This is a genomic window from Paenibacillus sp. IHBB 3054 (assembly GCF_051594305.1).
Classification (GTDB): Bacteria; Bacillota; Bacilli; order Paenibacillales; family Paenibacillaceae; genus Paenibacillus_AQ.
In genome coordinates this window covers 172,361-369,965 of record NZ_JBOFBG010000002.1, presented here as the reverse complement: position 1 = coordinate 369,965, position 197,605 = coordinate 172,361, and the positions used below count along the sequence as shown (strand labels likewise).

Here is a 197,605-nt window from a genome sequence, read left to right as displayed (position 1 = left end):
AAATGTTGTGAAAAAACTTCTGCCAGATAGTCTGGGAAACTACGCAGAACTTTTACCCATATTGGATATTGGAGAAGCATTGGTCGTTGGTGATGCAAGTTTATTGCCCAGTAGAGTTAAAATTGCTGAACCTAAAATGAAACCTGACAGCGCGACAGTTAAGTTTTGGGATAAGTGGTCTCAGAGTACGGTTTCTGATGTATTAGCAGTTGCAGTAGAATCAATGAGAAAGCAATCAAAAAATTAAGTTGGAAATAATACAAGGTGACTTGCAACGGTAACTCAATTAATTAGGGGGACCTTTTTTCCTCCCAATGCGACTCCCAACTATAATAAGCAAAATTCAAGCGAGTTTATTTTTTATAGAGAAGAAAATCACTTAAGCATTGGGGGAATCATAATTGTCCAAGTTGACAGACATAAAGCAAAGAATTCTACAACTAGATGGTGGTGCATTTCAAGAATTATGTGATGCGTATTTATATAAATTAGGATACGAAAATGTATTATCATTGGGCATGAAATCTGGAACCATGAAGACTACAAAGGGTATCCCTGATACATATTTTCTTGATCCAAACGGAAATTATATTTTTGTTATGTACACTACTCAGCAGTCAAACATATTTGAAAAAATACTCGCAGATATTTGCGATTGTTTGAATCCCAAGAAAACTGGGGTAGAGGCAACAGGTATTGCAGAGATTATCTATTGTCATACCTCAGCTAACTTATCTGCGGGGAAAAGCAAAGAGCTGCGCGATTATTGTTCATGCAATGGAGTGTTACTTCAATTATATGGAATAGACGATATAGCCAGTAATATTTATACTCGGTTTCATGGAATATCACGCGATTTTTTAGGGATATCAATTAGTACAGACCAAATTTTTGAAGTTAACGAATTCATATCTGTTTATGATTCGAATGGTATGGCAGCCCCACTTTCAACTACGTTTAAGTTTAGAGAAAATGAAATCAACGAAGTGTTAACTAAAATAGAAAATACTAGCGTTACGTTGATAACAGGACCTGCTGGAGTAGGGAAAACACGATTGGCTTTGGAGTGTTGTCAAAAATATGCATATGAAAATGATTATAGATTGTTGTGCATTCAAAGCAATCGACTTCCTATATATGAAGATTTAAAAGTATATTTAGATACTCCCAACAAATACCTTTTGCTAATTGATGATGCAAATCAACTTTCAGGATTACAACATATACTGCAGTATCTTACAAAGTATAAACAAGGTTATGATGTGAAAATCGTAATAACAGTGAGAGATTATGCAAGGCTAACGACGATTCAAGATATTCGTAATTATACAATTCCAGAGGTTTGTACGATTAGCACGTTTTCAGATGAAGAGATAAAGAAACTTCTGGAGGCTAATCTGCAGATATTAAATACAAACTATCTTGATAAGATTGTCAGGATTGCTGAGGGAAATGCGAGGCTTGCTGTCATTGCGGGGAAGCTTGCGGTTGAAACACAATCCTTATCCAGCATTAATGATGCGACTCAATTGTATGAAGGATATTATGGTAAATATATACAAGAAAATATTTTCGATCAAGATAGAGCTTTGTATGCGGTGGCAGGCATAATTTCTTTTCTTTCAGCAATAAACCTCGAAAGACTAGAATACCTGATACCTGTTTTGGAGAAATTGGACATTTCGGATAAAATGTTCATTAATTGTGTCTATCAATTACATGAATTGGAATTAGTTGATATTTACAACGATAAAGCTGTAAAAATATCTGATCAATGTCTCGGTAATTATCTACTTTCGTATGTATTTATAACGAAGCGGATCATTCCGTTATCAGTAATGCTGAAAGAATTTTTTGGAAGCCATAAACCGCGTGTAATTAATGCGATTAATACTCTAGCAAATATCTTTGCTTCTGAGGATATGCATCAAAAACTTGAAAAAGAAATCAGTATTGTATGGGTTGATTTTGAAAAATCGGGGAGTCCCTTGTTCTTTGATTTTGTAAAAGTGTTTTATAGTACTAGACCAACTGAAACGCTCCTGATGTTAAAAGAAAGAATTGATTCAATACCTCAAGGGAGTTTAGATATTAATTCTATAGATTTTGAGAAACAGAGTCGTAATCAAAGCGTGAATGACGATATTTTAAGCCTTATAGGTGGGTTTCAGGATAGAAGTGATTTGCCAGAAGCTTTGGATCTGTTGTTCGAGTATTACAAAAAAATGCCGCAAGGTTTCATGAATTTCTATCACACAATTATCAATTCTTTTAGTGTTAAAAAAAATTCGCATCGCTATGACTATTGGACACAGATTCAACTGATAAATAAATTTATTGAGCATGCTGATACATGGAAAAATGAAAATGAATGTATTCTTTTTATTAGAGTTGCTGCTGAGTTCCTAAAACTGTGTTTCTCACCTTCAGAAGCTGGGAGAGGAAATACCATCATTATGTATCAAATACCAGTTCAGCTAAGTGAAGGCTCTAAAAAATATAGAGAATTGATATGGAATAGTTTATTTGATTTGTATCAAAATGAAGAAGCATACCAGCATGAAATTGAGACTATAATTAAAAATTATGGACACTACAACAGAGATAAAATAGAGGAAGAATTGGTTCAATTAGATTTCCCATTTATTGTCCGCTTTTTTAGTGATCTTTTTTCACCGAATAGGCTGTCACATTGTATTATTGCAAAAACAGTAGCAGGTCAATTTAAACGTTTGGGTATAGATTTACAGCCATATTTATCCGAATACCTGAATAGTGCTGATTTCCTAATCTATCACATTTTAAAGGGTAAGCGTCACTTAGAAGAATTCGATTGGAAGAAGGAACAAGAGTTTAAGGAGTCTGATATCAGAACGTTATTAAAGGGTTGTACGGAAGAAATGATTCTGAATATAATTCAAATATGTTCAAATTATCAAAAATATGATCCTAAAAATACTTGGGATATTAGTAGTGGGTTGCAGTATGCGTTCAATCACCTGGAAATTAATAGAGAACTTTTTTTATATGCTGTTGATATCTATTTAGCTCACAATACACCTATAGACTTGTATCCTGATCCAATAATTATTAAGTTATTTGAAATTGTTGGTGCTAAGCGAGCCTATGACATTATTAATAAAGTTGAATTTGATCAGAAAAATGCCTGGCAGTTTTCTTTCTATAAGAATCTGCCCTCGGAAACTATTTCGAGACAACTAGTACAAAGCTTATACGACTTTTTATCCTCAAATGAGGGTAATATTACTTCATCACCATACAGAGAAATAGAGTTTTTGGAAAGATATAGACATGTTGATGACGAGATATTTGTAAAAGCAAGCAGAATTATTACGAGAAAGTATGACTATTCTCCTTTTATGTTTTCATTATATTTTCATTCGATGTTTGGGTCGTATGGTGGAGGTATTAATCCTGACATACTAATTAACCGATTCAAAAATGATTTGGGCTTACTGAAAGAAATATACTTTAAATTAATTTCCTACGAAAGACATATAGATATCGACGGACAATATCTAATTCATTTTATAAAGGGTGAATTTTCATTTATCGATGAGTTTATTCAGTATACTTTGAAAGATAGAGACTCTTTGAGGAATGAAGATGAAAACCGGATATCTGTAATTTGGAATTGTGACAACTATATACAACTCGCCGATCATATTTTCAAAGTGTATTGTTATGATGAAGGTATTCAATCATGGCGAGTCTCAGATTACATATCAAGCCTCTTCATAGTCAGAGATAATTCTGATACTCGAATTATTCGTCAAGACGAATGGATATCTCATTTCATCAATATTAATTATGATAATTCAAAGTTCATGAAAGTTTTATTTTCATCTATTACTGACGCTAAGGTTTCAATTGAACGCCGAAAAAAGCATCTTCTGCATTTTATTCAATTAAATACTGATCCCAATTTATTTGAAGAAATTCAGTTGGAATCAAGAAGTTATGGTGGGTGGGGAAGTATGATTCCTTACATGGAAGCAAGAATATCTTTCTTAGAATCTTTGCTTCCGGCTTTAACTGGATTAACTTATTTAAAGCACAAACAAAGAGTTGAGAGGTCAATTGAAGCATGGAGACGGGAAATTGAGCGAGAACAGATTGATGAAGTTCTAAAAGAGTTTTAATTAAATGAAATGAGATAAATCGTAAGATATTAATAAGGTGTTACTTATATGATCTTAGCGAGAAATTGATGACCATGAATTTCCGGTCCCTTACTAAATACTTCTCTGATGTTTGTAGTCTTTTTCATATCCTGAGCCTTCCCCCACCTTTTTGGGTAAACTAACCCTAAGCAATACTTTACCCAAATCCAACACGAAACGAGGTGATGCCCCATGACAACTCACAAAGTACCCAATAGATTAGCCGAGGAGAAGTCGCCGTATTTGCTGCAACACGCGCATAATCCGGTGAACTGGTTCCCTTGGGTCGGAAGAGGCTTTTGAAGTCGCCAAGCGCGACAACAAACCTGTCTTCTTATCTATTGGGTATAGCTAGTTGTTGATTTACACGTACCTGTCATTGATGGGATGTTCGTGAATCAATTTTTATAAAAACTCCTGCTAATAGTGGGGGTTTTTCAGTTGGATGCAGGAACAATGTTCGTATTCTTCCATTTTGAAGTATAATAAAACTATAATTCATCGAGACGTTCTGTCTAATAATATTTAAATATTGAGGTGAAGTTGGTAGTTTCACAAAGTTCGTGAGTACAATGTTAGGTGAAAAACTTCCAAAAAATATTATGGGGGATATTCAAGATGAAATATAAGCTTAAGGATAATATCATTGAAGCCTATATCGGAAACAGTACAATTTCTGGGGAATTGTTACAAGTACTACATAAGGGTTACGTCTTCGATAATTGTCCTTTTCACGAGCATACAGGATATAAATATGACCAAATCAAAGATTTAGAGTTAATGACCATTCCAAACGAGTTTCACTTTCAAATAATGAATTGTTATCAAGGTAAAATCGAACATCCAATGGAGTTAATACCATATCCTTTCATATCAGTGATTTTTTCAAAGACTAGCAACAACTTTTCTATTCTTTTTCAACTTACTGACTATGATAATGAGGAAGATTGGAGAAATGAGATCAAATGGGTTTATGAGTACTATCTTGAAGAACTGAAAAAGCAAGTTGAACAGATTTCTAACCTAGGTTTTATCACTTTACCTCATGTTCATGGGGAAAACGCTTATGTAACAGTAATTGATAAAACAGCTATAACCATACATAACGCATTTAATAGAGCACTTCCAATGATTAATGAACTTATATTTAATACAAATATGTCTTTGCAAGGAATTAATAAATTTATACAGGCGATAAAATATTGGGGGAATAATAAAGTTAATAGTAGAGAAAGTGATTGGCATGAGTTTTTTGTTCAAAACAGTTGGATTTTATCACAATGTTTTGCTGCCCCATTTCTGGTGTTTAATGATAAAGCTTATGTTGGAGGGAAGAATATAAGTAATAAGAATGGTAGTATTCTTGATTTTATTTATAAGAATAATCTGATTGATAACATTGCATTACTGGAAATAAAAACACCAACTGCACATTTAATTGGTAGAGAATATCGAAACGATATTTGTTCTGTTTCCTCTGAATTAACTGGTAGTATTAATCAGATATTAAACTATAAAGATAAACTTCAAAAAGAATATTTTGTCAATAGATACAATTCAAATATAAACTTTTCAGTGTTGAATCCTAAATGCATATTAATAATAGGAAACCTTGAGAAACTAAATGAGATTGAAAGAAGATCATTTGAGTTATTTAGAGCGGACTTGAAATCCATTGAAATTATTACTTATGATGAATTATTCGAGAAGATAAATTTATTAAAAGATTTGATAACATAATCACGGAAGTGTATGGTGCTACACGATGTCAAGACAGAAAATTTAATATCTTTAAGGTGTGAAAAAAATTACAAAGTCAGTACGCCACCGGGTAAACGGGTGGAGGGCAAGACCCAAGCGAAGGCGCGGGAGGGGAACGAAGTTCCCTCCGTTATTCGCTTGTGGATACGAGTGTAGCCTCACGGTTATACACCACTGCGGGCGTGAAGTTTTGCAGCGATTGATGAGGTAAGTAGTGATTGTGCAAGTGGATGTAATGCTGCACCCCCTGCCGCGTCTCACGGGGACTGCTGTACTCGTTGATATAAATCTCATTCTACTTCAAACTACGCCAGAAGCGCTCAATGACAATGTTGTCTTTGGCTCGGCCTTTCCCGTCCATGCTGATGCGAATCTGCTTTTCCTTCAGCAAATTAATATACTGTGGACTGGTGAAATGACTCCCTTGGTCGCTGTTCACAATCGTAGGCTGGACGCGTTCAAACGCGCGCTTCATCGTTTCCAGAACAAAGCCGATCTCCAGCTCTGATCCAATTGCCAGTCCACAATATAGCGAGAATACCAGTCCATGACCGCGTAGAGATACATCCAGCCCTGAGTCATACGGATATAGGTGATATCTACGCTCCAGACCTGATCAGGCGCAGTGATGGGTAACTTGCGCAGTAGGTAGGATAGATGCGGTGCTGCAAATCCCGTTTGCTCAGGTTCGGCCCGGGATAGACCGCCATGATGCCCATTTCCCGCATGTATCGCCGAACGGTGTTCGGATGAATCGAATCGCCTTCCCGGTTCATAATGGCGCAATCTTCCGGTAGCCCAGGAAGGTATGCTTCGTGTAGAGCTCGTCAATCCGGTGTTTGAGGCGAACTTCCTCCGGGGAGGGAGGAACCGGCTTGTAATACAGGCTGGAGCGATTCAGGCTGAGCAGGTCGGCTTGGACCTGAATCGCCAGGTCAGGAGTATCCCATTCGAGAAGGTGCAGCCGCTCGTCTCGGGTGAGATTAGCGGCCAGATTTTTTTTGAGCCACGACAATTGAGTGGTGAGTTTGCCCACCTCGGCGTAGAGTTCTTCGATCTGCTGTTCATATTCTTTTTTCATTTTGGTGATGCCCTTGCGGTCGTCCACAAATAGTTGAGACAGGTTCTGTATCGCTTCATTTTTCCACCGGTTCAGGACATTGCTATGGATTCCTGACTCGGAGGCTAACTGCGAGATGGACTTTTCTTCTTTTAGAATCTCCAGCACAATCCGTGCTTTTTCTTCTGTGTAAACGTTCTTCTTGATGTGGGCACAACTAAGGATCTCCTTTTTTGCTGTCTAGTTTCTATGTAGCATTATAATCTGATCCAACATGTCAACAAGTACAAGAAATGTCTAAACGAGAAGGTTTCCAAATTCTTAGTCTTATTGAAATTTTTCTTTTGATCAAATCTATGTTTTAATCTGAGCTTTAAAGCAAAATTAGTACTTACGCTGATTAAATTTTCTTGGATTTGGATGGTGAGATAGACTATGAGTTTAACAGTTAGAGAATCTTATAATCGATATTTCAATGAAGCAATCTTTACTAGTGAAAGAACAAAACAAGCTTATACAAATAAGATAAATCTTTATACAAACAATTATTCAAGTTTATCAATTCAAGCAGTTTTAAGTGAGGCTGTACTTAAAATGTATATTCAAAATAACACAAACCCTTTAATGACAATCCCGGCATTAAAACATTACTATAAATATGTTTATAAAACGTGTTTGGAAATAGAAGAATTTCCTGTTTTCCCAATTAATTCAGAGCTATATAGAGGTGAAGTTGACGAAGAGAAAACTGTGTACCTAGGTAGTGACTTTGATTATTTACAACTCTTTGATGATACATTCTATTCACATTTAAATTTTGAACCTATAATTATTACGTTAAAAGCTTGCATGGCTATTGGATTAGGAGCGGCCTTTGACACTAACCAACTTACAGAGCTAAGAATGCAAGATATTTGTGTTGATCAAAACAGTGTGAAGATTAGAAATCTTCACTCAAACTTTTATAGCAATTGGATAAATATGAATGGTACTTTGGGGCAATACATAAGGACTTATCATAATTTACGTATAATTAATAATAACATCGAGAGTGATCTTTTCTTTGAAAGAATATGGGATATGAAAGGTGCTAGACACATTGTTCACGACCCAGATATTTGGGAAGGAAAAAAACCATCTCATGTCACCCAACAATGGATTTCTTATATTCTTAAATATATTTCAAACGAATTGGGCTTACCAAGAATTGAAACTAGACATTTGAAAGTGAATTCAGTTCTCCATTATTTGTACAATTCAGGGACTATAGGAATTGGTAGTCTTGTAAGGACCTTTGGTTGGGTTAGCTTTGTTGAGAAGGCAATCAAAAGATATTTCTCAGAATCTGATTTATCTGAGTTAAATATAGAAATGGATATTCTTGATTCATCTGAGGACGGAGGTAAGGAATATTTTTTTCCACTTCCACATCGGATGATAGAAGCATAATTTCCGATGTGGAAAAAAGGCTAAGTGATTACATTTCTAATAATATCGAGGAATATTTCGCTCGTAAGAGAACAAGGAATCAAAAAAAAGTTAAAGAGCTAAAAGAAATGTATAAACAATGTTGTCAAATTTGTGGTGTACCCATTGTCTTTTATGGAACTGAAACAAGAGGCGTTGCATATTCAGAAGTATGCCATATATGGCCACATGGAGAAGGCGGACCTGACATTCATTCTAATATGGTTGTGCTTTGCCCTAATCATCACATTATGTTTGATCTTGGAATAATCACGATTCTACCGGATAAACAATATAAAATATTCCATATTGATGTTAAAAGCCCTTTACATAACAAAAAAGTAGTTCTATTAAAACATCAGTTCTCACTGGAATGTCTGAATTACCATTATAATCATAAATTCTTACCAACAGGTAGACTCATTCTAGAATCGTATTAGTTTAAAAATGATGGTTCTAGTCTTCAGTTACTATAGCTTGTTTTATTTTTTTATTGGGTATGATAATCTTGATCGCAACATTTTTCCTGAAAAAGGGGGATATTCCCTGACAACTCACAAAGTACCCAATAAATTAGCCAAGGAAAAGTTACCATGGCAACACGCACATTACCCGGTGAACTTGCTGTGTGTTGCTGGTTACGGAGTGGTGTTTGAAGGTTACATTATTTTTTTGAAAAGTCAGATCACCAGAAAATAGTAAAACTACGGGTTGGAGGTAGAAAATATGGGGTACTCTTATAGCGGCATGGTAGATGGATTAAAAACATTTTATAGTTCTATGCGTCAGCTTAATGTGGAGATAGGAACTTTCGAACATAAATACAATAATGTTATATCAGATGCTATATTTGATACTAGAGATTCAGGCGGGTGGAAGCTAACATTTATCAAAAGAGCAAGTGGCAATGTTCTATGTGTTCCAATTCAAAAAGGATACCGTTTTTCTATTACCGGGAATGCAGAATATAACGCTCTCATTGAATATTTTGGAATTGGAAGTGGTAAAGGGCAATTCAGCATTAAAGACTTTGTTGATTATTTAGATAAGCAAATTCCCACTGAATACAGACTATCCGATAACAAGAGAAAAGCAATACTAAAGTATAATAAGTTAGATAATGAGAGTGATGGAATCTATCCCATAGGTATTAAAAACTGGGAAGTTATCCATGCTAAGAATCCAGAATTACCAGAAGATAAATATCATAGAACTCCAAAAAACTTATTAAAAACTAAAGAACTATATCCAGACATATATAATGCAACTAAAGATATGGATATAACAATTATGTACGGAACAGATTCTGGGGAAAATACTGAAAAAATAAAGGCTGGTAAAATAGATTATAAGAATTAACGTTATTGACCCACACGTACCTGTCATTGATGGGATGTTCGTGTGAATCAATGTTATTTAACTCCTCCTAATAAATATTGGTAGGAGTTTTTACATGTAGATTTTTCAATGCGGATGGATTTACAAAATATGTAATATGCTATCTTAATTATGAAAGAGCATCCAATAGATGGTATATTGAACTTTTATTTACCATTTTAACATGGGGAGGAAAGGTGGAAATGAAAAATTCGCTCAAGAAGGCAAGCACAATTATGCTGGCTTTTACTCTGCTGCTTGGATTGATGACAGCGCCGCCCGTTCATGCAGACAACGCACTTTTCACAATTGAAAGCGAAAACGCTCAGCTCACCTCCGATCTTCAAGTGACGACCCAAATTTACGGACAACCCAAACCCGGATACTCCGGAAACGGATTTGTCTGGATGCAGAATTCCGGCACAATTACCTTCACAGTGACTGTCCCGGAAACCGGCATGTATACGATCTCCACCCGTTATATGCAGGAGCTCAGTGCTGACGGCAGGCTTCAATCTTTAACCGTTAACGGCGTTACGAAGGGTTCGTATATGCTGCCCTATACGACCACGTGGTCGATTTTCGATTTTGGCTATCACAAGTTGAATCAAGGCAGCAACATCACGGGATTTCACCCAAATTCAAAGTAGTAAATACCAGTGATTCAGCGATTAAGCTTAGTGATGTGAAGCTCCGGTATTACTACACGATTGACGGCGAGAAAGATCAGAGTTCCTGGATCGACTGGGCCAGCATCGGAAATGCGAATGTAACCGGCAATTTCGTTAAGCTGGCTACTCCGGCTGACGGAGCCGATTATGTTCTAGAAATTGGCTTCACGAGTTCGGCTGGAACACTTAATCCCGGCCAGAGCGCAGAAATTCAAACCCGGTTCTCCAAAATCGACTGGTCCAATTACAACCAGGCTAACGATTACTCGTTCAAGGCATCCGGCAGTCAGTTCATCAACAATGAACAGGTTACCGGGTATATGAGCGGTCAGCTTGTGTGGGGGATTGAACCTTAAGCAGGCGGACAAGTCGCACCGTTCCTGGAAGATAAGCCGGAGAAATAGATACAAGAATATGGCTGTACCTACTAAGCCAATTGTTACCGCTAATTCCAGGCAAAGTTTTAGCCTAAACGTGAACAAGCTCCTGTGATTATCACACGAGCTTGTTTGTGCTGCGGATTATTATTTTAGTGTGGCGATACCAGCGTGATGGCGTGACTAGTGTTACTAACGAGACTAGTCTGACTAACCTAACTGGTGTATCGGCCCTCAGTTCCGGCTCAACCGGCTCAGCTCCGGGGAAGCTTACTGCCGTACCGGGTCCGCAGTAGCTGAAGCTTATCCAGCTTGCGCAGACTGCGCTCCTTGCTCAGTAGCCCCACGCCGAGGATCAGATTCTCGATAATGTAGGTCGGGCCAACCATGGAGTGAAACTCCCATACTTCGCCGCGTCCCGCGTACAGCACGATATCGGCATCATAGGAACGGGGGAAGACCAGTCTGTCGGTAATCAGGATGACCACATACCCCGCTTCGCGCGCGTAATCGAGAATCACCTCCGTTTCCGGCAAAAGCTGGACAAATCCGAACACCAGCACAACATCCTTTTTCCCGGCATGCATCAACGTTTCCAGCAGCTCGTGACCGCTCGGGGCCATCCGTTTGATCGTAATTCCAAAGCGGGCCATACGGTAAGCCATCAGTTCAGCGAGGCCCGCACAGGGTCCGGGACTGTAAACATAGATTTGCCTGGCCGCAGACAGGGCTTCTACCGCACGTTGCAGCAGCGCGTCATTCAAATACCGGCTGGTCTCCTCCAGATGATGCGAGCTGATTTCCAGCAGCTTTTGCGGGAGGGAGCCGCTTCCGGTTCGCTGCATCACATCGCGCATTTTCTCGGACGGAGTGGATTCAAAACGGAAACGGAGGCGGTTTTTGAAGTCCTTGGCATGCTTGAACCCGGCGGCTTTCCAGAACCGGGAGACCGAAGCGATGCTTAAGCCCAGCTCGTTGGCGATCTCCTGCTCGGTCATGTAGAGGACGCGCTGCTCATTTTTGGGGATGAAATCGGCAAGGATCCTTTGATTCGGTGAAAAGGGACGGCGGTTCCAATCTTTGTACATAGCGGTAAGGCCTCCTGATTAGAAGATTCTGCTTCCACTATACGGCGCCAGTGTGTTGTAAATATTTTTACACCGTTAAAAAAACTGAAAAAAACATTACATTGCATTAACAATCGGGAAAAGCTGTGCTGACACGCACTTTCTATACTTAAGGTAATTTCCTGGAGGGGGCCGATTTGTTCATGAGTACGTTAAAAAACCGTTATACGCTGACCCAATCGCAAAAAATGATGATTTTTGTGCTGTCCATGTCCTTGTACGGGTTGTCCAACATGTTCACGGAGCTGATTCCAAGCCTGCAGCTTGGGCCGATTGAGCTGTCTGTCGAGTATTTCGCCTTCATCCCGCTCACGCTCTGTATGTTGTTTCATCCGCTGTATGCCGCCGTGGGTGCTGCTGTCGGAGAAATAATCTTCGGCGAGCTGATGCTCGGCCAATTCGGCGGTCTGGGAGAACTGGAGAAATTCATTACTTTCTCACTGGCGATGTACACAGCAGGCCGCATGGTCTCCGATCCCAAGAACCGCAGGCAGGTTGGGGTGGCGGCGATCAGCGGGGTGGCCATCCACCAGTTCTTCAGCTCGGTCATCGACATCGTCAAGGTATGGGTCGGGGTAGAGGAGCTGGAAGCCGTTAAAGGACTGGCCGAAAGTATTGTAATCATCGAGGGTGTGGGTTTTCTGAATGATGTGCTGTTCTCCGGCATCCTGTTTGCGCTGTTGCCGACGTTATACCTGGTGCCGCGTTTATACGGCAAAATCGAACCCCTGCTTGGAATGAAACCCCGCGAACGGAATATGAAATACGCCAGCGGTGCCTGGCTGTCACCGAAGCTCGTCATTGGCGGAATCATCCTGTCACTACTGGCGCTTGGTGCGGAGCTGCTGTCTGAATCCGGCTGGAGCATCGGTGAGTTCGAGCTGCCTGGGGCCGAATCTCATGAGGGAAGTCTGATCTGGCTGAGCATGCTGGCCGCTGCGGTTGTTGCTGCAGCTGTGATTATTGTGCTGCTGCGCCGTGCTGCCCGCAGGCGGCAGGGGGGAGGCCAATTTGATGCGTAAACCGGTACTTGAACTGAAGGAAGTAACGTTTACGTATCCGGGTGCCGAGCAGCCGGTGCTGCGGGAGGTATCGCTCAAGCTTCAGGAAGGTGACTTTATTGCGGTGATGGGCAGCAACGGTTCGGGGAAATCCACGCTCTGCAAATGCTTCAACGGCCTGATCCCGCATTATTACACTGGTGATTTTGAAGGTGAGGTTTTGCTGCGCGGAGAATCTGCAACCGGGAAAAGCGTAAGCCAGCTCTCCAGACATATGGGCTATGTTTACCAGGATTTTGAGAATCAGCTGGTCCGTCCGACTGTGCTGGATGATGTATGCTTCACCCCGCTGAATTACGGCCTGGCCGATTACCGGGAGCGGGGAGAACGGGCACTTGCGCTGACCGGACTCAGCGGTATGGGCAGCGAATTCATCTGGCAGCTCAGCGGCGGGCAGAAGCATTTGCTTGCGCTGGCCGGAGCGCTGGCGATGGACCCGGATATTCTCGTCATTGACGAGCCGGTCGCACAGCTTGATCCGCAGCATGCCCGCCAAATCTACGACATTCTGCGCCGGCTGAATGAACAGCACGGCAAAACCATCGTCGTTATCGAGCATCATGCTGAGTTCATTGCGGAATACTGCCATTCGGTTGTGCTGATGGACGGCGGCAGGCTGCGCTGGCATAAGCCGGTGCGCGAAGCGTTGTCTTCGGTGGAGGAACTGCTGGCGCTGGGCATCTATCCGCCCGATGTGACCCGGGCAGCCTGGATGCTGCAGCCCGGACCCCGGAGCGGAACGCTATATCCGCTGAACACGGGGGAGAGCGGCGGCTGCTTCATGCGCCGCCGCGGCATCGAATGGTCCGCCATTGCCGCAGAGCAGCTTCCCGTACCCGTTGAGCGGAAGACGGAGGCCATTGTCAAGATGGATAAGGTCCTGCTCTCCTACCGGACCATCCACAAAACGGTGCATCCTGTGCTGAAAGGAATTAACCTGGAGCTGCACTCCGGGGAATCGGTTGCACTGATCGGCAACAACGGCGCAGGGAAGTCTTCGCTGATGAAGCTGATTGCCGGCATCACCACACCAACCGGAGGAACCGTTCATGTCAAGGGAATGAAGGTGAACGGCTTGCCGCCGGAGCGCCTCTCCGGTATTGCCTCCTACGTGTTCCAGAACCCGGAGGATATGTTCATCGACGACTCCGTGCGTGGAGAGATCGCCTATTACTTGAAGGCAAGGCGGCTCGCGGATACGGATGAAATAGTAGAAGCGATGATGGAGGCCTTCCGTCTGCATGAGCTGGCCGAGCGTGACGCCCGCCTGCTCAGCGGCGGGCAGCAGCGCCGGGTTTCGCTGGCGATTGGCGCGGCTGTCCGTCCGGCAGTGATGCTGCTGGATGAACCTACCGCCAACCTGGATATTTCAACGAAGCAGGAGATGGTAGAGGTGCTGGAGACGCTGCGCAGTCACGTGGAGACTGTGGTCATTGCCACCCATGACAGGGAGCTGGTAGCGGAATGGGCCAGCCGGGTGATCGTGATGAACGACGGGATGATTATTGCCGACGGCAGCAAGGATGAAATATTCTCCGACGACGCGTTGCTGCGCCGCGCCGGGCTGGCTGAAACCCAGCTCATGGAGCTGAGCCGGATGCTGGGGCTGCCCCGCATCTGCTGCAGCCTCGAAGAATTTACCAGTAATGTGGAATGGAGAAAGGAGGCGGTTACGCATGGTGGAAACAGTCAAACGGGCACTTAACCGGATTTCAGTCGAGCAGATCAAGCTGGAGCTGCTTGGCAATGCTTACAACAGCAGCAGTACTTTTCTCGGCAGGCTGGACCCGCGCACGCTGCTGATCTGGTATGTATTCTTCGCGATTGCGCCCTGGTTTGTGTACAACCGGACGATATTGCTCGGTATGTTTGTGCTCGTGGTCATCACGACGATCCTGTCCCGGGTGAGTCCCTATATCATATTTATTCTCTGCCTGGGGTTGATCAGCCAGATCGGCTGGATGTTCCTGGTGTCACTGTTCTTCGGGGGCGGGGCAGAATCGCTGCTGCCCATGTTGACGCTGACGCTCAAGCTCTCCGTCATTTCACTGGCGAGCATTACCGTCTTCTCCAGTCTGGACCCGGAGCGGCTCAGTGATGGACTGTCCTCGCTAGGGGTACCGGATGCTTTTGCCTTCAGCTTGTCCTACGGTTACCGGATTCTGCCCACACTGCTGGAAGAGTTTCACCAGATCCTGCTCTCGTTCAGATTGAGAGGCCAAAGGCCGCTGAAGCATGGAATCCTGTACTGGCGCACTGCCGCTTATTATTTGCGGATTATCGTGCTGGTCTTCTATCCATTGATGCTGAATACAGCCAAACGTTCCCGGACAACCGTCGAAGCGCTGGAGACCAGAGGGTATACTTATGCAGTGAAGAATCCGCAGGTGCGAAAGATGAAGCTGTCATATCTGGCTATGAAACGAACCGACTGGGCTTTTATTGCAGGCTCTGCCGTGTATATAGGTTTGCTGTTTCTCGCGGGTTCTGCCTATCCAAATTTGCTCTATTAAACTCACCCTCAAGCACAAAGGAGAGAAATCCATTTATGAATATAGATCTGCACACCCATGGCAAGCTGTCCAAGAAATCAAGCTTCTCCCCGGATTACTTCCGGGGGATGGTCAGTGAGGCTATAGCGAACGGCCTGGATGCCATCGCCCTGACTGAACATTTCAACACTTCCAATTTCTTCGCGATGTATGAGACGCTGGACCGTATGTATCCTTACAATGGCCATTATTACGAGGCGGACGGCTTGAGAATTTTCCCGGGAATGGAAGTGGATATTGCCGAGACCGGCCATATTCTGCTGATCGGTCTGAAGGAGCATATTCTGGATGTCCGTTTCAGTCTTGAGGATTACACCAAAGAGGGGCATTTCATACCGTTCCGTCAGCTGCTGGATCTGGCTGATTCCCGGGACTTGTGGAAAATCGGAGGCCACCCGTTCCGGAGCTCCACTCCGCTGCATCATCTGGACCCGGAGCAGCTGGCCCGGCTGGATGCTTTTGATTTCAATGCCAAGGATATTTACATGCAGGGAGCAGAGGCGTACCGCGCATTAATTACTCCTTTTGCTGCCAACCTGGGTGTACCGGTCATTGCCGGAAGCGACAGCCATCAATGCCTGCAATATGGCAGCGTGGTGAATAAGCTGGAATACGCCTGCTCCACGATGAAGGAATTGAGGGAAGCAGTGCGTAAGGGCCATTATTCCATAGAAGTTTCACCCTGCCTGTACACCAAAGTGAAAGCCTCGGTCATGATGAAAAAGCTGCTGAAGCAAATGTCGGGCGAAGCCCCGTCCAGGGATGAGGCTGAGGAATACTCGGCTTAGCATGTAAAGATCTGAAGCCCAGTACGATCCCGCCGGGACTACAGAATCAAGCTTAGGATGCGTTTGTCATCTTAAACTTGTTGGCACGATCAAAGGTTGCCGCCATCTTGCAGCTTGCCGAAGAGTGACTTAATTTCTTCCACATCCTTGCCGACATAGACCAGGCGTTACCGCTCCTACAGTTCCAAACTTTTCCTCCATTCCTTTTCCCCTATGTTATTCTTTAGTTCAATCTTTATAGGAATAATGAATGAGACAGGACGACCCCTAAATAGACTGCTTTCTGTCGCTCTTGGCGGCGGCAAAGCAGTCTTGTTTGTTTTTTATAGCTTGTTAACGTTCCATTCATAATACTTTGATAACCTCTATAAGTGTTAGGGCGGATGATTATCCAATCCCGATAAATGATGAACGGAGGATAAATGATGTTTACAACGATGAAAAAAAGGCTAGTCACTGGTCTGGCCGTCTTGGCTGTTCTAGGTACCGGGTTAGGGGAAACCCTGATGTTTTCCGGGAAAATGGCCTCGGCCGAAACGGCTCAAGCCAAGCCAGAGGTGCATCAGATTGAAGCGCCAGGGAATCTTGATGACACTGCGGGGCTGACTACCTTCGTTGATGGAATCATGGAAGAAGATATGAACAGGCTGCACATTCCGGGAGCGGTCATCTCCATTCTGAAGGACGGCAAGATTATCCTGGCGAAGGGATACGGGAGTTCCAACCTGGAAAAAGCTGCACCGGTTGATCCCGCAACCAGCATGTTCCGGATCGCTTCAACCACCAAGCTGTTCACCTGGACGGCGGTGATGCAATTGATGGAGCAGGGCAAGATTGATCTGGATACCGATATTAATACCTATCTGAAATCAGTGAAGATACCTGCTACCTATCCTGAGCCTATCACAATGCGTCATTTGATGACACATACAGCCGGGTTCGAAGAAGGCGGCGTCGGCTATCAAATCACCACGGACCCTGCCAAACTGCCGGGGTCGATCTCCGAAACGCTCGACAAGCATATGCCGGCACGGGTAAGACCACCAGGCGAGATCAGTTCCTATTCCAACTATGGCGCCACACTCGCGGGCCTGATTGTGGAGGAAGTAAGCGACATTCCTTACAATGATTACATTAAAAAGTACATTTTCGATCCGCTGGATATGAAACATGCAACCGTAGTGGAGCCTTTGCCGGAGCAGTTCAAACCTTACGAAGTTCTGGGTTACACAAGCAAGAACGGCAGTTTTGTTCCCGGTACACCTACATTCGAAGGTGGCTTTCGTCCCGCCGGCTCAGGTACAGTATCTGCAGAAGACATGGCTCACTTCATGATCGCTCATCTGCAGAACGGGAAGTATGGTGACAAGGAGATTCTGAGAGCAGATACGGCTAATTTAATGCATTCAACGGCATTTCAATTCGACAAACGTATGCCGGGAGTGGATCTTGGATTCGCCGAGAAACGGTATAACGGCCTGAGTGTTATTGCCCATGGCGGTGCGGACCCGATGTTCAACACGGAATTGTATCTTGTGCCTGCCAAGAATGTCGGCATCTTCGTCTCCTACAATGGCGGTCAGGGCAGTGAGTCCGCAGAAGGTCTGGTTCAAGCATTCTTTAACAAATATTATCCTGCTCCTGTAACTCAGCAGCCTGTGATTTCCGCTTCTACGGAATCTCTAGAAAAGTATGCGGGCTCCTATCAATTTACACGCCGCAATTTCAGCGACATTGATAAATTTTTCAGTTTTTTCTCCCAGATTAATGTGACCGTCTCAGACAATAAACTTTCCTTGGGAAGTGGCAGTGAGCGACAATTATATGTCCCTGTGGACACTAATCTGTTCCAGCATGAGGGAGGCACGGAACAAATCGGATTCCGCACCGACGACTCCGGGAAAGTCACACATATGCTCTTGGAAGCTATTCCGGATATGCCGCTGGAACGCACACCGCTCATAGATAAGAACAAGTTCTGGTTTGTCCTGCTCGGCGTCTCGAGCCTGATTTTCCTCACTGCTCTGCTGGGACTACTGTTCTCCAGACGCAAGCTCAAGGCGATGACGAATCCTGAAAAATGGGCGATTCGACTCTCCGCAGCGACGGCGGGTTGGGGACTAATAAGCTTTTTTACAACATTTGCAGTGCTTATGTCGTTGGACACGCTGGAGAGACTCAGCAGTGTCAGTACCTCATTTTATCTCGTTTTAGCCATGCCTGTAATATTCGTTGGAATGACTCTGGCTTTGCTTGTCTCGGCTGTGCTGGCTTGGAAGAACAAGTACTGGACGGCTTTCACGCGCGTGCATTACACGCTTGTCGCACTTTCGGCTGTGGCACTTTGCCTGTTCTTCTACCATTGGAATCTGCTGGGCTGGCAGTTCGGCTAAGGCCATTTCTTGCCAAGAACAAATCATATATAATGTAAGCCTAAGAGAGGAGGATGATCGTGGCTACTATACTTATCGCGGATGATGATGCGAACATCCGAAAGCTGATGTCTTTGTACTTGCGAAAAGAAGGCTTTGAAATCAAAGAGGCCAGCGATGGCGTCCAAGCGCTGTCCATCGTGGAGAACTCGCGGGTGGATCTCGTTATTCTCGATATTATGATGCCAGGATTGGACGGTTGGGATCTGTGCAGAGAAATCAGGCGCTGGGATGCCAACCTCGCCCTCCTGATGGTAACAGCCAAAGCAGAGTCGGCACACAAGGTGAAAGGATTCCGACTGGGGACGGATGATTACCTGACCAAGCCGTTTGATCCCATTGAGCTGGTGATGCGGGTAAAAGCGCTGCTTAAACGCTCGCTGGTCATTTCTTCCCAGACTGTGCAGGTGGGCAATGTTGAGCTCAATCGCCGTACCTTTCAGGTTACCCGTGGAGATGAGTCGGTCATTATTCCTTTGAAGGAGTTCGAGCTTCTGTTTCTGCTGGCCAGCCACCCCGGACAAATCTTCACCAGGGAGCAGCTGATTATGCAGATCTGGGGTTTGAACTATGAAGGGGATGGCCGGACCGTCGATGTCCATATCAGCCGGCTGAGGGAGAAATTCACCGGCAACGACGAGCGATTTCAAATCGAAACGGCCCGCGGCCTGGGCTACCGGCTGATTCCTGAGCCATGATCAAGACCTTGTACGTGCGTGTCATTCTCACGTTTCTCGGCATCATTATTTTTAGCCTAATATGCTCTTTTCTCATTGGTCTATATGTCTTTCAGAAGCAAATAAGCTATGAGGGTCAGAACGAAATGATCGCAGTGGGCAAGGAAATCATTCATCGCTATGATGACGCCAAACCTAAGGATACGGATGAGTTCCTGAACAGCATGGTTAAGGTATCCGCACACCCGATCCACTTGTACAATCCTTCCGGAGAACATACCTTCTATGGGCTTAAAAATAATCCGGCTGTCATCATCACCCCCGAAGCTGTCAAACAAGTGCTGCATGGAAAGTTCTATCGTTCCAGCGCCGATGATAAGGATACATTCATTGGAATGCCGTTTCTGCTGAAAGGGGAGTGGCATGCGATGTTCCTGCAGTATTCCGCCGAGAACGAAAATATCGTTAACCGGATGATGCTCTTCGTGCTTCTACTCGTGCTATTGCTCGGCAGTATATGTATTCTCATTGCCGCCAGGTATCTGGTGGAGCCAATCAAAGCACTGACAAATGCAACGAAGAGGCTGGCAAAGGGTGATTTCGAAGTAGAGTTAAAAGTGAACCGCGTGGACGAAATAGGGGATCTGACGCAAAGCTATGTGGAGATGGCCGGGGAGCTCAAGCAGCTGGAGCAGATGAGGCAGGACTTTGTGTCCAATGTCTCTCACGAAATTCAGACACCGCTGACGTCTATTTCCGGGTTTGCCAAGGCTTTGCGAAGCGATGATCTGGTAGTGGAGGAAGAACGCAGCGAATACCTTGATATCATTATTGTGGAGAGTGAACGTCTGTCCAGACTCAGCGATAATCTGCTGAAGCTTGCTTCCCTGGACTCCGAGCACCATCCTTTCGAAGCAGGCTCCTTTAATCTTGACGAGCAGATTCGAACCGTCGTTGTGACCTGCGAACCGCAGTGGTCGGCCAAAGGCATCGTCATTGATCTTGAGCTGCCGGTGGCTGTCAAAATCAAGGGAGATGAAGATCAGCTTAAGCAAGTCTGGATGAATCTGCTTAGCAACAGCATCAAGTTTACACCGCAGGGCGGGAACATCCGTATCGGGATAGACGTAGGTGCAACAGAAATATCCGTTACCATTAGCGATAACGGGATCGGTATTTCCCCGGAAGAGTTCAGCGCGGTATTCCAAAGGTTCTATAAAGTCGACAAGTCACGGAACGGGAACAATAACGGCAACGGCCTGGGACTGGCGATTGTGAAGAAAATTGTCTCTCTGCATCAGGGGAGTATCGAGGTGGATGGTGCAGTAGAAGAGGGCACAACGATTATCATCAGACTGCCTTTCTCTCCATCTGCTGTGGCCAGCCGGAAGGGCCATAAGCCCTCTGGTGATGATCTGGTGGAAGGGAATTAAGCTGACTTCTGCAGATTGCATTGCCCCATAAGTACTCATGAAGCACACTTAAGGGGTTTTGTGATGGTGGGAATGCCGCACGCCCTGCATGATGAAATCTTTGAACTGGCGATCGTTAGCCTTGTCTTCTTCAGTGACTTCTCCGCCGCGTTGGTGGGCAATAATAACGGCTTTTTGCAAATACATGAAATACAGGTGGGTGGACTTCAGCAGAATGTCCATCCACTTTGTTTTTTCCCCGGGAGCTACCGGTACGGTCTCCAATTGCACTAGCCGCGTGTACCACCCCTGCATCGCTTGCTTGAAATCAGGCAGGTCAGCGGGATTCTTGGACAGAGTGCTATAGTAGACTCCAAAAATGGCATCGTAATAGATCAACGACTCTTGATGCTCCCTAAGCGCCAAATACTTGTCCAGAATAATCTCCAGAGATTCTTCGGGCTGCTCGAAACTAAAGTCAAACAGCAGCTGTCCGAACATCCGCTCCAGATTCTCAACATAGATCTGGGCGGCTAATTCTTCCTTGTCCTTATAATGATGATACAAAGTACGCCGGGAGACGCCGGTCTCTTCTGCAATCTGAGCCATATCGGTGCGCTCAATGCCTTGCGCACAGAATAGGTTCAGCGCTGTATCCTTAATCATCTCCCGCGTCATTTGCATCTGCTTTTCACGCAGCTTCATGTATCTTCTCTCCTGCCTCTTGCCATTTTTCCTTGTGCTAAATGTCTTTAAATCTTAATTGTGCTGAGCTTACTCTTACTTCTCAAGGAACTTGCTGCCCACCGAATAGGGCTTCTGATGGTTAACCGCATCCCCCAGCCATTTCAGCAGTGTAACTCCGTCCTGTTCTGCTTGAAAAAAAGTCTCTCGCGTTGCAAATGTGTGCGGGGTTGTGCCCTTCTCAGCATCCAGTCCATAGTCAGTCAGATAATAATAATAATTCGGTAACGCGGCGTCCAAAGAACGCACGGATGCCTGCATTTGCTGTGACCATTCGTTGATCTTCTTCTGGTCCTGTGGCCCTTTATAATCATTGATGTTGTTCTGAAAGTGAATCAGGATCTCGTCAAATAACGAGTAGGATTGTAATAGTACGGCATTGGGCGGCAGGAGATGTCCGTTGGCTTTAAAGGCTGCCCCGATGATATCCGCTTCAGCGGGATAACCAAATGTCTTGGTAAAGTCAGCGTGCCATTCCTGATCCACAACCTTCGGCCATTTGTCCGATTTCAGGAAGGAGCTGTCGGAATATTGATAAATCTCGGAGTCCTTATAATGACTGGCAATCTCCTCCGCCCAGAAGGCGGAGCCGAACCCGCCGGCACTTTCGCCTGCGATGAGCAGCTTGTCGGGCTTATCCGCATTAGCATAAATCCAGTCGAGGCTGCTCCGCACGTTATTGCTGCCGTTATAGCGCATAGTGAAGGGGGTGCCGTCTTCCTTCTTATATTCCGCATTGTGCTTGCCGATATGGAAGTCACCGGTCGAATAAGGCAGATATACAACATTCCAGCCGTTGAAGGGGTTGTCAGGGTTATCCGTGTCCATCATGCCTCTCAGCAAGGAGAGCATATAGAAGGGGATGTTGGGAAAATAATTGCCTGTATCCCCGCCCTTAATGAAATTCATGATCTTGATCGGATGCTCGGCGCTTTTGGCATCCCAACTGGCCCCGCCTCCGGAAAAGAAGATGATCCAGTTATTGTTTTCCCCTTTTTTATTCCATAGAAAATACTCTGAACCATCACTGGAGATGACATTTCCGTCCAGCTTGACTTTATTCCACTTGTAAGGCTTCACTTCTGCCAGTTCGGAGGTTGTGGTCGCCGGTCTCTTGATTACAAAAGCGCTGATCGCAAGAACGGCAATCAAAATAAGACTCAACAATCCAATTCCTGTGAACATCGTGATTTTCCCTATTCTTCTCATATCCATCTCTCCCTTAATGGGAGTATACGTCAAGTTAATTCGTTGCACAAGGTGTATACTTTAATAATGATGAATATAGTTGGTTGTCTCTATAAGGCTTGACGACTAGGCCATCACAAATTGAATTGCTCACTCTGAGATCTTAGGATGCGTTTGTCATCTTAAGCTTGTCGGCACGTTCAAAGGTTGAGTACTGCGCTTTTTGGACAAATATAATATTACAGCAATTACTGACCAATATCCTGCAATGGCAGCGGCAGAAAGCTCTACGCCGAAATTCCCTCCAGTCAGCAAGGTGGAATCCGAGGTTAATCTGTAAGAGAGAATAACATTCTTAATAGGTTTTGTGCCAATATGTAAAATATCACCAATCATAACCATGTTCCATACAGCATGCACTATCGCGCTGCTCCAAATGGAGCCGCTTCGGTACACGATTAAGGAGAACATAATGCCGACACTGGTCCCCCCGACGAAGAGCAGAAGCAGATCAGCGGCATTGAGGCCTGCGCCTATCGCATGGATCAAACCGAAGATGACAGACGGCACCCAGATTGCTACCGTTTTTCCCCACCGCAGTTCAAGCGATTTCATAATGATTCCCCTGAAGATCATTTCTTCAACGATACCTGCACCCAGCCCAGTGCCGACAATTGCTGTTACAATAATGAGGGCAGTCTCTCCTGCATCCATGTTGCCGGGAATATACTCACCGGGCAAGCATAACAGGATTGCCGATACAGCAACAGGCAGTGTAACGGCACACAGCAGCCATCTTGCAGCAGCACGCGGTCTATGTATGCGGCATTCCTGTAAAGACAGCTTCAGCATCCGTTCACTGAACAGCTTAACTCCCAGATAGGCAAGTGCAATATACAGCAAGTAATATAGAACAATGGATACCGTGTGCGGAAAGGGTACCAAGTAGATCAGACTTGCAATAACTTGGGCAAGGACCAGAACCAGGATTCCTCCAACGATAGCCAGTAAGGCTTTGCCTGTAGAGAGGCCGGCCCTCATGCTTTTTTCACTCATAATCAGTCTCCTTCTTGAATGTTGTCCCTTGCTAGTATATCTTCATACTAATTCCCGTAACAACGGACCTTAGTCTAGCTTTTTATCGAACAGGATTTCGCCTGCCTGACAGAGAAATACATAGAAACGATCTGCACATTCGGTTGACCGGGAAGGAGATGACATCTTATGCGGAGTGAAAAGTCAGTGATCGGACAGCTGGTGCAGTACAAGGCGATGAACGCAGCTCCTGTCGTTGTGATGATGTGCGGTGTGGCTGGGTCGGGTAAAACAACCTTTGCTCAAAAGCTGGAGAAAGAGGGATTCGTCCGTCTTTCAATAGATGAAGACATTTGGGCTTCTCACGGACGTTTTGGCGTGGATTACCCTGAAGAGAGTTATGAGCAGTATAAAGAACAATCCGAGATGAAGCTGCGCGGGGAGCTGGTCCGCCTGATCCAGGCGAAGCAGCATGTCGTCATCGATTTCAGCTTTTGGCAGCGTCAAAGACGGAACGATTACAAGCAGCTGATTGAACAGCATGGCGGCGTGTGGGAACTGATTCATTTGAAGGTTGAGCCTGAGGAATTACGGCAGAGGCTGCTAATCCGCAGTGAACGTTTTGATGCCAATGCGGCGTTTCCAATCACTGAAGACACGCTTACACGGTTTTTAAACGGTTTTGAGACCCCTTCTGGGGAAGGGGAAACAGTAGTCAAAGTATAGATCATTCTCACATCCCCAAAATGCTAAGTTTATAAAATATACCCAGTCCAACACTGAAATTTCGTGTTCTGACTGGGTATTTGCTTGTTGTAATCGTATAGGTTAAGACTTAACTTGCTATTCTTTCTTTTCTTTAGGCGTTACCCTAGCCGGTCGAACGACCCAATTGCTGCGGTTCATCGGTTTTACTGTATCAATCCGCGGATTCGGAATCTCAGGAGCGACCTCGGCTGGGTTGGTCGATTCTGCGGATTCATTGTCCGTTACATTTTTCTTCGCCAGTCCGCCTCCGTTATGCTTACCTTTGTTCCACACTCTGTTCTTGCCCATGGTTACACTCCATTTCTATACGCTGATTTATTTACCATATCACAACATCGAAAGGTAAGAAAGTACACTTGAGACTGCTATTTCAGTTACCGGGAGTCTTCATACAGCAAAAATAGTCCGGAAAGTGAGTTAATGTACCCCTAAGCATAAAACAAATGTTTTGACAAGTTATAAAATGTACTATTGATTCGTGCTTATGGTGACTATAATAATATAGAATTGAAAGGAGAGCACCCTGATGCCCATCAAGATAATTACGGATAGCGGTTCCGACATCCCCCTTGAGTACGTTGACCAATATGATATTACTGTAGTCCAGCTGCCGGTTCATTTCGGACATGAGCTGATGCCGGAAGATACGGAAACGAAGGCTTTTTATGCTAAAATGCGTGAATCGAAGGAACTGCCGACCACAGCAAGTCCCAGTCCGCAAGTCTTCCTGGATAAGTTCAAAGAAGTGGAAGCAGGCACTGACATTATGGTCGTCTGCATGTCCTCCAATATTAGCAGCACCTATCAGGCCGCGATGATCGCCAAGGAAATGTATGAAGAAGAAGGATTTCCGAATGCGATTGAAGTTATAGATACGAAGAGATTTTCCGGTGGACTGTCCCTGATTGTCGCCTTCGCGGCGAAATGGTCTGTGACCTGTTCAAGCCTTGCGGAATTGAAAGAAATGATTCTTCTCAAATCCCGGGAAGTGGAAGCATTCTTCACACTGGATACTTTGGAAAATGTAATCAAGGGCGGACGGCTGAACCGTTTGTCGGGCGCGGTGGCTTCGGTGCTGAACATCAAGCTGCTGCTCAAAATCAGCGAGGAAGGTACAGTTGAGGTGGTGGAGAAAACCCGCGGGCTGCCCAAGGCACTCAACCATCTGCTGGCTAAGCTTGAGGAGAAGCAGCATGATTACGAGAAGGCGGTTATTGCCATTGTGCACAGCAACTGCGAGAAGCTGGCCCTGGAGATTAAAGAACGCATTCTCGAAAAGCACCCCTTTAAAGAGGTCGTATTCTCCAGCATGGGACCGGTTATGGGCACCTATGCCGGCGAAGGCGGAATCGGAGTGGCTTTTTAAAGGGATGTAACCCTAAATAAGATAAACAAGCCGTACATGGGAACTAGCCCCGCGTGCGGCTATTTTGTTTTCCGGGAGACCTGTCTGGGGCGGCATTCTATACGATATGGGAGGGGAAGACACCTTACTATAGGCATCAGCATAGACTGAAGCAAAACCAATTACGGAGGTCAACCAACATGTCGACATATAATTCCAGCCAGCAAGCGACGGTTATCTATCAAGCCGACCCTGCTGTAGTCCAGCATCTGCACGGAGTCCGTGAATCTCTGCACCACACCTGCAAGCCCTACTTAAACCACAAAGTGAAAGTACAGACGATTGACGGACTCAAGCATGAGGGAACTATTGCGGGAATGGACAGTAAAAATCTGTACCTGACAGTTACCGCTACCACACAATCTGTACGCGGATACTATAATCCCTACTACAAACCATTCCCGCCGGGTCCGGGCTACTATCCATATCCCGCGCCGATTAACAATAATGTGATCTTGCCGCTTGTGCTGTTCGAGCTGCTCGCCATCTCTTTGATCTAATCCCGGGCCTATCACGAATAGAAGACATGATCTGGATCATCGGCAGCTCTGCCGTATGTTCTGGTCATGTCTTTTGCCGTTTGTATCTGTATAAGATAAATCCGGGCTTCCGAAGACTTGCTATTCGATGTAGAATCAAAGGTGGATTGCGGGAATTTTTTCAGGAGGTAGAAAATGATTACATACCCTTTATTGAACGACGGGGCAGCGATCGGTGTGACGGCTTCTTCATATGGCGTAAGTCCACTAGACCGTAAGCTGTTCGAGCAAGCCTGTGAGCGGATGAAAGAAAAAGGATACCGGGTGCATTGCGGCGAGACGGTATTTAAACAGAATAAAGCCAAATCAGCTTCAGGCAAAACACGTGCCGAGGAATTTAACTCCATGATGCAGGATGACGCCATCGACCTTATCATTCCGCCATGGGGCGGGGAATTGTTGATTGAAATGCTGGAATATATAGATTTCAGCCTGGTGCAGGAGAAATGGATATTGGGTTTTTCCGATATCAGTCTGCTTCTGCTTGCCATTACGCTGCAGACTGGTCTGGCAACAGCGCACGGTCCAAGCCTGGCAGATCTGAGAGGGAAGCAAACCGATAACACTACAGCTATGTGGCAAAAGGTAATGTCCACGACCCGTGGAGGTTCGATTATGCAGAAATCTTCGGCAAAGTATCAGCAGGAGGGGGGAGTGGACGTCAATTCCCCCTTTATCTTTCATTTGGATGAGCCGACGGTTTGGAAATCGGTGACTGCTGGTGAAGTAACACTGTCCGGGCGTTTGCTTGGCGGATGCATAGATGTGATCCGGCATATTATCGGGACACCTTTCGGAAATGTGCAGTATTTCCAGCAGAATATGATTCATAACGAACCAATCCTGTGGTATTTGGAGAATTGTGAATTGAACACGGTGGATTTGCGCCGGTCTTTGGTGCAGATGAAACTGGCTGGCTGGTTCGAGCATTGCTCCGGTATTATGTTCGGGAGAAGCGGTGCCAATCGTCCGGTGGACAGCTATACGGTGGAGGATTGTTACAAAGAGTTGTCCGAGGAGCTTCAATTGCCGGTAATCTATGATGTTGACTTCGGCCATGTTCCGCCGCAGCTCACTTTAATCAACGGGGCGTATGCGGAGGTGAAGGTGCAGAACGGTGCGGGGACAATTACCCAGTACTTTAAAGATTAGCGGAAAATGATTAAGGGACAGCCCGGCGGCTGCCCCTTTTTTGTTCAGACTGTTGAATCCACTTCGCCGCTATTCTCAAAGCTGATGTTGTCAATCATGACAGAGATTTTCCCAGAAGGGACTTCAAGCTCATACTCAAGATTGCGCTGGGCCATCAGCAGCTGCATACCCAGTGGCGACAGCCAGGAAATCTTTCCTTCGGCCGGGTCGGTGTATGCAGGGAACACAATGGTATAGGTGTCTATATAACCATCCGCCAAATAGCGGAGGTCCAGCCGGCTTCCAATCAATACACTCGAGCATAGTTTCTCTTCACTATAGTCTGAGAGAAGCTGCTCTAGAACAGTGCAGTAGCGGTTAATCAGTTCCTCCGCCTGTTTTCTCTGAGGATGTTTGCCAGGGTAATAATGATTGAGAAATCCATTTCTCTCTTCATCAAAATATAACAGCTGCTTTACCAGTTGAGTCCGGGAGGTTTGCAGTAGAAGACTATGGTTCATAGTAGATTTCACCCCCTCTAAGAAAAACATCCCCTGCTGCCATCTTGTAATTCGTAATCATGTCCAGCCCTCCTCAAAATTTGGTGTACCGCCCTTAAAAAAGGGTGTGCAAATAGAGATCTCCTTAAATGGAAACCTTCACAACAGTATATCAGCTTCTTAGCAGAGAACCAAACGATTGTTATACAGGGCTGCCATGGATTTTTTCATAATTATGGAGTGAAAACATTTGACCCTTCTTCCATAGGATGTTAAGCTTGACTGATATTAAGGCATTTCGCAGTTTACTGCGAAGTGCCTTGCTGTATGTTTAGAGGTTTCTTACATTAAATGTTACCAGAGGAGTGATGCGCCATGAGCACTTCATTGTTTTCTTATATAGAATTCGAACTATCAAATAATTACATCTGTTAAAGGAGAATATTATGATTCAAGTTAAAGAGTTTGTAGATGCGGATAATTCCTATGCTGAAAATAAGGCAAATGAATTTCTGATGGGATTGCAGGAAGAACAAGTGGTGAAGGTGTGCTACGGTTCCGTAGTCAAATCTTCGCGGGACGGGGCGGAGCATCAACGAAGCACCATTCTGATTGTGTATAAGACGAATGAAAAGCTATAACTGGAGTTTGTTTTTTACGTGGTTGTCCGCCCTTTCCACGTTATGTATAGTGATCATCTTACTTTATCATGCGTTCAGCATTTAGCCGTTCACATTAACGGAAGAACAATAAAGGGACAGCCCGGAGGCTGTCCCTTTAGTTGTTGCAATGTAGTAATAGAATCAAGTACTGACAATTGCTGTTATTTCTTCATCCAGCTCCAGTCTGAGATCTTCGCGGTAAGCCCGGATGCCATACTCACTGTGCATATAGCGGAGGATCGCTTCAGTTATATTGGATTCCACCAGGTATTGGCTTCGGCCTTGAATCCACACCTCTGCGCTGTACCCGGTATCTTCCTCCCAACTGAGCTCTACCTGAACATCTTCCACACGGACTGCCTTGCGTTCAGCCATATGCAGGCAGATGGCGTTAATAATTTCATCCATGCTTAGAACAGTTGTTGGCATTAGTAACGGCCATCCCTTTCCTCAAGCCTGCGTCTTTCTTTTCTGCGACGGAAGAAGGACATGATCAGTACCACTACAAGATAGATGGCAAGCATATTAATCATTAGGCCAAGGAAATTCCCGAAAGCGCCCATTCCGCCGAACATGCCCCCGAAGAGGAAGCCGGCGATTCCGCCGATCATCAGGCCTTTCATCAAGCTGCCTCCGCTGAAGAATCCGCGTTTTGCAGTGCCGGCTGTTGTTCCTTTGGTGCTATCGCTTTGTTTCACATTATTGGTTGTAGATTTCTTTGGAGTGGTGGTGAATCCGCGGGCTCCGGATTTAAAGCCGCCTCCACGTCTTGCATCCGCAAAGTCAGGAGCGGTTACGGCAAAAAACAGGGTAAGGGCCATTACAATCATCATTACGCGTTTCATGGGTTTCATTGAGTACAAGTACCCTCCTAAAGGTTGTCTTGGATTTTGTGGTGTCTGTCCGGTAATACGTAGTATGCCCTAGGAGGTTTCAATTTTAAATATAATAATTTAGAGATTAAATGCCGGAATACAAATTATGGCCAAAAAAAAGTGCGTGGATCCAGGATCCACGCAAACAGCAGTTTCAGAGAGTTGCCTTGTTCTCCACATACCCGTCCGAGACAAGCTCAAGCGCTCCGGTTGCCGGATCGATGATCATGCCGTGCACAGGCACGTTTGGGGGGAGTAAGGGGTGGCGCTTGATCAGCTCCACAGTCTGAATTACCCCTTCCTCCACATTGTCAAACCCGCGCAGCCACTTGGTTAATTTAATCCCTGAGTTCTCCAGGGTCGAAAGGACCTGTTCGGAAACGCCGCGCTCTTTGATCGAGTTGATCATCTTGTCTGCATTCAGTGAAGCCATGCCGCATTCGTAATGGCCGACCACAATAACTTCGTCCGCATCCAGCTCGTATAACGCGACCATTACACTCCGCATTACGCTGCCAAAGGGCTGGGAAATGATCGCACCGGCATTTTTAATGATTTTGACATCACCGTTTTTGAAATTCATCGCTTTGGGGAGCAGCTCTACGAGCCTGGTGTCCATGCAAGTGATAATCAGCATTTTTTTATCAGGGAAGCGGCTGGTCAGATAGGCTTCGTATTCTTTTTTCTCGACAAACTGTTTGTTGAACTCCAGGATATTTGTAATTTGAGTCATGACCATGCTTCCTCCTAAATGTTTTGTGAGCATAGCTTCCTAGGTTTAGGAATATATGCTTAAGGGTTAACGGGGAGTTACTTCGCAAGCAATTCCAGCCCCTGGCTGGGGTACTTCGGTATTGCGCAAGTCTCTTACAAGAATATTCTTGCCATAAATCTGTGAATGACTGTCCAGCTTGAACGAAGAGAAGCGCTCCTCGGCATCAAGCCGCATTTGCTCTTCATAAAAGATCTCCTGCTGGCGGCTGATGATAAAAGGCAACTCGTCTGCATCAATGGAAACATCGCCGGATTGTGCTTCATTAACGATCAGCAGAACATTGATTCCGTCGCAGCCGCAACCCTCCGTATCATAAAAGAGTTTAAAAAGCCCCGGCTGATCCCCAAGCCTTTCCTTCAGCTTCCTCTCGGCCAGAGGTGTAATCTGAATCTTCATGTTCTGTTCACACTCCTATCGGCTTAATAATAAAGTATTTCAAATTAGAGATGTAAGGCTCTGAAGTTGATTATACTTATTTAAAAAAGTATCATCAAGAGGAGACGCTAAAACAGAGAAAGCAGGTGCTCGGATATGGAACAGACGATTAAAGAAGAGTGGAAGAAATTTGAAGAGCTATTGTTAAAAATCAGCGGGTATTCTGAAACAATCGGACTTTTGCATTGGGATCTGCGTACAGGCGCACCTCGTAAAGGGGTGGAGATCCGTTCAGGAACGATCGGCATGCTTAGCGGTGAACTGTTCAGACTGCAGACCTCGCCGGAAATGGGAGAGTTCACTGAATTTTTCAGCCGCCCGGCAGTCAGCAGCCAGCTAAGCGACAACCAGAACAAAATCGTGAAAGATTGCCGCAAGGAGTTCGAGCGCAGCAAGAGCATTCCATCCAAGAGATTTGAGGAATATTCGGTTCTGTCGGCTCATTCGCAAACCGTGTGGGAAGAAGCCAAGGAAAGCAATAATTTTACCTCCTTTGAGCCGTTCTTAAGTCAGATTGTTGCCTTTAAGCAGGAGTTCATTGATTACTGGGGTGTCAAAGGCACCCGATACGATACGCTGCTGGATATGTACGAACCAGACCTGACCACTGAAAAAGTCGATGGAATTTTCGATCGTCTGCGCAGCCGCCTTGTTCCGCTGGTGGAAGCAATCAATGCTTCGCCTAACAAGCCGGACACAAAATTCCTGAGCGAAATCTACGCCAAAGAGCAACAGGAGAAATTCGGCCTCTTTGTTCTGGGGCAGATGGGCTATGACTTTGAAGCGGGCCGGCTGGATGAAAGTGTACATCCTTTCGCAACCGGGCTGAATCCGGGCGATGTGCGCATCACTACCAACTATTTGCTGGACAACGTTACTAGTGCTATTTTCAGCTCGCTCCATGAGGGTGGACATGCTCTGTATGAGCAAAACATCAGCAAGGATCTCGTCGGCACACCGCTGGCTCAAGGGGCTTCTATGGGCATCCATGAATCCCAGTCGAGACTGTGGGAGAATATGATCGGCCGCAGCCGGGCCTTCTGGCAGCGTTATTACGGCGATCTGCAGCAGCATTTCCCTGAGCAGCTGACAAATGTGGAAGTAGAAGATTTCTACCGTGCGATCAACAGTGTGGCGAATTCCTTCATCCGCATCGAAGCCGATGAGCTGACTTATAACCTGCATATTATCGTCCGTTATGAAATCGAGAAGCTGATCTTTAATGAAGGACTGGAAGTGAAGGATCTGCCAAAAGTATGGAATGCCAAATATCAGGAATACCTTGGCATTACACCGCCGACCGATGCGCTTGGCGTACTCCAGGATGTCCATTGGTCCGGCGGCGACTTTGGTTATTTTGCCTCATACTCCCTTGGTAATATGTATGCTGCGCAAATTTTGAACACTCTGCGCAAAGAGCTGCCGGAATTTGACGCTCAGATCGCCGAAGGCAATCTGCTGCCGATTAAGGAATGGCTTACAGACAAGATCTACCGGTACGGCTCGGCGCTGACGCCTTCACAAATTATCGAACAGGTAACCGGCGAACCGCTGAACCCGGATTATCTGGCTGATTATCTCGAAGCGAAATATACGGAGCTTTACAAGCTGTAACACCCAAATGAGGCTATAGGCTGGAATGAGTTCCGGGAACACGATATAATAGAAGGAAACCGCAAACGGAAGGATTATATTATGGCAAACACGCATACTTACAGCCGCAGGGAAGAGGTAGCCAATGCAATTACTCATGGTATAGGTACGGTACTGAGTGTAGCTGCACTTGTTCTGCTTGTTGTATTTGCCAGTCTGAAGGGGACGGCTTGGCATGTAGTCAGCTTTTCCATTTATGGAACGACGATGCTGCTTCTGTATCTGAATTCCACACTGGTTCATAGTCTCAGGGAGGGCAAAGCGAAGGATCTGTTCGAATTCTTTGACCACTCCTCGATTTATCTGTTTATTGCCGGTACCTATACACCATTTTTGCTGGTAGCCATTCGTGGCACGCTTGGATGGAGCCTGTTCGGCGTTATCTGGGGAGTGGCATTCTTCGGAGTATTGTTCAAGGCCTACTTCGTCAAAAGGTTTCTGTTCATGTCCACTGTCTTCTACATTGCGATGGGCTGGCTGATTGTGATCGCCTGGAATCCTTTGTCGGCTGTAGTGGCCGGTGGTGGCATGACCCTGCTGATGGCCGGTGGAATATTGTACACGCTGGGGACCATCTTTTATGTATGGAGAGGTTTCCCGTTCCACCACGCCATCTGGCATGTGTTTGTACTGGCGGGCAGTGTGACCCACTTTTTCGCGGTGCTGATTTACCTGCTTCCCATCCGTTAATTCAGAGCATTTCGGGACAGAAATTATGGTTTGGGCCCAAAGAATAAGATGACAAGCAAAAAGGCTTGACATCTTTCTTTGTTTTCGGTATCATAAGGGACGTTGTGAAGCTGTAAAGTGTTTTTCCTTGACGAAGGGAGTGCCCTTAATGAGTCAGGAGAATAGGCTCGAGAAAACTAACCGGATTAACTTGTTATTTGCTTTCTATGAACGCCTGCTTACTGACAAGCAGCAAACGTTTCTTAAATATTATTTTCACGATGATTTCTCACTCGGAGAGATTGCTGCGGAATTTGAAATCAGCCGCCAAGCCGTTTATGAACATATTAAACGTGCCGAGCAAGTGCTGGACAATTATGAAGAGAAGCTTGGGCTTCTTGCCAAGCATGAAGACCGCAACCGATATTTAGAAGAACTGCGCAGACTGCCGGACAATGGGATGCTGCCTGAGCAATATAAACAGCGGTTCACGGATATCCTGGATCGTTTGCAGAGGTTAGAGTAGCATGAAGGGAGACAGCCGCATATGGCGTTTGAAGGTTTAACCGGAAGATTGCAGAATGTGTTCAGCAAGCTGCGCGGCAAAGGAAAAGTAACTGAAGATGACGTCAACGAAGCGATGCGTGAAGTGCGGCTGGCGCTTCTGGAAGCCGATGTTAACTTCAAAGTAGTCAAGGACTTCGTGTCCAAGGTGAAGGAGAAGTCGATCGGCAAGGAAGTGATGGACAGCTTTACTCCCGGCATGGTCATCATTGATATCGTTAACAAGGAATTAACCGACCTGATGGGTGGAAGCCAAGCGAAGCTGGCCAAGTCCAATAAGCCGCCGACAGTCATTATGATGGCGGGTCTGCAAGGGGCCGGTAAGACGACCACTTCAGGCAAGCTGGCCAAGCTGCTGCAGAAGGGCAATCACCGTCCTTTGCTTGTAGCGGGGGATATTTACCGTCCGGCTGCGATCAAGCAGCTGCAGGTGCTGGGCGAACAAATTAAGGTTCCAGTATTCTCCCTGGGAGATCAGACGAGCCCGGTGGAGATTGCCAGACAAGCGGTCCAGCACGCGAAGGACAACGGACTGGATTATGTGATCATCGATACTGCAGGCCGCCTGCATATTGATGAAGAGCTGATGGAAGAGCTGAAGCAGATCCATAACGTCGTGAATCCTGACGAGGTGCTGCTTGTAGTGGATGCCATGACAGGTCAGGATGCCGTAAATGTAGCCGACAGCTTCAACAAGCAGCTTGAGCTTACCGGCGTAGTGCTGACGAAGCTCGACGGCGACAGCCGCGGTGGTGCAGCATTGTCCGTCAAAGCAGTAACCGGCACTCCGATCAAATTCGCCGCACTGGGCGAGAAGATCGATGCGCTGGAGCCGTTCCATCCGGAACGGATGGCTTCACGGATTCTCGGCATGGGCGATATGCTCTCCTTGATCGAGAAGGCTCAGGCCAACATTGATACCGAAAAAGCGAAGGAAATGGAACGTAAGATGCGTAATGCGGAATTTACGTTCGACGATTTCCTGGAGCAGATGGATCAGGTCAAGAAGCTTGGCCCGATCGACCAGATTCTCGACATGCTGCCTGGCATGAATAAAGCCAAAGGCATGAAGGACCTGAAGGTCGACGACAAGCAGATGGGCCGCGTCGAAGCAATTGTTCATTCGATGACCAAAGCTGAGAAAGCCCAGCCTGAGATCATCAATCATAACCGCCGCAAGCGCATCGCCGCAGGCAGCGGAACCAACGTAGCCGAGGTTAACCGTCTCATCAAGCAGTTCGATGAAATGCGCAAGATGATGAAGCAGTTCTCCGGTATGATGGGCGGCGGCGGTGGTAAGGGTGGTAAGAAAAACGCCATGAAGCAGCTTAAGAGCCTTGGCGGCGGCAAGGGCATGAAGTTTCCTTTCCGTTAATGTTAGTAGTCTTTAAGGTTTAAGCTTTACCCTTAGATCAGACATTGTACAACATCAGATGATCGAGAAGGTCTTAATCTTTTGATCTTAATCTTTTGATCTTAATCTTTTGATCTTAATCTTTTGATCTAAAGAGTCTGTAAAACCAGTTCCCAGGTACCGCCCGTTGTTAAGCGGGTCCCGTCAGGGACGAAAAGCGATCCTGCTCGAACTATCCCAGATCCCGCCAGTCTGAATGCCCACGCCAATTGCACTTAGCCGGGTGTCCAGAGGGCAGAGCCCTTGGGGCCCTCCCTTGGCTAAGGGAGGGTTTGGGAGGGATCGAAAAAAGGTTTCCGGCAAACTCTTCCCAATCTTTCGATATTCTTTTAAGGAGGTGAATTTCGTGGCAGTACGTATTCGTTTGAAAAGAATGGGTGCACATAAAGCGCCTTTCTATCGTGTAGTGGTTTCCGATTCCCGGTCCCCTCGTGACGGTCGTTTCATCGAGGAAATCGGTTATTATAATCCGATTGAACAACCGGCAGTAGTTAAGATCGATGAGGAAAAAGCTCTTAAATGGCTTCAAACAGGTGCACAAGCATCTGATACCGTCCGCAACTTGCTTTCCAAAGCAGGCGTGATGAAGAAGTTCCATGAGCTGAAGCAACAGAAATAATGACTGATTGCGAGGGTCCTCTATGGAAGAATTAGTTGGTGTTATTGCTAAGGCTTTAGTGGATCATCCAGAAGATGTGATCGTGCGGACTGTGGAGAAGGATCACCTGATTGTATATGAGCTCTCCGTACATCCTGATGATGTCGGCAAGGTCATTGGCAAGCAGGGGCGGATCGCCAAAGCGCTTCGCACAGTAGTCACATCTGCAGCAGTCAAGAGCGATAAACGCGTTACCGTGGATATTTTATCTTAATGGATGCGTTCAATGAGGGGCTAGGGATAGTATATCCCGGCTCCTTTTTGTTCAAATATAGCAGTATAGATTAATGTACAAAGAACCAAAATAGGCGTTGCCGTGCCATTTATGTACGAGTCCTACTGCAGCAGTAACGCTGATAATATTTGAAGGAGAGGATTATATGACCGAAGAGTTAACCGTAGGCAGGCTGGTCAATACCCACGGCATTCGCGGGGAGGTTAAGATTTTATCGCATACCGATTTTCCGGATGTCCGCTTTGCGCCGGGCAAAAAGCTGCTGCTTATCCCCGCTGATGGAAGTCCGAAATTCGAGGTGATCGTGGAATCCGCCAAAGAGCATAAAGGGATGTTCATTGCCAAACTGAAGGGCTATACCAACATCAATCAGATCGAGAAATATAAAGGCAGCCTGCTTAAGGTTCCTAGTGATGATCTGGTCGAGCTTCCGGAAAATGAATATTACTTCCACCACATCGTTGGCTGCGAAGTATACACTGATGAGGATGGAAGCCAGCCGCTGGGCACGATTACAGACATCCTGCAGCCTGGAGCCAATGACGTCTGGGTTGTTAAACCGGCCAAGGGACAGGATATTCTTATTCCGGTCATCAATGATGTTGTGCTTGACGTGGATATTGCAGCCCGGAAAATCACCGTTCACCTGATGGAAGGACTATTGCCATGATGAGAATTGATGTGCTGACGCTCTTCCCGGAAATGTGTGAGGGCGTATTTGGCACAAGCATTCTTGGCAAAGCACGTGAAAAAGGCATCGTCTCCCTAAACGCAGTCAATTTCCGTGATTTCTCAGGCAACAAGCATAACAGTGTGGATGACACGCCCTATGGCGGAGGCGGGGGGATGGTGCTGAAGCCTGACCCAATCTTTGCTGCCGTGGAACATGTGCTGGGCATCTCACAGGACGGAGAGCAAGCTGAGGAGATCACTGCGGGAAGTTTTCCCGAAAACGACGATGTAAACGGAGATGAGCGCGAGCATGGTACTGAAGCAATAGTGGAACGTACGTCTGCTTCTCCTGTGAAACCGCGTATTATCCTTATGTGCCCGCAGGGAAAACAGTATAACCAGCACATCGCTGAGGAATTGGCCCAGGAGCAGCATCTGATCTTTATCTGTGGCCATTATGAAGGTTATGATGAACGGATCAGAGAGCATCTCGTAACGGATGAGCTTTCCATTGGGGATTACGTGCTGACTGGTGGTGAGCTGCCCGCCCTGACGGTGATTGATTCGGTGGTGCGGCTGCAGCCCGGGGCCCTCGGAAATGAAACCTCAGCGATAACAGATTCGTTCAGCACCGGCCTGCTGGAGTATCCGCATTATACGCGTCCGGCTGAGTTTCGGGGATGGAAGGTGCCGGATATTCTGCTGAGCGGTCACCATGCCAATATCGAAATTTGGCGGCGTGAGCAGGCTCTGGAACGAACCCTGGAGCGCAGACCGGATCTCCTGGATACCGCCGAATTAACGGTGAAGGATAAGAAGTCGCTGGAGCGTTTGCGCCAGCAGCAGAACAAGCCTGAAAAAAATAATTAATGGCACAAGGCATATCACACGTCTTTTTAACGTATATTACGTTGAGGAGGCGTTTTTTGTTATGTAGTGAATAATTTTACAGACACATAAGCTTCACAAAAAAATAAGAGCAAATGTGCGTAGTTATCCTTTTTTTAGGGTAATAGTTAGAGGTGCCGCAATAAGATATGCAACTTAGATGCAGTTAGCTTAACAATTGAAAGGAATGAACTGAAAGTGACTACGAATACGCGTGAAGAGTTTAAACCGGACGTGGACACTGTCCACAAGGAAGCGGAGCCGCTCCGCACAGTAAGCGATATTATCGATTTTTATACGAATCGTAAATCGTAACCCCCTTTCTTGAGTAGAGAACAGACCCTGGCAACAGGTCCAATAGGAGAAGTGCTATAGTAATAGCAGCAGTAACCCAAAAAACCATTAGAACAGACGGATCAATGACCCGCTGCTTTAATGGTTTTTTACATGAAAAAGACCGTCCGAAGACGGTCTCTCTACCCGAGGCGCTGTTTTATTACCTTGATCCGTATCCCGCGCCACCAAAGCCAGTTGTTCAGCCGTTGGTCCGGGTAAGGGATACGTTCAGCATGTCATGCTTGATGTGAACGCACCTCCTTTCCTTGTGCCAAGAGTATAGCATAACGTGATTTAAAAATCTATAAAATTTTAAGAATATATTAAGAACTATTTTCACAGAAGAAAGCATTGCTTTGATGAGAAGTCGGAGATCTGCGCTTGTTTTCGTTTTAAAACGTCAATAACCGCCGCATAAGTTCCGCAGCTTCCTCCGCAACCTCCGTATCCGGGATCGCTAAGTCACCGATGCCAGCCTGGCATTGATAACGAATCCGCAGCGTGCCATCTATGTGCTGTTTTTCTATAATGCTAATTCCGCTTTGATGTGCTTGCTCCTTTATCATGAGATCTTCTTGCGTTAATCTTTCCCGGGCCTGCGTCAGCCACGCGACGTACGGGTCAAGTGTGTGCATCGAGAGGAATATCTGGGAGTCCCGTTCGAATGCGGCTTTCACCATCGGAAGGATCGCGTAAGGGCGGATGAAGTTACGGACTTCTACGGTGGTACATGCGGGTGATGTGCGTATTGCGGACATTACAGTGCCTCCGTTCAATTGCGAATATATGTTCGCATTATATCTCAAATGAAGAAGTTTGTATAGGTGCGCGTTATTTTATTGCATAGGTGCGCGGGCATACGCTATAATAAACGCAGATTGGTAAAAGCTGTGACGACCGTATGGGCAATCGTTGACAGAACGTGATAATGGCGCGGAAGTTACGGAGTAGCCGTCGGGGTATAGCGCAGCCTGGTAGCGCGCACCCTTGGGGTGGGTGAGGTCGCAGGTTCAAATCCTGTTACTCCGATACGACACTAAAAAAACCGCTTCATACGGATTCAAGATTCCGTATGAAGCGGTTTTTTGTCTTTCCACTTGGTTATCGTCGCTCTAGTACTTCACTGTCACTGCGGGTAAGCTTAATGATCCCAGTAACCAATGCATATAATGCAACAACCGTGAGTACGATAATGGCCCAGACGTAGTTTCTTACTGTGTAAGTAAGTGATGCAAAGATTAGGAACAAGGCGATGCGCAGTATTCCCTCGTTAATAAAATTTCTCCCTGCTGTACTCATGATTCCTGCCTCCTTAAGTTCGGATTAGTACATATACAAGCCCGTAAGCGCTTTACTGTTTATAATCTTATTATAAACCTTTTCTAACGAAAAAGACACATATTGTTCACAAGTTATTTATTTCACATATATTTCACAATGGTAACTTAGCCGTTACCGGCTAATCCCTCCAGTCATAAAATAAATCACTACAGTAAAGGAGGAGTTACGGGTGGAAGCATATTATAATTGTCTGCAATGCAAAAACAAAAGGGTACGGATTATGACAACCGATGGAAAACAGCATGAAGGTATCATCGTGGATGTGGATCGTAACAATGTCTATCTGAAAACGAAGGGCAACGGAAAAATGAAAACCTCGGCATTTTACCCAGGCAATTATTACGGCGGTTTTTACGGGTACGGCAGTGAAATTTTAACTTTAAGCTTGTTTACGCTGCTGGCAATCGCGCTGATCTAAAAGGCAAAAAAGTGGGCCTCCCTAATCTGGGAAGCCCACTTTTTGCGTATATACGTAAATTTTGATATTCGGTTCGGTATCTTTCATTTTAGTTCTGTATGGAGATGGAGCCGATTTCCGTGGATAGTGACAATAGCGGTCCACCCCCGTTTAAATCATGTTTGCCGGAACCTGTACCGGAAATATGTCCAAGCTCGCTGGAGGCCTCCACGGTGCATTTGAGACTGCTGTCCAAAGAGGCGGATATTTTGCCTATGTCACTTTTAGCTTTGAGACTGCTGCCGTTTTTCATCTCATTGATATTTAGCCCGATGCTTCCGGTATCTGTCTCTACCTTGGACTTGCCGGTGATTTCAACATCCCGGAGTGTGATGGCTCCAACATCGCTCGAAATGTCAAAGGTTCCCTGCAACTGACTCAGCTCAATAGAACCTACATCATTATTGATTTCAAATCTGTCGACACTGGCTGGAAGCTCAATCAGGTAGTTGATGCTGAAATCTGAATAGCCGTATTTTTTGTGCGCCCAGGACCATAAATCCTTTTTGGGGCTGTCCTTGGCGTAGGTGGATACTTTAAGCTCGTCACCGCTAATTTTTACAGATACTTCAGCATTGTCAAACAACTCTGGAGCATATTTGCTGGAGGCATGATGGGCTACGATAGTAGCGGTTACGTTGACGGTATTTCCTGTAGAGGAGATGACCTCAACCTCACCCACTGCATTGTCTAGGGTAAGTGTAGAGGAAGACCCTGGTTTCGAGGTGGCAACAAGTTCTTTGCTGACACTGTCAGCTGTGATCTGTTCTGCCACGATGGACGCAGTATTCTGAGCGGCTTGCTGCACATTTTCCATGGCTTCTCCGATATCCTGCCCAAGGTTTGCTGTTGCTTCACTTAAGCCCTGCCCTAAATCTGATGCTGCTTCGCTGATTTCCTGCCCGAGTTCACTAGAGAAATCTTCAAACTCCCCATTGCTGTCAGCAACTTCCTGTTGGGAGTTGCCGGATAAGCGCTGTTCAAGTTGATTATCAGCAGCTTCCTTGCCAGGCAATTCTCTGCAGCCGGCTAATAGTACAATGGAGAAAACAGCCAGTGCTGCAATCTTCGCTGGTTTATAATTTTTTTTCAAATGGAGCCCCTCCTAAAAGTCTGTATGTTGCTTATGTATATTCGTTATTATATATTATGGTAAATAATTGAATAACAGGCTGGAGACCGGTTGCTGTGCTGGACTAAAGTCCAGTACCTATGGGCGTGACTACAAATCAATAAACGATTGTGTTAAAATTAGCTGTAGATGATATGTTCAGTAAAGCTGAAACGGCGGGTTGGAAATCAGAGCAATGGAAGTGTAGAAGTGTAACGGAGCTTGGCAGCAGAAAACAGACCGACTCTCAGGCACCACGAAGGGCGGTCTATTACTATTTTGACTGTAAAAAGTCAAGGGAGCGGATGAGCCTGATGCGATATGCAACAATCCTGATCGTATTGTTATTTGTTGTGGTTGTTTATTGGCTGTTTAGCAGACGGCATAAGAGGGCCGGAAGTCCGAAGACTGCAACGGCCAGCAATGTGATCTCGATGGACAGACACCGCAAAGCTAAGCAGAGTTCCACGGAGCAGCTATGCTCCTCATGCAAGAAGAGAAACGGCAAACTAATCTTTTATGCCCAGGATAATGGAAGCGTAGTCGGACTATGCAAGGATTGCAAAACCAAAGCCCAAAAGAAGGATATGCTGCCGCTATAAAAATATAGTTGTATTAGCCTACTCTTTATGTTATTATTATTTCTGTTGTGTGGAATACGGTGGTCCTCTGCGGATAATGAGGGAGAGCGATGGTCTCTCCGGAAGAGGCATGAACACCTGTACGGAAGGAGGAAGTCCTAAATGAATATCCTACAAGCAATTACGCAAGAACAAATCCGCAAAGATATCCCGAGTTTTCGCCCGGGTGACACTTTGAAGGTACACGTAAAAGTTATCGAAGGAACTCGTGAACGGATCCAGTTGTTCGAAGGCGTTGTAATTAAACGTCGCGGCGGTGGAATTGGTGAGACTTTTACGGTTCGTAAAATTTCTTACGGTGTTGGTGTGGAAAGAACTTTCCCAATCAACTCGCCTAAACTCGAGAAAATCGAAGTGGCTCGCCGTGGTAAAGTTCGTCGTGCGAAGCTCTACTATCTTCGTGAACTGCGCGGTAAAGCTGCAAGAATTAAAGAAATCCGTCGCTAGAATAGTGACAAAGGAAAGGGGCTTGAGTTCAAGCCCCTTTCGTTTATTCTTGTTGCTATATCCGGTTCTTCTCGACCCCAATAATGGACATTAAAATAGTTGCCTTAGGATCAGCTTCTCCGAAAAGGCCTCCTGAAGGAGTAATCGTGGAGGAGTTTTTGGCAGGAGTTTTTTTGTGTTGTATAGTGAATATAGGATGAAGAGAGGACGGTGAATTATGCAGCAGGATTTGCAGCAGGGACAAGGGGAGATCGTGGAGTCCGGCGGACAGAACCCCAAGAAACAGAAGAATGAAGTGTTGGAATGGATTAAAGCGATAGCAATTGCATTGGTTCTGGTGATTCTGATACGCTGGCTTTTATTTAAGCCGTTTATTGTGGATGGACCTTCCATGAAGCCTAATTTCCATACCGGTGAACGGGTAATTGTAAATGAAATCTTGTATGACATCCGCTCTCCGCAGCGTGGCGAGGTGATTGTGTTTCATGTGCCTTCAGAGGGCAAGGACTTCATCAAGCGCGTAATTGGAGTGGCTGGAGATACGGTGAAAGTCGAAGGGGATGTCGTTACAGTTAACGGAGAACCTGTGAACGAAACTTACATTCAAGGCGCGATTGATGAAGCGCATAATAATAATGCTTTGTACAATAATAAAGATTTCCCTAACGAAGATTTTACTGACGGCACAGTGCCGGAAGGACATGTATTCGTAATGGGGGATAACCGCTCAGACAGTACAGATAGCCGGATGATCGGTTATGTGCCGCTTGGCGATATTGTAGGCCGTGCAGATCTGATTTTTTGGCCGGTCAAAGACATTTCAGTAATTAACCATTAAGCTGACAGAAGTCAAAGGAGGTGACGGCTATGGCCATTCAATGGTTTCCGGGTCATATGACGAAGGCTAGACGGCAAATTGAGGATAAGCTGAAGCTGATAGATGTTGCAATAGAACTGCTCGATTCCCGTCTGCCGCTTTCCAGCCGCAATCCGATGATTGACGATATTTTACGGGACAAGCCAAGATTGATTATTCTGAATAAAGCGGATTTGGCTGATCCAGAAGCGACGCGCAAATGGTTGGCGTACTTCAAAGCCCAGGGGCATGTCGCCCATCCTGTAGATGCGTCTACCGGAACAGGTGTGAAAGAAATTCCTGAACAGGTTAAGCTGCTGCTGAAGGAGAAGATTGATCGGCAAATTGCCAAGGGAATGAATCCGCGGGCGATGCGCGCACTGATCGTGGGGATTCCCAATGTGGGCAAATCGACGCTCATTAACCGGATGGCAGGCAAGAGCATCGCTGCAACCGGTGACCGCCCAGGGGTCACAAAGGGCCAGCAATGGATCAAAACGGGCGGAAATCTGGAACTTCTGGATACCCCGGGTATTCTGTGGCCAAAGTTCGAGGATCAGGATGTAGGCTACCGCCTTGCGGTAACCGGCGCTATTAAAGAGGAGATTCTGAACGTCGAGGATATCGCCTTTTATGCTGTCAAATATCTGGTCTCGGATTATGGTTCCCGGTTTAAGGAACGCTTCGGGATTGATAAGCTTCCTGAGGATCTGGAGAACCCCGATGAGATCGTTGCCGTTCTGGAAGCAGTAGGCCGTAAACGCGGCTGTCTGATCAGTGGCGGACGTGTGGATCTGGAGAAGGCGTCACGTACGTTACTCCATGAACTGCGGGCAGGAAAGCTTGGAACCTTTACCTTGGAGATGCCTTAAGCACGGTAAAATAATGATTGGATTATAAGCCATCCACTTTTTGGGGTGGCTCTTTTTGTTGTTTTTGTTTTTGAAGCATGATAGAAATGGGTCCTATGCAGATTTATTTTATTAACTTAAAGAGGGATGCCCCCTGAAGGCTTCATATGATAAGCTAAACAGCAGTAGGATTGAATATAAGTGAAACTGGCGGTGGATGAACAGTGAGTACTACAGATATGTTGTTATACGAAAAAGAAGGCTGGGAGCAGTCGTTTTGCCGGATTGCCGGTGTAGATGAGGTGGGCAGAGGCTGTCTGTTCGGGGATGTTGTCGCTGCAGCGGTGATATTGCCAGAAGGCCTTATTATAGAGGGTGTTGACGATTCAAAGAAGCTGAGCGCGAAGAAGAGAGGTGTTTTGTTTGAGCTCATTATGGAGCAAGCGCTGGCGGTTGGTGTTGGCCACGTTGACTCTGCGGTCATTGATGAAATTAACATTAAACAGGCTTCGCGGCTGGCGATGAAGAAGGCGGTGGAGGGCTTGAGCCATACGCCGGATTACATGCTAATAGATGCGGAAAAAGTAGATCTGCCGCTTCCTCAGCGTTCAATTATTAAAGGAGATGCCAATAGTCAATCTATAGCTGCGGCATCCATTGTGGCGAAGGTGACCCGTGACCGGCTCTGTGAAGGCTTATGGGAGGAATTATACCCGGACTATGGGATTAAAATACATAAAGGCTACGCGACCAAGCTTCACCGCGAGCAAATTGTGGCCCTGGGGCCAACGCCTATGCACCGGCGGAGCTTCATCAGCCGGATATTGGCGGAGCAGCAGACGTTATTTTAAAAAAAGAACTCAAATGTCGATATACTAAGAAGACATTAAACGAAGGGAGGAGGAAACGGCATGAATATCGGATCTTTGATTCGAGGATTGCTCGGAGACAGTAAACCGGGAGAAGCCAAGTCTTTGGAACTGAAGGAAGGCCAGGTCGTTCGTGGTGTAGTCCTCAGTGTGTCGGAATCCGGCAAAGAAGCGGTCGTACAGATCCAAGGCACGCCTGTCCGTGCGGAGCTGGAAACTCCGCTGCAGCCTGGACAAACCTTAAATCTGCAGGTTCCCCCTCCGGGTGAGGGCGGGCTGCCCGTATTGAAGCCGGTCTCCCTTGGCGAATCAGCTCTTGCATCAGCTCAGAGCATGGGGGAGGCACTGGAATCACTTGGGCTGTCAGATTCCAAGGCAGGACGGGAGATTATTCAAGCCATGCAATCAGGAGGCCTGCCCCTGACCAAAGAGACGGCGGCGAAGCTCGATGCGGTGATGAACGCCAAGCCGCAAGGCGTACCTACTTCGGAGTGGCTGGAAGCGGCAGTGATCTCGGTGAAACGGGGACTTCCTGTGACAGCGGAGAGCGTGAAGGGGCTGCAGCAGGCTGTATTTGGTCCGAAACTGCATGAATTGCTGACCAAGCTTGAAACGGAGCTTACGCTCTGGGCACAGCAGGAAAGTGAAGGGGAGGGTGGAAAGGCTATAGGTGGTTCGGAGAAGCTTACGGCTCCTTCCGGATCTGCTGCCCCTTCTTCTACCGGCAATACTGGTACTGGTCTCGCTGTGGCAGGCGGAGAGCTTGATGTCGATCCAGCAGACGCTAAAGCTGCCCTAGCGGCTTCTGCTATGCCGGACGAAGCTGCTGACGGGGCCAAACCAGCTGTGCAGTCTACGGCAGCGCAGGCTGGCGCAGGGAAGGGTGAACAGGCTGCGGCAGCGATTGCCGCGAACACACCCGAAGCCGAAGGTACTAATCCTGAAGCCGCAGCCAAGAACGTGGCAGGTACTGCTGCGGCTGTGCCGGCAGACAACGAATCTGCCGACGCGGGTGTTCTCCCTAAGGCAGCAAATGCGGCTTCAGGGAGTTCCGCTGAAGGAACTGATGCGCAGAATCCTGCGGCGCGGCTGAAAGAGAGTGGAGCAGATCCTGCGGCGGTACGAATCGGCACAGGATCTGCTGGATCAGGGGCAGAGCCTGCGGCGAATGCGGCAAAGCCGGGGACCGCAGCTCAGCCGGAACGTGCACAAACTGCCACAGGCAATGCTGGTGGACCGGCAGCGCAGCAGTCCGGCACGGCCCTGCTCACGAAGCTGCAGGGCGTGCTCAGCGAGCTGCGCGGCACACTGCCGCAGCTCGCCGCTTCGCCGCCCGCTAACGTTGCGGGCGGAAGCCCCGCGCCAACGCCGGCGGCACCACCAGCGCCAGCGGCGGCACTAACGTCGGCGGCAGCACCAACGCCAGCGTCTACGCCAGCGCCAGCGCCACTGGCTGCGCCAACGGCGGCAGTGCCAGCGCCTGCGGCTGCACCGCCGCAGGGCAATGCAGCCCCGCTGACGCAGGCGGGGCAAACCCAGGCCCCCGCGGCGGCTGCGCCACGCGGGGAGAGCCCGGCTGCTGCGTCAGCGCCGCAGCCGGGGCCCGCTGCCACCCAGGACACGGAGTCCTGGGTGGGGCGGGTGCTGAAGCTGCTCGGTGCGGAGCACGAGCAGCAGGCGGTGCGCGGCAGCTTCGCAGCCGGCGCAGAGGCGCGGCCTGTGCCAGCGGCCGCGGGAACGCGTGAAGCAGCGCTGCCGCTGGCGGCGCTGCAGGGCGGTGCGGCGGCGGCGGAAGATGCCGCCGACACGCTGAAAGGCGTGCTGCTGCAGGTGATGAGCAGCGATGCGCCGCCTGCGGTGAAGGAAGCCGCAGGCCAGCTTGTGCAGCAGCTGACCGGACAGCAGCTGCTGCTCAACACGGACCGTACGGCACCGTTCGCACAGGTGACGCTGTTTCTGCCGCTGCGGGGTGAGGATGGACAGGAAACGGCTTCTGTCCATATTCAGTCGCGGCGTGGCCGCAAGGGTGAACTGGATGCGGCGAACTGCCGGCTTTGGTTCGATTTGGACATGAAGCAGCTGGGACAGACGCTGGTTGACGTCCAAGTGGTCGACCGGATCGTAAGCCTCAAGGTGCATAATAATGATCCTTGGGTACTTGAACTGCTGGAGGATCGGCGGGAGGATGTCCAATCCGCAGTGGAGTCAATAGGCTACCAGCTTTTAAGCTTGCGTACAGAGCCCTTGCCGGAGCCCAGCTCGCTTGCGGCATCCGGTATGAAGACTGTGTCCAAGCTGGCAGACTATGTTCCTGACTCCTACAAAGGAGTCGATTACCGGATATGAGTGAGCCAAATGAAGTTTCACAGAACCTTAAGAAGGCTGTTGCACTGAAATATACTCCAGGCCAAAGCGAAGCCCCGGTAGTTGTGGCTAAAGGGCAAGGCGCTGTGGCGGATATGATTTTGCAGCGGGCCAAGGAGAACGGGGTCGCCGTTCAGGAGGATGCAGCACTGGTGGAGGTCCTGTCGAAGTTGGACCTCGATCAGCAGATTCCTCCTGAGCTGTATCATTTGGTGGCGGAGATTCTAAGCTATATCTACCAGAGTGACCGTTCTGCAGGAGAGCGGAGGCTCAAGTGAGGGAGACCGGCACAGGCGGGCGGTATACCCGCAAACAAAAAGGAACTGCAGCTGAGCAAGCTGCTGTAATGTATTTGACTTCCCAAGGTTACGATATAATAAAATGCAATTGGCGCTGCCGCAGCGGCGAGATTGACATTATTGCTGAGCTTGAAGGCAGGCTGATCTTCGTGGAAGTGCGGAGCCGCAGCGGAAACCCTCAGCAGGGGACACCCGAGGAATCTGTGAACACCCGCAAAATACGGCAGGTGCGTAATACGGCAGAGGTCTATTTGCATGCCACAGGTCAGGAAGAACGGCAGGTCTCCTTTGATGTGATTTCGGTATTACTGAATGACGATACGAGTATCGCTGCTCTAAGGCACATTCGCGAGGCATTTTAAGTAGTTTTTGTCGATTTAATGTCCATATTAGAGCTTATGTCTTGACATTACTTCCGTGTCATGGGTCATTTCTTAAGGGAAATGGGTAAACATTATTGTAACTTTTAATGCTGCCATGAGGAGGGTTGTCCGCATGAGGAATCAACCATTTGATATACAAGTAAGTTTTACATGCCAAGAATGTGAACAGAAGATCGCTGTAGATTTAGGCGGAGAGCCTTTATCCGTTGTCTGCTGCAGCCAATGCAACAAAACCTTCACCGTTATGCGGCCAGCCATTGCCGAGGAGATATTGATTGATTGGGAGAATGAGGCGCTTATCCAAAAGATTCGGGCCGAAAAGAGCCAAAACGACAGCAGCAGCCTGTTGTCACTGGTTATTAAAGTGATAGAGCTGCTAACCTGGCGGGATAAGGGCAATGGACAGGTGGAGGCAATTAGGGAAATGCGTAAATGGCTTATTGATCATGAAGAAGTCCCGCCACTCGCCGAATTGATTCAACTGGATGCAAACCAGCGTCCCAACAAACGGGAATGGCGTAAATAAAATTAAGTGCAGCGTAATTGGGAAATCAGAATATAAAGAGTTTCCGTGAAAGTTGGGTGTGCGCAAATGTCTAAAGTATTTTTTACCTCAGACCACCATTTTGGGCATAAGCTGATTATTGATTTTGAATCACGTCCCTTCAGTGGTGTGGAGGAGATGAACCGGACGATGATCGAGAACTGGAATTCCGTGGTGGGGGAAGGGGATACGGTATTTCATCTTGGGGATTTTTCATTTATGAATCTGGAAGCGACGACGGGGATAGTGTCTTCACTGAACGGCTACAAGATACTGATTCTCGGCAATCATGACCGCGGGCGAAGCCGCAAATGGTGGCTGGAGGCGGGCTTCGACGAGGTTAGTGAATACCCGATGATCTACAAGGATTTCTTCTTTCTTTCACATGAACCGATGTATATGAACAAACATATGCCTTACGTGAATGTGCATGGTCATATTCATGGGCAGAAATATGAAGGAAACAATCATTTTAATATTTGTGTGGAGCATTGGGGCTACAAACCGCTCTCTTTTGAGCAAATTAGGGATGCTGTGGTGGTAAGTGAAGAGGGTTAATTCATCACCTTTTTAAATGCCCTTTCACATTTGTGCAAATAAGCTCGAGGGTAATCTCCGTTCAGCTATTGCGCATGGCTGCAGATCATTTGTATACTGGTTATAATATAATCTCGGAAAATGAGGAAGCACCCTTTTTCTTGAAACGACAACGCTCAATGTTGGGCGTATTTCAGGAGAAGAGGTGTTTTTTTATGTACGGAAAAATGCACAGCGCCTGCCTGTATGGGATTGAGGGTGTGATGATCGGTGTTGAAATTGATCTGGCCAACGGTTTACCACAGACGAATATCATTGGATTGCCTGATTCTGCTATTCGTGAAGCTGTGGAAAGAGTGCGTGCAGCGGTCAAAAATTGTGGTTATCGTTATCCTCAGCAGCGTGTTACGGTCAATTTAGCCCCGGCTGATCTGCGTAAGGAAGGTTCGGCATTCGATCTGGCTATTGCCCTGGGCATTCTGACGACAAGCGGCCAACTGGTGATGCCTGAAGCAGAAAAGCTGCTGCTGATCGGCGAACTGGCGCTCGACGGCAGCCTGCGCCCTGTGACAGGTGTGCTGCCGATGGTAGAAGCAGCGCGGCGTGCCGGATTTCGTGCTGTATTGGTGCCATTGGGCAACGCAGCTGAGGCCGCTTTAATTAGCGGGATCACAGTGTATGCTATAGAGCATTTGCGGCAGCTGCCGCAGCCTGAACAGCAATCGGTAGTGAACCTGGCGGGTATGAAAGAGAGTGCAGCAGTTCACTGTCCGGACATCGCAAAGAGAAGCGAGGTAGAGCAGCAAATAGTAAGCGTGAATACAATGGGTGTTTATGAATCGAATGGCTCAGTCGAAACTAAATCTTCTCTGCCAGTAGGGTTGGCTGCTGCTGAAGCTATAGCTGTGACAAAGGAGACTGTCCTGCAAAATCCGCTGCCGTTTCCGGTTTCCGTCAGCAGCGGTCTTGCGAACAGCGAGCGTCCTCCGGTCATGGCGCTTACGCTGGATCATTTAAAATATATACCGGCAGTGATGTATGAAGGATCTGCCTTAACTGCAGACGACGGTATGCTGGAGGATTACAGTGATGTTCTAGGGCAAAATCATGTGAAGCGGGCTTTAACCATTGCGGCGGCGGGGATGCACAATATTATCCTGATGGGGCCACCGGGAACGGGGAAAACGATGCTCATCAAACGGCTTCCTAGTATTCTACCGCCGCTGAATGACCGTGAATCCCTGGAGGTGACCAAAATTTTCAGCGCGGCGGGCAAGCTTAAGGATGCCCACAGCGGGCTGCTGCGGGGGCGCCCGTTCCGTTCGCCCCATCATACCATCTCTGCGGCAGGGCTTATTGGCGGTGGAGGGATTCCCAAGCCGGGTGAGGTCAGCTTAGCCCATCGCGGTATTCTCTTTCTGGATGAGCTGCCGGAATTCTCGCGCAATGTACTAGAGGTTCTGAGGCAGCCCTTGGAGGACCGGGTAGTGACGATCAGCCGTGCCCGCGCTGCTTTTACTTTTCCCGCCCAATTTTTGCTAGCCTGTTCTATGAATCCTTGCCATTGCGGGTATCTTGGGAGCGGAGGGTTGCAGCAGAGATGCACCTGCAGCCCTGCGCGGATTGCACAATACCGCTCTAAGATTTCCGGACCGCTGCTGGACCGGATTGATATGCAGGTGGATGTTCCCCGTCCGAAGGATTGGGGCGGTGAGGGGTCTTCATTATCTTCGGCAGAGATGCGCGCAGAGGTCCTGAAAGCTCAGGCTATTCAGACAGAGCGATATAAGGCTCTGCCAATATCCTGGAACAGCGAACTATCCGGTGCGGCTTTGCGCCGTTATGCCAGTTTGGGCAGGGAAGGCACATTGATGCTGCATACCATTCTGGAAAGTCTCGGCTTAAGCATGCGGGCCCATGATCGGATTATTAAGCTGGCCCGGACGATTGCCGATCTGGAGGGATCCGCAGACATTGCTTCTGCACATCTGGCGGAGGCGGTGCAGTACCGCAATCTGGACAGGCAGATCATGACAGAGGACTAGCGATTTTTAGTATATAGTCTATTACGAATGATGAGATATATTAACGGCAAACAAGCCGCCCATAGCCAACGGACGGCTTGTTCTGTTCTCACTTCGAGAATGGTCGGGAAGACGCAGATTCTTTACAGTACGTTGATTTCCACTTCAATGTTACCGCGGGTAGCGCGGGAGTATGGGCAGGCACCGTGGGCGGCTTCTACAAGCTGGGCAGCAGTTTCATGGTCAACGCCTTTAACCAGAACATCAAGCTTCACAGCGATGCCAAAACCCCCGTCTTCAACTTTGCCGAAGCTTACAGTAGCGGTAACTTCGCTGCCTTCAATCTTCACTTTGCCCATCCGGGCCACCATGTTCAACGCGCTGTCAAAACAAGCGGAATATCCGGCAGCGAACAGCTGCTCAGGATTTGTGCCTTCACCGCCGGCGCCACCCATTTCGCGGGGAGTGCTGATCGTAAGCGCCAGCTTAGGGTTCTCCGACTCAATAGTTCCGTTTCTTCCGCCTACTGCTTTAACTGTAGTTTCATACATTTTTTGTTGAATAGTCATCATTATTATTCGCTCCCGTTCATTTGATAATGTATTGTACACAACTTAATTTATCACAATTAAAATAATAGTCAATCTATTTTTCGCTATTAACATGATATTACGGATGAATTGTGATAAAATAATGTCATAAAGGCAGGTGAAGAAGAAATGCAAAAGACAACCACAACTCCTGAGCTAATGCTTGATAATCAACTTTGTTTTACCATCTATGCTTGCTCGCGCGAATTTACGAAGCTGTACCAGCCTCACCTGGACAAGATCGGTTTAACGTACTCCCAGTATCTAGTAATGATCGTGCTTTGGGAAAGACAGCAGTGTACGGTTAAAGAGCTGGGCGAAGCCCTGTTTTTGGACTCCGGTACATTAACGCCGCTATTGAAACGGCTGCAGGCAGCAGGTTTGATTCTGCGTGAGCGTTCCTTGCAGGATGAGCGGAAGGTTCTGATTTCCCTGACAGAAAAGGGCTGGGCTCTGCAAGGTGAAGCGGCATGCATCCCGGGGAAAATGGCGGAAGGAACGATGCTCTCGGCAGATGAATTTGTTGCTCTGCTGGGTCAGTTTAAAGACCTACTGGCTCGTGTACACGAAGCCAACATTAATGCCTCTAAATAGCTCTTGAAAGCTATGTCAATATAATCGTTCGCATTCCGGCATGAAATCAAGCGAAAATGTGTGTGCAAATAGTGAAAGTTTTTGAGGAAAGCGCTTTTAAAACATGTTACAATATTCTGGGTTTCCTTTTCTGACATATAGCTAAATATAGATGAAAATCTGTATTTCAAAGCTTGTGTCACTGCAGAAGCCACGCCGTTTCTATTAGATGCGGTTAGGTTTTCTGCTTGTGCCGGAATATGTAGCAATAAACCGGTCTGGACCCGGCTTTGGACAATCAAAACGGAAAGCGGAATGGCTGCAGGCTGCCTGTTTAAGCCACCGCAACACTTTAGGAGGCTTCCGGTATGAATATCCACGAGTATCAGGGAAAAGAAGTACTTAAGAAGTACGGCGTAGCCGTACCGAACGGAAAAGTAGCTTATACAGTGGAGGAAGCAGTAGAAGCTGCAGTATCGCTGGGTACACCGGTAGTGGTGGTAAAAGCGCAGATTCATGCAGGCGGACGCGGAAAAGCCGGCGGTGTGAAGGTAGCTAAGTCGCTTGACGAAGTCCGGTCTTATGCCGGAGAGATTCTTGGCAAGACACTGGTGACCCATCAAACCGGTCCTGAAGGCAAGGTTGTAAAGCGGCTGCTGATTGAAGAAGGCTGCCAGATTGTGAAAGAGTATTACATTGGAATCGTTGTGGACCGTGGCTCCGGCCGGGTGGTCATGATGGCTTCTGAAGAAGGCGGAACGGAAATTGAGGAGGTAGCGGCCACTCATCCGGAAAAGATTTTCAAGGAAATCATTGATCCTGCAGTAGGCTTGCAGACTTTCCAGGCCCGCAAATTGGCGTACAGCATTGCTATTCCGACAGAACTGGTGAATAAGGCTGTCAAGTTCATGCAAGCGCTATATTTGGCTTTTGTGGATAAGGATTGCTCCATTGCGGAGATTAATCCGCTGGTCGTTACAGCTGACGGGAATGTAATGGCTCTGGATGCCAAGCTTAATTTTGACTCTAACGCATTGTTTCGTCATAAGGATATTCTGGAGCTGCGGGACCTTGATGAAGAGGACGAGAAGGAAATTGAAGCCTCGAAATACGATCTCAGTTATATTGCCCTTGACGGCAACATCGGCTGTATGGTCAACGGCGCGGGACTTGCGATGGCTACAATGGATATCATTAAATATTACGGCGGCGAACCGGCCAATTTCCTGGATGTAGGGGGCGGTGCGACGACCGAGAAGGTTACCGAAGCTTTTAAAATCATTTTGTCCGATGATAAAGTGAACGGGATCTTCGTCAATATATTCGGTGGAATTATGCGCTGCGATGTTATCGCCACGGGTGTCGTGGAAGCGGCCCGGCAGCTTGGTCTGACCAAACCGCTCGTCGTGCGTCTTGAGGGAACCAATGTGGCACTGGGCAAGCAGATTCTTGCCGGTTCCGGACTGAATATTGTTGCTGCCGATTCCATGGCGGACGGTGCCCGGAAAATTGTTGCTCTTGTGTAATCGCGGCTGGGCCTTTGAGCGCCAGTGCTCGTATTCGACAAACTAAGTAGGGATGTGACCTAATACATGAGCATTCTTGTAGATAAAAATACGAAAGTCATCACGCAGGGCATAACAGGTTCGACGGGCTTGTTCCATACCAAGGGAGCGCTGGATTACGGCACGCAAATGGTGGGCGGGGTTACACCGGGCAAAGGCGGCACGACGGTGAATATCACGCTGGAGAACGGCAGTGAGGTCAGCCTTCCTGTATTTGATACGGTGATAGCAGCCAAAGCAGCGACCGGGGCAACTGCGAGTGTAATCTATGTGCCACCGGCGTTTGCTGCCGATTCCATTATGGAAGCAGTGGATGCAGGGCTGGAACTGGTTATTTGCATTACAGAAGGCATCCCGGTACTGGATATGGTGAAAGTATCGCGTTACATGGAAGGTCGTTCTACGGTTCTGATTGGTCCGAACTGTCCGGGTGTGATCACACCGGGAGAGTGTAAAATCGGCATTATGCCGGGCTACATCCATACTCCGGGGTACGTAGGGGTTGTTTCACGCAGCGGAACTCTGACCTATGAGGCGGTGCATCAGCTAACTGAGCGCGGCATCGGCCAGTCTTCGGCAGTAGGGATAGGCGGAGATCCGGTTAAGGGATCGGAGTTTATTGATATTCTCAAGCTTTTTAATGAGGATCCGGGAACCAAGGCGGTCATTATGATCGGAGAAATCGGCGGTACGGCAGAGGAAGAAGCTGCTGTATGGATCAAGGAAAATATGACCAAACCGGTAGTTGGGTTCATCGGTGGGGTTACTGCACCTCCAGGCAAACGAATGGGCCATGCAGGTGCGATTATTTCCGGAGGAAAAGGGACGGCCAGCGAAAAAATTGCCGTGCTGGAATCCTGCGGTATTAAGGTGGCTCCTACTCCGGCAGAAATGGGCTCTACACTTGTAAGTGTGCTGGAAGAGCGCGGCATTCTGAGCGCCTTTACCGGAAGCTAAGTTTCTACTATTATATTTATCAGCATACGTATGTTCTTTAGCAGGGCATCGTGTATAATATGTTCAAAGGTAAGCAACCTTTTGTTCCTGTTCATGGGGATAAAAGGTTGCTTTTTTTGCGTTCAAATCTGCTGCCGTATAGACGTTTAAGGAACTGTAACTTGCATTTCTGACACAGGTATCACAAAATAGGGAAGGCTGACCTTCCTCACGAGGGAGAATGTGCATATGGATTCGCGATATTTGTTGTTTGGATTAAATGAAGTGGAAGGCATCGGCTGGAAGAGTATCGACAAAATTCGTCGAGCGGGTATGTTGACGGATTTGGCTTTTACCTGTGGTGCCGGTGATTGGGAACGTGTCGGAATCAGCGGGAAAATGTCGCAGCGTCTCGAAGCGGTATATACTTCCGAGTGGATTCACCGTCGTCACATTCTAATGAAAGAAAGCGGAGTAGAAATGGTAACTCTGCTCGATGAGGAGTATCCCGGGCTCCTGAAAGAGACGCCGCAGCCGCCGTGGGTGCTCTACTATCGAGGCAGCCTCGCCCTGGCCTCTCGTCCGGCGATTGCCATGGTTGGCACCCGTGTGCCTACGGCATATGGCCGTAAGGTAGGGGAGACGCTGTCAGAGCAGCTGAGCGGGGCAGGCCTTACTGTGGTCAGCGGACTGGCCCGGGGGATCGACAGTGTATGCCATGAAGCAGCCCTGCGTGGATGCGGGAGTACGATTGCGGTGGTCGCGACGGGACTGGATAAGGTCTATCCCGTAGAGAACCGGGAACTAGAACATCAAATCGCACAGGATGGACTAGTAATCAGCGAATATCCAATTGGCACTAAAAGCCACCCAGGCTTGTTTCCACAGCGCAACCGGATTATTGCCGGCCTTGCCCTTGGGACGGTGGTCGTAGAGGCGGACAGCCGCAGTGGCTCGCTAATTACTGCCGATGCGGCCCTGGAAGCTGGTAGAGATGTTTTTGCCGTGCCGGGTCCAGTGACTTCACCCAAAAGCAGGGGTGCGAACGACCTGATCAAACAAGGGGCAAAATTAGTGACCGGCGCTCACGACATCGTGGAAGAATACATATCCTATCTGCCTGTAAAGTCGGTAGAACAGAGAGAGAAAGAGCTCTTTAACCCGGAAAACGGAGACAAGCTGGCAGAAAAGAAATTGACAAGTGAGGAGTCTCACCTATACCATATACTGCATCAAGGCCCATTTACGTTGGATGAGCTGTTGGGTAGAACGAGATGGGATTTTGGACATTTGCATTCAGTTCTGTTATCTTTAATCATAAAAAAAGCGGTAACACAATTACCGGGTGCAATTTATAAGGTAATTTAATATAGAAGAGATTGTGTTAAGCGTATGCTTTCGGATTCAGATATGCCCGAAGCAGTTCTAGGAAGCTTATGCTTACAAAACTTTTAGGAGGAACAACCTATGGCGGATGCATTAGTTATCGTCGAATCGCCTGCAAAAGCGAAGACCATCGGCAAATATTTAGGCAGTAAATATATCGTAAAGGCCTCAATGGGACATATCAGAGATTTGCCAAAGAGCCAGATTGGCGTGGAAGTAGAGAATGATTTCAATCCCAAATATATCACGATCCGCGGTAAGGGTTCCATATTGAAGGAACTCAAAGACGCCAGCAAAAAAGTGAAAAAAGTCTATCTGGCGGCTGACCCGGACCGTGAAGGTGAAGCCATTGCCTGGCATCTGGCGCATGCGCTGGATTTGGATAATACCGAGGAGTGCCGTGTTGTCTTTAATGAAATCACCAAACAAGCCGTCAAGGATGCTTTTAAGACACCCCGCAAAATCAACATGGATCTTGTGAACGCACAGCAGGCCCGGCGGATTCTTGACCGCCTTGTCGGTTACAAGATTAGCCCACTATTATGGAAGAAAGTCAAAAAAGGCCTGTCCGCCGGACGGGTTCAATCGGTTGCAGTCAAGATCATTATGGACCGGGAGAATGAAATTTCCGCTTTCGTCCCTACTGAATATTGGAGCATCACCGCAAAGCTCGGCATTCGTGATTCCAGTTTTGAAGCGAAGTTTCATAAGCTGAACGGAGTGAAAAAAGAGCTGGGCCAGGAAAGCGATGTTCAGGAAGTTCTGGAAGCTATCAAGAACGCTGCTTTCAAAGTAAATGAAGTGAAAGAGAAGGAGAGGCAGCGCCACCCTTCTGCACCGTTTACGACAAGTTCGCTGCAGCAGGAAGCTGCACGTAAACTGGGCTTTCGTGCAGCCAAGACGATGTCCGTGGCACAGCAGCTCTATGAAGGTGTGGAGCTGGGCAAAGAAGGCACCGTTGGTTTAATTACCTACATGCGTACTGACTCCACCCGGCTGTCCACAACGGCACAGGATGAAGCCAAGGAACTGATTGGGGCAAAATACGGTGAGAAGTTTATACCGGAGTCGCCTCGCCAGTATTCCAAAAAAGCCGCAGGTTCGCAGGACGCGCATGAAGCGATCCGCCCTACTTCAGCATTCCGCGAGCCGGAGACCGTCAAAGAATATATGAGCCGCGATCAATTCCGCTTGTATAAGCTGATCTGGGAGCGTTTTGTATCCAGTCAAATGGCTTCTGCGCTCTTGGATACGCTCTCCGTGGATATTGCCGCAGGCGATGCTGTCTTCAGAGCCGTAGGCTCGAAGGTTTCTTTCCCGGGCTTTATGAAGGTTTATGTAGAAGGTAATGATGATGGAACAACAGATGAAGAGAAGTTTCTGCCTCCGCTCAAAGCCGGAGATGATCTGACTAAACAGGATATTGAACCCAAACAGCATTTCACACAGCCTCCACCGCGTTATACAGAAGCACGTCTTGTTAAGACGCTGGAGGAGTTGGGTATTGGGCGTCCAAGTACCTATGCACCAACGCTGGAAACGATCCAGAAGCGTGGTTATGTGGCTATCGAAGAGAAGAAATTTATGCCTACTGAACTTGGTGAGCTAATTATAGAGCAGATGGAGGAGTTTTTCCCCGAAATTCTCGATGTGGAATTTACAGCACATATGGAGGGGGATCTTGACCATGTAGAAGAAGGCGCGGAGGATTGGGTGAAGGTACTTGCCGAATTTTACGAGTCTTTCGAGAAGCGGCTAATCTTCGCGGAAGAAGAAATGAAAGAGATCGAGATTGAAGATGAGGTCTCCGACGAGCTCTGCGAGAAATGCGGCAAGCCGATGGTTTACAAGCTGGGGCGTTTCGGGAAATTTCTGGCATGCTCAGGATTTCCGGATTGCCGCAATACCAAGCCGATCGTGAAGGATATCGGAGTAAACTGTCCGAAATGTCATGAAGGCAAGGTTGTTGAGCGGCGCAGCAAAAAGGGACGCGTCTTCTACGGCTGCGATCAGTATCCAGGCTGTGATTTTGTTTCCTGGGATAGACCTTCCATTAAGCCATGCCCTGTATGCAACTCCTGGATGGTTGAGAAGCGCAACAAACAAGGGACCAAGCTGCAATGCACTTCGTGCGATCATACAGAGGCCGTATTGGACAACGAAGAATTAGCAGAATAATAGTCGCTACAGGAGGAAAGGAAATTGACAGAAACAGCTAAAGTAACAGTAATAGGCGCTGGTCTTGCCGGCAGTGAGGCTGCATGGCAGATCGCTTCGAGCGGAGTGCCGGTCAGACTTTATGAAATGAGACCTGTTGTAAAGACGCCTGCGCATCACACGGATCAGTTTGCTGAACTGGTATGCAGCAACTCCCTGCGTGCAAATGGTCTTGGCAATGCCGTAGGTGTATTAAAGGAAGAAATGCGGCGGTTGAATTCGCTGGTCCTGGGTGCCGCAGACCGGAATGCGGTTCCTGCCGGCGGCGCGCTTGCCGTAGACCGGGACGGATTTTCGGGTGAAATTACTTCGACGCTGCATAATCATCCTTTGGTGGAAGTCATAAATGAAGAACTTATGCATATACCGGAGGAAGGGATTGTCGTTATCGCGACTGGTCCGCTGACTTCTCCGGCTTTGTCTGCTGAGATTAAAGCGCTGCTCGGTGAAGAATATTTCTACTTCTATGACGCTGCAGCGCCGATTGTGGAGAAAGACACCATCGACATGAGCAAGGTGTATTTGGCCTCCCGTTACGACAAAGGGGAAGCAGCCTATCTTAACTGTCCGATGACGGAAGAGGAATTTGATGTTTTTTATGATGCGCTGATCTCGGCCGAGACCGCAGCACTTAAAGATTTTGAGAAAGAAATTTATTTTGAAGGCTGTATGCCGATTGAAATCATGATGAAGCGCGGCAAGCAAACGGCATTGTTCGGCCCAATGAAGCCGGTAGGACTCATGAATCCTCACACTGGAAAATTGCCTCATGCAGTAGTGCAGCTACGTCAAGATAATGCTGCAGGTACACTTTACAACCTGGTTGGATTCCAGACCCATCTTAAATGGGGGGAGCAGAAACGTGTTTTCTCGCTGATTCCGGGTCTTGAGAATGCGGAATATGTCCGTTATGGCGTAATGCACCGCAATACTTTTATTAATTCTCCCAAACTGCTGCATCCCACTTATCAGATGAAAGGCAAGGAAAGATTGTTTTTTGCCGGACAGATGACGGGGGTCGAAGGTTATGTGGAATCGGCTGCTTCCGGAATGATCGCCGGAATCAACGCAGCCAGAGCTGCGCTTGGCGAGGAAGGTTTGATCTTCCCGGAGGACAGTGTACTGGGCAGCATGCCTGCTTACATTACTTCCGCAGATCCGGAGCATTTCCAGCCAATGAATGCCAACTTCGGCCTGCTTCCTAAGCTTGAGAAGAAAATCCGCAGCAAGAAGGAAAAAAATGAATTACTGGCTCACCGTGCACTGGACAGTATTGCCGATTTCGCTGCCCGCACAGGACTTCCCTACACAGAACCGGAGATCACTGAACCAAGCCCGACTTAAACTAGGGTGTGTTAAGCCGTTCTTTTGCAAGTGGCATCTCACAAAACTTAAGGTATATGCTTTCGAAGCCAGTTTTGTTCGAAGGGATTCAAGGTGCGAAGCTCACAAAACTTAAGGTAAATGCTTCCGAAGCCAGTTTTGTTCGAAGGAACTCAAGGTGCGAAGCTCACAAAACTTTTAGGAGGTTGCAAAATCATGTTACCCAGCTTTCATGCGACTACAATTTGTGCGGTTAGACATAATGGCCATGCGGCAATAGCCGGCGATGGTCAGGTTACTTTTGGAGAAAGTGTCATCATGAAGACGACGGCTAAAAAAGTCCGCCGCCTGTACAGAGGACAAGTAATCGCTGGTTTTGCGGGTTCCGTGGCCGATGCGATTACTTTATTCGAGAAGTTTGAAGGCAAGCTGGAGGAGCATCACGGCAATCTGCAGCGGGCAGCTGTGGAGCTGGCCAAGGATTGGCGCCAGGACCGCATCCTGCGCAAGCTGGAAGCCTTAATGATTGTGATGGATAAAGAGGGGATGCTGCTGATCTCCGGTAACGGTGAAATCATTGAACCGGATGATGATGTGTTGGCCATTGGCTCCGGAGGAAACTTTGCACTGGCGTCAGGACGTGCGCTGAAACGCCATGCTCCGAATTTAGAAGCTGCCGAAATCGCCAGGGAAGCACTGCAAATCGCTTCCGAGATTTGTGTGTATACCAATTCCAATATTATTGTTGAACAATTATAGGCATGGAGCCGCAGAAAGAGGGAGGAAGTCATAATGGGTAATCAATCGCTTACACCGCGTCAAATCGTAGCAGAACTTGATAAGTATATCGTTGGCCAGAAGCAGGCAAAAAAATCGGTGGCAGTTGCACTGCGTAACCGATACCGCCGCAGTTTGCTTGCTGAAGAGCTGCGGGATGAAGTTGTTCCAAAAAACATTCTGATGATCGGTCCTACTGGGGTAGGGAAGACTGAGATCGCCCGCCGGCTTGCCAAGCTTGTAAATGCCCCGTTCATCAAAGTAGAGGCTACGAAGTTTACCGAGGTTGGTTATGTGGGGCGCGATGTGGAATCCATGGTCCGTGATTTGGTGGAGACCTCCATCCGTATGGTTAAGCTTGAACGGACAGAGAAGGTGAAAGACCGGGCTGAGGAATTGGCAAATGAACGGATCGTCTCGATTCTCGTTCCGTCTACCTCCAAGAACAAGTCACAGCGGAATCCCTTCGAAATGATTTTCGGCGGCAATAACGCAAGCTCCGAAGATACAAAGGAAGAGCCCGAGGATGGTTCGCTCAGCGAACGCCGGCGTGGTGTCAAATTCAAACTGCTGGCAGGGCAGCTGGAAGACGACATCATTGAAATCGACGTGGAGGATACCGCCCCTACGATGCTGGATATGTTTGCCGGGCAAGGCAATGACCAGATGGGAATGAACATGCAGGAAATGTTCGGCAGTCTACTGCCCAGACGGACCAAAAAACGCAAGCTGCCGGTCAAGGAAGCACGCAAAGTGCTGATTCAGGATGAAGCGGCCAAGCTGATTGACATGGACGACGTCATTCAGGAATCCGTGTCCCGTGCCGAGCAGTCCGGTATTATTTTTATCGATGAAATCGATAAGGTTGCCAGCCAGGGCAAAGGTTCTGGACCCGATGTTTCCCGTGAAGGGGTGCAGCGTGATATATTGCCTATCGTCGAAGGATCTACGGTGATGACTAAATACGGACCTGTGAAGACGGATTATGTCCTGTTTATGGCAGCGGGAGCCTTTCATATTGCGAAACCTTCCGACCTTATCCCTGAGCTTCAGGGGCGATTCCCGATTCGTGTGGAGCTGAGCAGTCTTACACTGGAGGATTTCGTCTCCATATTGACTGAACCGGAGAATGCGCTGACGAAACAATATGTTAATTTGCTCAAGACGGAAAATATTGAAATTCAGTTCCAGCCGGAAGCGATCCAGGAAATCGCCAAAATTGCAGCCTCTGTGAACCAGAACATGGAAAATATAGGTGCGCGTCGTTTGCATACCATTCTCGAGAAACTGCTGGAAGACCTATCTTTTGAAGCTCCTGAATTGACTCTCGATACAATGGTAATCACTCCGGAATATGTTCGTGAAAAACTGTCAGAAATCGCACAAGACCGCGATTTAAGCCAGTATATCCTCTAATCCGACAGCCTCCAAAATTACTTCAAATTAGGTATATTGAAGTAGTGACATGACAAAAGTCGATGGAAATCAACCTTTTTATGTCACTAAATGCTAAATAAAGTTAGATATTGGAACGAAAAAGGTAAATAATTGAAAAACCATGCTTTAAGCCCTCTCTTTTCAGAAAAGATAGGGCTTATTTCTTATTGTAATAATATACAATTTCTAAGAGAATCAATGTATATGAGATTGACATTTTAAATCTTCATCGACAGCTTTCGACCTGCACTTCATGAAAAAAAGTTAAAAATTTAGCTTTATTTGTCGAAAGTAGCAGGATTTCGGAAGAAGTTGTGGAATTCTTTTCATTATGATAGCTTTGGAAGGGAGGGATTTGCATGGGTTTGCTAAACAATGTCAGTTTTCAAAGACTACAGGCAGGCATTGATGCCGCCAATAAACGACAAAGTGTTTTGGCCAACAATGTGGCAAATAACGACACACCGAATTTCAAACGCTCCGACGTTTCTTTTGAAAGTTTGCTTAGGCAACAGGAAAGTGGACTGAAGTCAACGCTTAACGCGAAGATATCGGATTCCCGCCATTTCCAATTCGGATCGGCTACAGCCGTTCCGTCTGCAGTAGTCACTACAGACCACACCACCTCGATGAACAACAATGATAATAATGTGGATATGGATCGCGAGATGGCGTTAAGCGCTGAGAATCAGCTTCGGTACAACTCTTATGTACATCTGTTAAACAGTGATATCACTAAAATGCGCACAGCAGTTGAGGGGAGGTAGCAAATAGTGAATTTTGGTAGCAGCTTTGGAATAAGCGCTTCAGCTTTAACCGCTCAGCGGCTGCGGATGGATGTAATATCCTCCAACATTGCCAACGCTGAAACAACCAGAGCCTCTATAGTGGACGGCAAAGCCGTACCTTACCGGAGAAAGCTGGTGGTGCTGGAGACAGCCGAGAACAAAAGCTTTTCCAACATATTGAATGCTAAGATGAATGGTGAAAGCGAAGGGGTTAAGGTACAGTCGATTATTGATGATGCCTCACCTATGAAGCCGGTATACAACCCCAGCCATCCTGATGCGGATGCCGAAGGTTATGTGTATATGCCTAACGTAGATGTCACGAAGGAAATGGTGGATATGCTGTCTTCCTACCGTTCCTATGAAGCTAATGTTACGATGCTGAACGCATCCAAGGCTATGGTAATCAAAGCGCTTGAAATTGGACGGTAATTTTGAAATGACATCTTAGGAGGAAAACAGTTGATACAGAATTTAACTATCGGAACCCAAGCTGTTCAACCGCTTGCTATGAAGCCAGTAGCTACAGAGTCAGAAGCGGTTAGCGGTTCCAAACAAAGCTTTGGTTCTTATCTGCAGGACGCACTTAATCAAGTGGCAGAGCAAGAGCAATATTCCAAGGATATGAGTAATAAATTCGTATTGGGAGAAGTCAACATTGATGAGGCTTTGATTTCTTCCCAGCAGGCATTGCTGAGTTTGCAGCTGACTACACAAGTCCGGAACAAAGTGATCGAAGCCTATCAGGAAATTATGAGAACTCAAATCTAAATAATCCTTAGCTTAGTTTCGGATGGGGTGACACTGTGAATGAACGATTGGCCCAGTACCGGGAAAAAATCACCCAGTATTGGAACAGATTTAGCGCTAAACAGAAGATTTTATTTTTTTCTACATTGTTTATCATTATTTTAATAATCGTAGTTTTGACCATGCAGCTTTCGAAGACGGAATATGAAGTGGCATTTCGAGATCTGGACAGCACGGACTCCGCTGGAGTCATGACTTACCTGGATACAAAAGGAATTTCATACCGTTTAAGTCCGGATGGACACAGCATATCCGTACCAAGCACAGAGGCCGCTCGCATTAAAGTGGATATTGGCTCGCAGGGAATCGTGCAGGGAGGTTCCATCGGGTATAAAGTGTTTGAAGAATCTTCGTCGATGATCGGTACGACGGACAGTGAGTTTGATGTTAAATACAACAATGCTTTAAACGGTGAAGTGGAACAGCTGATGAGACGGATGCAGGGAATCAAGGATGCTAAGGTACTGATTAATTTGCCCAAAGAGACGGTCTTTGCCGCTCAAGAGGGTCAGGAACAGGCTTCGGCTTCCATTGTACTTTCCTTTGATCCAGGATTTAGACCATCACAGGACAATATTGACGGTTATTTCAACCTTGTAAAGACTGCTGTGCCGAATTTGCCGATTGACAACATCACGATTGCAAATAACGAGATCGAGTTGATGCCGACAGCTAAAGGCGGACAGGCAGGAGTTACCAACCAGGTTGAAGAAAACTTTGCTCTTCAAAAGAAATTTGAAGAAGAAGTTAAGAAAAATGTGAAACAGTTCCTAACTACGCTCACAGGACCAGATAAAGTCGATGTCCTTGTCTTCTCCAAGTTGAATTTTGACAAAGAGAACCGGAAAGAAGATCTCGTTACTCCGGTAGATACAGAGAATATGAAAGGGATTGAAATCAGTTCGCAGATTATCAGCAATTCCTATTCGGGGCAAGGAAATACTACCGGAGGCGTTGCGGGTACGGGCTCAGAAGATGTCTCAGGTTATCCGTCTGGAACTAATACAGGCACTTCTACATCTGAAGAATCATCAGAGACCCGAAACTACGAAGTGAACCGGATCACCAAGGATATTATCGCTAGCCCGTATACTGTAAAAGATTTAACCATAAATGTTGCGGTTGAACCACCTACAGGAAAAAATATTTTGGATGATACTACTTCAGCAGCAATTAAGAATATTCTGATCAATATTGTAAGAGCAACTCTAGCAGATTCAGGAGTCACATATACAGACGCGGATTTGACCAAAAAAGTTTCGGTATACTCGCAACAATTCGGAAATACAGCTGCTGAAACGGGATCTGGCGGACTTGCTACGTGGATGATTTGGGCCATTGCTGCGGCAGCATTGCTGGTTGGCGCAGGTGGAGGATACTTCATTTACCGCAGCCGCAAGAAAACAGAAGAAGAAGAAGTGGAAGATGACATTCCGCTGCAGGTTCCTACCGAGTTTCCTTCTATTAACTTGGAGAACGTGACGAATGAAAGTCAGGTTCGTAAGCAGTTGGAAAGTCTGGCGAAGAAAAAACCGGATGAATTCGTAAACTTGTTGCGTACATGGCTTGCAGACGAACAGAGGTGAACTAATGGCAAAAGCTAGCCAGCAGGGTCTCAGCGGCCGCCAAAAAGCGGCGATCCTGCTTATCACACTAGGCCCTGAGGTATCGGCACAAATATTCAAACATCTAAGAGACGAGGAGATTGAACAACTGACTCTGGAGATAGCCAATGTCCGTAAGGTGGACAGCGGCGAGAAAGAGTCAATCATGTCCGAGTTTCACCAAATATGCCTCGCTCAAGAATATATCTCTCAAGGTGGTATCAACTATGCCAAGGAGATTCTGGAGAAAGCGCTTGGTTCAACCAAGGCTATGGAGGTCATTAACCGCCTGACGGCAACGCTGCAAGTCAGACCTTTTGATTTTGCACGTAAAGCTGATCCGCATCAAATATTAAACTTTATCCAGAATGAAAATGTACAAACCATTGCCCTTGTATTATCTTATCTGCAGTTTGAGCAGGCAGCTTCCATTCTTTCTTCCTTGCCACAAGAGAAGCAAGCCGAAGTTGCGAGAAGAATCGCGATTATGGATAGTACTTCACCAGAGGTCGTTACGCAAATCGAACGCGTGCTGGAGCAGAAGCTTTCTGCAACGGTAACGCAGGATTATACGAATGCAGGCGGTATCGAATCTATCGTACAGATCCTGAACGGTGTTGACCGGGGTACGGAACGTACGATTCTGGATTCCTTGGAAATTCAGGATCCGGAGCTGGCCGAGGAGATCAAAAAACGGATGTTCGTATTCGAGGATATTGTCAATGTGGACAACCGTTCCATCCAGCGCATTATTAAGGATATCGAAAATGCGGATTTGCAGCTTGCTCTCAAAGTGGCCAGCGAAGAAGTACGCGATGTTATTTTCCGCAACATGTCCAAACGGATGGCCGAAAGCTTCCGCGAGGAAATGGAATATATGGGTCCGGTGCGGTTGCGTGATGTTGAGGAAGCGCAGACCCGTATTGTAGGCACGATCCGCAGACTCGAAGAGTCAGGTGAAATTATCATCGCCCGTGGTGGAGGAGATGACATCATTGTCTAAGCTGATTAAACATTCTCAATATGTTCCCGTAGATGTGCTTAAGCGGCTGGAACAAGCCAGGCAGCATGCAGGGCTTGTTGTAGAGCCGGCTCACGAAGAAACAGCAGCAGCAAGAGAGGTTCAATATCAGGACCCGGCCCGTGAAGAGGCAGAGCAAGCACGCAAGCAAATGCTGAAGGACGCCCAGGAGTTCGCTGAAGGACAGGTCCGGAACGCATCGCAGGAAGCTGAGAATATTGTGGAATCGGCACGGAATGAAGCTGAGGAATGGTGGCGGCAGCGCAGGGAGCAGGATGAGCATCTTATAGAAGCTATCAAGGCCGAGGCGTTTCAGCAAGGTTATCAGGAAGGCGTCACACAGGCTGAACAGGATATGGTGCAAAAGCTTGCGGAGATGATGGAAGAAGCACGTAATGTTCTTCAAGAAGCATACCGCGGGAGAGACGTCATTATTCAGGAAGCTGAACCTTTCCTGGTGGAGCTTAGCTGCAGTATCGCCGAGAAAATTGTGGACAAGCAGTTGACGGTTGAGCCGCAATTCGCACTGGATCTGATCCGCAAGAATCTGGCCCGCAAACGTGAACAGGGACTTATCTCCCTCTGCGTTTCACCTGCGCAGTTCGCTTTCGTCAATGCGGCCAGGGAAGAATTGGCGCTGGCGGTGGATTCGCAGGCCGAACTTCAAATCCTGCCTGATTCCACGGTCAAGGATCTTGGGTGTGTGATCCGCTCTTCCTTCGGCAGCATTGATGCACGGATTGACACTCAGCTTGCAGAAATCAAGAAAGAGCTGGTTCGAATCGCATTGGACACCGAGGAGCACAGAAATGGGGAAGGCGATGCTTGACAGTGGGCGATATAAAGAACAGCTGCGTAATTTCGATCCTGTAAGAATTAACGGGAAGGTTACCCAGGTGATCGGGCTAATGGTTGAGTCAGAAGGGCCGGATGCCAGCATCGGTGATGTCTGCTACATCTATCCTTCAAAAGGCAATAAGCCGCTGCAGGCTGAGGTTGTAGGCTTCCGCGATAATAAAGTGCTGCTGATGCCTCTTGGAGAATTGCAGGCGATAGGCCCCGGCTGTGATGTTGTAGGTACAGGCAAACCTCTGAGTGTTCAGGTTGGCTCTGAACTGCTTGGCAAAGTGCTTGACGGATTGGGCCAGCCGCTCGACGGCTCGCTGATCCCGGCGCGGATGCCGCACAGTTCAACCTTTAATATTCCGTCCAATCCGCTGAACCGTCCCCGGGTGCTTGAGCCCATCAGTATTGGCGTCCGGGCGATCGACGGTTTGCTTACGATCGGCAAAGGTCAGCGGGTTGGGATTTTTGCAGGCTCCGGCGTTGGCAAGAGTACTCTAATGGGCATGATCGCCCGCAATACTTCGGCGGATGTGAATGTAATTGCCCTTATCGGGGAGCGGGGCAGGGAAGTGCTGGATTTCATTGAACGTGATTTAGGGCCGGAAGGCCTGCAGCGTTCGGTAGTTATTGTTGCAACATCCGACCAGCCGGCTCTCATCCGGATCAAAGGTGCACTGATCGCCACAACGATTGCTGAATATTTCCGCGACCGTGGACTGAATGTGATGCTGATGATGGATTCGGTAACACGTTACGCCATGGCACAGCGCGAAGTAGGGCTGGCGGTAGGCGAACCTCCTGCAATGAGAGGTTACACTCCTTCCGTATTTGCCAGTTTGCCCAAGCTGCTGGAACGGGCGGGAACAGGGCCAACAGGTTCCATTACCGCTTTTTACACAGTGCTGGTGGATGGTGACGATATGAATGAACCCATTGCCGATGCTGTGCGGGGTATACTCGACGGACATATTGTGCTCAACCGGAATATCGCCAATAAAGGTCACTTTCCTGCAATTGATGTACTGGCCAGCATCAGTCGTGTAATGAAGGATATTGCTCCCGAGGAGCAAATTGACGCGGCCGAGAATGTAAAACGACTTATGGCGGTATATAAGGATTCAGAGGACTTGATCAATATCGGTGCCTATCAGAGAGGCTCCAATGCCCAGATTGATGAGTCGATACATTATATCGACAGCATCTGGGATTTCACGAAACAGAAAGTTAACGAAAAAGTGACGCTGGCCGAGGTTCAACAATCATTAATTTCACAGTTCTCGAGGAGTTGATCAGCAGTGAGGTTCCATTATACTTTTCAAAAAGTTGTGGACTTGAAAGGCAACGAAAAAACACAGGCAGAGTGGATGCTTTCAAGTGCGCTCGGAGAATTGCAAGCCCAGGAAAAAAGTCTTGATGAATTAATCTCTCAGCGCAGCACACTGATGCTGTCCCTGCAAAGTGCAGCCGAACAAAAGACACCGATGGCCAAGATACGAGAGATGCAGGTTTACATGGACTATCTGGATACCTGTATCGCCCGCAAGCATTTGGATATCCGCCGGGCTCATGTAGAGGTGCAGCATAAGCAGGATCATCTTAGTACTAAGGTCCTTGACGAGAAGGTCTGGCTGAAAGCCAAAGACAAGGCTCAAACTACATTTCAGCAGAATATGATTTTACGGGAACAAAACGAACTGGATGAGATGGCTACCGTCCGCTTCGCGATGAAATCCCTCTAACCCGGGAGGTTTCCGCTAGTGGCTAACAATGATATGGAATTTGAAAATGAAGAGTCAGCAGGTAAATTCGAGCGGTTTTTGTTCTTAATGATTCCGATCATATTCACTCTCGTACTGCTTGGTGTGTTGTTGACTCTATTTAATATGGATATCCGCAACAACGTGCTGGCAATCGGAAACAAGATCCCTTTTATCGAAAAGGTGATTCCTGATCCTCCCGCCGAACCGGGGAGCGAGACTGCCGCTGATCCTGAAGCGCAAAGCGAAGAGCAGGAGGCAAGTTCGGAAACAACGATCAAAAAACTTAAGGCCCAGGTTGCTGAGCAGGCCAAACAGCTGCAGCAGGTGATCGAAGAAAAAAAGACTCAGGAAACACAGGTTCAGGCGCTCCAAAAGCAGATTGACGGTATGAAGGAAGAAGCTGCAGCTGCGGAGGTTGCTCCTGAGGAGACAGAAGATCCGTATGAAGTGAAGGTCGCTGAATTAGCCAAACTGTATGCGGGAATGAAAGCCTCCAAGGCAGCTCCGATTATGGAGAATTTAACTACTGAAGAAATGGTTCAAGTTTTCAGCGCCATGAGTAAAGCCAGCAAAACAGCGATTCTGGAAAAAATGGATCCTAAAAAGGCTGCAGATGTCTCGATTAAGCTAAAAGAAACGACAGATTCTACCGATATGGCTATTGCAGCCCTTCAATCGAGGTTGAAGCAGAATGAGGCTAGTGTGGCCACAACAACTTCAAGCGCTAATCTCAATAAGGACAAGCTCAGCCAGACATTCACGTCCATGCCTGCGACAGAAGCGGCAACCTTGCTTGGTTCCATGTACAGTATTAGCCCTGATAAGGTGATTACGATATTGAACACGGTGAGCGACAGTGTAAGATCCTCGATCTTAGGCGAGATGACGAAGAAAAACAGCGCTCAAACTGCCAAAATTGTAAATCGGCTGATGGGTGGTAAATAACACTTGAAAGGAGGTGAAAAAAATGAATTTAGTCGTTCCATCACTTTCTGGCGGTAACCTGACAACATCGGCAGGAACTTCTTCTGCTGCGAGTGGAACAACAACGGCAATGCCTTTTGCCCAGACTCTAGTTCAGAGTATGACTGGAGGAACTGCAAAGGAAACAGAGACGCCTTTACTGGGCAATCTGGCTTCCTTGCTGCAGGGTTTGCTGAATAGCGCAAGCTCGACGGGGGAAGAAGCTGGTCAATCGCTGGGCGGTAAGGATGCAGAAAGTTCCGAGAGCTCTAAGCAGCTGGAAGGGCTTTTGCAGGATATTGAGAAGCTGGATGACAATATCAGCACTGACCCTGCTTTGCTCGCTGCCCTGCAAGGCTGGCTGATTCAGGTATCGGCACTGCTGTCCGGCAGTAACAACCCTGCTGAGACTGGTGCAGCAAACATGGACATTGACCCTGCATCGGGCTTATCTCCGCTTGCCCAGAATTCAGAGACTGTGCGTTTTGTTGTTCAGGATGACCTTACTAGTCTAGTGAATCTGATTCAGCAGTCGTCCGTTACCGGGAATGAAAAAAATGCGGCCGAGGGTATTGAGCTGTTGAACGAGCTCACGGTCATTATGGCCCAAGCTGCCGTTTCTGAGAGTAAACTTAAATCAAAACCAGTTATCCATGCGGAGGGATCAGCCGTAGAAAATAACGTTATTGCTAAAGAGTTAACTCGGGCAGGAACTTCTATACCGGACAATAAGGCAAAAACGGTAGAGGCAACGATCCTTAGCAATACTCCTGCTGTGACTTTGAAACAACAGGCTGCTGCAGAGAATAACAAGCTTGTATTTCATTTCGAAGCCAAGGCACCTGTACAAACTGTCGGCAATGCTGCCGCCACAACTGCCGCTAACGTTGAGAGCGCAGATCCGCTTACGCCTGTAACAAATACAGGTGCTGCTGCGGCAGAGGTGATCACAACACCGGCCTCCAAGACTGGAGCGGAGGTTAAACCAGCCGGAATTTTAGAAGAAGCTTTGCCCGAGATCAATGGGACTGCAGATGAGAACAATGTCGTGACTGCAGGACAATTGTCGCTTAGAGGCGGTATTACAGCGCCGCTGAAGGCAGCGACAGTCCAAGTGCCCGTTCATCAATTTGCTCAAGAAATGGACACAATGATCACGGGGAAACTTGAAATTCTAAAAAAAGGCGGGGTAGCTGAAGCTACAATTACGCTTTTTCCGGAAAATTTGGGACAAGTAGATGTTAAGATTACGATGCAAAACGGCAATTTGATTGCCCAGTTCTTGACTGAGCATTCCGGAGCCAAAGATATGCTTGAGCAGCAGATGAGTCAATTGCGCAGCGCATTGCAGTCTCAAGGACTTCAGGTCGAGAAATTGGAAGTTTCGCAGAATTCAGCGCTTCTCTCCCAGTTCAACGGGCAGCAGGGACGTCAATCGGCTTCCGGAGGGCAACAGCAGGATGGTCGCTCCAAGGAACGTCGTGAGGAAATTGCTGATGCGGTGCTTGCCGCAGAGCTTAATGGGGAATGGAAGGATTGGGTAGCAAACGGCCAGGAGGATATCCGTAACGAAGGCGGAGGCTTCTCAGCCAAAGCTTAATTTTTGAAAAAAAGTGAGGTGAAATGAAATGGAATCAACGACTCCGATAACGACTACCAAAGATCAATGGAATTATGTAGTTCCTGACAGCAGCAAGAAAACAACAGGCAGCTCCGTCCTGGGCAAGGATCAGTTCTTGAAAATCCTCATGACTCAATTGCAGAATCAGGATCCCACGCAGCCTATGGAGGATAAAGAATTTATCGCCCAGATGGCTCAATTCTCATCGGTAGAGCAACTTATGAATATTTCGACCCAAATGACGGCTATGAGTCAGTCGCTTGGTTCGGTCTCCGGATTGATCGGCAAGGATATCACCTGGAATGATACGGAAACCAAACTTCCAAAGACAGGAAATGTGGAATCCATCGTTGTCAATAAGGGTGTGCAATATGCAGTTGTAGGCACCGAGCGAATTGCTTTAACCGATATTACACAAATCCAGAATGCAGCATCTAAAGTGGAAACTGTGAGCGACAAGACTCAAGGCGACGCCGGGGAGAGCGGGGGGACAATATGAGCGACAGGTTGACTATAGGACAACTGTATCCCTCAAGTGTACATCCGCAGGCTCTACAGCGACAGCAGGCAGCAAAGAATACGGTCAAAACAGAAGCTTCATTTGAAAGTGTGCTTCAGCGGAATTTACTGAAATTCAGCAATCATGCCGCGAAACGACTGGAGCAACGGGGGATTGAACTTGGAACCCGTCAATTGGATGAGATCTCTTCGGCAGTGGATAAAGCTGCAGCCAAGGGTAGCAAAGAATCCTTGATATTAATGAAGGATATGGCTCTAATCGTCAGTGTGCCTAACCGTACTGTAGTCACGGCTATGGATGGAAGCTCTATGAAGGACAATGTGTTCACACAAATTGATAGTGCAGTTATTATCTCATAAACCGGCCGGTCCTATCGGGAGAGCCGGAGTAGACGCCGACCGACTGACGTGTCTACAGCTCAATTATGAATTACATTATAAATTATGGGTCAGCTGACTCTATAATCCGGGAGGATATTAATCATGTTAAGATCTATGTATTCAGGTGTTTCAGGTATGCGCGGATTTCAAACCAAGCTGGATGTCATCGGCAATAACATCGCCAATGTGAACACAGTCGGTTTCAAATCGGGCCGCGTAATGTTCAAGGACATCATGAGCCAAACCGTATCAGGCGTTACTGCTCCGGTTGAAGGCGGTCAAGGCGGGGTCAATGCGCAGCAGATTGGCCTTGGAGTAAGCATCGGTTCCGTAGACACCATGCATCTGGCGGGCAGTGCCATGACTACCAACAATCCTACCGACCTGCGGATTGACGGAGACGGCTTCTTCGTGGTTAGACTTTCGGATGATCAGGAGACTCCTTTTCTGACCCGTGCCGGTGATTTCCATATGGATGCAGCCCGCAACCTGATCACTTCCGATGGACTGCATGTTCTGAGTTCCGAGGGCGAGGCTATTCAACTTGCTCCGGAGGTAACGGCATTCTCAATCTCGAGCGACGGCACCATCGTACAGACGATGGCTGACGGAACAACTGAGCCGGGCGTTAGAATCGGTATGGCTAAAGTAAGCAATCCGCAAGGTTTGGAGAAAATCGGCGGCAATCTGTATCGCATGACACTGAATGCGAATGCCGATGGTGAGCTTGTGATAACGACTCCGAATGATGCGGAAGCAGGTACAGGGAAAATCGTCTCCGGTCAGCTAGAAATGTCCAATGTCGATCTGACGGGTGAGTTTACTGAAATGATCGTAACCCAGCGCGGTTTTCAGGCGAACTCACGGATTATTACAACTTCTGATGAAGTCCTTCAGGAAGTTGTTAACCTTAAGCGTTAATTTTTAAACCATAATCATAAACTTGCTGTATTGTGAAGTCTTGGGGGAGGAACTCCTCCCCCTATTTTTGTTAGGAGGCCTGTTATGATTTCGGTAACAAGATTGAATGGAACGCCAATGTTTTTAAATGCTTTGCTGGTAGAAATGGTAGAGGAAGGCCCGGATACTTACATTACACTGGTAACCGGAAAAAGACTGATCGTGCTTGAAAAAGCCGATGAGGTCATACGTAAGATCCGAGATTATAACAGGGACATAGGCACATATGCTGCCACCATTAAAGTCCAGTCTATGGAGGAGCTCTCATGAAAAAGATGATGCCGTGGCTCATTACAATTTTACTTGCGGTAACACTCATCGTAGTAGCTGCATTTTTACTAATGGATAAGATTTTCCCAAGCGATGCGAATGATGTGAAAGCGGCAGTTCAAAATGTGGAAACCAACAGAATGAGTGCTGATCAAATCGTCGAACTGACGGCGCAAATCACCGATATCAAAACTAATCTTGCCGATCCCGATTACATCCTTTCAGTAGACATCGCGTTCCAATTGGATACAGCGAAGTCCAAGGAAGAATTCGAAAAGATAAAAGCTATTAAGATCACGCCGCTAATTATTAAGGCGATTGCCGATACCAAGCCAGAGGATCTCAATGGTGCTAGCGGCAAAGATCAAATCAGCAGCAAGCTGGTGAATATAATCAACAAGAATTTGACTGAAGGGTCTATAACCCAGATCGAATTCACTAAATTCATTATGGCTTCTATTTAGCTGCTGGCGGGTTTAATTGTTTGATGGGGGGTGATTGAATTGGTTGATGTACTATCACAAAATGAAATTGATGCTCTGCTTGCCGCACTTTCATCCGGTGAAATGGATGCCGACGAACTTAAAAAAGAAGAAACCCAGAAAAAAATCCGCTCTTACGATTTCAAACGGGCCGTGCGCTTCTCGAAAGATCATATCCGCAGCCTTACGCGGATTCATGATAACTTTGCCCGCTATCTTACGACGTACTTTTCGGCCCAATTGCGTACCTTTGTGCAGATCAGTGTCGTTCAAGTAGAGCAGCTCCCTTATGATGAGTTCATCCGTTCCATTCCAAAAATGACGATTTTGAATATCTTCGAAGCGGAACCGCTGGAGGGACGAATGGTCATGGAGGTGCATCCGAATATTGCCTTTGCCATGCTTGATAGGCTGCTGGGCGGTTTTGGAACGGCACCAAGCAAGATTAATGCACTGACCGAAATTGAAACAACCATCATGGAGAGAATTTTCAGCAGATGCTTTGAAAGTCTACAGGAAGCCTGGAAGACGGTTCTGGATATTAATCCACGGATGGAAGCTCTGGAGACGAACCCGCAGTTCATGCAGATTGTATCACCGAATGAAACGATTGCGCTGATCTCGTTAAGCACCAAAATAGGCGACACTACCGGGATGATCAATCTATGTATCCCTCATGTCGTACTGGAGCCGATTATGACAAGGCTGTCCGTGCACCAATGGTTTGTTTCTGAGAAGAAGGTGCGGGACGAGGTTGAACTTGAATCTATCCGTTCGAGAGTTCACAGGGCGCAGCTGCCTATAGTTGCAGAGCTGGGTGAATCCAGATTATCCATAGCTGAATTTCTCGGGCTTAGCGTCGGCGACGTAATCTCTCTCAATAAGACCGTGGATTCCGGGCTGTCGATCAAAGTAGGGGACAAGCTGAAATTCATTGGAAGTCCAGGGATGATTAAAGAGCGTGTAGCTGTACAAATAGACGAGATTGTCAGTGAAGGAGCTGAAGAGTTTGACGAGTAAAGACTATTTATCCCAAGAAGAGATCGATGCTCTTCTCAGACAGTCCGCGGGAGGCTCAATGGAACCACAGGAAAAGACAGTTGATGATTACCTGACACCATTTGAGCAGGATGCGCTGGGGGAAATCGGCAATATTACTTTTGGCAGTGCAGCGACTGCACTTTCCACTTTGCTGGGTAAGAAGGTTGATATTACGACTCCGCAAGTGTCCATCATTACCCGTGGGCAGTTTGAGGAAGCTTTTCCTAAACCTCATGTTGCGGTACATGTACAGTACGTAGATGGTTTTGAAGGCATTAATTCATTGGTAATCAAGATCAGGGATGCGCAAGTCATTGCCGACTTGATGCTTGGCGGTGAAGGAGAACCCAAGGATGAAGAGCTAAATGAAATTCATATCAGCGCCGTGCAGGAAGCAATGAACCAGATGATGGGCTCATCTGCTACCTCCATGTCAACGATCTTCAACCGGTTTGTCAACATCTCGCCTCCGGGAATTGATATCCTGAATATGTCGAGTGGAGAAGGGGTAGGCAGTCTTCCAGATGACGAAACCTTGATTCAAATTTCCTTCCGTCTGAAGATCGGGGATCTTATCGACTCCACAATTATGCAGCTTTTGCCGGTTCAGTTCGCCAAGGATATGGTCAGCATGCTGCTCGGTGATGTCAGCCAGGCGGATCAGGAAGCGGCTGTGTCGACAGCGGATAAGTCTGCTGCACCAGCGCCTGCACCTACACAGGCTCCTGCAGCACCTCCAGTGCAGCAGACACCGCCTGGACCTGGTGAAGTGCCGCCGCAATATCCGCCTCAGGGAATGCCGCCTTATCCGGGGATGCCTGAAGGAGGCTATTATTATCCACCGGCAGGAATGCCCGCTTATGGAATGCCGGGCGTGCCGCCATATGGAGTACCGCCTCAGGGAATGCCTTACGGACAGGTTCCACCGCAGGCGCCGCCTCTTGGACGCAATGTAAATGTACAGCCTGTTCAATTCGCTAATCTTAGCGCAGGAGCCTTTGGCAATATTGATGAAAATAATTTAAATTTATTGATGGACATACCACTGAGAGTGACCGTAGAATTAGGAAGGACCCAGAAGCAGATCAAAGATATTCTGGAAATGTCGCAAGGTTCGATTATCGAGCTGGACAAGCTGGCTGGTGAGCCTGTTGACATTCTGGTGAACAACAAGCTCATTGCCAAGGGTGAAGTCGTAGTTATCGACGAAAACTTCGGAGTTCGCGTTACGGATATCGTCAGCCAGTGGGACCGAATTCAAAAATTACAATAAGCATACTTAGGGAGGATTTTTTAAAAATGGCTAACCGAATTCTAATCGTGGACGATGCAGCATTTATGAGAATGATGATCCGGGATATTTTGTCAAAGAACGGATTTGAGGTAGTGGGTGAAGCCCAGGACGGTTCGCAGGCTATTGAGAAGTTTAAAGAACTGCGTCCGGATCTGATCACGATGGATATTACCATGCCTGAAATGGACGGAATTGCCGCCCTTAAAGAAATTAAAAAAGTAGATGCCAATGCCAAGGTCATCATGTGTTCAGCCATGGGTCAGCAGGCTATGGTCATTGACGCGATTCAAGCGGGTGCCAAGGACTTTATCGTTAAACCGTTCCAGGCAGACCGTGTTATTGAAGCAATCAACAAAACGCTGGGCGTGTAGGAATCAGACATGCCGGCTAACAGCGAACCGCTGGGAAACAGTAACCCCCTGCTGAATTTGCTCAACGTTATTTTTGTCCTTGCGGCAATCGTCATTCTTATAGTGCTGCTGATCCGCTTTCTTGGCCGCCGCAATCAGACGTTAATGAGCGGGCGCTCCATCCGAACGCTGGGTGCGCTCGGACTGGGCCCCAATAAGTCTGTGCAGATTATTGAAATCGGCGGCAGTCTCTACATGATCGGAGTCGGTGAGAATATATCCATGCTGGATAAAATCACGGACCCGGCGGAAGTGGCACTTATCATTTCTACGTTTGAAGAAGAGTCGTCAGGACAGAACAACTTTCTGGTGCCGCTCATTTCAAAAATCAAAGCCAAGGTGCGCGGTGAGGTTCCATCTCAGGAAATCGAACTTAGTGAAACATCCTCTTTTTATGAGACCCTGCAATCCAAGCTTGCACTTGCACCTGAGCGCAACGAAAAAATGGAAGAGCTTCTCCGGGATGATGCACTTAAAGATGAGTCGAGGGATTTATGAAAAAAAAGCTGATTCTTTCTTTTCTGCTGCTCGGTATGTTCAGTGTTTTGCTTTTGCATCCGATACACGCTGATCCTATACCGAACATTAATATTCAAGTAGGCGACAGTAACGGCTCAAGCAGCGGGGGTACCAGTTCCATCTCTATTCTGCTACTTGTGACAGTTCTGAGTGTAGCCCCGGCTTTTCTTGTTCTAATGACCAGCTTCACACGGATCGTTATCGTATTGGGTTTCGTCAGAACCTCACTCGGTACACAGCAGATGCCTCCGAACCAAGTGCTTGTAGGATTGGCGCTTTTTCTTACTCTCTTCATAATGTCGCCTACACTTGCACAGGTGAATGAAACGGCGCTGCAGCCGTACATGAAAGGTACCTTAACTCAGTCCGAAGCGCTTAACAAAGCAGCCGAACCGATGAAGGAATTCATGTTCAAACAGACGAACACCAAAGATCTGCTTTTGTTTATGAATTACACGGGCAACAATGCCACGGTCAAACCCGCCACGTACAATGATATTCCGTTGACAGTGATGGTGCCGGCTTTTGCCATTGGTGAAATGAAAAAGGCGTTTACGATGGGCTTCATGATTTTTATACCTTTTCTGATCATTGATATTGTAGTTTCGAGTACACTGATGGCCATGGGGATGATGATGTTGCCTCCGGTCATGATTTCATTACCGTTCAAAATAATGCTCTTCGTACTGGTAGACGGCTGGTACTTAGTTGTAAAATCACTGCTGATGAGTTTTAACACCTGACGTATAAGAGGAGGCATAAGGGATGAATACGGAGTTTATTATCGGTCTAGCCGGCCAAGCCGTATATTTGGTGCTGGAAACAAGCGCTCCCATGCTGATTCTTGGTCTGGTGGTAGGACTGATAGTCAGTATTTTCCAAGCTACAACCCAGATTCAGGAGCAGACGCTTGCGTTCGTTCCCAAAATCGTTGCCGTAATGCTTGCATTATTGCTGTTCGGCCCTTGGATCATTACGAAGCTGGTAGACTTCACCAGTCAAATTTTGGGCAGTCTCTACATGTATATCGGTTAAGACTATGGATATGGAGACCCTTCTGCAAAGTTTTCCCGTCTTTCTGTTGATTTTTTGTCGAATTTCCGCCTTTTTTGTTGTAATACCAGTGTTTTCTTCTCAGAGTCTGCCGGCAACTTTCAAAATCGGATTGTCCTTTTTTGTCGCCTTAGTTGTCTTCAGCTCAAGGGGGACCGGCATTGTTGTTCCGCAGGACCTCACCTACATTCTGCTAGTGGCCAGGGAAGCGTTGATAGGTTTGCTGCTCGGGTTCATCGGCTATCTGATGTTTATGACGATTCAGACGGCCGGATCCTTCATTGATATTCAAATCGGATTTGGGATTGCCAACGTCATTGACCCAATGACTGGAGCATCAGCCCCAATCATAGGTAACTTTAAGTACATGATCGCCCTGCTGCTGTTTCTGAGCATGAATGGACATCATTACTTGCTGAATGCGATCGTATACAGCTATAACTGGGTACCTCTAGATAACGATTTGTTTGTCAAAATGATCAATGGCAGCCTTTCAGAATTTCTGGTTCGCTCTTTTGCCCAATCTTTTATGCTGGCCTTTCAAATGTCGGCACCTTTGGTTACCGCACTGTTTCTTACGGATATCGGTTTAGCCTTTCTGGCAAGAACCGCTCCGCAATATAATGTATTCGTCATCGGGGTACCGCTCAAAATTATTATAGGTCTCTCGCTGCTTCTTATTCTGATGCCGAGTCTGGCTGCGTTGTTCCAGAATCTCTTCGACATTATGTTTGAGTCCATGCAAAATTTGCTGGGGCTTATGGGGAAGAGTCCTTAGGTGACTGTAAGGAGAGAGTGTAATGCCGAAGCCGAAACGATATAAACTGGATCTTCAGCATTTTGGGGGGGACAAGACAGAGAAAGCCACCCCGAAAAAACGTCAGGATGCCCGTAAAAAGGGTCAGGTAGCCAAAAGTGCCGAACTTTCCGGTGCGGTTGTATTGTTTTCGGCGCTGCTTAGTCTGACGATGTTCGGAAGTTTCATGAAAGAACGTTTTATGAGTCTATATTTGGATGTTTTTCAGAATCGCATGATGATGGAAGTGACAGCGGAAAATGTGTCCAAGATGTTCAACGAGTATGGTCTGCAGATACTGATTCTGCTGGCCCCACTGCTCGGGATTACCTTCTTACTTGCACTAGTCGTAAATTTTGCACAGGTTGGCTTTATGGCCTCAGGTGAGGGGATTACGCCTAAGTTCAGCAAGCTTAATCCAATCAAGGGGCTCAAAAATATATTTTCCATGCGTTCGTTTGTGGAATTCCTGAAATCGGTCTTTAAACTGGTGCTGATTGCCTATCTGGTTTACAGCACGCTTTGGGGAGAGAAAGAGAGTTTTGCCGCTCTTTCACATGTGAATGCGGAGGGTGTATACCGTTTCACTGCAAAGATGACCATGAATCTTGGCATCAAAATAGCAGCTGCATTGTTCATTATGGCAATTCTCGACTATATATACCAGAAGTACGAACATGAAAAAAGTCTGAAAATGTCCAAGCAGGACATTAAAGATGAATACAAAAAGATGGAGGGCGATCCCTTAATTAAAGGAAAGATCAGGGAGCGCCAACGCCGAATGGCAATGCAGCGGATGATGCAGGAAGTGCCAAAGGCGGATGTGATCATTACGAATCCTACGCACTTTGCCGTTGCCCTTAAATATGACGGTTCCAAAATGGACGCTCCGCAGATTATAGCCAAAGGCCAGGATTATATGGCGCTCCGCATTCGAGAGCTGGCTAAGGAGCATGGTGTTGTGACTATGGAGAACAAGCCGCTGGCACGGGCATTATTCCAAAGAGCAGAAATTGGCGATGTCGTTCCTGCCGATCTGTTCCAGGCGGTTGCCGAAGTGCTGGCCTATGTATACAAGCTTAAAGGTAAGAGGAGATAAGCCGGGGGAGGTAAAGGACATTGAAAGCTAAAGATCTAACAGTTCTACTGGGCGTTATCGGTATTGTGCTTATGATGATTCTGCCCATCCCGGTCTGGCTTCTGGATGTACTGCTGATTGTCAATATTTCGATAGCACTAACCATTATTTTGGTCGCAATGAATACAAAGGATCCGCTGCAATTTTCGATTTTCCCTTCTTTGCTGTTGATCACAACGTTATTCCGTCTCGCACTCAACATTTCCACTACCAAGCTGATCCTTAAGGATGGTCATGCGGGTGAAGTTGTTGCCACGTTCGGCAGTTGGATTGCCGGGGGACAAATCGCTATCGGATTCATCGTCTTTCTAATTCTGGTTGTTGTGCAGTTCATTGTTATTACCAAAGGTTCGGAACGTGTTGCTGAAGTAGGCGCCCGGTTTACATTGGACGCGATGCCCGGTAAACAAATGAGTATTGATGCTGATTTGAATGCAGGGATGATTAATGAACAGCAGGCACGGGAACGCCGCCGGAATGTTGAACGCGAAGCTGACTTCTTCGGATCAATGGATGGTGCGAGTAAATTCGTCAAAGGTGACGCAATTGCCAGTATCATCATCTTGCTGATCAACCTGATCGGCGGTTTCGTCATCGGGATGACTATTCATGGACTGTCGTTTCAGGATGCACTTTCGACATATTCCGTACTGACAATTGGTGATGGACTGGTCAGCCAAATTCCTGCTTTGCTCATTTCAACCGCTTCCGGTTTGATCGTTACACGGGCGGCGTCAGAAGGAAACCTGGCAGAGGATTTGACAGGCCAATTATTGTCCTATCCGAAGCTCTTGTACATCGTTGCGGCGACAATTGCATTCCTTGGATTCTTCACTCCGATTACAGTAATGTCTACCTTGCCCCTGGCAGCACTCATGGGATATGCGGCTTACAGCATGGGCCAGAAGGCAAACCAAAAACAGATTGCCGAGGAACAACTGGTTGAGGAGAAGCAGATTGAAGAAGTGCGGAGTCCGGAGAGCGTCATAAACTTGCTTACAGTGGATCCCATTGAATTTGAGTTCGGTTACGGACTTATTCCTCTGGCCGATACAGGTCAGGGCGGAGATTTACTCGACAGAATTATCATGATTAGACGGCAATGTGCCCTAGAAATGGGACTTGTGGTACCTGTTATTCGTATTCGCGACAATATTCAGCTAAAACCGAATGAATATGTCATAAAAATTAAAGGGAATAATGTCGGCGGTGGTGAATTATTACTTAATCACTATCTTGCCATGAGTCCCGGTTATGATGATGAATCTATAAACGGTATTGAGACTGTTGAACCATCTTTTGGACTTCCGGCACTTTGGATTGACGAATCGGTGAAAGAACGGGCGGAATTATCCGGCTACACCGTAGTTGATCCGCCTTCCGTGGTTGCTACGCATTTGACGGAGCTGATCAAACGTCATGGGCATGAGCTGCTAGGACGTCAGGAAACCAAACAGCTGGTCGACAATCTCCGGGAGAATTACCCCGTGCTGGTTGATGAACTTATTCCTTCGGTACTGGCAATTGGTGATGTTCAGAAGGTGCTCGGCAAGCTGCTGCGTGAAAAGATTTCGATCCGCGATTTGGTGACGATCTTCGAAACGCTGGCTGACTATGGTACTTACACCAAAGATCCTGATATCCTGACCGAGTATGTCCGCCAGTCGTTGTCGAGACAGATTACACAGCAATTTTCCCAAGCGGGAGAGACGCTGCGTGTAATTACTGTCGGGCCTAATTTGGAGAAGAAAATTTCCGAAAGTGTGCAGCAAACGGAACAGGGCAGCTATCTGGCACTGGATCCGGTTTCGACACAAACCGTGTATCAGCGGCTTACGGAACAGATCAACCGTTTGCTTCAGTCCGGACAGCAGCCTATCGTACTGACTTCACCGACCATTCGTATGTATTTGCGGCAGGTTATTGAGCGGACGATGCAGGATATTCCGGTGTTGTCCTACAGCGAACTGGAACCTAATATCGAAATTCAAAGCGTTGGAGTGGTGAACTTATGAGAGTGAAGCGTTATGTGGTCGATACGATGCCTGACGCCATGCATTCCATCCGCAGCGAGCTAGGAAGCGATGCCGTCATCCTAAGCACCAAGGAAGTTAAAGTCGGCGGATTTATGGGCATGTTTAAAAAGAAAAAAATTGAAGTTGTAGCCGCAGTGGAAGAGGTGCGAAAGCCGGCTGTACCTGATAAGGCCCCTGTACAATCGCTGAATGTTCCGCGTAGTGCAGTGCCACAGGCCTATCAGAAAGCCGCCACAGCATCATCACCGCCAGCATCGCTCACGAAGGAGCCTGCTGCTGGCCGGAGCTTTGCTGAAATTGCCGCTGCCATATCGGAAGCCTCCGGGATTTCTGAGGCAGGAGGGAATGTAGCCGTTCTGCCTTCAACTGCAACTGCAACCGTAACTGCTGTTGAGGAACAGAAAGAGGAATTGGATAGAGAGCTTGCATATGCAATGCAGGCCTCTGCACCGAAGGAACAGCCAGGTTCCGTCACGGCACTTTACGAGAACTTTGGTGCTGACCCCAATCCTTCCACAGTCTCGGTAGCGGAAAGTGATGTCCTTCGTGAAATCAGGGACATGAAGCACTGGATGGAACGTATCGCCCGCTACTCTTCAAACGGAGTGGAATTGCCTGAGCAGCTGGAACAGCTTAAAATCCGTTTACTGGACCAGGAGACTGACCCGGTGCTGGTGGAGGAATGGATCAGCAATGTATTTACCCGCTGGAATGATGAGGGGCGTACCGGAGCTCCCGATCAATTCGGTGAAATGCTGAAAGCTCAGGTGGATGAATTTCTGTCAGGCCGTATTGCAAGCGGGATTGCGGCGGATACGCGGATTGTTTACATTGCCGGGCCAACCGGAGTGGGCAAAACAACAACAATCGCCAAGCTGGCGGCAGAGCAGCTGTTTAAACAAGGCAGGAAGGTCGGCCTCATTACCTCCGACACTTACCGGATTTCCGCGGTGGAGCAGCTGCGTACGTATGCATCGATACTGAATATTCCGCTGGAGGTTGTTCAGTCCCCGGGAGATTTGCAAAGAGCGTTGTTCCGCCTGGAGAGCTGTGACCTCGTTTTGATGGATACGGCAGGACGGAATTACCGCAATGAGATGCTCGTCGCTGAACTTCAGAGCCTGCTGGCCAAGGAACTTAAGAGTGAAACTTTCCTTGTACTCAGCCTGACCTCAAAAAGCCGCGATATGAAGACGATCGCCGAGCATTTCGGCCGTTACCAGCTTGACAAGGTTATCTTCACAAAGCTGGACGAGACAGGAAGCTATGGTCCGCTATTTAATGTTCTGAATGACTTCCCTCTTATGCTGTCTTATATAACGAATGGCCAGAATGTGCCAGATGACCTGCTAATGGCTACCAAAGAGCATCTATCAGGGATGTTGCTGGGAACAGGAGGGGCGTAATGGATCAGGCGCAGTCCTTGAGACAGCTGGTGTCCAACAAGGACACCAAACTCGTGCCTAAAGACGGGGTTTCCGCCAGAATCATCACTGTATGCAGTGGAAAAGGCGGTGTCGGAAAGTCGAATTTCACGCTGAACTTTGCATTAGCGTTGAAGGCAATGGGCCGTAAGGTACTATTGTTCGACGCCGATATCGGAATGGCCAATATAGACGTGTTAATGGGTGTCTCTTCTAAATATAATTTGTACCATCTGCTGAAAAGAGAGGCGGATATCGGACAAATTATTCAGACGGGCCCAGGCGGTCTACAATTCATTGCAGGCGGATCGGGTATGGATGAGCTGTTTTCTCTCTCGGAATCAGATTTGAATTACTTTACAACACAGATTGCGCAAATTGCTGATACTATGGATTTTATCCTGTTCGATACGGGGGCAGGACTTTCCAAAGAAACACTCAAATTTATTAGCTCGGCGGATGATTGCCTTGTGGTAACAACCCCTGAGCCTACAGCTATAACTGATGCATATGCATTGATGAAGGTAGTGCACAATTCCTTTCCCGAAACTTCCTTTAGACTGATTGTGAACCAAGCAGGAGACGAGAGGGAAGCGAAAGCAACCAGCGACAAAATCCGTATGGCGGCAAGCCGCTTTTTACAATTAGATATTCCTTTTCTCGGGTATATGAGTAGTGATGCACATGTTGTTCAGGCAGTTAAGAAACAAGTTCCATTCTCAGTGGCTTTTCCGAACAGTGCAGCAGCCAAAGACGTACAGCGGCTTGCCCAAAACTATTTGGCCGCAGATTCAGCGGAACCAAGCAAGGTAGAGGGCATAAAGGGATTTATCAACAGGTGGTTGAAGCGTAAATAATAATTGTTCTGAATTAGAGGAGCAGAGGTGGAAATGATATGAAGCCATATAAAGTTTTGGTTGTTGATGATTCTGCATTTATGCGCAAGATCATTTCCGATTTAATTGAAAATGACGCGAACTTCCAGGTCACCGCTACGGCTTCAAACGGCCGTGAAGCTATTGAGAAAGTGAATCAGCTTTCTCCGGATCTGGTAACGATGGATGTGGAGATGCCGGAAATGAACGGCCTGGAGGCGCTGAAAATAATAATGGCCCAGCGTCCGCTGCCGGTGATCATGCTCTCAGGAATCAATGAGCAGGGCATGAAGGAAACGATTATGGCGCTGGAGTCAGGAGCATTTGATTTCATACGTAAGCCATCCATTTCCAACTCCCAGGATATTATTGCTGTAGGAGAATCTCTGCGGGAGCAAATGAAAGAAGCGATGATGGCCCGTGAGCAGCGTGAAGCTCGAGCATCTGCCTCCAAGAGTGAGGACAAGCCGCCAGCTGCGGTTATTCCAAAACCTCTGGCAGATCCTCCTGTACGCAAGCAGGAACTTCCCAAGAAAGCAAAAGCCGCGGAAGTTCCCGGCACATCAGCACGAGACAAGCTGAAGCCGGAGGCAAAGACCGCGTCCCCTAAGGAAACGGGCAAGAATTTGCTTGATAAGCAGCCAGGGAATAGCGGATCCCCGCGAAATCCTGTCAAGCCTACTGCAGCTCCGGTAACCCCGGCATCTTCTGAAAAAGCAAAAAACCGCTCCAAAGCGACCGCTACTCCAGTCACACCTGATGTACGTCTGCAACTGGATGGTGTTCCCGGTACTTTCGTCGAACCTCCTGCAGCTTCGGCTGACCGGAAGTCCGGCAGTACTAAAGGGCTGCGCAAGCTTGTTGCTGTAGGCTGCTCTACAGGCGGGCCACGTGCGCTCAAGGCGTTTTTGGAGAACATCCCGGCTGAATTTCCGGCACCGATAGTCATTGTCCAGCATATGCCGCCCAATTTCACCAAATCATTAGCCCAGCGGCTTAATACCTTTAGCCCGCTTGAGGTTGCAGAAGCGGAGCATGGCATGATCCTTCGCCAAGGAGCGGCTTATATCGCTCCCGGAGGTTATCATCTGAAGGTTGTTCCAGCAGCGGGCGGACAATATGCGATTGAGCTTACGAGTGAGGATGCCCGCAATGGGCATCGTCCATCTGTGGACATGATGTTCGAATCACTATTGCCGCTTACCACGCTGGAACGGCATGCGGTGATTATGACGGGTATGGGCAGCGATGGTGCCAGAATGATGAAATCCCTATATGATTCGGGTGTAACCTCAACCTTCGCTGAAAGTGAAGAAACCTGCGTTGTATATGGAATGCCGCGATCTGCGGTGGAATTGAATTGCGTTAAACATATCCTGCCTTTGCATGAAATTGCTCCAAGGCTGGTGCAAGCCGTTAAATAATGGAAAAGCGAACTTGAAGGGGAGGTGCTCGTTAGTGGACATGAACCAATATTTATCCATGTTTATTGATGAGTCAAATGATCATCTGCAGTCATTGAACGAAAGTATGATGGGGTTGGAAGCAAATCCTGATGATCTGAGTATTGTACAGGTAATATTCCGCTCTGCGCACACCTTAAAAGGTATGGCGGCTACGATGGGTTTTGAGGATTTGGCTTCTCTTACCCACCAGATGGAAAATGTTCTGGATTTAGTGCGCAATAACAAGCTGCGGATGCAGGATTTCATTTTTGACACACTGTTCAAAAGTCTGGATGCCCTGGAATCAATGGTTGAGGATATTACGGCTGGGGGCGAAGGTAAGGCGGATGTCTCGGCAATCGTGACTTCTCTTCAGGCCATTGTTCGAGGTGAAGTTCCTACTGCGGCCGGTGCCGCTGCCGAGGTTACAGCTGCAGCTCAAAAGACTGGAGACGCTCCGGTGTTTTTAGATGAATTCCAATACTCGGTTCTGCAGCAGTCGCTGCAGGAAGGCCATCAGGTGCTTTATGTGGACGTAGCGATCCGTCAGGATTGTCAGCTTAAAGCGGTGCGGGCATATATGGTTTTCGATCTTCTGGAACGTTCAGGAGAGGTGGTCAAATCCTTCCCTTCGGTTCAGGATATAGAGCAGGAAAAATTCGATTACGGCTTTTCCCTCTATTACATAACCCAAAAGGACGCAAGTGAAATTCAATCCATGATTCTAAACTTATCGGAAATTGATAAGGTTACGGCTTTAGCCCTTGATCAAGAGACACTGGAACAGATGGTGCAGGATATGGCTGCCGCTACTGTGGAAGCACCGGTTCAAGAGGCGGCTGCTCCCGCAGCGGCACCGGCTGCAGCGCTGGTCAGAGAAGAAGCAATCAAAGCGGCAGCTGCCAAAACAGTTGCAGCGCCTTCCCGGACGATCCGCGTAGATATCGAACGCCTGGATGTGCTGATGAACCTGTTCAGTGAACTGCTGATCGATCGTGTCCGTCTGGAACAGCTGGCTACAGAAGTGCAGAATAGCGACCTTACTGAGACTGTTGAACATATGGGACGGGTCAGCGGCGATTTGCAGAACATTGTCATGAAGCTGCGCATGGTACCGGTCGACACTGTATTTAACCGTTTCCCCCGCATGGTTCGTGATCTTGCCAAATCTCTGGACAAAAAAATCGATCTGATCGTTACTGGTGCTGAAACAGAGCTTGACCGTACTGTTATTGATGAGATCGGTGATCCGCTGGTGCATTTGCTCCGTAATGCCGTTGACCATGGGGTTGAAGGCGTACAGGAGCGTATTGCTGCCGGCAAACCGGAGACGGGTACGATAAATCTGCGAGCTTTCCATAGCGGCAATCACGTCTTTATCGAAATTGAGGAGGACGGCGCCGGAATCAATCCGCAGAAAATCCTGAAATCTGCTGTTAAGAAGGGGATTCTTACTCAGGATCAGGCTGCTGGCTATTCGGATGATGAAGCCATTCAACTTTTGTTCTCACCGGGCTTTAGTACCGCAGAGGTTATCTCTGACGTATCGGGGCGCGGAGTTGGACTCGATGTCGTGAAATCCAAGATTACTTCTCTTGGCGGCAACGTAGTTGTTTATTCCACCTTCGGCAAAGGAACTAACTTTTCAGTACAGCTTCCACTAACCTTATCAATTATTGCGGCCATGCTGGTGCGGCTTGGTTCCGAGAAATATGCCATCCCGCTTTCTTCCATCGTGGAGACTGGGATTGTGAAGAAAACTCAGATCCGCACGATTCATAGCAACAAAATGATTGAATTCCGTAACGGTCATATCCCTCTGCTATCACTGAGCAAATTCTTCTCGGTGCCTGATTTTGATGAAAGTACTGAAGAGGAAACGGAAATAGTAGTAGTCCGCAAAGGGGAACGCCTCGTAGCCCTAGCGGTTCAGGATTTTATTGGGCAGAACGAAATCGTCATCAAGAATCTTGGCAAGTATCTGCCTGAGGTTCAAGGCATCTCCGGGGCGACCATACTTGGTGACGGTCAGGTTGCACTTATTATTGATCCGAATGCTTTTATTAAATAATCAGGATAGAACAGGGAGGTTCATTCCATGGCTGAAGATATCAAAGTAATCGTGTTTAAACTAGGCTCTGAAGAGTACGGCATTGAAGTGGAGAAAGTCCAAACTATTGAACGCATGATGCCAATTACCCGTGTGCCGAAGACCTACTCCTTTATTAAGGGAGTTATCAATTTGCGCGGAGTGGTTATTCCGGTAATTGATTTGCGGGGCCGTTTCGGTATTGAGGAAGCTGATCATACTGATCAGACCCGTATCATTATCGTCAATGTAAATGCAATGGAAGTCGGCTTTATTGTGGACTCGGCCAATGATGTTATTGACTTGAACCGCGATTCCATTGATACACCACCTGAGGTTGTGGGCGGCATCAGAGCGAAGTATCTGGACGGGGTGGCCAAAATTGGAGAAGAACGGTTGCTGATCATGCTCAATTTGAACGAGGTGCTGAACAAGGGCGAAATCGTGCAATTGGAAAGCCTAGAGGGCTAACATATGGAGCTTTTCAAAAACTTCAAGGATTTTAAAATGGATGTCCTTAAGGAAGTGGGCAACATTGGAGCTGGTAACGCCGCCACCGCGTTATCTCAGCTTCTTGGCAAGCCGATCGACATGGCTGTTCCGAAAGTGCAGCTGCTGAGCTTTGAAGAAATCACTGAAAAGGTCGGAGGAGCAGAAGAATTGGTATATGCGGTTTTCCTGCGGGTCGAGGGTGAAGCACCGGGCAATCTCTTTTTCATTCTTACTCCGGAAGCGGCTATAAGCCTGCTTAACCGGGTTGCCGGTATTGAGATTTCTCCCGAGCAGGAACTGGGTGAAATGGAGCTTTCGGCATTGAATGAAATTGGCAACATTCTTGCCGGGTCTTACCTGTCTTCCCTTGCCGACTTCACCTCGCTTTCCATGTACCCTACAGTGCCTGCACTGGCCATGGACATGGCCGGGGCCATTCTGGGCTACGGTCTGCTGCAGTTCGGTCAGATGGGCGATGATGCTTTGCTGATCGACACGACTTTCCTGGAAGGCAAGGACGAAATTGAAGGACAGTTCTTTCTTATTCCCGATCCAGAATCATTCCCGAAGATCTTTAAATCATTAGGAGTACCGTTTGATAATGATTGAAGAAAAAAGCATTATTAAAGTAGGTATGGCAGATCTTAATGTAGGAAGCCAAGACAGCCTTGTGCGCACAACAGGTCTTGGTTCCTGCGTGGGGCTTACATTGTTTGATCCTGGGAAGAAGCTGGCGGGGATGGCGCATGTGATGCTGCCTTCGTCGGATATTGCACGTGAGGGACAAATGAACATTGCCAAATTTGCAGATACCGCAGTGCCGGAGCTTCTGAACCGCTTGCTTGCACTTGGAGCAATGCGCAGCCGGATCGTGGCCAAGATGGCCGGAGGCTCTCAAATGTTTGCCTTTGCCGGGGGGAATGACACCATGAGGATCGGGCCTCGTAATGTGGAATCCTGTAAGCTTGCTTTGGAGGCGCTAAAGATCCCTTTGATTGCTGAGGACACGGGCGGCAATTTTGGCCGCACCATTGAAATTTCCTGCAGTACCGGTATACTCTATATCCGCAGCGTGCAAAAAGGCACTAGGGAAATATAACCATGAGCAGAAAAATAGTAGTGAACATCATCGTCGGAGCGATAGGATTTTTGTTTACCTTTTTTGTGAACTATGGGCATAATTTACTTGGAACAAGTTTAATTCGGGCCAGTTTTGGATTTATTATTTGGTTTGTGCTTGCATTCCTCTTAACATGGGTATTGGGTTTTATTGCTGGACAGTCCGCAGAGCCAGAAGATGCTGAGACAAACTTAGAGGGCAACGAGGCGCTGGGTGGCAATTTCGATGTCATTACTCCGGATGAGGATGAAGAATTAATAAACCTGCTGAAACCGAAGCCGGCCGAAGAAAGCGGAAGCAGTGAAGGTTTTACACCGCTGCAGCCGCCTAAACTGGTCTCTATGAAAGATCCTGAAGAATTGGCCAAGGCCGTTCGTCACCTGAAAGAAGAATAAGCGTGTGCTATTGCGGAAGTGGCTCACCTGTTCCGTGTTATGCCCGCTGACTAAACTTTGGGAAGGGTGAAAGCCGTTGAACGAGCATAAAGCTTCTCAATCGGAAACTGACGGGCTCTGGGAACAGTGGAAAGAGCAAGGTAATCCCGAAGCCAAAAAAAAGCTGATTGAGAATTACCTCCATATTGTAGATTACGTGTCCAGCCGCTTGGCAGTCGGATTACCCAAAAATGTATCTAAAGATGATTTGGCCAGCAACGGTGTCATGGGTTTGATTGATGCCATCGAGAAATTCGACTATAAGCGGGGGCTCCAGTTTCAGACTTATGCTTCCTGGCGTGTACGTGGAGCGATTCTTGATTCATTGCGCCAGAGCGACTGGGTTCCCAGGTCCGTGAGGGAGAAAGCCAAAAAAATCGAAGATGCTTACCAGCAGCTGGAGCAGAAATACCTAAGATCAGTCAGTGACGAGGAAATGAGCGAATATCTGAATGTTTCGGAGACGGAATTTCAGAATATGCTGCAGGACGTAGCAGTAATGTCGCTCTGCTCACTAGAGGATCCTATTCGCGAGGAAGAATCAGAGACACGCTTGTCCATCCTGGTGGATGATAAAGCCAAAAATCCGGATCGCAAAGTAAATGAGTTTTATTTGCGCGATACGCTCACTAAAGGCATCGAGAAACTAACGGTGAAAGAAAGGACCGTTGTGTCCCTTTTATATTATGAAGATTTATCATTAAGCGAGATCGCCGAGGTGATGTCACTGTCGCCTTCACGGATTTCGCAGCTTCATTCAAAAGCTATTTTGCGGCTGAGAGGAACACTTGAGAAAAATCGCGATCTTCTCATGCAAAACGATTAACCGGGCGACGGTGACAAGGGGGAGCAAAATTGATCGGTAATTATGCTTTGAACCAGTACGTGAGTATCACGTTTTCGGAGGATAAAGGGATTGCGTACCTCCAATTTTCCAAGAGGGATGAAAACTTCTCCTGTTCGAGTGAAGATCTCGAAAGCTTCCTAAACAGTCACAATATTCGTTACGGTATTCAGCGGGATATTGTACAGCGAATCAGCAGCAATCCAGAAGAGTATTTCTTCAACAGGGTGCCAATTGCGATTGGTGATCCCGCGGTGAATGGTACGGATGGGCGTGTGGTCCTTACTATTGACATGGAGGAGGACCGCAAACCGCTCGAAAAAGCTGATGGCAAGGTCGATTATAAGGACCTGGTCCGGCTTCACAATGTTAAAAAAGGCCAGTTGATTGCCAGAAAAATTCCGCCGATGCCCGGCAAAAGTGGCAAGATGGTTACCGGCGAGGAAATTCCGTATAGAGCGGGTAAAGATGCCCACTTTAAAGTCGGTAAAAATGTGCTGATCGATCAAGATGAAACTTCGATGTATGCCGCGATGGACGGACTCGTTACTCTGACGGAGAAGGGCAAGGTCAATGTTTTCCCGGTTTATGAAGTCAACGGTGATGTTGATTACAGTACGGGGAATATTGATTTTGTAGGGACAGTTGTTATTCGTGGCAATGTCTTGACCGGGTTTACGGTTAAATCTGCCGGAGATATCCGTGTGGTTGGCGGAGTGGAAGGTGCTGAACTGATATCCGGGGGATCGATCGAGATTGCCGGCGGAATTATCGGATATAACAAGGGAATCGTTAGTGCAGGCAAAAATGTAAAAGTATCGTTCATCCAGGATGGAAATGTCGTCGCCGGAGAGGATGTTATCGTTTCCCAAAGTATTATGCACTCTAATATCCGGGCAGGCCGGGATGTGCTTTGCAATGGTTCAAAGGGACTTATAGTAGGTGGAGTTGTACAAGCCGGTGAAAGAGTTGTAGCAAGAACCATCGGAAATACAATGTCTACGGCGACGGCCATTGAGGTTGGCGTTGTACCAGAACTCCGAAATGAGATTAACGATCTGCGCCTGGAGCTGCGGCAGCTGCTTGAAAATGAGGATAAAACCAACAAAGCGTTGTACCTGCTGAATCAATTGGCGAACAATGGTCAGCTTGCTCCTGATAAGGTGGCTTTGCGCGTGAAACTGAATGCCACCAAGCAATCGCATATGCGTGAAGAGAAGCGCATTAAAGAGCGTGTACTGGAAATTGAAAGAATGCTCGAGGATACGGTTAGAGCCAGGGTGGAAGTAGTTAAGACCATCTACGGAGGTTCCAAAATCGTAATTGGCAGATATACACGTTTTGTCAAGGATCCTACGGAACGGGTTGTGTTTATTTATAGTGAAGGCGATATCACTTTGGCGCCGTACGTTTAATCAGGCGGGCAGCGACAGGCGGCCGGCCATCCTTGATGTCTAAATACAGCAGGCTTCGGAAGGATTTGCGAATCTTGGGACGGCCCGTCCGTTTCTATTTATGAGAAGAGGGTTGCTATGAGTCTGAAACCGGTGGAATTGCAGATTGCCCTGCCCCGGACAACTGACGCGGGCAAAGTCCAGCATGGGCTGCAGCATCGTCCTGCTGTGGATCAGCAGCAGCTCGCAGGACAGAATGTCAAGCAGAGCTCGGAGCTGGCTCATCGCAGCACTGAGGTTGACGAATCTGCGGAATCTGCGCTGCGCAATGATGATAGCCAGGGAAATCATGCGGGAAGTCATTCCTCTTCCCATCAACAAGAGAAACAGCAGACGTCTCATGACGCTGAACATCCCTATAAGGGCCGACGGATCGATCTCAGTCTCTGAGAGGATATAATTTGATATGTAAAAGGAGATAGGGCACTTGCAACCATGGGTATATATCGTGCTGGTAGGCGCTGTTGCTATCGTTTATGCCCTGAGACTGCCGGCGCGTGCAAAAGAAGACTCAGCCGATAAGCAGAGTCTAAAGGCAACAGAAGCGGCGCTTGAACTATATATGGCGGACATCGAGCGGGAAAATGATAAAATGCTGCAGCTTGTCAGCAGCATCAAACAGCAATCCCAGAACAACAGAACAGCAATGCAGGAGGAGATTGATTTACTTCGGGAGCAAGTTGCCGATCTGCAAAAGAACTCAATGCTGCTTGAAACGCGTCTGACGGCTGAAGAAAAGGGCCTGCTGCAGCTAACAGCTTCATTTGCCAAGGAATCTTCAGCCAGCCGCGCTTCAGAAGCTGTGAGACCGCCTTCAACAGAGCACGCTGCAGAACAGCCGGAGCCGAAACCAAAGCCGGTCAACTCGATCAAATTGCGTTATCCGCGATTGTTCGAGCTACATGAGCAAGGAAAGTCTATTGACGCTATCGCTAAGACAGCAGGACTTCAGCGTGGAGAGGTTCAACTGATTCTGCAGCTGGCCAAGCAGGAGGAAACGGTATGATCAAGAATCGTTCCTTCATGTTCGGACTAGGTACAGGCCTGATTGCAGGTGCATTGCTGCTGCAAGTGATGATCACCGGGGGGTCCGCTCCCTTGTCCAAGGAGAAGCTAATCAAGGAAGCTGCGAAGCTGAACCTTACCATAACCGATCCGAGTGCGACACCTACTGCCACTAGTAATACAGGTGAGACAGGAGAGGGAACAGAAGGATCGGGGAAAGAGGGGACAGCTGCGGTTGTTCCGTCAGCAACTGAATCCGCCGCTCCAGCTTCGCCTGCTTCTACGCCGCAAGCAGCGGTGGAGCCAAGCGCTGCCGCTGCTCCTTCTGAGCCAGCTACCCCGTCAAAGCCTGCAAGCGAGAAGAAACCATCCAGTGCCCCAGTTGCGCCAGCCACTCCGGAGGTTGCCGTAAACGGCTCGATATCTGTTACAATTCCTACCGGCAGCACACTTACGGAAACTGCCGATTTGCTGGTCAAAGCAGGTGTAATTACGGATAAGAATAAGTTTCTTCAGACGGCAGTAAGCCGTAAAGCCAATACGAAAATTCAATATGGACGGTACAGCTTTACTAAAGGTGAGAGCAATAATGTTATCATTGACAAGCTGATTACAGTGAAATAATCTATCTTAGAACTTTGAAATTCACAAAACTTTTCATGAATCGTTGCATACATTATTTTATTGTGGTATAGTAATTGACGGTGTTAAAACACACGCCGGTTGATTTCGACAAGGGGTGCTTTCTTCTGAAGAAAGTCTTGTAGAAAAATGACACGCGGCGGAGGAGACACACAATAAACCAAAACTAGGAGGTGTGTGAAGATGGCAGTAATTTCCATGAAGCAGCTTCTCGAAGCTGGGGTACACTTCGGTCATCAGACTCGTCGTTGGAATCCAAAGATGGATCGTTATATCTTCACTGAAAGAAACGGAATTTACATTATTGACCTGCAAAAAACGGTTAAAAAGGTAGAGGAAGCTTACAACTTTGTAAAAAGCGTCGCTGGCGACAACGGCACAATCCTGTTCGTAGGAACAAAGAAACAAGCTCAAGATTCCGTAAAAGAAGAAGCTGAACGTTCGGGTATGTTCTTCATTAACCAACGTTGGCTGGGTGGTACCCTGACTAACTTCCAAACTATTCAGAAGCGTATTGATCGCCTGAAGAAACTGGAAGCTTGGGAAGAAGACGGTACCTTCGCAGTTCTGCCTAAGAAAGAAGTAATCCTTCTCCGCAAAGAGAAAGATCGTCTTGAAAAATTCCTGGGCGGTATCAAGAACATGAAAGGTCTGCCAAGCGCGCTGTTCATCATCGACCCGCGTAAAGAGCGCATCGCTGTTGCGGAAGCTCGCAAATTGGGTATTCCTATCGTGGCTATCGTTGATACTAACTGTGATCCGGACGAAATCGACTATGTTATCCCGGGCAACGACGACGCAATCCGCGCCGTGAAATTGCTTACTGGTAAAATGGCTGATGCCGTTGTCGAAGCTCACCAGGGCGAAGACACAACTACTGCTTAAATAGTAGCCGGAATCAAACAAGAACTTAAATGAAAAGGGTGGTTGGCAGGTGGATAACCTCTCACTGCCCTTTTTTTAGGATAATGGACCAAAATGGTATAAAACGACAATTATCTGGAGGGAATAACAATGGCAGTAGATGCAAAAGCAGTAAAGGAACTTCGTGAAAGAACAGGCGCAGGGATGCTGGATTGCAAAAAGGCGCTTGAAGAAGCTAACAATGACATCACCAAAGCCGCTGAATTGCTTCGTGAAAAAGGTCTTTCCGCAGCAGCTAACAAAGCTGGACGTATCGCTACTGAAGGTACAGTGGAATCTTACATCCATGCTGGCGGACGTATTGGCGTGCTTGTAGAAATCAACTGCGAAACTGACTTCGTAGGTAAAACGGATTCCTTCAAAGAATTTGCACGCGATATCGCAATGCAAATTGCTGCAGCTAACCCGCTGTATGTTCGTCGTGAAGAAGTTCCGGCAGAAGCTGTAGAGAAAGAAAAAGAAATTCTGAAGGCACAAGCGCTTAATGAAGGCAAGCCTGAGAAAATCGTTGAAAAAATGGTTGAAGGCCGTATCAGCAAGTTCTACGAAGAATATTGTTTGCTTGAGCAACCCTTCGTTAAAGATCCGGACAAAACCATTTCCCAGCTGCTGAACGAAAAGGTCAGCACTATTGGCGAAAACATCTCCATCCGTCGTTTTGTTCGTTTTGAACTGGGCGAAGGTCTGGAAAAGAAAGTCGACAACTTTGTTGAAGAAGTAATGGCGCAAGTTAATCAATAAGAAACAAGTCGGATTACAACTTCATTGAACTGAATAATGCAAGCATCAAATGAACGGAACACAGGCACAATCGTGTTCCGTCTTTTGTAAGAAAGTGAGGGTATACATTTGGAACAGCCGGTATTTAAAAGAGTAGTCCTTAAGGTAAGCGGTGAGTCACTATCAGGACAAAACGGATATGGCATTGATGCCGAGACGATTATTTCCATCGCAGAGCAGGTCAAGGAAGTTGTTGAGCTTGGAGTTCAAGTCGCTATTGTTTGCGGCGGAGGCAATATCTGGCGCGGGATCGCAGGAAGCGCAAGCGGTATAGACCGTGCAACAGCCGACTACATGGGGATGCTGGCAACAGTGATGAACTCACTTGCACTGCAGGATGCATTGGAGCAAATCGATGTTCCTACCCGGGTGCAGACCTCCATTTCGATGCAGCAGATTGCTGAGCCGTACATCCGCCGCCGTGCCATTCGCCATTTGGAGAAAGGCCGCGTGGTAATCTTTGCCGCAGGAACAGGCAACCCCTTCTTCTCGACGGATACGACGGCAGCTCTCAGAGCAGCTGAGATTGAAGCAGAAGTTATCCTGATGGCGAAGAATAAAGTGGACGGTGTCTACTCAGCAGATCCTTTCAAAGACAGTACTGCCGAGAAATACGAGCAGCTGACCTACATGGACGTGCTGAACAAAAATCTTGGCGTCATGGATTCCACTGCATCCTCTCTGTGCATGGATAATAATATACCGCTCATTGTGTTTGCTATTACAGAGCAAGGCAATATCAAACGTGTCGTTCTCGGTGAGAAGATCGGGACGATTGTTAAAGGGAGTGTAGATTAATGCCACAAGCGGTCAAGAAAAATGCCGAAGAGCGTATGGAAAAAGCGATTTTATCGCTGAAACGTGATTTGGCCTCATTGCGGGCGGGACGCGCTTCGACAGCGCTGCTGGATCGTATTCAAGTTGAATATTATGGTGCACCTACCCCTGTCAACCAGCTGGCCAACATCAGCACACCGGATTCACGGACGCTGCTGATTCAACCTTGGGACAGATCATCGCTTTCCGACATTGAACGGGCAATTATGAAGTCCGATCTGGGACTTACACCGGCTAATGACGGTACTATCATCCGTTTGTCCATCCCTGCGCTAACCGAGGAACGCCGTACTGAGCTTGTGAAGTTCACCAAAAAGTTCGGTGAAGAAGCAAAGGTAGCCATCCGCAACATCCGCCGTGATGCCAACGATGATATCAAGAAAATGGAGAAGAACGGCATCTCCGAAGATGAATCACACGGACACCAAGAAGATATTCAGAAATCAACGGATAAGTTCATAGCTGAAGTTGATAAGGTGCTCTTGTCCAAAGAAAAAGAGATTATGGAAGTATAATGACAATCAAGAGACTTCAGGGCCCCTCCGTTTATGGTGGGGTTTGTCTCTTTCTGATAAGAGCTTGGAGGAAACGGAAATGATCAAACGGATTCAAGCATGGCTGAGCCGTAAAGACAGGCAGGAGCCACAGCCAGTCGAGATTTCACCGGACAACATTCCCCGGCATGTGGCTGTAATTATGGACGGCAATGGGCGCTGGGCTAAACGGCGTGGTTTGCCACGCATTGTCGGCCATCAGAATGGGATGAAAGCTGTAAAACGTGCAACAATTGCCGCCAATGACCTGGGCGTTGAGTTTTTGACCATGTACGCTTTTTCTACAGAGAACTGGAAACGTCCTAAGGATGAAGTTGACTTCCTGATGCGTTTGCCTGTGGAGTTCCTGGCCCTTGAACTGGACGAGCTGATTGAGAAAAACGTACAAGTGCGCGTGATGGGTGATACCGATGCTTTGCCTACACATACCCGGAAGGCGATGGAAGAAGCCGTTGCCCGGACACAAGGGAATACTGGACTTATATTAAATTTTGCCCTGAATTACGGAGGACGTAAAGAAATCGAGGATTGCATGCGCGGATTGGGTCAGGATATCCAAGCAGGCTTGCTGTCCCCGGATGAGATTACATCGGAGCTGATCGACAGCCGGCTGTTATCAGGCGGGCTGCCGGATCCGGATCTGCTGATCCGGACCAGTGGAGAGATGCGGCTCAGCAACTTTATGCTCTGGCAGGTCGCTTACAGTGAGCTCTGGTTTACAGACGTATTCTGGCCGGAGTTTGATAAAACGCATTTGCTGCAGGCTGTGGCGGAGTACCAGAGACGCACACGCCGTTATGGTGGACTGAAGTAGCCTGATGGGAGATGGAAATCTTTGAAGCAGCGATTGATTACCGGAATTGTTGCCGGAGCAGTGTTTTTGGGATTATGTTTTTTGGGCGGCTGGGCTTATCAGCTTTTGCTTGCCGGTATGGCGCTCATCGGGTTTTATGAATTTGTTAAAATGACAGGTGTCCGGGTGTTTGGTGGTACTGCGATACTTGGTTATGCTGCTGTAGCCTGCTACATGATTCCTTGGAGCCTGCTTGGAGTGAATCCATGGCTGTCCTGGGAACAAGGCATATGGCTTCTGCTGCTGCTGTTCCTGCTGGTGACGGTATTCAGTAAGAATAAGCAGGATATTAAGATTACTTCACTCCTGTTCACAGGGATTGTATACATAGGAATGGGCTTTTCCTATATGGCTGTGGCCCGAGCTGCGGGCGACGGTCATGGGCTCTTCTGGACCTTCCTTTTGCTGTGCTGCATTTGGGGCAGTGACGCAGGTGCTTATTTTGTAGGGAGAAGTATTGGGAGAAATAAGCTCTGGCCGGCAATCAGCCCCAATAAAACGGTAGAGGGAGCCCTTGGCGGGGTACTGATCTCTATCGTAATTTCCATTGTTTTCGCAATATTTGTTCCTGATCTGCTGACTTACGGACGCGCGCTGCTTATCGGTTTGTCCTGCGCTGTGCTCGGTCAGCTTGGAGATCTTGTACAATCTGCCTATAAACGGGTGTACGGTATTAAGGATTCAGGCTCGCTGCTGCCAGGTCATGGAGGAATTCTTGACCGCTGCGACAGCTGGATTATCGTATTTCCTTTCGTACATATCGTAATGCTTATGCCTTACTATTAAACGACGGGAAAGAAGGTTCACATATGAAGAAAATAAGTGTTCTCGGATCTACCGGCTCGATCGGCACTCAAACACTGGATGTAGTTGCAATGCATCCGGACTCTTTTGATGTTGATGGTTTGGCTGCAGGGAGCAATACCGCCCTGCTTCTGGAGCAGGTCCGCCGCTTTCAGCCTCGCCGAGTATCAGTGTCCACGAAAGAACTCGCTGAGCAGATCAGACCGGAGCTGCCTTCCGGTATTGAGCTTTTTTACGGAAGTGAGGGATTGGTAGAAATTGCTGCGGGTGGGGACGCTGATACGGTCGTCACGGCAGTGGTGGGCAGCGTGGGCTTGCAGTCAACGCTTGCTGCGATCGAAGCCGGACGGCATATTGGGCTAGCCAATAAGGAAACGCTTGTCACGGCAGGGCATTTGGTTACCGAGCTTGCCAACCGTAAAGGTGTTAAGCTGCTGCCCATCGACAGCGAGCACTCCGCAATTTTTCAATGTCTGAACGGTGAGAACCGCGAGGATGTTTCCAGCATTACCATCACCGCCTCCGGCGGGTCCTTCCGTGATTACACCCGCGAGCAGCTGAAGGAGGTTTCCGTAGAGGATGCGCTTCGCCACCCCAACTGGAGTATGGGAGCCAAAATAACAATTGATTCGGCAACCATGGTTAACAAAGGACTTGAGGTCATTGAAGCGCATTGGCTGTTCGGTCTGCCCTATGAGCAGGTAAATGTCCTGCTGCATCCGGAGAGTATCATTCACTCCTATGTAGAATTCCGGGACAGCAGTATTGTCGCCCAGCTCGGAAATCCGGATATGCGGGTCCCGATCCAATATGCGCTGACCTATCCGGAACGTTGGGAATCGCCTGCGGCGCGGCTGTCTCTTGCCGCAATAGGACGACTAACTTTCCGGGAAATGGATTTTGTGCGGTTTCCAGCCTTGAAGCTGGCGATTGAATGCGGGAAAGCGGGGGGGACGGCAACCACGGCCTTCAACGCGGCTAATGAAATTGCAGTTGCCCGTTTTCTCCGGCATGAGATTCCCTTCCTGCGTATTGAAGAGATTATTGAAGAAGTGCTCCAGCGCCTGGTGAATGTCAATCAACCGGATTTACAGCAGATTCAGCATTGCGATGAGATGACCCGGGAGCTTGCAGTTAAACTTTAAAATAAATCACTTTATTCACTTGGAAAATGGAAATATTTGCTTTGCCCTGAAAAATTGGGTGGGACAGTTGATTCTCTTGTGCAGGGCCTTGGAATAATGATAAATTAAGAGGACATACTTCGGTCTTACACCTTAAGGGGGAATGTAACGCATGGAAATGGTAAGAGTCGTCTTTTTAACGGTGTTCATGTTCTTTGTTTTGGTGACCGTGCATGAATGGGGGCATTATTATTTTGCCAAACGCGCGGGTATTCTTGTAAGAGAATTTGCTATCGGTTTCGGTCCGAAACTGTTTTCTTATAAACGCAATGAAACCCAGTTCACGCTTCGCCTGCTGCCTTTTGGCGGTTATGCACGGATGGCCGGTGAAGATCCCGAAATTATTGAGATCGGTCCAGGGCAGACGATTGCCGTAAGACTGGGACAGGATAACAAAGTTAAAAGCATCTTTCTAGACGCGCTCGATACCCGCAGAAATGTAATTCGTGGGGAAGCGCAATATACCGACCTTGAGAACGATCTGAAGATCCGCCTTGATGTCGATGGTGATGTAACCACTTATGATGTTCATCCACAGGCAATGATGATCAAACGGGGACAGCAGACACAGATTGCGCCCAAAGACCGTCAATTCGGCAGTAAAACTGTAGGTCAGCGTGCTTTGGCCATCGTTGCCGGGCCGGTGATGAACTTTCTGCTTGCTTTTGTGCTGTTTGCAGTACATCTGCAGATGGCTGGTATCGTCATTGAGAATCCAACCTTTGTGAAGATTGGAGATCTCAGCGAAGGAATGCCGGCTCAGGAAGCCGGAGTGCAAAAAGGTGACATTGTCGTCTCTATTAATGGAGAACAGATTGGCGGAGACTACCAGAAGATGATTTCATTAACTTCCGCCTCCAAAGGTAAAGAGATGCAGTGGACGCTTCAGCGTGGCGATGAAACCTTTAATGTGGCCATGATTCCCCGCAGTATGGAGGGCGAAGAAGGCGGCAAAGTGGGGATTACTCCTGAGTTGCCTACACGGCAGCCCGGTTTTGGCGAGACCATTACTAAATCAGGAACAGCCATGGTGGATTGGACCAAAACGATTTTTGTAAGTTTTAAAACACTGATTAATAACTTTAATATGGATGATATTTCAGGTCCGGTCGGAACAGCGAAGATGACGGGGCAAATCGCTCAGCAAGGCATTCAATACCTGACCTATTGGGCGGCTATTCTGAGCCTTTACCTCGGTATTTTTAACCTGCTGCCGATCCCTGCGCTTGATGGAAGCCGTCTCGTCTTCCTGGGTGTAGAAGCACTTCGCGGTAAGCCGGTAGATCCAAACCGTGAAGGGATGGTCCATTTTGTCGGATTTGCCTTGCTTTTCCTGGTCATGATCGCCGTTACCTATAATGATATCCTGCGGCTAATCACCGGTTGATTTTTACTTAAATGAATTAGAGCTTTGGCAGTCCCCGCAAAGGACTTGAACGATGTTGTGAAACCAAAGCCACACTTTGCAGGGCATTAGGAGGAGTTCCATCATATGGCAAAAGATAAGCAGTTTGTTACGGAAATCACCCCACAGAGCGAGGATTTCTCGCGCTGGTATATCGATGTAATCAAGAAAGCGGACCTGATGGATTACTCTCCGGTTCGCGGCTGTATTGTTTTCAAACCGGAGGGATACGAGATTTGGGAGCATATCCAGGAGGAAATGAACCGCCGCCTTAAGGCAACGGGCCACCGTAATGCTTATTTCCCGGTCTTCATTCCGGAAAGCTTCTTCCAGAAGGAGAAGGATCATATCGAGGGCTTTAATCCTGAGCTGCCTTGGGTTACGGAAGCTGGCGGTGATGTGCTGGAGGAACGTCTGGCGATTCGCCCGACCTCCGAAACCATGTTCGGGCACATGTATTCCAAATGGATTCAATCCTACCGCGATCTTCCGGTATTGATCAACCAATGGGCCAACGTAGTCCGCTGGGAGAAGCGTACGCTGCCGTTTATCCGTACCACAGAGTTCTTGTGGCAGGAAGGCCATACGGCGCATGAGAATGAAGCTGAGGCCCGCGAGGAAACGATGCGGATGCTTGAGAATTACCGTGATTTTGTCGAGACCTATTTGGCAATTCCTGTCATCACTGGACAGAAGACACCTTCCGAGCGTTTTGCCGGGGCGGTTGACACGTATTCTATAGAAGCCATGATGAAGGATGGACGAGCTGTACAGGCGGCAACCTCTCATTATCTGGGAACAAAGTTTGCTACAGCATTTGATATTCAATATTTAAGCCGTGACAATGTGCTGGAATATGTTCATACAACCTCATGGGGATCCACAACACGCCTAATCGGCTCGCTTATTATGGTGCACGGGGATGATCGTGGTTTGGCTTTGCCGCCTAAGGTCGCTCCAACACAGGTAATCATGATTCCAATCGGACCTCCTAAGACCCGTGAAGCGGTCATTGGCCGTACGGACGAGCTGTTCAAGGATCTGAAAGACGCAGGCATCCGTGTGCGTGTAGACGACCGTGCTGACGTTACTCCAGGCTGGAAATTCAATGAATACGAAATGCGTGGAGTGCCAGTCCGTCTTGAATTAGGCCCGCGTGATATGGAAAACGGGGTTTGTGTTCTGGTATCGCGTATTACAGGCGAGAAGAAAATCATCCAGCAGGAGAACCTTGTCGCAGAGGTTAATGCCATGCTGGAGCAAGTACACAATGAAATGTTTGAACGTGCGTTGAAATTCCGTGAGGACCACTTCTATTCGGTCGATACGTTAGCAGAAATGAAGGATTCGATGGAAGAACAGCGTGGTTTTGCTTTGGCAGGCTGGTGCGGTTCCGAAGAATGCGAGTCTAAAGTCAAGGAAGAAACGGGTGCAGGCAGCCGTAATATTCCGTTTGAGCCTGCGGTGAAGAAGGATACCTGTATTTGCTGCGGCATGCCCGCTGCGCATACGGTTGTTTTTGCCAAGGCGTATTAATTCTTTGTTCAATACTATATAATTCTTCAGTATCTGAATGTAGCTTCTGGGAGAGGAGTCGGCGGGCCGAAAGAACCCAATGCTTTCACCTCCCGGGAGCTTTTTAAAATAGTGGACTCAAGGCTTCTTAATGTTTTCTTTGGTTTGGGAATCAGTTTTTTTCAAAATATAAGAATTTATATGCCGCAGGCTATAAATTATCCTTCTATTTCTCGCTGAAACGGATACCGTCCTTTTGAGGACGGCGAAGCCGTTTCCACTTGTGGGGAGATTTTATTATCTGTGTAAAGTTAGGTGGGGAAGCATGGAACAGAACATGGAAAGAAGAAAAAGATTCGAGCTGTTGATGAAGCAGGGAGAGATTCCGCCTGCACTCATTGATCCCTACTTTTTGGACGGGCATATCGAACGTGTGGAAATCAGCCGCGGTAACCGGGACTGGCACATCGTCATTGCCAAAGATACTCTTGTTCCGGCACAGACCTACCGGACATTTTGTTTGAGAATGCGTGAGAAGCTGCAGCATATCGCCAAAGTCAGCTTCTTGTTTCTATATGATGAAAAAGTAAGCAGAGCAGAGCTTGTTCAGGAATACTGGGGCTTGTTTCTGGAATGGGCGCAGCGCGAGATCCCTTCGGTGAATGGTTGGCTGACCCGCTCCACTCAAGAGCTTCAAGACAGTACGCTTCTGCTCAGCCTAAATGATTCGATGTCTTTAGAGCTGGCCCGTAAAAAGGGAATCGAAGGCGCCATTATTAAATTTTACGATAAATATTTTGGCCTGTCCCTGAAAGTTAAGCTGCAGATTGCCGAGAACGAAAATAGCAAAGCGGATGCTTATGAAGAGTTCCAGCAGAAGCTTCAGCAGGAGCAGCGCGAGCTCGTTGAAATGATGATGATGGCCAGTGAGCCGGATGAACCCGTTGATGAGGGAGATCCGAATGAAGTCATTAAGCTTCAGGTCGGTTATGAAATCAAGGAGCAGGCTGTACCTATTCTGGAAATTCAGGATGAAGAGAAGAAAATCACGATTCAGGGTACGATCTTCGGTCTGGACAGCAAGGAGCTGCGCAACGGCAATACTCTGTTCACCTTCTGCATCACAGACTTTACTGATTCTCTGCAAATGAAGATGTTTGCGAAGACCAAAGAAGATCTGAAGGTTATGGGCCAGTTGGCCAATGGCAAATGGGTTAGAGCACGCGGCAAGGTTGAATATGACCGCTTTATGCAGATCCCGGAGCTCGTAATGATTCCATCGGATCTAAACGAAGTATCGGCACCGCCGGCACGTAAGGATAATGCGAAGCAGAAGCGGGTAGAATTTCATCTGCACACGACTATGAGCACGATGGACGCAGTGGCGCCAATTGACGCGTATGTCAAGACCGCAGCGAAGTGGGGGCACCCGGCAATTGCCGTCTCTGATCACGGGGTTGTGCAGAGCTTTCCGGACGCCAATCATGCCGCACATAAGCATAAGATCAAAATGATCTACGGCGTCGAGGCCAATGTGGTGAATGACTCGGTAAATATTGTGGAGAACGCACAGCCGCTGGACCTGAAGACCGCCACCTATGTCGTATTTGATATAGAAACCACCGGTTTGTCGATCACCCGGAATAATATTACCGAACTTGCTGCGATTAAAATGACCGGTGGCCAGGAGATCGACCGCTACTCAACGTTCGTGAATCCGCATGAGAAAATTCCATACCATATTCAGCAGCTGACCAATATTACTGATGAGATGGTTAAGGACGCTCCTGATTTGGAGCCGGTGCTGAAGAAATTTGTCGAGTTCATAGGCGATAGTATCCTGGTTGCCCATAACGCCAGATTTGATATGGGGTTCATTCAGGCTTCCCTGGTGAAAATGGGTCTGCCTGTGCTGCCCAATCCTTCTCTGGATACGTTGGAGCTGGCACGTCTGTTGTATCCGAGTATGAAGAACCACCGGCTGAATACGCTCGCCGACAAATATAAGGTTCTGCTGGAAAGCCATCACCGTGCGGTGGATGATACCATTGCTCTGGGAGGCATTCTGAACGGTCTGTTGGCCGATGCCGAGAAGCTGAAAGGGATGACCCGGCTTGACCGGCTGAATGATTATGTAGGCAATGATCTGTCGAACACCCGGCCGTTTCACTGCGGCATCTATGCACTCAATCCGACTGGTAAGAAGAACCTTTACAAGCTGATATCCATGTCGCATACGGAGTATTACAAGCGGGTTCCCTGCATACCCAAGTCTAAGCTCGAAGAGCACAGGGACGGTCTGCTGGTCATTTCCGGCTGCGAACGGGGCGAGTTCTTTGAGGCCGTGCTCAATAAGTCTACTGAAGAAGCAATGGAAGTTGCCCAGTTCTACGATATTCTCGAGATTCAGCCGCTGACGATGTACATGCATTTGGTGGACAAGGGATTCGTGGCCAGTGCAGAGGATTTACGGGGCGTAGTGCGCAAGGTTTGTGAGATCGGCGAACAGCTGAACAAGCCGGTTATTGCAACAGGCAATGTGCATTATCTAGAGCCGCGGGACAAGCTGTTCCGCGATATTACGATCCATGGGATTACAGGATTCAGCCCGCTCAAAGACCAGCGCAAGCCGGATGCCCATTTCCGGACCACGGAAGAAATGCTGGCCGAATTCGAATTCCTGGGCGCAGAAAAAGCAATGGAAGTTGTCGTCACCAATACGGTAGAGCTGGCTGACCGCTTTGAGGAATATGACCTGTTTCCGGACCAGCTGTTTACGCCGATTATCGAAGGCGCTGATGACGAAATCCGCAACACCTGCTATGAGACGGCAAAATCAATCTATGGTGAGGAATTGCCTGAGGTCGTCGTTGCCCGGCTGGAAAAAGAGCTGGCGCCGATTATCAAATTTGGTTTCTCTGCCAACTATCTGATTTCTGAGCGTCTTGTGAAAAAGTCGAACAAGGATGGCTACCTCGTAGGTTCCCGTGGTTCGGTAGGTTCGTCCGTAGTTGCCACCTTCCTCGGAATCTCCGAGGTAAATCCGCTGCCAGCTCATTATATATGTGTAAATCCGGAATGCCGGCATAGTGAATGGTTCCTCGACGGCAGCGTGCCAAGCGGCTTTGACCTGCCAGACAAGGTCTGCCCGGACTGTGGCGGCAAACTCAAGGGTGAAGGCCAGGATATCCCCTTTGAAACGTTTCTGGGCTTTAAGGGCGATAAGGTTCCCGATATCGACCTTAACTTTTCGGGTGAATATCAGCCGAACGCCCATAACTTTACCAAAACAATGTTTGGTCCGGACAACGTATTCCGTGCCGGCACCATCGGTACGGTAGCGGAGAAAACTGCCTTTGGATTCACGAAGAAATATGAGGAACATCATCAGAAGCGCTGGCGGGGAGCGGAAGTGGGACGTCTGGCCGCAGGCTGCACCGGGGTCAAGCGAAGCACTGGCCAGCATCCCGGCGGTATTGTCGTTTTGCCGGATTACATGGAGATAGAAGATATTACACCGGTGCAATTCCCGGCAGATGATGTCAATGCGGAATGGAAGACCACCCACTTTGACTATCATGCCTTTGATGCCAACCTGCTCAAGCTCGATATTCTGGGCCACGATGATCCGACAATGATGCGGATGCTGCAGGATTTAACAGGAGTGGACCCTACAACCATCCCGATGAACGATCCGAAGGTCATGAGCATGTTCAATTCCACAGATGCGCTTGAAGTGAGGCCTGACCAAATCCGGACCCCTGTGGCTACCTACGGAGTTCCGGAAATGGGGACGAAATTTGTCCGCCAGATGCTGGTGGAGTCGAAGCCTTCCAGCTTCGCCGACTTGCTGCAAATCTCCGGGCTGTCGCATGGTACGGGAGTATGGCTTGGCAATGCCCAGGAACTGATCAAGAACAACACCTGCAACATCAAGACAGTTATCGGCTGCCGCGATGATATTATGCTGTTCCTGATTTACAAGGCTGGAATGGATGCAGGACTGGCCTTCAAAATTACCGAGAGCGTACGTAAGGGGAAAGGGCTGTCTGCTGAATGGATCGAGGAAATGAAAAAGTGCAAGGTTCCTCAGTGGTACATTGATTCCTGCCTGAAAATCCAGTACATGTTCCCGAAGGCGCATGCCGCCGCCTATGTTATTTCCGCGGTCCGTACCGCCTACTTCAAGCTGTATCATCCTATTGAATATTATGCGACATACTTCACGGTGCGGGCCGCTGATTTTGATATAGAACTGTGCTGCCAGGGTTATGAAGCCATCGCCCGCCAGATTGTAGAAATTGAGCAGAAGGGCTTCCAGGCGCTTCCAAAGGAAAAAGCGATGCTGCCGATTCTTGAAATGGCGCTTGAGATGACAGCCCGAGGTTTTACTTTCAAAAATATTGATTTGTACCATTCCGACGCCAACAAATTTACTGTTGACGGCAAAAGCCTCATTCCACCGTTCTCTGCACTGGCGGGAATCGGTGAGAATGCCGCCTATAACATTGCCGCCGCCAAGGATGCCGGAGAGTTCCTCTCCATCGAGGATTTCCAGCAGAAGTCCAAGGCGAGTAAGACGGTAATTGAGCTGCTGACCGGGATGGGCTGCTTCCGCGGCCTGCCGGAAAGCAACCAGCTATCCTTGTTTTAAACTACAAATTGGGTGCCTGAAAAGAGGCAGTCAAGGGCTAGCACTTGTCAGTGCTGATGCACTATGGTATAATTTTTTTGGTAATAATGAGATAAGTCCGTTGTGTAAAGAGTGGGGAAACCCACTCTTTATCTTTGGTATATAGCAAAAGACAAGTTCGTGGAGGTTAATTTCTTTTGAGCACACCCAAATCCAAAATTAAACAAACGGTAGAGCAGATGCTCGGGTCCTATCTCGAGGACAATGGTTTCGAACTGGTGGACGTTGAATACGTGAAGGAAGGCTCCAACTGGTTTTTGCGCATATTCGTAGATAAAGAAGGCGGCATAGATATTGACGACTGCGGTGCCATCAGCGAATATTTCAGCTCAAAGCTGGACGAGAATGATCCTATACCCGAGGCTTATTTCCTTGAGGTTTCCTCGCCGGGTGCTGAGCGCCCGCTTAAGAAAGCGGCGGATGTTGCCAAAGCGGTAGGCAAGGACGTGTATGTGACAGTTTATGAGCCGATTCAGGGACTCAAAGAATTCGAAGGTCGTTTGCTCTCATTCGAGAACGAGGAACTGCTCATCTCCGCGGGCAAAAAAGAACATGTAGTACCGTATGCCAAAGTCGCCAGCGCGAGATTGGCCATTATTTTTTAACGTCTTGAAAGGGGGACCGGATTTTCATGAGTATGGATTTTATCGAAGCTATGAATGAACTGGAGAGGGAGAAAGGCATCAGCAAGGATGTGCTGTTTGAAGCCATCGAAGCTGCGCTGATCTCCAGCTATAAACGCAATTTTAATGCGGCGCAAAACGTGCGTGTGGACATGAATCGCAACACTGGCGTAATCAAGGTATTTGCCCGCAAGCTGATTGTTGAAGAGGTTCTGGATACCCGGACCGAAATCTCACTGCCGGCTGCACGGGAAATCAACCCGCACTTCCAGCTTGAGGATATCGCCGAGCTTGAAGTAACGCCGCGCGATTTCGGCCGTATCGCTGCCCAGACTGCCAAGCAGGTAGTCACCCAGCGTATTCGTGAAGCGGAGCGCGGACTTATCTATAACGCTTTTATCGACAAGGAAGATGATATCGTTACCGGGCTTGTACAGCGCCAGGATATGCGCAACATCTATGTTGACCTTGGCAAAATTGAAGCGGTTCTGCCGCTCAGCGAGCTGATGCCTGGAGAAAAGTTCAAGCAAAGCGAGCGCATCAAGGCTTATATCACCAAGGTGGAGAATACGACCAAAGGGCCGCAGATTATGTTGTCCCGCAGTCATCCCGGATTGTTGAAGCGTCTATTCGAGCTGGAGGTTCCGGAAATTTTTGACGGCGTGGTTGAAATTCGTTCTGTGGCCCGCGAAGCAGGCTTCCGTTCGAAAATTGCCGTCTTCTCGCGCAATCCCGAAGTGGATCCGGTTGGCTCCTGCGTAGGCCCAAGAGGCACACGCGTGCAGACCATCGTCACAGAGCTGCGCGGCGAGAAAATTGACATTGTCCGTTATTCTGAGGCTGTACAGGAATATGTGGCCAACGCGCTCAGCCCGTCCAAAGTGCTTGAAGTTCAAGTCTTTGAAGCGGAAAAAATGGCCCGTGTCATCGTGCCTGATTATCAATTGTCACTGGCGATCGGCATCAAGGGGCAGAATGCCCGTCTTGCTGCCAAACTGACCGGCTGGAAAATTGATATCAAGAGCGAGACCCAGGCAGAGCAGGAATACGGCAGACCTAGAACGGTAAGCGATGAAATGCATCAGGATTCCGTCTCCATTGATTAATTAACCTGCTCACTAGAGGGGAGGCGTTTATGATGAAGCAACGAAAGGTGCCGCTGCGCAAGTGCGTTGCCAGCCAGGAGATGATGCCCAAAAAAGAGCTGATTCGCGTGGTTAGAACGCCCGAGGGCGAAGTGCTGATCGACCTGACAGGCAAAAAGTCAGGCCGGGGCGCTTATATCTGCGGCAAGCTTGAATGCTTTAAACTGGCACAAAAGAATAAAGCACTTGACCGCGCGTTAAAATGTCAAGTGAGTCCTGAAATCTATGCCCAGCTTGCCCGGGATTTTGCATCCGTGGAGGAGCAATTTTTGGCAGCAAAGGATAGTGAGGACGATGAGTAAGGCACTTTCTTATTTAGGGCTTGCGATGAGAGCAGGCAAGATTGTCACCGGCGATGAGGCCGTGCTTAAAGCGGTACGGTCTTCAGAGGCGAAGCTGGTCGTTCTGGCGGGTGACGCTTCAGATAATACCCAAAAAAAGTTCCGTGATAAATGCGGAACCTACGATATTCCACTAGTAATCGCATTTCACCGGGATGAACTCGGTGCAAGTATTGGTAAAGACCAGCGCGTTGTGCTGGCCGTTACGGATAAAGGATTCGCGGAAATGATCTCCAAGCAACTCGGAGATACTGTCGGAGGTGGAGTTATTGACTAAAGAAGACAATAAAGATAAACTGCGCGTGTATGAATACGCGAAGTCTCTGAACATGAGCAGTAAAGAAATTATTACAATTCTGAAGCGTTTGGATGTCCCTGTGAATAATCATATGAGTGTCATGGAGAATGGCTCTGTGACCAAAGTAGAACAGTTCTTCAAGGATATTAAGTCAAACGCTGCAGCCAAGCGGGATCCCGGCACCAGCAGCCGGCCGGTAACTACCGGCTCGGTAACAGCCGAACCTCAAAATGCTCAGAATGCCAACAAAAATCAACCGGAAAAGCAGGTAGGTATGAACAGTAACCAAAACAACAACCAATCGACGACGTCCCCAAGGCCCCAAAGCGGACAAGATTCCCGCAGAACAACAACAGGATCCACTCAAAATTCCCGCCCTCAGGGCAGCTCCACTGGCAGCCGCCCGCAAGGCAGCTCCACTAGCAGCAGCCGTCCGCAAGGCAGCCGTCCGCAAGGCAGCTCTACTGGCGGCAACCGTCCGCAAGGCAGCTCGACCGGCGGCAGCCGTCCGCAAGGCAGCTCGACCGGCGGCAGCCGTCCGCAAGGTAGCTCGACCGGCGGCAGCCGTCCGCAAGGCAGCTCGACCGGCGGCAACCGTCCGCAAGGCAGCTCTACTGGCGGCAACCGTCCGCAAGGCGGCTCCACTGGCAGCCGTCCGCAAGCTCAAGGCGGTGCACCACACACTGGTGATAACCGTCCGCAAGCTCAAGGCGGCGGCACCGGCGGAGACTTCTCCCGTGGCGGTGGCGGTGGCGGTGACAGAGGCGCTAAGAGAAACACTACTGGCGGCAGACCGAACAACAACAGCGGCCAAAAGCGCTTTGAAGACGGCAAAGGCGGCAACTACCGCGGCCGTGGCGGCAAGAACAACCGTGGCAGAAACCAGTCAATGGAACGCCGCGAGAAGATTGACAATACACCGAAGAAAATTATCGTACGCGGCAGCATGACCGTTGGTGAAACTGCCAAGCTGCTTCATAAGGATGCTTCTGAAGTGATCAAGAAGCTGATCTCGATGGGTGTTATGGCAACCATCAACCAGGAACTTGATATTGACACCATTCTGCTGCTGGCCGGTGAGTTCGGCGTAGAAGTTGAAGTGAAGATTCCAGTGGATGAAGACAGCTTCGAGACCGTTGAAGAGAACGACTCCGAAGAGGATCTTCAGGCTCGTCCTCCGGTAGTAACGATCATGGGTCACGTTGACCATGGTAAAACAACATTGCTTGATGCCATTCGTTCCACGAACGTAACTGGCGGCGAAGCTGGCGGAATTACTCAGCATATCGGTGCTTATCAAGTTGAAATCAACCACAAGAAAATCACATTCCTGGATACACCGGGTCACGAAGCGTTCACCGCGATGCGTGCTCGTGGTGCCCAAGTAACAGATATGACGATTATCGTAGTTGCTGCCGATGATGGTGTAATGCCTCAGACGGTTGAAGCCATCAACCATGCAAAAGCTGCAGGTCTTCCGATTATCGTTGCAGTTAACAAAATCGACAAGCCGGGTGCAGACCCTGATAAGGTAAAGCAAGAGCTTACAAGCTATGAGCTGGTTCCGGAAGAGTGGGGCGGAGACACCATCTTCGTTAACCTGTCCGCCAAACAGCGCATCAACCTGGAAGAATTGCTGGAAATGATTCTGCTCGTTGCTGAAGTGAATGAGTACAAGGCTAACCCGGACAAACGGGCACGCGGTACTGTAATCGAAGCTGAGCTTGACAAGAACCGTGGACCGGTGGCCCGTATTCTCGTGCAGAACGGTACGCTGAAAGTCGGGGACGCTTTTGTAGCAGGTAACTGCTTCGGACGCGTACGCGCCATGGTTAATGACAAAGGACGCAAGATCAAGGAAGCAGGTCCTTCCACACCAGTGGAAATTACCGGTTTGACTGAGGTACCTCAGGCAGGCGATCCGTTTATGGCCTTTGAAGATGAGCGTAAAGCCCGTGCTATCGCGGACAGACGTTCTACAACCCAGCGCCAATCCGAGCTGAACACGAATACCCGTGTAACCTTGGATGACCTGTTCAAGCACATCAAGGATGGCGAGATCAAAGACCTGAACGTAATCATTAAAGCGGACGTGCAGGGATCGGTTGAAGCGCTGAAAGGCTCTTTGGCCAAGATCGAAGTCGAAGGTGTACGCGTGAAGATTATTCACAGCGGTGCAGGTGCCATTACGGAATCTGACATTACACTCGCTGCTGCATCCAATGCTATTGTTATCGGCTTCAATGTTCGTCCGGATGCCCAGACGAAAGCGGCTGCCGAGCAAGAAAAAGTGGATGTTCGTCTGCACAACATCATCTACAACGTAATTGAGGAAATTGAAAGTGCGATGAAAGGGATGCTTGATCCGATCTATAAAGAGAACGTTATCGGTCATGCAGAAGTGCGCAACGTCTTCAAAATCAGCAAAGTGGGTACCATTGCAGGTTGTATGGTTACTTCCGGCAAAATTGCCCGAAATGCTGAAATGCGCTTGATCCGCAGCGGTATCGTTGTCTTCCAAGGCAAGATCGACACCTTAAAACGTTTCAAAGATGATGCCAAAGAAGTGGCGCAGGGTTATGAATGTGGCATAACTTTGGAACGCTATAATGACGTCCAAGAGGGCGACATTATCGAAGCGTTCATTATGGAAACGGTAGAGCGCTAAGCGAAGAGGTGAATATAGATGTCTAAAATCAGAGCGGGACGGGTTGGCGAGCAGATCAAGAAAGAGCTGAGCCAGCTTATCCAAAGCGGACTGAAGGACCCGCGCATCGGGTTCGTAACAGTAACCGGCGTAGATGTAACGAACGATCTCTCGCAGGCCAAGGTATACCTGAGCGTGTTCGGAGATGAAGAGCAGAAGAGTGATTCGCTAAAAGCGATTGAGAAAGCCAATGGCTTTCTCCGCTCCGAGCTTGGCAAGGCGATCCGCCTGCGCCACACGCCTGAGCTGATCTTCAAGATGGACGAATCCGTTGCTTACGGAAGTCATATTGAGAAGCTGCTCGGCGAGATCGGCAAGAACGAAGAAAGTTAGGAAACATAAAGGAGACGGCGAATGCAGAGCTATGAACAAAGTCTCCAGCAGACCCGTAAGTTTCTGCTGGAACACGACGATTATCTTGTAGTGTCGCATGTTCAGCCGGACGGAGATGCAGTCAGCTCCACCCTCGCGGTGGGCTGGCTTCTCTCATGTCTGGGCAAAAAATATACTATGCTGAATGAAGGCCCGATTCCCAAACGGATGGAATACTTATGGCATGCCGATGAGATTGTCAATCTGGCGGAAGGTGAATTGCCCCGGAAGTACAGTAATGTCATTTGCGTCGATTGTGCAGATTTTCAGCGTGTGGGGCTGACCCAGCGCTTTTTTGCTCAGGATGCCCTTATCGCAAACATTGATCATCATCCCACCAATAACGGTTACGGATTCGTTACGTTGATTAAGCCGGATGCTGCTGCGACTGCGGAAATTTTGTTCGACCTGCTGAAGACATTTGAGGTGGAATGGGATATAGATATTGCTACAGCAATCTATACAGGATTGCTGACCGATACCGGCGGCTTCCGCTACACCAATACCTCACCTAAAGTGATGGCGGCTGTCTCTGAGCTGTTGGCACTGGGAGTTAATGGTCCCGAGCTGGCGGAGACGTTGCTGGAGGAAATGACATTAGCTCAAGTGAAGGTGCTGAACCGGGCACTGAACACTTTGCAATTAACTCCGCAGGGCGATGTTGCCTGGGTTTATGTAACACCACAGGATATGCTCGAATGTAATGCCGCCAATGAGGATCTTGAAGGCATTGTTAATTATCCGCGTAATATCCGCGGTGTGGAGGTCGGCATGCTGTTCAAGGTCATCGATGAGACTGCTGTGAAGGTCAGCCTGCGTTCGGCCGGCAAGGTCGATGTCGCGGCGCTGGCTCAAGTCTTTGGAGGCGGCGGACATACCCGTGCAGCAGGTGCCCGGGTTGAGGGTACGCTGGAGCAGGCAATACCACGGGTGCTGGAGGAGGTCAGACGTCTTTTATGAGTGAGCTTACAGGTGTTTTGGCTGTTTTTAAGCCTGCAGGGTACACTTCACATGATGTTGTAGCCAAAGCCCGGCGGATTCTTGGCATGAAGCGCATCGGACACACCGGAACTCTGGATCCTCAAGTGACAGGCGTATTACCGCTTTGTCTTGGAAGGGCAACCCGGGTTGTGGAGTATATCCAGGAGCTGCCTAAGGAATATGTGGCCACACTGAGACTAGGTATGGCAAGCGATACCGAAGACTTAACCGGAACCATTACGGAAACTGTGGATGAAGTGAAAGTTACCAAGGAAGAAGTTCTGGCGGTACTGAACTCCTTTAAAGGAGTAATCTCTCAGGTTCCCCCGATGTACTCGGCGGTGAAAGTGGAAGGCAAACGCCTCTATGAGTTGGCTAGAGAAGGCAAGACTGTAGAGCGCAAGAGCCGTGAAGTGGAGATTTACGAAATTGAGATGACGGATATGGTGTACAGCGGCAATTATCCTGATATTACCTTCCGTGTGCTGTGTTCCAAGGGTACATACATCCGTACGCTTTGCGTAGATATCGGCCGGGCGCTTGGAGTGCCCGGTGTGATGGTCAAGCTGGAACGGACGATGTCCGCAGGGATATCCGCCAATCACTGTCTAACCCTTGAGCAAATTGCCGAGCATAAAGAAGCAGGCACACTCGATGAACATCTGATCGCGGCGGACGAAGCGATTTCCCATCTGTCCCGGCATTCAGTAATGGATGAGAAGAGGAAGGCCGCCCTGCAGGGGCAGCGTCTTTCAACACGTTACGTAGCACCTGAAGTAAAGCAGGCCGGACATTTTCGGCTGTATGATCTACAGGGAGAGTTCCTGGGCATTTATGAATTGGATGACACAGGAGCTATAGCCCCTGTAAAGGTATTCGCACAAGCATAATATTAATTTTATTAGTGAATTGTAGGTGAGAAACAGCGTGAGAACCGTAACCTTAAGTTATCCAATGCCAGCGGAGACTGCAGCGCAGTGGGCGCGGCCGCAAGTGACTGCCCTGGGCCAGTTTGACGGACTGCACCGCGGACATGCCAGCGTCATTACTTCCGCTGTAGCTCTGGCCCGTAAACAAGGCGTACCGGCAGCGGTCATGACCTTTCATCCTCATCCCAAGGATGTAATGGGCAAAGGTGACTATGATGGATATTTGACCCCGGCGAAGGACAAGCAGGAACTGCTTGCCGGCATGGGGGTCGATATTTTGTATATAATTGAATTTAATGAGCAGCTGTCCCGGGTTAGCCCGCAGGATTTTGTCTCTGTAATGCTGCTGCCGCTGCACATTGTAACTGCAGTTATCGGCTTCGATTTCCGCTTTGGCTACATGGGCGAAGGGGATGCCGATATGCTCCGTGAGCTGGGGGACGGTGTGATGAATGTGGAGACGGTGCCTCCTTTTCTGCTTGAAGGAGAGAAGGTAAGCAGCTCCGGCATTCGGAAGAGCCTTCAGAACGGAGATCTAACCCTGGCCAACGCATGGTTTGGGCGCTGCTATCATCTGCGCGGTGTTGTAGGGCACGGGGAGAAGAGAGGCCGCACAATTGGCTTTCCGACTGCAAATCTTCAGCTGGAAGACCGTTATGTCATCCCGGCTAAAGGGGTGTATGCAGTGCGGGTCTTTTATAAGGAAGACGTCCTGTACGGCGTAATGAATGTCGGCGTGAAGCCTACGTTCCATGAGGGGATGATTGCCCCGAGCTTTGAGGTGCATCTGTTTGATTTTGCAGGAGACATCTATGAAGAGGAGCTTAAGGTAGAACTGGTCTCCTTTATCCGGCCTGAGCGTAAGTTTGAGTCGATTGATGCCCTGATTTCACAGATTGCTGAAGATGCCGAAACGGCCAAAGAGCTGCTGGGCTATCATTCTTAATCTGCACGGGACAAGCCGTTTACTTTTCTTTCCGATAATGCTATACTGATTAACGTTGCTGGAAAAACAGCATCATAACCATAGCTTGGTTGCTCGTTCTCACCGACGGTGACGAGGCTACTGGCGATTATAATGAAGGAGGTGAACAGGATGGCATTGACTCAAGAACGTAAACACCAATTGATCGACGAGCACAAAACTCATGAATCCGATACTGGATCCCCTGAGGTGCAAGTTGCTATCCTTACGGAGAACATCGTTAATTTGACTGACCACTTGCGTACGCACAAGAAGGATCATCATTCCCGTCGCGGATTGCTGAAGATGGTTGGACAACGTCGTAAACTGCTGGCGTATTTGAAGAACAAAGACATCAGACGTTACAGCGCCCTGATCGAAAAACTGGGATTGCGTCGTTAATTTTCCATAAGATTACCCTTAAAGCAGCCTGGTTGTATACCGTATGTCCTTCTCGGAGCGACAGCGGGACAGCCGGGTTGCTTTTTGAAAATTTAGGGAAAACTTTTACAATTAGGCAAGCTTAACTTATTCGCAAAAACGGCTATTTTACCTCTTATGGAGGACAAGCCGTTTTTGCTTGTATAAAACATAGAGAACCGGCCCTTGACCCCAAAGTGATCAAGACATCCGTTTCACCAATGACTATCATTGAACCTGCGATAATGTACAGCGGGTCTACTACCATTCAAGGAGGGATTTTATGGAACAACGTGTAGAAATGCAGCTTGGCGGAAGACGCCTTGTGCTGGAAACAGGCCGTCTGGCCAAACAAGCGAACGCAGCCGTAATGGTTCGTTACGGAGATACTGCTGTATTGTGTACGGTTACAGCGTCAAGCGAACCTAAAGATCTGGATTTTTTCCCGCTTACGGTTAACTATGAAGAAAGATTATACGCAGTGGGTAAAATTCCGGGCGGATTTATTAAACGTGAAGGCAGACCGAGTGAAAAGGCTATTTTGTCCAGCCGTCTGACTGACCGTCCGATTCGTCCGCTGTTTCCGGAAGGATTCCGCAATGACGTGCAAGTACTGAATATGGTTATGAGCGTGGATCAGGATTGTGCGCCGGATATTGCTGCTATGATCGGTACTTCCGCAGCACTCAGTATTTCCGATGTTCCTTTCAATGGTCCTATCGGCGGTGTGGCTGTCGGCCGCATTGACGGTCAATTCATCATTAATCCTGACGTTGCACAGCAGGCGGCAAGTGACATCTACGTGGTGGTAGCGGGAACTAAAGACGCCATCATGATGGTGGAAGCGGAAGCCAATGAAGTGCCGGAAGATGTAATGCTGGAAGCCATCATGTTCGGTCATGATGAAGTCCGCAAGATCGTAGCAACAATTGAGCAGCTGGTAGCAGTTGCCGGCAAAGAGAAGATGGCTGTGAAGCTGCATGCGGTTAACGCTGATGTCAACACAGAGGTTCGCGCTTATGCGGAAAGCCGTCTGGTAGATGCCGTGAAAATTGCCGAGAAGCATGCCCGTCAGGATGCCATCGACTTGGTCAACAATGAAACGGTGGAGTATTTCGTAGAGAAATACATAGAGACACCTGAACTTCTTAAAGATGTGAAGGAAGTCCTGCATGATATCGTGAAGGATGAAGTCAGACGTTTGATTACACATGATAAGGTTCGCCCGGATGGCCGCAAGCTGGATGAAATCCGTCCGATTGAATGCGATACTTCTCTGCTTCCGCGTACGCACGGATCCGGACTGTTCACCCGTGGACAAACACAGATCCTTAGCGTATGTACACTGGGTGCACTGGGTGATGTACAGATTCTTGACGGTATTGATCCGGCTGAAACCAAACGGTTTATGCATCACTACAATTTCCCTCCGTTCAGCGTAGGGGAGGCACGTCCGCTTAGAGCACCGGGACGTCGCGAGATCGGCCACGGAGCCCTTGGAGAACGCGCGTTGTCCAAAGTCATTCCTAGTGAAACCGAATTCCCGTACACTATCCGTTTGGTATCTGAAGCGATTGAATCCAACGGATCTACTTCCCAGGCAAGTATCTGCGCCAGCATTTTGGCAATGATGGATGCGGGTGTGCCGATCAAAGCCCCTGTAGCCGGAGTAGCGATGGGTCTGATTAAGGATGGGGAGCATGTCTCGATCTTAACGGACATTCAAGGAATGGAAGATCATCTTGGCGATATGGACTTCAAGGTAGCAGGTACGGCTGTAGGTGTAACGGCGATCCAGATGGATATCAAAATCGACGGCATCGACCGTAAAATCCTTCAGGATGCTTTGCAGCAGGCTAAAGAAGGACGTATGTTCATCTTGGGCAAAATGATGGAAGCTATCTCCGAGCCTAGACCAAGCTTGTCCAAATACGCTCCTAAGATCATTATCATCAACATCAATCCGGACAAGATCCGTGATGTTATCGGTGCAGGTGGTAAGATTATCAATAAAATTATTGAAGAAACCGGCGTGAAGATTGACATCGAACAGGATGGCCGTGTCTTTATCGGATCTTCGGACGAAGAAATGATTCAGAAAGCCCGTGGCATTATCGAAGGCATTGTGCGTGAAGTGCAGGTCGGCGAAATTTATGTGGGTACCGTTAGACGCATCGAGAAGTTCGGCGCGTTTGTTGAACTGATTCCGGGTAAAGACGGATTGGTGCATATTTCCCAGCTCTCCACTGAGCGCGTAGCCAAGGTGGAAGATGTAGTTGCCATCGGCGACACCATCACTGTAAAAGTTACCGAAATTGACCAGCAGGGCCGTGTGAATCTATCGCGCAAAGCGGTATTGACTTCGGAAAGCGGAGCAAAGGCGTAAGCAGGCCTCTCCCTTTTGGCAAAGCGTCAATTGTATAATTGAGAAGAGACAGAAGCGTATGCATTCTGGCTCTTTTTTTAAAATATAGGAATTTATAGGCTTCACGCTATAAATTATCCTTATATTTCTCGCTGAAACGGATACCGTCATTTTAAGGACGGCGAAGCCGTTTCCACTAGATATAACGATGTATCTGGATTATCTTTGCAGCCCGGGCCCCACTTTGTGGGGTTATTTTAATTTGCTTAAGGCGCAGGCTGTATGCATATTCTTCTCCAAACCTACATAGGCTGGGACAAAGCGTCCTTGCACCCTGTGCGGGACGAGCGTGAGACGTTTCTGCCGGGGAGGAAAGGCGTCATGAAGACGGAAAAAGCAGCGCTTGTGCTTGCCTGTATTGCTGTGGTAATCGGTCTTGGCAGTACATACGGACCGGTGAAGGAAATGCTGGCAGAGCTTAAGCCGCAGGATGGACTGGCTGTGTGGAGTAACATTCCGAAAGAGCGTGATCAGGAGCTGCGTTCTTTGATTGAGAGCAAAGCGGCCAAGCTGAATGCCGCACCGGTGGATGCTGCTGTGGACCGGGTGTGGAAGGCAATTCCGGGTTATAATGGCCTTGAGGTGGATGTAGAGGCTACGTACCGTAATACACTGCTGCAGGGGCCGGGAGAGGGTCTGAAATGGGTGTACCGGCAAATCCCGCCGAAGGTGTCACTGAATGATCTGGGTGCTCACCCGATTTACCGGGGCAATCCCGCTAAGCCGATGGTCTCGCTGATGATCAATGTAGCATGGGGCAATCAATTCATTATACCGATGCTTAACATTTTGGATGAGGAAAAGGTAAAGGTGACCTTTTTTTTGGATGGAAGCTGGCTTAGTCATAACCGGGAGCTTGCGGCCGAGATGCTGAAACGCGGGCATGAGATGGAGAATCATGCGTATACCCATCCCAATATGAGCACTTTAAGCCGGGCCCGAGCGACCGCCGAGATTGAGAAAACAAAAAGTCTGCTGAAAGAGAGTCTTGGAGTAACCAATACCTGGTTTGCGCCTCCGTCCGGTGATTTTGATCAGGAAACAGTGGATATCGCCGCCTCATTGGGGCTGAAAACGGTGCTTTGGACATTGGATACCGTCGATTGGCGCAACCCTTCTCCAGAATCCGTTGTCGCCAAAATCAGCAGCCAGTCCGAGCCGGGTACATTGATATTGATGCATCCGACGGCTTCCTCCTCCAAAGCGCTGAGAGGCATGATCCGGGGGATTAAAGCTAAAGGTCTTCAGCTGGGTACGGTCAGTGAAACACTGTCAGCGGAGCGGCTGGCCCCTTCAGAAGTTGAGTGAGCGGTTAATTTCTGGTAGGATAAGAGTCGCGCGTAACAAATACAAAGATAGATACAGGGCTATGCCAGGAGGACGTAGAAGTGGAAAAAATAGTATTATCGAACGGCCTGCGGGTGGTTACGGAGAAAATTCCTACCGGACGCTCTGTTTCCTTTGGAATCTGGGTCAAGAATGGCTCCCGCAATGAGAACCCGCTGAATAACGGGATTTCCCATTTTATCGAGCACATGCTTTTTAAAGGCACCGACCGGTTCAGTGCCAAAGATATTGCCGAGCAGTTTGATGCGATTGGCGGCAACGTAAACGCATTTACCTCGAAGGAATATACATGTTATTATGCAAAAGTATTGGATGAGCATCTGCCCATCGCCGTGGATGTGCTGTCCGATATGTTTTTCCGCTCGCGGATTGATGCCGAAGAGCTGGCCAAGGAGAAAAATGTCATCCTGGAGGAAATCGCCATGTGCGAGGATACGCCGGATGATCTGGTACATGATCTGATGTGCGCTGCGGCGTACGGCGAGCATCCGCTGGCTTATTCCATTCTGGGCTTGAAGGAACGGCTGGCGGACATGACGGCCGATGATCTCCACGCGTATATGAAACAGCAGTATACCATTGAGAATACGGTAATCAGCGTAGCAGGCAATATCAATGACGGACTGGTTGAACTGTTGGAGGCCCATTTCGGATCATTCGATAACCATGGTGAATCCGCGCCTTTGACAGCTCCTGATTTCCACGGCGAACTGCTGTTTCACCGCAAAAAGACGGAGCAAAACCATATTTGCCTCTCCCTCCCGGGCGTAGAAAGCGGCGGACCGCTGCAATATGCCATGGTGCTGCTGAATAATGCCATCGGCGGCGGGATGAGCTCGCGAATGTTCCAAGAGATTCGCGAAAAACGCGGGTTAGCCTATTCCGTCTATTCCTATCACAGCTCCCAGGCAGACAGCGGCCTGTTCACCGTCTATGCCGGCACTGCGCCGAAACAGACCAAAGAGGTGACGGAACTGATTAAGGAAATGATGCATGATCTTGCCGTTAACGGTCTCAGTGAAGATGAGCTGAGAAAAGGCAAAGAGCAGCTCAAGGGCAGCCTGATCCTCAGCCTGGAGAGCACCAGCAGCCGGATGAACCGGATTGGCAAAAATGAGCTGATGCTTGGACGGCATGATACACTTGACGATATGATTACCAAAATCGGACTCGTCACCATGGATGATATCAATCGATTACTGGACCACATGTTTGCTGAGCCCCTCGCATTAGCGATGGTCGGCTCCTCTGATAAAGCTATTGCCAATGTTAGGAGAGATGATCTTGTCTTATTACGTTCAAATTAACAAACTGCCCGGCAACGAGGATGTACTGCTGCCCCGCAAAATGTCGGAACAGGCTTCCGGCTATGACCTGTATGCGTCTGTGGACGGTGAGGTTGTGCTTGCTCCGGGTGGGCGCGCCCTGATCCCTACGGGAATTTCACTGGCGATGCCGGACGGGCTGGAGGCGCAGATCCGTCCGCGCAGCGGCCTTGCTCTAAAGCACGGCATTACCTGCCTGAATACCCCGGGGACGATTGATGCCGATTACCGCGGTGAAATTAAAGTTTTATTGATTAACCTGGGTCAGGAGCCGTTTGCCATCGCACGCAATGAGCGGATTGCCCAAATGGTGTTCCAGGCCGTGCCGTCTGTGACCATGGTGGAAGTGGACGAGCTGTCCGAGACACAGCGCGGCGCCGGAGGCTTTGGCCATACGGGCAAATAGCAGACGGGATTTTTGTTTTACTCATACCTGGAGCTTGCGGATGTGGCCTGTAAAGGCCTTCTCCGCAGGCTTTTTTTGTTGAATTGACCTTAAATTGAGTCAAGCCAATTATCAGTTTCCCCTGTATTTCTTCTCTGCTCTTCACCCATGGGCGCCCCCCGGCATAAGATGCTTTATAGTCGATAGTGTATGTGGAAAGGAGCGTCATCCCTATGCTTACTGGCATCAGGATCGTGTTCCTGGGCGGGGACGCGAGACAGATTGAAGTGATTCGGAAATGTGTGGAAATGGATGCGACGGTAAGTGCTGCCGGATTCGATAAGTGGGAATCCCCTAGCCCGGGGGTGAACCTGGAGGAGCTGTCGGCAGAGCTCTTAAGCAATGCGGATGTGCTGGTACTGCCAACCGTTGGTTGTGATGATGAAGGGAATATCAATGCGCTGTTCTCCTCTCACCGTCTGCAGCTGCTGGATGAGCACATCGCTGCGATGCCGTCCCGATCCACGGTGTATACCGGTATGGCCAAAAGCTACTTGCGCAGCCTGTGCGCCAGACATTCACTAAAGCTGGTGGAACTGCTGAACCGGGACGATGTGGCGATATACAACTCCATCCCTACAGCAGAAGGCGCGCTGGTTATGGCCATTCAGAATACCGATTTTACTATTCATAGTTCCACGTCGATGGTACTCGGGATGGGAAGAACCGGGTTTACGATGGCGCGGGCGCTTCAAGGGCTCGGCTCCAGCGTAAAGGTGGGGGTAAGAAGACAGGAGCATTACGCGCGGGCGGAAGAGATGGGCTGGAAGCCTTTTATGACGGGTGAGCTGCTGCTTCATGTGCCGGATGTTGATCTTATCTTCAATACCATCCCAAGCATGATTATTACCGCGCAGGTACTATCCCGGCTTCAGAGGCACTGCGTAATTATTGATTTGGCCTCCGCACCGGGCGGATGTGATTTCCGCTATGCGGAGAAGCGCGGGATTAAAGCGATGCTGGCTCCGGGATTGCCCGGGATCGTTGCCCCCAAGAGCGCCGGAATTATTATGGGTAGTGCGCTGGTACAGTCGATATCTGACGAGACTTCAATCAGGGGGGACGAATAAATGGATTGGCATGGTAAAACAGTAGGTTATGCAATTACCGGTTCACATTGCACGTTTGCCGAAGTGATGCCGCAGATTCAGCGCTTTATGGACGACGGTGCAAATGTGGTGCCGATTGTTTCCGCATCGGTGCTGAACACGGATACCCGCTTCGGCACATCGGAAAATTGGTTAAAACAGTTGAAAGATATAACAGGGAATGATATCATTTCTACAATTGTTGAAGCGGAACCGCTGGGTCCTTCCAAGCTGCTGGACGTTCTGACAATCGCCCCTTGCACGGGGAATACGACGAGCAAATTGGCCAACGCCATGACAGACAGCCCCGTACTGATGGCAGCAAAGTCCCAGATGCGTAACGGTCGGCCGCTAGTGCTGGCCATCTCCACGAATGACGGCCTTGGCCTGAATGCGGCGAATATTGCAAAGCTTTTGGTAGCCAAACATATTTATTTTGTGCCGTTCGGCCAGGATAATCCTGTAGGCAAGCCCAACTCGCTTGTAGCGCGTATGGATCTCATACCCGAGGCCTGCTACGCAGCTTTGCAGGGCAATCAGCTGCAGCCGATGATTATCGAACGGTTTCATTCAGCATAATTAGCATGTTTCGATATAGTAATAATGCTCGAACATAGGCTTCACTTTTGCCGCCCTCATTCTGAGGGCGGTTCAGCTCTTTTTTAGCATTCCAAAGGTTGGACCTGGCCGCGTCTATTGTCATTACTTGATTTGGGCAGGTCCCGTGCAATTAGAAAGGAGCGTCATCCTTATGTTTACTGGCATCAGGATCGTGTTCCAGGGCGGGGATGCAAGACAGCTGGAGGTCATTCGGAAATGCGTAGAGATGGATGCGACGGTAAGCGCCGTCCCAGAATACCGATTTTACAATTCACGGCTCCTCTTCGATGGTGCTCGGTATGGGCAGAACCGGATTTACCATGGCAAAGGTATTGCAGGGACTCGGTGCCAGTGTAAAGATAGGCGTCAGGAGGCAAGAGCATTACGCACGTGCGGAAGAGATGGGCTGGAAGCCATTTATGACCGGAGAACTGCTGCTGCATGTGCCGGAGGCTGATCTCATCTTTAATACCGTACCGGGCATGATTATAACCGCGCAGGTACTTTCACGTCTTCAGAAGCACTGTGTAATTATCGATCTGGCCTCCGCCCCGGGCGGATGCGATTTCCGCTATGCGGAGAAGCATGGAATCAAGGCGTTGCTGGCGCCAGGTCTGCCTGGAATGGTTGCCCCAAAAAGCGCAGGGATGATTATGGCTAATGCGTTGGTGCAGTCGATATCGGACGAGACATTGCGCACAGCGGACAATAAATGAATTGGCTTATAAATGAGTAAAAGTAAAGATCTTGCGCACCTGAGCCGTTCCTTGAATAGAAACAGTTCTTCAGTGCATATAAAGCATGCTTGCTTAGAGAAGTAATGGAGGAATTATAAATGGGTATTTTGGTGCAAAAGTTCGGCGGAACCTCATTGTCCACACCGGCAGCGAGGGAGCATGTCATCCGCCACGTCAAACGGGAGATGGCCAGCGGCTTTGATCTGGTTATTGTTGTCTCCGCTATGGGACGCAAAGGGGAGCCTTACGCAACCGATACGCTGCTCGACTGGGCAGTGCAGAACGGGAATTCCCTGCCGGACCGGGAGAAAGATCTCTTGATGTGCTGCGGAGAAATAATCTCCGCCACTACACTGTGTGGTCTGCTGGAGCAGGAGGGCATCCGCTCTACGGTGCTTACAGGCGCACAGGCTGGCTTCCTTACCGACAACAACTACGGCAACGCAAGAATTCTTGATGTGCAGACCGAACGCATTCTACGGGAATTGCGAGAGCATAAAGTAGTTATAGTAACCGGGTTTCAGGGTCAGACCGAAGCCGGTGATTTTACGACCCTTGGACGCGGGGGAAGCGATACCTCGGCAACTGCGCTTGGTGCAGCACTCCGTGCGGATATGGTCGATATTTACACCGATGTGGACGGGATTCTTACAGCCGATCCGCGGATTGTCGAGGATGCGAAGCAACTGACCTATGTCAGCTATACAGAAATCTGCAACATGGCCTATCAAGGGGCTAAAGTTATACATCCCCGTGCGGTGGAAATTGCCATGCAGGCCCAGATTCCTGTACGTGTGCGCTCAACGTTCTCGGAAGCCGAAGGTACACTTGTCACCCATCCTGAAGGGTTCAGCGATGTTTCACACGGGGTAGTGGATCGTTATGTAACAGGGATTGCTTATGTCAGCAACATTACACAGATCTCTGTGGAGTGTCCGGACGGCAACGGTACCGGAGTACAGCTGCAAATCTTCAAAAGTATGGCCGACAATGAAATCAGTGTGGACTTTATCAATGTAACGCCTTCGGAGGCGCTGTATACGGTGAACGATGACAAATCGGAGCAGGCTATCGCTGCGCTGCAAGAGTTGGGGCTTCGTCCCAAGAGCTTGTCCGGCTGCGCCAAGGTCTCGGTAATCGGCGGAGGCATTAACGGCGTGCCGGGGATTATGGCGCGCATTGTTGAGGCGTTAACCTCGCAGAACATTCAGATTTTACAGTCTGCCGATTCCAATACAACAATCTGGGTACTGGTGAAGAAGGAAGATATGGTGCAGTCGCTGCGCGCACTGCATGCCAAGTTTGAATTGCACCGCTGACAAGGAGGAATTCAAAGTGGATTTCGGAAGATTAATAACCGCGATGGTAACCCCTTTTGACGGGGATGGAGAAATCAACTGGGAAGCAACTTCACGCCTTGTTGACTATTTGATTGAGGAACAGAAATCCGAAGCGCTGGTAGTCTGTGGTACCACCGGAGAATCGCCCACACTTAGCGAGGAGGAGAAGCTCCGGCTTTTTTCCTACGTTCTGGAGAAAGCGGACGGACGCTGTAAAATCATTGCCGGAACGGGCAGCAACAGCACGAAGAATTCCATACATCTTACGAAGGAAGCGGAGAAAATCGGAGTAGATGGTGTTCTTCTCGTCGTTCCTTATTACAATAAGCCAAACCAGGAGGGGCTGTACCGGCATTTCTCGGCGATCGCTGCGGAAACAACCTTGCCCTGTATTCTTTACAATGTTCCCAGCCGTACCAGCGTAAGCATGAGTGTGGCGACGACATTAAGACTTGCTGAAATCCCCAATATTGTGGCGACCAAGGAATGTGCCTCAGTCGATCAGATTACTCTGATCGCTTCGGCTTGTGCAGATGATTTCCACGTATACTCAGGGGATGATTCTGCGGGACTGGCAACACTTGCCGTCGGCGGTCACGGCATTATTAGCGTAGCCAGCCATGTAGTGGGAGTTGAGATGTCGGAAATGATCGAAGCCTTTATCTCCGGCAATGTGTACCGGGCCGGCGAGCTTCACCGCCAACTGTTCCCTGTGTTCAAAGGGTTGTTTGAATGCCCGCAGCCGCTGCCGAACCCTTCGGCTGTTAAGTATGCACTGGAACTGCGGGGGATTCCTGTCGGATCCGTGCGTCTACCACTGGTGGGACCGAGCGAAGATGAGGCCGAGTTCATTAAAGCGCTGCTGAATTAGAAGGTCAAATCTCTTGAATAAGCATTGCAGCAAGAAGCTGGCTTCCCGAGTGGGGAAGCCAGCTTCTTGTGTTTGTATTAAAACTGTAAGCTGGCGGTTAATTCTCATACAGCGAAATACTGTGAAATAAGCGCAAATGTTAAGGATTGTAACATAGTTTCTGCTTGTCTTTTCCTCAAATAATGCAGGTTCTTTAAGGAAAGAATAGGCTTACGAAGCCGATGACTTGTCTTTTGCCAAAAAAATCATGTATAATGTTCTTAAGTGACTGGGTGCGGCAAAAATTAAATATGCGGTAATCTTCCGTCAATGTAATTTTACATTGTGTGACAGGATAGGTCCTTGTATAAGTCTGTGCAATTGCTGCCAGATTTACGCGCGAGGGGCGCGGCGGTGAAGTTTGACGGTGTTTGTCCGCTTCAAGAAGGTGCTCACTGCCCGAATTCGGGGGTTTTTCGCTTTGCGTAATTATGCAGACTTACGGAATTTCTTGTTCATCGTGGAAACTATCGGCAATTTGAAGAATGTGTTCAGCGCCGCTGAAATAATGAAGCTCATTGTTTACAAATAAAAAGTATGACGTCCAACATCATAGGAGGGTTAGATTCATTTGTCCAAAAAAAACAACAACGATAAATTGCTGATATTCGCATTGGGCGGAGTCGGAGAAATCGGGAAAAACATGTATGTCGTTCAATACGGAAACGACATTGTAGTCGTGGATGCCGGTCTGAAGTTCCCGGAGGAAGATATGCTCGGTATTGATATTGTAATACCTGACATTTCGTACCTGACAGAAAACCGTGACAAGGTAAGAGGTATTGTGCTTACCCACGGACACGAGGATCACATCGGCGGATTGTCTTATGTGCTTAAGAACCTGAATGTTCCGGTTTATGGAACAAGACTTACCCTTGGACTTGTGGAGAACAAGCTTAAGGAAGCTAATCTGCTCGGAGAAACGAAACGGATTCTAATTAACGAAGATTCGGAAATCGAACTGGGAACTTCATTGAAAGCAACCTTCTTCAGAACCAATCACAGTATTCCTGACTCCGTCGGAGTATGCATCGAAACACCGGAAGGCAATGTTGTCCATACAGGTGACTTCAAATTTGACCACACCCCAGTCAACGGTCAATTTGCCAATCTCCACCGTATGGCTGAAATCGGCCAGAAAGGCGTACTTGCGCTTATGTCTGACAGCACGAACGCAGAGAAGCCAGGCTTCACGCCTTCGGAGAAGAATGTCGGCATCGTACTGGAAGATATCTTCCGCAAGGCTGAACAGCGTGTTGTAGTGGCAACCTTTGCTTCCAACGTGCACCGTATTCAGCAGGTGGTTAACGCTGCTGAATCCACTGGCCGCAAGATTACGGTTATTGGCCGCAGTATGGTGAATGTGGTATCCATCGCTTCCGAGCTGGGTTATCTGCATGTGCCGGACGGCATGCTGATTGAACCAGAGGAAATGAATAGAATGGCCGGAAACCGTGTAGTTGTGCTGTGCACAGGCAGCCAAGGCGAACCGATGTCAGCTCTTACACGCATGGCGCGCTCCAGCCACCGCAAAGTAGATATTCTGCCGGGCGACACCGTTATCATTGCGGCAACGCCGGTACCGGGTAACGAGAAATATGTAGGCCGTACGATTGATGAATTGTTCCGTCTTGGCGCCAACGTGATTTACAGCGGTTCCAATTCCGGCGTTCACGTCTCCGGTCACGGCAGCCAGGAAGAGCTGAAGCTGATGCTCAACCTGATGAAGCCTAAATACTTTATTCCTATCCATGGTGAATTCCGGATGCAGCGCAAACATGCGCTTCTGGCAGAATCTGTCGGAGTGGAACCAAGCAACATTTTCATTACCGAAATCGGCGAAATTGTTGAAATTCAGGGCGGATCAGCCCGCAAAGCCGGCAAGGTTACTGCAGGCAACGTGCTGATTGACGGTCTTGGCGTTGGCGATGTCGGCAATATTGTACTGCGCGACCGCAAGCTGCTGTCCCAGGATGGTATCCTTGTTGTCGTTGTGACACTGAGCAAGCAGAACGGAGCAATCGTATCCGGACCGGATATTATCTCCCGCGGCTTTGTCTACGTGCGCGAGTCCGAAGGACTTCTGGATGAAGCAAACCGGATTGTCTCCAGTACGCTGCAGCGCCTGATGAGCGAGAAGGTCAATGAATGGGCTTCGCTCAAAACAAGCGTCAAAGATTCACTCGGCCGGTTCCTCTATGAGCAGACACGCCGCAGACCGATGATCCTCCCGATCATTATGGAAGTGTAAGAAGCAACTAGCTTCTTATAATATAAATATGCAGGGCCACAGGCCCCTTCTCCCCGGAAATATTGGACGGTTTCTTGGGGAGGAGGGGTCTTTGTGTTGTGCAGCATTATTCCCAGTGTCTATGCAAAATTTGAATGCCGGGTCCAGCTCCGATGCCACTGTGCCCAAATAATTTTGTGGCAGGAACAACATTTAAGGCCTTCAATCGTTATATAGCCAAGGAGGTGCAAGATGGGCCCGAAACTGAAGGAGCAGCAGCTTCAATCCAAAATGGCAGAAATCCGCAAGTATTTAATCCGCTTGGGCGCTGGCACCGCCGATGCGGAGGATATCGTGCAGGACGCTATGTACAAGGCACTGCTGTATCTTGACGGGATTGACGAACATAAGATCAGCGCGTGGCTCTACAAGGTGGCAATTAACAGCTACTATGATTTATGCCGAAGGCAAACACGGTTCCAGTATTCCGAGGAAATCGATCTTGAGGCACCTGCAAATGAGCTGCCCGAATCAATGCTGCTGCAGCAGGAGCAAAAGGTGCTTATCGAAAAGGTTCTTGGAAAGCTGAATCCGGCGAACCGCCAGCTGATATTGCTGAAATATGAGATGGAATTCTCCTATAAACAAATCGCGGCGCTTCTAGGCATAACGGAAGGGACGGTAAAGGCTTCACTATACCGCGCCAGACAGCAGTTTCAACAAATTTACGGAGGTGAGGCTGAATGACTGCTCCATGGGAAGGACAAGAGGATCAGAATCTGGCACAAACACTGAAAAAAGCCAAACGCAAAAGTCTGTTCCGCAGCATTGTCATTTCGCTGATTGTTAGTATTCTTACGCTGACCGCTATTTTCTTCGGTGCTGCGCAGCTGGTGGAGCGGAGGTCGACTGAGTCCCGCCACAGCGAATGGATGTATATGAGGATTAGCAGTCCCAATGAATTTTCGTCCGGTTTTAGAGACAACCGTGGATTTCTGTCAGGTGTCATGGAAGTGAATACGTACAAAATCATTGAAGGTGTACCTGTTCCGTGGAATGAAAAATGGTTCAATTACAACGAGTGGTGGTTTCCGTTCGCTACCGGTGCATATGGAGGTACAACCCATCTTAGTGGGACTGACCCGCAGATGAAAGTGGGGGGTTATGAATACAACAGGCAGTACAATCCCTACAACGGACAGAGGGAGATGGCTTATTATATTCCGCAAGTAGAGTACGGTAAAATCCTGAACGACCTTCCTTTGCTTACTAAGATGGAGCCTGACGAACTGATGGAGATGGCTTTATCTTTTGATAAGCCTTATTCCTTTGATGAAGTGAAGAAGATGCTGCCTGAAGGAGCGAGACCTGTATGGTATTGGGTCGATACGTATGATGAAACCTCATGGTTCAATTTGGAGCCCTATGAAGACGGGAACGGCGGGATGATAGACCCAGAGCCCATGGCATCTTCATCTGGTGTATATGGTTTTGGGATCGGGCCTAAGCGGGATGAGGCGTCACCGGATGATTTTCTCGAGCACATTAAGAACGGACTTAAACTAAAGGACAATTACCAAAGTGAATACAAGCGGATCCAACAATACTTAAAAAAAGACAAAAATGAACCTGAAGCCGGAGATGTCCGTATTCTGGGTGTCGTGGTCACCGGCTCCGCAGCCGGTCTGAAGAACCTGAATGGGCAGCCTTATATCCGCGGTGCCGTGCTGGGAGCCGTTGCGGATAACTATTAAGATAGGAGGAGCAGGCTATTTTATAGAAGTTCATTGCATAAGGGAGTCCCCTGGAATGTCATACTATTGAAAGATAGTACGGCTGCAGCAGATTAGGGCTGTAAGCGGAAAGGGTGAACTGCGCACAATGGACTTTACAGCAGATACTGATACTGGCAAGAATGAAGAGATCCTTCCGGGAGAAATAAAGCCCGTAACGAGTGAACCAATCCCACCGGGTACTGTGGGGGTTCTGAAGGAGCTGGGGCAGACGGTAGTTCCAACGGGAGAACCCGATATTTTCTGTATAACAATTATTGGGCAGATTGAGGGGCATTTCGTACTGCCTCCGCACAACAAAACGACTAAATATGAACATATTATTCCGCAGCTGGTGGCTGCCGAACAGAACAAAAATATAAAAGGGCTGCTGATTATTCTGAATACGGTCGGCGGTGATGTGGAGGCAGGGCTGGCGATTGCAGAAATGATCGCGTCCTTATCGAAACCGACGGTGACCGTAGTCATTGGCGGAGGTCACAGCATCGGAGTTCCGATTGCCGTGTCTTCCAGCTATTCCATCATTGCGGAGAGCGCGACTATGACGATTCATCCAATCCGCATGAACGGCCTTGTTATCGGTGTGCCCCAGACCTTTGAATACATGGAGCGCATGCAGGAAAGGATGGTCAGATTCGTCACTTCCCATTCACGTATTTCAGAACAGCAATTTAAAGATTTAATGTTTAAGACAGGGGAGCTTAATCGTGATATCGGCACAGCTGTAGGCGGCTATGATGCCGTCAAATATGGACTGATGGATGAGGTTGGAGGCATCGGAGCGGCGCTGGCGCATCTGAATGGGCTGATTGCCAAGGATAATCCCCAAAGGACGGATGTATTGCTGCCGGGGGGGCTGACACAATGACCTTCTATACGGTGCTTCCGATGGAACAAGTTTTTGAAGGGGCGATCCACTTTTCACAGCCCTTGCGGGAGGTCAGCATTCAGGGAATGCTGATGCAGGTTGAACCGCTGGAGGGAGGACAAGCACGGATTGTAAGGCTGCTTCAATGCCCGCTGGACAAATATTTGGACCCGGCATTCGCTCCGGGAGCCGTCGTGTTTTACGATAGATGACAACTACCCTCGGAATCCTTAAGGGAAATGCGAACAGAGAACATAAAGATGCATTTTCTGACAAAACAGAACATAGGTACGCCACGCCATTATATGGTATAATGTTGTTCCGGGGGTGGCTGTTGTGGCTAAACGAAAAAAGAAGAAGAAAAAAGCGCTGCTCGGCAGTGTTCTAAAATATGAAATTTACGGTATTATGCTGATAACGATTTCCGTCATTGCATTGTCCGGCGAGGCTGCGGTTGGACGTTCTCTTTCGAGTATGGCAGGTTATTTATTAGGCCGTTTTTATTTTGTGCTGCCGTTGGCCGGTATTTTTTACGGGCTGATGGTGATGATTCACAGAAGATGGCCTTCGAGTTGGAACAGCCGCCATTCCGGCGTGCTGCTGCTTGTGCTGTCCTTGTGTCTGATGAGTTCGATCTCAGCGATGGAGCAGAAGCTTGGTCCATTGTCGATGCTGCATCCTGGCAATGTTATGGCGCAAATACATAATGATCTTTCCGGGGCGCTTTCGCCCGGTTCCAGCAACAGCAGCGTTTATATGCTTGGCAAAGATATTAGCGGAGGCTATATCGGTGCGCTGGAGTTCGCAGCCCTGCTGTGGCTTTTCGGAACGCTTGGTGCCAAACTGCTAATGATTGTAATGATGGCCATCAGCTTCATGCTGGTCACGAACCTGTCTTATGTAGAGCTGTTCTCGCTGCTGCGGGTCCGTGCTGGAAAGCTGCTGGAAGGGATTCGCCTGAAAGCGGCCAACCGTCCAGCTGCAGTTCCCGTTGCGGCCCGTTCCTCCAGAACAGGCAGAACACCAGCACCGCAGCCTGTACAAGAGCTGGAGGAGGATGAAGAGGATGAGGACGAGCAGGCTTTGCCAAGACGAAGTCAGCCGCTGTTCTTCCGGCGGATTGGGAATTGGCTGAGCGGGACTCCACGGACAGAAGGGCAAGGCGAAGAAGAACGGGAGGAAGATCTCTCAGCAGATCTGCTTAACGGCTCACCCAATAGCCCGATTATTAGCGGACTGGATGCCGGGAGGGGACGAGCTTCCCTGGATAATCTGGAGGATGATTTCGCTGGAGAAGATTTGGAGCCCGTTACACCGATTATCCGCGATTTCTTCGAGCATATCCGTTCAGAAGGACTGAATGAAGAAGACCGTGAGGACTGGAGCGAATTCTCTCCTGCAGCGCGGAGCGGGAACAGCTTGAGAGTCTCTGTATTAGAAGGAGTTCCGGCAGGTACTCCAGCTATTGATGGAGATGCGCCGGAAGATCCTGTGGTTGTGGAGCTGGACGGGCTGCTGGGTGCTGGCGAAGACGGAGTACCTGTACCTGCTGCCCCGCTTCCTCCGCCGCCCAAACCGTATAAGCTCCCTTCCTTCCGGCTTCTGGCCAAGCCTAACAATGGGGGCAAGGCGGGAGACCAGAACGATTACATGCAGACTGCCCGCAAGCTGGAAGCTACACTGGAGAGCTTTGGTGTCCGGGCTAAGGTACTTGAGGTGGTAAGAGGCCCGGCCGTAACCCGTTACGAAATTCAGCCGGATATCGGTGTGAAGGTAAGCCGGATCGTCAATCTTACAGATGATATCGCGCTTGCGCTTGCAGCGAAGGATATCCGTATGGAGGCGCCAATACCGGGCAAATCAGCAATTGGGATTGAGGTGCCTAACTCTGAGGTATCCGTCGTAACCATGCGGGAGGTTATGGAAACACAGGTGTTCCAAGATGCCGAGTCCCGGTTGTCGATCGCTTTCGGCCGCGATATTTCCGGCCAGACGATTGTCGGCAATTTAGCCAAGATGCCCCATCTGCTCGTAGCCGGTGCTACTGGATCGGGTAAATCCGTCTGTATCAACGGTATCATTACAAGTATCCTTTATAAAGCGAAACCAAATGAAGTCAAATTTCTGATGGTTGACCCGAAGATGGTCGAATTGAATGTATATAACGGGATTCCCCATCTGCTTGCCCCGGTAGTTACAGATCCAAAGCGGGCTAGCCTGGCGCTGAAGAAGATTGTCGTGGAAATGGAAAAGAGATATGAGCTCTTCTCCAAATCGGGCACACGCAATGTGGAAGGCTACAATACACTGATGAAGGATAATCCTGCTGCAGTTCTGCCTTATATTGTTGTTATTGTGGACGAGCTTGCCGACCTCATGATGGTTGCGGCGAATGATGTTGAGGATGCGATCTGCCGGCTGGCACAGATGGCACGGGCGGCGGGCATTCATTTGATTATTGCCACCCAGCGTCCTTCGGTGGATGTTATTACTGGACTTATTAAGGCAAATATTCCTTCCCGTATCGCATTCGGCGTGTCGTCAAATGTGGATTCCCGGACGATCCTGGACATGCCGGGGGCCGAGAAGCTGCTTGGACGCGGGGATATGCTCTTCCTGCCGATGGGCGCATCTAAGCCAATCCGTGTGCAGGGGGCATTCATGAGCGATCAGGAAGTGGAGACCATCGTGCAGTATGTCAGCAGCCAAGGGGAGGCCAATTATGACGAGACCCTGGTGCCTGAAGTAGATGACATGGTGACAGAGGACCAGGAGCCGCAGGACGAGCTCTATGAGCAGGCGGTACAGATTGTACTGGAAGCGAAGCAGGCCTCTGTATCGCTGCTCCAGCGGCGGATGCGCGTAGGTTACACCCGTGCTGCGCGGCTGATAGATGCCATGGAAGCCAGAGCAGTTATCGGGCCGTACGAAGGCAGCAAGCCGCGGGAAGTGCTTATGTCACTGGAGCAATATCAACATAACAAAATAAGCTCATAATATAGCCAAAAGAGCTGATCCCTTTACCCGGGATCAGCTCTTTTTTGCAGTCTGTGATATTTAGTTTACTTTTGGCGCTGCAAGGAGACGTTCAACGATGTAATCCTCCTTTGGGCAGAAATGCATAGGATCACCTGTCAGTCGTCATAATAACTTTAGCCATCAATGTTGAACTTACAAGAGAAAGGTAGAGCGAACCCAATGAAAAAACATAAGCAATGGATTTTTGCCGGATTAACCCTTGCACTGGTCACCATGCCGCTTGCAGGTCTATTCTTTGAGGATCAGAATGCGGTCTACGCCAGTCCGTATCATGCTTCGTCTGATCTGTCGGAAACCGCCGCTCCCGATGGCGAGGCATTGCCTGCTTTTGGAACAACACCGCTTAAAGTCGGCTCTTCCGGACAAGATGTTTACGAGCTGCAGGGAAGATTGAAGCATCTTGGTTATTTCGCGGGCAAAATAGACAGCCAATTTGGGTCTAAAACGAAAAATGCGGTAACCTGGTTCCAGTGGGAATTTGGCATAAAATCTGACGGTATCGTCGGTGCCAAAACAAAGTTGAAACTTTACAATGCCACCAAGGCCTGGAAGCCGACAGAGCCTTCAACCAGCACAGCAAATAAAAATACCGGAAACAAAAGTAAAACTGCCGATTCCGGCAAGTCGAATACAGCGGAACTGTCCTCAGGGAATACAATGGGCCTGTCCGAAAATGATTTGAAAATCATGGCCAATGCCGTTTACGGGGAATCGCGGGGTGAGCCGTTTGAAGGACAGGTTGCCGTTGCTGCGGTTATTCTGAACCGCGTGAAATCCCCAAGCTTTCCGAATACACCTTCCGGTGTTATTTTTCAGCCAGGGGCATTTACAGCTGTAGCTGACGGACAGATCTACCTAGAACCCAATGAGCAGGCACGCAAAGCTGTTCAGCAGGCGCTTAATGGCTGGGACCCTTCCGGTGGCTGCCTTTATTATTTTAATCCGAAGACGGCTACTTCCAAATGGATTTGGACCCGTCCGCAGGTGAAGACAATCGGGGAGCATATTTTCTGCATGTAGCAGCGGAATTGCACTTGCCGCAATTTAACCCCCTGTATAAAACCGACCAAGAGCAACCGGTAAGCTTTCTTCCGGTTGCTTCCTTACTTTGGAATGGTTTAGAATGGATAATACTTCATAAACTTGTTGTAGAGCATCTATCCACGCCGTAAAGGAGTTTTGGACTTGACAAATAATGGATTTCAACATGGCAACGCCGCAGGCATGCGCATTCATGTATTGCCGACCAAGGCGTTCAAGACCTTCGCCATTTCACTTTATGCAGGGGTTCCGCTGGACGAAAGTACGGTCACTTCAACAGCGCTGGTTCCTTTTGTGCTTCGCAGAGGTACAGCCAACTATCCGGAAACAACCCAGTTCCGTGAACGTCTGGAGGAACTTTATGGTGCCGGATTTGGTTTTGATATCTACAAAAGAGGCGATTATCAGATTGTCCAGTTCCGGATGGATACGATCAACGACTCCTTTGTGCAGAGCAAAGAGAGTCTTCTCGGGGAGTCTTTTGCTTTCCTCGGAGAAGTACTGACCCGGCCTTTGCTGGAAGACGGAAGCTTTCGTGCATCCTATGTCGCAACAGAGCGTGAGACGGTACGCAAAAAGCTGGAAGCGATTGTTAACGATAAGATCCGCTATGCGGCTGAACGCTGTATTGAAGAAATGTGCCGTCAGGAGCCTTACCGTCTGCATCCCCTTGGCCAAAGAGCCGACCTTGACAGCATTACTCCAGAAAACCTGTATGAATCCTACAATTCCTGGTTGAACGGAGCGATCCTCGATCTTTACGTCGTTGGTGACACTACACCTGAGGAAGTTGAAAAGCTGGTCGTTCGCCATTTTGGCCGTGGCCATAAGGAGACCGCAGCGTATTCCTCCAACTTTACACCGGTAACCGTTACAGAGGTCCGGACTGTGGAAGAGAAGCTGGACGTCAATCAGGGCAAGCTTAACATGGGGCTGCGCACTTCCATTACTTACAAGGATGACAAATACGCCTCCGCGCTGATGTATAACGGGATATTGGGCGGCTATCCTCACTCGAAGCTGTTCGTCAACGTTCGTGAGAAGGAGAGCCTTGCCTATTATGCTTCCTCCCGCTATGACGGGCATAAAGGCATTGGAACCATTCAATCGGGGATCGAAACTCAGAATTACGGCAAAGCCGTCGATATTATCCGCAAACAGCTGGAGGAATTGAAGGCTGGCAATATCAGTGACCTGGAGCTGAACCAGACCAAGGCCATGATCCGCAATCTGCTTTCCGAAATTCAAGATTCGGCGTTTGAACTGATTTCGTTTGATTTCAACCGTCAGTTGTCCGGAAAAGACCGTTCCGCCCTGGAGCTGCTGGCTCAAGTCGATGGCACCGGAGTGGAAGATGTGAAGGCGGTTGCCGACACGTTCCAGCTGGATACGATTTATTTCCTGACAGGGAAGGAGGAATAGCGGTGAAACAGATCCATTACGAAAGACTTCAAGAAACACTGTATCACGAGGTTATGGATAACGGTCTGCAGGTCTATGTGCTGCCTAAGCCCGCTTTCCAGAAAACCTATGCCACCTTTGCGACCAAATATGGCTCTGTGGACAATCACTTCAAAGTTGCCGGCGGAGAGGAAACCACTGTCCCAGACGGTATTGCCCACTTCCTGGAGCATAAAATGTTCGAAGAGCCGGAAGGCGACATTTTTGCCACCTTTGCTTCTAACGGTGCGTCGGCGAATGCTTTCACGAGCTTTGACCAGACGGTGTATCTTTTTTCGGCAACAGAAAATATCGAGACCAATCTCAGCACCCTCGTTGATTTTGTACAGCGGCCTTATTTCACCGACGAGAATGTCGAAAAGGAAAAAGGAATTATCGGCCAGGAAATCAATATGTACGCGGATAACCCGGATTGGCGTGTCTATTTCGGTTTGATTGAGGCCATGTATGCCAAACATCCGGTGCATATCGATATCGCCGGAACGATCGAATCAATTGCCACAATTACCAAAGAAACGCTGTACACCTGCTACAATTCCTTTTATCATCCCAGCAATATGCTGCTGTTTGTGGTCGGCGGCGTAGAACCGGAGAAGGTATTCGAGCTGATCCGCAGCAACCAGGCCGGTAAATCATACGACAAGCAGGGTGAAATCTCGCGTATTTTTGAAGAGGAGCCCGTTCACGTTGCAGAAAAACACAAAGAAAGCCGTCTCGCCGTATCTATGCCGAAATGTCTCTTTGGCTTTAAAGAGAAGGTAGAAGGCCTCACCGGTGAAGCGGCAGTCCGCCGTGATCTGACCACTAAGCTAATGCTGGATCTGCTGCTGGGCAGCAGTACGACGCTGTATCAGAAGCTCTATGACGAGGAACTGATCTCCGACAGCTTCGGACATGAATTCAACAGCTCACCGCAGTACGCGTTCTCGGCGATTGGCGGCGATACGAAGGATCCGGATCTGCTCATCAGCAGGTTGAAGGAAGAAATCAGTGTTATTCTGAAGACCGGCTTCGCCGAGAAGGATTTTGAGAGGGCGCGCAAAAAGAAAATCGGCGGCTATCTGCGCATGCTGAACTCGCCGGAGAGCATTGCTCACGAATTCACACGCTACCAGTTCAGAGGCGGCGATTTGTTTGAAGTACTGCCGCTTTATGAATCCATTACGCTGGATGAGGTTAATGCCCGCCTGCGTGATCATGTGGACTGGGAACAACTCGCTGTATCGCTTGTGGTGAGTCCTTAATGGAGTTATCGGGAGAGGGCAGCAAGCCAATAGGAGAAATGACCGTGCTTGTCACTGGAGGCAGCGGGGGAATTGGCGGGGCCATCGCCGAACGTTTTGCTTCCGTGGGGATGAACATTGTTATTCATTATATGAACTCGCACGAAGCGGCCAATGATGTGGCCCGGCGCTGTATGGCGCTGGGGTCCAAGGTGTTGACGGTGACCGCTGACATGAAGGACCGCAGCCAGCTTGTCCGCATGGCTGAAAAGCTGGAAAGCAGCGGGATGCAGCCGGATATTCTGGTTAATAACGCCGGGAAAGCGCATTATGGCATGCTGGCCGATGTGACGGAGGAAGAGTGGGACGATATTATGGCGGTGAATCTGAAAGGCACTTTTTTGTGCAGCCAGATTTTTATGCCTTATATGGTCAGCCAGCGATATGGGCGGATTATTAATGTTTCCTCCGTTTGGGGCATCTCAGGCGCTTCCTGCGAGGTCGCCTACTCTGCCAGCAAGGGCGGGGTGAATGCCTTCACTAAGGCATTATCCAAAGAGCTGGCACCCTCAGGAGTCACGGTGAATGCTGTGGCTCCCGGTGCTGTCCATACGGCCATGCTGGCCAATCTGCAGGAGGATGAGATGCGGATGCTTGAGGAGGAGATTCCTGCGGGACGACTGGCTTCCCCTCAGGAAATCGCCTCGCTTGTTTATTTTCTCGCCTTGCCTGAATCCGGGTACATTACCGGCCAGGTGATCAGTCCGAACGGCGGATGGATCACCTGATGAATCCGGTTACTGGCGTGCAGGCTTGGAGAAAAGCTCCAGCATAAGATCGTACCGTCCGAGACATATTATAACTGTTGCTTTTAAATCTCACGTAAGGCGGCTGTCACCTGAACAAGGCGGGCGGACCGTAAACATGAAGGAGGATTTAAGATGTCAACAGAAACCGTAGTGAAAAACTTTGATACCTGGAAAAGCTTTTTAGGTGAACGGGTCATTCAGGCTGAAAAAATGGGGATGAGCGAAGAAACCATTTCCAAGCTGGCTTTCGAAATCGGGGAATTCCTTGATAAGAAAGTCGATCCGGGAAACTATTCCAACCGGGCAATCAAAGAGCTGTGGGATGTCGGTACGGACGATGAGAAGCATACCATTGCTTCCCTCATGGTCAAGCTGGCGAAGAAAAACGCATAGGCATGCGGAACAAGCTCCCCTCGCGGGAGCTTTTCTGCAATTATTACAGTAGTGTCCTTGCCTTTCAATTTCATTTTATATATCATTAACATGACCCGTGTTTCAGAACGCTTGCCGAAGCAGGTTTTTTTAATGTATGGCAAAGTGCAGGGAAAAGGAATCTATGAGGTGTAACAAGTGGAATATAAACAATGGTATATGGAGTACAAGATACATAAGAACAGACCTGGTCTGCTTGGAGATATCGCTTCTATGCTCGGAATGCTTGAAGTCAACATCCTGACCATCAACGGTGTGGAAGGCAAGACGCGCGGAATGCTCCTGGAAACAAACGATGATGAGAAGATTATGCTGATGGGTGAAATGCTCAAAAAAGTAGATAATATTACGGTTACGGCGCTGCGTTCTCCACGGCTCGTGGATAAGCTGGCTGTCCGGCATGGACGATATATTGACCGCGATTCGGATGACCGCAAGACGTTCCGTTTTACCCGGGATGAGTTGGGGCTGCTCGTGGATTTTCTCGGTGAACTGTTTAAAAGGGAAGGGAATCAGGTTATAGGACTACGGGGCATGCCCCGCGTCGGCAAGACGGAGTCTATTATCGCCGGTAGTGTCTGCGCCATGAAGCGCTGGACATTTGTTTCTTCGACGCTTTTGCGGCAAACGGTCCGCAGCCAGCTGGCTGAGGATGAGATGAACCCTCATAATGTCTTTATTATTGACGGGATTGTAAGCACGATCCGCTCCAATGAGAAGCATTACAATCTGCTTCAGAATGTGATGAGTATGCCCAGCACAAAAGTAATTGAGCATCCGGATATTTTTGTGCGGGAATCCGAGTATACCTTTGATGATTTTGATATCATTATTGAGCTGCGCAATATGCCGAACGAAGAGATATTGTACGAGTCGTTTACGACAAGCTACAGTGATGATCTTTAGAATATAAAACAAGGCGGATGTTTTCGAAGCGGGTTTTGTACGAAGCTCTTCAAGAAAGCAAATGCTGACAAAACTTTTAGGAGGTGATGGCATGTCGGAACTGGGCCGGCATTTGAAGGAGGCTCGTCTGCAAAAAGGGATGAGTCTTGACGATGTCCAGGAAGTAACAAAGATTCGAAAAAAATATTTAGAAGCCATCGAAGCGGGTGACTATAAAGTGCTTCCCGGGAGCTTCTATGTTCGGGCGTTTATCAAAACCTACGCTGAGGCAGTGGGTGTGAACCCGGACGAGCTCATGGAGGAGCATGGCAATGTCCCGGCTGCCCCGGTAGAAACAACAACGATGGAGACCGTGATTCAGAAGCGCAGCCGCAAACCTGAAACGGAACGGAATGCGAAGTGGCTTCCGACAGTCCTGATGTGGACCTTCCCAATATTGATTATTGTAGTAATTTATTTGTACGCTTCTTCGAATATGAACAAAGCTGATCCTGAAAATGCTGCTCCCGAGAATTTGACCAACGAACAAAAGGATCCTTCCAAGAATCAGCCTTCCCCGACAGCGGTCGGGGGCGGAGTGGTGTCTCCTTCGGAATCAGCAGGCAGCCCTGAAGCGACTGCAACGGCTAATGTGGCTCCGACGGCTACACCGGTTCCTTCACCAAGCTCTCAGGCGGTTACGGTCACACAGGACCGTAAATCGGGCAAAACGACGATTTACAAAGTTTCTGCTCCTTCCGGAAGCGCTGTGCAGGTTGAGATTGCGGCAACCGGTGTAAGCTGGCTTGAAGTTTACAAGGGTGAGAATTCCAAAGGTGAGAAGCTCAGCTTTGGCAACACTGCGGCCGGCGAGAATAAGAGCTTTACACTCGGCAGTGAAGGGATCTATATTAAATCCGGTTACTCGCCAGCTACAAATATTACTGTTAACGGACAGGTGATCACTGACGGCAAAACTTCCTCCCGCATTTTGCTTGAACTGGATGAGGGCACTTCAACCGACAGTGAATCCGGAAATACAGATGAGTCGCAGGACAGCGATACTAGCCAGAATAGCAATTCAGGTCAATAAAGGGAACCACGTATAGACTTTGGCTTTTTGGAGAATCTAAGAGTGATCTATAGTTCTTACGCCAAAGTGAGGTGTATACTCTCATGACCGTTAGCTGGATTGTAACAGGGCTGGGCATTATCGTCAGTCTCCTCGGTTATTACTTGACACCGAGCGCCTGGGGCTATGGAATTCTTGGCTTCGGACTGGCACATATTGTGCTGGGGATTCTGGATATGTTTCGGGCTCCCGCTCGTAGCAGATAAAGCCGCTGTATGAACGTCTCCCGGCTGCGCTATTGCCGGGGGCGTGTTTTTAGCCTTTGATTATCAAAGGCTTGCACTTGGCTCCACATCTGTGGGGCTGTTTTGCATGCGGGGGTGCGGGTGCCTTATTCTTGCCATAATTAGACTTAAGAAGCCCTTTCTCATATAATAGGAGCAGAATAATTGTAAGCAAAGGACGTGGATTCATGAGTTCGGAAAGTTCATTTGACATTGTATCCAAAATGGATATGCAGGAATTGACCAATGCTGTTCACCAGACTGAGAAGGAGATTGATAACCGGTTTGACTTCAAGAACAGCAAAAGCAGCCTGAAGCTGGAAAAGGATGCGCTTATGATCGCCTCAGAGGACGAGTATAAGCTGAGCGCAGTCATTGATATTTTGCAATCCAAGATGGTCAAACGTGGGATTACACTCAAGAATCTGGATTTCGGAAAAGTCGAACCGGCTTCCCTTGGGACAGTGCGCCAGCGTCTTGGCCTCAAGCAGGGAATCGATCAGGAAAACGCTAAGAAAATCAATATTCTGATCCGGGATTCCAAGCTGAAGGTGAAGAGTCAGATTCAGGGAGATCAAATCCGCGTTACCGGCAAAAGCCGCGATGATTTGCAGCAAATTATTCAGATTTTGCGCAAAGCCGATTTGCCGCTGGATTTGCAGTTTAACAATTTAAAGTAAGCTTTTGTGCCCCGCAGTGCTTACGCACCATTTTTGCGGGGTGCTTTCTGTTTTTTTGACACGTACATATGGCTATAATATACTTGCTTAAGCAGTTTTGAAGAAAATAGTGGAATTTCGGATTCGTAACGATCAGGGGAGGAACTTCAGTGAATTTGCCCAACCGCATCACGCTAGCCCGCATTTGCCTTATCCCGATTATGATGTTTTTTTTGCTGGTGGATTTCAGATTTTATCCGGAGCCTTTACATTGGGGCTCATTCCAGCTTTCAATTAATCATCTGATCGCGGCTGTAATCTTTCTGCTCGCGGCCAGCACGGACGGTATAGACGGCTATATAGCCCGGAAATATAACATGGTCACTAACCTCGGCAAGCTGCTTGACCCGCTGGCGGACAAGCTGCTGGTTTCTGCGGTGCTGATTTCTCTGGTTGAGCTGGGAAGATGCGATTCATGGATCGCCATTGTGATTATCAGCCGTGAGTTTGCCGTAACCGGGCTGCGCCAGGTAGCGCTACTCGAAGGCAAAGTGGTTGCCGCCAGCAAATGGGGCAAGATAAAGACAGTCGTGCAGATTGTCGCCATTTCACTTCTGCTGCTCAACAACTTTCCCTTCCAGTTCGTAAGTATTCCTCTTGATGATATTGCCATTTGGGCTGCTGCGCTCATCACTATTTACTCGGGGATTGATTATTTCGTGAAGAACAAGGATTTGCTGCAGCTTCATGATGCTTAGAACTTAATAACGCATCCACTCTACAACCAGGAGGAGAAAGCCAGCTATGAAAGCGGAAATTATTGCCGTCGGAACGGAGCTTTTACTTGGACAAATCGTGAACAGCAATGCCCAGTTCTTATCTGTAGAGCTGGCCGCGATGGGAATTGATGTTTATTTTCAAACTGTGGTCGGGGATAACAGCGGCCGTATTCAGGAAGCAATAGAGATTGCAAAGAGCCGTGCGGATGTCATTTTGTTCACCGGTGGAATCGGTCCGACCGAAGATGACCTGACCAAAGACGCACTGGCGTTAACGCTGGGCCGTTCGCTTCATATCGACCAGCTTGCGATGGATCATGTACAGCGTTTTTTTGATGACCGAAAGATTGTGATGACTGAGAATAACCGTAAGCAGGCACTTATTATTGAAGGAACTACGCCGCTTTCCAATGAAATCGGCCTAGCTGTCGGCATCGCGTTCGCCCATGAAGAGAAGTATTATATCGTGCTTCCAGGCCCGCCGCGCGAGATGAAGCCGATGTTTACGGACAAGGCTAAACCATGGCTGCTGCAGCACGCGCTGACAGACGAAATGCCGATTTACTCCAAAATGCTCAAATTTGCCGGCATCGGCGAGTCGCTGCTGGAGGACAAATTGATCGATCTGATCCGGAGTCAGACTGATCCAACTATCGCTCCGTATGCCAAGGAAGGGGAAGTGACGGTCCGCATCTCTACCAAAGCGACTTCTGAACACAGTGCCATGGAGAAGCTGGACGTGCTGGAGAAAACAATCAAGGATATTCTGCCGGAGCATATGTATGCCAATATAGATGTGCCGCTGGAACAGCTTATTGTCGATTGGATGGCGGATGCCGGACTGACCTTAAGCGCCGCAGAGAGCTGTACAGGCGGTTTGCTGATGGAGAGCATCACGAATATTCCGGGCAGCGCATCCATGTTCAATGGAGGTATAGTTTGCTATTCCAATGAGATGAAGAAGAAGCTGCTGAATGTGCCTGCTGCTCTTCTCGAGGGTCCTGATGCTGCCGGAGCGGTCAGCCGCGAAGTCGCTGAGGTGCTGGCGGAACAGGTAAGAATGATAGGGGACAGTGATTTCGGGTTATCAGTTACAGGTGTTGCCGGTCCCGGCTATTCCGAACGCAAGCCGGTAGGGCTTGTCTATGTCGGCTTAGCGGAACGGGGGCAAAAGACTGAAGTGTATGAGCTCAATCTCAAAGGGACGCGTGAGAACATCCGGCTGCGTTCAGTCAAAGCGCTATTATACCGTCTCTGGCGCAGGCTAGAGGAGCGCAAGGTGGCTACTCCGTTGGATGGATCAGCCTTGCAATAACCTGCTAAGACGGTATATAATTGTATATACGGAAGAACCGTAGCACTGAGAACTCTCTGCTGCGGTTTTTTGTTTTATGCGGCACCGCTGACTACAGCGGAGCTCCTGTGAGCATAGGCCGTTGATTTCCGGTGACTGAAGGATTTGTATTGAATTCAACATCCGGAAGGAGGCTTACAATAAAAGGGAGTATTCTCCCGGAAGACAAAAAAAACGAATGTATGTTCGAAAAAAAGCTTGGCAAGACCTCCAAAACACGTTATTATATTACTATAAACAGTGAAGGAAGTGGTCTGATTGTCAGATCGTCGTGCAGCGCTTGATATGGCGCTTCGTCAAATAGAAAAACAATTCGGTAAAGGTTCGATCATGAAACTGGGAGAATCCTCGCATATGAAAGTCGAAGTCGTACCTAGCGGCTCCTTGGCACTTGATATTGCATTAGGTATTGGCGGACTTCCTAAAGGACGCATTATTGAAGTATACGGACCGGAATCTTCCGGTAAGACGACTGTTGCTCTACATGCGATTGCAGAAGTGCAGAAGCTTGGTGGACAAGCTGCTTTCATCGATGCAGAGCATGCGCTTGACCCTAAGTATGCTAATGCTCTCGGCGTAAACATTGATGAGCTGCTGCTCTCCCAGCCGGATACAGGCGAACAGGCACTGGAAATCGCCGAAGCGCTCGTTCGCAGTGGCGCAGTAGACATTATTGTCGTGGACTCCGTAGCGGCATTGGTACCGAAAGCGGAAATTGAAGGCGATATGGGAGATTCCCACGTTGGTTTGCAGGCACGTCTGATGTCTCAAGCTTTACGTAAGCTGTCCGGAGCGATCAACAAGTCGAATACGATTGCCATCTTCATTAACCAGCTTCGTGAGAAAATTGGCGTTATGTTCGGTAACCCGGAAACAACACCAGGCGGCCGGGCATTGAAATTCTACTCTTCCGTTCGGCTTGATGTGCGCCGCGTAGAGAGCATCAAGATGGGAAATGATGTTGTCGGTAACCGTACGAAGATCAAAGTTGTGAAGAACAAGGTTGCACCTCCGTTCAAGCAGGCTGACGTTGATATTATGTACGGTGAGGGTATTTCCAGAGAGGGAAGCCTTGTTGATATCGGTACGGAAATGGATATCGTTAACAAGAGCGGAGCCTGGTATTCCTACGAGGGTGAACGTTTGGGCCAAGGTCGTGAGAATTCCAAGCAGTTCCTGAAAGAGCATCAGGACATTGCTCTGGTGATTGAGAATAAGATTCGTGAAGCCAGCAATTTGTCGACGATTGTAGCGGCTCCGAGTGAAACCGAGATTGCTGCAGAGCAAGAGGAAGAAGAGAACTTGCTGCTCGAAATCGAATAAATTGAAGTGAATATTATATAAGGTAATAGGCGCCCTGTGAATGATCTTAACAGGGCGCTTTTTCATAAGATCAGAAGATTATAAGAATCAATAGCTATGAGGTGACAGACAGCCATGGTAATACAATTGAACCCTGAACCGGAAGAACAGGAAGAACAACCGCTGGACAATTTCCCAGAAGGCGAGCTGCTTGTCATCACACGGTTAGAGCGGCAGAAGAAGTCCGATCACCGTTACATTATTCATTTCGGCGCATATAACATGACTGTTCATGAAGATGTCATGATTAAATATCGGATGATTACCGGCAGTTCGTTCATGAAGGAAGATCTGGTGGAAATTGTTGTTGCGGATGAACGGCAGCGTGCTTATGTAGAGGGACTGCGGTATTTGGAACGTAAGCCTCGGACATCTCAGGAAATGGCCCGCCGTTTACGTGAGAAAGAAATAGGAGAGACTATTATTGCCGAGGTGCTGCTGCGGTTGCAGCAGGAGCGTTTCCTTGATGATCCCTTGTATGCCAAGCAGTGGGCGGAACAACGCATTGCAAATCAGCGTAAGGGCAAGCTATGGATCCGTCAGGAGCTGCGGGAGAAAGGAATCGACAAGTCGCTGATCTCGGAAGCGCTGGAGAATATCTCTCCGGAACAGGAACTGGAAAGTGCTCTGCAGACAGGGCGCAAGAAATGGAATCTGATTCGCGGAGACGTTAATGACAAGCGCAGAAAGACCGGAGCCTTCCTCATGCGGCGCGGATATTCCGGTGAAATGGTACGGCAGGTACTGAATGTTTTACGCCAAGAAGAGGATTTTGAGGGTGAAGAAGAGGAGATTTACTTCCCTGACTGATTCTCTTGACTTAAATGCGGTTATCGACTCTCTTGACAAGGTCTTTTTATAAATAATAAAATATAACATGAATCGGCATAAACTAAGAATCCTTTTTCCTTCCCAAAAAGCAGACTCTTATGAACCGGTTCGCGTACAACTCATATGAAATGTAATCGCCGGATAAGGCGGGCAGTGTGCATGTGCAGCATGTGCAGTATGGCAATCGGTGTATTACCGGTTTTTTGTATGGTGATGAACGGATAGTTTAACAACTGCACAATTCCCAAGGCATTTCCCTTGGAGGAACCAACGAGGAGGTGAACAGATGGTAACTGCAATCTGGGTCATAATCGTTCTCGTTGTAGCTGCATTATTCTTTGGATTCGGTTATTTTATTCGTAAATCCCTTGCAGAAGCTAAGATTTCAAGCGCAGAGAAAGAAGCCGTAGTCATCGTGGAGAACGCGAAGAAAGAGGCGGAGGCGCTGAAGAAGGAAACGGTACTCGAAGCTAAGGACGAAGTCCACAGAATCCGTACTGAAGCTGAGAAAGAAACTCGTGAACGTCGGAATGAAATCCAACGGCAAGAGAGACGTTTGCTGCAAAAGGAAGAATCACTGGATAAAAAAATGGAATCGCTTGAACGAAAAGAAGAACAAGTAGCTAACAAAGAGAAACGAATTGACGAAACACAACAGCAAATTGATGTAATTTACAAGAACCAAGTCACAGAACTGGAATGTATTTCCAATTTGAGCATTGATGATGCCAGAAGTATCATTCTTAGCAATGTAGAACAGGAAGTTCGCCACGAGACCGCACAGATGATTAAGGAAATTGAACAGCAGGCCAAAGAGGAAGCGGACAAGAAAGCCCGCGAAATCATTACACTGGCTATTCAGCGCTGCGCAGCTGATCATGTGGCGGAAACAACCGTGTCAGTAGTTACATTGCCGAATGAAGAAATGAAGGGCCGGATTATCGGCCGTGAAGGCCGCAACATCCGTGCACTGGAAACTCTTACTGGTATTGATCTCATTATTGATGATACGCCGGAAGCCGTTATTTTGTCGGGCTTTGATCCGATTCGCCGCGAAGTGGCCCGTACGGCACTTGAGAAGCTGGTTGCTGATGGACGTATCCATCCGGCACGGATTGAAGAGATGGTGGAGAAATCCCGCAAAGAAGTGGATGAGCGGATTCGCGAATACGGTGAACAGGCTACCTTCGAGGTTGGCGTTCACGGATTGCATCCGGATCTGATCAAAATTCTGGGCCGTCTGAAATTCCGTACGAGCTACGGTCAAAATGTACTCAAGCACTCCATGGAGGTTGCTTATTTGACTGGACTTATGGCCGGTGAGCTTGGGGAAGACATCGTGCTTGCTAAACGTGCCGGTCTGCTGCATGATATCGGCAAAGCGCTGGATCATGAAGTGGAAGGTTCGCACGTCGAGATTGGCGTCGAACTGGCGAAGAAATACAAGGAGCATCCGGTTGTTATCAATAGTATCGCGTCCCATCACGGTGATTGCGAAGCTACTTCGGTTATTGCCATGCTGGTTGGAGCTGCTGACGCCTTGTCGGCTGCACGCCCTGGCGCACGCCGTGAGACACTGGAAACGTATATCAAACGTCTGGAAAAGCTGGAGGAAATCTCCGAAAGCTTTGACGGCGTTGAGAAGTCCTACGCCATTCAAGCGGGCCGCGAGGTTCGTGTGATGGTGCAGCCTGAGAAGATCGACGATGCGGAAGCATTCCGTCTGGCCCGCGACATTACAAAGATGATCGAGAGTGAACTGGATTATCCGGGTCATATCAAGGTTACCGTAATCCGCGAGACACGGGCTGTTGAATACGCTAAATAAGCAAGGAAATCGGCCCCCCTGCGGGGCCTTTTTTCTTTCATACAGAATATATGCTTTCGAAGCCGGATGTGTACGAAGAACATTCAGCACGGATTAACCCATTAAACTTTTAGGAGGAGAACAACATTAAAGTTTTATTTATAGGTGATATTGTAGGCAATACCGGCAGAAAAGCGCTGCGCGAAATGCTGCCTTCGCTGAAGAACAAATACCAGCCGCATATAATCATTGCGAACGGAGAAAATGCCGCAGCGGGAAGAGGTATTACTTCCGCTATTGCCAATGAATTTTTCAACTGGGGCGTTCATGGCATTACAATGGGCAATCATACATGGGATAACAAGGACATCTTCGAATTTATCGACGACGAGCCCCGGATCATCCGCCCGGCTAATTTTCCTGCAGGAACACCTGGCAGAGGGTATACGATTATTAAAGGCAATGGCAAAGAGCTGGCGATTGTCAATTTGCAAGGACGGACCTTTTTGCCGGCAATTGATGATCCGTTTCGGGTGGGCGAAGAGATTGTGGACGAGCTGCGCCGGAATCACAAGTGTATTCTGGTGGATTTTCACGCCGAGGCTACTTCTGAGAAGATCGCCATGGGCTATTTTATGGACGGGCATGCTTCCATTGTTGTAGGAACCCATACACATGTGCAGAGCAATGACGATGTTATCCTGCCGGGAGGCACTGCTTATCTGACGGATGCCGGCATGGTTGGTTCAAGAGAAGGAATTTTGGGTATGGAAAAGGATGCGGTCCTCTATAAGTTCACTACCCAGCTTCCGGCCAGATTTGTGGTTGACGAAGGTAAATGGCAATTGCACGGTTTATTCGCAGAGATTGACGAGGCTACGGGCAAGGCAACACGTCTGGAGAAGATTCGGCTGCGTGAAGATGAATGGGTAATGAGTTAATGAGGGCACCAAGGAATTAGGCTTTTCGGGAATAATCGCTGATTTTGGGTAAAGTGTGATATTTTTTATATCGAAAAAGAGTAACTTTTGTACCATTTTCTCCGGAGTAGTCCGCAAAAAGAAGGAATTATTTCTTCTCTCGCGAATAACATCTACAGTAGTGGAAGAACACCATCATTTTCCCAGGGGAGGTACTTACTATGGATGTATTAAAAGTATCAGCTAAATCCAATCCGAATTCCGTTGCCGGCGCACTAGCGGGTGTTCTTCGTGAACGTGGATCGGCCGAGCTACAAGCTATTGGAGCAGGAGCACTGAACCAAGCAGTCAAAGCAGTTGCCATCGCCCGGGGATTTGTCGCGCCAAGCGGTGTCGACTTGATCTGCATTCCAGCCTTTACTGACATAGTGATTGATGGAGAGGATCGGACGGCGATTAAACTCATTGTAGAGCCTAGATAATTAATGAATGTTAGAACTTACTGGATGAACCTGTTTACATAGGTAAACAGGTTTTTTGCTGTACAGGTGAAGAGCGGGTCATCCTCTGCATAAACTATAAGCAGGAGCGCTGGATGCGAAGTGGCGCGGAAACTGGATGACAAGTAAGAAAGTGAGGCCGATCTCATGGGAAGAGCGGAGCAACTACGGGTGGCAGATTTCCATTGTGATGTTCTGAGCAAACTGCAGGCTTCCCCCCATCTTAATTTCGACAAGGACAGCCGGCTTGATGTAACTGCAGAACGGCTTGCAGCGGGTGGCGTCGGTCTGCAAGTTTTTGCGATTTATCTGTCTACGGTTAGGGGAAGACCTAGTTTTGAAAGTGTGCTGGGACAAATTGAACTATTCCAGAGCAAAGTACTAGGCTCAGGAGGCCTGCAGTGGCTGCGCTGGAAGGAGGAAGCAGTGGAACTGGTTAGAGTGCCCCCCAGATGGGGGCTGCTGTCTCTGGAAGGCGTAGACGGTCTGGAGGGGAATCTATTCTATGCTCAGTTGTGTTTCGATCTCGGGGTGCGCTTCCTTGGAGTCACCTGGAACTATGCGAACTGGGCTGCGGATGGTGTACTCGAACAGCGGAATGGAGGATTTACCGAAAAAGGCCGGGAGCTGATCGAGTGGTGCAACAGCAGCGGTATGCTGCTGGATGTGTCTCATTTGGCCCCAGCAGGCTTCTGGGAGTTGGCTGAGCGGAGCAAGCGTCCGTTTATTGCCTCCCACTCCAACGTCGCAGCTGTGTGCGGCCATCCGCGTAATCTGAGCGATGAACAGATCAAAGCGTTGATTGCTATGGACGGCCGGATGGGACTTACCTTTGTTCCTTGGTTTGTTAAAAATGGAGGAGACGCCAAAGCTGATGATCTTCTAAGGCATATCGATCATGTCTGCAGCTTGGGCGGCACAAGGCAGCTGATGTTTGGTTCCGATTTTGACGGGATCGATGCGTGGGTAGTGGGACTGGAGCATCCTGGGAAATACGCCGAGTTTGCTGAGCTGCTGCTCCGCTACTATCCGGAGGATCAAGTGAAGGGGTGGTTGTATGAAAACGCTTGGAGTTTTTTAAGCTTGCATTTGCCGCCAAAACTAAACAACTATAAAATACCATAATGTAACGGATCATGACAAAATCGTGACAATCCAGCTTCGAAATCTCAAAATGTCGAAAAAAGGACCCTCATTGTGCGGAGGGTCTTTTTATTTTTGGGTAATAAGAGGTATAATGTTCAGTGGCTTGTACAGATACTAGAGAAAATACAAGGAGTGACTTTACAATGAGCAAGACTGTATCCGTAGGTGTGTCGGCTAGACATATTCACCTTACGCAAGAGCATGTGGAAGCGTTGTTTGGCGCAGGTTATCAATTGACTGAGTTCAAACCACTCTCCCAACCCGGACAATTTGCAGCTAACGAGCAAGTAGCAGTAATCGGCACCAAAGGTAAATTCGACAAAGTAAGAATTCTAGGACCTGTCCGTCCGGCATCACAGCTGGAGATTTCCCGCACAGATTCTTTCAGCCTCGGCGTGAAAGCACCTGTCCGTGAATCCGGACATATCGAAGGCACACCGGGCATTACCCTTAAGGGACCAGCTGGTGAAGTAGAACTGGAGACTGGCGTAATTATTGCTGCACGTCACATTCACTTCCACACTTCTAAAGCAGAAGCTTGGGGCATCGCCGACAAGCAGCTTCTAAAAGTACGTCTGGGCGGCGAACGCGGCCTGGTACTGGAAAATGTTCTTGCCCGCGTATCGGACAATTTTGCGCTTGATATGCATATCGACACCGACGAAGCCAATGCTGCAGGTGCCAACAACGGCGACACAGCTGAAATTGTAGATTAGTATTTATTTATAAGCAGGTCAAGACGCGGAGGAGCGATCCTCCGCTTTTTTATGTTCTGTTATCTTATGGTTTAAGATGATGCCTTGGAGTTGAGCGTAAGTGGGTAAGTGAGCTAAATAAGCCGTTATTATGTTATAGCTACGGTGTTGGCGGTGGTGCCTACGGGGTGCGTTCTTCGAGCAAAGTCTGGCTGAGTTTGGCGGCGGCGCGGTTTTTATACCATTCATTGCTATAGTGCTTCTTGCAATAGCCCTTGGCATAATGTCTCGCTGAACAGTTGGGGGATGTGCATAATGATGGATTTGCTGTTCTTTTTTTACCCATGATTCAAAGCGCTCCTTTGCGTCATTTGTGATTTGCATGATTACTGTACACCAGCAATCTAAACCAAATCTGAACAACCATGCTTTACTGATGGAATAGGAGGCGTGAATGAAATGGACGGCGGTTACACTATGTAGAATGAACTTAATAACTACACAAAAGGGCAAAAGTAGCGGAGGGGGATTTTGGAACTGTAGGAGCGATAGCGACCGCCTTTGTCACCGGATTTCCACCGCATATAGCGGGTTAATCAAGAAATTCTTACGACAACAGCGGCCGGAAGTCCAAATATTCACCGTAGTTACGTCCTCGCCAAAATGGGGAAATCTTAATTCAATCTATATAGGACTAACATAAAAATTTCTGCTGATGTTTCTCTTATTGTTCAATTTGTGTTATCATTATGTGTTATGACTTTGATGAGCGCTATGTGGAGACGCTGCAAACAAGGTACAGCAGTTACCTGATTGATAATATATGTATTTAAAATTAAGGAGACAACATGACTTTTAATGATTTGAATTTGATCCCAGCGATCCTCAAGGCGTTAAGCCAAGAAAATTATACATCCCCCACCCCTATCCAGGAGGAGTCCATTCCCGCGGCTTTGGCTGGCAGAGACGTTCTCGGCTGCGCACAGACCGGAACGGGCAAAACAGCCGCTTTTTCCTTGCCGATTATTCAGCTTCTAAGCCAGCAGCCTTCTGCAACCGGCGGCAGACGCCGGATTCGTTCGCTGATTCTTACACCGACAAGAGAGCTTGCACTGCAAATCTCGGAAAATATTCAAGCCTACAGCAAATTCACCAGTATCCGTTCAACAGCTATTGTTGGCGGTGTATCGCAAAAAGCTCAGGAGCGGGCATTAAGCCAGGGTGCGGATATCCTGATTGCCACACCAGGACGGCTCATCGACCTGATTACCCAGAAGCATGTTGATCTGCAGTATGTGCAGATTCTTGTACTGGATGAAGCGGACCGCATGCTGGACATGGGCTTCATTCATGATGTGAAGCGGATTATCGCCAAAATGCCAAGCAAAAAACAAACATTATTCTTCTCGGCTACGATGCCGACGGAAATTTCGAATTTGATCAAAACACTGCTGGTGAACCCGGTGAAAATCGAGATTACGCCAGTTTCCTCCACGGTGGACAGAATCGAGCAGTCGATCTATCTGCTGGAGAACGGCAACAAGCAGAATCAATTAAACCGCCTTCTTCAGGACAAATCGATTGTCTCGGCACTAGTCTTTACCCGCACCAAACGTGGTGCTGACCGGGTTACCCGTGATTTGACGCGGATTAATATTACTGCTCAAGCGATTCACGGCAACAAATCCCAGAATGACCGGCAAAATGCGCTGCGCAACTTCAAAAGCGGAGCTACCCGCGTGCTTGTTGCTACAGACATCGCCGCCCGGGGAATTGATATTGACGAGCTGTCGCATGTCATCAACTTCAATCTGCCGAACATTCCAGAAACTTATGTCCACCGGATCGGCCGTACGGGCCGTGCCGGTATGAGCGGAATCGCTATTTCTCTCTGTGAGGCGGAAGAGATCCCGTACCTCAAGGATATTCAGAAGCTGATCGGCAAGACGATCCCTGAAGTTAAGGACCATGCGTATCCGATGTCTAAGAGCGCACAGGCTCTGCTGAATGAACGCCCGGCAAAAGCTCCGGCGAAGCCGGCAGCCAAGGCGAAGACCAATCCGGCGCGTAAGCCAAAGTCGGAATGGTTCACACAGGGCAACCGTGCGGGCAGCACTTCCGGCGGAAGCAAGAACAGCGGCCAGGGCGGCAGACCGAACGGGGAATCGGCTCATCAAGCAGGAGCGGGTGCAAGACCCGGGAGTGCTTCGGCCAGTGGAGCCGGTTCTAGCGGCAGAGCAAGCGGAGGGAACGGCAGCGGAGCAAGTGCTAGTAGCCGCCCAGGCGGCAGCTATAGCGGCAGACCTGGTGAGCGGGCTGGTGCTGGACAGAACAGCAGACCTGCCGGCAGCCAAGGCGGCAGACCCGGTAACAACCACAGCAGCCGACCTGGCGGCAGACCTGCAGCCAAAGCGGGCAGATCACAATAAAACGGATGCTTATAGATTAGACTGCAGCCTTCCCTGAGCGGGAGGCTGTTTTTTGTGCGTTATGAGTTCTGCTTTCCGAAGCTGTAGGCTAAACTGGAGTAAAGGTGGAGTTCCTGATATAGTAAAAAGTTAAGGGTTAGTATCAAGTGAAATGAGGTGAGCGATGTGATAAATGAATTTGTTTGGGGAATTTTCGTCGCTGATGGTCCAAATGGTTTTCCTAATTTTTTTCCGATAGGTATTTACACTACACGTGAGGCAGCAATTAAAGAAATCGAAACCTTACCCAAAGAAAATAATTATCAATTACTTCGAATGCCGATAAATAATAGCTTCGCATACTATCATAAAAAGAGTGGTAAATTGGTTGGTATGGACGGGATCCACCATGAACATTTTCATTTCAAAGAAGGTTCTTAAGTGAAGCTGAGTAAAATTGTTGTTAAGCTTGCGAGTCTCGTCAGTTAGATAATATAGCGGCAGTCTAGGGCTTATTTCGGCCATGACTTCCGCTTTTTTATTGGTATCGACGAGTACAGGCAGCTTGCTATCCGGTTCGGAAGCTTCACGAGACAGCAAATAAAGGAAAAACTATCCATCCTGAAGAATATGGATAGAGTACAATCTAAGAGAGGAGTATGACTATGATTAGTGGAGAAAACCAAGCAATCATTGATAATTATGTTGAGGCCTACAATGCGTTTGATGTCGAGGGTATGGTTAGACTTTTAGATGCTGATATTTTGTTTAAAGATTTTTCCAATGGTGAAATCATGACAGAGACCAGGGGAATTCAAGAGTTTAAAGAACTGGCAGAAAAGTCTTCACAGGTTTTCTCTAATCGTCGTCAGACCATTACCCATTACAGCGCTGTAGATGACAGAGTAGAAATACAAATTGATTATGAAGCGATACTGGCTGTTGATTTACCTAATGGATTAAAGATTGGAGATACACTTCAACTAAAAGGGAAGTCGGTATTTGAAATTAAAAATGGAAAAATAGCATTGATTGAAGATTATGGTTAAAGCATTATAAAACAGTTGCATATCTCAGAAAAGGTGGAATTGGGAGTATGAGATTGAAATTAGAAGGAATTACGGTTTTGGCGCATGATGTTCCTAGATTGACTAGCTTTTATCGTGATGTACTCGGATTTAAGACCGTTGTTGAAGAAAACCATTATGCTGAATTTGTGAATGGCGGCATTCGCCTTGCGATTTGTTCAACACCATTGATGGCGGATAACACAAACGGTCATTATTCCTTTATAGAAGAGCATAAAGGGCAAGCCTTCGAGCTTAACTTCGAATGTGATTCACCGGAGGCTGTCCACACGATGTATGAGGAGCTTATTTCAAAAGGGGTTACAGGGATCACTGCACCGAAGTCGATGTCTTGGGGGCATACCACGGGTTTCTTCGCAGATCCGGAAGGTAACATTCATTCTATTTTTGCGGTTAATCCGGTGGCAGCGGAAAATCAATAATACCTAGACTACGCTGAAAATGGTAGTCATAACAACAACCGCCTTGGACAGTTTGTGACTGCACCGTAGCGGTTGTTGTTATGCGTAAATATCAGGTTATGGATTCAGGTGTTATCCGGCCAGATAAGCCCCCAGTTCCTCGCGCAGCTCAGAGCTGATCGAGGTCATCGGCAAGCGGAGCGTATCAGAGGAAATCTCTCCGTAGGCGCTAAGCAGCCATTTAATCGGAGCTGGATTGGACTCCTTGAAGAGCAGCTTCATCAGCGGCAGCAGCTGGTCGAACGCAGCTGTCGCATCAGCGATCTGCCCGGCTTTGAATTGCTCGTAGATACCGAGGAACCTCGCGGTATGCACGTTTGCTGAGGCCAGCATGCCCCCGGCGGCTCCACAGCCCAGCATATGCAGGAACTGCAGGTCGTCGCCGCACAGCACCGGCTTCGATCCCAGCCGGGACAGCTCGGAGACAAGCAGCGGAGAGCCGGAGCAGTCTTTTAAACCTACCACGTTATTCATCTCAAGAATGGTACGTGCGGTATCGACTGACATGCCAACTCCGGCACGGCCCGGGATATCATAGGCGATGACCGGAATACCCACCTCGGCGGCTTTGCGGAAATGCTCAATAATGCCTTGCTGGGAAGGGCGGCTGTAATAAGGGACAACCACGAGCACAGCATCGGCACCTGAATTGGCAGCCAGCTCTGTGCGGGCTATAGTGGAGGCCGTATCGTTAGTGCCTGTGCCGACCACCAGCGGGACCGGGCTCGATTTCAATAATTCCCGTGATGTATCCACGAGAGTCTGTAATTCCTGTATGTTGACTGTCGGCGATTCTCCAGTGGTTCCATTGACGACCAGACCATGAATATTGTTCTTGATGATGTTGTTCACATAACGCTGATATGATTCCAGATCAATCTCGCCAGCTGCATTGAACGGGGTTACCACGGGAACATAGATTCCATAAATCTGTTCTTCTGTTAACATGAATATCGTCCTCCAAAATGTTGAAATCCTTTTATCTTACTGTAGCATGGAATATTCCATCGGCGTTAGCTATAATAAATGATGTGGGTTATCAATAATATTGATGTTAGGGTGAGGTTATGGATTTAACATATATGCGGACCTTCCGCGAAGTCGCGAAACGGCAGAGCTTTACCCGCGCGGCTGAAGAGCTGGGCTACGCGCAGTCCAGTGTGACGATGCAGATTCAGAAGATAGAGAAGGAATATGGGGTTCCACTGATAGAGCGGCATGGACGTGCGCTGCGCCTGACTCCACCTGGAGAAGAACTGTTGAAGCTGTTCGTGGAGATTCTGGATTTGTATGACCGTTCCAAGGAGACGATCGCCCAACAAATCGGCGGGACGCTGACGATCGGGACCATTGATTCCCTGGCTGCGTTTTATTTGCCGCCGTTCCTGCAGCAGCTGCGCACGACTTTTCCCGGACTGAACATTCATCTGCAGACCGAGCAGGAAGCCAATCTGGTGGCGAAGATCCGGGACGGTGAAGTGGACATCGGCTTAATGCTGGACCGGAATGCCACCGACTCCGTGCTTGAGCGGACGATCATCAGAGATGAACCGCTGGTGCTGGTTGCACCTGCTACCCATCCGCTGGCCCAACTTGCGGACGTGACGCTGCAGGATCTGAACAACTGTGAGCTGATCGTTTCCGAGGAGAGCTGTATTTACCGCAGCCTGTTCGAGAATCTGCTGCGGGAGCATGGGATTATTTTCCGCATCGGCTTTGAGCTGTCGAATCTGGAGGCGATCAAGCGTTGCGTGCGCAACGGGCTGGGCATTGCCTTGCTGCCAAGAATCGTCGCCGAGGAGGAGATCGAGCGGGGGAACCTGGCGGAGCTGTCATTTGCCCATCCGGAGATTCATTTCGATCTGCAGCTGCTGCTGCATCCCAAGAAGTGGAAATCACTGCCGCTGCAATCGCTGATTCAGATGCTGCTGGCAGATGCTAAGTCGAAGACGGTGGCGCTGTGAAATGCGCGGATGAACGACAGAAAAGTGACTTTTTAACAGGCTAGTATGCAGCAAGATATTGACATCAAAAACGAGAATATGGTATATAAAAGGAAGTGTTAGCACTCATTCGAGTGGAGTGCTAATTTCCAGAGAGCAAACAGAAGGTTATTTTTGAAAGGAGATTATTTTATTCATGGCCCAAAAAGAGTTTAAAGCCGAATCGAAAAGACTACTAGAGATGATGATTAACTCCATTTATACACAGCGGGAAATTTTCCTGCGGGAGCTGATCTCCAACGCAAGCGATGCCATTGATAAAATCTATTACAAAGCGCTGGCAGACGATGCGCTGGTGTTCAATAAAGAGGATTATTTCATTAAAGTGACTGCCGACAAGGACAGCCGCACGTTGACCATCTCTGACACAGGGATCGGGATGACGCAGGAAGAACTGGAGAACAACCTGGGGATTATCGCGAACAGCGGCTCTTTTGCATTCAAAAAGGATAATGAGTCAAAGGACGGTCACAATATTATTGGCCAGTTCGGTGTCGGGTTCTACTCTGCATTTATGGTGGCGGACGATGTTACTGTAATCAGCAAGGCGCTGGGCAGCGACCAGGCGTACAAATGGGAGTCCCAGGGCGCGGATGGATATACGATCGAACCGTTCGAGAAGGATGCTGTCGGCACCGAGATTATTTTGAAGATTAAAGAGAACAGTGAAGAAGACAACTACGATGAGTTCCTGGAAGAATACCGCCTGAAATCCATCATCAAGAAATATTCTGACTTTATCCGTTTCCCGATCAAGATGGATATTACCGGCAGTCAGCCTAAGGAAGGCAGCGAAGGCGAGTTCGAGGAAACCAAAGAAGAGCAGACTGTGAACAGCATGGTTCCGATCTGGCGCAAGAACAAAAACGAGCTGACCACAGAGGACTATGACAACTTCTATGCCGAAAAACGCTACGGGTTCGATAAACCGCTGAAGCATATCCATATCAGTGCCGATGGCGCTGTAGTCTATAATGCGATTCTGTTCATTCCGGAAAATACACCGTTTGATTATTACACCAAGGAGTATGAAAAAGGTCTTGAACTGTACTCCAACGGCGTGCTGATTATGAACAAATGCGGGGATCTGCTGCCGGATTACTTCAGCTTTGTCAAAGGGATGGTCGATTCCGAGGATCTGTCGCTCAATATCTCCAGAGAGCTGCTGCAGCATGACCGCCAGCTGACCCTGATTGCCAAGAACATCAAGAGCAAGATTAAGAGCCAGCTCCTGAGCCTGCTGAAGGATGAAAGAGAGAAATACGAGACATTCTACAAGTCTTTTGGCAGACAGCTTAAATTCGGAGTCTACAATGACTATGGCATGGAAAAAGAAACCCTCCAGGACCTGCTGATGTTCCACTCCTCCAAGGAGAAGAAGCTGGTTACGCTGGCTGAATACGTGGAAAAAATGCCGGAAGACCAGAAGTATATCTATTATGCTTCCGGGGAATCGGTAGAGCGGATCGAGAAGCTGCCGCAGACTGAAATGGTATTGGACAAGGGCTATGAAATGCTCTATTTCACTGATGATATCGATGAGTTCGCGATCAAGATGATCATGAACTATAAGGAAAAAGAATTCAAAAATGTATCCAGCGGTGATCTGGGGATTGAAGCAGATGCAGCTGATAAGCCTTCGGAAGAAGAGGAAAACGAGAACAAAGGGCTCTTCGACGCGATGCAGGGTATTCTGTCCGGCAAAGTGAAGGCAGTCAAAGCCTCCAAACGGCTGAAGAGTCATCCAGTCTGCCTGTCCACGGAAGGCGAGCTGACCATCGAGATGGAAAAAATCCTCAAAGCGATGCCGAACGGCCAAGAGGTGCAGGCGGATAAGGTACTGGAAATCAATATTAACCACGATGTCTTCAAGTCCTTGAAGGCTGCTGCCGAAGGGGATCAGGAGAAGCTGGGCCTTTACACGAACCTGCTCTACAATCAGGCGCTGCTGATCGAGGGCTTGCAGGTTAATGATCCTGTACAGTTCACGAACGATATTTGCAAAATCATGGTATAGAATGGCGGCATTTGCCGAACTGGAGCATCACTGAAAGCTTCGCCCAACGGCTGCCCAGAGAGAGGACGTCTCATCGTAAAGATGAGGCTTCCTTTTTTGTTGAGGCCTGCTTCAAGAGAGCTACAATTTAAGGCGAAATCAGGTACAATAAGCTTATGTAATTTCTAGGCCAAATGGAGGAACAGACTTTGACATTGACTGTTGGTGTGATCCGTGAAATCAACCGGTATCCGGTCAAATCGTTCGCGGGAGAGCAGCTGGAGGCTTGCGACATTGAATCCTACGGCGTCGTAGGCGATCGGGTTTGCTCTTTTTATGATGAAAGGAAGCAGGGCTGGAAGCGATTCGTTACGGCCCGCAATATACCGAATATGCTTACCTATCAGGCGCGTTACCAGGATGGGGAGGTCGCTGTCACTGCAGCGGACGGGCGGACCTTTCGCTGGGACGAGCAGTTGCTTGGGGAGATTCAAAGCCAGACAAAAATCCCGGTCAGCATGTCCGGCCTGAAGCAACCGCACCCGGAGAATCCGCATTTGCTGTCGGTGGATGAGGCCAGTATTCTGCTTGTTACCGATGGCAGTCTGAGAAAACTGGAGGCGCTCTGGGGACGCGAGGTCGATCAGCGCCGGTTCCGCGGGAATTTCGTGATTGCATTAAGCGATGAGTCGCTATTTGAGGGAGACTGGACCGGGCGGAGGCTATGGATTGGCGGGGTAGAGCTGCAGGTGAATGAGCTGTGCGAGCGATGCGTCATGACGACGATGGACCCGGATAATGCGGAGAAAGCCCCCTCGCTTCTGAAAATCGTCAACAAAGAGCTGGGGCTTCAATTCGGCGTGTATGCTTCCGTTATCCAAACCGGGCGCGTCTGCGTCGGAGATGAGGTTCATCTAGCTGATAGGTCGGCAAGCCAATAGGCTTAAGCGAAATGCCAGCGCTGTTCCGGGTAATGCCGGTTCAGCGCTTTTTCATTTTTTTGTATCCATACCCATGCCTACTCCGCTCTGAAGCATTCAATGAATTTCTCGGCCAGCGACGACAAATATTTATCCTTCATCCATACGGCGGCGACCCGGGTGCGGAGCGATTCACTGCGTATTTCTTTATAACGAAGATTGTCGTTTCTCATGAGACCGAAGGCTGATTTTGGAAGAATGCCGATGCCGAGACCGGCATTGGCCCAGAGCAGCGTGGTGCGGGCATCGTCGTTCATGCAGAACACATCCGGATTGAATCCGTGCTCCAGGCAGGTTTCGCGGATCAACTGCTCGAAGCGGCGGTAAATAATCAGCGGCCTGTCCTTGAGTTCCCCGATATCAATGGAGGACTCTCCGTCCGTCCAGTCATAACCCTGAGTCATCACGGCAATCATAGGTTCAGCCCCGGCATATACACATTCGAGACTTGCGCTGTTAAAGGGCGTGCGTACAATGCCGACCTCGATGATTCCTTTGCTGAGCAGATCAATTACCTTATAGGTGTTGCCTTCATGGATTTCGAATTTGACGCCGGAATAGATTTTGTGAAAATCAAATAGCCGATCCTGCAGCAGAGTTGCCGCAGAGGAGGAAACCGTGCCAATGGAGAGCGTTCCCCGCAGCCCGCTTGCAAAATCACTAATTTCACGCGTGGTGGCATCGGCCAGCTCCAGAATCTGCTGTGCCCGGCCTCGCAGAATTACTCCGGCATCGGTCAGCTGTATGCTGCGCGGTCCGCGCTCCACCAACTTTACACCAAGCTCCTCCTCCAGCAGCTTCAGCTGCTGACTGAGCGGTGGCTGGGCCATTTGCAGCTTCCTTGCAGCGGAAGTAATCTGTCCTTCCTCGGCAATCGCCAAGAAGTATTTGAGCTGTCGGATATCCATTTGTAAAACCTCCGGATTTGGCATATGAATTAAGTATGGCATTGATACGAAACCAATATTATTAATATGTAAGCAGGTATGACATAATCATAACGGGTCTTAACGCTATTTCATAGTGATTACATACTACATAAGTTAGGTGAGGGTTACTGTGTTCAAAATTGCTGTTTTTCTTAAACCGTACAGAAAAGAAGTTATACTCGGGCCGATCTTTAAGCTGCTGGAGGCGATCCTGGAGCTGCTGCTGCCGACCATCGTTGCGCTGATCGTGAACAACGGAATCGGCGGGCAGGATAGTGCCTATGTGTACCGGATGGGCGGGCTTATGCTGCTGATGTCGCTCCTCGGTTTCGGCTGCTCGATGGTCTGCCAATATTATGCCGCCCGGGCATCACAGGGCTTTGGCACTTCGCTGCGCAACAAGATGTTCAAGCATATTTCTTCGTTGTCCTATGCCGAGCTGGATACCTTCGGTACACCGTCGCTAATCAACCGGATCACGAGTGATGTGAATCAGCTGCAGCTGGCAGTGGCCATGCTGATCCGTCTCGTAGTCCGTGCGCCGTTTATCTGTATCGGGGCCATTATTATGTCGATGATTCTCGATTTCCGGCTGTCGCTGATTCTGCTCGCGGCGACACCTGTTTTTGGCGTCATCCTGTACTTTATCATTACCCGCAGTTCGCCGCTCTACCGTAAATATCAGCAGAAGCTGGATCATTTAGCGCTGGTGCTGAGCGAGAATCTTTCCGGTATCCGCGTCATCCGCGCCTTTGCCGAAGCAAGGCGGGAGAAGCAGCGTTTCAATGAAGCTTCGGATGATTTGACGGCAACGGCGATCCGGGTTGGACGCATCTCTGCCTGGCTTGGCCCGATGACTACTCTGGTGGTGAACGCAGCGATTATTGCCATTCTGTGGGCTGGCGGCATACACATTGATGCCGGCCGATTATCACAAGGTGAAATCATTGCGTTCATAAACTATGTAACCCAGATTCTGCTGGCGCTGATTGTTGTATCGAACCTGGTAATTCTCTTTACCAAGGCTGCGTCCTCTGCGAATCGTGTGAATGAAGTGCTGGCGGCTGAAACTTCAATCTCGGATGAAGGGAACAGCGCCCTGCCAGTGATGGAAGAGGCAGCTCCTGTTATTTCTTTCGAGCATGTCTCCTTCGGGTACAACAAGACCGGTGAGCTTGCACTGCAGGATATCTCAGTGGTGATCAACCGCGGTGAAACTGTGGGGCTTATCGGCAGCACCGGATCCGGCAAGTCCACCTTCGTGAATCTCATTCCGCGTTTCTATGATGCGGTGGAGGGAGAAGTCAGAGTAGGCGGCGTCAACGTCAAAGAATACCGGCTTGATCAGCTGCGGAGCCTGATTGGCATTGTGCCGCAGAAGGCGCTCCTGTTCACCGGGACGATTGCCGATAACCTCCACTGGGGCAAGCAGAATGCAACGAAGGAGGAAATGATGCAGGCAGTTGTTGTAGCCCAGGCCGATGAATTCATCCGCAAGCTGCCGGAAGGGCTGGATACACCGGTGGCGCGTGGAGGGTTGAACTTATCCGGCGGACAAAAGCAACGGCTTACCATTGCCCGCGCTGTCGTGGGTACCCCTCCGATCCTTATTCTTGATGATTCCTCCAGTGCGCTCGACTTTGCGACCGATGCGGCACTGCGCAGGGCACTGAAGGAGAGCAGCAGGGATATGACCGTGCTGCTGGTATCCCAGCGGGTCAGCACGGTGCGGCAGGCGGATCAGATTATCGTATTTGACGAAGGACGGATTGTTGGGAAAGGCAGTCATCAGGAACTGCTGGAGTGCTGCGGGGTTTATCAGGAAATCTGCCAGTCCCAGCTTTCCAGCGAGGAGGCGGGACAATGAAGGGCAACAATACCTGGAAGAGATTGTTTGGCTATACAAGTCATTTTAGAGGCATGACCATAACCGCGGTAATCTGCGCCATCATCAGCGTGATTGCCAGCCTGATCGGGCCGCTGCTGATCGGCCGGGCTGTCGATCATATGGTGGGTCCGGGCGATGTTGATTTCACCGGAATCCTCCGGCTGCTGCTGATCCTGGCTGCGGTATATATTGTGGGCAGCTTTTTTGGCTGGCTGCTGACGTATTACACCAATCGGATAGCTTACAAGACGGTCTACGACATGCGCCGTGAGTTGTTTGACAAGCTGAATGTGCTGCCGCTGAAATTCCACGACAATCATCCGCAGGGCGACAGCATCAGCCGTTTTGTCAATGATATGGACGCCGTTTCGGACGGGCTGCTGCAGGGTTTCTCCACGCTGCTGACCGGTATTGTGACCATTGCCGGTGCGATCGGGCTTATGCTGTACATTAGTCCGGTGATGACGGTAGTCGTGCTGCTGTCGGCTCCGGCAACCTTTTTTGTCGCCCGTTTCATCACTACGCGTTCCCAGAAGCTGTTCCGTGAGCAGGCGAAGATTCTCGGCGGATTAAACGGATATGTGGAAGAAATTATCGGCGGGCAAAAGGTGGTGCAGGCCTACCACTACGAGGACCGTTCATTCGCCCGTTTCTCGGACCGTAATAATGAGCTGTACCAGACAGGCGTCAAATCCCAGTTTTACGGTTCATTGGCTAATCCGACAACACGGCTGGTCAATAATATTACCTTCTCGGTCATTGCGATGATCGGCAGCGCGCTTGTAATTGGTGGGCATTTTTCGGTAGGGGATTTGTCCAGTTTCCTGATTTATTCGAACCTGTTCGCAAAGCCGTTCAATGAGATTACCGGTGTCATCACCCAGCTACAGTCGGCGACGGCTTCGGCACAGCGGGTTTTTGCCATTCTCGACCTCCCGGCGGAAACGCCGGATGCTGCAGGGGCTCACGTCATGGACACTAGCCAGGGCACAATCACCTTCGATAAAGTAAGTTTTGCATATGATCCCGGGCGTCCGCTAATCAAGAATTTCAGCCTGGAGGTGAAGCCGGGGACCCGTGTAGCGATTGTAGGACAGACTGGGGCAGGGAAGACGACGCTGGTCAACCTGCTTATGCGTTTCTATGACGTAGACAGCGGGACAATCAAAATTGACGGAATAGAAATTAATAAGATCACCAGGGACAGTCTGCGGCGGAATTTCGGAATGGTGCTGCAGGATACATGGCTGTTCGGAGGCTCCATCCGCGATAATATTAGATATGGCAAACCGGATGCGACAGAGGAAGAGGTCATAGCAGCAGCCAAAGCAGCGAATGCGCACAGCTTCATCAAACGGCTGCCGGAAGGGTACGCTACGAAGATCAGCGGTTCTGGAGACAATCTGTCCCAGGGACAGAAGCAGCTGCTTACCATCGCCCGCGTTATGCTCGTGGATCCGCCGATGCTCATCTTGGACGAAGCAACAAGCAGCATTGATACATTGACGGAGATTCGGATTCAGAAGGCTTTTCTCGCCATGATCTCAGGGCGCACCAGCTTCGTTATTGCCCACAGGCTGTCCACGATCCGCGAGTCCGATCTCATTCTCTATATGAAGGACGGAGACATCGTCGAGAGCGGCACACATGAGGGACTCCTGGACAGCGGGGGATACTATGCCCGGTTGTACAACAGCCAGTTTGCGACGGTGTAGCGGGCTTAACGTGGCAGGTTATGGAGGAGGAGTTGTGCTACTTTGAAACAGCGGTAGTTCATGGACGGTAAAGTGACGTCCTGGACTGCCGCTGTTTTATTGAGAATTAGTTCCTTCGTTAGTTCAACTAGCTAATTCCGGTAGGCTGCCCTTTACTTGAGCCGCTTCAATCATATAATATCAGCCCTTCGAAATAATCAGTGAAATCATACATATCCCCTGCCTGAAACCAACCAGTTAATCCTGTGGAGAGCTCAAACTTAATATAACCCCGGTTGTCTTCTCCTAAGAAACTCACCTGATCACCAGGGTTGATTTGAAGATATTCTTCATCTGAGTTTCTTAGTTTTTGCAATTTTAATTCTTTTTTGGCGGTTAACACAGTAGGGGGAGACATAGAGTAGAAATCTTGTTCTTCTTCACGAAGCTGATGCTCTGCATCTAACCGGAATACGAGTTCACGATACCATGTCTGGAGCTCCTTCGCTCGATCAATCCCTTTAACAGTGCCAAACCCGTCAATCATAGAAGAATGTGCGGCGAAATCAGGAACGGTACCAACGGATCTGATTTTTTGACCGTCATAGTAATAAAAATAAGTCTCTCTAAAAAAATCATACTGACTATCAAATTGAAAAGCGATTTCAAAGTAAGGATCATTAATATTTAGATCGACAATTTCAAAATATGGAAACTTGTCTTCACCGTCAAATTGAAGAGATGTTCCATTTACTTTAAGCGTCCATGTTGTATCGCCTTTCGTTGTAGGGATCTTTAGCTCAACATTATCACTAATTCCATCTCCATTAAGGTCAATAACCATATGTTGCTGTTTAAAGGTATTGGAGCCCTCGTAATTTTTGACACGATAATCATCCGTATGTGTTGCGATTAACTGATAGGCTGCGTACTTTGCTTCATAGGTATGTAATAATTCGATATTTTTCTTTTCTATGTCCGTGAAAGCATCCTTATAGTTTTGATTCTTTTTGTACCATTTCTTTGAAGAAAAGTAGTCGGCCAAATCCTTGCGTTTGAATATATAACCATGCCGGGCATAAATCTCATTACGCGCCAATTCCATGATATGACTATCCATATTACTAACGTTGTCGGCACTCAACAATACCTTGTTACTGTCATTTATGATGTATTCCCTGACCGGATTTGCCGGGCTTACAGCCTTATTGCTATTTTCTTCCTTTGTTAATTTCGATTGTTCCTTAGTGGAACAGCTTGACAAGAGAATCAGGACTCCAAAAATGAGACCCATTCTTCTGAGATTGTGGTAAAACAAATTGCATCCCCCTTAGTTGACTTCTACATCCTAAAATTTGGATCTAGCAAATATAACATAAAAAGGGGGCAGCTCCAACGAGCTTTTTTATATTATCTTGCCTGTTATTTTAAAATAGAGCCCAGTTCCTGAGGCAAAAGCACTTATTGCTTCTGCCGGTTCGCTGCTTGACTCTGGCTTCGCTGAAGTGACTCCCTCATTACACCCGGCGTGCAGCCGTAAGTCTTGCGGAATACCCGGATGAAATAGTTTGTTTCCATCCCGAGATTCAAAGCGATATCCTGAACAGGGATGCCGGGACTTTCAGTCATCAATTGAAGACCCCGCTCCAGCCTCAGGTTCTGGAGGTATTTATGCGGGGTTACGCCATACTCTTGCAAGAACAGTCGCTGGAAATGCTGCACGGAATAGCCGACGGCGGCAGCCAGATTAGCGACCAGCAACGGTTCGGTGAAATGCTCATTGATCAGTCTCACCGCTTTTTGCAGTGCTTCGTTGCGGACATGCTCATTTTCCAGACGGCTGGTTGTACCGGCAGAAGGCTCGCCCCGGCGCATCATTAGGATCAGCCGGTAGAGGCTGACGGACAGTTCCTGCGTGGCCTGTTCCTCCTGGCGGCTGACATTCCCTCCATTTACGGTCTGCCAGATTCCGCCGATGGCTTCCCAGCATTCCTCGAAGCGTACAGGATGATAGGCGGCAGATGGCAACAAGCCGAGACTATGAAGCATTGGCCCTGTCTGGCTGCCGTAGATGCCGGTAAAAGCTACATGCCACGGCTCATGAGACAACGGGTAATATTCATGTCCGCGGTCAGGCGGGAAAACGAAAGCCATTCCGGGTGCCAACACCGTTTCTGTTCCGTCCGTAAGATCGCGGAATATCCCGTTTCCGCTGCGGATCAGGAAGAGCTGATGGACAGGGAATCCAGCTGGGCGGACATGATGGTACTGAATGTGTCTGCCGACAGAATAAGGGTACAGGGGAAAGTCCTCCAGGTTACGCGGCATTTCAACCAAAGAAAAAGGTAGCAAAACTGTTCACCTCATATTCATTTTGTGCTATGTAATCGCGAGTATAATCCTACTGTGAATCTGTGGTTATCCTATATTATAAATAGTATAAATGTTTGTCCGTGAAAAAGACAGAGACTCGAAATGACTTGAATCAGAGAAAAGTCTCATTCTGACACGGATCTAAAATGAGAGGATGAATGTATGATGATGAGCAAAAAACTCCCTGCGGTCAGCAGCAAGGCTCCCGTGATGTTGCATGGGGCCGACTATAATCCCGAGCAATGGCTGAGATATCCTGAAGTTCTCCGTGAGGACATCCGCCTGATGAAGCTGGCGGGCTGCAATGTGATGTCTGTCGGAATTTTTTCCTGGGTGTCGTTGGAGCCTGAAGAGGGAGTATTTACATTCGAGTGGCTGGATCGTATGCTGGACTCCTTTGCGGAGAACGGTATATATGCTTTCCTGGCTACTCCAAGCGGAGCACGGCCAGCCTGGATGTCCGAGAAGTATCCTGAGGTGCTGCGGATGGAACGAAACCGTGTGCGCAATCTGCATGGGTTAAGGCATAACCATTGCTACACCTCCCCGGTCTACCGGGACAAAACAGCAACGCTGAATGCCAAGCTGGCAGAACGGTACGCCCACCATCCGGCAGTCATCGGCTGGCATATTTCGAATGAGTTCGGTGGCGAGTGCCATTGCGATTTGTGCCAGAACGCCTTTCGGGAATGGCTGAAGGCCAAATATAAGGGCAGCCTCGACGAACTGAACCATGCCTGGTGGGCAGCTTTCTGGAGCCATACCTACACCTCGTGGGAGCAGATTGATTCACCGGCACCGCATGGAGAGACACAGGTCCATGGCCTGAACCTGGACTGGCGGCGGTTTGTCAGTGAGCGGACGATTGATTTCTGCCGGCATGAAATTGCAGCCGTACGAGATTTTAACCCCGATCTGCCCGTGACCACCAATATGCATATGATCGACGGCATTGATTACCGTGAGCTGGCCAAAATTCTGGATGTCGTCTCCTGGGATGCATACCCGGAATGGCATTACACTGAGGACGATGATGATGTCCGGCTGGCGGCCTGGACAGCTTTGAACCACGATATGTTCCGCAGCTTTAAGCACAAGCCGTTCCTGCTGATGGAGAGTACGCCTTCGCTCACGAACTGGCAGTCAGTCAGCAAGCTGAAACGGCCGGGCATGCATAAGCTGTCATCACTGCAGGCGGTCGCTCATGGCTCTGATTCTGTGCAGTACTTCCAGTGGCGCAAGAGCCGCGGCTCCAGCGAGAAGTTCCACGGTGCTGTGCTCGATCACAGCGGCCATGCAGAAACCCGTGTGTTCAGGGATGTCGCCGAGGTTGGCAAAACACTTGCGGGATTAACCGAAGTAGTGGGTACCGTCACACCGGCGGAGACGGCGATCCTGTTCGATTGGGATAACCGCTGGGCAATCAAGGATGCCCAAGGGATCCGCAATTCCGGACTGAAATATGAAGAGACCGTGCTGCAGCATTACCGTGCCCTCTGGGAGCTTGGCATTCCAGTTGACGTGATTGGTTCAGGAGATGACCTCACACGCTACAAGCTGGTCATCGCTCCGATGCTGTACCTGATCAGTGAAGAGAATGGTCAAAGAATCGAGAAATATGTGGAGCAGGGAGGAACCTTCCTGGCAACCTACTGGTCTGGAGTGGTAGGCGAAACAGATTTGTGTCACCTCGGCGGGTTCCCGGGACCGCTGCGCAGAACGCTCGGCATTTGGGCTGAAGAAACGGAAGGCTTGCACAGCCGGGATGTGAACGGTCTTGTATTGCAGGCAGGCAACGCCTTGAAGCTCTCGGGCGATTACGATGCGCATGAAATTGCCGAGCTGATCCATCTGGAGGGGGCGGAGGCGCTAGGGCATTACCGCAGCGATTTCTATGCCGGGCAGCCGGCATTGACACTCAACAAGCTCGGAGCAGGCAGAGCGTACCATTTGGCTACCCGCGTCAAAGAATCAGCGTTTTACGTAGAGCTGTATGCTGCAATTACCGCTAAGGCGGGAATTGGCCGCGTGCTGGAAAGTGAACTTCCAGCAGGTGTAACGGCGCAGCTTCGTACAGACGGTGAACATGACTATATTTTCTTGCAGAACTTCAGCGGTACTGAAGCGTCAGTGACACTGGATGGTCTGGTTTATACAGATCTGGAATCAGGCGAGCCGGCCCCGGAAGTTGTTGCACTACCTGTGAACGGGCTAGTAATGCTGAAACGGAAAGTAGCACAGAAATAGATAGAATTACAAAAGGCAGGACCCGGTCATTAGGGTCCTGCCTTTTCATTTCGAAACCGGAAGCAGCCTGCGGGTGCAGGGTAGAATCTTGCTATGCGCATAAGGGAATGGTTAAAATAGGTAGTATATCATTTGCTATGATTGAAAGAATGCTAATCACCAAAGGCTGCCTCAATGCCCTCAATGATGCGCCGATAATAATTGATCTCATGCGGCACAAAGTGGCTCCTGTCCACAGTCTGGCTGATTGGAATCCGCGTACCGCTGCTTTCCACCCTAAATCCTTGAATTTGCAGTGTAGCGCTGTCTCCCAGCCACAAACTTCGAAAGCCGGCGAAATCGGCTGTTACAATTCCCGCAACCTCTTCCTGTTGCAGCTTAAAGTCGCTTAAAGGGTAGGCGTTCGTGTACAAAAAGACATGCGCCCGCTCTCTGTCGAGAAAGCCCTCTTTGTCCATGCTGTAAGGGATGATCCCAAGGGGGATCAGCTGCTCAAAAGCAACGCAGATTCCAAGCTCCTCCTGCACCTCACGGACGCCATCCTCCGGAACCTCATCAGATAATAAATGCCCGGCGGCCGTGATATCCAGCAGGCCGGCATAATCTTTCTTGAGTTCGCTGCGCAGCTGAAGATAAATATGGAGCATATCCTGTTCCTTGCTGACGAACCAGCAGTGGAAGGTTTCGTGCCAGAGTCCCAACCGGTGAACTTCATCACGGGGTGCGGTCCCGGTAATATTGCCATTGTCATCAAAAGTGGTCAGTAGTTCGTCATTCATGCGAAGACTCCTTTATTAATGTTTACATTTGGTGATGCCGATCCTACTTCGTCGGCTAAATATATCATAGCATTTGCCGCACAGGCAACGGCTTGTCCACATAGAATACGATATGAATGAGCTAGAACATCCCATCATCCCAAGGAGGAATGTTTATGAATAGCCTGTTACATTCAAGGCTAGGCAAATTGTTTCTGGTAGCTTCAATAGTTTTTTTTGGTTATTTTTTTGGTAATAAGCAGGAGACCGTGCATGCAGACTCGCCCATAACCTCGACGGCTATTTATGAGGCTTATCTTGATCTAGATATGGTTACTGAGGCCTTGAAGAACGGATTAGGCGTGAAAGTTAACGATTTTTTATCGTCGGCAACCACACCGCTGGATCAAAAAGCGGCAGTAATAAATGCGCTGTATTCAGTTCAAGGATGGGAGGATAGAGATCTGACGGAGGAGTATTCACTATCTGTTTATGGAAAGAAAGCAGATTCGCTGGATAAAGCGAAGTTGACACCGCAGGAGATTTTTGTTCTTGGCTATATGAAGGTTCTCGATCATTATCTTGATCCTGATTTGTATTGGATCACTGAGGCCAAGAAGGCGTCACCGGACAGTATGACGGTAGCCCTGATCCATGCGCTTGCCGTGTCCCAAGAGAACTTAATGTGCAGCTGGAATAATACGGAGGCGGTCCTTGCCGATAAAAGTCTGAAACAGGACATTCGACCAGAAGCCATCGACATTATTATTGAGTATATGGAACTGTACAAGGACGATCTTTGTCAAAGCGGTGGCCAGCAGCAGGCAGCAATCAATTCCTTGGTAGATGATATAAAGAGAGACGCCATCGTTCTGTCTATCGGCCAGAGCAAAGTGCTTGCCAAAGGAAAGCAGACAATGATAGATGAAACGAATTCAAAGATCACCCCATATCTGCGCAAAGAGACAACAATGGTTCCACTGCGTTTTATATCAGATCAGTTCGGTGCCGCAGCACATTTTGATTCCAAGAAGCATGAGGTCACGATTCAATACAGAAACCAGAAGATCTTAATCAACGAAGCGGATTCCACCATTTCAGTCAATGGCCGTTCCTCAGCAAAAAACACAACGATCGAGACAAAAAACGGACGGACGTTTGTCCCCCTGAGAGTGATAATGGATGTGTTTAGCAAGAAAACTTATTATCATCGGGGATTGATCATTATTTCGAATAAGCTTGTGCTGGATCCGCTTAAATCACAGGATAATCAAGCGGCAGAGAAAATTAAAGTTGAACTGGCAGCTATCGGCAGTAAAATAAAATAATGAACAGCCGGACTTGTGGAGTGTATGATAGTTATTCGTTAATGGATTTATTAAATGAGAAAGGGGAATGTAATGAGTTTAGTGACGATGAAGCGGGAATCCTTTTATAGCTTAGGTGATGAAAAACTTGGGAGTGCGTGTATGGAGCCGACTTTTATGCAGATACGCGGTAAATCGCCGGCGGTTAAGGCGGAGGTAATCTCACAGCTGACACGGGGACAACAGGCACTCTGCATGTTCCGGGTTATGTATGGTCACAGTTATAAATCGGCGGCCGAGTATTATGCCTGGATCTCCTACATGCTGAGTATCCCGGGGTATTGGGACCGGATGATGGAGGGGGTGCGGTTTTTTGACGAGTCGGGAATGGGAGCGCTGCTGGAGGAAACCAGAGGGCAGCTTGAAGCGAGAAACAGCAGGTTAAAGGTCAACTGGGGAGATGCAACGCTTATGGATTTGGAGCGGGATGACGAACTGATGCAAATGGTAAAATCCCTGTTTGACCGATTTGAGCAGGTTGCCCCGATGACCCACTCCATTATTGCGAAATATATTCGTTCCCATCCCGAGGAGTTTGTGTTATTGGAGGATTAATTTCACTCAGCTAGGAAGCTGTCCAGTCACCCGATTATGCTTAGTAGCAACTGACGACACAACATGCATTTAACAGACGGTTCCTTTAGTTGAACGTTTATTATGGGTTGATTTATAGTATAATGCTAGGATGTACAACAGGAAAAGAGGGAACGAATGCCTACTATACTGGTTGCTGACGACGATGCGAACATTCGCGAACTTGTTTGCTTGTTTCTGCGCAACGACGGATTTGAGACAGTTGAGGCCGTGGACGGCAAAGAAGCACTGAACGTCTACGCCTCAACGCATGTTGATCTTGTCGTGCTCGATATAATGATGCCAATTATGGATGGATGGACGTTATGCAAGGAGCTCAGAAGAGCCAATCCTGATCTTCCATTACTTATGCTGACTGCGAGAGGCGAAACCTGGGAGAAAGTGAAAGGGTTCGAACTTGGGACGGACGATTATTTGACGAAACCATTCGATCCGTTAGAGTTGACAGCTCGTGTCAGGGCATTGCTGAAACGATACCGGATTGGCTCTACGCAACCGATCCAGTTCGGCAACGTCATCCTTGACCGGCAAACCTATAAGGTGATGAGAGGGACGGAGTCGCTCACGTTGCCGCTCAAGGAATTCGAGCTGTTGTATAAGCTTGCTGGAACACCGGGGCAAGTGTATACACGTGAGCAGCTGATTGATCAAATTTGGGGGATCGATTACGCTGGAGATGACCGAACGGTCGACGTACATATTAAACGGCTGCGCGAACGGTTCGCGACTACACCACATTTTCGCATCGAGACGGTGCGCGGGCTTGGCTACCGGCTTGAGGTTTACGAATGATCAGATCCTTATATACACGTATCGTCCTGACATTTCTAGTCTCCGTCATCGGGGGCACAGTCCTTGCCCTGTATGTGGCCGTTTGGGTATATAAAGATAAACTGAACGAAAACATGCTAATGCCTTTACTTCACTTTGGCCAGGATGTCGCCCGGCTTTACGAAACCCTTCCATTGACTGAAGCGGACGAGTTCGTAAGTGGAATGTATCAGCTCAAATCTTTTTATATTCGAATTTACGAAGAAACGGGTAAGTTCAAGTCTTATGGATCGCTTAACGGAGACAAACCTGTCACTGTCAGTATGGAACAACTGAAAAAAGTAATAGATGGAGAGATAGTTCAAGTAAATCCCAGTGGTTATGCTACTGTTCTCTTAGGATTGCCTTTGACAACTGAAACGGGTACGAAAGCGATGTTTTTAGAATCAATCGGCCCCCCTTCTGCCGCTTTCACCCGAAAGTGGATTTTGAATTTTATAACCTATTCGTTGATCGCAGGTAGCCTATTGATTCTGGTTGCTGCCATGTTCTTAGTCAGACCGATCAAAAAGCTGACCATAGCGACTAGGCGTATCGCTGATGGAGATTTCAGTGTGAAGCTGAATATTAAGCAAAAGGATGAGCTAGGTACTCTGGCTCGCAGCTTTGAAGAAATGACGCACGACCTGCAGCAGCTTGAGCAGCTGCGCAGGGAATTCGTATCGAACGTGTCGCACGAGATCCAGTCACCGCTCACCTCGATATCCGGTTATGCTATAGCGCTCAAACAAGAAAACATCGAGGTTCATAAGCGGATACGTTATCTCGACATTATCATCAATGAAGCGAATCGGATGTCCAAGATGAGCGCTAGCCTGCTAAAGCTGAGTTTGCTTGAATCGCAGTCACAGCAATTGACTCTGTCGACGCTCAGTCTTGATGAACAGATCAGGCGGGTCATTGTCGCGATTCAGCCGCAATGGTCGGCTCGCAACATCACCTTCGAGCTCGAATTGAAGACAGTTATGCTAACGGGAGATCATGACCAGCTAAATCAGGTATGGACCAACATTCTCGGCAATAGCATTAAATTTTCCAAAGATGGCGGCGTTATTACCGTCAGCATTACACAGGATAACAAAAACGTGACAGTCACAATATCCGACACTGGCATTGGTATTTCCCCCGAGGACCAGAAGCGTATATTTGAGCGATTTTTTATGGCTGATCGTTCCCACAGCCGTAAGTATGAAGGCAGCGGTATGGGGCTTGCCATCGTTAAACAGATCGTATCGCTTCATCAAGGTGACATCCGGTTAGAAAGCGAACCTGGCAGGGGAACAACATTCATTGTCACCTTGCCATTCGTAACGCCGGCAGTGTAATAAGATTCATACTTTATCAATCCCATGCTCCGGTAACCTGTGCAAGCTCACTTGCCTGTGATACCGGAGTATTTTTTCGTACGTGCTTAGATTGACGATTCAGCTTGAAATTAACGTACAGTATATTTTAATGAAAAAATTACCAGCCAAAGAGGGAGTCTGCTTGTTATAATCTTGTTGAATGTTGCTAGCAGCATTTAGAAAGTTGAGGTGTGCAACGCTATGGAAGAAAGAATATTGCAATTTCTAAATAATACATATCCAATTAATTTTTATGATGTTAAAGCCGTGACAAATGAAATGTACCGTTGCCAATCTCAAAAAGGTGTTTTTTTTGTTCGAATAACGAATTATAAGTCCTATCAAGAACAATTAGATGAAGTGAATTGGACGAATTATCTTTTTAACCAAGGTATAGGGGTTCCCCAGGTTGTAGCCACTATTAATGATTCATTGATTGGGAAAATAACGTTAGATGAAGAGAAGCGGGTCGTTGTATTTCAGGCTGCATCAGGAATCCATCTGCCACGGTCAAAATGGAACAAAACGGTATTTAGAGATCTTGGACAACAAATAGGCAGAATGCATCGAGTCAGTAAAGGATATATGAATTCTGAGACTACTGCATATATCAATCATTGGCATGAGTGTAAAGAATACGATTTTCTCAAATACATTCCTGCAGAAGAGAAGACGATACGGGAAATTGCACACGACGTAGTAAACAAAATTAAGGAACTGCCGCAGGAGTCATCAAATTATGGCTTAATACACGGAGACCTGTGGCTGGAAAATATCCTTGTAGATAGTGACTCCAAGCTAACGATGATTGATTTTCAAGATTGTGAAAAACATTATTATGTATACGATTTAGCCGTTCCTATCTATTCTGCACTGGAGTTCTCATTCTCAGGGGGAGAGAACCTCAAAGATTATGAAAGATCCATTACCAAGGCGATAATAGATGGATATAAAGAGGAGAATGTGCTCTCTTCCGAGATGCTTACGAAACTACCGCTGTTCATGAAATTAAAAGAATTGTTCGAATATAATTTAATGCATATGTATTGGAATGCTAAAGAGCTAAGCGAGGAGCAAGTCCGAATCTTGAACTTATATAGAAGTCGGATGGAGTACAGCCATTCTTGAACTAACAGTGAATAGATCAGAATGAAGGTATCAGATAACGATTGTTAAAAAAAGCAGCAGCCTGGGACTTTACTTTCTCGTCCCTGACTGCTGCTGTTTCTATTATTGGGGTCAGTAAAATACTTATCTAGCCAGCCATCCGCCGTCTACATTCAGGATATGACCGTTCAGGTAGTCGGAAGCAGCGGAAGCCAGGAATACGGCAGGTCCCTTAACATCTTCGGCAGTTCCCCAGCGTCCAGCAGGGATGCGGTCCAAGATGGAGTCGGAACGGTTCTGGTCAGCACGGATTGGAGCTGTGTTTTCTGTAGCCATGTAGCCTGGTGCGATCGCGTTGATGTTCAGACCGGAACCGGCCCATTCGTTGGCGAAGGCTTTGGTCAGACCGGCAACCGCATGTTTGCTTGCAGTATAGCCTGGAACATTGATCCCGCCCTGGTAGGAAAGCATGGAGCAGATGTTGATAATTTTACCGGACCCTCTTTCCAGGAAGTGGCGGCCGGCAATTTGCGACAGCAGGAATACAGTATTCTGGTTCAGGTTGATGACATCGAACCAGTCTTTTTCGCTATGATCTTTGGCCGGAGTACGGCGGATCATGCCAGCACAGTTGACCAGAATGTCAACGTGGCCGGTCAATTCTAGCGCTTTGTCGAACATACCCTGCAGGGTAGTGTGGTCACTCAGGTCAGCTTCGATGCTGAGAGCCTTCACACCGAAAGCTTTGGCGGCTTCAACGGTTTCCGCACTTGTGTTCAGGGAGGCAGAAACAACATCTGCGCCAGCTTCCGCAAAAGCAAGGGCAATACCTTGTCCAAGACCTTGGGCAGCGCCCGTTACGATGGCTGTTTTACCAGCCAGACTGAATAATGATGACATATTAATATTCTCTCCTTTGAGTGGGGATTGTGGATTTGTACTTAAGTTTTTTTAAAAGTGCAATTTATTATCCGCATTCAATATTGACGCCCGCACTGCGGAACTGTTCCACCGTTTCGGGTGCAAGGCCGCTGTCCGTAAGCAGCACATCCACTTCCTGCAGTGAAGCGAAGGTGCGCAAAGCGGTATGCCCGAATTTATGATGATCGCAGGCGGCGAATACTTTGCGGGCCGTGGAGACCAAGGCCTGTTTGAAATCTATTAAATCACCGGTGTAAATAGACAGTCCATGCTCGATATGCACGGCTGTAGCCGACAGAAATGCTTTTTGTATATTTAGCTTTTGCACGTATGAGACAGCTTCGGGACCTGCGAGCATGTTACGGACGCGGTAGCCTCCGGGAACGACCAGACGTATGTTGTCTTTGGGAACCAGTTCGCTGATGATGTACACATCATTGGTGACGACCGTCAGAGGCATATTGTCCAGCCGCCGGGCAATTTCAAGCGTGGTGCTCCCGCCGTCCAGCGCAATGATGTCATCCTCTTCGATATGGGCAAGCGCACGCAGCGCAATCTCCGTTTTCTCGTCGGAATATTTATCCAGCGGGTTCTTGGAAGGCAGAATGCCGAACTGGTCACTTTGGGCCAGTACAGCACCGCCGTGCACACGCACGATCAATCCCTGTTCCTCCAGCTTGCTTAAGTCCTCGCGGATTGTTTTTCCCGTCACCTGGAGCCTGTCGCTCAATTCGTTTACCGTTACGTCCTTCTGGTTCAGCATAACTTCCATAATCATCTCGTGTCGCCGTATCGGGTTCATCCGCCTGCCTCATCTTTCCGTAGTTGATTTCTTTCTATTGTAATTCTTTCATACCTACGGGGTCCATATCATCATAACGTTTGTTGTCACCGGCCATGCTCCAGATGAAGGTATAGTTATGCGTACCTACACCGCTGTGGATTGACCAGCTTGGGGAAATGACGGCCTGTTCATTGTGCATCACGATATGGCGGGTTTCGGTAGGTTCGCCCATCAGGTGGAACACGATAGAGTCATCCGGAAGATCGAAATAGAAGTAGGCTTCCATCCGGCGCGGATGAGTATGGGAAGGCATTGTATTCCACATGCTGCCCGGTTTGAGCTGAGTCATACCCATGACCAGTTGTGCGCTTTGTACGCCATTGGTATGAATGAAGCGGTGAATCGTACGCTCGTTGGAGTTCTCCAGACCACCCATTGCTCCGGATTCGGATTCGGCGAGTGTAGTTTTGGTTGTAGGGTAGGACTGGTGAGCCGGAGCGGAGTTCAGGTAGAATTTCGCCGGTTTGGCGCTGTCTGCGCTTTTGAACACTACATCTTTGGAACCTTGACCGACATACAGGCATTCTTTGAAATCTACTTCATATTCTGTTCCGTCTACAACAACTGAACCTTTGCCGCCGACATTGATGATACCCAGTTCACGGCGTTCCAGGAAGTAAGTGACTCCCAGTTCCTTCAGATCCGTGGTAAGCACAACATCTTCGGTTACGGGATTGGCGCCGCCGACGATCATGCGGTCTTCATGGGTAAGCACAAGCTTCAGTTCATTCGGAGCAAAAATAACGGGAATGTGGAACTCTTTGCGAAGGCGCTCAGTATCAAACTGCTTAACTTCGTTGGGATGTGAGGCGAAACGTCTTTCCATTGGATATTCAATCTCCTTCAAAAACGTATTTTCGTTCGTATAGGTATAATTTAATCCATTTACGTTCATTTGGCAAGTGATAATCTTTTTTAGTTCGTTTATTTTAGTTTATTTGTCGCTTTTAGAGATTGCCATATGAACCGAAAGCGTGCACAATAGACTAAAATACAAGGTCCAGGGAGAGTGAAGGGGATGTTGTTGAAGTCGTGATTTCTGAGAGTGAAGCAGAGATCGATAAAATGAAACTTAAAATATGGAGGGTGAAACCGGCAATGGTGGATGTCAATCATACTCAGAGTCCTTATAAAATTCGTCAGGATGAAATTATATATAATGTAGCGTTGGAAGCGGAGAGCCGTCCGCTGCTGGAGAGCGGTCTTTGGTTCCACGATGATGTGCGTAATAATTTTTATTATGCCTCTTACCTGTTCGCAGCTGCCGTAGACCCGTCTCGCGAGCTGCCCTATGACCGTGTAGCAGCGAAGCAGAAAGCGGAAGCTGTGCTGCTGGAAACCGTTCTGCTGCAGAACAGACAGCCCGGGACTGCGCTATACGGACACTGGCCGCTTGGCCTGAACCCGGTGCCGCGGGAGGCCTCGCCGCATGAGCTTCCGGTGGAAATTATGGGCAGTCTGATGGCTTGGTTCTGCAAGCATTATTCCAGCGAGTTCAGTGCAGGACTCCGAATTGCTTTTCATACGGCCATCGGCCATATCTACCGCAGCGGATTTTACCGCAAACCGGTGGTGACCTTTGGGCATCATGAAGCTAAATATACCGCAGCGAAGCTGATCTTCGGCAAGCTGTTTGATGATGAGGAATTACGCGAGGATGGACTGCTCAGCCTGCAAAATACACTGGCCTATGTCCGCGGGAATGGCATGCCGGAGTATGGCAGCCTGCCGTGGTTCTGGCATTGGGTGCAGGCATTTACCTGTGCCTGGGAGCTGGAAGAGGACCTTAAGATCAAAGACATTCTGGCAGAAATGCTGGATTATCTGTGGAAGGAACGGGGGCACTTCTACCTTCAGGGCGCCTGGGTAGGCGCACATTCCCGGGGCTGGCCGCATGATGTTCCGGCGGACGGCAATGTGCTGCATGATTATGTGCAGTTTGGAGACTTCAAATTGCCTGCGGAGATGCCGCGAACCGAATATGCCGGATTACTATTCTATGAAGCGCCGGAGCAGGTGCGGTCCGCTGCTTTGGACCGTAGCGTGCCTGTTGAAGTCAAGAAGCTGACCCGGAAGGTTGTGCCAAGTGACCCGGATCCTCAGCCGCTGCTGCATTCATACGCTTATATCACGGAGGATTATGCGGCTGGAGGTATGTGGGAGCGGGTAGAGGAATTTGACAACGAACAGCTGCGCTGGGCCTTCTCACTGCCAATTGGCGTACAGGAAGGGAGCAACCGGCTGTATTTCTTCCATCCCGGTCAAGGCTATCGAGAAGGCGATCCCCGCCATCAGAGTCCGCATATGGAGGTGCTGTTTCACAAGAGTACGGTCCTTTCCTTGTATCCCGTTCCGGAAGGAGAGAAAGACTCCATCGTAGGGGTTTCGCCCAAAGGGGAGTGGATCAAGTCGCAGCAGGCGCTGTTCGGGAAGGCAGGCAAAGTCTACTTTGCTGTTTACTTGTCCCAGCGCTTCGAGTTGAAAGAACGGCAGGACTACCTGGAGGTTACGGCTACAGGAATGCCGGGAGGAGTTGTCGTGGAGGCTGTTCCGGTGAAAGAGGCAGCAGAGCTGGGATTTGGCGACTTGCCTGCTTTTGCTGCGGCAATGACGAATAAAGCGCCGGAGTTTAGCACCGGAGATGACCTGTCGGTCCAATATCAGACTTTAAGCGGCGATCAGCTACAGCTCACCCTTGGGGTGGGTGCGGGCCCTCAAGCCAGTCTAGGCGGCAGCCGGATTTCACTGGAAGACTATGTTGTTTAATAAGTTTCTATCCTAAATACGGGTTAAATGAACGGGCAACCATGCGGTTGTCCGTTTGCGTGTACGCTGCACCATAAACTGAAGGAGAGGCTTGTAATTTACATAAAGAACCAAATGGTTTAAAGTTTTCACAGGAGGGGATGAAATGGAGAAGACTTATGATATAAACCCAGTAAGAACTACTCGCAGATCCACTAAGAAAAAGACGAGTATGGTGCTCGGATTAATAATCATTCTGATCCTACTGGCAGTCTCAAATCCGACTAGAGCTGATTTTGTGGATTATGCAATGAATCGGCCAGATGAGATATATAAAGTCGGAGAGTCAGGAGCAATTACGAACCTGATCGCAAAATCATTGCTGGATTCACTGACGGTAAGAGAAAATTTTATCTTGTTCTCCATCTACAGCGTTCCTGATGTAAAAGACAATACTCATTTTATAGGTGACATTCTGGAAAAAAAGAAATATCTGGGTTTTTTCAAAATTATATTTATTGAACTTTAGCCTTCACTTCTTCTTGCGGATCAGAAAATAGCTCATTTCCGGATTGTCGACTGTGCATCCGCTGATCGAATAGAAAACCTCTCCGCCGCCGCTGTCATCCTTTGTAATCTTTGAGTAAACAGATAATCACAGAAAAGGGGAACTATTAATGATTGCTGAGATTGTAGCGGTCCCGGAAGGTTTCACAGCCACCTTTGAATTCCATTACAAGCATTCTGTGGATCGCGTTTGGGCGATGTTGACTCAAAATGAACTGCTGAAGGGATGGTTCTCCGAGCTGAGGGTAAAGGATTTGCGGACCGGCGGGATCATCGAATTTGATATGCAGGACGGTACCTTTTTTGAGTTGGAAATTACTGATTTTGAGCGGAACTCCGTATTGGAATTTATTTGGGGAGAGGACAAGGTTCGTTTTGAGCTGCTTCCGGAGCGGGAAGGCTGCCGCCTGCAATTAATCGAAACCATGGGCAAGATTACGGACCATACAGCCAAAGATCTCTCCGGGTGGCATGTCTGTCTGGAGGTGATCGCAGCATTGCTGGACGGTAAGCCATTCGGTAACCGGAAAATGGTATGGGAGAACAGATATGAGGTGTATAGTGCGCTTGTGGACAAGTTCCGGAATTGAGTCCAACACGTTTTCCATTCGCCATAGGATCCGTTCTTCATACTTTCCAGGTATGGCAACTCTTTTGCAGAACTATTAAGCAGGAGGGATTTTTGGCATGTTATCCATTCGTGACATATGGTTACTGATCACGCCGTTTCTAATTTTAGGGGCAAGCTTCATTATTCCTGGGTATTTCATCAACCGTATGAAAAAAGGTCAGCTTAGAAATATTCTTGGTGCGATATTTATTTTATTTTGGTTCATAGCTTTTGTAGCCCCACAAATATATTTTAATGTTTTGAGAGGAGGTCGCTGATTAATTCAACGGCTTTTTTCTTTGGAGGAATCAGCATGCAGAATCAGAACGAATTAAAGATCCGTAAATGATTTTGATTTCATCGAGCAGTTTCCGGATTACATGCTAAAAGAAAAGTTGCTTCAGTGAGTTAATCGGTTTATTATCTGGATATGGAAAAATAAGGGGTGAATCAATGAAATTACTAGACGGACTCTAGCTTCCCTGAAGGAGGTTAGAGTTGATTTGAGTAGAAGCATTAAGAAAACACCCGTAAGTAAAGACCAGGCAAGTCGTTGGATAAAACGACAGGCAAGTAAGGCCGTACGAAGATACTCTCAAGACATTCCATTCGGAAAATTTTATCGAAAAATTTATTGTTCTTGGGATATTAGTGATTGGCGATTTTACACACCTTATAAGCAAGCTGTTAACGAATGGGAAACCACTCATAGAACTTGGCGCAGACAGGTGAGTTTTCAAGAAATGACATTAAATTGGGCTAAGAGCTATAAAAGAAAATAACAAAAGGAGTTGTTGGCAGGGAAGCGCCAGCGACTCCTTTTATTTGAGCGCGAACTGGAGCTGATGAGTTGCGCCGATCAGCTTCCCAGGTCGATTCTGAGATTCGTGACATGAGTGGAACTACTCTCTACAGCAGAAGGAGCAAATCACGATTACCTTGTTCAGACCTGCAGGAAATGTTAAGCTACGTAGAGTAGTTGTTAGAATAGCTCCTTATGCAAAACAGCTGAAGTTCAGTTGGAGGAACATAATCACTACGCTCTTTTCACCGCTTAAGTGTAATTGCTATAATTAACTCGATAACATCCATGAGCGAGTAAAAATGACATTTATTTTATATGGAATAACACATGGAAACAGTCTTAATTTAACGGAGGAATAGTGTGGCAAAAGCGAAGGTGGCCAAACGGCCGACAAGAGATGAATTTGTGCTGGAGGAAATCGGCAATCAACTGACGGAAGCGATGCAAGAGGCCTCTGAAGTGCTATTGACGGTTTGGGGCAAGGAAGATCAGGTTCGGGGGCAGATTGTCGGCATGGACCCGCGCACGGGTAAGGTGCATCTCAGCTGTAAGGAAGAGCTGGTCAAGGTGCCTTTTATGGATATAATGGCAATGGATTATCCAAGAGATTAAAGCATGCGAAGATAGATTTCCAGAACTGGCACTCCGGCTACAGCCGGAAGAGCAGGAAAGCCGTGCTTAAGCCGTCTTGGCAACAAAGAACAGAGCATTCGGGGAGAGTCCCGGTGCTCTTTTTTTTCGGATATATAGTATCAGCCTACAAAAAAGAGCATCCCAAAGGATGCTCGATAAACTATTTCACAGGATACCTGCTACTGCACTAGCTTCAGCATAATCCGGTTACAGCACACTGCGCAAAAGCCGAATGGCGATGGCATTTAAACGCAATGCTTCTCTGATGGCTACTCTCGCTGCCAAAAGTTCCCGTCTGGCCCGGCTGGGATTAGGCACTCTGCGTAGATTCTCATTAATTTCTTCCAGCTGTTCCCGCAGAATGGCTCTTTGCGCACGCAGTGCAGCAATGGCCCTGCGAATTCTTGCACGTTCCGTCATAGTTAACACCTCTTTCCGGTTGGATAGTATAAGAGATGCAATGACTATCATTTCTGTTTGTGTGAACGGGTAGTTTTATAACTTTTTGATGAAAACATCTTCCTTGCCCAGCGGCACAATTCGTTGTTCGCAGGGATGCCCGTAACTGAAGCCCGGGTGTAAGCTTGAAGAGATGTAGAGGAGGTATTAAGCATTATGAATAACATCGAAAATACTGCGCAAGTCTGGACTCCGGCTTCACTGGGTGGAGGCGGGTATATCACGGGGCTTATTCAGCACCCGGCCATAAGCGGGATTGTGTATGCCCGCTGCGATGTCGCGGGTGTCTTCCGCAGCTCCGATGGCGGGGAGACTTGGGAAACGCTGAATGGCGGGCTGACGAAGGCGTATCACCATCAGGTACAGAGCTTTGCGATCAGTCCGCATCACCCGGAGGTACTGTTTCGCTGCACCGGGGAGGTCAGGAGCCGGAAGTTCTATGGTTCGGTCCACAAATCCGCCGATGGCGGGCATAGCTGGCGGGAAGTCTGCACGGGTATGGGATTCTATGGAAATGGTCCCACCAGGATGTACGGTGAGGTGATCGCGGCAGACCCTCATCACCCGGACATAATCGCCGCCGGAGGGTATACCGGCGGCTTCTGGATCAGCCGGGATGAAGGCGAGACCTGGAGACGCACGGGGCTTCCAGAGGAACGGTTTGGCTGTGTTGCATTTCACCCGTCTGTTCCCGGTGTCTTGTATGCCGGAACAATAAGCGATGACGATTTGAACATGGATTATGTTGAAGTCGGCGAAGGCGGCGTATTGGGTCTGCTTCAGGATCAGCCCCGGGGCAGGTCAGGCAAGCTGTATGTCAGCACTGATCTGGGAGAATCCTGGGAGCTGCTGCAGGAAGGCCCCAGCTTTGCCGAGCTGTCATTCGACAGCCTTGATAACCAGCATTTGCTGGCGGCTACGATCTGGGGCGGAATCCGGAGCAGCACCGATGGCGGCAGGACTTGGGCTTCCACGGAAGAAGGTCTGCTGCCCGGCAGACAGAGATACGGGACCATTGTGCAGGACTGCCATCACACGGAAAGATGGTACACTGCCCCGGATCTGCGGCCGCATATGAAGGAGTGTCCACCGATTCCACTGTATGTTTCCTCTGACTGGGGTGGACATTGGCAACTGCTCCATCATCATTCCGATGAAAACCTCAGCGGCTTTCCGGCGTATATGGACCATTTCAGCGGAGGATCCCGGGCAGCGGCAACAGGCTGGGCGATCTCCAAAATCATCGTAGACCGCTTCAGCAAGGACCGCCTCTATCTATGCAACTGGTATGGAGTTGCAATCAGCGAGGATGGGGGGAAGAGCTGGCGGGCGAATCATTTCCGCGGGCTGGAAACGACCTGCATGGAAGCGGTGATCGCTGACACGGTGCAGCCGGGGGAGTTCTGCGTCACGATGGCAGACCATCCGCCCAAGATCACGGAGGATGGCGGGCAGACCTTCCGCAATTTACCGGGACTGGATGGCTACTCAGGCAGTACTGCTGCCGTCATGTCCGGAACAGACTCCAAGCATTATCTGTACGGGCTTGTCGGGCATGGGCGAACGGCCTGCATTGCACTGAGCCGTGACGGAGGCGACAGCGCGGCAACCGTACTTTCCCTTGGTCCGGGGCTGTTCGTCCAGGCATTGCGGGAAGATAGGGGCAACCCAGGAACTTTTTATGCTTATGTGGACGGTGAGATGGCCGCCGGAGCTGGAATCTACCGCTCCAGAGATGGGGGAGAATCCTGGGAACAGACATCATTCCGTCCTCCGGCGCATATAGCAACCTTGCCGCATCAGAAGAAGTGGATTGAAGCCGAGCTGCTGCCGGTAGTTGTCTATCAGGTCAAAAATGCCTGTGGAGCCAATCAACTGCTGGACACGGATTACCATCAGGCAGGACATCTTATGCTCGGGGAGTGGACGGAGGGAATCTGGAGGTCGGAGGATAGCGGGGACACTTGGCAATCCATCGGTGCGGGACTTCCTTTTCAGTACAGCAGCCCGTCCTCAGTATTAAATGCAGTGGCGTTTTCGCCCGCTCATGCAGGCACCCTGTATGCGGGATTTATCTCGGAAGGGTTATGGCGCAGCGAAGATAACGGGCAAAGCTGGAGCAAGCTGTTCCCGGCCGGGGAGGGAGAACGGTTCAATGTGTCGGCGCTTGCTGTGGGTAAGGGGAACTCCGGCAAGGACCTGCTGATTCTGGCCTGTGAGCCGATGGTTCGTACCGGAACGGAGGCACGGGTCGTCTGCAGCCGGGATGGAGGTTTGTCCTGGGAGGAGTGGGAGAATCTATCTCTTGGCGCACCCCGCTGGAAGGGGATTGCCGTCGATTGCGCAGGAGGACAGGTGCTCGCAGTCTCCTGCGGCAACGGAGCTTTTCGTACATCGGCAGTTACGGACAGGGATAAACAGCAGCAGAGGTGACCTTTTCAAATTAGTCGTTGCTAAAACAAACTTTTCGTTGCAAATGATTCTTGTTCAGTTAAATGGTAACGCTTACATTGAAGGGGCCGGACGATGCCAACATCGAATATAAACCGGCTTTTTCAAATGGAGGCCTGAACAAAGTGGTTGCACAAACGGGCAAAAAATGGTTCCATGGTTGGCTGGCCGTCGCTCTGTTTATTGCATCGATCGCTGTGTTTCCTGCTCCATCGCGTGCGGCAGGAGAGAACCTGCTCGGTAATCCAGGTTTTGAGTCAGGTGATGTCGGGTGGGAGAAGTGGGGTAGCCCTGTAGTGACTGCCAGTGAAAAGCATGGAGGGGATAAAAGTCTTCAGGTGAAACGGAATACCGGGGGAGCCTCGGCGTCTGTGGCGGTGCAGCAAGGCAAAACCTATCGTGTCGGTTTATGGGTCAAATTCGCCGGAGCAGGAGTGACCCATGCTGTAATTGATATGGATTCATTCGGCACGCAGCAGGGCAAACAAAGTCTTCAGTTCTCGGGTTCGACGAGTTGGGAATACCGTCAGCTGCTGTATACCCCCGCTCCCGGGGATCAGCATGTCCGTCTATCGTTCTGGAACAGCACCAGCAAGGATTACTATATTGACGATGCAGTCATTCGTGAAAATGTGGATATCGAACGGCCGACAACGCCCGGTGTCTGGCAGGCCGAGCATGAGCCGGAAGCGTTGAAGCTGACTTGGGCGGGATCGACGGATGATATGGGCGTAGCATCCTACCAGCTGTCGTACAAAAAAACAGACGCGCCGGACTGGAGCACAGTGACCGTACCCCATCAGGAGACAGTCACAATGCACACTTATACGCTAAGTCAGCTGGATCCATTTTCAGTGTACGCTATTATGCTGCACTCCAAGGATGCGGCAGGCAACACTTCAGATGCGGTGATGGGACTGGAAGCAACTCCGGGGACGAACCTTGTCTCTAATAGCGGTTTTGAGAGCGGAAGTGTAGTGCCTTGGGAAACCACGGGGACCGTGCAGACGGTAACTTATGATACGTACTCGGGAGGGTATGCGCTGAAGCTCCTGAACCAATCAGGAATTAAGACCGCTGAGATGGCCGCCGAAGGCGATGCCTCTTATCTGGTTTCGTATTGGAGCAGATCTTCAGCTGCGACGTCTGTCCCGCCTGCTACAGTAAGTCTTGCCGTCTATCAGGACAATGACACAATTACGCACCCGCTGCCAGCAGAGGCGTCTTTAGGCTGGAAACGGCTGGAGCAGCAGGTACTCACCGGCGCAGCAGCCCAGTCCATGCGCTTTGCAGTGAGTAACACTACTGGTGCGGAGCTCTTCCTTGATCAGGTTGTTGTCGGCAAACTTCCGCAGCTTCCGCTGGAGCTTGCACCCGGGGCACCCGCGGGATTCTCAGTGACCGGTAAGGATGGTGTATCCGCCAATCTGGAATGGGAAGCTTCTTCAGGTCCCTTTGGCGTAAAGTCTTACAAGATTTCGTATAAAAAAGCAGCCGATACCGAGTGGCAAAATGTAACGGTGCCGTATGTTCCCGGTCAAGCACTGTATGCATACAAATTGGAGGGCTTGTCGCCGGAAGGTTTGTATGACATCGAGGTGAAGGCGGTCAGCGAAGGCACTGCGGTGTCAGCTGCGAGTGCGCTCCAGGTGACCACAGAAAAGATGTATCCGGTGAATCCGAATGCTTCGGAAGAGGCAGTGGAGCTGCTGGACCGGCTGTACGCCACGGTGGGCAATGCCGTTTATACGGGGCAGCATAATTACTACGAACAACCCAGCCTGTGGTATGACACGGCAGCAGAGCTGACCGGATATTACCCGGCATTGTGGGGCTCGGATTTCGCCTATTACACCGGCGGGGACTTCAGCGCATTGCGCCAGGCGATGATCGACGAGGCCATTGTGAAAAGCGAATCGGGAGCCATGGTGACGCTGACCTATCATGAGCCTAGGCCGATGGATGCGCCAACGGCTGGCTGGGAAAGTGTCACGGGCGATGTTACGGTTGCCCAGATGACAGATATCGTAACTCCCGGTACAGCCTTGTATGACCAGTGGGCGGCACAAATGGACGAAGTAGCCTGTTATCTGCAGCAGCTAAGGGATGAAGGGATCCCGGTGCTGTGGCGGCCTTATCACGAGATGAACGCTGAATTCTTCTGGTGGGGGGCGCGTCCCGAGCTGTTCCGGCAGCTGTGGCACAATATGTACGACCGCTTCACCAATCTGCATGGGCTGGACAATTTAATCTGGGTGTGGAGCCCGAATGCGGAAAGCTCCTGGGCCTATGATTCAGCCCCTTATTATCCCGGACATGATGAGGTGGATGTGCTGGCGATGGATATTTACAACAACGATTACCGTGATACGTATTACAACAAGCTGGTGCAGCTGAGCGGCGGCAGACCCATTGCGATCGGGGAGAACGGGGAGCTGCCGGATATAGAGATGCTGCAGGAGAAACAGCCGCGGTACGTATATTTCATGACCTGGTCCGGATATTTGACCGATAAAAATTCACTCAGCGGCATTCAATCACTTTACAGCCATCCCCGCGCATTAAACAACGGTGAAACCGGCAACGGTCCGTTTGTTCCTCCGCCGGTGGACAGCTATGTGATTGATGATTTCGAGGAGTACGGCGGTTCGAACAGCAGTCTGCGTGCGAAATGGCAGCGCAACATCTCAGGCAACGCAGCGACGGTAACACTCGACACCTACCATACGAACAGCGGCACCTACGGCCTGAAGCTGGATTATACGATTGGGAATCCCAGTTACGGGGGGGTCTACCGCAGCATGGGCAAGGAATGGCCGGGGATGGAAGCGATATCCTTCTGGCTGCAGCCGGATGGCTCGAACCGCCAGCTGGCTGTCCAGTTCCATGAGACGAACGGTGAAGTTTGGGAAACCAGCTTCAAGATCCAGGGTACTGCACCGGTGCTGGTCACTCTTCCATTTACCGGTTTTGCCAAACCGGGGTGGGCCACCAGCGGCAACGGTGTGATTGATCTGGGCTCTATCAAGGAATTTGCTTTCTATGTGGCCCAGGGCAGCGGAACCCAAGGCAGTGGTACGTTGTACATTGACAACGTGAAGGCCATCAAGCTGCCGGAGGAAGAGGAATAGATGATTGGGCCGCATACAAGCTGCTGATTGTCATCATTGCCAGACCACATTTTTCGTTGACCACGGTACTGGTACGTCCTTCCTGTGCGACATAAGATTAAGGTGTAAAGCAAAGACACAGGAAGGATGACAAATGTGGAAATCGAACCAAGGGCCTTACCTTACAAGAAAGGGAATTCTGTTTCTTCCTGGTCCAGATGGATCAGGCAGTGGGATCTTCAGCTGATGGTTGTACCGGCAATGATCTTTATCTTCGTATTCAGCTATCTGCCGATGTATGGGGTGCTGATGGCCTTTCAGGATTATCAGCTGTTCGGCGGTTTTTTTCAAAGTCCTTGGGTCGGGCTGAAGCACTTTGAAGCATTCTTCAATTCGCCCGACTTCTGGACGGTGATGCGCAACACGATTGTCATCAGTCTGCTGAAGCTGTGCTTCGGATTCCCGGCACCCATCCTGCTGGCGCTGATGCTGAATGAGGTGCGGAGGATGGCGTTCAAGCGGATCATTCAGACTGTCAGCTATTTACCGCATTTTCTCTCCTGGGTCATCGTCGGCGGGTTCGTAGGGTCGATGCTTTCGACGGATAATGGAAGCGTAAACATGCTGCTGATGAGTCTGGATCTTACCTCAGAGCCGATCAGCTTTCTGTCGGTGCCGGAATACTTCTGGGGCATACTCGTTGGAACGGGGGTGTGGAAAGAAATTGGTTTTGCGGCGATTGTCTATCTGGCAGCCATTGCCGGCATTGACCCGCATTTGTATGAAGCCGCTTCCATTGACGGGGCGGGCCGCTTTAAGCAGATTCAATTGATCACACTGCCCTGCATCCGGCCGGTTATTATCATCTTTATGATTCTGGCTGTGGGCAACATTCTGAATGCCGGATTTGAGGATATTCTGATTCTGGCTACCAATCCGATCCTGCGGGATGTATCGGATGTCATCGACACCTATGTCTACCGCATGGGGATTCTGAACAGCCGGTTCTCTTATGCGGCGGCAGCAGGCTTGTTCAAAGCGGTTATCAGCGTCAGCTTGCTGGCTATTGCCAACAAAGCGGCCAGAAGAATGGGCTCAAGCTTATGGTAAGCAAAGAGAGGTCGATTAGGCTTTTGGAAACTTGGTCTAATGTCGGGACAGTCTATCGGAAAGCGGGGAACAGGTTATGATGAAGCTGTCGCGGGGAGATAAAGTGCTGCAAGTGATCATCTATTTCCTGCTGATCCTGCTGGGTTTCGTCACCCTGTATCCCTTCTGGAATTCACTGGTGATCTCCTTCAATACGGGCGCGGATACGGCGTTTGGCGGCATTACGTTCTGGCCCCGCAGCCCGACGCTCGACAATTATGAAGTGGTGTTCCATGACAGCCGGATCAGTCAGGCGTTCATGGTCTCCGTTCTGCGGACAATAGTCGGGACGATTCTGTCGGTGCTGTTCACAGCCATTCTGGCTTACGGTTTATCCAGGCAGGAGCTGATGGGCCGGAAATTTTTCATGGTGTTCTGCGTCATTACAATGTATTTCAGCGGCGGATTGATTCCAACTTACTTGCTGCTGCGCGAGTTTGGCATGATGGACACCTTCTGGGTGCTGGTGATTCCCGGATTAATCAGCGTATATAACATGATTATTTTCCGGACATTTTTTCTGGGGCTGCCTGCAGGTCTGGCCGAGTCGGCACGGATTGACGGCTGCAATCACATCGGCGTGCTGATCCGGATTATTTTACCGATTTCCGGACCTGTTGTGGCGACCCTGTCACTGTTTACGGCGGTATGGCACTGGAATGACTGGTTCTCGGCCAGCATTTATATTAATAATCCGAATCTCATTCCGATCCAGACTTTGCTGAAGCAGATTTTAAATTCTAATATCGTGACAGATCAGCTGCAGTCCATCGGTGCCAATGCGGCGGCTCAGGACCGGCTGGCGCTGATGAAATCAGTCACGTCCAAATCACTGATCATGGCCACAACCATGGTGGCAACCTTGCCGATTATTATGGTCTATCCGTTTCTGCAGAAATATTTTGTCAAAGGCGTGCTGATCGGTTCATTAAAGGAATAGGCGGCTTCTTATGAAATGAATGGTTTGCTAATGATTCAGAGTTTGCGTGCGTATAGTAAGCATTAGAGAGGGGTTACTCATTTGAAGCGTAACAAGAGCTTGCCGGTATTGACGGCTGTATTGTGTTCGTTGCTGCTGATGTCGGGTTGTGGCGGAGGGAACAATGCAACCGTTCAAAGCACCGCTGAACCGACGAAAGAACCTGTTGCTGCGGAAACTGCCAAAGCTACTGATACTGCGCCTGCCGCAACGGTAGGAAGCACCGTAAAGCCGGTTACTTTCAGTTATTACAGCAATTACGATTGGGACACTACAGAGCCGTGGGGCAAGGATTCCACAACCGCCTGGATTAGAGATACCCTTAAGGTAAATATGACACCCATCCAGTCCAGCGGTGCCGCAGAAACCAAGTTCAGCACGATGATTGCCTCGGGCAGTCTGCCGGATGTTATTATGATGGACCGTGGTGCCAATGTGGAGCGTTTGCGGCAGGCAGGAATGCTTGTGGCGCTGGATGAATACCTTGATCAATATCCGAATCTGAAAAATAATGCCGGTGAAGCCACGCTGGGCATGCTCCGCTCCGACGACGGCAAGCTTTACCAGTTCCCGAACTGGTATACCTCAAGTCCCAATGGCAATGGCGGGTGGATTATTAACCGGAAGATTTATAAAGAGCTGGGTTCCCCGAAGCTGGAAACCTATGATGACCTGTATGCCTACCTGAAGCAGGTCAAGGAGAAATACAATGACGTGATCCCGCTGGAGATTGGGGCTAAGGGCCGGGGCATTGATACGATGTATGGCGGCTTTGCCGAGAATAAGCCTTATCTGCCTAAGGCGAATCCGGTGGGAAATGCGCTGGAATCAATTTTTGAGGATCCCATATTCACCGAGAACATGCTGTACGCCAGTAAGCTGTTCCGTGAGAAGCTGATCACCCAGGATGCATTCACACAAACGGGCAATCAAGTGACAGAGAAGCTTGTGACAGGCCGGGTTGCTGTATTCGTGGAGGGTGATGTGGTCAATCCGGGCCGGGATGCGAACAACGCGCTGCGGACCCTTGATCCGGAGTCCGGGTACGACATCATCTGGCCGATTCATAAGGCAGGGCTTGACGCGAAGAAGATCACTCCGAACAATTACAGCTCGCTCGGCTGGAATGTGCTTGTGATTACGAAGAAAGCGAAGGACCCGGAAGCGATCTTCTCCTATTTGGACTGGGCAACAGGTGAAGAGGGACAGCGTATCCTGAATTTTGGACGCCAGGGCCTGTACTGGGATGAATCAGATGCTGATGGGGTGCCGATTCAGAATGAGGCCGGGCTGAATACTCCACAGGCTGATAAAGACAAGGAAAGAATCGGCCGTTTCAATTGGGTGGGCAACACCACCTTCATTGATCAGACCAAGGCTTTGATGGATGCGCAGCTGCCGGAAGAGAAACAAAATTGGACGACATTGGCTCAGAAAAAAGTCACATGGAATACTTCGAAGAACTTTACGGAGTTTGCGAATCTGGACCCGCTGCCGGATTCCGAAGAGGGAACGATTGCGACGGCTGTCAACGATATCTATCAGGAGGTTTTTGCTAAAGCGCTGTATGCCAAAAGCGATGACGAAGTGCGCTCCCTCTTAAGCAAAGCCAATGAGGATGCTAAACGTGCCGGCTACGGCAAGCTGCTTAAATTCCAGACGGAAAGATGGCAAAACAACCTCAGCAAGATGAAATAAATAACGCTAGAGTCTGCTGTACCTGTGGGGTATACTGTAACCAAGTATACCCTTTTTGCTAAAAAATGTAAGGTTGGATAAGGAACTGCGGGCAGAAGTACGGGTTAAGCTCATCTATACAGATTTGAAGGATGGGATGATATGTACAAGGTACTGCTGGTTGACGATGAACTGCTGGATTTGGAAGGACTGCAGCGCTTCATGAACTGGGAGAGCCTAGGCATGGACGTTTGCGCAGCCGCGAGCAGCGGCTTTGAAGCACTGGAGGTGCTGAGGTCACAAACCGTGGATATCATCGTCACCGATATCAGAATGCCGATCATGTCGGGGATGGAGCTGGCTCGCAGAGCACTTGCCCTGGAGCTTAATCCAAAGCCGAAGATCATCTTTGTCAGCGGCCATGAGGATTTTCAGTATGCCAAGCAAGCGATTTCGATGAGTGCTTCCGGCTATGTCCTGAAGCCTGTAGATGATGCAGATATGCGCAGGACGCTTGAAGAGGTGCGGGGCATTCTGGACCGGGAACAGGCGCAATCCCATTTGCAGCGCTGCTTCTCAGATTCGGAGCCCCTGTTGAAACGGGAGCTGTTCATGCAGCTGCTGGATGACGGCATGCCGGATGCAGACAAGATGCTGCCCTTGCTGCAGCAGGTTGGGATTACCTGGCATCGGACCGTGCTGTACACCGCGCTGCTTGAACCGGATGATTTATCCTGGAAACTGAACGGGTTTGGGGAAGAAGCCAAGGCGGAGATGGAGAAAAGGCTAGAGACAGCGGTCGAGCAATTTTGTGCTCAGGAACGGATTCAGTTCTGCCGGCTGGACCGGTTCCGGTATGCCCTCATCGTGGAAGAACGGGTGGACAGCAGCCGGCTGCAGGGACTGATTGCTATGGCGGTCAGCGGGACACCGCTTACAGTGACTATTGGGGTTGGTCCGCCTGTGACAAGTCTTACCGAGCTGCATCTCTCCTTCCGGCGGGCCAAAGAGGCGCTGGGACTGAAGCTGTTTCTGGGCAAGGGCAAGCTGATTCTCCATACCGATGCCAAAGGTCCGATCTCGGCCACGGCGAAGGATCTGGATGATATTCTGCAGTCTTTATTTCTGGCGGTATCTTCTTACCGTCTGGTCGCTGTCGACGATTGCAATGAGGAACTGTTCGTATGGGTCGGCAAAATGGAAACCAAGCTGGAAATCTACCAGCTGTTTCTGCACATTGTCTCCAAACTGGATGCTTTTTTGCATACGATTAACGAGGACTTTTATATTCTGCTGGGGCTGGACAGAAAACATCTCAGCATTTTATATCAATTTGAGACAACCCAGGATATGAAATCCTGGCTCCGCCGCCGGATGTTCGAGCTCTCTGAACGGCTTCAGCGGAAACGGCAGGGCAAGAAATACAAGCTTATCGAGGAAATTAAAGCCTACATCGAGGTGGAGTTGGAAAATAACGTCATGCTGCGGGATGCGGCGATCCACTTCTCGTTCTCCCCCAATCACCTGGGTCAAATCTTCTACGATGAGACAGGCATGTATTTCTCCGATTATGTCTCCATAAGGCGGGTGGAACGTGTCAAGCTGCTGCTTGGAGATCCCAAGCTGAAGGTCTATGAAGCTGCACACCAGGTCGGATATAAGAATCTGTCCCATTTCAGCAAGCAGTTCAAGGATTATTATGGCGTCAGTCCGGGCGATTACCGGAGGCATCTATAACATGCGCCGCATGCTAAATGTGCCTTTTGGATATAAGCTGATTGTACCTTATGTACTCTGTCTGCTGTTTGCCGTTCTTACCGTAGGGATGTTCGCCTATGCGCATTCCGTGAACTCCCTTAGAGAGAAGACACGGGAAAATATACAAGGCACGCTGCAGCAGATACGGGACAATATTCGTTACCGCACGGATGATGTTGAACGGATTTCCAAAATGCTGTATTACAATTACAGTCTGCAGAGCGCTCTGCGCCGCTACGAGCAGGGATGGTACAGCTATGAGACGATGACGAAGACACTGATGCCGGCGCTTGAAAATCTTCTGAATTACACAGCCAGCAATATCGGCTTGTCCCTTTACCTCCAGAACGATACCCTTCCGGAATTATACTACACAGATATTGATCAGAATCCGCTGCTTTCGATTAAACGTTACGAGATTCATCATCTGAAACGGATACAGGAGACAGACTGGTACCGTGGATTGGAGTTCTCCGGAAGCATGGCGGACCAAAGACTATGGCGCCAGATTCTGCGCGACGAGAGCTATGGCAATATTTCGCTGCTGCAGCAACTGGACGATGTCCAACGGGGGCAGCGCATCGGGCTGGTTCGCGTGACCGTCCAAATAAGCGACCTGCTGGACTCGGTGGATTACGACAAGATTGGAGAGCACACGACTCTTGAGGTGCTGGACGGTAGCGGAAAGGTGGTGTTGGAATCATCAGCTCTGGAAGCGGAGGGATTGAAGGGTTCCCGGACCGGAAACCGGCTGCTGCTGAGTGAACCGCTGGACGGCCTGGGCTGGGAGCTGCGGGCCTACATTCCGAACAGCCTGTTCGACGAAAGTGCGAATAACGTGCGGAGGATGACATTGATCGTCTGCCTGATCAGCGCTTTTGTGCTGGCTTTCCTGGGTATTGGTGTTTCCAGTTATTTTTCGCGGCGAATCCAAAAAATTGTAGGTTCACTAAATGCTTTTCGCGATGGCGACTTCCAGAAAAGAATCCATTATAAAGGCAACGATGAACTGGCACAGATTGCTGCAGCGTTTAACCGGATGGGCAGTAATATCGAAGAGCTGATCCACAAAAATTATGTTGCCGGTCTCCAGAAAAAAGAAGCGGAGCTGGAATCGCTCCAGGCCCAGATCAATCCCCATTTTCTATATAATACCCTGTCCTCGATCAACCGTCTGGCACAATTCGGAGATATTCAGAAACTGCATATTCTCGTTCAGGAATTGGCGAAATTCTACCGGCTCTCCTTGAACCGCGGGGAAATTCTCACTACGGTCGGCAAGGAAATTGAACATGCCAAGGCCTATATTGCCATTCAGTGTATCAAATACGGCAACCGGCTGTCCGTCTATTACGATATTGATCCTGCGGCGCTGGATTATATGACCGTCAAGCTGATTTTGCAGCCGATGCTTGAGAATGCGCTAGAGCATGCCTGGTTCGGAAGTACGATCGGAATCCGGCTTGTCGTGGAGAAGCGGGAAACGGACATTGTATTCAAAATTATTGATAATGGTGTGGGCATGAACGCAGACACCATAGAGCAGATTCTGGCACCGGAAGGACCCCGGATCGGCTACGGCATCCGCAATGTCGATTCCCGGATCAAGCTGCATGGAGGGAACGGGTATGGCGTAGCCATCGCCAGCCGATCTGGAATCGGCACCTGTATACAGATCACCATTCCCTGCCGGATGTAGCCTCCTGATGGCTTCATCCGCTATGAAGGAGTTCGGATTTCATTGAAGATCATAACCACGGATTGTTATGAAATTACACTGGACGGCTATACTGACGGATTCCATACTTCGCTTGCTCTTGAGAGCGGTGAAGAGGGCCTGCAATATGTCCGCCTAACGCTGCAATCTCCCGTTCCGGCAGTTCCCACTGCTCTTTCACTGCGCTGGAGCTGTCCCGCGCTGGATGTTCAAGGCTTATGGCATCCGGCAGCCGGACGCAGCAGAGAACTGATTCCCGACTGGCTCGAAGGTTTCACTTCGAGGTCCACCTCTTCTGCACCAGTTGTAAGTCTGTACGGCAATAGGAGTAACAATGTCCTGAGCTTCGCCTGCTCAGATGTCCTGCATCCGCTACGGCTGCATGCGGGTCTTCATGAGGAGACGGCCAGCTTCCATTGCGCTGTGACGCTGTTCACGGAGCCATGCTCTCCGTTTACAGATTATGAGGCTGTCCTGCGTTTGGATTCCCGCAGCATCCCTTATTATGAAGCGCTGGCAGGGGTGGCAGAGTGGTGGGCTGGCCTTCAAGGAAACAAGCCGTCAGCGGTGCCGGATGTTGCCAGAGAGCCGATGTACTCCACCTGGTACAGCTTTCATCAGCAGCTGACGGCAGCAGAGATAGAAGCCGAGTGTAGAATTGCGGCAGAACTGGGCTGCAAGGCGGTTATCGTAGACGACGGATGGCAGACCGCGGATGAGGCAAGAGGTTATGCCTATTGCGGAGACTGGCGAATTAGTTCCGGCAAAATACCGGATATGAAAGCCCATGTAGCCGTGGTCCATGAGCTGGGACTGAAATACATGCTGTGGTATGCCGTGCCATTCATCGGCAAGCACAGTGAGGCTTGGCAGACCTTCGGTGACAAGCTGCTGTATTTCGATGAAGGATTTGGCGCCGGAGTAGTCGATCCGCGCTATCCGGAAGTGAGGGCTTACCTGACCTCCATCTATGAACAGGCGCTGGTGGACTGGGATCTTGACGGCTTTAAGCTCGACTTTGTAGACAGCTTTTATGCGGTTCCGGACTGGGAGGTTTCTCCGCAGAACGGGAGTGGACGCGATACCCATTCTGTGCCGGAAGCCGTTGATATGCTGCTCAGCGGCGTGATCTCCCGCCTGCGGCAGCTGAAACCGGAGATTATGATCGAATTCCGCCAAAATTATATCGGACCGCTGATGCGCAAATACGGCAATATGTTCCGTGCCGGCGACTGCCCGAATGATGCTTTGCAGAACCGGATCAAAACACTGGATATCCGCCTGATCTGCGGCGGCACTGCGGCTCATGCCGATATGCTGATGTGGCATCCGCAGGAGTCTGCGGCAAATGCCGCGCTGCAGTTTATCAATGTGCTGTTTTCCGTTCCGCAGATTTCTGTCCGGCTGGACCGGCTCCCGCAGCCGCATTTGGAGATGCTGGCCTTTTGGCTGTCATTCTGGCGCGAGCATCGGGATGTGCTGTTAGACGGATCTCTTGAACCGTACCATCCCGAACTGCTGTATCCGCTGGTCATTGCCCGCACGCCTCAGAAGTGGGCAATGGCTGCCTACCAGGATACGGTTATTCCCTTGAGCGGGGACCTGCCAGATCTGGTTT

The 197,605-nt window shown here is 48.7% G+C and carries 187 protein-coding genes, 1 tRNA gene and 6 pseudogenes (1 of these 194 only partly in view); 169 read left to right on the top strand and 25 right to left on the bottom strand.

The genetic code is table 11. From position 1 onward, the window contains the following. From ACQ76X_RS05405 to ACQ76X_RS05390, 4 genes and pseudogenes are all read left to right on the top strand, one after another. Positions 1 to 247: pseudogene (locus ACQ76X_RS05405) on the top strand (ATP-binding protein); the annotation flags it as partial. 154 nt (positions 248 to 401) lie between these two features. Then, positions 402 to 4,163, top strand: coding sequence for a hypothetical protein (locus ACQ76X_RS05400; RefSeq protein WP_438492092.1), 3,762 nt, complete (start codon positions 402 to 404; stop codon positions 4,161 to 4,163). Between the two features lie 213 nt (positions 4,164 to 4,376). Then, positions 4,377 to 4,536: pseudogene (locus ACQ76X_RS05395) on the top strand (DUF255 domain-containing protein); the annotation flags it as partial. 266 nt (positions 4,537 to 4,802) lie between these two features. Continuing rightward, the gene (locus tag ACQ76X_RS05390; protein ID WP_438492090.1) at positions 4,803 to 5,924 is read left to right on the top strand and encodes a Shedu immune nuclease family protein; all 1,122 of its coding nucleotides are present in this window, start codon (positions 4,803 to 4,805) and stop codon (positions 5,922 to 5,924) included. Positions 5,925 to 6,075: 151 nt separating this feature from the next. Here ACQ76X_RS05390 and ACQ76X_RS05385 read toward each other — a convergent pair. Further along, positions 6,076 to 7,212, bottom strand: a pseudogene (locus tag ACQ76X_RS05385) (IS3 family transposase). Positions 7,213 to 7,440: 228 nt separating this feature from the next. Between ACQ76X_RS05385 and ACQ76X_RS05380 the strand changes: the two are divergent. The 5 genes and pseudogenes from ACQ76X_RS05380 to ACQ76X_RS05360 all read left to right on the top strand — a co-directional run bounded on the left by ACQ76X_RS05380 (position 7,441) and on the right by ACQ76X_RS05360 (position 10,876). Next, on the top strand, positions 7,441 to 8,454 hold the full coding sequence (locus ACQ76X_RS05380) for a hypothetical protein (RefSeq protein WP_438492088.1): 1,014 nt from the start codon (positions 7,441 to 7,443) through the stop codon (positions 8,452 to 8,454). An 8-nt stretch (positions 8,455 to 8,462) separates the two neighbouring features. Beyond that, positions 8,463 to 8,912: an HNH endonuclease gene (locus ACQ76X_RS05375; RefSeq protein ID WP_438492086.1), complete on the top strand. Its 450-nt coding sequence runs from the start codon at positions 8,463 to 8,465 to the stop codon at positions 8,910 to 8,912. Between the two features lie 286 nt (positions 8,913 to 9,198). Beyond that, positions 9,199 to 9,831 carry a DUF6037 family protein gene (locus ACQ76X_RS05370; RefSeq protein WP_438492084.1) on the top strand — a complete coding sequence of 211 codons (633 nt, stop codon included), beginning with the start codon at positions 9,199 to 9,201 and terminating at the stop codon, positions 9,829 to 9,831. 221 nt (positions 9,832 to 10,052) lie between these two features. Then, positions 10,053 to 10,469, top strand: a pseudogene (locus ACQ76X_RS05365) (beta-mannosidase); the annotation flags it as partial. Continuing rightward, complete coding sequence (locus ACQ76X_RS05360) at positions 10,421 to 10,876, top strand: cellulose binding domain-containing protein (protein WP_438492082.1); 456 nt, start codon at positions 10,421 to 10,423, stop codon at positions 10,874 to 10,876. The pseudogene ACQ76X_RS05365 and the gene ACQ76X_RS05360, both read left to right, overlap by 49 nt. 275 nt (positions 10,877 to 11,151) lie before the next feature. Here the strand turns inward: ACQ76X_RS05360 and ACQ76X_RS05355 are convergent, their stop codons facing one another. Continuing rightward, positions 11,152 to 11,985 (bottom strand): MurR/RpiR family transcriptional regulator, encoded by an 834-nt coding sequence (locus ACQ76X_RS05355; RefSeq protein WP_438492080.1) that lies wholly within the window; start codon positions 11,983 to 11,985, stop codon positions 11,152 to 11,154. Between the two features lie 182 nt (positions 11,986 to 12,167). Here ACQ76X_RS05355 and ACQ76X_RS05350 point away from each other — a divergent pair, with 182 nt between their 5' ends. The 7 genes from ACQ76X_RS05350 to ACQ76X_RS05320 all read left to right on the top strand — a co-directional run bounded on the left by ACQ76X_RS05350 (position 12,168) and on the right by ACQ76X_RS05320 (position 20,967). Beyond that, positions 12,168 to 13,046, top strand: a complete 879-nt coding sequence (locus ACQ76X_RS05350) for a cell division protein FtsQ (protein WP_076110150.1) — start codon at positions 12,168 to 12,170, stop codon at positions 13,044 to 13,046. After that, complete coding sequence (locus ACQ76X_RS05345) at positions 13,039 to 14,790, top strand: ABC transporter ATP-binding protein (protein ID WP_438492078.1); 1,752 nt, start codon at positions 13,039 to 13,041, stop codon at positions 14,788 to 14,790. The genes ACQ76X_RS05350 and ACQ76X_RS05345 overlap by 8 nt, the downstream gene beginning before the upstream one ends. Further along, positions 14,762 to 15,598, top strand: a complete 837-nt coding sequence (locus ACQ76X_RS05340) for an energy-coupling factor transporter transmembrane component T family protein (RefSeq protein WP_438492076.1) — start codon at positions 14,762 to 14,764, stop codon at positions 15,596 to 15,598. The genes ACQ76X_RS05345 and ACQ76X_RS05340 overlap by 29 nt, the downstream gene beginning before the upstream one ends. Before the next feature lie 35 nt (positions 15,599 to 15,633). Continuing rightward, complete coding sequence (locus tag ACQ76X_RS05335) at positions 15,634 to 16,425, top strand: PHP domain-containing protein (protein WP_438492075.1); 792 nt, start codon at positions 15,634 to 15,636, stop codon at positions 16,423 to 16,425. 422 nt (positions 16,426 to 16,847) lie between these two features. Then, a complete protein-coding gene (locus ACQ76X_RS05330; protein ID WP_438492073.1) occupies positions 16,848 to 18,818 on the top strand; it encodes a serine hydrolase domain-containing protein in 1,971 nt (656 codons plus the stop codon). A gap of 59 nt (positions 18,819 to 18,877) precedes the next feature. Further along, the gene (locus tag ACQ76X_RS05325; protein WP_438492071.1) at positions 18,878 to 19,555 is read left to right on the top strand and encodes a response regulator transcription factor; all 678 of its coding nucleotides are present in this window, start codon (positions 18,878 to 18,880) and stop codon (positions 19,553 to 19,555) included. Positions 19,556 to 19,680: 125 nt separating this feature from the next. Continuing rightward, positions 19,681 to 20,967 carry a HAMP domain-containing sensor histidine kinase gene (locus ACQ76X_RS05320; protein WP_438492069.1) on the top strand — a complete coding sequence of 429 codons (1,287 nt, stop codon included), beginning with the start codon at positions 19,681 to 19,683 and terminating at the stop codon, positions 20,965 to 20,967. Positions 20,968 to 21,015: 48 nt separating this feature from the next. On the opposite strand, the gene ACQ76X_RS05315 is transcribed toward ACQ76X_RS05320, so the two are convergent. The 3 genes from ACQ76X_RS05315 to ACQ76X_RS05305 form a co-directional block, all read right to left on the bottom strand. Beyond that, on the bottom strand, positions 21,016 to 21,651 hold the full coding sequence (locus ACQ76X_RS05315) for a TetR/AcrR family transcriptional regulator (protein WP_438492067.1): 636 nt from the start codon (positions 21,649 to 21,651) through the stop codon (positions 21,016 to 21,018). Between the two features lie 75 nt (positions 21,652 to 21,726). Beyond that, positions 21,727 to 22,899: a pectin acetylesterase-family hydrolase gene (locus ACQ76X_RS05310; RefSeq protein ID WP_438492065.1), complete on the bottom strand. Its 1,173-nt coding sequence runs from the start codon at positions 22,897 to 22,899 to the stop codon at positions 21,727 to 21,729. A gap of 156 nt (positions 22,900 to 23,055) precedes the next feature. Then, on the bottom strand, positions 23,056 to 23,934 hold the full coding sequence (locus ACQ76X_RS05305) for a lysostaphin resistance A-like protein (RefSeq protein ID WP_438492063.1): 879 nt from the start codon (positions 23,932 to 23,934) through the stop codon (positions 23,056 to 23,058). A gap of 168 nt (positions 23,935 to 24,102) precedes the next feature. On the opposite strand from ACQ76X_RS05305, the gene ACQ76X_RS05300 reads away from it, so the two are divergent. Next, on the top strand, positions 24,103 to 24,639 hold the full coding sequence (locus ACQ76X_RS05300) for an AAA family ATPase (protein WP_438492061.1): 537 nt from the start codon (positions 24,103 to 24,105) through the stop codon (positions 24,637 to 24,639). Positions 24,640 to 24,756: 117 nt separating this feature from the next. On the opposite strand, the gene ACQ76X_RS05295 is transcribed toward ACQ76X_RS05300, so the two are convergent. Then, on the bottom strand, positions 24,757 to 24,969 hold the full coding sequence (locus ACQ76X_RS05295; protein WP_438492058.1) for a hypothetical protein: 213 nt from the start codon (positions 24,967 to 24,969) through the stop codon (positions 24,757 to 24,759). A gap of 238 nt (positions 24,970 to 25,207) precedes the next feature. On the opposite strand from ACQ76X_RS05295, the gene ACQ76X_RS05290 reads away from it, so the two are divergent. From ACQ76X_RS05290 to ACQ76X_RS05280, 3 genes are all read left to right on the top strand, one after another. After that, a complete protein-coding gene (locus tag ACQ76X_RS05290; RefSeq protein ID WP_038593654.1) occupies positions 25,208 to 26,047 on the top strand; it encodes a DegV family protein in 840 nt (279 codons plus the stop codon). A 179-nt stretch (positions 26,048 to 26,226) separates the two neighbouring features. Next, positions 26,227 to 26,586, top strand: a complete 360-nt coding sequence (locus tag ACQ76X_RS05285) for an acetyl-CoA acetyltransferase (RefSeq protein ID WP_438492056.1) — start codon at positions 26,227 to 26,229, stop codon at positions 26,584 to 26,586. 174 nt (positions 26,587 to 26,760) lie between these two features. Then, positions 26,761 to 27,777: a S66 family peptidase gene (locus ACQ76X_RS05280; protein WP_038593648.1), complete on the top strand. Its 1,017-nt coding sequence runs from the start codon at positions 26,761 to 26,763 to the stop codon at positions 27,775 to 27,777. A gap of 44 nt (positions 27,778 to 27,821) precedes the next feature. Here ACQ76X_RS05280 and ACQ76X_RS05275 read toward each other — a convergent pair whose 3' ends face one another. Further along, positions 27,822 to 28,277, bottom strand: a complete 456-nt coding sequence (locus ACQ76X_RS05275) for a GreA/GreB family elongation factor (protein WP_438492054.1) — start codon at positions 28,275 to 28,277, stop codon at positions 27,822 to 27,824. A 425-nt stretch (positions 28,278 to 28,702) separates the two neighbouring features. Here ACQ76X_RS05275 and ACQ76X_RS05270 point away from each other — a divergent pair, with 425 nt between their 5' ends. Next, positions 28,703 to 28,897, top strand: coding sequence for a sporulation protein Cse60 (locus ACQ76X_RS05270; protein WP_038593642.1), 195 nt, complete (start codon positions 28,703 to 28,705; stop codon positions 28,895 to 28,897). A gap of 162 nt (positions 28,898 to 29,059) precedes the next feature. On the opposite strand, the gene ACQ76X_RS05265 is transcribed toward ACQ76X_RS05270, so the two are convergent. From ACQ76X_RS05265 to ACQ76X_RS05250, 4 genes are all read right to left on the bottom strand, one after another. After that, positions 29,060 to 29,347: a YxcD family protein gene (locus tag ACQ76X_RS05265; RefSeq protein WP_438492052.1), complete on the bottom strand. Its 288-nt coding sequence runs from the start codon at positions 29,345 to 29,347 to the stop codon at positions 29,060 to 29,062. Continuing rightward, complete coding sequence (locus ACQ76X_RS05260; RefSeq protein ID WP_438492121.1) at positions 29,347 to 29,763, bottom strand: hypothetical protein; 417 nt, start codon at positions 29,761 to 29,763, stop codon at positions 29,347 to 29,349. Before ACQ76X_RS05260 ends, ACQ76X_RS05265 begins: the two co-directional genes overlap by 1 nt. 184 nt (positions 29,764 to 29,947) lie before the next feature. Beyond that, entirely contained in the window at positions 29,948 to 30,526 is a 579-nt protein-coding gene (locus ACQ76X_RS05255; protein WP_038593636.1) for a beta-class carbonic anhydrase, read from the bottom strand. A 66-nt stretch (positions 30,527 to 30,592) separates the two neighbouring features. After that, complete coding sequence (locus tag ACQ76X_RS05250; RefSeq protein ID WP_438492051.1) at positions 30,593 to 30,964, bottom strand: iron-sulfur cluster biosynthesis family protein; 372 nt, start codon at positions 30,962 to 30,964, stop codon at positions 30,593 to 30,595. Positions 30,965 to 31,099: 135 nt separating this feature from the next. On the opposite strand from ACQ76X_RS05250, the gene ACQ76X_RS05245 reads away from it, so the two are divergent. The 8 genes from ACQ76X_RS05245 to trmD all read left to right on the top strand — a co-directional run bounded on the left by ACQ76X_RS05245 (position 31,100) and on the right by trmD (position 37,738). Beyond that, positions 31,100 to 32,617 carry a carboxypeptidase M32 gene (locus tag ACQ76X_RS05245; protein WP_438492049.1) on the top strand — a complete coding sequence of 506 codons (1,518 nt, stop codon included), beginning with the start codon at positions 31,100 to 31,102 and terminating at the stop codon, positions 32,615 to 32,617. A gap of 81 nt (positions 32,618 to 32,698) precedes the next feature. Next, positions 32,699 to 33,346: a PAQR family membrane homeostasis protein TrhA gene (gene trhA / locus ACQ76X_RS05240; RefSeq protein WP_438492047.1), complete on the top strand. Its 648-nt coding sequence runs from the start codon at positions 32,699 to 32,701 to the stop codon at positions 33,344 to 33,346. 148 nt (positions 33,347 to 33,494) lie between these two features. Next, positions 33,495 to 33,851 (top strand): YlxM family DNA-binding protein, encoded by a 357-nt coding sequence (ylxM, locus tag ACQ76X_RS05235; RefSeq protein WP_076110128.1) that lies wholly within the window; start codon positions 33,495 to 33,497, stop codon positions 33,849 to 33,851. Positions 33,852 to 33,872: 21 nt separating this feature from the next. Then, positions 33,873 to 35,264 (top strand): signal recognition particle protein, encoded by a 1,392-nt coding sequence (gene ffh / locus ACQ76X_RS05230; RefSeq protein ID WP_038593625.1) that lies wholly within the window; start codon positions 33,873 to 33,875, stop codon positions 35,262 to 35,264. 385 nt (positions 35,265 to 35,649) lie between these two features. Then, complete coding sequence (gene rpsP, locus ACQ76X_RS05225; protein ID WP_036688604.1) at positions 35,650 to 35,922, top strand: 30S ribosomal protein S16; 273 nt, start codon at positions 35,650 to 35,652, stop codon at positions 35,920 to 35,922. Between the two features lie 22 nt (positions 35,923 to 35,944). After that, the gene (locus tag ACQ76X_RS05220; RefSeq protein WP_038593622.1) at positions 35,945 to 36,175 is read left to right on the top strand and encodes a KH domain-containing protein; all 231 of its coding nucleotides are present in this window, start codon (positions 35,945 to 35,947) and stop codon (positions 36,173 to 36,175) included. Between the two features lie 166 nt (positions 36,176 to 36,341). Next, positions 36,342 to 36,866 carry a ribosome maturation factor RimM gene (rimM, locus tag ACQ76X_RS05215; protein WP_076110126.1) on the top strand — a complete coding sequence of 175 codons (525 nt, stop codon included), beginning with the start codon at positions 36,342 to 36,344 and terminating at the stop codon, positions 36,864 to 36,866. Then, positions 36,866 to 37,738 (top strand): tRNA (guanosine(37)-N1)-methyltransferase TrmD, encoded by an 873-nt coding sequence (gene trmD / locus ACQ76X_RS05210; RefSeq protein ID WP_438492119.1) that lies wholly within the window; start codon positions 36,866 to 36,868, stop codon positions 37,736 to 37,738. Before rimM ends, trmD begins: the two co-directional genes overlap by 1 nt. 746 nt (positions 37,739 to 38,484) lie before the next feature. Here the strand turns inward: trmD and ACQ76X_RS05205 are convergent. Continuing rightward, a complete protein-coding gene (locus ACQ76X_RS05205) occupies positions 38,485 to 38,850 on the bottom strand; it encodes a hypothetical protein (RefSeq protein WP_438492045.1) in 366 nt (121 codons plus the stop codon). A 197-nt stretch (positions 38,851 to 39,047) separates the two neighbouring features. On the opposite strand from ACQ76X_RS05205, the gene ACQ76X_RS05200 reads away from it, so the two are divergent. Further along, positions 39,048 to 39,121, top strand: a tRNA-Pro gene (locus ACQ76X_RS05200). Positions 39,122 to 39,193: 72 nt separating this feature from the next. Here the strand turns inward: ACQ76X_RS05200 and ACQ76X_RS05195 are convergent. Then, entirely contained in the window at positions 39,194 to 39,391 is a 198-nt protein-coding gene (locus ACQ76X_RS05195) for a hypothetical protein (RefSeq protein ID WP_038593613.1), read from the bottom strand. A gap of 211 nt (positions 39,392 to 39,602) precedes the next feature. On the opposite strand from ACQ76X_RS05195, the gene ACQ76X_RS05190 reads away from it, so the two are divergent. Continuing rightward, on the top strand, positions 39,603 to 39,851 hold the full coding sequence (locus ACQ76X_RS05190) for a hypothetical protein (protein ID WP_038593610.1): 249 nt from the start codon (positions 39,603 to 39,605) through the stop codon (positions 39,849 to 39,851). An 88-nt stretch (positions 39,852 to 39,939) separates the two neighbouring features. On the opposite strand, the gene ACQ76X_RS05185 is transcribed toward ACQ76X_RS05190, so the two are convergent. Further along, entirely contained in the window at positions 39,940 to 40,983 is a 1,044-nt protein-coding gene (locus tag ACQ76X_RS05185) for a hypothetical protein (RefSeq protein ID WP_438492043.1), read from the bottom strand. Positions 40,984 to 41,315: 332 nt separating this feature from the next. Between ACQ76X_RS05185 and ACQ76X_RS05180 the strand changes: the two genes are divergently transcribed. The 11 genes from ACQ76X_RS05180 to ACQ76X_RS05130 all read left to right on the top strand — a co-directional run bounded on the left by ACQ76X_RS05180 (position 41,316) and on the right by ACQ76X_RS05130 (position 50,837). Then, the gene (locus ACQ76X_RS05180; RefSeq protein ID WP_438492041.1) at positions 41,316 to 41,603 is read left to right on the top strand and encodes a hypothetical protein; all 288 of its coding nucleotides are present in this window, start codon (positions 41,316 to 41,318) and stop codon (positions 41,601 to 41,603) included. A 141-nt stretch (positions 41,604 to 41,744) separates the two neighbouring features. Continuing rightward, positions 41,745 to 42,089, top strand: coding sequence for a 50S ribosomal protein L19 (gene rplS / locus ACQ76X_RS05175; RefSeq protein ID WP_038593601.1), 345 nt, complete (start codon positions 41,745 to 41,747; stop codon positions 42,087 to 42,089). A gap of 217 nt (positions 42,090 to 42,306) precedes the next feature. Next, complete coding sequence (gene lepB, locus ACQ76X_RS05170) at positions 42,307 to 42,927, top strand: signal peptidase I (protein WP_438492038.1); 621 nt, start codon at positions 42,307 to 42,309, stop codon at positions 42,925 to 42,927. Positions 42,928 to 42,956: 29 nt separating this feature from the next. Beyond that, a complete protein-coding gene (ylqF, locus tag ACQ76X_RS05165) occupies positions 42,957 to 43,817 on the top strand; it encodes a ribosome biogenesis GTPase YlqF (protein ID WP_438492036.1) in 861 nt (286 codons plus the stop codon). A gap of 218 nt (positions 43,818 to 44,035) precedes the next feature. Next, on the top strand, positions 44,036 to 44,647 hold the full coding sequence (locus ACQ76X_RS05160; RefSeq protein WP_438492118.1) for a ribonuclease HII: 612 nt from the start codon (positions 44,036 to 44,038) through the stop codon (positions 44,645 to 44,647). Between the two features lie 60 nt (positions 44,648 to 44,707). Continuing rightward, positions 44,708 to 47,011 (top strand): DNA ligase, encoded by a 2,304-nt coding sequence (locus tag ACQ76X_RS05155; RefSeq protein ID WP_438492034.1) that lies wholly within the window; start codon positions 44,708 to 44,710, stop codon positions 47,009 to 47,011. Beyond that, complete coding sequence (locus tag ACQ76X_RS05150) at positions 47,008 to 47,307, top strand: EscU/YscU/HrcU family type III secretion system export apparatus switch protein (protein WP_038593587.1); 300 nt, start codon at positions 47,008 to 47,010, stop codon at positions 47,305 to 47,307. The genes ACQ76X_RS05155 and ACQ76X_RS05150 overlap by 4 nt, the downstream gene beginning before the upstream one ends. Further along, positions 47,304 to 47,690 (top strand): YraN family protein, encoded by a 387-nt coding sequence (locus tag ACQ76X_RS05145; RefSeq protein ID WP_438492032.1) that lies wholly within the window; start codon positions 47,304 to 47,306, stop codon positions 47,688 to 47,690. Before ACQ76X_RS05150 ends, ACQ76X_RS05145 begins: the two co-directional genes overlap by 4 nt. Before the next feature lie 133 nt (positions 47,691 to 47,823). Next, positions 47,824 to 48,237, top strand: coding sequence for a hypothetical protein (locus ACQ76X_RS05140; protein ID WP_438492030.1), 414 nt, complete (start codon positions 47,824 to 47,826; stop codon positions 48,235 to 48,237). Positions 48,238 to 48,303: 66 nt separating this feature from the next. After that, positions 48,304 to 48,813, top strand: coding sequence for a metallophosphoesterase (locus tag ACQ76X_RS05135; protein ID WP_076110116.1), 510 nt, complete (start codon positions 48,304 to 48,306; stop codon positions 48,811 to 48,813). Between the two features lie 194 nt (positions 48,814 to 49,007). Continuing rightward, positions 49,008 to 50,837, top strand: coding sequence for a YifB family Mg chelatase-like AAA ATPase (locus tag ACQ76X_RS05130; protein ID WP_438492028.1), 1,830 nt, complete (start codon positions 49,008 to 49,010; stop codon positions 50,835 to 50,837). Between the two features lie 122 nt (positions 50,838 to 50,959). Here the strand turns inward: ACQ76X_RS05130 and ACQ76X_RS05125 are convergent, their stop codons facing one another. Continuing rightward, a complete protein-coding gene (locus tag ACQ76X_RS05125) occupies positions 50,960 to 51,388 on the bottom strand; it encodes an organic hydroperoxide resistance protein (protein ID WP_076110114.1) in 429 nt (142 codons plus the stop codon). A 147-nt stretch (positions 51,389 to 51,535) separates the two neighbouring features. Between ACQ76X_RS05125 and ACQ76X_RS05120 the strand changes: the two genes are divergently transcribed. From ACQ76X_RS05120 to pduL, 98 genes and pseudogenes are all read left to right on the top strand, one after another. Beyond that, positions 51,536 to 52,000 (top strand): MarR family winged helix-turn-helix transcriptional regulator, encoded by a 465-nt coding sequence (locus ACQ76X_RS05120; RefSeq protein WP_038593568.1) that lies wholly within the window; start codon positions 51,536 to 51,538, stop codon positions 51,998 to 52,000. Between the two features lie 347 nt (positions 52,001 to 52,347). After that, a complete protein-coding gene (sucC, locus tag ACQ76X_RS05115; protein ID WP_038593563.1) occupies positions 52,348 to 53,505 on the top strand; it encodes an ADP-forming succinate--CoA ligase subunit beta in 1,158 nt (385 codons plus the stop codon). Positions 53,506 to 53,571: 66 nt separating this feature from the next. Then, positions 53,572 to 54,501 (top strand): succinate--CoA ligase subunit alpha, encoded by a 930-nt coding sequence (sucD, locus tag ACQ76X_RS05110; protein WP_038593560.1) that lies wholly within the window; start codon positions 53,572 to 53,574, stop codon positions 54,499 to 54,501. Positions 54,502 to 54,729: 228 nt separating this feature from the next. Further along, on the top strand, positions 54,730 to 55,848 hold the full coding sequence (gene dprA / locus ACQ76X_RS05105; protein WP_438492024.1) for a DNA-processing protein DprA: 1,119 nt from the start codon (positions 54,730 to 54,732) through the stop codon (positions 55,846 to 55,848). Positions 55,849 to 55,947: 99 nt separating this feature from the next. After that, entirely contained in the window at positions 55,948 to 58,044 is a 2,097-nt protein-coding gene (topA, locus tag ACQ76X_RS05100; RefSeq protein WP_438492022.1) for a type I DNA topoisomerase, read from the top strand. A 24-nt stretch (positions 58,045 to 58,068) separates the two neighbouring features. Beyond that, positions 58,069 to 59,427, top strand: coding sequence for an FADH(2)-oxidizing methylenetetrahydrofolate--tRNA-(uracil(54)-C(5))-methyltransferase TrmFO (trmFO, locus tag ACQ76X_RS05095; protein WP_438492020.1), 1,359 nt, complete (start codon positions 58,069 to 58,071; stop codon positions 59,425 to 59,427). A gap of 195 nt (positions 59,428 to 59,622) precedes the next feature. Further along, positions 59,623 to 60,165 (top strand): ATP-dependent protease subunit HslV, encoded by a 543-nt coding sequence (gene hslV / locus ACQ76X_RS05090; RefSeq protein ID WP_038593549.1) that lies wholly within the window; start codon positions 59,623 to 59,625, stop codon positions 60,163 to 60,165. Between the two features lie 33 nt (positions 60,166 to 60,198). After that, positions 60,199 to 61,599 carry an ATP-dependent protease ATPase subunit HslU gene (gene hslU, locus ACQ76X_RS05085; protein WP_438492018.1) on the top strand — a complete coding sequence of 467 codons (1,401 nt, stop codon included), beginning with the start codon at positions 60,199 to 60,201 and terminating at the stop codon, positions 61,597 to 61,599. Positions 61,600 to 61,979: 380 nt separating this feature from the next. Then, positions 61,980 to 62,387, top strand: coding sequence for a flagellar basal body rod protein FlgB (gene flgB / locus ACQ76X_RS05080; RefSeq protein WP_438492016.1), 408 nt, complete (start codon positions 61,980 to 61,982; stop codon positions 62,385 to 62,387). A gap of 6 nt (positions 62,388 to 62,393) precedes the next feature. Then, positions 62,394 to 62,840, top strand: coding sequence for a flagellar basal body rod protein FlgC (flgC, locus tag ACQ76X_RS05075; RefSeq protein ID WP_438492014.1), 447 nt, complete (start codon positions 62,394 to 62,396; stop codon positions 62,838 to 62,840). Positions 62,841 to 62,870: 30 nt separating this feature from the next. Next, positions 62,871 to 63,179 carry a flagellar hook-basal body complex protein FliE gene (gene fliE, locus ACQ76X_RS05070; RefSeq protein ID WP_438492013.1) on the top strand — a complete coding sequence of 103 codons (309 nt, stop codon included), beginning with the start codon at positions 62,871 to 62,873 and terminating at the stop codon, positions 63,177 to 63,179. Between the two features lie 35 nt (positions 63,180 to 63,214). Continuing rightward, the gene (fliF, locus tag ACQ76X_RS05065; RefSeq protein WP_438492012.1) at positions 63,215 to 64,804 is read left to right on the top strand and encodes a flagellar basal-body MS-ring/collar protein FliF; all 1,590 of its coding nucleotides are present in this window, start codon (positions 63,215 to 63,217) and stop codon (positions 64,802 to 64,804) included. 4 nt (positions 64,805 to 64,808) lie between these two features. Continuing rightward, positions 64,809 to 65,825 (top strand): flagellar motor switch protein FliG, encoded by a 1,017-nt coding sequence (gene fliG, locus ACQ76X_RS05060; protein WP_038593531.1) that lies wholly within the window; start codon positions 64,809 to 64,811, stop codon positions 65,823 to 65,825. Continuing rightward, entirely contained in the window at positions 65,818 to 66,672 is an 855-nt protein-coding gene (locus ACQ76X_RS05055) for a FliH/SctL family protein (RefSeq protein WP_438492010.1), read from the top strand. Before fliG ends, ACQ76X_RS05055 begins: the two co-directional genes overlap by 8 nt. Then, positions 66,665 to 67,978 (top strand): flagellar protein export ATPase FliI, encoded by a 1,314-nt coding sequence (fliI, locus tag ACQ76X_RS05050; RefSeq protein ID WP_438492116.1) that lies wholly within the window; start codon positions 66,665 to 66,667, stop codon positions 67,976 to 67,978. Before ACQ76X_RS05055 ends, fliI begins: the two co-directional genes overlap by 8 nt. A 6-nt stretch (positions 67,979 to 67,984) precedes the next feature. Then, complete coding sequence (gene fliJ, locus ACQ76X_RS05045; protein WP_438492008.1) at positions 67,985 to 68,428, top strand: flagellar export protein FliJ; 444 nt, start codon at positions 67,985 to 67,987, stop codon at positions 68,426 to 68,428. An 18-nt stretch (positions 68,429 to 68,446) separates the two neighbouring features. After that, positions 68,447 to 69,394 (top strand): MotE family protein, encoded by a 948-nt coding sequence (locus tag ACQ76X_RS05040; RefSeq protein ID WP_438492006.1) that lies wholly within the window; start codon positions 68,447 to 68,449, stop codon positions 69,392 to 69,394. 22 nt (positions 69,395 to 69,416) lie between these two features. Next, positions 69,417 to 71,012 (top strand): flagellar hook-length control protein FliK, encoded by a 1,596-nt coding sequence (locus ACQ76X_RS05035; RefSeq protein WP_438492004.1) that lies wholly within the window; start codon positions 69,417 to 69,419, stop codon positions 71,010 to 71,012. Positions 71,013 to 71,040: 28 nt separating this feature from the next. Continuing rightward, a complete protein-coding gene (gene flgD, locus ACQ76X_RS05030) occupies positions 71,041 to 71,532 on the top strand; it encodes a flagellar hook assembly protein FlgD (RefSeq protein WP_438492003.1) in 492 nt (163 codons plus the stop codon). Beyond that, a complete protein-coding gene (locus ACQ76X_RS05025) occupies positions 71,529 to 71,912 on the top strand; it encodes a TIGR02530 family flagellar biosynthesis protein (RefSeq protein ID WP_076110103.1) in 384 nt (127 codons plus the stop codon). The genes flgD and ACQ76X_RS05025 overlap by 4 nt, the downstream gene beginning before the upstream one ends. 123 nt (positions 71,913 to 72,035) lie before the next feature. After that, complete coding sequence (gene flgG / locus ACQ76X_RS05020) at positions 72,036 to 72,854, top strand: flagellar basal body rod protein FlgG (protein ID WP_438492001.1); 819 nt, start codon at positions 72,036 to 72,038, stop codon at positions 72,852 to 72,854. 84 nt (positions 72,855 to 72,938) lie between these two features. Beyond that, positions 72,939 to 73,163, top strand: coding sequence for a flagellar FlbD family protein (locus tag ACQ76X_RS05015; RefSeq protein WP_038593507.1), 225 nt, complete (start codon positions 72,939 to 72,941; stop codon positions 73,161 to 73,163). After that, the gene (locus ACQ76X_RS05010) at positions 73,160 to 73,627 is read left to right on the top strand and encodes a flagellar basal body-associated FliL family protein (RefSeq protein ID WP_038593503.1); all 468 of its coding nucleotides are present in this window, start codon (positions 73,160 to 73,162) and stop codon (positions 73,625 to 73,627) included. The genes ACQ76X_RS05015 and ACQ76X_RS05010 overlap by 4 nt, the downstream gene beginning before the upstream one ends. A gap of 39 nt (positions 73,628 to 73,666) precedes the next feature. Next, on the top strand, positions 73,667 to 74,665 hold the full coding sequence (gene fliM / locus ACQ76X_RS05005) for a flagellar motor switch protein FliM (protein ID WP_038593500.1): 999 nt from the start codon (positions 73,667 to 73,669) through the stop codon (positions 74,663 to 74,665). Further along, positions 74,655 to 75,959 (top strand): flagellar motor switch phosphatase FliY, encoded by a 1,305-nt coding sequence (gene fliY / locus ACQ76X_RS05000; RefSeq protein WP_438491998.1) that lies wholly within the window; start codon positions 74,655 to 74,657, stop codon positions 75,957 to 75,959. Before fliM ends, fliY begins: the two co-directional genes overlap by 11 nt. Positions 75,960 to 75,985: 26 nt before the next feature. Next, on the top strand, positions 75,986 to 76,351 hold the full coding sequence (locus ACQ76X_RS04995) for a response regulator (protein ID WP_019910416.1): 366 nt from the start codon (positions 75,986 to 75,988) through the stop codon (positions 76,349 to 76,351). A 9-nt stretch (positions 76,352 to 76,360) separates the two neighbouring features. Then, positions 76,361 to 76,888 (top strand): flagellar biosynthetic protein FliO, encoded by a 528-nt coding sequence (locus ACQ76X_RS04990; protein WP_038593494.1) that lies wholly within the window; start codon positions 76,361 to 76,363, stop codon positions 76,886 to 76,888. Beyond that, positions 76,885 to 77,652: a flagellar type III secretion system pore protein FliP gene (gene fliP / locus ACQ76X_RS04985; RefSeq protein ID WP_076110099.1), complete on the top strand. Its 768-nt coding sequence runs from the start codon at positions 76,885 to 76,887 to the stop codon at positions 77,650 to 77,652. Before ACQ76X_RS04990 ends, fliP begins: the two co-directional genes overlap by 4 nt. Positions 77,653 to 77,674: 22 nt before the next feature. Then, entirely contained in the window at positions 77,675 to 77,944 is a 270-nt protein-coding gene (gene fliQ, locus ACQ76X_RS04980) for a flagellar biosynthesis protein FliQ (RefSeq protein ID WP_438491996.1), read from the top strand. Positions 77,945 to 77,954: 10 nt separating this feature from the next. Beyond that, positions 77,955 to 78,740, top strand: a complete 786-nt coding sequence (fliR, locus tag ACQ76X_RS04975; RefSeq protein WP_438492114.1) for a flagellar biosynthetic protein FliR — start codon at positions 77,955 to 77,957, stop codon at positions 78,738 to 78,740. Between the two features lie 22 nt (positions 78,741 to 78,762). Beyond that, positions 78,763 to 79,857, top strand: a complete 1,095-nt coding sequence (gene flhB, locus ACQ76X_RS04970) for a flagellar biosynthesis protein FlhB (protein WP_438491994.1) — start codon at positions 78,763 to 78,765, stop codon at positions 79,855 to 79,857. Positions 79,858 to 79,877: 20 nt separating this feature from the next. After that, a complete protein-coding gene (flhA, locus tag ACQ76X_RS04965; protein ID WP_438491992.1) occupies positions 79,878 to 81,911 on the top strand; it encodes a flagellar biosynthesis protein FlhA in 2,034 nt (677 codons plus the stop codon). Then, a complete protein-coding gene (locus ACQ76X_RS04960) occupies positions 81,908 to 83,338 on the top strand; it encodes a flagellar biosynthesis protein FlhF (RefSeq protein WP_438491990.1) in 1,431 nt (476 codons plus the stop codon). The genes flhA and ACQ76X_RS04960 overlap by 4 nt, the downstream gene beginning before the upstream one ends. Next, a complete protein-coding gene (locus tag ACQ76X_RS04955) occupies positions 83,338 to 84,213 on the top strand; it encodes a MinD/ParA family protein (protein WP_038593478.1) in 876 nt (291 codons plus the stop codon). Before ACQ76X_RS04960 ends, ACQ76X_RS04955 begins: the two co-directional genes overlap by 1 nt. A gap of 38 nt (positions 84,214 to 84,251) precedes the next feature. Continuing rightward, the gene (locus ACQ76X_RS04950; RefSeq protein WP_438491988.1) at positions 84,252 to 85,655 is read left to right on the top strand and encodes a protein-glutamate methylesterase/protein-glutamine glutaminase; all 1,404 of its coding nucleotides are present in this window, start codon (positions 84,252 to 84,254) and stop codon (positions 85,653 to 85,655) included. A 34-nt stretch (positions 85,656 to 85,689) separates the two neighbouring features. Continuing rightward, on the top strand, positions 85,690 to 87,747 hold the full coding sequence (locus tag ACQ76X_RS04945; RefSeq protein WP_438491986.1) for a chemotaxis protein CheW: 2,058 nt from the start codon (positions 85,690 to 85,692) through the stop codon (positions 87,745 to 87,747). A 27-nt stretch (positions 87,748 to 87,774) separates the two neighbouring features. Continuing rightward, entirely contained in the window at positions 87,775 to 88,236 is a 462-nt protein-coding gene (locus ACQ76X_RS04940; protein WP_038593472.1) for a chemotaxis protein CheW, read from the top strand. A gap of 3 nt (positions 88,237 to 88,239) precedes the next feature. Beyond that, a complete protein-coding gene (locus tag ACQ76X_RS04935) occupies positions 88,240 to 88,866 on the top strand; it encodes a chemotaxis protein CheC (protein WP_038593470.1) in 627 nt (208 codons plus the stop codon). Then, positions 88,859 to 89,356, top strand: a complete 498-nt coding sequence (locus tag ACQ76X_RS04930) for a chemotaxis protein CheD (RefSeq protein WP_438491984.1) — start codon at positions 88,859 to 88,861, stop codon at positions 89,354 to 89,356. Before ACQ76X_RS04935 ends, ACQ76X_RS04930 begins: the two co-directional genes overlap by 8 nt. A gap of 2 nt (positions 89,357 to 89,358) precedes the next feature. Further along, positions 89,359 to 89,772 (top strand): hypothetical protein, encoded by a 414-nt coding sequence (locus ACQ76X_RS04925; RefSeq protein WP_438491982.1) that lies wholly within the window; start codon positions 89,359 to 89,361, stop codon positions 89,770 to 89,772. A gap of 76 nt (positions 89,773 to 89,848) precedes the next feature. Next, entirely contained in the window at positions 89,849 to 90,637 is a 789-nt protein-coding gene (locus ACQ76X_RS04920; RefSeq protein ID WP_076110092.1) for a FliA/WhiG family RNA polymerase sigma factor, read from the top strand. A gap of 29 nt (positions 90,638 to 90,666) precedes the next feature. After that, positions 90,667 to 92,070, top strand: coding sequence for a DUF342 domain-containing protein (locus tag ACQ76X_RS04915; RefSeq protein ID WP_438491980.1), 1,404 nt, complete (start codon positions 90,667 to 90,669; stop codon positions 92,068 to 92,070). A 117-nt stretch (positions 92,071 to 92,187) separates the two neighbouring features. Further along, positions 92,188 to 92,499: a hypothetical protein gene (locus ACQ76X_RS04910; RefSeq protein WP_438491979.1), complete on the top strand. Its 312-nt coding sequence runs from the start codon at positions 92,188 to 92,190 to the stop codon at positions 92,497 to 92,499. A 37-nt stretch (positions 92,500 to 92,536) separates the two neighbouring features. Further along, positions 92,537 to 93,115 carry a hypothetical protein gene (locus ACQ76X_RS04905; RefSeq protein ID WP_438491977.1) on the top strand — a complete coding sequence of 193 codons (579 nt, stop codon included), beginning with the start codon at positions 92,537 to 92,539 and terminating at the stop codon, positions 93,113 to 93,115. After that, a complete protein-coding gene (locus ACQ76X_RS04900) occupies positions 93,112 to 93,738 on the top strand; it encodes an endolytic transglycosylase MltG (RefSeq protein ID WP_438491975.1) in 627 nt (208 codons plus the stop codon). The genes ACQ76X_RS04905 and ACQ76X_RS04900 overlap by 4 nt, the downstream gene beginning before the upstream one ends. 201 nt (positions 93,739 to 93,939) lie before the next feature. Beyond that, positions 93,940 to 94,641 carry a 30S ribosomal protein S2 gene (gene rpsB / locus ACQ76X_RS04895; RefSeq protein WP_036692565.1) on the top strand — a complete coding sequence of 234 codons (702 nt, stop codon included), beginning with the start codon at positions 93,940 to 93,942 and terminating at the stop codon, positions 94,639 to 94,641. 129 nt (positions 94,642 to 94,770) lie between these two features. Then, complete coding sequence (gene tsf / locus ACQ76X_RS04890) at positions 94,771 to 95,421, top strand: translation elongation factor Ts (protein WP_438491974.1); 651 nt, start codon at positions 94,771 to 94,773, stop codon at positions 95,419 to 95,421. Between the two features lie 108 nt (positions 95,422 to 95,529). After that, positions 95,530 to 96,258: a UMP kinase gene (gene pyrH / locus ACQ76X_RS04885; protein ID WP_038593446.1), complete on the top strand. Its 729-nt coding sequence runs from the start codon at positions 95,530 to 95,532 to the stop codon at positions 96,256 to 96,258. Then, positions 96,258 to 96,812, top strand: a complete 555-nt coding sequence (gene frr / locus ACQ76X_RS04880; RefSeq protein ID WP_038593444.1) for a ribosome recycling factor — start codon at positions 96,258 to 96,260, stop codon at positions 96,810 to 96,812. The genes pyrH and frr overlap by 1 nt, the downstream gene beginning before the upstream one ends. A 79-nt stretch (positions 96,813 to 96,891) precedes the next feature. After that, the gene (locus ACQ76X_RS04875) at positions 96,892 to 97,665 is read left to right on the top strand and encodes an isoprenyl transferase (protein ID WP_438491972.1); all 774 of its coding nucleotides are present in this window, start codon (positions 96,892 to 96,894) and stop codon (positions 97,663 to 97,665) included. 21 nt (positions 97,666 to 97,686) lie between these two features. Then, positions 97,687 to 98,490, top strand: coding sequence for a phosphatidate cytidylyltransferase (locus tag ACQ76X_RS04870; protein ID WP_438491970.1), 804 nt, complete (start codon positions 97,687 to 97,689; stop codon positions 98,488 to 98,490). 23 nt (positions 98,491 to 98,513) lie between these two features. Beyond that, positions 98,514 to 99,653, top strand: coding sequence for a 1-deoxy-D-xylulose-5-phosphate reductoisomerase (locus tag ACQ76X_RS04865; RefSeq protein WP_438491968.1), 1,140 nt, complete (start codon positions 98,514 to 98,516; stop codon positions 99,651 to 99,653). A gap of 151 nt (positions 99,654 to 99,804) precedes the next feature. Continuing rightward, positions 99,805 to 101,079, top strand: coding sequence for an RIP metalloprotease RseP (gene rseP / locus ACQ76X_RS04860; RefSeq protein ID WP_438491966.1), 1,275 nt, complete (start codon positions 99,805 to 99,807; stop codon positions 101,077 to 101,079). Between the two features lie 105 nt (positions 101,080 to 101,184). Continuing rightward, positions 101,185 to 102,633 carry a proline--tRNA ligase gene (gene proS, locus ACQ76X_RS04855; protein ID WP_438491965.1) on the top strand — a complete coding sequence of 483 codons (1,449 nt, stop codon included), beginning with the start codon at positions 101,185 to 101,187 and terminating at the stop codon, positions 102,631 to 102,633. A 304-nt stretch (positions 102,634 to 102,937) separates the two neighbouring features. Beyond that, complete coding sequence (locus ACQ76X_RS04850; RefSeq protein ID WP_438491963.1) at positions 102,938 to 107,266, top strand: PolC-type DNA polymerase III; 4,329 nt, start codon at positions 102,938 to 102,940, stop codon at positions 107,264 to 107,266. 176 nt (positions 107,267 to 107,442) lie between these two features. Beyond that, positions 107,443 to 107,910: a ribosome maturation factor RimP gene (gene rimP / locus ACQ76X_RS04845; protein ID WP_038593427.1), complete on the top strand. Its 468-nt coding sequence runs from the start codon at positions 107,443 to 107,445 to the stop codon at positions 107,908 to 107,910. Positions 107,911 to 107,936: 26 nt separating this feature from the next. Next, on the top strand, positions 107,937 to 109,034 hold the full coding sequence (nusA, locus tag ACQ76X_RS04840) for a transcription termination factor NusA (RefSeq protein WP_038593421.1): 1,098 nt from the start codon (positions 107,937 to 107,939) through the stop codon (positions 109,032 to 109,034). Between the two features lie 32 nt (positions 109,035 to 109,066). Then, positions 109,067 to 109,375: an RNase P modulator RnpM gene (rnpM, locus tag ACQ76X_RS04835; protein ID WP_038593419.1), complete on the top strand. Its 309-nt coding sequence runs from the start codon at positions 109,067 to 109,069 to the stop codon at positions 109,373 to 109,375. Then, a pseudogene (locus ACQ76X_RS04830) lies at positions 109,368 to 109,686 on the top strand (YlxQ family RNA-binding protein); the annotation flags it as partial. The gene rnpM and the pseudogene ACQ76X_RS04830, both read left to right, overlap by 8 nt. After that, entirely contained in the window at positions 109,684 to 112,380 is a 2,697-nt protein-coding gene (gene infB, locus ACQ76X_RS04825; RefSeq protein WP_438492112.1) for a translation initiation factor IF-2, read from the top strand. The pseudogene ACQ76X_RS04830 and the gene infB, both read left to right, overlap by 3 nt. 18 nt (positions 112,381 to 112,398) lie before the next feature. Further along, positions 112,399 to 112,752 carry a 30S ribosome-binding factor RbfA gene (rbfA, locus tag ACQ76X_RS04820; RefSeq protein WP_076110082.1) on the top strand — a complete coding sequence of 118 codons (354 nt, stop codon included), beginning with the start codon at positions 112,399 to 112,401 and terminating at the stop codon, positions 112,750 to 112,752. 21 nt (positions 112,753 to 112,773) lie between these two features. Next, positions 112,774 to 113,751 (top strand): DHH family phosphoesterase, encoded by a 978-nt coding sequence (locus ACQ76X_RS04815; protein WP_438491960.1) that lies wholly within the window; start codon positions 112,774 to 112,776, stop codon positions 113,749 to 113,751. Then, positions 113,748 to 114,662 (top strand): tRNA pseudouridine(55) synthase TruB, encoded by a 915-nt coding sequence (truB, locus tag ACQ76X_RS04810; protein ID WP_438491958.1) that lies wholly within the window; start codon positions 113,748 to 113,750, stop codon positions 114,660 to 114,662. Before ACQ76X_RS04815 ends, truB begins: the two co-directional genes overlap by 4 nt. Positions 114,663 to 114,699: 37 nt before the next feature. After that, positions 114,700 to 115,647 carry a bifunctional riboflavin kinase/FAD synthetase gene (locus ACQ76X_RS04805; protein ID WP_438491956.1) on the top strand — a complete coding sequence of 316 codons (948 nt, stop codon included), beginning with the start codon at positions 114,700 to 114,702 and terminating at the stop codon, positions 115,645 to 115,647. A 150-nt stretch (positions 115,648 to 115,797) separates the two neighbouring features. After that, positions 115,798 to 116,067 (top strand): 30S ribosomal protein S15, encoded by a 270-nt coding sequence (gene rpsO / locus ACQ76X_RS04800; protein WP_019910460.1) that lies wholly within the window; start codon positions 115,798 to 115,800, stop codon positions 116,065 to 116,067. Between the two features lie 301 nt (positions 116,068 to 116,368). Continuing rightward, positions 116,369 to 118,471, top strand: coding sequence for a polyribonucleotide nucleotidyltransferase (gene pnp / locus ACQ76X_RS04795; protein ID WP_438491953.1), 2,103 nt, complete (start codon positions 116,369 to 116,371; stop codon positions 118,469 to 118,471). A 360-nt stretch (positions 118,472 to 118,831) separates the two neighbouring features. Next, positions 118,832 to 119,818, top strand: coding sequence for a polysaccharide deacetylase family protein (locus ACQ76X_RS04790; protein ID WP_438491951.1), 987 nt, complete (start codon positions 118,832 to 118,834; stop codon positions 119,816 to 119,818). 80 nt (positions 119,819 to 119,898) lie between these two features. Next, positions 119,899 to 121,164: a M16 family metallopeptidase gene (locus ACQ76X_RS04785; RefSeq protein WP_076110077.1), complete on the top strand. Its 1,266-nt coding sequence runs from the start codon at positions 119,899 to 119,901 to the stop codon at positions 121,162 to 121,164. Further along, complete coding sequence (dut, locus tag ACQ76X_RS04780) at positions 121,142 to 121,588, top strand: dUTP diphosphatase (protein ID WP_438491949.1); 447 nt, start codon at positions 121,142 to 121,144, stop codon at positions 121,586 to 121,588. Before ACQ76X_RS04785 ends, dut begins: the two co-directional genes overlap by 23 nt. Before the next feature lie 212 nt (positions 121,589 to 121,800). Beyond that, complete coding sequence (gene dpsA / locus ACQ76X_RS04775; protein ID WP_438491948.1) at positions 121,801 to 122,697, top strand: dipicolinate synthase subunit DpsA; 897 nt, start codon at positions 121,801 to 121,803, stop codon at positions 122,695 to 122,697. Continuing rightward, on the top strand, positions 122,698 to 123,294 hold the full coding sequence (locus ACQ76X_RS04770; protein WP_038593383.1) for a dipicolinate synthase subunit B: 597 nt from the start codon (positions 122,698 to 122,700) through the stop codon (positions 123,292 to 123,294). A 272-nt stretch (positions 123,295 to 123,566) separates the two neighbouring features. Next, a pseudogene (locus ACQ76X_RS04765) lies at positions 123,567 to 124,031 on the top strand (NAD(P)-dependent oxidoreductase); the annotation flags it as partial. Positions 124,032 to 124,150: 119 nt separating this feature from the next. After that, on the top strand, positions 124,151 to 125,371 hold the full coding sequence (gene dapG / locus ACQ76X_RS04760; RefSeq protein ID WP_038593379.1) for an aspartate kinase: 1,221 nt from the start codon (positions 124,151 to 124,153) through the stop codon (positions 125,369 to 125,371). 16 nt (positions 125,372 to 125,387) lie between these two features. Next, positions 125,388 to 126,263 (top strand): 4-hydroxy-tetrahydrodipicolinate synthase, encoded by an 876-nt coding sequence (gene dapA / locus ACQ76X_RS04755; RefSeq protein WP_038593377.1) that lies wholly within the window; start codon positions 125,388 to 125,390, stop codon positions 126,261 to 126,263. A 610-nt stretch (positions 126,264 to 126,873) separates the two neighbouring features. Continuing rightward, positions 126,874 to 128,553 (top strand): ribonuclease J, encoded by a 1,680-nt coding sequence (locus ACQ76X_RS04750; protein WP_038593375.1) that lies wholly within the window; start codon positions 126,874 to 126,876, stop codon positions 128,551 to 128,553. A 231-nt stretch (positions 128,554 to 128,784) separates the two neighbouring features. Beyond that, positions 128,785 to 129,279: an RNA polymerase sigma factor gene (locus ACQ76X_RS04745; RefSeq protein WP_438491945.1), complete on the top strand. Its 495-nt coding sequence runs from the start codon at positions 128,785 to 128,787 to the stop codon at positions 129,277 to 129,279. Next, positions 129,276 to 130,286: an anti-sigma factor gene (locus tag ACQ76X_RS04740; protein WP_438491944.1), complete on the top strand. Its 1,011-nt coding sequence runs from the start codon at positions 129,276 to 129,278 to the stop codon at positions 130,284 to 130,286. The genes ACQ76X_RS04745 and ACQ76X_RS04740 overlap by 4 nt, the downstream gene beginning before the upstream one ends. 127 nt (positions 130,287 to 130,413) lie before the next feature. After that, the gene (locus tag ACQ76X_RS04735) at positions 130,414 to 131,193 is read left to right on the top strand and encodes a ClpP family protease (protein ID WP_438491943.1); all 780 of its coding nucleotides are present in this window, start codon (positions 130,414 to 130,416) and stop codon (positions 131,191 to 131,193) included. After that, the gene (locus ACQ76X_RS04730; protein WP_341093949.1) at positions 131,190 to 131,405 is read left to right on the top strand and encodes a YlzJ-like family protein; all 216 of its coding nucleotides are present in this window, start codon (positions 131,190 to 131,192) and stop codon (positions 131,403 to 131,405) included. The genes ACQ76X_RS04735 and ACQ76X_RS04730 overlap by 4 nt, the downstream gene beginning before the upstream one ends. Positions 131,406 to 131,529: 124 nt before the next feature. Continuing rightward, complete coding sequence (locus tag ACQ76X_RS04725) at positions 131,530 to 134,190, top strand: DNA translocase FtsK 4TM domain-containing protein (protein ID WP_438491940.1); 2,661 nt, start codon at positions 131,530 to 131,532, stop codon at positions 134,188 to 134,190. A gap of 201 nt (positions 134,191 to 134,391) precedes the next feature. Continuing rightward, positions 134,392 to 135,252 (top strand): spore cortex-lytic enzyme, encoded by an 861-nt coding sequence (gene sleB, locus ACQ76X_RS04720; protein WP_438491938.1) that lies wholly within the window; start codon positions 134,392 to 134,394, stop codon positions 135,250 to 135,252. Positions 135,253 to 135,456: 204 nt separating this feature from the next. Further along, positions 135,457 to 136,695 carry an EF-P 5-aminopentanol modification-associated protein YfmF gene (yfmF, locus tag ACQ76X_RS04715; RefSeq protein ID WP_438492110.1) on the top strand — a complete coding sequence of 413 codons (1,239 nt, stop codon included), beginning with the start codon at positions 135,457 to 135,459 and terminating at the stop codon, positions 136,693 to 136,695. A gap of 2 nt (positions 136,696 to 136,697) precedes the next feature. Next, entirely contained in the window at positions 136,698 to 137,978 is a 1,281-nt protein-coding gene (yfmH, locus tag ACQ76X_RS04710; RefSeq protein WP_438491936.1) for an EF-P 5-aminopentanol modification-associated protein YfmH, read from the top strand. After that, complete coding sequence (ymfI, locus tag ACQ76X_RS04705) at positions 137,978 to 138,745, top strand: elongation factor P 5-aminopentanone reductase (RefSeq protein WP_438491934.1); 768 nt, start codon at positions 137,978 to 137,980, stop codon at positions 138,743 to 138,745. The genes yfmH and ymfI overlap by 1 nt, the downstream gene beginning before the upstream one ends. Before the next feature lie 153 nt (positions 138,746 to 138,898). Beyond that, entirely contained in the window at positions 138,899 to 139,159 is a 261-nt protein-coding gene (locus ACQ76X_RS04700; RefSeq protein WP_076110066.1) for a DUF3243 domain-containing protein, read from the top strand. Positions 139,160 to 139,336: 177 nt separating this feature from the next. Continuing rightward, on the top strand, positions 139,337 to 140,104 hold the full coding sequence (locus ACQ76X_RS04695; RefSeq protein ID WP_038593346.1) for a DUF3388 domain-containing protein: 768 nt from the start codon (positions 139,337 to 139,339) through the stop codon (positions 140,102 to 140,104). Between the two features lie 91 nt (positions 140,105 to 140,195). Beyond that, on the top strand, positions 140,196 to 141,176 hold the full coding sequence (locus tag ACQ76X_RS04690) for a RodZ domain-containing protein (protein ID WP_438491931.1): 981 nt from the start codon (positions 140,196 to 140,198) through the stop codon (positions 141,174 to 141,176). Positions 141,177 to 141,259: 83 nt separating this feature from the next. Next, positions 141,260 to 141,421, top strand: coding sequence for a hypothetical protein (locus ACQ76X_RS04685; protein ID WP_167347618.1), 162 nt, complete (start codon positions 141,260 to 141,262; stop codon positions 141,419 to 141,421). 206 nt (positions 141,422 to 141,627) lie between these two features. Then, positions 141,628 to 142,119, top strand: coding sequence for a YajQ family cyclic di-GMP-binding protein (locus tag ACQ76X_RS04680; protein ID WP_438491929.1), 492 nt, complete (start codon positions 141,628 to 141,630; stop codon positions 142,117 to 142,119). Between the two features lie 149 nt (positions 142,120 to 142,268). Next, a complete protein-coding gene (gene pgsA / locus ACQ76X_RS04675) occupies positions 142,269 to 142,856 on the top strand; it encodes a CDP-diacylglycerol--glycerol-3-phosphate 3-phosphatidyltransferase (protein WP_038593337.1) in 588 nt (195 codons plus the stop codon). A 46-nt stretch (positions 142,857 to 142,902) separates the two neighbouring features. Then, a complete protein-coding gene (locus ACQ76X_RS04670; protein ID WP_076110063.1) occupies positions 142,903 to 144,192 on the top strand; it encodes a competence/damage-inducible protein A in 1,290 nt (429 codons plus the stop codon). A gap of 297 nt (positions 144,193 to 144,489) precedes the next feature. Continuing rightward, positions 144,490 to 145,554 (top strand): recombinase RecA, encoded by a 1,065-nt coding sequence (gene recA / locus ACQ76X_RS04665; protein WP_038593331.1) that lies wholly within the window; start codon positions 144,490 to 144,492, stop codon positions 145,552 to 145,554. Positions 145,555 to 145,668: 114 nt separating this feature from the next. Next, entirely contained in the window at positions 145,669 to 146,403 is a 735-nt protein-coding gene (locus ACQ76X_RS04660; protein WP_438491925.1) for a regulatory protein RecX, read from the top strand. A 307-nt stretch (positions 146,404 to 146,710) separates the two neighbouring features. Further along, complete coding sequence (gene rny, locus ACQ76X_RS04655; protein ID WP_438491923.1) at positions 146,711 to 148,252, top strand: ribonuclease Y; 1,542 nt, start codon at positions 146,711 to 146,713, stop codon at positions 148,250 to 148,252. A 125-nt stretch (positions 148,253 to 148,377) separates the two neighbouring features. After that, positions 148,378 to 149,172: a TIGR00282 family metallophosphoesterase gene (locus ACQ76X_RS04650; RefSeq protein ID WP_038593324.1), complete on the top strand. Its 795-nt coding sequence runs from the start codon at positions 148,378 to 148,380 to the stop codon at positions 149,170 to 149,172. 200 nt (positions 149,173 to 149,372) lie between these two features. After that, positions 149,373 to 149,633, top strand: a complete 261-nt coding sequence (locus ACQ76X_RS04645) for a stage V sporulation protein S (protein ID WP_019910496.1) — start codon at positions 149,373 to 149,375, stop codon at positions 149,631 to 149,633. Positions 149,634 to 149,798: 165 nt separating this feature from the next. Then, complete coding sequence (locus ACQ76X_RS04640) at positions 149,799 to 150,776, top strand: dipeptidase (RefSeq protein ID WP_438491921.1); 978 nt, start codon at positions 149,799 to 149,801, stop codon at positions 150,774 to 150,776. 164 nt (positions 150,777 to 150,940) lie between these two features. Then, positions 150,941 to 151,513, top strand: coding sequence for a phosphate propanoyltransferase (gene pduL, locus ACQ76X_RS04635; RefSeq protein WP_438491919.1), 573 nt, complete (start codon positions 150,941 to 150,943; stop codon positions 151,511 to 151,513). 160 nt (positions 151,514 to 151,673) lie between these two features. Here the strand turns inward: pduL and ACQ76X_RS04630 are convergent, their stop codons facing one another. Further along, positions 151,674 to 151,838, bottom strand: a complete 165-nt coding sequence (locus tag ACQ76X_RS04630; RefSeq protein ID WP_438491917.1) for a hypothetical protein — start codon at positions 151,836 to 151,838, stop codon at positions 151,674 to 151,676. 502 nt (positions 151,839 to 152,340) lie between these two features. Between ACQ76X_RS04630 and ACQ76X_RS04625 the strand changes: the two genes are divergently transcribed. The 4 genes from ACQ76X_RS04625 to ACQ76X_RS04610 all read left to right on the top strand — a co-directional run bounded on the left by ACQ76X_RS04625 (position 152,341) and on the right by ACQ76X_RS04610 (position 155,410). Then, a complete protein-coding gene (locus ACQ76X_RS04625; RefSeq protein ID WP_438491915.1) occupies positions 152,341 to 153,921 on the top strand; it encodes a DEAD/DEAH box helicase in 1,581 nt (526 codons plus the stop codon). Between the two features lie 165 nt (positions 153,922 to 154,086). Beyond that, entirely contained in the window at positions 154,087 to 154,341 is a 255-nt protein-coding gene (locus ACQ76X_RS04620; RefSeq protein WP_438491913.1) for a hypothetical protein, read from the top strand. Positions 154,342 to 154,565: 224 nt separating this feature from the next. Continuing rightward, entirely contained in the window at positions 154,566 to 154,949 is a 384-nt protein-coding gene (locus tag ACQ76X_RS04615; RefSeq protein WP_438491911.1) for a nuclear transport factor 2 family protein, read from the top strand. Between the two features lie 47 nt (positions 154,950 to 154,996). After that, complete coding sequence (locus ACQ76X_RS04610) at positions 154,997 to 155,410, top strand: VOC family protein (protein WP_438491909.1); 414 nt, start codon at positions 154,997 to 154,999, stop codon at positions 155,408 to 155,410. Between the two features lie 111 nt (positions 155,411 to 155,521). Here ACQ76X_RS04610 and dapA (ACQ76X_RS04605) read toward each other — a convergent pair whose 3' ends face one another. After that, on the bottom strand, positions 155,522 to 156,397 hold the full coding sequence (dapA, locus tag ACQ76X_RS04605; RefSeq protein ID WP_438491907.1) for a 4-hydroxy-tetrahydrodipicolinate synthase: 876 nt from the start codon (positions 156,395 to 156,397) through the stop codon (positions 155,522 to 155,524). Between the two features lie 119 nt (positions 156,398 to 156,516). On the opposite strand from dapA (ACQ76X_RS04605), the gene ACQ76X_RS04600 reads away from it, so the two are divergent. The 3 genes from ACQ76X_RS04600 to ACQ76X_RS04590 all read left to right on the top strand — a co-directional run bounded on the left by ACQ76X_RS04600 (position 156,517) and on the right by ACQ76X_RS04590 (position 160,389). Continuing rightward, a complete protein-coding gene (locus tag ACQ76X_RS04600) occupies positions 156,517 to 157,413 on the top strand; it encodes a LysR family transcriptional regulator (protein WP_438491905.1) in 897 nt (298 codons plus the stop codon). 175 nt (positions 157,414 to 157,588) lie between these two features. Then, complete coding sequence (htpG, locus tag ACQ76X_RS04595) at positions 157,589 to 159,469, top strand: molecular chaperone HtpG (protein ID WP_438491903.1); 1,881 nt, start codon at positions 157,589 to 157,591, stop codon at positions 159,467 to 159,469. Between the two features lie 188 nt (positions 159,470 to 159,657). Beyond that, positions 159,658 to 160,389 (top strand): MOSC domain-containing protein, encoded by a 732-nt coding sequence (locus ACQ76X_RS04590; RefSeq protein ID WP_438491901.1) that lies wholly within the window; start codon positions 159,658 to 159,660, stop codon positions 160,387 to 160,389. Positions 160,390 to 160,466: 77 nt separating this feature from the next. On the opposite strand, the gene ACQ76X_RS04585 is transcribed toward ACQ76X_RS04590, so the two are convergent. Beyond that, a complete protein-coding gene (locus tag ACQ76X_RS04585) occupies positions 160,467 to 161,336 on the bottom strand; it encodes a LysR family transcriptional regulator (protein ID WP_438491899.1) in 870 nt (289 codons plus the stop codon). 151 nt (positions 161,337 to 161,487) lie between these two features. Between ACQ76X_RS04585 and ACQ76X_RS04580 the strand changes: the two genes are divergently transcribed. Together ACQ76X_RS04580 and ACQ76X_RS04575 are read left to right on the top strand one after the other, a co-directional pair. Further along, a complete protein-coding gene (locus ACQ76X_RS04580) occupies positions 161,488 to 163,224 on the top strand; it encodes an ABC transporter ATP-binding protein (protein WP_438491897.1) in 1,737 nt (578 codons plus the stop codon). Further along, on the top strand, positions 163,221 to 164,960 hold the full coding sequence (locus tag ACQ76X_RS04575) for an ABC transporter ATP-binding protein (protein WP_438491895.1): 1,740 nt from the start codon (positions 163,221 to 163,223) through the stop codon (positions 164,958 to 164,960). Before ACQ76X_RS04580 ends, ACQ76X_RS04575 begins: the two co-directional genes overlap by 4 nt. 166 nt (positions 164,961 to 165,126) lie before the next feature. Here ACQ76X_RS04575 and ACQ76X_RS04570 read toward each other — a convergent pair whose 3' ends face one another. Both ACQ76X_RS04570 and ACQ76X_RS04565 read right to left on the bottom strand, forming a co-directional pair. Beyond that, complete coding sequence (locus tag ACQ76X_RS04570; protein WP_438491893.1) at positions 165,127 to 166,257, bottom strand: YARHG domain-containing protein; 1,131 nt, start codon at positions 166,255 to 166,257, stop codon at positions 165,127 to 165,129. A gap of 143 nt (positions 166,258 to 166,400) precedes the next feature. Further along, positions 166,401 to 167,291: a helix-turn-helix domain-containing protein gene (locus ACQ76X_RS04565; RefSeq protein ID WP_438491891.1), complete on the bottom strand. Its 891-nt coding sequence runs from the start codon at positions 167,289 to 167,291 to the stop codon at positions 166,401 to 166,403. A 189-nt stretch (positions 167,292 to 167,480) separates the two neighbouring features. Between ACQ76X_RS04565 and ACQ76X_RS04560 the strand changes: the two genes are divergently transcribed. After that, the gene (locus tag ACQ76X_RS04560) at positions 167,481 to 169,559 is read left to right on the top strand and encodes a beta-galactosidase (protein ID WP_438492107.1); all 2,079 of its coding nucleotides are present in this window, start codon (positions 167,481 to 167,483) and stop codon (positions 169,557 to 169,559) included. A gap of 152 nt (positions 169,560 to 169,711) precedes the next feature. Here the strand turns inward: ACQ76X_RS04560 and ACQ76X_RS04555 are convergent, their stop codons facing one another. Beyond that, entirely contained in the window at positions 169,712 to 170,338 is a 627-nt protein-coding gene (locus tag ACQ76X_RS04555; protein WP_438491889.1) for an NUDIX hydrolase, read from the bottom strand. A gap of 155 nt (positions 170,339 to 170,493) precedes the next feature. Here ACQ76X_RS04555 and ACQ76X_RS04550 point away from each other — a divergent pair, with 155 nt between their 5' ends. From ACQ76X_RS04550 to ACQ76X_RS04530, 5 genes are all read left to right on the top strand, one after another. Beyond that, positions 170,494 to 171,645 (top strand): stalk domain-containing protein, encoded by a 1,152-nt coding sequence (locus ACQ76X_RS04550; RefSeq protein ID WP_438491887.1) that lies wholly within the window; start codon positions 170,494 to 170,496, stop codon positions 171,643 to 171,645. A 141-nt stretch (positions 171,646 to 171,786) separates the two neighbouring features. Continuing rightward, positions 171,787 to 172,239 carry a hypothetical protein gene (locus ACQ76X_RS04545; RefSeq protein WP_438491885.1) on the top strand — a complete coding sequence of 151 codons (453 nt, stop codon included), beginning with the start codon at positions 171,787 to 171,789 and terminating at the stop codon, positions 172,237 to 172,239. Between the two features lie 156 nt (positions 172,240 to 172,395). After that, on the top strand, positions 172,396 to 173,070 hold the full coding sequence (locus tag ACQ76X_RS04540; protein WP_438491883.1) for a response regulator transcription factor: 675 nt from the start codon (positions 172,396 to 172,398) through the stop codon (positions 173,068 to 173,070). After that, positions 173,067 to 174,434: a sensor histidine kinase gene (locus ACQ76X_RS04535; protein WP_438491881.1), complete on the top strand. Its 1,368-nt coding sequence runs from the start codon at positions 173,067 to 173,069 to the stop codon at positions 174,432 to 174,434. The genes ACQ76X_RS04540 and ACQ76X_RS04535 overlap by 4 nt, the downstream gene beginning before the upstream one ends. A gap of 222 nt (positions 174,435 to 174,656) precedes the next feature. After that, a complete protein-coding gene (locus ACQ76X_RS04530; protein WP_438491879.1) occupies positions 174,657 to 175,583 on the top strand; it encodes a phosphotransferase enzyme family protein in 927 nt (308 codons plus the stop codon). A 123-nt stretch (positions 175,584 to 175,706) separates the two neighbouring features. Here the strand turns inward: ACQ76X_RS04530 and kduD are convergent, their stop codons facing one another. From kduD to kduI, 3 genes are all read right to left on the bottom strand, one after another. Next, positions 175,707 to 176,462: a 2-dehydro-3-deoxy-D-gluconate 5-dehydrogenase KduD gene (gene kduD / locus ACQ76X_RS04525; protein WP_341378909.1), complete on the bottom strand. Its 756-nt coding sequence runs from the start codon at positions 176,460 to 176,462 to the stop codon at positions 175,707 to 175,709. Positions 176,463 to 176,529: 67 nt separating this feature from the next. Then, entirely contained in the window at positions 176,530 to 177,285 is a 756-nt protein-coding gene (locus tag ACQ76X_RS04520) for a DeoR/GlpR family DNA-binding transcription regulator (protein ID WP_438491876.1), read from the bottom strand. 34 nt (positions 177,286 to 177,319) lie between these two features. Beyond that, positions 177,320 to 178,153 carry a 5-dehydro-4-deoxy-D-glucuronate isomerase gene (gene kduI, locus ACQ76X_RS04515; protein ID WP_438491874.1) on the bottom strand — a complete coding sequence of 278 codons (834 nt, stop codon included), beginning with the start codon at positions 178,151 to 178,153 and terminating at the stop codon, positions 177,320 to 177,322. A gap of 239 nt (positions 178,154 to 178,392) precedes the next feature. Here kduI and ACQ76X_RS04510 point away from each other — a divergent pair, with 239 nt between their 5' ends. From ACQ76X_RS04510 to ACQ76X_RS04485, 6 genes are all read left to right on the top strand, one after another. Next, positions 178,393 to 180,093: a hypothetical protein gene (locus ACQ76X_RS04510; protein WP_438491872.1), complete on the top strand. Its 1,701-nt coding sequence runs from the start codon at positions 178,393 to 178,395 to the stop codon at positions 180,091 to 180,093. Between the two features lie 145 nt (positions 180,094 to 180,238). Next, on the top strand, positions 180,239 to 180,601 hold the full coding sequence (locus ACQ76X_RS04505; protein WP_438491870.1) for a hypothetical protein: 363 nt from the start codon (positions 180,239 to 180,241) through the stop codon (positions 180,599 to 180,601). A gap of 148 nt (positions 180,602 to 180,749) precedes the next feature. Then, positions 180,750 to 181,229 carry an SRPBCC family protein gene (locus tag ACQ76X_RS04500; protein ID WP_438491868.1) on the top strand — a complete coding sequence of 160 codons (480 nt, stop codon included), beginning with the start codon at positions 180,750 to 180,752 and terminating at the stop codon, positions 181,227 to 181,229. Between the two features lie 97 nt (positions 181,230 to 181,326). Then, complete coding sequence (locus ACQ76X_RS04495; protein ID WP_438491866.1) at positions 181,327 to 181,527, top strand: hypothetical protein; 201 nt, start codon at positions 181,327 to 181,329, stop codon at positions 181,525 to 181,527. A 225-nt stretch (positions 181,528 to 181,752) separates the two neighbouring features. Next, positions 181,753 to 182,031: a hypothetical protein gene (locus ACQ76X_RS04490; protein WP_081965866.1), complete on the top strand. Its 279-nt coding sequence runs from the start codon at positions 181,753 to 181,755 to the stop codon at positions 182,029 to 182,031. A gap of 383 nt (positions 182,032 to 182,414) precedes the next feature. Beyond that, a complete protein-coding gene (locus ACQ76X_RS04485) occupies positions 182,415 to 182,666 on the top strand; it encodes a YolD-like family protein (RefSeq protein WP_341093911.1) in 252 nt (83 codons plus the stop codon). Between the two features lie 228 nt (positions 182,667 to 182,894). Here the strand turns inward: ACQ76X_RS04485 and ACQ76X_RS04480 are convergent, their stop codons facing one another. Next, positions 182,895 to 183,107, bottom strand: a complete 213-nt coding sequence (locus tag ACQ76X_RS04480) for a hypothetical protein (RefSeq protein ID WP_076109421.1) — start codon at positions 183,105 to 183,107, stop codon at positions 182,895 to 182,897. Between the two features lie 195 nt (positions 183,108 to 183,302). On the opposite strand from ACQ76X_RS04480, the gene ACQ76X_RS04475 reads away from it, so the two are divergent. The 8 genes from ACQ76X_RS04475 to ACQ76X_RS04440 all read left to right on the top strand — a co-directional run. Then, a complete protein-coding gene (locus ACQ76X_RS04475) occupies positions 183,303 to 185,579 on the top strand; it encodes a hypothetical protein (RefSeq protein WP_438491862.1) in 2,277 nt (758 codons plus the stop codon). Between the two features lie 143 nt (positions 185,580 to 185,722). Further along, entirely contained in the window at positions 185,723 to 188,728 is a 3,006-nt protein-coding gene (locus ACQ76X_RS04470) for a glycosyl hydrolase (protein WP_438491860.1), read from the top strand. A 225-nt stretch (positions 188,729 to 188,953) separates the two neighbouring features. After that, on the top strand, positions 188,954 to 189,817 hold the full coding sequence (locus ACQ76X_RS04465) for an ABC transporter permease (protein WP_438492105.1): 864 nt from the start codon (positions 188,954 to 188,956) through the stop codon (positions 189,815 to 189,817). A gap of 76 nt (positions 189,818 to 189,893) precedes the next feature. After that, positions 189,894 to 190,796, top strand: a complete 903-nt coding sequence (locus tag ACQ76X_RS04460; RefSeq protein WP_438491858.1) for a carbohydrate ABC transporter permease — start codon at positions 189,894 to 189,896, stop codon at positions 190,794 to 190,796. 138 nt (positions 190,797 to 190,934) lie between these two features. Then, positions 190,935 to 192,533, top strand: coding sequence for an extracellular solute-binding protein (locus ACQ76X_RS04455; RefSeq protein ID WP_438492104.1), 1,599 nt, complete (start codon positions 190,935 to 190,937; stop codon positions 192,531 to 192,533). A gap of 141 nt (positions 192,534 to 192,674) precedes the next feature. Then, positions 192,675 to 194,249 carry a response regulator gene (locus ACQ76X_RS04450; RefSeq protein WP_438491856.1) on the top strand — a complete coding sequence of 525 codons (1,575 nt, stop codon included), beginning with the start codon at positions 192,675 to 192,677 and terminating at the stop codon, positions 194,247 to 194,249. Further along, positions 194,212 to 195,969 carry a cache domain-containing sensor histidine kinase gene (locus tag ACQ76X_RS04445; RefSeq protein ID WP_438491854.1) on the top strand — a complete coding sequence of 586 codons (1,758 nt, stop codon included), beginning with the start codon at positions 194,212 to 194,214 and terminating at the stop codon, positions 195,967 to 195,969. The genes ACQ76X_RS04450 and ACQ76X_RS04445 overlap by 38 nt, the downstream gene beginning before the upstream one ends. 42 nt (positions 195,970 to 196,011) lie before the next feature. After that, positions 196,012 to 197,605: the 5' portion of a glycoside hydrolase family 36 protein gene (locus ACQ76X_RS04440; RefSeq protein ID WP_438491852.1), read on the top strand. 194 nt of this gene lie beyond the right edge of the window; 1,594 of the gene's 1,788 nt are visible here — the first part of the coding sequence; its start codon is at positions 196,012 to 196,014; its stop codon lies beyond the right edge, outside the window.

Bases quoted from the DNA above. Each gene is read 5' to 3' on its own strand.
- tsf (WP_438491974.1), top strand. From the start codon at position 94,771: ATGGCAGTAGATGCAAAAGCAGTAAAGGAACTTCGTGAAAGAACAGGC.
- trmD (WP_438492119.1), top strand. From the start codon at position 36,866: ATGAGAATTGATGTGCTGACGCTCTTCCCGGAAATGTGTGAGGGCGTA.
- ACQ76X_RS04480 (WP_076109421.1), bottom strand. From the start codon at position 183,107: ATGACGGAACGTGCAAGAATTCGCAGGGCCATTGCTGCACTGCGTGCG.
- ACQ76X_RS04615 (WP_438491911.1), top strand. From the start codon at position 154,566: ATGATTAGTGGAGAAAACCAAGCAATCATTGATAATTATGTTGAGGCC.
- ACQ76X_RS04875 (WP_438491972.1), top strand. From the start codon at position 96,892: ATGATCAAACGGATTCAAGCATGGCTGAGCCGTAAAGACAGGCAGGAG.
- ACQ76X_RS04455 (WP_438492104.1), top strand. From the start codon at position 190,935: ATGTCGGGTTGTGGCGGAGGGAACAATGCAACCGTTCAAAGCACCGCT.
- ACQ76X_RS05300 (WP_438492061.1), top strand. From the start codon at position 24,103: ATGCGGAGTGAAAAGTCAGTGATCGGACAGCTGGTGCAGTACAAGGCG.
- dpsA (WP_438491948.1), top strand. From the start codon at position 121,801: ATGCTTACTGGCATCAGGATCGTGTTCCTGGGCGGGGACGCGAGACAG.
- ACQ76X_RS05025 (WP_076110103.1), top strand. From the start codon at position 71,529: ATGAGCGACAGGTTGACTATAGGACAACTGTATCCCTCAAGTGTACAT.
- ACQ76X_RS05140 (WP_438492030.1), top strand. From the start codon at position 47,824: ATGAGGAATCAACCATTTGATATACAAGTAAGTTTTACATGCCAAGAA.
- fliP (WP_076110099.1), top strand. From the start codon at position 76,885: ATGAAAAAAAAGCTGATTCTTTCTTTTCTGCTGCTCGGTATGTTCAGT.
- ACQ76X_RS05330 (WP_438492073.1), top strand. From the start codon at position 16,848: ATGATGTTTACAACGATGAAAAAAAGGCTAGTCACTGGTCTGGCCGTC.
- ACQ76X_RS05120 (WP_038593568.1), top strand. From the start codon at position 51,536: ATGCAAAAGACAACCACAACTCCTGAGCTAATGCTTGATAATCAACTT.
- truB (WP_438491958.1), top strand. From the start codon at position 113,748: ATGAGTGAGCTTACAGGTGTTTTGGCTGTTTTTAAGCCTGCAGGGTAC.
- ACQ76X_RS05315 (WP_438492067.1), bottom strand. From the start codon at position 21,651: ATGAAGCTGCGTGAAAAGCAGATGCAAATGACGCGGGAGATGATTAAG.
- ACQ76X_RS05260 (WP_438492121.1), bottom strand. From the start codon at position 29,763: ATGAAACGCGTAATGATGATTGTAATGGCCCTTACCCTGTTTTTTGCC.
- ACQ76X_RS05390 (WP_438492090.1), top strand. From the start codon at position 4,803: ATGAAATATAAGCTTAAGGATAATATCATTGAAGCCTATATCGGAAAC.
- ACQ76X_RS04955 (WP_038593478.1), top strand. From the start codon at position 83,338: ATGGATCAGGCGCAGTCCTTGAGACAGCTGGTGTCCAACAAGGACACC.
- topA (WP_438492022.1), top strand. From the start codon at position 55,948: ATGGCGGATGCATTAGTTATCGTCGAATCGCCTGCAAAAGCGAAGACC.
- ffh (WP_038593625.1), top strand. From the start codon at position 33,873: ATGGCGTTTGAAGGTTTAACCGGAAGATTGCAGAATGTGTTCAGCAAG.
- yfmF (WP_438492110.1), top strand. From the start codon at position 135,457: ATGCGCATTCATGTATTGCCGACCAAGGCGTTCAAGACCTTCGCCATT.
- ACQ76X_RS04680 (WP_438491929.1), top strand. From the start codon at position 141,628: ATGAGTTCGGAAAGTTCATTTGACATTGTATCCAAAATGGATATGCAG.
- rseP (WP_438491966.1), top strand. From the start codon at position 99,805: ATGGAAATGGTAAGAGTCGTCTTTTTAACGGTGTTCATGTTCTTTGTT.
- ACQ76X_RS05340 (WP_438492076.1), top strand. From the start codon at position 14,762: ATGGTGGAAACAGTCAAACGGGCACTTAACCGGATTTCAGTCGAGCAG.
- rbfA (WP_076110082.1), top strand. From the start codon at position 112,399: ATGTCTAAAATCAGAGCGGGACGGGTTGGCGAGCAGATCAAGAAAGAG.
- pduL (WP_438491919.1), top strand. From the start codon at position 150,941: ATGAGCAAGACTGTATCCGTAGGTGTGTCGGCTAGACATATTCACCTT.
- ACQ76X_RS04770 (WP_038593383.1), top strand. From the start codon at position 122,698: ATGGATTGGCATGGTAAAACAGTAGGTTATGCAATTACCGGTTCACAT.
- ACQ76X_RS04685 (WP_167347618.1), top strand. From the start codon at position 141,260: ATGACCGTTAGCTGGATTGTAACAGGGCTGGGCATTATCGTCAGTCTC.
- ACQ76X_RS05265 (WP_438492052.1), bottom strand. From the start codon at position 29,347: ATGCCAACAACTGTTCTAAGCATGGATGAAATTATTAACGCCATCTGC.
- ACQ76X_RS05320 (WP_438492069.1), top strand. From the start codon at position 19,681: ATGATCGCAGTGGGCAAGGAAATCATTCATCGCTATGATGACGCCAAA.
- ACQ76X_RS04610 (WP_438491909.1), top strand. From the start codon at position 154,997: ATGAGATTGAAATTAGAAGGAATTACGGTTTTGGCGCATGATGTTCCT.
- trhA (WP_438492047.1), top strand. From the start codon at position 32,699: ATGGCAAACACGCATACTTACAGCCGCAGGGAAGAGGTAGCCAATGCA.
- sleB (WP_438491938.1), top strand. From the start codon at position 134,392: ATGAAAAAACATAAGCAATGGATTTTTGCCGGATTAACCCTTGCACTG.
- htpG (WP_438491903.1), top strand. From the start codon at position 157,589: ATGGCCCAAAAAGAGTTTAAAGCCGAATCGAAAAGACTACTAGAGATG.
- fliQ (WP_438491996.1), top strand. From the start codon at position 77,675: ATGAATACGGAGTTTATTATCGGTCTAGCCGGCCAAGCCGTATATTTG.
- ACQ76X_RS04465 (WP_438492105.1), top strand. From the start codon at position 188,954: ATGGTTGTACCGGCAATGATCTTTATCTTCGTATTCAGCTATCTGCCG.
- ACQ76X_RS04505 (WP_438491870.1), top strand. From the start codon at position 180,239: ATGGAGAAGACTTATGATATAAACCCAGTAAGAACTACTCGCAGATCC.
- ACQ76X_RS04690 (WP_438491931.1), top strand. From the start codon at position 140,196: ATGTCGGAACTGGGCCGGCATTTGAAGGAGGCTCGTCTGCAAAAAGGG.
- dprA (WP_438492024.1), top strand. From the start codon at position 54,730: ATGGATTCGCGATATTTGTTGTTTGGATTAAATGAAGTGGAAGGCATC.
- ACQ76X_RS05295 (WP_438492058.1), bottom strand. From the start codon at position 24,969: ATGGGCAAGAACAGAGTGTGGAACAAAGGTAAGCATAACGGAGGCGGA.
- ACQ76X_RS04790 (WP_438491951.1), top strand. From the start codon at position 118,832: ATGAAGACGGAAAAAGCAGCGCTTGTGCTTGCCTGTATTGCTGTGGTA.
- ACQ76X_RS04535 (WP_438491881.1), top strand. From the start codon at position 173,067: ATGATCAGATCCTTATATACACGTATCGTCCTGACATTTCTAGTCTCC.
- sucC (WP_038593563.1), top strand. From the start codon at position 52,348: ATGAATATCCACGAGTATCAGGGAAAAGAAGTACTTAAGAAGTACGGC.
- ACQ76X_RS04630 (WP_438491917.1), bottom strand. From the start codon at position 151,838: ATGGGTAAAAAAAGAACAGCAAATCCATCATTATGCACATCCCCCAAC.
- ACQ76X_RS05275 (WP_438492054.1), bottom strand. From the start codon at position 28,277: ATGAACCATAGTCTTCTACTGCAAACCTCCCGGACTCAACTGGTAAAG.
- ACQ76X_RS05195 (WP_038593613.1), bottom strand. From the start codon at position 39,391: ATGAGTACAGCAGGGAGAAATTTTATTAACGAGGGAATACTGCGCATC.
- ACQ76X_RS05290 (WP_038593654.1), top strand. From the start codon at position 25,208: ATGCCCATCAAGATAATTACGGATAGCGGTTCCGACATCCCCCTTGAG.
- ACQ76X_RS05035 (WP_438492004.1), top strand. From the start codon at position 69,417: ATGAATTTAGTCGTTCCATCACTTTCTGGCGGTAACCTGACAACATCG.
- kduD (WP_341378909.1), bottom strand. From the start codon at position 176,462: ATGTCATCATTATTCAGTCTGGCTGGTAAAACAGCCATCGTAACGGGC.
- ACQ76X_RS05220 (WP_038593622.1), top strand. From the start codon at position 35,945: ATGGAAGAATTAGTTGGTGTTATTGCTAAGGCTTTAGTGGATCATCCA.
- rny (WP_438491923.1), top strand. From the start codon at position 146,711: ATGGTAACTGCAATCTGGGTCATAATCGTTCTCGTTGTAGCTGCATTA.
- ACQ76X_RS04930 (WP_438491984.1), top strand. From the start codon at position 88,859: ATGATTGAAGAAAAAAGCATTATTAAAGTAGGTATGGCAGATCTTAAT.
- ACQ76X_RS04495 (WP_438491866.1), top strand. From the start codon at position 181,327: ATGTTATCCATTCGTGACATATGGTTACTGATCACGCCGTTTCTAATT.
- ACQ76X_RS05370 (WP_438492084.1), top strand. From the start codon at position 9,199: ATGGGGTACTCTTATAGCGGCATGGTAGATGGATTAAAAACATTTTAT.
- ACQ76X_RS04950 (WP_438491988.1), top strand. From the start codon at position 84,252: ATGAAGCCATATAAAGTTTTGGTTGTTGATGATTCTGCATTTATGCGC.
- lepB (WP_438492038.1), top strand. From the start codon at position 42,307: ATGCAGCAGGATTTGCAGCAGGGACAAGGGGAGATCGTGGAGTCCGGC.
- flgD (WP_438492003.1), top strand. From the start codon at position 71,041: ATGGAATCAACGACTCCGATAACGACTACCAAAGATCAATGGAATTAT.
- ACQ76X_RS04660 (WP_438491925.1), top strand. From the start codon at position 145,669: ATGGTAATACAATTGAACCCTGAACCGGAAGAACAGGAAGAACAACCG.
- ACQ76X_RS04585 (WP_438491899.1), bottom strand. From the start codon at position 161,336: ATGGATATCCGACAGCTCAAATACTTCTTGGCGATTGCCGAGGAAGGA.
- pnp (WP_438491953.1), top strand. From the start codon at position 116,369: ATGGAACAACGTGTAGAAATGCAGCTTGGCGGAAGACGCCTTGTGCTG.
- ACQ76X_RS04735 (WP_438491943.1), top strand. From the start codon at position 130,414: ATGGACTTTACAGCAGATACTGATACTGGCAAGAATGAAGAGATCCTT.
- dapA (WP_438491907.1), bottom strand. From the start codon at position 156,397: ATGTTAACAGAAGAACAGATTTATGGAATCTATGTTCCCGTGGTAACC.
- nusA (WP_038593421.1), top strand. From the start codon at position 107,937: ATGAGTATGGATTTTATCGAAGCTATGAATGAACTGGAGAGGGAGAAA.
- ACQ76X_RS05285 (WP_438492056.1), top strand. From the start codon at position 26,227: ATGTCGACATATAATTCCAGCCAGCAAGCGACGGTTATCTATCAAGCC.
- flgB (WP_438492016.1), top strand. From the start codon at position 61,980: ATGGGTTTGCTAAACAATGTCAGTTTTCAAAGACTACAGGCAGGCATT.
- ylxM (WP_076110128.1), top strand. From the start codon at position 33,495: ATGAGTCAGGAGAATAGGCTCGAGAAAACTAACCGGATTAACTTGTTA.
- ACQ76X_RS04900 (WP_438491975.1), top strand. From the start codon at position 93,112: ATGATCAAGAATCGTTCCTTCATGTTCGGACTAGGTACAGGCCTGATT.
- ACQ76X_RS04600 (WP_438491905.1), top strand. From the start codon at position 156,517: ATGGATTTAACATATATGCGGACCTTCCGCGAAGTCGCGAAACGGCAG.
- ACQ76X_RS04520 (WP_438491876.1), bottom strand. From the start codon at position 177,285: ATGAACCCGATACGGCGACACGAGATGATTATGGAAGTTATGCTGAAC.
- ACQ76X_RS04530 (WP_438491879.1), top strand. From the start codon at position 174,657: ATGGAAGAAAGAATATTGCAATTTCTAAATAATACATATCCAATTAAT.
- ACQ76X_RS04550 (WP_438491887.1), top strand. From the start codon at position 170,494: ATGAATAGCCTGTTACATTCAAGGCTAGGCAAATTGTTTCTGGTAGCT.
- ACQ76X_RS05180 (WP_438492041.1), top strand. From the start codon at position 41,316: ATGCGATATGCAACAATCCTGATCGTATTGTTATTTGTTGTGGTTGTT.
- ACQ76X_RS04935 (WP_038593470.1), top strand. From the start codon at position 88,240: ATGGAGCTTTTCAAAAACTTCAAGGATTTTAAAATGGATGTCCTTAAG.
- rimM (WP_076110126.1), top strand. From the start codon at position 36,342: ATGACCGAAGAGTTAACCGTAGGCAGGCTGGTCAATACCCACGGCATT.
- rpsB (WP_036692565.1), top strand. From the start codon at position 93,940: ATGGCAGTAATTTCCATGAAGCAGCTTCTCGAAGCTGGGGTACACTTC.
- ACQ76X_RS04850 (WP_438491963.1), top strand. From the start codon at position 102,938: ATGGAACAGAACATGGAAAGAAGAAAAAGATTCGAGCTGTTGATGAAG.
- ACQ76X_RS05380 (WP_438492088.1), top strand. From the start codon at position 7,441: ATGAGTTTAACAGTTAGAGAATCTTATAATCGATATTTCAATGAAGCA.
- ACQ76X_RS04995 (WP_019910416.1), top strand. From the start codon at position 75,986: ATGGCTAACCGAATTCTAATCGTGGACGATGCAGCATTTATGAGAATG.
- ACQ76X_RS04940 (WP_038593472.1), top strand. From the start codon at position 87,775: ATGGCTGAAGATATCAAAGTAATCGTGTTTAAACTAGGCTCTGAAGAG.
- ACQ76X_RS04540 (WP_438491883.1), top strand. From the start codon at position 172,396: ATGCCTACTATACTGGTTGCTGACGACGATGCGAACATTCGCGAACTT.
- ACQ76X_RS04640 (WP_438491921.1), top strand. From the start codon at position 149,799: ATGGGAAGAGCGGAGCAACTACGGGTGGCAGATTTCCATTGTGATGTT.
- ACQ76X_RS04545 (WP_438491885.1), top strand. From the start codon at position 171,787: ATGGAGCCGACTTTTATGCAGATACGCGGTAAATCGCCGGCGGTTAAG.
- ACQ76X_RS04745 (WP_438491945.1), top strand. From the start codon at position 128,785: ATGGGCCCGAAACTGAAGGAGCAGCAGCTTCAATCCAAAATGGCAGAA.
- flhB (WP_438491994.1), top strand. From the start codon at position 78,763: ATGCCGAAGCCGAAACGATATAAACTGGATCTTCAGCATTTTGGGGGG.
- rplS (WP_038593601.1), top strand. From the start codon at position 41,745: ATGAATATCCTACAAGCAATTACGCAAGAACAAATCCGCAAAGATATC.
- ACQ76X_RS04815 (WP_438491960.1), top strand. From the start codon at position 112,774: ATGCAGAGCTATGAACAAAGTCTCCAGCAGACCCGTAAGTTTCTGCTG.
- ACQ76X_RS05010 (WP_038593503.1), top strand. From the start codon at position 73,160: ATGAAAAAGATGATGCCGTGGCTCATTACAATTTTACTTGCGGTAACA.
- ACQ76X_RS04910 (WP_438491979.1), top strand. From the start codon at position 92,188: ATGAGTCTGAAACCGGTGGAATTGCAGATTGCCCTGCCCCGGACAACT.
- fliR (WP_438492114.1), top strand. From the start codon at position 77,955: ATGGAGACCCTTCTGCAAAGTTTTCCCGTCTTTCTGTTGATTTTTTGT.
- hslV (WP_038593549.1), top strand. From the start codon at position 59,623: ATGTTACCCAGCTTTCATGCGACTACAATTTGTGCGGTTAGACATAAT.
- ACQ76X_RS05350 (WP_076110150.1), top strand. From the start codon at position 12,168: ATGAGTACGTTAAAAAACCGTTATACGCTGACCCAATCGCAAAAAATG.
- ACQ76X_RS04645 (WP_019910496.1), top strand. From the start codon at position 149,373: ATGGATGTATTAAAAGTATCAGCTAAATCCAATCCGAATTCCGTTGCC.
- frr (WP_038593444.1), top strand. From the start codon at position 96,258: ATGCCACAAGCGGTCAAGAAAAATGCCGAAGAGCGTATGGAAAAAGCG.
- ACQ76X_RS05205 (WP_438492045.1), bottom strand. From the start codon at position 38,850: ATGTCCGCAATACGCACATCACCCGCATGTACCACCGTAGAAGTCCGT.
- sucD (WP_038593560.1), top strand. From the start codon at position 53,572: ATGAGCATTCTTGTAGATAAAAATACGAAAGTCATCACGCAGGGCATA.
- ACQ76X_RS05250 (WP_438492051.1), bottom strand. From the start codon at position 30,964: ATGAAGATTCAGATTACACCTCTGGCCGAGAGGAAGCTGAAGGAAAGG.
- ACQ76X_RS05155 (WP_438492034.1), top strand. From the start codon at position 44,708: ATGAATATCGGATCTTTGATTCGAGGATTGCTCGGAGACAGTAAACCG.
- ACQ76X_RS05310 (WP_438492065.1), bottom strand. From the start codon at position 22,899: ATGAGAAGAATAGGGAAAATCACGATGTTCACAGGAATTGGATTGTTG.
- ACQ76X_RS05160 (WP_438492118.1), top strand. From the start codon at position 44,036: ATGTTGTTATACGAAAAAGAAGGCTGGGAGCAGTCGTTTTGCCGGATT.
- ACQ76X_RS04500 (WP_438491868.1), top strand. From the start codon at position 180,750: ATGATTGCTGAGATTGTAGCGGTCCCGGAAGGTTTCACAGCCACCTTT.
- fliG (WP_038593531.1), top strand. From the start codon at position 64,809: ATGGCAAAAGCTAGCCAGCAGGGTCTCAGCGGCCGCCAAAAAGCGGCG.
- flgG (WP_438492001.1), top strand. From the start codon at position 72,036: ATGTTAAGATCTATGTATTCAGGTGTTTCAGGTATGCGCGGATTTCAA.
- rnpM (WP_038593419.1), top strand. From the start codon at position 109,067: ATGAAGCAACGAAAGGTGCCGCTGCGCAAGTGCGTTGCCAGCCAGGAG.
- ACQ76X_RS05355 (WP_438492080.1), bottom strand. From the start codon at position 11,985: ATGTACAAAGATTGGAACCGCCGTCCCTTTTCACCGAATCAAAGGATC.
- dapG (WP_038593379.1), top strand. From the start codon at position 124,151: ATGGGTATTTTGGTGCAAAAGTTCGGCGGAACCTCATTGTCCACACCG.
- ACQ76X_RS04575 (WP_438491895.1), top strand. From the start codon at position 163,221: ATGAAGGGCAACAATACCTGGAAGAGATTGTTTGGCTATACAAGTCAT.
- rpsO (WP_019910460.1), top strand. From the start codon at position 115,798: ATGGCATTGACTCAAGAACGTAAACACCAATTGATCGACGAGCACAAA.
- ACQ76X_RS04510 (WP_438491872.1), top strand. From the start codon at position 178,393: ATGAAACTTAAAATATGGAGGGTGAAACCGGCAATGGTGGATGTCAAT.
- ACQ76X_RS05280 (WP_038593648.1), top strand. From the start codon at position 26,761: ATGATTACATACCCTTTATTGAACGACGGGGCAGCGATCGGTGTGACG.
- ylqF (WP_438492036.1), top strand. From the start codon at position 42,957: ATGGCCATTCAATGGTTTCCGGGTCATATGACGAAGGCTAGACGGCAA.
- ACQ76X_RS04560 (WP_438492107.1), top strand. From the start codon at position 167,481: ATGAGCAAAAAACTCCCTGCGGTCAGCAGCAAGGCTCCCGTGATGTTG.
- proS (WP_438491965.1), top strand. From the start codon at position 101,185: ATGGCAAAAGATAAGCAGTTTGTTACGGAAATCACCCCACAGAGCGAG.
- ACQ76X_RS04625 (WP_438491915.1), top strand. From the start codon at position 152,341: ATGACTTTTAATGATTTGAATTTGATCCCAGCGATCCTCAAGGCGTTA.
- ACQ76X_RS05125 (WP_076110114.1), bottom strand. From the start codon at position 51,388: ATGATGACTATTCAACAAAAAATGTATGAAACTACAGTTAAAGCAGTA.
- hslU (WP_438492018.1), top strand. From the start codon at position 60,199: ATGGGTAATCAATCGCTTACACCGCGTCAAATCGTAGCAGAACTTGAT.
- ACQ76X_RS05245 (WP_438492049.1), top strand. From the start codon at position 31,100: ATGGAACAGACGATTAAAGAAGAGTGGAAGAAATTTGAAGAGCTATTG.
- ACQ76X_RS05335 (WP_438492075.1), top strand. From the start codon at position 15,634: ATGAATATAGATCTGCACACCCATGGCAAGCTGTCCAAGAAATCAAGC.
- ACQ76X_RS05345 (WP_438492078.1), top strand. From the start codon at position 13,039: ATGCGTAAACCGGTACTTGAACTGAAGGAAGTAACGTTTACGTATCCG.
- ACQ76X_RS04555 (WP_438491889.1), bottom strand. From the start codon at position 170,338: ATGAATGACGAACTACTGACCACTTTTGATGACAATGGCAATATTACC.
- ACQ76X_RS05270 (WP_038593642.1), top strand. From the start codon at position 28,703: ATGATTCAAGTTAAAGAGTTTGTAGATGCGGATAATTCCTATGCTGAA.
- ACQ76X_RS04925 (WP_438491982.1), top strand. From the start codon at position 89,359: ATGAGCAGAAAAATAGTAGTGAACATCATCGTCGGAGCGATAGGATTT.
- ACQ76X_RS04460 (WP_438491858.1), top strand. From the start codon at position 189,894: ATGATGAAGCTGTCGCGGGGAGATAAAGTGCTGCAAGTGATCATCTAT.
- fliI (WP_438492116.1), top strand. From the start codon at position 66,665: ATGCTTGACAGTGGGCGATATAAAGAACAGCTGCGTAATTTCGATCCT.
- ACQ76X_RS05305 (WP_438492063.1), bottom strand. From the start codon at position 23,934: ATGAGTGAAAAAAGCATGAGGGCCGGCCTCTCTACAGGCAAAGCCTTA.
- kduI (WP_438491874.1), bottom strand. From the start codon at position 178,153: ATGGAAAGACGTTTCGCCTCACATCCCAACGAAGTTAAGCAGTTTGAT.
- ACQ76X_RS05015 (WP_038593507.1), top strand. From the start codon at position 72,939: ATGATTTCGGTAACAAGATTGAATGGAACGCCAATGTTTTTAAATGCT.
- ACQ76X_RS05130 (WP_438492028.1), top strand. From the start codon at position 49,008: ATGTACGGAAAAATGCACAGCGCCTGCCTGTATGGGATTGAGGGTGTG.
- ACQ76X_RS04475 (WP_438491862.1), top strand. From the start codon at position 183,303: ATGAATAACATCGAAAATACTGCGCAAGTCTGGACTCCGGCTTCACTG.
- ACQ76X_RS04990 (WP_038593494.1), top strand. From the start codon at position 76,361: ATGCCGGCTAACAGCGAACCGCTGGGAAACAGTAACCCCCTGCTGAAT.
- ymfI (WP_438491934.1), top strand. From the start codon at position 137,978: ATGGAGTTATCGGGAGAGGGCAGCAAGCCAATAGGAGAAATGACCGTG.
- ACQ76X_RS05150 (WP_038593587.1), top strand. From the start codon at position 47,008: ATGAGTGAGCCAAATGAAGTTTCACAGAACCTTAAGAAGGCTGTTGCA.
- ACQ76X_RS04445 (WP_438491854.1), top strand. From the start codon at position 194,212: ATGGCGTCAGTCCGGGCGATTACCGGAGGCATCTATAACATGCGCCGC.
- ACQ76X_RS04865 (WP_438491968.1), top strand. From the start codon at position 98,514: ATGAAGAAAATAAGTGTTCTCGGATCTACCGGCTCGATCGGCACTCAA.
- ACQ76X_RS04700 (WP_076110066.1), top strand. From the start codon at position 138,899: ATGTCAACAGAAACCGTAGTGAAAAACTTTGATACCTGGAAAAGCTTT.
- ACQ76X_RS05135 (WP_076110116.1), top strand. From the start codon at position 48,304: ATGTCTAAAGTATTTTTTACCTCAGACCACCATTTTGGGCATAAGCTG.
- ACQ76X_RS04960 (WP_438491990.1), top strand. From the start codon at position 81,908: ATGAGAGTGAAGCGTTATGTGGTCGATACGATGCCTGACGCCATGCAT.
- ACQ76X_RS04730 (WP_341093949.1), top strand. From the start codon at position 131,190: ATGACCTTCTATACGGTGCTTCCGATGGAACAAGTTTTTGAAGGGGCG.
- ACQ76X_RS05255 (WP_038593636.1), bottom strand. From the start codon at position 30,526: ATGACTCAAATTACAAATATCCTGGAGTTCAACAAACAGTTTGTCGAG.
- ACQ76X_RS04450 (WP_438491856.1), top strand. From the start codon at position 192,675: ATGTACAAGGTACTGCTGGTTGACGATGAACTGCTGGATTTGGAAGGA.
- ACQ76X_RS04670 (WP_076110063.1), top strand. From the start codon at position 142,903: ATGAAAGCGGAAATTATTGCCGTCGGAACGGAGCTTTTACTTGGACAA.
- ACQ76X_RS04740 (WP_438491944.1), top strand. From the start codon at position 129,276: ATGACTGCTCCATGGGAAGGACAAGAGGATCAGAATCTGGCACAAACA.